General features: G+C 63.5%; 208 protein-coding genes and 2 tRNA genes (1 of these 210 only partly in view). 83 read left to right on the forward strand and 127 right to left on the reverse strand.

Annotation, left to right across the window (positions count from 1 at the left end):
• Positions 1-4: 4 nt before the first annotated feature.
• On the reverse strand, positions 5-1,015 hold the full coding sequence (locus O0880_RS17715) for a substrate-binding domain-containing protein (protein ID WP_071325780.1): 1,011 nt from the start codon (positions 1,013-1,015) through the stop codon (positions 5-7).
• A 448-nt stretch (positions 1,016-1,463) separates the two neighbouring features.
• On the opposite strand from O0880_RS17715, the gene O0880_RS17720 reads away from it, so the two are divergent.
• Positions 1,464-1,796: a hypothetical protein gene (locus O0880_RS17720; protein WP_071326757.1), complete on the forward strand. Its 333-nt coding sequence runs from the start codon at positions 1,464-1,466 to the stop codon at positions 1,794-1,796.
• 7 nt (positions 1,797-1,803) lie between these two features.
• On the opposite strand, the gene O0880_RS17725 is transcribed toward O0880_RS17720, so the two are convergent.
• A complete protein-coding gene (locus tag O0880_RS17725) occupies positions 1,804-2,847 on the reverse strand; it encodes an MBL fold metallo-hydrolase (RefSeq protein WP_289887821.1) in 1,044 nt (347 codons plus the stop codon).
• A gap of 169 nt (positions 2,848-3,016) precedes the next feature.
• Between O0880_RS17725 and O0880_RS17730 the strand changes: the two genes are divergently transcribed.
• A complete protein-coding gene (locus O0880_RS17730; protein ID WP_289887822.1) occupies positions 3,017-3,640 on the forward strand; it encodes a TetR/AcrR family transcriptional regulator in 624 nt (207 codons plus the stop codon).
• Here O0880_RS17730 and O0880_RS17735 read toward each other — a convergent pair.
• Both O0880_RS17735 and O0880_RS17740 read right to left on the reverse strand, forming a co-directional pair.
• Positions 3,613-4,719 (reverse strand): exo-alpha-sialidase, encoded by a 1,107-nt coding sequence (locus tag O0880_RS17735; RefSeq protein WP_289887823.1) that lies wholly within the window; start codon positions 4,717-4,719, stop codon positions 3,613-3,615. The genes O0880_RS17730 and O0880_RS17735 overlap by 28 nt on opposite strands.
• Positions 4,720-4,723: 4 nt before the next feature.
• Entirely contained in the window at positions 4,724-4,993 is a 270-nt protein-coding gene (locus tag O0880_RS17740; protein ID WP_071325784.1) for a MoaD/ThiS family protein, read from the reverse strand.
• Between the two features lie 102 nt (positions 4,994-5,095).
• Here O0880_RS17740 and O0880_RS17745 point away from each other — a divergent pair, with 102 nt between their 5' ends.
• Positions 5,096-5,407 (forward strand): hypothetical protein, encoded by a 312-nt coding sequence (locus O0880_RS17745; protein ID WP_071325785.1) that lies wholly within the window; start codon positions 5,096-5,098, stop codon positions 5,405-5,407.
• Between the two features lies 1 nt (position 5,408).
• On the opposite strand, the gene O0880_RS17750 is transcribed toward O0880_RS17745, so the two are convergent.
• The 12 genes from O0880_RS17750 to O0880_RS17805 form a co-directional block, all read right to left on the reverse strand.
• A complete protein-coding gene (locus tag O0880_RS17750; protein ID WP_071325786.1) occupies positions 5,409-5,717 on the reverse strand; it encodes a 2Fe-2S iron-sulfur cluster-binding protein in 309 nt (102 codons plus the stop codon).
• A gap of 16 nt (positions 5,718-5,733) precedes the next feature.
• Positions 5,734-6,882 carry a Gfo/Idh/MocA family oxidoreductase gene (locus O0880_RS17755; protein WP_289887825.1) on the reverse strand — a complete coding sequence of 383 codons (1,149 nt, stop codon included), beginning with the start codon at positions 6,880-6,882 and terminating at the stop codon, positions 5,734-5,736.
• A 9-nt stretch (positions 6,883-6,891) separates the two neighbouring features.
• Positions 6,892-7,944 (reverse strand): sugar phosphate isomerase/epimerase, encoded by a 1,053-nt coding sequence (locus O0880_RS17760; protein WP_289887826.1) that lies wholly within the window; start codon positions 7,942-7,944, stop codon positions 6,892-6,894.
• A 79-nt stretch (positions 7,945-8,023) separates the two neighbouring features.
• The gene (locus O0880_RS17765; RefSeq protein ID WP_071325789.1) at positions 8,024-8,995 is read right to left on the reverse strand and encodes a substrate-binding domain-containing protein; all 972 of its coding nucleotides are present in this window, start codon (positions 8,993-8,995) and stop codon (positions 8,024-8,026) included.
• Between the two features lie 61 nt (positions 8,996-9,056).
• Complete coding sequence (locus O0880_RS17770) at positions 9,057-10,082, reverse strand: ABC transporter permease (protein WP_071325790.1); 1,026 nt, start codon at positions 10,080-10,082, stop codon at positions 9,057-9,059.
• Positions 10,063-11,550, reverse strand: a complete 1,488-nt coding sequence (locus tag O0880_RS17775; protein WP_289887827.1) for a sugar ABC transporter ATP-binding protein — start codon at positions 11,548-11,550, stop codon at positions 10,063-10,065. The genes O0880_RS17770 and O0880_RS17775 overlap by 20 nt, the downstream gene beginning before the upstream one ends.
• Positions 11,550-12,575 carry a LacI family DNA-binding transcriptional regulator gene (locus O0880_RS17780; RefSeq protein WP_289887828.1) on the reverse strand — a complete coding sequence of 342 codons (1,026 nt, stop codon included), beginning with the start codon at positions 12,573-12,575 and terminating at the stop codon, positions 11,550-11,552. Before O0880_RS17780 ends, O0880_RS17775 begins: the two co-directional genes overlap by 1 nt.
• A gap of 205 nt (positions 12,576-12,780) precedes the next feature.
• Positions 12,781-13,695 carry a glycerophosphodiester phosphodiesterase family protein gene (locus tag O0880_RS17785; protein ID WP_289887829.1) on the reverse strand — a complete coding sequence of 305 codons (915 nt, stop codon included), beginning with the start codon at positions 13,693-13,695 and terminating at the stop codon, positions 12,781-12,783.
• The gene (locus O0880_RS17790) at positions 13,670-15,283 is read right to left on the reverse strand and encodes a hypothetical protein (protein WP_289887830.1); all 1,614 of its coding nucleotides are present in this window, start codon (positions 15,281-15,283) and stop codon (positions 13,670-13,672) included. The genes O0880_RS17785 and O0880_RS17790 overlap by 26 nt, the downstream gene beginning before the upstream one ends.
• Position 15,284: 1 nt before the next feature.
• A complete protein-coding gene (locus O0880_RS17795) occupies positions 15,285-16,160 on the reverse strand; it encodes a hypothetical protein (RefSeq protein WP_289887831.1) in 876 nt (291 codons plus the stop codon).
• Positions 16,161-16,188: 28 nt separating this feature from the next.
• Positions 16,189-17,214: a hypothetical protein gene (locus tag O0880_RS17800; protein ID WP_289887832.1), complete on the reverse strand. Its 1,026-nt coding sequence runs from the start codon at positions 17,212-17,214 to the stop codon at positions 16,189-16,191.
• A complete protein-coding gene (locus O0880_RS17805; RefSeq protein ID WP_289887833.1) occupies positions 17,211-17,975 on the reverse strand; it encodes a hypothetical protein in 765 nt (254 codons plus the stop codon). The genes O0880_RS17800 and O0880_RS17805 overlap by 4 nt, the downstream gene beginning before the upstream one ends.
• A gap of 186 nt (positions 17,976-18,161) precedes the next feature.
• Between O0880_RS17805 and O0880_RS17810 the strand changes: the two genes are divergently transcribed.
• From O0880_RS17810 to O0880_RS17825, 4 genes are all read left to right on the forward strand, one after another.
• The gene (locus O0880_RS17810; protein ID WP_289887836.1) at positions 18,162-19,550 is read left to right on the forward strand and encodes a caspase family protein; all 1,389 of its coding nucleotides are present in this window, start codon (positions 18,162-18,164) and stop codon (positions 19,548-19,550) included.
• Positions 19,551-19,635: 85 nt separating this feature from the next.
• Positions 19,636-20,463, forward strand: coding sequence for a hypothetical protein (locus tag O0880_RS17815; RefSeq protein ID WP_071325797.1), 828 nt, complete (start codon positions 19,636-19,638; stop codon positions 20,461-20,463).
• Between the two features lie 82 nt (positions 20,464-20,545).
• On the forward strand, positions 20,546-21,277 hold the full coding sequence (locus O0880_RS17820; RefSeq protein ID WP_289887840.1) for a hypothetical protein: 732 nt from the start codon (positions 20,546-20,548) through the stop codon (positions 21,275-21,277).
• A 52-nt stretch (positions 21,278-21,329) separates the two neighbouring features.
• Positions 21,330-22,595 carry a DUF6445 family protein gene (locus O0880_RS17825; protein ID WP_289887842.1) on the forward strand — a complete coding sequence of 422 codons (1,266 nt, stop codon included), beginning with the start codon at positions 21,330-21,332 and terminating at the stop codon, positions 22,593-22,595.
• A gap of 175 nt (positions 22,596-22,770) precedes the next feature.
• Here the strand turns inward: O0880_RS17825 and O0880_RS17830 are convergent, their stop codons facing one another.
• From O0880_RS17830 to O0880_RS17910, 17 genes are all read right to left on the reverse strand, one after another.
• Positions 22,771-23,712, reverse strand: coding sequence for a LysR family transcriptional regulator (locus O0880_RS17830; RefSeq protein WP_070219038.1), 942 nt, complete (start codon positions 23,710-23,712; stop codon positions 22,771-22,773).
• A 93-nt stretch (positions 23,713-23,805) separates the two neighbouring features.
• The gene (locus O0880_RS17835; RefSeq protein ID WP_289887848.1) at positions 23,806-24,780 is read right to left on the reverse strand and encodes a glycoside hydrolase family 43 protein; all 975 of its coding nucleotides are present in this window, start codon (positions 24,778-24,780) and stop codon (positions 23,806-23,808) included.
• A 3-nt stretch (positions 24,781-24,783) separates the two neighbouring features.
• Positions 24,784-25,758 (reverse strand): galactofuranose ABC transporter, permease protein YjfF, encoded by a 975-nt coding sequence (gene yjfF, locus O0880_RS17840; RefSeq protein WP_289887849.1) that lies wholly within the window; start codon positions 25,756-25,758, stop codon positions 24,784-24,786.
• Positions 25,755-26,840 carry an ABC transporter permease gene (locus O0880_RS17845; RefSeq protein ID WP_289887850.1) on the reverse strand — a complete coding sequence of 362 codons (1,086 nt, stop codon included), beginning with the start codon at positions 26,838-26,840 and terminating at the stop codon, positions 25,755-25,757. Before O0880_RS17845 ends, yjfF begins: the two co-directional genes overlap by 4 nt.
• A complete protein-coding gene (locus tag O0880_RS17850) occupies positions 26,837-28,390 on the reverse strand; it encodes a sugar ABC transporter ATP-binding protein (protein WP_289887851.1) in 1,554 nt (517 codons plus the stop codon). Before O0880_RS17850 ends, O0880_RS17845 begins: the two co-directional genes overlap by 4 nt.
• Positions 28,391-28,399: 9 nt before the next feature.
• Positions 28,400-29,374, reverse strand: a complete 975-nt coding sequence (locus O0880_RS17855; RefSeq protein ID WP_289887852.1) for an ABC transporter substrate-binding protein — start codon at positions 29,372-29,374, stop codon at positions 28,400-28,402.
• Between the two features lie 166 nt (positions 29,375-29,540).
• Positions 29,541-31,907: a glycoside hydrolase family 127 protein gene (locus tag O0880_RS17860; protein ID WP_289887853.1), complete on the reverse strand. Its 2,367-nt coding sequence runs from the start codon at positions 31,905-31,907 to the stop codon at positions 29,541-29,543.
• A 10-nt stretch (positions 31,908-31,917) separates the two neighbouring features.
• Positions 31,918-32,952: an arabinan endo-1,5-alpha-L-arabinosidase gene (locus tag O0880_RS17865; RefSeq protein ID WP_289887854.1), complete on the reverse strand. Its 1,035-nt coding sequence runs from the start codon at positions 32,950-32,952 to the stop codon at positions 31,918-31,920.
• A gap of 69 nt (positions 32,953-33,021) precedes the next feature.
• On the reverse strand, positions 33,022-34,566 hold the full coding sequence (locus tag O0880_RS17870) for an alpha-L-arabinofuranosidase C-terminal domain-containing protein (RefSeq protein ID WP_289887855.1): 1,545 nt from the start codon (positions 34,564-34,566) through the stop codon (positions 33,022-33,024).
• A 245-nt stretch (positions 34,567-34,811) separates the two neighbouring features.
• Complete coding sequence (locus O0880_RS17875; protein ID WP_289887856.1) at positions 34,812-35,579, reverse strand: SDR family oxidoreductase; 768 nt, start codon at positions 35,577-35,579, stop codon at positions 34,812-34,814.
• A gap of 90 nt (positions 35,580-35,669) precedes the next feature.
• Positions 35,670-37,247 (reverse strand): aldehyde dehydrogenase (NADP(+)), encoded by a 1,578-nt coding sequence (locus O0880_RS17880; protein ID WP_289887857.1) that lies wholly within the window; start codon positions 37,245-37,247, stop codon positions 35,670-35,672.
• Positions 37,244-38,236, reverse strand: coding sequence for an AraD1 family protein (gene araD1 / locus O0880_RS17885; protein ID WP_289887859.1), 993 nt, complete (start codon positions 38,234-38,236; stop codon positions 37,244-37,246). The genes O0880_RS17880 and araD1 overlap by 4 nt, the downstream gene beginning before the upstream one ends.
• Before the next feature lie 12 nt (positions 38,237-38,248).
• Positions 38,249-39,991, reverse strand: coding sequence for an IlvD/Edd family dehydratase (locus tag O0880_RS17890; RefSeq protein ID WP_289887861.1), 1,743 nt, complete (start codon positions 39,989-39,991; stop codon positions 38,249-38,251).
• A gap of 192 nt (positions 39,992-40,183) precedes the next feature.
• Positions 40,184-41,266 (reverse strand): aldose epimerase family protein, encoded by a 1,083-nt coding sequence (locus tag O0880_RS17895; protein ID WP_289887863.1) that lies wholly within the window; start codon positions 41,264-41,266, stop codon positions 40,184-40,186.
• Positions 41,267-41,283: 17 nt separating this feature from the next.
• On the reverse strand, positions 41,284-42,231 hold the full coding sequence (locus O0880_RS17900; protein ID WP_289887864.1) for a glycoside hydrolase family 43 protein: 948 nt from the start codon (positions 42,229-42,231) through the stop codon (positions 41,284-41,286).
• Between the two features lie 165 nt (positions 42,232-42,396).
• Positions 42,397-43,749 carry an MFS transporter gene (locus O0880_RS17905; RefSeq protein WP_071325812.1) on the reverse strand — a complete coding sequence of 451 codons (1,353 nt, stop codon included), beginning with the start codon at positions 43,747-43,749 and terminating at the stop codon, positions 42,397-42,399.
• 181 nt (positions 43,750-43,930) lie between these two features.
• Positions 43,931-46,621: a TonB-dependent receptor gene (locus tag O0880_RS17910; protein WP_289887865.1), complete on the reverse strand. Its 2,691-nt coding sequence runs from the start codon at positions 46,619-46,621 to the stop codon at positions 43,931-43,933.
• A 308-nt stretch (positions 46,622-46,929) separates the two neighbouring features.
• Here O0880_RS17910 and O0880_RS17915 point away from each other — a divergent pair, with 308 nt between their 5' ends.
• A complete protein-coding gene (locus O0880_RS17915) occupies positions 46,930-47,607 on the forward strand; it encodes a type 1 glutamine amidotransferase domain-containing protein (RefSeq protein WP_289887866.1) in 678 nt (225 codons plus the stop codon).
• A 106-nt stretch (positions 47,608-47,713) separates the two neighbouring features.
• On the opposite strand, the gene O0880_RS17920 is transcribed toward O0880_RS17915, so the two are convergent.
• A tRNA-Arg gene (locus tag O0880_RS17920) sits at positions 47,714-47,789 on the reverse strand.
• Between the two features lie 199 nt (positions 47,790-47,988).
• On the opposite strand from O0880_RS17920, the gene O0880_RS17925 reads away from it, so the two are divergent.
• The gene (locus O0880_RS17925) at positions 47,989-48,543 is read left to right on the forward strand and encodes a c-type cytochrome (RefSeq protein WP_289887868.1); all 555 of its coding nucleotides are present in this window, start codon (positions 47,989-47,991) and stop codon (positions 48,541-48,543) included.
• Between the two features lie 208 nt (positions 48,544-48,751).
• Here the strand turns inward: O0880_RS17925 and O0880_RS17930 are convergent, their stop codons facing one another.
• The 3 genes from O0880_RS17930 to O0880_RS17940 form a co-directional block, all read right to left on the reverse strand.
• On the reverse strand, positions 48,752-50,830 hold the full coding sequence (locus tag O0880_RS17930; protein WP_289887870.1) for a M13-type metalloendopeptidase: 2,079 nt from the start codon (positions 50,828-50,830) through the stop codon (positions 48,752-48,754).
• A gap of 178 nt (positions 50,831-51,008) precedes the next feature.
• Positions 51,009-53,096: a M13-type metalloendopeptidase gene (locus tag O0880_RS17935; protein WP_289887871.1), complete on the reverse strand. Its 2,088-nt coding sequence runs from the start codon at positions 53,094-53,096 to the stop codon at positions 51,009-51,011.
• A gap of 140 nt (positions 53,097-53,236) precedes the next feature.
• Positions 53,237-53,815 (reverse strand): hypothetical protein, encoded by a 579-nt coding sequence (locus tag O0880_RS17940; RefSeq protein WP_289887872.1) that lies wholly within the window; start codon positions 53,813-53,815, stop codon positions 53,237-53,239.
• A 325-nt stretch (positions 53,816-54,140) separates the two neighbouring features.
• Between O0880_RS17940 and O0880_RS17945 the strand changes: the two genes are divergently transcribed.
• From O0880_RS17945 to ybaL, 3 genes are all read left to right on the forward strand, one after another.
• On the forward strand, positions 54,141-55,583 hold the full coding sequence (locus O0880_RS17945) for a S41 family peptidase (RefSeq protein WP_289887873.1): 1,443 nt from the start codon (positions 54,141-54,143) through the stop codon (positions 55,581-55,583).
• Between the two features lie 187 nt (positions 55,584-55,770).
• A complete protein-coding gene (locus O0880_RS17950; RefSeq protein ID WP_071325820.1) occupies positions 55,771-56,892 on the forward strand; it encodes a beta-ketoacyl-ACP synthase III in 1,122 nt (373 codons plus the stop codon).
• 209 nt (positions 56,893-57,101) lie between these two features.
• The gene (ybaL, locus tag O0880_RS17955; protein WP_071325821.1) at positions 57,102-58,814 is read left to right on the forward strand and encodes a YbaL family putative K(+) efflux transporter; all 1,713 of its coding nucleotides are present in this window, start codon (positions 57,102-57,104) and stop codon (positions 58,812-58,814) included.
• Between the two features lie 56 nt (positions 58,815-58,870).
• Here ybaL and O0880_RS17960 read toward each other — a convergent pair whose 3' ends face one another.
• The gene (locus O0880_RS17960) at positions 58,871-60,916 is read right to left on the reverse strand and encodes an NADPH-dependent 2,4-dienoyl-CoA reductase (protein WP_289887875.1); all 2,046 of its coding nucleotides are present in this window, start codon (positions 60,914-60,916) and stop codon (positions 58,871-58,873) included.
• Between the two features lie 160 nt (positions 60,917-61,076).
• Between O0880_RS17960 and O0880_RS17965 the strand changes: the two genes are divergently transcribed.
• Positions 61,077-61,664: an SRPBCC family protein gene (locus O0880_RS17965; RefSeq protein ID WP_335589247.1), complete on the forward strand. Its 588-nt coding sequence runs from the start codon at positions 61,077-61,079 to the stop codon at positions 61,662-61,664.
• A gap of 33 nt (positions 61,665-61,697) precedes the next feature.
• Here O0880_RS17965 and O0880_RS17970 read toward each other — a convergent pair whose 3' ends face one another.
• The 4 genes from O0880_RS17970 to O0880_RS17985 all read right to left on the reverse strand — a co-directional run bounded on the left by O0880_RS17970 (position 61,698) and on the right by O0880_RS17985 (position 64,325).
• Positions 61,698-62,153, reverse strand: a complete 456-nt coding sequence (locus O0880_RS17970; protein ID WP_071325823.1) for a hypothetical protein — start codon at positions 62,151-62,153, stop codon at positions 61,698-61,700.
• A 43-nt stretch (positions 62,154-62,196) separates the two neighbouring features.
• A complete protein-coding gene (locus tag O0880_RS17975) occupies positions 62,197-62,637 on the reverse strand; it encodes a DUF2721 domain-containing protein (protein WP_071325824.1) in 441 nt (146 codons plus the stop codon).
• A gap of 112 nt (positions 62,638-62,749) precedes the next feature.
• Complete coding sequence (gene pip / locus O0880_RS17980) at positions 62,750-63,706, reverse strand: prolyl aminopeptidase (protein ID WP_289887877.1); 957 nt, start codon at positions 63,704-63,706, stop codon at positions 62,750-62,752.
• 136 nt (positions 63,707-63,842) lie between these two features.
• Entirely contained in the window at positions 63,843-64,325 is a 483-nt protein-coding gene (locus tag O0880_RS17985) for an Lrp/AsnC family transcriptional regulator (protein WP_010393611.1), read from the reverse strand.
• Between the two features lie 164 nt (positions 64,326-64,489).
• Between O0880_RS17985 and O0880_RS17990 the strand changes: the two genes are divergently transcribed.
• Entirely contained in the window at positions 64,490-65,110 is a 621-nt protein-coding gene (locus tag O0880_RS17990; RefSeq protein ID WP_289887882.1) for a LysE family translocator, read from the forward strand.
• On the opposite strand, the gene O0880_RS17995 is transcribed toward O0880_RS17990, so the two are convergent.
• The 5 genes from O0880_RS17995 to O0880_RS18015 form a co-directional block, all read right to left on the reverse strand.
• Positions 65,047-66,483, reverse strand: a complete 1,437-nt coding sequence (locus O0880_RS17995) for a hypothetical protein (RefSeq protein WP_289887883.1) — start codon at positions 66,481-66,483, stop codon at positions 65,047-65,049. The two genes, O0880_RS17990 and O0880_RS17995, sit on opposite strands and share 64 nt — an antisense overlap.
• A 117-nt stretch (positions 66,484-66,600) precedes the next feature.
• Positions 66,601-67,341, reverse strand: a complete 741-nt coding sequence (gene phbB / locus O0880_RS18000) for an acetoacetyl-CoA reductase (protein WP_071325827.1) — start codon at positions 67,339-67,341, stop codon at positions 66,601-66,603.
• 211 nt (positions 67,342-67,552) lie between these two features.
• Complete coding sequence (locus O0880_RS18005; RefSeq protein WP_071325828.1) at positions 67,553-68,731, reverse strand: acetyl-CoA C-acetyltransferase; 1,179 nt, start codon at positions 68,729-68,731, stop codon at positions 67,553-67,555.
• Between the two features lie 218 nt (positions 68,732-68,949).
• A complete protein-coding gene (locus O0880_RS18010) occupies positions 68,950-69,435 on the reverse strand; it encodes a phasin family protein (protein ID WP_071325829.1) in 486 nt (161 codons plus the stop codon).
• Between the two features lie 127 nt (positions 69,436-69,562).
• Positions 69,563-70,471 carry a LysR family transcriptional regulator gene (locus tag O0880_RS18015; protein ID WP_071325830.1) on the reverse strand — a complete coding sequence of 303 codons (909 nt, stop codon included), beginning with the start codon at positions 70,469-70,471 and terminating at the stop codon, positions 69,563-69,565.
• Positions 70,472-70,589: 118 nt separating this feature from the next.
• On the opposite strand from O0880_RS18015, the gene metE reads away from it, so the two are divergent.
• The 4 genes from metE (at position 70,590) to minE (ending at position 74,993) form a co-directional block, all read left to right on the forward strand.
• On the forward strand, positions 70,590-72,908 hold the full coding sequence (gene metE / locus O0880_RS18020; RefSeq protein WP_289887888.1) for a 5-methyltetrahydropteroyltriglutamate--homocysteine S-methyltransferase: 2,319 nt from the start codon (positions 70,590-70,592) through the stop codon (positions 72,906-72,908).
• A 229-nt stretch (positions 72,909-73,137) separates the two neighbouring features.
• Positions 73,138-73,887 (forward strand): septum site-determining protein MinC, encoded by a 750-nt coding sequence (gene minC, locus O0880_RS18025; protein WP_071326764.1) that lies wholly within the window; start codon positions 73,138-73,140, stop codon positions 73,885-73,887.
• A 37-nt stretch (positions 73,888-73,924) separates the two neighbouring features.
• Positions 73,925-74,740 (forward strand): septum site-determining protein MinD, encoded by an 816-nt coding sequence (gene minD, locus O0880_RS18030; RefSeq protein WP_071325832.1) that lies wholly within the window; start codon positions 73,925-73,927, stop codon positions 74,738-74,740.
• A gap of 1 nt (position 74,741) precedes the next feature.
• Positions 74,742-74,993, forward strand: a complete 252-nt coding sequence (minE, locus tag O0880_RS18035) for a cell division topological specificity factor MinE (protein WP_034752886.1) — start codon at positions 74,742-74,744, stop codon at positions 74,991-74,993.
• A 46-nt stretch (positions 74,994-75,039) separates the two neighbouring features.
• On the opposite strand, the gene O0880_RS18040 is transcribed toward minE, so the two are convergent.
• Positions 75,040-75,543: a hypothetical protein gene (locus tag O0880_RS18040; RefSeq protein ID WP_071325833.1), complete on the reverse strand. Its 504-nt coding sequence runs from the start codon at positions 75,541-75,543 to the stop codon at positions 75,040-75,042.
• 167 nt (positions 75,544-75,710) lie between these two features.
• On the opposite strand from O0880_RS18040, the gene O0880_RS18045 reads away from it, so the two are divergent.
• From O0880_RS18045 to O0880_RS18075, 7 genes are all read left to right on the forward strand, one after another.
• Complete coding sequence (locus O0880_RS18045; protein WP_071325834.1) at positions 75,711-76,400, forward strand: response regulator transcription factor; 690 nt, start codon at positions 75,711-75,713, stop codon at positions 76,398-76,400.
• Between the two features lie 92 nt (positions 76,401-76,492).
• Positions 76,493-77,767 carry a glutamyl-tRNA reductase gene (hemA, locus tag O0880_RS18050; RefSeq protein WP_071325835.1) on the forward strand — a complete coding sequence of 425 codons (1,275 nt, stop codon included), beginning with the start codon at positions 76,493-76,495 and terminating at the stop codon, positions 77,765-77,767.
• Positions 77,768-77,863: 96 nt separating this feature from the next.
• Positions 77,864-78,940, forward strand: coding sequence for a peptide chain release factor 1 (gene prfA, locus O0880_RS18055; protein WP_071325836.1), 1,077 nt, complete (start codon positions 77,864-77,866; stop codon positions 78,938-78,940).
• Between the two features lie 174 nt (positions 78,941-79,114).
• Complete coding sequence (locus O0880_RS18060) at positions 79,115-79,585, forward strand: disulfide bond formation protein B (protein ID WP_289887891.1); 471 nt, start codon at positions 79,115-79,117, stop codon at positions 79,583-79,585.
• Between the two features lie 11 nt (positions 79,586-79,596).
• Positions 79,597-80,427, forward strand: coding sequence for a peptide chain release factor N(5)-glutamine methyltransferase (prmC, locus tag O0880_RS18065; RefSeq protein ID WP_289887892.1), 831 nt, complete (start codon positions 79,597-79,599; stop codon positions 80,425-80,427).
• Between the two features lie 215 nt (positions 80,428-80,642).
• Complete coding sequence (gshA, locus tag O0880_RS18070) at positions 80,643-82,244, forward strand: glutamate--cysteine ligase (RefSeq protein WP_289887893.1); 1,602 nt, start codon at positions 80,643-80,645, stop codon at positions 82,242-82,244.
• A gap of 25 nt (positions 82,245-82,269) precedes the next feature.
• On the forward strand, positions 82,270-83,313 hold the full coding sequence (locus tag O0880_RS18075) for a histone deacetylase family protein (protein WP_289887894.1): 1,044 nt from the start codon (positions 82,270-82,272) through the stop codon (positions 83,311-83,313).
• 81 nt (positions 83,314-83,394) lie between these two features.
• Here the strand turns inward: O0880_RS18075 and O0880_RS18080 are convergent, their stop codons facing one another.
• The 3 genes from O0880_RS18080 to O0880_RS18090 form a co-directional block, all read right to left on the reverse strand.
• Entirely contained in the window at positions 83,395-83,982 is a 588-nt protein-coding gene (locus tag O0880_RS18080) for a PEP-CTERM sorting domain-containing protein (protein ID WP_289887895.1), read from the reverse strand.
• A 249-nt stretch (positions 83,983-84,231) separates the two neighbouring features.
• Positions 84,232-85,020 (reverse strand): LytTR family DNA-binding domain-containing protein, encoded by a 789-nt coding sequence (locus O0880_RS18085; protein WP_198043838.1) that lies wholly within the window; start codon positions 85,018-85,020, stop codon positions 84,232-84,234.
• Positions 85,013-86,272, reverse strand: coding sequence for a histidine kinase (locus O0880_RS18090; protein WP_071325841.1), 1,260 nt, complete (start codon positions 86,270-86,272; stop codon positions 85,013-85,015). Before O0880_RS18090 ends, O0880_RS18085 begins: the two co-directional genes overlap by 8 nt.
• 276 nt (positions 86,273-86,548) lie before the next feature.
• Between O0880_RS18090 and O0880_RS18095 the strand changes: the two genes are divergently transcribed.
• Positions 86,549-86,974: an organic hydroperoxide resistance protein gene (locus O0880_RS18095; protein ID WP_071325842.1), complete on the forward strand. Its 426-nt coding sequence runs from the start codon at positions 86,549-86,551 to the stop codon at positions 86,972-86,974.
• A gap of 59 nt (positions 86,975-87,033) precedes the next feature.
• Here O0880_RS18095 and O0880_RS18100 read toward each other — a convergent pair whose 3' ends face one another.
• Entirely contained in the window at positions 87,034-87,867 is an 834-nt protein-coding gene (locus O0880_RS18100; RefSeq protein ID WP_289887900.1) for a type 1 glutamine amidotransferase domain-containing protein, read from the reverse strand.
• Between the two features lie 79 nt (positions 87,868-87,946).
• Between O0880_RS18100 and O0880_RS18105 the strand changes: the two genes are divergently transcribed.
• From O0880_RS18105 to O0880_RS18115, 3 genes are read left to right on the forward strand one after another with little or no spacing between them, the layout of a single operon-like run.
• On the forward strand, positions 87,947-88,900 hold the full coding sequence (locus O0880_RS18105) for a LysR family transcriptional regulator (RefSeq protein WP_289887902.1): 954 nt from the start codon (positions 87,947-87,949) through the stop codon (positions 88,898-88,900).
• A 31-nt stretch (positions 88,901-88,931) separates the two neighbouring features.
• Positions 88,932-89,408 (forward strand): GNAT family N-acetyltransferase, encoded by a 477-nt coding sequence (locus O0880_RS18110; protein WP_071325845.1) that lies wholly within the window; start codon positions 88,932-88,934, stop codon positions 89,406-89,408.
• The gene (locus O0880_RS18115; RefSeq protein ID WP_289887904.1) at positions 89,405-90,076 is read left to right on the forward strand and encodes a diphthine--ammonia ligase; all 672 of its coding nucleotides are present in this window, start codon (positions 89,405-89,407) and stop codon (positions 90,074-90,076) included. The genes O0880_RS18110 and O0880_RS18115 overlap by 4 nt, the downstream gene beginning before the upstream one ends.
• 69 nt (positions 90,077-90,145) lie before the next feature.
• On the opposite strand, the gene O0880_RS18120 is transcribed toward O0880_RS18115, so the two are convergent.
• Both O0880_RS18120 and O0880_RS18125 read right to left on the reverse strand, forming a co-directional pair.
• The gene (locus O0880_RS18120) at positions 90,146-90,625 is read right to left on the reverse strand and encodes an FKBP-type peptidyl-prolyl cis-trans isomerase (protein ID WP_289887905.1); all 480 of its coding nucleotides are present in this window, start codon (positions 90,623-90,625) and stop codon (positions 90,146-90,148) included.
• A gap of 156 nt (positions 90,626-90,781) precedes the next feature.
• Positions 90,782-92,659: a potassium transporter Kup gene (locus O0880_RS18125; RefSeq protein WP_071325848.1), complete on the reverse strand. Its 1,878-nt coding sequence runs from the start codon at positions 92,657-92,659 to the stop codon at positions 90,782-90,784.
• A 237-nt stretch (positions 92,660-92,896) separates the two neighbouring features.
• Here O0880_RS18125 and rarD point away from each other — a divergent pair, with 237 nt between their 5' ends.
• Positions 92,897-93,781, forward strand: a complete 885-nt coding sequence (rarD, locus tag O0880_RS18130) for an EamA family transporter RarD (RefSeq protein WP_071325849.1) — start codon at positions 92,897-92,899, stop codon at positions 93,779-93,781.
• Between the two features lie 96 nt (positions 93,782-93,877).
• Positions 93,878-95,545, forward strand: coding sequence for an energy-dependent translational throttle protein EttA (gene ettA / locus O0880_RS18135; RefSeq protein WP_071325850.1), 1,668 nt, complete (start codon positions 93,878-93,880; stop codon positions 95,543-95,545).
• Between the two features lie 166 nt (positions 95,546-95,711).
• Here ettA and O0880_RS18140 read toward each other — a convergent pair whose 3' ends face one another.
• Positions 95,712-96,293, reverse strand: a complete 582-nt coding sequence (locus tag O0880_RS18140) for a porin family protein (RefSeq protein WP_289887906.1) — start codon at positions 96,291-96,293, stop codon at positions 95,712-95,714.
• Between the two features lie 225 nt (positions 96,294-96,518).
• On the opposite strand from O0880_RS18140, the gene O0880_RS18145 reads away from it, so the two are divergent.
• On the forward strand, positions 96,519-97,100 hold the full coding sequence (locus tag O0880_RS18145; protein WP_289887907.1) for a molybdopterin-dependent oxidoreductase: 582 nt from the start codon (positions 96,519-96,521) through the stop codon (positions 97,098-97,100).
• 153 nt (positions 97,101-97,253) lie between these two features.
• On the opposite strand, the gene O0880_RS18150 is transcribed toward O0880_RS18145, so the two are convergent.
• Positions 97,254-97,616 (reverse strand): hypothetical protein, encoded by a 363-nt coding sequence (locus O0880_RS18150; RefSeq protein WP_071325853.1) that lies wholly within the window; start codon positions 97,614-97,616, stop codon positions 97,254-97,256.
• A 219-nt stretch (positions 97,617-97,835) separates the two neighbouring features.
• On the opposite strand from O0880_RS18150, the gene O0880_RS18155 reads away from it, so the two are divergent.
• On the forward strand, positions 97,836-99,371 hold the full coding sequence (locus tag O0880_RS18155) for a sensor domain-containing diguanylate cyclase (RefSeq protein ID WP_289887908.1): 1,536 nt from the start codon (positions 97,836-97,838) through the stop codon (positions 99,369-99,371).
• A 1-nt stretch (position 99,372) separates the two neighbouring features.
• Here the strand turns inward: O0880_RS18155 and O0880_RS18160 are convergent, their stop codons facing one another.
• The 7 genes from O0880_RS18160 to O0880_RS18190 form a co-directional block, all read right to left on the reverse strand.
• Complete coding sequence (locus O0880_RS18160; RefSeq protein ID WP_289887909.1) at positions 99,373-100,227, reverse strand: Rossmann-like and DUF2520 domain-containing protein; 855 nt, start codon at positions 100,225-100,227, stop codon at positions 99,373-99,375.
• 6 nt (positions 100,228-100,233) lie between these two features.
• Positions 100,234-100,821 (reverse strand): DUF924 family protein, encoded by a 588-nt coding sequence (locus tag O0880_RS18165; protein WP_289887910.1) that lies wholly within the window; start codon positions 100,819-100,821, stop codon positions 100,234-100,236.
• A gap of 17 nt (positions 100,822-100,838) precedes the next feature.
• The gene (locus O0880_RS18170; RefSeq protein WP_071325857.1) at positions 100,839-101,579 is read right to left on the reverse strand and encodes an MgtC/SapB family protein; all 741 of its coding nucleotides are present in this window, start codon (positions 101,577-101,579) and stop codon (positions 100,839-100,841) included.
• A 1-nt stretch (position 101,580) separates the two neighbouring features.
• A complete protein-coding gene (locus O0880_RS18175; RefSeq protein ID WP_071325858.1) occupies positions 101,581-101,829 on the reverse strand; it encodes a hypothetical protein in 249 nt (82 codons plus the stop codon).
• Positions 101,829-103,640 carry an aminopeptidase P family protein gene (locus tag O0880_RS18180; protein WP_289887911.1) on the reverse strand — a complete coding sequence of 604 codons (1,812 nt, stop codon included), beginning with the start codon at positions 103,638-103,640 and terminating at the stop codon, positions 101,829-101,831. Before O0880_RS18180 ends, O0880_RS18175 begins: the two co-directional genes overlap by 1 nt.
• A 92-nt stretch (positions 103,641-103,732) precedes the next feature.
• A complete protein-coding gene (locus O0880_RS18185) occupies positions 103,733-104,425 on the reverse strand; it encodes a hypothetical protein (protein WP_289887913.1) in 693 nt (230 codons plus the stop codon).
• Complete coding sequence (locus O0880_RS18190; protein WP_227742159.1) at positions 104,412-105,035, reverse strand: Crp/Fnr family transcriptional regulator; 624 nt, start codon at positions 105,033-105,035, stop codon at positions 104,412-104,414. Before O0880_RS18190 ends, O0880_RS18185 begins: the two co-directional genes overlap by 14 nt.
• A 255-nt stretch (positions 105,036-105,290) precedes the next feature.
• Here O0880_RS18190 and O0880_RS18195 point away from each other — a divergent pair, with 255 nt between their 5' ends.
• The 9 genes from O0880_RS18195 to O0880_RS18235 all read left to right on the forward strand — a co-directional run bounded on the left by O0880_RS18195 (position 105,291) and on the right by O0880_RS18235 (position 114,763).
• The gene (locus O0880_RS18195; RefSeq protein WP_289887914.1) at positions 105,291-107,222 is read left to right on the forward strand and encodes an AMP-binding protein; all 1,932 of its coding nucleotides are present in this window, start codon (positions 105,291-105,293) and stop codon (positions 107,220-107,222) included.
• 14 nt (positions 107,223-107,236) lie between these two features.
• Complete coding sequence (locus tag O0880_RS18200; RefSeq protein ID WP_071326766.1) at positions 107,237-108,052, forward strand: ABC transporter ATP-binding protein; 816 nt, start codon at positions 107,237-107,239, stop codon at positions 108,050-108,052.
• 19 nt (positions 108,053-108,071) lie between these two features.
• Positions 108,072-108,968, forward strand: coding sequence for a branched-chain amino acid ABC transporter permease (locus O0880_RS18205; RefSeq protein ID WP_198044010.1), 897 nt, complete (start codon positions 108,072-108,074; stop codon positions 108,966-108,968).
• 92 nt (positions 108,969-109,060) lie between these two features.
• Positions 109,061-110,119 (forward strand): branched-chain amino acid ABC transporter permease, encoded by a 1,059-nt coding sequence (locus O0880_RS18210; RefSeq protein ID WP_289887916.1) that lies wholly within the window; start codon positions 109,061-109,063, stop codon positions 110,117-110,119.
• A 64-nt stretch (positions 110,120-110,183) separates the two neighbouring features.
• Positions 110,184-111,503 carry an ABC transporter substrate-binding protein gene (locus O0880_RS18215; protein ID WP_071325865.1) on the forward strand — a complete coding sequence of 440 codons (1,320 nt, stop codon included), beginning with the start codon at positions 110,184-110,186 and terminating at the stop codon, positions 111,501-111,503.
• 126 nt (positions 111,504-111,629) lie between these two features.
• Positions 111,630-112,475 (forward strand): ABC transporter ATP-binding protein, encoded by an 846-nt coding sequence (locus tag O0880_RS18220; RefSeq protein WP_071325866.1) that lies wholly within the window; start codon positions 111,630-111,632, stop codon positions 112,473-112,475.
• 15 nt (positions 112,476-112,490) lie between these two features.
• Positions 112,491-112,850: an MmcQ/YjbR family DNA-binding protein gene (locus tag O0880_RS18225; RefSeq protein ID WP_289887918.1), complete on the forward strand. Its 360-nt coding sequence runs from the start codon at positions 112,491-112,493 to the stop codon at positions 112,848-112,850.
• Entirely contained in the window at positions 112,847-114,103 is a 1,257-nt protein-coding gene (locus O0880_RS18230; protein ID WP_071325868.1) for an AMP-binding protein, read from the forward strand. The genes O0880_RS18225 and O0880_RS18230 overlap by 4 nt, the downstream gene beginning before the upstream one ends.
• Before the next feature lie 78 nt (positions 114,104-114,181).
• Positions 114,182-114,763, forward strand: a complete 582-nt coding sequence (locus O0880_RS18235; RefSeq protein ID WP_071325869.1) for a hypoxanthine-guanine phosphoribosyltransferase — start codon at positions 114,182-114,184, stop codon at positions 114,761-114,763.
• A 103-nt stretch (positions 114,764-114,866) separates the two neighbouring features.
• On the opposite strand, the gene O0880_RS18240 is transcribed toward O0880_RS18235, so the two are convergent.
• From O0880_RS18240 to O0880_RS18250, 3 genes are all read right to left on the reverse strand, one after another.
• Entirely contained in the window at positions 114,867-115,820 is a 954-nt protein-coding gene (locus O0880_RS18240; RefSeq protein ID WP_289887919.1) for a nitronate monooxygenase family protein, read from the reverse strand.
• A 100-nt stretch (positions 115,821-115,920) separates the two neighbouring features.
• A complete protein-coding gene (locus O0880_RS18245; RefSeq protein ID WP_289887920.1) occupies positions 115,921-116,844 on the reverse strand; it encodes an MBL fold metallo-hydrolase in 924 nt (307 codons plus the stop codon).
• Positions 116,845-116,852: 8 nt separating this feature from the next.
• Positions 116,853-117,077 (reverse strand): DUF1289 domain-containing protein, encoded by a 225-nt coding sequence (locus O0880_RS18250; protein ID WP_071326767.1) that lies wholly within the window; start codon positions 117,075-117,077, stop codon positions 116,853-116,855.
• Positions 117,078-117,359: 282 nt separating this feature from the next.
• On the opposite strand from O0880_RS18250, the gene O0880_RS18255 reads away from it, so the two are divergent.
• Entirely contained in the window at positions 117,360-117,773 is a 414-nt protein-coding gene (locus tag O0880_RS18255) for a CopG family transcriptional regulator (protein ID WP_046681879.1), read from the forward strand.
• Positions 117,774-117,827: 54 nt separating this feature from the next.
• Positions 117,828-119,075: a PHB depolymerase family esterase gene (locus tag O0880_RS18260; protein WP_289887921.1), complete on the forward strand. Its 1,248-nt coding sequence runs from the start codon at positions 117,828-117,830 to the stop codon at positions 119,073-119,075.
• A 153-nt stretch (positions 119,076-119,228) separates the two neighbouring features.
• On the opposite strand, the gene O0880_RS18265 is transcribed toward O0880_RS18260, so the two are convergent.
• The 3 genes from O0880_RS18265 to O0880_RS18275 form a co-directional block, all read right to left on the reverse strand.
• Positions 119,229-120,380 carry a two-component system response regulator gene (locus O0880_RS18265; RefSeq protein ID WP_289887922.1) on the reverse strand — a complete coding sequence of 384 codons (1,152 nt, stop codon included), beginning with the start codon at positions 120,378-120,380 and terminating at the stop codon, positions 119,229-119,231.
• 31 nt (positions 120,381-120,411) lie between these two features.
• Positions 120,412-123,459 (reverse strand): response regulator, encoded by a 3,048-nt coding sequence (locus O0880_RS18270; RefSeq protein WP_289887923.1) that lies wholly within the window; start codon positions 123,457-123,459, stop codon positions 120,412-120,414.
• 96 nt (positions 123,460-123,555) lie between these two features.
• Positions 123,556-123,798, reverse strand: coding sequence for a cysteine-rich CWC family protein (locus tag O0880_RS18275; protein ID WP_354669898.1), 243 nt, complete (start codon positions 123,796-123,798; stop codon positions 123,556-123,558).
• 192 nt (positions 123,799-123,990) lie between these two features.
• Between O0880_RS18275 and argB the strand changes: the two genes are divergently transcribed.
• Both argB and O0880_RS18285 read left to right on the forward strand, forming a co-directional pair.
• Complete coding sequence (gene argB, locus O0880_RS18280) at positions 123,991-124,884, forward strand: acetylglutamate kinase (RefSeq protein WP_010393729.1); 894 nt, start codon at positions 123,991-123,993, stop codon at positions 124,882-124,884.
• 65 nt (positions 124,885-124,949) lie between these two features.
• Positions 124,950-125,024 (forward strand) — tRNA-Thr (locus O0880_RS18285).
• Positions 125,025-125,407: 383 nt separating this feature from the next.
• Here the strand turns inward: O0880_RS18285 and O0880_RS18290 are convergent.
• Entirely contained in the window at positions 125,408-126,277 is an 870-nt protein-coding gene (locus O0880_RS18290) for a TraB/GumN family protein (protein WP_289887925.1), read from the reverse strand.
• A gap of 84 nt (positions 126,278-126,361) precedes the next feature.
• Here O0880_RS18290 and O0880_RS18295 point away from each other — a divergent pair, with 84 nt between their 5' ends.
• The 3 genes from O0880_RS18295 (at position 126,362) to pabB (ending at position 129,641) form a co-directional block, all read left to right on the forward strand.
• Positions 126,362-127,096 (forward strand): pyrimidine 5'-nucleotidase, encoded by a 735-nt coding sequence (locus tag O0880_RS18295; protein ID WP_083412056.1) that lies wholly within the window; start codon positions 126,362-126,364, stop codon positions 127,094-127,096.
• A gap of 103 nt (positions 127,097-127,199) precedes the next feature.
• Positions 127,200-127,775, forward strand: coding sequence for a nucleoid occlusion factor SlmA (slmA, locus tag O0880_RS18300; protein WP_071325876.1), 576 nt, complete (start codon positions 127,200-127,202; stop codon positions 127,773-127,775).
• Positions 127,776-127,796: 21 nt separating this feature from the next.
• On the forward strand, positions 127,797-129,641 hold the full coding sequence (pabB, locus tag O0880_RS18305) for an aminodeoxychorismate synthase component I (protein WP_289887926.1): 1,845 nt from the start codon (positions 127,797-127,799) through the stop codon (positions 129,639-129,641).
• 91 nt (positions 129,642-129,732) lie between these two features.
• On the opposite strand, the gene O0880_RS18310 is transcribed toward pabB, so the two are convergent.
• Positions 129,733-130,092, reverse strand: coding sequence for a DUF1428 domain-containing protein (locus tag O0880_RS18310; protein WP_071326769.1), 360 nt, complete (start codon positions 130,090-130,092; stop codon positions 129,733-129,735).
• 121 nt (positions 130,093-130,213) lie between these two features.
• Entirely contained in the window at positions 130,214-130,813 is a 600-nt protein-coding gene (locus O0880_RS18315; RefSeq protein WP_289887927.1) for a glutathione peroxidase, read from the reverse strand.
• A 184-nt stretch (positions 130,814-130,997) separates the two neighbouring features.
• Here O0880_RS18315 and O0880_RS18320 point away from each other — a divergent pair, with 184 nt between their 5' ends.
• Entirely contained in the window at positions 130,998-132,128 is a 1,131-nt protein-coding gene (locus tag O0880_RS18320) for a poly(3-hydroxybutyrate) depolymerase (protein WP_289887928.1), read from the forward strand.
• 87 nt (positions 132,129-132,215) lie between these two features.
• Here O0880_RS18320 and gabD read toward each other — a convergent pair whose 3' ends face one another.
• The 15 genes from gabD to O0880_RS18395 form a co-directional block, all read right to left on the reverse strand.
• The gene (gene gabD, locus O0880_RS18325) at positions 132,216-133,676 is read right to left on the reverse strand and encodes an NADP-dependent succinate-semialdehyde dehydrogenase (protein ID WP_071325879.1); all 1,461 of its coding nucleotides are present in this window, start codon (positions 133,674-133,676) and stop codon (positions 132,216-132,218) included.
• Between the two features lie 80 nt (positions 133,677-133,756).
• Positions 133,757-134,599, reverse strand: coding sequence for a PPK2 family polyphosphate kinase (locus O0880_RS18330; protein ID WP_156894982.1), 843 nt, complete (start codon positions 134,597-134,599; stop codon positions 133,757-133,759).
• Complete coding sequence (locus O0880_RS18335) at positions 134,596-135,018, reverse strand: CoA-binding protein (RefSeq protein ID WP_289887929.1); 423 nt, start codon at positions 135,016-135,018, stop codon at positions 134,596-134,598. Before O0880_RS18335 ends, O0880_RS18330 begins: the two co-directional genes overlap by 4 nt.
• 65 nt (positions 135,019-135,083) lie before the next feature.
• Complete coding sequence (locus O0880_RS18340) at positions 135,084-135,737, reverse strand: bifunctional 2-keto-4-hydroxyglutarate aldolase/2-keto-3-deoxy-6-phosphogluconate aldolase (protein ID WP_289887930.1); 654 nt, start codon at positions 135,735-135,737, stop codon at positions 135,084-135,086.
• Between the two features lie 12 nt (positions 135,738-135,749).
• Positions 135,750-136,643 (reverse strand): SMP-30/gluconolactonase/LRE family protein, encoded by an 894-nt coding sequence (locus O0880_RS18345; protein WP_071325882.1) that lies wholly within the window; start codon positions 136,641-136,643, stop codon positions 135,750-135,752.
• Between the two features lie 155 nt (positions 136,644-136,798).
• Positions 136,799-138,529, reverse strand: coding sequence for an L-arabinonate dehydratase (gene araD / locus O0880_RS18350; RefSeq protein ID WP_289887931.1), 1,731 nt, complete (start codon positions 138,527-138,529; stop codon positions 136,799-136,801).
• The gene (locus O0880_RS18355; protein WP_289887932.1) at positions 138,526-139,539 is read right to left on the reverse strand and encodes a 2-dehydro-3-deoxygalactonokinase; all 1,014 of its coding nucleotides are present in this window, start codon (positions 139,537-139,539) and stop codon (positions 138,526-138,528) included. Before O0880_RS18355 ends, araD begins: the two co-directional genes overlap by 4 nt.
• An 82-nt stretch (positions 139,540-139,621) precedes the next feature.
• Positions 139,622-140,395, reverse strand: a complete 774-nt coding sequence (locus O0880_RS18360) for a hypothetical protein (protein ID WP_289887933.1) — start codon at positions 140,393-140,395, stop codon at positions 139,622-139,624.
• Positions 140,392-141,591 (reverse strand): DNA-binding transcriptional regulator, encoded by a 1,200-nt coding sequence (locus tag O0880_RS18365; protein ID WP_289887934.1) that lies wholly within the window; start codon positions 141,589-141,591, stop codon positions 140,392-140,394. Before O0880_RS18365 ends, O0880_RS18360 begins: the two co-directional genes overlap by 4 nt.
• An 82-nt stretch (positions 141,592-141,673) precedes the next feature.
• Complete coding sequence (locus O0880_RS18370; RefSeq protein WP_289887935.1) at positions 141,674-142,816, reverse strand: sugar ABC transporter permease; 1,143 nt, start codon at positions 142,814-142,816, stop codon at positions 141,674-141,676.
• Positions 142,813-144,390 (reverse strand): D-xylose ABC transporter ATP-binding protein, encoded by a 1,578-nt coding sequence (gene xylG, locus O0880_RS18375; RefSeq protein WP_071325888.1) that lies wholly within the window; start codon positions 144,388-144,390, stop codon positions 142,813-142,815. Before xylG ends, O0880_RS18370 begins: the two co-directional genes overlap by 4 nt.
• Positions 144,391-144,518: 128 nt before the next feature.
• Positions 144,519-145,520, reverse strand: coding sequence for a D-xylose ABC transporter substrate-binding protein (gene xylF / locus O0880_RS18380; RefSeq protein WP_289887937.1), 1,002 nt, complete (start codon positions 145,518-145,520; stop codon positions 144,519-144,521).
• Between the two features lie 69 nt (positions 145,521-145,589).
• Positions 145,590-147,377 (reverse strand): IlvD/Edd family dehydratase, encoded by a 1,788-nt coding sequence (locus O0880_RS18385; protein ID WP_289887938.1) that lies wholly within the window; start codon positions 147,375-147,377, stop codon positions 145,590-145,592.
• The gene (locus O0880_RS18390) at positions 147,374-148,141 is read right to left on the reverse strand and encodes an SDR family oxidoreductase (protein WP_289887939.1); all 768 of its coding nucleotides are present in this window, start codon (positions 148,139-148,141) and stop codon (positions 147,374-147,376) included. The genes O0880_RS18385 and O0880_RS18390 overlap by 4 nt, the downstream gene beginning before the upstream one ends.
• 29 nt (positions 148,142-148,170) lie before the next feature.
• The gene (locus O0880_RS18395) at positions 148,171-149,334 is read right to left on the reverse strand and encodes a fumarylacetoacetate hydrolase family protein (protein WP_289887940.1); all 1,164 of its coding nucleotides are present in this window, start codon (positions 149,332-149,334) and stop codon (positions 148,171-148,173) included.
• A 377-nt stretch (positions 149,335-149,711) separates the two neighbouring features.
• On the opposite strand from O0880_RS18395, the gene chvE reads away from it, so the two are divergent.
• The 3 genes from chvE to mmsB all read left to right on the forward strand — a co-directional run bounded on the left by chvE (position 149,712) and on the right by mmsB (position 153,651).
• Positions 149,712-150,788 carry a multiple monosaccharide ABC transporter substrate-binding protein gene (gene chvE / locus O0880_RS18400; protein ID WP_071325893.1) on the forward strand — a complete coding sequence of 359 codons (1,077 nt, stop codon included), beginning with the start codon at positions 149,712-149,714 and terminating at the stop codon, positions 150,786-150,788.
• 111 nt (positions 150,789-150,899) lie between these two features.
• Positions 150,900-152,441: a multiple monosaccharide ABC transporter ATP-binding protein gene (gene mmsA, locus O0880_RS18405; RefSeq protein WP_289887943.1), complete on the forward strand. Its 1,542-nt coding sequence runs from the start codon at positions 150,900-150,902 to the stop codon at positions 152,439-152,441.
• On the forward strand, positions 152,431-153,651 hold the full coding sequence (gene mmsB, locus O0880_RS18410; RefSeq protein WP_289887945.1) for a multiple monosaccharide ABC transporter permease: 1,221 nt from the start codon (positions 152,431-152,433) through the stop codon (positions 153,649-153,651). The genes mmsA and mmsB overlap by 11 nt, the downstream gene beginning before the upstream one ends.
• A gap of 181 nt (positions 153,652-153,832) precedes the next feature.
• Here the strand turns inward: mmsB and O0880_RS18415 are convergent, their stop codons facing one another.
• Complete coding sequence (locus tag O0880_RS18415; protein WP_289887947.1) at positions 153,833-155,467, reverse strand: NAD(P)-binding protein; 1,635 nt, start codon at positions 155,465-155,467, stop codon at positions 153,833-153,835.
• A complete protein-coding gene (locus tag O0880_RS18420) occupies positions 155,467-156,978 on the reverse strand; it encodes a polyamine aminopropyltransferase (RefSeq protein ID WP_071325897.1) in 1,512 nt (503 codons plus the stop codon). Before O0880_RS18420 ends, O0880_RS18415 begins: the two co-directional genes overlap by 1 nt.
• Before the next feature lie 109 nt (positions 156,979-157,087).
• Between O0880_RS18420 and O0880_RS18425 the strand changes: the two genes are divergently transcribed.
• From O0880_RS18425 to rsgA, 7 genes are all read left to right on the forward strand, one after another.
• Entirely contained in the window at positions 157,088-157,474 is a 387-nt protein-coding gene (locus tag O0880_RS18425; protein ID WP_071325898.1) for a DUF350 domain-containing protein, read from the forward strand.
• Positions 157,475-157,506: 32 nt separating this feature from the next.
• Positions 157,507-158,547, forward strand: coding sequence for an SPFH domain-containing protein (locus tag O0880_RS18430; RefSeq protein WP_289887949.1), 1,041 nt, complete (start codon positions 157,507-157,509; stop codon positions 158,545-158,547).
• A 10-nt stretch (positions 158,548-158,557) separates the two neighbouring features.
• Positions 158,558-160,021 (forward strand): DUF4178 domain-containing protein, encoded by a 1,464-nt coding sequence (locus O0880_RS18435; RefSeq protein ID WP_289887950.1) that lies wholly within the window; start codon positions 158,558-158,560, stop codon positions 160,019-160,021.
• Positions 160,018-160,209, forward strand: a complete 192-nt coding sequence (locus O0880_RS18440; protein WP_071325901.1) for a hypothetical protein — start codon at positions 160,018-160,020, stop codon at positions 160,207-160,209. The genes O0880_RS18435 and O0880_RS18440 overlap by 4 nt, the downstream gene beginning before the upstream one ends.
• Positions 160,210-160,211: 2 nt before the next feature.
• On the forward strand, positions 160,212-160,583 hold the full coding sequence (speD, locus tag O0880_RS18445; protein WP_071325902.1) for an adenosylmethionine decarboxylase: 372 nt from the start codon (positions 160,212-160,214) through the stop codon (positions 160,581-160,583).
• A gap of 63 nt (positions 160,584-160,646) precedes the next feature.
• Positions 160,647-161,201, forward strand: a complete 555-nt coding sequence (locus O0880_RS18450; RefSeq protein WP_071325903.1) for a hypothetical protein — start codon at positions 160,647-160,649, stop codon at positions 161,199-161,201.
• Between the two features lie 270 nt (positions 161,202-161,471).
• Positions 161,472-162,539, forward strand: coding sequence for a ribosome small subunit-dependent GTPase A (gene rsgA, locus O0880_RS18455; protein ID WP_289887954.1), 1,068 nt, complete (start codon positions 161,472-161,474; stop codon positions 162,537-162,539).
• A 65-nt stretch (positions 162,540-162,604) separates the two neighbouring features.
• On the opposite strand, the gene O0880_RS18460 is transcribed toward rsgA, so the two are convergent.
• The 13 genes from O0880_RS18460 to mnmG form a co-directional block, all read right to left on the reverse strand.
• On the reverse strand, positions 162,605-163,024 hold the full coding sequence (locus O0880_RS18460) for a F0F1 ATP synthase subunit epsilon (protein WP_058050961.1): 420 nt from the start codon (positions 163,022-163,024) through the stop codon (positions 162,605-162,607).
• 62 nt (positions 163,025-163,086) lie between these two features.
• Complete coding sequence (atpD, locus tag O0880_RS18465; RefSeq protein WP_034752705.1) at positions 163,087-164,487, reverse strand: F0F1 ATP synthase subunit beta; 1,401 nt, start codon at positions 164,485-164,487, stop codon at positions 163,087-163,089.
• A 29-nt stretch (positions 164,488-164,516) separates the two neighbouring features.
• The gene (atpG, locus tag O0880_RS18470) at positions 164,517-165,392 is read right to left on the reverse strand and encodes a F0F1 ATP synthase subunit gamma (RefSeq protein ID WP_071325905.1); all 876 of its coding nucleotides are present in this window, start codon (positions 165,390-165,392) and stop codon (positions 164,517-164,519) included.
• Between the two features lie 62 nt (positions 165,393-165,454).
• Complete coding sequence (gene atpA / locus O0880_RS18475; protein ID WP_034752701.1) at positions 165,455-166,996, reverse strand: F0F1 ATP synthase subunit alpha; 1,542 nt, start codon at positions 166,994-166,996, stop codon at positions 165,455-165,457.
• 78 nt (positions 166,997-167,074) lie between these two features.
• The gene (locus O0880_RS18480) at positions 167,075-167,620 is read right to left on the reverse strand and encodes a F0F1 ATP synthase subunit delta (protein WP_034752699.1); all 546 of its coding nucleotides are present in this window, start codon (positions 167,618-167,620) and stop codon (positions 167,075-167,077) included.
• A gap of 2 nt (positions 167,621-167,622) precedes the next feature.
• Positions 167,623-168,093 (reverse strand): F0F1 ATP synthase subunit B, encoded by a 471-nt coding sequence (locus O0880_RS18485; protein ID WP_071325906.1) that lies wholly within the window; start codon positions 168,091-168,093, stop codon positions 167,623-167,625.
• 43 nt (positions 168,094-168,136) lie between these two features.
• A complete protein-coding gene (atpE, locus tag O0880_RS18490; protein WP_034752695.1) occupies positions 168,137-168,415 on the reverse strand; it encodes a F0F1 ATP synthase subunit C in 279 nt (92 codons plus the stop codon).
• Positions 168,416-168,474: 59 nt separating this feature from the next.
• Positions 168,475-169,284 carry a F0F1 ATP synthase subunit A gene (gene atpB, locus O0880_RS18495; protein WP_071325907.1) on the reverse strand — a complete coding sequence of 270 codons (810 nt, stop codon included), beginning with the start codon at positions 169,282-169,284 and terminating at the stop codon, positions 168,475-168,477.
• A 51-nt stretch (positions 169,285-169,335) separates the two neighbouring features.
• On the reverse strand, positions 169,336-169,704 hold the full coding sequence (locus tag O0880_RS18500) for an ATP synthase subunit I (protein WP_289887969.1): 369 nt from the start codon (positions 169,702-169,704) through the stop codon (positions 169,336-169,338).
• 270 nt (positions 169,705-169,974) lie between these two features.
• The gene (locus O0880_RS18505) at positions 169,975-170,859 is read right to left on the reverse strand and encodes a ParB/RepB/Spo0J family partition protein (protein WP_289887970.1); all 885 of its coding nucleotides are present in this window, start codon (positions 170,857-170,859) and stop codon (positions 169,975-169,977) included.
• A 65-nt stretch (positions 170,860-170,924) separates the two neighbouring features.
• Complete coding sequence (locus tag O0880_RS18510) at positions 170,925-171,695, reverse strand: AAA family ATPase (protein WP_071325910.1); 771 nt, start codon at positions 171,693-171,695, stop codon at positions 170,925-170,927.
• 169 nt (positions 171,696-171,864) lie between these two features.
• The gene (rsmG, locus tag O0880_RS18515; RefSeq protein WP_289887971.1) at positions 171,865-172,509 is read right to left on the reverse strand and encodes a 16S rRNA (guanine(527)-N(7))-methyltransferase RsmG; all 645 of its coding nucleotides are present in this window, start codon (positions 172,507-172,509) and stop codon (positions 171,865-171,867) included.
• Entirely contained in the window at positions 172,506-174,443 is a 1,938-nt protein-coding gene (gene mnmG, locus O0880_RS18520; RefSeq protein ID WP_289887972.1) for a tRNA uridine-5-carboxymethylaminomethyl(34) synthesis enzyme MnmG, read from the reverse strand. The genes rsmG and mnmG overlap by 4 nt, the downstream gene beginning before the upstream one ends.
• Before the next feature lie 336 nt (positions 174,444-174,779).
• Between mnmG and O0880_RS18525 the strand changes: the two genes are divergently transcribed.
• From O0880_RS18525 to O0880_RS18545, 5 genes are all read left to right on the forward strand, one after another.
• Positions 174,780-175,100 carry a multidrug efflux SMR transporter gene (locus O0880_RS18525; protein WP_289887973.1) on the forward strand — a complete coding sequence of 107 codons (321 nt, stop codon included), beginning with the start codon at positions 174,780-174,782 and terminating at the stop codon, positions 175,098-175,100.
• Positions 175,101-175,186: 86 nt separating this feature from the next.
• Positions 175,187-175,546, forward strand: a complete 360-nt coding sequence (locus O0880_RS18530) for an NADH-quinone oxidoreductase subunit A (RefSeq protein ID WP_289887974.1) — start codon at positions 175,187-175,189, stop codon at positions 175,544-175,546.
• Positions 175,537-175,719, forward strand: a complete 183-nt coding sequence (locus tag O0880_RS18535) for a hypothetical protein (protein ID WP_156894983.1) — start codon at positions 175,537-175,539, stop codon at positions 175,717-175,719. Before O0880_RS18530 ends, O0880_RS18535 begins: the two co-directional genes overlap by 10 nt.
• A gap of 61 nt (positions 175,720-175,780) precedes the next feature.
• Positions 175,781-176,938 (forward strand): iron-containing alcohol dehydrogenase, encoded by a 1,158-nt coding sequence (locus O0880_RS18540; protein ID WP_289887975.1) that lies wholly within the window; start codon positions 175,781-175,783, stop codon positions 176,936-176,938.
• A gap of 44 nt (positions 176,939-176,982) precedes the next feature.
• Entirely contained in the window at positions 176,983-177,774 is a 792-nt protein-coding gene (locus O0880_RS18545) for an EAL domain-containing protein (RefSeq protein ID WP_289887977.1), read from the forward strand.
• A 47-nt stretch (positions 177,775-177,821) separates the two neighbouring features.
• Here the strand turns inward: O0880_RS18545 and O0880_RS18550 are convergent, their stop codons facing one another.
• The 7 genes from O0880_RS18550 to O0880_RS18580 form a co-directional block, all read right to left on the reverse strand.
• The gene (locus O0880_RS18550) at positions 177,822-179,882 is read right to left on the reverse strand and encodes a 3-hydroxybutyrate oligomer hydrolase family protein (RefSeq protein WP_289887978.1); all 2,061 of its coding nucleotides are present in this window, start codon (positions 179,880-179,882) and stop codon (positions 177,822-177,824) included.
• A gap of 76 nt (positions 179,883-179,958) precedes the next feature.
• Positions 179,959-180,939 (reverse strand): branched-chain amino acid ABC transporter permease, encoded by a 981-nt coding sequence (locus O0880_RS18555; protein WP_289887982.1) that lies wholly within the window; start codon positions 180,937-180,939, stop codon positions 179,959-179,961.
• Between the two features lie 31 nt (positions 180,940-180,970).
• Entirely contained in the window at positions 180,971-181,855 is an 885-nt protein-coding gene (locus O0880_RS18560; RefSeq protein WP_071325919.1) for a branched-chain amino acid ABC transporter permease, read from the reverse strand.
• 159 nt (positions 181,856-182,014) lie between these two features.
• Positions 182,015-183,232 carry an ABC transporter substrate-binding protein gene (locus tag O0880_RS18565; RefSeq protein WP_071325920.1) on the reverse strand — a complete coding sequence of 406 codons (1,218 nt, stop codon included), beginning with the start codon at positions 183,230-183,232 and terminating at the stop codon, positions 182,015-182,017.
• A 67-nt stretch (positions 183,233-183,299) separates the two neighbouring features.
• Positions 183,300-184,028 carry an ABC transporter ATP-binding protein gene (locus O0880_RS18570; RefSeq protein WP_071325921.1) on the reverse strand — a complete coding sequence of 243 codons (729 nt, stop codon included), beginning with the start codon at positions 184,026-184,028 and terminating at the stop codon, positions 183,300-183,302.
• On the reverse strand, positions 184,028-184,798 hold the full coding sequence (locus O0880_RS18575) for an ABC transporter ATP-binding protein (RefSeq protein WP_071325922.1): 771 nt from the start codon (positions 184,796-184,798) through the stop codon (positions 184,028-184,030). The genes O0880_RS18570 and O0880_RS18575 overlap by 1 nt, the downstream gene beginning before the upstream one ends.
• A gap of 133 nt (positions 184,799-184,931) precedes the next feature.
• Positions 184,932-186,557, reverse strand: coding sequence for a GMC family oxidoreductase N-terminal domain-containing protein (locus O0880_RS18580; protein ID WP_289887984.1), 1,626 nt, complete (start codon positions 186,555-186,557; stop codon positions 184,932-184,934).
• A gap of 1,507 nt (positions 186,558-188,064) precedes the next feature.
• Between O0880_RS18580 and O0880_RS18585 the strand changes: the two genes are divergently transcribed.
• Positions 188,065-188,823, forward strand: a complete 759-nt coding sequence (locus O0880_RS18585) for a 5'-methylthioadenosine/adenosylhomocysteine nucleosidase (RefSeq protein ID WP_289887985.1) — start codon at positions 188,065-188,067, stop codon at positions 188,821-188,823.
• A 75-nt stretch (positions 188,824-188,898) separates the two neighbouring features.
• Here O0880_RS18585 and putA read toward each other — a convergent pair whose 3' ends face one another.
• Positions 188,899-192,552 carry a trifunctional transcriptional regulator/proline dehydrogenase/L-glutamate gamma-semialdehyde dehydrogenase gene (putA, locus tag O0880_RS18590; RefSeq protein ID WP_289887986.1) on the reverse strand — a complete coding sequence of 1,218 codons (3,654 nt, stop codon included), beginning with the start codon at positions 192,550-192,552 and terminating at the stop codon, positions 188,899-188,901.
• A 207-nt stretch (positions 192,553-192,759) separates the two neighbouring features.
• Here putA and O0880_RS18595 point away from each other — a divergent pair, with 207 nt between their 5' ends.
• Both O0880_RS18595 and O0880_RS18600 read left to right on the forward strand, forming a co-directional pair.
• Positions 192,760-193,215 (forward strand): Lrp/AsnC ligand binding domain-containing protein, encoded by a 456-nt coding sequence (locus O0880_RS18595; protein WP_010393827.1) that lies wholly within the window; start codon positions 192,760-192,762, stop codon positions 193,213-193,215.
• Between the two features lie 204 nt (positions 193,216-193,419).
• A complete protein-coding gene (locus tag O0880_RS18600; RefSeq protein ID WP_289887990.1) occupies positions 193,420-194,985 on the forward strand; it encodes a methyl-accepting chemotaxis protein in 1,566 nt (521 codons plus the stop codon).
• A gap of 53 nt (positions 194,986-195,038) precedes the next feature.
• Here the strand turns inward: O0880_RS18600 and O0880_RS18605 are convergent, their stop codons facing one another.
• Positions 195,039-196,019, reverse strand: a complete 981-nt coding sequence (locus O0880_RS18605) for a LysR family transcriptional regulator (protein ID WP_071325928.1) — start codon at positions 196,017-196,019, stop codon at positions 195,039-195,041.
• A gap of 198 nt (positions 196,020-196,217) precedes the next feature.
• Here O0880_RS18605 and O0880_RS18610 point away from each other — a divergent pair, with 198 nt between their 5' ends.
• Positions 196,218-196,523, forward strand: coding sequence for a hypothetical protein (locus O0880_RS18610; protein ID WP_071325929.1), 306 nt, complete (start codon positions 196,218-196,220; stop codon positions 196,521-196,523).
• 63 nt (positions 196,524-196,586) lie between these two features.
• On the opposite strand, the gene O0880_RS18615 is transcribed toward O0880_RS18610, so the two are convergent.
• The 5 genes from O0880_RS18615 to O0880_RS18635 all read right to left on the reverse strand — a co-directional run bounded on the left by O0880_RS18615 (position 196,587) and on the right by O0880_RS18635 (position 199,962).
• Positions 196,587-197,183: a chalcone isomerase family protein gene (locus O0880_RS18615; protein WP_289887992.1), complete on the reverse strand. Its 597-nt coding sequence runs from the start codon at positions 197,181-197,183 to the stop codon at positions 196,587-196,589.
• Between the two features lie 109 nt (positions 197,184-197,292).
• The gene (locus tag O0880_RS18620) at positions 197,293-197,559 is read right to left on the reverse strand and encodes a YfhL family 4Fe-4S dicluster ferredoxin (protein WP_071325931.1); all 267 of its coding nucleotides are present in this window, start codon (positions 197,557-197,559) and stop codon (positions 197,293-197,295) included.
• 19 nt (positions 197,560-197,578) lie between these two features.
• The gene (gene coaD, locus O0880_RS18625) at positions 197,579-198,076 is read right to left on the reverse strand and encodes a pantetheine-phosphate adenylyltransferase (RefSeq protein WP_071325932.1); all 498 of its coding nucleotides are present in this window, start codon (positions 198,074-198,076) and stop codon (positions 197,579-197,581) included.
• Between the two features lie 100 nt (positions 198,077-198,176).
• Complete coding sequence (gene rsmD / locus O0880_RS18630) at positions 198,177-198,836, reverse strand: 16S rRNA (guanine(966)-N(2))-methyltransferase RsmD (protein WP_198043842.1); 660 nt, start codon at positions 198,834-198,836, stop codon at positions 198,177-198,179.
• A gap of 220 nt (positions 198,837-199,056) precedes the next feature.
• Positions 199,057-199,962: a DUF6279 family lipoprotein gene (locus tag O0880_RS18635; RefSeq protein ID WP_289887998.1), complete on the reverse strand. Its 906-nt coding sequence runs from the start codon at positions 199,960-199,962 to the stop codon at positions 199,057-199,059.
• Positions 199,963-199,989: 27 nt separating this feature from the next.
• Here O0880_RS18635 and glmU point away from each other — a divergent pair, with 27 nt between their 5' ends.
• On the forward strand, positions 199,990-201,366 hold the full coding sequence (glmU, locus tag O0880_RS18640; RefSeq protein WP_289887999.1) for a bifunctional UDP-N-acetylglucosamine diphosphorylase/glucosamine-1-phosphate N-acetyltransferase GlmU: 1,377 nt from the start codon (positions 199,990-199,992) through the stop codon (positions 201,364-201,366).
• 664 nt (positions 201,367-202,030) lie between these two features.
• On the opposite strand, the gene O0880_RS18645 is transcribed toward glmU, so the two are convergent.
• The gene (locus O0880_RS18645) at positions 202,031-202,504 is read right to left on the reverse strand and encodes an Lrp/AsnC family transcriptional regulator (protein ID WP_071325935.1); all 474 of its coding nucleotides are present in this window, start codon (positions 202,502-202,504) and stop codon (positions 202,031-202,033) included.
• 161 nt (positions 202,505-202,665) lie between these two features.
• Here O0880_RS18645 and glmS point away from each other — a divergent pair, with 161 nt between their 5' ends.
• A complete protein-coding gene (gene glmS, locus O0880_RS18650) occupies positions 202,666-204,495 on the forward strand; it encodes a glutamine--fructose-6-phosphate transaminase (isomerizing) (RefSeq protein ID WP_289888001.1) in 1,830 nt (609 codons plus the stop codon).
• Positions 204,496-204,694: 199 nt separating this feature from the next.
• Here glmS and O0880_RS18655 read toward each other — a convergent pair whose 3' ends face one another.
• Complete coding sequence (locus O0880_RS18655; protein ID WP_289888003.1) at positions 204,695-205,564, reverse strand: methylenetetrahydrofolate reductase; 870 nt, start codon at positions 205,562-205,564, stop codon at positions 204,695-204,697.
• A 10-nt stretch (positions 205,565-205,574) separates the two neighbouring features.
• Positions 205,575-206,480, reverse strand: coding sequence for a LysR family transcriptional regulator (locus O0880_RS18660; protein ID WP_071325938.1), 906 nt, complete (start codon positions 206,478-206,480; stop codon positions 205,575-205,577).
• 128 nt (positions 206,481-206,608) lie between these two features.
• Here O0880_RS18660 and msuE point away from each other — a divergent pair, with 128 nt between their 5' ends.
• The 5 genes from msuE to O0880_RS18685 all read left to right on the forward strand — a co-directional run bounded on the left by msuE (position 206,609) and on the right by O0880_RS18685 (position 212,557).
• Entirely contained in the window at positions 206,609-207,190 is a 582-nt protein-coding gene (gene msuE, locus O0880_RS18665; RefSeq protein ID WP_289888005.1) for an FMN reductase, read from the forward strand.
• A gap of 70 nt (positions 207,191-207,260) precedes the next feature.
• The gene (locus O0880_RS18670; RefSeq protein WP_289888006.1) at positions 207,261-208,238 is read left to right on the forward strand and encodes a DUF1852 domain-containing protein; all 978 of its coding nucleotides are present in this window, start codon (positions 207,261-207,263) and stop codon (positions 208,236-208,238) included.
• 26 nt (positions 208,239-208,264) lie between these two features.
• Positions 208,265-209,293, forward strand: coding sequence for a methionine synthase (locus tag O0880_RS18675; RefSeq protein WP_289888007.1), 1,029 nt, complete (start codon positions 208,265-208,267; stop codon positions 209,291-209,293).
• A 184-nt stretch (positions 209,294-209,477) separates the two neighbouring features.
• Positions 209,478-209,876: a VOC family protein gene (locus O0880_RS18680; protein ID WP_071325942.1), complete on the forward strand. Its 399-nt coding sequence runs from the start codon at positions 209,478-209,480 to the stop codon at positions 209,874-209,876.
• Positions 209,877-210,085: 209 nt separating this feature from the next.
• A complete protein-coding gene (locus O0880_RS18685; protein ID WP_289888011.1) occupies positions 210,086-212,557 on the forward strand; it encodes a DUF3772 domain-containing protein in 2,472 nt (823 codons plus the stop codon).
• Here O0880_RS18685 and O0880_RS18690 read toward each other — a convergent pair.
• Positions 212,554-213,042 carry a DUF2938 domain-containing protein gene (locus O0880_RS18690; protein ID WP_289888012.1) on the reverse strand — a complete coding sequence of 163 codons (489 nt, stop codon included), beginning with the start codon at positions 213,040-213,042 and terminating at the stop codon, positions 212,554-212,556. The two genes, O0880_RS18685 and O0880_RS18690, sit on opposite strands and share 4 nt — an antisense overlap.
• Positions 213,043-213,105: 63 nt before the next feature.
• Between O0880_RS18690 and O0880_RS18695 the strand changes: the two genes are divergently transcribed.
• The 4 genes from O0880_RS18695 to O0880_RS18710 all read left to right on the forward strand — a co-directional run bounded on the left by O0880_RS18695 (position 213,106) and on the right by O0880_RS18710 (position 217,125).
• Positions 213,106-213,750 carry a metalloregulator ArsR/SmtB family transcription factor gene (locus O0880_RS18695; RefSeq protein ID WP_071325944.1) on the forward strand — a complete coding sequence of 215 codons (645 nt, stop codon included), beginning with the start codon at positions 213,106-213,108 and terminating at the stop codon, positions 213,748-213,750.
• Entirely contained in the window at positions 213,750-214,262 is a 513-nt protein-coding gene (locus O0880_RS18700; RefSeq protein ID WP_071325945.1) for a ClbS/DfsB family four-helix bundle protein, read from the forward strand. The genes O0880_RS18695 and O0880_RS18700 overlap by 1 nt, the downstream gene beginning before the upstream one ends.
• Positions 214,263-214,357: 95 nt before the next feature.
• Positions 214,358-216,073, forward strand: a complete 1,716-nt coding sequence (locus tag O0880_RS18705; RefSeq protein WP_289888020.1) for an NAD+ synthase — start codon at positions 214,358-214,360, stop codon at positions 216,071-216,073.
• A complete protein-coding gene (locus O0880_RS18710; protein WP_289888022.1) occupies positions 216,070-217,125 on the forward strand; it encodes a bifunctional nicotinamide-nucleotide adenylyltransferase/Nudix hydroxylase in 1,056 nt (351 codons plus the stop codon). The genes O0880_RS18705 and O0880_RS18710 overlap by 4 nt, the downstream gene beginning before the upstream one ends.
• Before the next feature lie 48 nt (positions 217,126-217,173).
• On the opposite strand, the gene O0880_RS18715 is transcribed toward O0880_RS18710, so the two are convergent.
• Positions 217,174-218,010, reverse strand: coding sequence for a hypothetical protein (locus tag O0880_RS18715; protein ID WP_289888025.1), 837 nt, complete (start codon positions 218,008-218,010; stop codon positions 217,174-217,176).
• Between the two features lie 139 nt (positions 218,011-218,149).
• Positions 218,150-219,052: a LysR family transcriptional regulator gene (locus O0880_RS18720; RefSeq protein ID WP_071325948.1), complete on the reverse strand. Its 903-nt coding sequence runs from the start codon at positions 219,050-219,052 to the stop codon at positions 218,150-218,152.
• Positions 219,053-219,179: 127 nt separating this feature from the next.
• Here O0880_RS18720 and O0880_RS18725 point away from each other — a divergent pair, with 127 nt between their 5' ends.
• A complete protein-coding gene (locus O0880_RS18725) occupies positions 219,180-220,601 on the forward strand; it encodes an MFS transporter (RefSeq protein WP_289888027.1) in 1,422 nt (473 codons plus the stop codon).
• Entirely contained in the window at positions 220,598-221,008 is a 411-nt protein-coding gene (locus O0880_RS18730; RefSeq protein WP_289888028.1) for a DUF4440 domain-containing protein, read from the forward strand. The genes O0880_RS18725 and O0880_RS18730 overlap by 4 nt, the downstream gene beginning before the upstream one ends.
• 1 nt (position 221,009) lies before the next feature.
• Here O0880_RS18730 and O0880_RS18735 read toward each other — a convergent pair whose 3' ends face one another.
• From O0880_RS18735 to O0880_RS18755, 5 genes are all read right to left on the reverse strand, one after another.
• Entirely contained in the window at positions 221,010-221,585 is a 576-nt protein-coding gene (locus tag O0880_RS18735) for a DUF1349 domain-containing protein (protein ID WP_289888031.1), read from the reverse strand.
• Between the two features lie 25 nt (positions 221,586-221,610).
• Positions 221,611-223,002 (reverse strand): TolC family protein, encoded by a 1,392-nt coding sequence (locus tag O0880_RS18740; RefSeq protein WP_289888032.1) that lies wholly within the window; start codon positions 223,000-223,002, stop codon positions 221,611-221,613.
• Between the two features lie 9 nt (positions 223,003-223,011).
• Complete coding sequence (locus tag O0880_RS18745; protein WP_289888033.1) at positions 223,012-226,110, reverse strand: MexW/MexI family multidrug efflux RND transporter permease subunit; 3,099 nt, start codon at positions 226,108-226,110, stop codon at positions 223,012-223,014.
• A gap of 15 nt (positions 226,111-226,125) precedes the next feature.
• Positions 226,126-227,235, reverse strand: coding sequence for an efflux RND transporter periplasmic adaptor subunit (locus O0880_RS18750; RefSeq protein WP_289888034.1), 1,110 nt, complete (start codon positions 227,233-227,235; stop codon positions 226,126-226,128).
• Between the two features lie 62 nt (positions 227,236-227,297).
• Positions 227,298-227,777 (reverse strand): DUF2165 family protein, encoded by a 480-nt coding sequence (locus O0880_RS18755; RefSeq protein ID WP_289888038.1) that lies wholly within the window; start codon positions 227,775-227,777, stop codon positions 227,298-227,300.
• Between the two features lie 123 nt (positions 227,778-227,900).
• On the opposite strand from O0880_RS18755, the gene O0880_RS18760 reads away from it, so the two are divergent.
• A protein-coding gene (locus tag O0880_RS18760) for a MarR family transcriptional regulator (RefSeq protein WP_289888039.1) crosses the window boundary here: on the forward strand, positions 227,901-228,197 show its start. The gene runs 363 nt beyond the window's last position; only the first 297 of its 660 coding nucleotides appear in the window; its start codon is at positions 227,901-227,903; the stop codon falls past the right edge of the window.

The raw sequence follows: 228,197 nt of genomic DNA on the forward strand, positions 1-228,197 counted from the left end.
TTTGTCAATCCGGACAGCGCCCCACGGTCGCTCCCGGCAACAGCACCGGTTGCCAGATTTCCTGCAACCGTTCCGGCGGCGTGCCGGCCAGCAAGGATTGCAGCATTTCGACCATCTTGGCGCCGGCGCGGCGCAAGTCCGGCTGGTCGATGGTGGTGACGTTGATGCCGATCAAGGTGTCTTCCACATTGCCCCAGACGATGACGGAGATTTCCTTGCCGATTTCGATGCCGGCGTCCATCAGCGCGCGCACCACGCCCACGCCGGACAAATGGTTGTCGACGATGACGGCCGTGGGACGCGGCGAGCAGGCCAGCAATTGCTGCATGGCCTGGTAGCCGCTGCGGCGGTCGAGGCTATTGTCGAGCAAATAATTCGGATCGGCCTGCAAGCCCGCCTGCGCCATGCAGCGGATAAAGCTTTCCTTGCGTTCCAGCGCGAAATGCAAATCCAGCGGCGCGCTCAGCAGGGCGATGCGCTGATGCCCATGGGCCACCAGGAAAGACACGGCCAGGTCGATGCCCGTGTCGTTGTCGTAGTCAAAATACGCGTACGGCGCGTCGATGCGCGTGCGGCCATTCGCGACAAAGGGAAAGCCCACCTTCGTCAGGTAGGCGATGCGCTCGTCGATCACCTTGGTGCGCCCCACCACCAGACCATCGACCTGGCGCCCGCGCACCATGGTTTCATATGACGGCTGTTCGTTTTGCGGCGACACGGGGGCGATGATGAGGCTCATCTTTGACGCTTCGACGGCGTCCGACATGCCATTCACCACGGAAAGGAAGACGCTGTCGCCCAGATCGCTGGGCAGCAGCGGATAGATCATGCCCAGGACATTGGTGCGGCCGACGGCCAGGCTGCGCGCCAGCGGGTTGGGCCGGTAGCCGACTTTCTTGGCGGCGGCGAGGACGATTTCACGGGTGCGGGAATTGACTTCCGGATAGCCGTTCAACGCCCTGCTGACTGTCGTTTTCGACATGCCGAGGGCAATTGCGAGGCTCTTGAGATTCATGTTAACTACCTGTCTGTATGGCAAAAGAAACCAACTCTGACCGTCAATTATAGCCCAGAGCGCCAAACAGGCCGCGCATTCGCGTGCGCCGCCATGGTAGAAAAACAACAACACATTGACTATTTAAAAAGCAATGTTTTAAATGTGATCACTCGTATCCTCTGCGCAGTCCGACCTCGGCCATGGCAGGCAGGCAATACACCCCGACAGAAGCGTGTACTCACTTTGACAACAGCGCCGCCAGCTCACGCATATCAGTTCGGCAACGCCAGCCGCGCACGGAAAAATTATCAAGAAAACATAATTTACTGGAAGTGTGCGAGAATTTGTCCTACTCTTGATTCAGGTAAAGATTACTGCTTGGTATCTTGTGCCTGGCGCAGTACATCAGCCTGGACTCCCCCGTCTCTTCTGCACACGCTTGGGCATACTTTCAAAGGTGAACAATGTGGTCACGCTAACGTCCGTCAACAATTTGCAAGCCTCGCTGGCCACGGCGCAGCGCAGGGTCGAGCAAGGCCAGAACCAGGTGCAGCGCGACAGCGAACAGCTGGCGCAAAGCCGCCAGCTGCTGGCGCGGGAACAGGAATCGCTGAGCCAGACGCAGCGCAGCAGCCAGCAAGCCGAGGCCAGCGCCCCGGCCGCCGTGAAGGCGCCGCAACTGGAGCAGGCGATCAAGGTGGCCGTGCCGCAGCAAGCGGTCCCCGCCGCACCGAAAAGCGCGCCGCAGCTGAACAGCTATGGCCAGACGCTGGGACGCCTGATCGACGTGACGGCGTAAGGCTGGCCTAGCGCGCCATCTCCTCTTCCAGCATCGCCAGCCACCATTTTTCGCCCTTCTTCGGCCGCGCCAGGTCGACCGCCTCGCCCATCTGCGGCGTCGCCAGATTGACGCCCTGCTTCGCTGCCAGTCCCGTGATGCGGTCGAACGGCTCATGCCACGCATGCAGACCCAGGTCAAACGTGCCGTTGTGCACGGGCATCAGCCACTTGCCGCGCAAGTCCAGGTGCGCCTGCAGGGTCTGCTCGGGCTGCATGTGCACGTCCGGCCACAGTTTGTCATAGGCGCCCGTCTCGATCATGGTCACGTCGAAGGGGCCGTACTTGTCGCCGATCTGCTTGAAGCCGTCGAAATAGCCGGAATCACCGCTGAAAAACACGCGCACGTCCGGCGCGTCGATGACCCACGACGCCCACAGGGTCTGGTTGCCGTCAAACAAGCCGCGTCCCGAGAAATGCTGCGATGGCGTGGCGACCAGTTTCACACCGGCAATTGTCGTCCCCTGCCACCAGTCGAATTGCCGCACCTTGGCCGTCGGCACGCCCCAGGACACCAAGGTATCGCCCACGCCCAGCGGCGTCACGAAGTGCTCCGTCTTGGCGGCCAGCTGCAGCACGGCGGCATGGTCGAGGTGGTCGTAATGGTCGTGCGACAGGATGACCGCCTTGATCGGCGGCAAGTCGGCGATGCTGATGGGCGGCTGGTGGAAGCGCTTCGGCCCCGCCCACTGCACGGGCGAGGCGCGCTCGGAAAAGACGGGATCGGTGAGGAAGAACTCGTTGTTGAGTTTCAACAGCAGGGTCGAATGGCCGAGGCGAAACAGGCTGTTGTCGGGCGCCGCCAGCAGCTGCGCCCGGGTCAGCGCTTGCACGGGCACGGCCGCGGCCGGCACCGTGCTGTCCGGCTTGTCAAAGAAAAATGTCCACATCAGCTTGAGGGTTGCTGCCGTGCCCAGCTTGTGCATTTGCACGGGATTGCGGAATTTGCCTTCGTGGCGTTGTGGTGATTCAGCTAGCGCCGCAGGCTCGGCGCGCAAGGTGCAAGAACTCATGATGATCAGGACTCCCAGGAAGAAGAGACGACGTACGACTCGATGCAAGTGCATATGCGGCCCGGTCAATAAAATACAAGGATTAAATTACACTACACAGTGTAGTTCCTATTTCAAGCAAAGTAAACCAGGAGGTGTAAAATATTGTTTTCAAAGGAGATTTCCCGCCATGGCCTCACCGCAACGCCTCACCGACCGCAAGCGCGTCGCCATCGTCGATGCCGCCATCGCCGAGTTCCGCGAGCACGGTTTTGATGCGACCAGCATGGACAAGATCGCCGCCACGGCCGCCGTTTCCAAGCGCACCGTGTACAACCACTTCCCCAGCAAGGACGAGCTGTTCGCGGAAATCCTGCAGCGCATGTGGGAAAGCAGCATGGCCCAGCCTGCCGTGCCCTATGTTGCCGACCATCCGCTGCGGCCGCAGGTGCTGGCATTGGTCGAGCAGAAAATGGACTTGCTGTGCGATCCGGCCTTCATCGACCTGGCGCGCGTGATCTTTGGCGAAACCATCCACTCGCCTGCGCGCGCGCAAGCGATGGTGACGCGCCTGAATGAAAAGGAAACGGGCCTGAATATCTGGATCCGCGCGGCGCAGCAGGACGGGCGCATCAAGGCCGGCGAGACGCTGGAAGTGGCCCACCTGCTGATGTCGCCACTGAAGACCTTTGCCTTCTGGCCGCAGATCACCCTGGGTGAGCCTCTGCTGGGTCCGGCACGCCGGCACGAAGTGACGGAGCTGGCCGTCGATATCTTCCTGTGCTACTACGGCGTGGCAAAACAGACGGCATAGACGGGCGGCAAGTGGGCAGACAGCGTCTGCCAGTGTTCGCCGCCATCGCCCGAATACCAGGCGCCGCCCGTGGTCGACGCCATCAGCAGGCTGCGCCCATCGTCGGCCAGCGCCAGCCCGTGGCGGTACACCAGGTCGTAGCAATGCTGCTGCGGCAATCCCGCGCGCAAGACGTCGAAGGTCTTCCCGCCATCGCGCGTGCGCGTGACGGCCAGCGCGCCGTCGAGCGGGATGCGCAGCACGTCCGCCTGTGCCGGCACGAACCAGGCCGTGTCGCCATCGCGCGGATGCACGGCCACGGCAAAGCCGAAATGCGACAGCGGCGCCGTCGTCACTTCCTGCCAGTGCCAGCCCCCGTCCTGCGAGCGCCAGATGCCGTTATGGTGCTGGCACCACAGTGCCTCCGGCGCGCCGGCGCTGCGCACGATGCGGTGCGGGTCTTGCACGGCCTCGTTTTCATCGAGCTCGGGCGGCATGTAGTCGGCGCGCATGCCCGTCGCGCTCAAGGCCCAGCTGGCGCCGCCATCGACCGTTTGCCAGACGCCGCCGCAGGACACGCCGACCAGCACCTTGTTGCTGTCGCGCGGATCGACGCAGATGCTGTGGATGCCGGGCACGTCGTAACCGCCGCCAAACCATTCGGCCCGCTGCGGCACGTTCCACAGCGCGTCCACCAGTTGCCAGCTGTCGCCGCGGTCGCCTGAGCGGAACAGGCCGCCCGGCAAGGTGCCCGCCCACAAGACGCCGGGCTGGTCGGCCCCGCCGGCCGCCAGCGACCAGATCTGCCGCAAGGTCCAGTCCACCGTGTCGCTGCTGCCTTCCGGCTTCGCAGGATAGGCGGGCACGGCGATTTCGCGCCACGCCCCGCCGCCGGCATCCAGGCGGTGCAGCTTGGCGCCGAAATGGCCGAGGTTCAGGGCCGCATACAGGGTGCCGTCGCAGCCATCGTGCAACAGCATGGAGACGGGGTCGCCGGCAAACTGCACCAGTGCCAGCTGCCAGGCGCCGGCCGCATCGACATCGAACTGGAACAGGCCCTTGCGGGTGCCGAGATACGCGCGTTGCGGAACTCCTGTCATGGCGTCAACCTCCGGAAAGTGCCTGCAAGATATACACCTGGCTGTCGGGCAGCAAGGCGTCGTCGAGCACGCGCCGCTCGCGGCAGCGCGCGCCATCAATGAAGATCACCACATTCGGACGCAAGGCCCCCTGCTCGTCGAGCACATAGCCACGCAGGCGCGGCTGCTGCGCAAACGCCGCATCGAGGGCGGCACGCAGCCGTGGCGCGGCCACCTGCACGGTGGGAACGTCCAGGAAACGTGCCAGTTGCCGGGTGAAATGCAGCTGCGCCATGCTGTCCTTGACGTCGTCGGCCAGCCCTCATTCTAGTCCGCTTTGCCGACGATACAATGGTGCATGGCCTAAAATAGGGCCACGCACACAAGGAGGCCAGGCATGACGATTACCCCGGAAGAACTAGCGGTGCTGATGCAGGAAGTGGAAGTGGCCGATCCCATCGATTTTGCCGACCTGCCGTTCGACGAGCAGGAATTGCGCGGGCTGATCGCCAACCACCTGTGCGAGATGGCCGACGCCATGGAAAGTTTCAGCCCGGAAGACCGCAACCTGGCCCTGCTGGCCGTGGCGGCCAAGCTGGTGCTGGAAAACCTGGTCTTGCACGTGCAGCTGCTGCGCCGCCACGGCTTGCCCGTCAGCGACAGCGTGGAAGCGCTGCTGCAGCGCCTCAAGGGCGGCAAGCCGTCCTGAGTTAATGGCCCGTGCGCACGGCGCGCGCCTGCAGGGTGAGGTCGCTTTCCGCCACGGCCACGCAGGGCAGGATGTAGCCGTCGAGCCGTTCATCGGGGCTGATGCCGGGCCAGTCCACCGTGTAGCGCACCTGGCCGGCCGGCATATGGCAGAGACAGGTGCGGCAGGTGCCGTTGCGGCAGGAACTGAGCAGGCGGATGCCGGCCAGCTCGGCGGCGGCCAGCAGAGTCGTTCCCGCCTCGGCCGTGAATTGCCAGCCCTGCGGGACGATGGTGATAGTAAAGGTGGTGACGGTCAACGGTGCGCTCATGGCGCCAGTGTAGCAGTCAGCTTGCCAGGGTCGTCCAGCGGGCGCCATCCGCATGGCTGCGCAGCACGGCCTCGGCAAAGGCCAGGCCGGCCACGCCATCGGTCACCGTCGGCAGCCAGCGGGCCGCTTCCGGCACGGGCAAGCCCGCTTGCAGGGCGCGGATGCGCAGGGCCGCATCCAGGTACAGCTGGGCGAACGCTTCCAGGTAGCCTTCCGGATGGCCGGCCGGCACGCGCGTGGCGTGGCGCGCGGCCGCGCTGTCGACCCTGCCCGGACGCAGCAGCTGGCGGTTGCCGCCCTGCGGCGTGAACCACAGTGCATTCGGCTGTTCCTGGTCGAAGTCCAGCTGCGCCTTGCTGCCGAACAGGCGCAGTCGCACCGTGTTTTCGCACCCGGTCGCCACCTGGCTGGCCCACAGGGTGCCTTTCGCCCCGTTCGCGTAGCGCAGCATCACCTGCACGTGGTCGTCCAAGGTGCGGTGCGGTACAAAGGTCGACAATTCCGCCAGCACGGCATGCGGCGTCAGCCCGCTGACGAATTGCGCCAGATGATACGCATGCAAGCCCACGTCGAGCAGCACACCGCCCGGCCCCGCCTTCTGCGGGTCGTTATGCCAGTTGCCTACGCTCATGCCGCCCGCCGCGATGGCGTCGGCCAGCCAATCCTGCGAGTATTCCACCTGCACGAGGCGCAGTTCGCCGATCTCGCCCGCCTCGACCATGGCTTTCGCATGGCGCAGCAGCGGATAGCCGCTGTAGGTATGCGTGAGCGCGAACAGCAGGTTTTTCTGCTGCGCCAGCGCCGCCAGCGCCTGGCCTTCCGCCAGCGCAATGCCGAGCGGCTTGTCGCAGATCACATGGATGCCCGCTTCCAGGAAGGCCGTGGCGACGGGCGCGTGCAAATGGTTGGGCGTGACGATGGCCACGGCCTCGATGCCGTCCGCACGCGCGGCCTCCGCCTGCGCCATGGCGCGGTAATCGCTGTAGCAACGCTCCGGCGCCAGGTGCAGCGCGGCGCCGCTGTCCCGCGCGCGCAGCGGATCGGACGACAGGGCGCCCGCCACCAGCTCGTACTGGTCGTCGATGCGCGCCGCGATGCGGTGCACGGCGCCGATGAACGCGCCCTGCCCGCCCCCTACCATGCCCAGCCGTAAGCGTCGCTGCATGTCGTCTCCTTATTTCAAGCCAAGCAAGTGATGAATTTGGTCCTGGTCAACCGCGCTGCCGGCGAAATCGTCGAATGCGTGCTCAGCCACGTGGATGATGTGTTCGCGGATGAAGCGCGCGCCCTCGGCCGCGCCATCCTCGGGATGCTTCAGGCAGCATTCCCATTCCAGCACGGCCCAGCCGGGGAAATCGTATTGCGCCATCTTCGAGAAAATCGCCTTGAAGTCGATCTGCCCGTCGCCCAGCGAGCGGAAGCGCCCGGCCCGGTCCTGCCAGTCACCATAGCCGCCATACACGCCCTGGCGCCCGTTCGGCCGGAATTCCGCATCCTTGACATGGAACGCCTTGATGCGCGCATGGTAGATGTCGATGAAGGCCAGGTAGTCGAGCTGCTGCAGCACGAAGTGGCTGGGGTCGTACAAGATGGACGCGCGCGGATGGTCGTTGACGGCGGCCAGGAAACGCTCGAAGGTCACGCCGTCGTGCAAGTCCTCGCCCGGATGCAGTTCATAGCAGAGGTCCACGCCGGCCGCGTCAAAGGCGTCGAGGATGGGCAGCCAGCGTTTCGCCAGCTCGGCAAATGCCGTTTCCACCAGGCCGGCCGGGCGCTGCGGCCACGGGTACAGGTAGGGCCAGGCCAGGGCGCCGGAAAACGTCACGTGCGCCTTGAGCCCCAGGCGCTGCGAGGCGGTGGCCGCCCACAGCAGCTGCTGCGTGGCCCAGGCCGTGCGGGCCGCGCTGTCGCCGCGCACCTGCTCGGGCGCAAAGCCGTCGAACAGCGCGTCGTAGGCGGGATGCACGGCGATCAGCTGGCCCTGCAAGTGCGTCGACAATTCCGTCACCTGCAAGCCGTGGCGCGCCAGCAGGGCCACCACGTCGTCGCAATACTGCTGGCTGGCGGCCGCTTGTTGCAGATCAAACAGACGCGGCGCCGTCGGCAGCTGCAAGCCCTTGTAGCCCAGGCCGGCCGCCCATTGCGCCAGGTGCTCGAGCGAGTCGAACGGCGGCTCGTCGCCGAGAAACTGGGCCAGGAAGATGGCCGGGCCCTGGATGGTTTTCATGTCAATGTCCTGTTAACCCAAACCGAAACCCGGGATCGTACCCTGAGGATACGACCCCGGCCCTTGTTGGGGGGTGTCGTTAAAAAGGCGAGTTCGGAAAGTAAAACTGCTTGGCGTTCTCGCGCGTGATCAGCACCGACGGGATGATGGTGTTGGCCGGCAATTTTTCACCTTTCAGCCGTGCTTCCGTCGTCAGCTTGATGGCGTCGTACATGAACTTCGGCGAATAGGATACATCGGCCACGATCTGCGGGTCGGAACCGTCCATGATCTTCTTCACGGCGCCTTTCGCGCCCGCGCCGCCGAACACTTGCTTGATGTCCGTGCGCTTGGCCTGCGCGATGGCTTTCTGCACGCCGATGGCCATGTCGTCATCGGCGGCCCAGACGGCGTCGATGTGCTTGAAGCGGGTCAGGTAATCCTGCATGACCTTGAAGGCATCGTCGCGGTTCCAGTTGCCGTACTTGGCATCGAGCACCTTGATCTCGGGATGGCCCTTCATCACGCCGGAAAATGCGTCGAAGCGCTCGTTGTCGAGCGTGGTCGGCATGCCGCGCAGCACGACGATATTGCCCTTGCCGTTCAGGCTTTTCGCCAGGTATTCGGCCGGTAGCTTGCCGAAGGCCGTGTTGTCGCCCGCGATGTAGGCATCCTGCGACTGCGTGTTCGTCAAGCCACGGTCCACCACGGTCACGTACACGCCCTTGTTCTTCACCTGCGCGACGGGCTGCGTCAGCGAAGCCGACTCGATGGGGAAGATGACCAGGGTGTTGATCTTGTTCACCGTCAACATATCCTGCAACTGGTTCGCCTGCTCGGGCGCCGTGGCGGCCGTCTTGACGATGATTTTCACGCCGGGATGGGCTTTTTCCAGCTCCGCCTTGGCCTGGTTCGCCCACCACACGATGCCCGAGGTAAAACTGTGCGTGGCCGTGGGAATCGCCACGCCGACGACCAGCTTGTCCGCAGGCGCCGCCGCCTGCGCACTCGGCAGCGCCCACGCCTGCATCACCAGCACTGCCATCCCTGCTACCCGTATAAAGCTCTTCATGCTGCTCTCCTCCAAGGTTGTGGGCGCCCGTTGGCTGCCCTTTCAGAACGCCGCCGTATTTTTATTTGCGGCCTCGCTGCAGGAAGGCGACGGCAATGATCACCACGCCTTGCACTGCGGCATTCAGGTAGACACTGATGATGCTGGTCAAATTCAGGATATTGCTGATCACGGACAATAAAATGGCGCCGATCACGGTGCCGACGATGCGCCCCTCGCCGCCCTTCAGGGCCGTGCCGCCGACGACGACGGCGGCGATGGCCTCGAGTTCCCACAGCAAGCCCGTCGTCGGCGTGGCCGAGCCCAGGCGCGGCACGTACAGCACGGTGGCGATGCCCACGCAGATGCCCAAGAGCATGTAGGTGGCGATCTTCACCTTGTCGACGTTGATGGCCGCATAGCGCGCCACTTGCTCGTTGGAACCAATCGCCTGCACGTGGCGGCCAAAGGTCGTGCGGTTGAGGATGATGGCGCCGGCCGCCGCGACGAATAAAAAGATCCAGATCGGTATCGGCGCGCCCAGCACGCTCGTGTAATACACGGGGCTGTACAGCTCGGACAGGGTGGCGTCCAGGGTCAGCGCGCCGCCGTCGGCCAAATACGTCAGCACGGCGCGGAAGATGCCGAGGGTGCCCAGGGTGACGATGAACGGCTCGATATTGCCCTTGCTGATCAACAAGCCATGCATCAGGCCGAAGCCGGCGCCCAATACCAGGGCCATGGCAATGCCCAGCACCAGCATGGTGATCGGCGCCAGGTTGCCCCCCGCGCCTTGCGCCAGCGCATTCATGAAGTAAATCATGCAACCGGCGATCAGGGCCGCCATCGAGCCCACCGACAGATCGATGCCGCCCGAGATGATGACGAAGGTCATGCCGACGGCGATGATGCCGATGAAGGCCGTGCGCGTGAGCACATTCATCAGGTTGTCGAGGGTGGCGAAGTCGCCGTTGAGCAAGGTGCCCGCGATGCACAGGGCCAGCAAGCCCAGCACGGGGCCGAAACCCTTGATGCGCGCGCCCAGTCTGGCGATGCTGGCACCGGTGGCGCCGGTGGATACGGTGGTGTCAGTGCGTGCCGGTTGCATGGGCAATCAACTCCTCTTCAGTCAGGTGGTCAGCGGCCAGGGTGGCCTGCAAGGTGCCGGCACGCATCACCGCCACGCGGTGGCACAGGCCGATCAATTCGATCAATTCCGAGGAAATCACGATCACGGCGCGCCCTTCGGCGGCCAGGCGGTGGATCAGAAAGTAAATGTCGCGCTTGGCGCCCACGTCCACGCCGCGGCTCGGTTCATCGAGCACGACGACGCGCGGGTCCGAATGCAGGTATTTCGCCAGCGCCAGCTTTTGCTGGTTGCCGCCGGACAGCATGCGCGCGCGGCTGTCGAGGTCGCCCGTGCGGATATTGAAATCCAGCACCGCCCTGGCCAGCGCCGCCTTTTCTCCTGCCACATCGAGCCACGGCCGCGCATAGCGCTCCATCGTCATCATGGTGAGGTTTTCGCGCAAGCCCAGGTGCACGTGCAAGCCTTTTCCCTTGCGGTCTTCGCTCAGGTAGGTCATGCCGTGCTGCATCGCTTGCCTGGGGCTGCGGATATCCACGGGCTGGCCATTGAGCTGGATCATGCCCGCGCTGCGCGCACGCAAGCCCAGCAGCGCCTCGAACGATTCCGTGCGCCCCGCGCCCACCAGGCCGGCAAAGCCCAGCACTTCGCCGGCGCGCACCTCGAACGACAGGTTTTTGGACCAGCCCGGCACGCTGAGCCCATCGACTTTCAGGAGCACGGGCGCGTCGGATGCCAGCGCCACTTTGGCCGGGAACATGTCGGACAATTCGCGCCCCACCATCAGGTTCGCCATCTGCTGGCGCGTGAGGCTGGCCGTCGGCTCGCGCGTGACGAAACGCCCGTCGCGCATGACGATGACCTCGTCCGTATTGCGCTCCACTTCATCGAGCTTGTGGGAAATATAGAGGATGGTCACGCCGTCGCTTTTGAGCTGCGCCATCACGGCGAACAGGCGCTGGGTTTCCGACGACGTCAGCGTGGCCGTCGGCTCGTCCATGATCAGGAAGCGGGCGCGACGCGACAGGGCCTTGGCGATTTCCACCAGTTGCTTCTCGGCCACGATGAGGTCGCGGATCTTCGTATCGGGCGACACGGCCAGGCCCACCTGTTTCAGGTAGCGCGATGCCTGCTCGCGCATGGACGCCTCGTCGAGCAGCCAGCCCTTCGTTTTCTCGTGGCCGAGGAACATGTTCTGCGCCACCGTCAGGTGTTCGGCCAGGTTGAATTCCTGGTGGATCAGCACGATGCCGGCCGCCTCGGCGGCGCGCGAGCTGGCAAAACGCTGGGGCTGGCCATCGATCAGCAGCTGGCCTTCGCTCACGGCTTCATAGCCGGCAAGGATTTTCATCAGGGTCGACTTGCCGGCGCCGTTTTCGCCCAGCAAGCCATACACGCGCCCTGGCGCCAGGCGGAAACTGACGCCATGCAGCACGCGCACGGGGCCGAAATCCTTGCAGACCCCCTCGAAACCGACGGCAACGCTCACTATGCACTCCCTCGCAGAATTAATCGATGTTGCAGCAGCACGCCCGGCACATTGGCCGCCGGGTCCGCCAAGCGTTGCAGCAGCAGGCGCGCCGCCGTCTCGCCCAGCTCGCGCATCGGCTGCGCGATGGTGGTCAGGCCCGGCGCCATCTGCGCGGCGATGGCGATATCGTCGAAGCCGATGACGGCCACGTCTTCCGGCACGCGCTTGTGCAAATGGCGCAGCGCGCTGAGCACGCCGATGGCCAGGGTGTCGGAGACGGCAAAGATGGCCGTCGGCGCATCGGGCCCGGCCATCATTTCCAGCGTCGCCTGCGTGCCCGCTGCGTAATCGAGGCTTTGCACCGTGTGCACCCACTGCGGCTGCACGGGCAGGCCGGCGGCGGCCAGGGTGTCGAGGTAGCCTTGCTGGCGTTGCCGCGCATACAGGTAGCGCTCGTCCGAATTGATCAGGCCGATGCGCGTGTGGCCGCGCGACAGCAAATGCGCGACGGCGTCCGAGGCGGCGCGGTGGTTGTCGATGCCCACATACGGCACGGCCACGCCGGGATCGAATTCGCAGCACGCCACCCACGGCAGGCTCACCGACTCATGCGACAAGGCATGTTGCACCGTGTCCGGATCGAGGCAGATGGCGCCATCGGCACGGTGCATGCGCAGCAGGTCGAAATACGAGCGCTCGCGGCCCGCGTCGGCGCCCGTGTCGCACAGCAGCACGAAATAGCCGTGCTCGCGCGCCACCGTGTCGATGCCGCGCACGATCTGCGCATAAAACGGGTTGCCCACGTCGGGCACCATGGTCAGCAGCATGCGGCTCTCGGCCGTGCGCAGGCTGCGCGCCAGGTGGTTCATGCGGTAGCCGAGCGCCGCCACGGACGCCAGCACCTTCGCGCGCGTGGGTGCCCGCACCCCGCTCTGCTCGTTCATGACGCGCGAGACGGTGGCCACCGACACGCCCGCATGCGCGGCAACGGCGCTGATGGAGACGGTTTCTGTGGGCAAAGATGATGGAACGGCTGCTGACATGACGGTTTTGAATAAAATGTAATCGATTACATTTATATGCCAGACCACTAGCCGATGCAAACATTATCGATGCTGCGCTGCGCAAAAAATGTGCAGGAACAGGAACAAAAAACGGCCCTGCGCGGGCCGTCGATGCCGGTGCTGCCTGGGGAAGCACAGGCATCTGCTGCACGGCAAAATGGCCGCGCAACAGATCAGGGACAATTTACTGCATCATCGCGCAAAACGTTTCGGGGTTGCCGTCAAGAATGACGCCGCTGGGCCAGCGGTGATTGCGCTGTTGCGCGCGCAGCAGGGAGGCGGCCAGGGCCGAGTCGCCATCGATGGCGTAGACGAAGACGGGCATGTCCAGGCTGGCCGCGTCGCCGAGCAGGGTCGGGTTGGCGTCCAGGCTGCGCGCATCCACGTGCACGCCGACGGGCATGCCGATCTGCTGGCGCACGCGCTGCAGCCACGGCTTGTCGAGCTTGGGCGCGCGGGCATTCTTGGCGATAAAGCGGCTGACCTTGTTCGTGCCGGCCGCCGCCTGCGCGTTGCGCGGGTCGAACACGAGCAGCCCCAGGTAACCGTCCGGGTCGGCGCGGCGCGCGCACGCCAGGTTGTTCGGCACGCCCGACGTCAAGAACCAGTTGCCATGCTTGATGTTGCCGCGCAACTGCGACACCAGCGCGCCGATCGGCGCGCACGAGGGCACGACATCCTTGATTTCCGCATTCAGGGTCTTGCCGGGAAAGGCCGTGGCCAGGTCGGCGATATCGCTGACGAAGGGCGGCGTCTCGGCCGTCAGCACGCCGCGGTTTTTCATGCTGGCGGCGCGCCAGTCGTCGGCGTTCAGTTTTTTCACCGTGCGGGGCGAGCCCGTGTCGACCACCCGGCCCGTCAACAAGTCGTGGTGCACGACCCAGTTGCCGTCGCCCAACAGCTGCAAATCCGTCTCGACGCCATCCCAGGTGCCGAAATACGTGTTGCGCAGGGCGCTCAGCGAGTTTTCCGGCGCATTGCCGGCGCCACGGTGGGCATGCACCTTCATGCCCAGGCAATCGGCCTGGACGGCCGTGCTGAACATGCAAAGCAGCAAGGCCAGTGCGGCCGCCTTATTTTTGGTGTGCGTGATAGCCATAATGAATTCCCTGCAAAACATGGATGCGGATCGCTTCGTTGACGGGGTAGCTGTAGCCCTGGCCGACGGCCACTACGTGCGTGATGTTGGCCAGGATGGCCTTGCCCGCGATATTCCAGCGCGTGCTGTCGGGTTCAGGCTGGCGCGTCCAGTCCAGCATTTGCCGGAACAGTTCGCTGCGCGTGACGTTGTTGTCGAGCACGGACAAGACGCCCCAGGTGCCCGCGAACGCCGTCGCCAGCACGCCCGTGGCGATCCAGGCGGAACGGCGGCTCAGCTGTCCATCGGCGCCCGCCTGCTCGCCGCGGCGCATGGCCAGCAGCAATAATACGACGGTAGCGATCAAGTACAGCAATTTCGAGAAATGGCCGATGGCGCCCAGCAGGGAAAAGAACAGGGCCACGGGCGGCACGATGGCGGCGCGCGCCGCTTCCTTGCCTTCATGGAAGAACCTGCCGCCGTTCTCGAAATCCGTGCGGCTGGCGCGGTATTCCACCAGTCTTTCCGCCGTCTGGCGATCGAGGAACTGGTCGAACAGGCGGCCGAACTCGGCCGGATTCGCATACGCTGCCTGCACCGTGGCACCGGCCGGCAACTTCAAGGCCTCGCGCAATTCCGCCTGCACGCCGGGACGGGCGACAAAGGCGGCAAACGACAGGCCCGGCGGGATGCGCTCGCCGCGCACGGAGACGCCCTTGCTGGCCGCCTCGGCCGTATAGCGGCGCTTGACGGCGGCGCGGAAGCCCCGCTCGTCGTCCGTCTTCCAGTTGGCGGGCACGGGCACTTTCTTGCGCACATTGTTGACGACGGCCGCCTGACGCCGCATCGGCACCGAATGCGGTTGCCAGCCCCGCCGCGACAGGCTGCTCACGTATTCCTGCCACGACGATTGCTGCTTGGCGCGCAAGCCGGCATCCGTGTCGGGAATGATGCCCGCATACAGTTCCCACTTGCCGGCCAGCTCGCGCATCGCTTCTTGATATTTGTCATAGTAGCCAGCCGGGCCACCGGCCACCTGGCGCACGTTGGCGCGCACCAGCTGTTCCTTGGCCGGCCCCATGCGCTCGTCGAGGTGCTTCACGGACACGGCCAGAAACGGAAACAGGGCCAGGAAGGATTTGCCTTCCGGCTTGGCGAACAGGGTGGGGTCATCGACCAGGCCCTGCAGCTGCAAGCTGCCGCCTACCAGCGAGCGCTGCAGCAAGGTGGTATTGAAGGCCATGCGGCGAAATTCCGCGTCGCGCGTATTGACCAGCACGTTCACCGTGGTTTTCAGCACGCCAAAGACGACGCCGGCCGTGACCACGCAACAGACGATGATTTTCATCCAGCCGGGGCCAGTGCCGCCCTTGCCGCCATTTTTCAGGCGGCGGCGCCACATCAGTTGCAGTACCACCAGCGCGGCGGCGATGCCGGACAGGCTGCGGCCATAGAATTCCACCCCTTCCACGTCTTCCGGCTTGACGTTGCCGCCCACCACGTCGAGCAGACGGGCATTGAAGCCCAGCTCGAAGCACAGGTAGATGATCGTCAGGACGATCAGGATCAAGGTCTGCCGGATTTGCAGACTGCGCAAGCTTGCGGCCATCTTATTTCCTCAAATCGATGACGACGGGCTTGATCTCTTCCGTCTGGAAACTCATGGCGGCTGGCACGCGCGAGGCGCTATCGGCGGCGCGCGCGGCCGGGGCTGTCGTGGCCGGCGCGTTGGGCACCGTGCGCGCGGGCGCTTCCTGCGCCACCTGGCGGCGGTTCTTGCCGGCCGCGCGGCTGGTCGCTTTCGGCGCCGGGGCAGGCGCCCGCGTGGCCGCCGGCGGCGCGGGAATCACGCGCCCGCTGTCATTGCCGGGCAGAGTGGCGATGGCCGGGCCCGTCGCGCGCAAGGCGTCGTCGGCAAACGGCTGGGCACGCGTATCGACGCCGGCCGGCACGGGCACGCTGGCGTTGAGCAGACGGTTGTCTGCATACACCATGCGCGACAGGCGGTTGTAGTTGGGAAAATCGATATTCAGCGATTTCCCGTCCGCCGCCAGCTCCACGCGGGGCCGGTCCTTGCAGTTGCCGACCGTCCACTGCAGCACGTCCGTGCCCTGGAAGGCCAGCACTTCATAGCGGTAGGCGCAGCCGCGCTCCTGGGTTTCGACGATCACCACGGTGCGCTCGCCCACGTTTTCCGCGCGCGCCACGCGGGCCGTCAGGGCCTTGTCCAATGGCACGACGCGAAACGCCTGCGACAGCTTGATCGAATACTTGCCTTTCGGATCCTTGCGCAAAGTGCCTTCCGTGCCGTCGCGCAGGCGGAAGGTGGAGATCGGCGTGCCGAACAGCTCTGCCGTATCGAGGCCCACCATCACGCCGCCACGGCCATTCGGTGTCATGGCGCACCCCGTCAACAGGATGCCGGCGGCCACGCCGGCGATCAACTTGCGCCAGTGCGCAGATGCAAAATTCTTATACGTTGTCATGCTTGATAACTTTCTCTTATTACTGAATTCAGGGATTGGTGACGGCCAGCGGATTGCCCGGGCCTGGCGGCGGCAAGACTTTCTGGCGGTCGCGCGACAGCACGGTAAACGCGCCCAGGGTGTCCGGGCCGGCGACGATTTCCAGCTGCTCGCGCTGCAGCCAGGTACGGATTTCCGCTTCCGTCGCCTCGGCGCGGAACAGCACGCGCGTGCGCACGCCCGTCTCGACGCCGCTGCCGCCGCTGCGGAATTGCGCGTTGTCGACGCCAGCCTGTTCCTTCGGCAGGAACAGCCACGCCGATTGCACCACCATCACGCTGGCGGCCACGGCCGTGACGACTTTCAACCAGCGGTTTGAATTTGCCGCCGTGATCGGCGCAGCCACCTGTGGCGCCGCCGCGTCGGCCACGGCGATCTGCAACTGCCGCAGCCCCTGGCGCAGCAATTGCCGGTACGCCACGCGGCCATCCTTGCCCAGTTCGTTCGACAGGGGCGTGCCCGTCAGCGCATAGCCGTCGCCGGGCAAGGCCACGCGGGCGATCACGCCGGGCGCGGCCGCGGCCCCATTCGCGCGGCCGTGCAACTCCAGCCAGCGCACCGCCTGCAGGCGGTCCGGGCTGAACACGCCCAGGCAAACGCCCAGGTCCGTCACGGCCACGATGACAGGCAGATCGCACAGCACCAGGCCGGCGCGCGGATCGACGGGCGCGTCGCGCTCTTCGACCACCAGGCCGCAGGCATCCGCATACGCCGTGTCCGGCGTGACGAGCCAGCCGCGCCAGCGCTGCCGCGTGCTGTCCCAGGCGTCGAGCAGCACGGCGCCAAAGCCCGGGCAGCGCGCCAGCACATGGATTTGCCCGCCGGCGATGGGCCGCGCGGCCAGCGGCGCGGCATCGCTGCGGCGCGCAAAGCGTTCCAGCACATGGTCCGGCACGACAATGCCGCGCCAGTCGGGGGTCGCGCCGGCCACCTCCGCTTCCAGCAGCTCGGCGGAAGACGGCGGCGACGGCAGGCGCGCGGCAACGATGGCCAGGGTGGGCGTCAATGCAGTCATGCCGGTGGCCTTTCATCAGTGTTCGGGGGGGTGGGCGCGGGGTCCATGTGCAGGGATAACGCGGCCACGCAGAGAATATCCAAAACTATTTGCGCCGCCTGCAGGTCGCGCGCGGCCAGGGCGTCCCCCACGCGCAGCTTGAGCAGGGTCAAGACCCAGCTGCCCAGCAGGGTGGCGCGGTGGGCCGGCGCGACGATCTGGCGGGCCGCGCTGATGACATCGCCCTTCTGTTTATGCACGAGGCCCAGCTTGCCGCCGTGGTAATGCGCGGAAGCGATCTGTTCGGCCAGTTCCTTGACGGGCATGCCGCCGCAGCCGCAGTGGCGCAGCAGCAAGATCAGGTCGCGCGGCAAGCTGGTGACAAAAACGTCGGCCGCGGCGCGCACCGAGGCGGGCGTCAGCCGGTAGTCGCGCAGCGGTTCCGCATACGCGTCGGGTGCCTGCAAGTCGCAACCGTCCTGCGCATCGGCATCATCGTCATCGCGCTGCTTGCGCAGCTGGTCGATGATGAAACGCTTGAAATACAAAAACAGGGCGCCCACGTGGTGGGGCGCGGCCTCGCTGTCGCTGTTGAGGACTTTTTCGATGAAGAACTGGTGGCGCAAGTCGGCCAGCGAGTCGCCCAGCGACGCCGCCTCGCGCGGACGGCAAGGCGTCAGCGCGGCGATGACGCGCTGGTAAAACTCGCCCAGTTCGCCTTGCGTCAGCTGCTGGCGGCGGGTCCAGAAATCATGAATCCGTTCAAATTGTTCCGATTGCACTGCCGGTCCGATCGTGTGTTGGGCGGCGCGCGCCACTGGCCGGGAGCAAGGCTGGCCGGTAAAGAGGAAATACGCTGGACAACAAGGCAAACTTGTCAGTCAAGTAAAATGCATTCAGGCAATTTTCTCATACCGCACTGGAAATCGCTAACTTTTGTTACTTCAACGACAATTTCCGAGACCCCGATGCAGCGCCTGATTCCCCTGTTGTTGTCCCTCTTTTTGCTAGTTAGCAATGTCGCGCCAGCGGCCGTGCCGACAGCGGCGGGCAAGCGCATCGCCCTCGTGATCGGCAATGCGGCCTATGCGCAGCCATTGCTGAATCCCGTGAACGATGCGCGCGCCATGGCCGAGCGCCTGCGCCGCCTGGGCTTTGACGTGCTGCTGCGCACGGATATCACGGCGGCGCAGTTGCAACAGGCGTCGGCCGCGTTTTCCACGCAAGCGCGCGGCGCCGATATCGCCCTCGTGTTTTACGCGGGCCACGGCGCGCAGGCGGGCGAAGCCAATTACGTGCTGCCGCTGGGCGCCAACATGAACGCGCTGAGCGCGGCGGCCATCGCCGCCCAGGGCGTGTCCGTCTCCAGCCTGGCGGGCGACTTGCAGCGCACGGGCGCGCGCGGCGCCGTGCTGATCCTCGACGCTTGCCGCCAGGAATATACGCGCGGCGGCGCGGCCGTTCCCGTGCCCGGCGGCAGCAATGCGGCCAGCCACGGCTTTGCCGATACGCAAGCGCCGCGCGGCGTGGTGATCGCCTACTCGGCCGGCCCGGGCGCCCTGGCGCGCGATTTCTGGTCGCCCGATTCGCGCAACAGTCCGTACACGAGCGCCCTGCTCGATGCGCTCGACGCGCCGGGCTTGCCGATGAGCGACGTCTTTTCGCAGGTGGCGGCCAGGGTGGCCGCCATGACGCACGACGTGCAAAAGCCGCGCGTGTCGTTCGGCGAAACCTCGGCCCGGCTGGTGCTGAACATGGGCAGCGGCAAGGGCGTCAGCCAGCCAACAAGCGGTGTGCTGGCCGCGGGCAACCACGGCATGCGCGCGCCTGGCCCGGCGCCAGCGCCAGCGTCGACGCCGCCTGCCGCCACCGCTGCAGGCGCCAAAGTCTGGCCGGGCAATGTGTTGCAAGACATCAACTATGAAATCCGCATGCAGATCGCGGCGCGGCCGTTTCCCCGCCAGCAGCTGGAAAAGCGCGCGCGCACGGGCGACCTGGTGGCGCTGACGGCGCTCGGTTATGGCATCGGCGGCGGCGACGCCGGCATCAAGCAGCCGAAGGCGGGCATGCAGTGGCTGGAAAAAGCGGCCGCCAGGGATTTTCCCATCGCCCAGACCTATCTGGCCGAATTGCTGATGGTCAAAGGCGACCCGGCCTCATTGAAACGCGCTGGCGTGCTGCTCGACGCCGCCTCGCAGGCCGGCTACAGCCCCGCGCACGCGTATAAATTCGACCTGGCGCGGCGCACGGGTGCGCCGCCGCAGGACGCGGCACGCCACTTGCAGGATGCCTTCATGGGCTTGATGAAGGATTACCAGGGTGCCGCCAGGGATGTATTACAGCCGCCGAAAAAATAATTCAAAATAATTTTAGATTTCCCTGAACTGCCCCCGTTATCCGTGGGTACATGCAATACAGCATGACAGTGACCAGGGAAATCTCATGCACACATCCAGCCCGGCAACACCCGCCACCATCGGCCAACGGGGCCGCATCCTCGCCTACCAGCCCAGCGGACAAGGTTCCGTCAGCGTGGCCGGCATTCAACATCCATTCGACGTGGCCACGCACTGGCGTTCGGACACGGCGCCCGCCATCAACGCCGTCGTCGACGTGCGCTTCGATGACGGCGGCAGCCTCGCCACCGTCAGCGCCGTCGCGGCGCAGCAGCTGGCGCAGGAAGAGATGGCCGGCGCGGCAAAACTGGCGCGCGACAAGGGCCGGCAACTGTGGGGCCGGGCCGTCGATGCGCTCGGCATCAAGGTGCTGGCCGCGCTCGGCGTGCTGATCGCCGGCGCCTTTGTCTTCAACACCCTCGGCATCCGTCTGTTCGCCGCCGTCTCGCGCAGCTATTGGCAGCTGCTGGGCCTGTCGGCGGACAGCCTGGAAAGCTTCGCCCGCGACGGCGGCAGCGGTTTTACCTCGGCACAATTGTTCTTCCTGCTGGCCATTGCCGCCTGCTGCGCCACCATGGCCAGCAAGCACCCGAAAGCGGCGCTGGGCAAGTGCGCGCCGCTGCTGTTCATCGTCGTGCACAGCAGCTTGCTGTTAATCAAGATCAAGGGCGCCGTCAGCGATGCGGGCAACGCCATGGGCGGCCTCATGGGCAGCCGCGCGGCCCGCATGGCCGAGCAGATGGCCAGCGAAATGCTGGGGCAGGTGTGGCAAGGCCTGTCCTTCGGCATCGGTTTTTACCTGGTGCTGGCGGCTTCCATCGTCCTGGCCGCTTACGGCGTGGGCGAATACCAGCGCTTAGGAGGCAAGCACTGAAAACCTGCTGCGCTGCCGTGACTTGCATAACGCTAAAAATTAAACCCGTCATTACCATTTCAATCATCTTGAAGGAAATATCATGCATCGTACCCTGCCCGCCCTGCTCGCCATCGCCCTGCTCCTGTCCGCCTGCGGCAAGACGGATAACGCCGCACCGGCCGCTTCCGCCCCCGTCGCCGCAAATGTCGCCGACCTGGCCGCGAAAGCCCAGGTGAAGGCGGCCGCCGCCAGCCTGCCGCAGGCGGACGCAGCCACGCCAGCGTCCAGCTATGTCGACATCACGAGCGGCAACCAGTTGATGTACAGCTACATCGCCCTGTCCGGCGTGCCGCCCGATTACGCGGCCGTGGCGCAGCGCATCTCGCGCGAATATGCGGGCAGCAACGATGCCTTCCGCAAGCAGGAAGTGCTCGACGCGCTGAAACCGCAGATCGACGCCAAGGTCGGCGAAGCGAAGACGAAACGCTACCTGCGCTACCAGATCAATGGCCAGGGCGCGCTGTCGCCGTACGCCATGGACAAGGCCGCCTTCCCCGCCAAGTTCGCCGAAGCGGGCACGTATTACTACATGTACGACAACGGCGACTACAAGCTGGCGTTCACGAACGGCGATGGCTACTCGCTGCTGAACGTGGCGCAGGATGCAGCGCGCAAGATCGAGGCGGCGCGCAGCGGCTACAAGGATTTCGCCATCATCGTGTATGCCTACGCCCAGGAAGCGGACATGGCCAGCCACCAGGTCAAGGCGCAGATCGTCAAGGTGGCGATCAAGCTGAACGGGGAAGAAATTCCTGTGCAGCAAGCGCTGTAAGCGCCCGGACCTTTGCGTTACACTGTTCGCCACATTGCATCGGGATAGCGACATGGGCGAACAGACACTGGCGGAACAACAACTGGCAAACGGGCAACGGCTGCACCAGGCGGGCAAGCTGATCGAAGCGATCAATGCCTACCAGGCCGCATATAAACTGGCGCCCAGCCTGGTGGAAGCCCAGCATTTCCAGGGCCTGGCCATGCTGGAGCTGGGCCAGGCCACCATCGGCCTGGGCCTGTTGAAACTGTCGCTCAAGCAACAACCGGACAACGCCCTGTTCCACTACAACCTGGGCAACGTGCTGCGCGGCACGGACAGCGCAGCGGCGCTGGCCAGCTACGCCACGGCGGCGCGGCTGGCGCCGCACGAGCACGATTTCGCCATCGTGCATTCGGAATTGCTGCTGGCCAAGCAGCGCTTGCCGGAAGCCATCGCGGAACTCGAGCGCGCCCATGCCTTGCGCCCCGAACGCTGGCAAAACCTGCAGGGCCTGGCGGAAATGTATTACCGCACGGGCCAGCAGGCACTGGCGCTGGCGCGCTACGCACAGGGTATCGCGCTGCACCCGGCGCTGGCAGACAGTTGCCGCATCGGTTATGCCAACCCGCGAGCGGGACAGACCGAAACTTTGACACCGCTCAATGTCGCGCCATCGCTGCATGACTTCCTGCACGAAACGGACTTGCACATCCTCGACGATTTCCTGCCCGACCCGGCCGCCTGGCGCGCGCAGGCGCTGGCCCTGCCGTTCGAGCAGCAGCGCTATGCGGGACAAAACTATCCGGGCAGCCAGACGGCGGGCCAGCCCTGCCAGGCCACCATGGAGCGCATCGCCACGGCGCTGGGCCGTCCCATCCGCTTCATTTCGCCCGACAATGGTTCCTACCGCCTCAGCTATGCCGACGCCATGGCGCGCACGGATATCCACGTGGACAACGAAACGGGCAATAATTTCAATTTCTATGCGGGCGTGCTGTATCTGAACCCGCCCGAGCAGTGCCAGGGCGGCACCACGTTCTGGCGCCACCAGCCCAGCGGCTGGTACCGCAGACTAGCCGAGGCGGACGTCAAGGCGGGCGGCTACGCCAGCTTCAAGGATTTCCAGAAGCGCTGGCTGCCGAACAGTAAAGTGCAGAAATTCAATGACTTGCAGGAACAGCGCGACAGTTGGCAAGCGCTGCTGGAAGTGCCGATGCGCCACAACCGCCTGATCGTATACAAGGGCCACTATTTTCACTCGATCAGCAATGTGTTTGGCGACACACCCGAGAATGGCCGGCTGGTGCAACTGTTTTTCTTTGAAGTGCCAGATTAAGCATGCGGCGCGGGTATTGTCGGATTACGCCCTGCGGGCTAATCCGACCTACCAGTCACTGGACCATGCGTAGGTCGGATTGGCGGAACGCGTAATCCGACAACGGCTACCAGTCACTGGGCCATGCGTAGGCCGGATTAGCGGAACGCGTAATCCGACAACGGCCGCTCAGCATTCAATACATGTCCGCAGCCGTCGCGCGCACGGCTTTCAACAACATATCCGCGCCCGGCGACAGCAGATGATCCTGCTGGCGGATGATGCCGAACGCATCCATCTTGCACGGCAGCTCGATGGGCAGGATGCTCAGCACGTTCAACGATTCATAGTAATGCGCCACTTCCGTCGGCATCACGTGCAGGGAATCCGTCTGCTGCAGCAAGGACGTGATCAACAGCAAGGCCGTCGTGTCGACCACGTCGACGGGCGGTTCCAGGCTGGCGCGGCGGAACATCATGTCGAAACGGTGGCGCAGGATGCTGCCTTGCGGCGGCAATATCCACGGCTGGGCCGCCAGGTCCTTCAACTGCAGATTCTTGCGCGACAGCAGCGGATGGCCATTGCGCGCCACGGCGCTGGCCGGCTCTTCCGTCAATTCTTCGTAGATGAGGCCGGCGCTGCTTTCCTTTTCCAGGATGCGTCCGATCATGAAGTCCAGGGTACCGTGCTGCAGCATGTCCATCAGGGTGTTGCTGTGCTCCAGGTGCACGCCGATGCGCATCAGCGGCGCCTGCTGCTTGATGCGGGCTATCGCGCGCGGCAACAGCGCCATGGCCGGCGTCATGATCACGCCCACTTCCACCTGGCCCGTCAGGCCCGACTTCAGGGCGACGATGTCGTCATGCGCCAGCGACAGGCTGGTCAGCGCCATGCGCGCGTGGCGTATCATCGTCTCGCCGTAGATGGTCGGCTCCATGCCACGCGGCAAGCGGTCGAACAGGCGCACGTCCAGCATCTCTTCCAGGTCCTTGATTTGCTTGGACGCGGCCGGCTGCGTCATGTGCAATTCTTCCGCCGCGCGGTGGATATTGCGCTGCTCGTCCAGGGCGATCAGGAGCAGCAATTGCCGCGTCTTCAGGCGGGCTCGCAAGAACCAGTTGGGGTTGAGGGTATCCATGAATAAATCATATCATGATCGATATCGCTTTTAACTCAATATCGATGTTATAGATATCGGTGTGTCTCCTTTTTGTACGCGTGATGAAATGGCTCAGGACGCCTTGCAGGCGGCGCTCGGGTTGGCGGCCGGGCCTGCCGTTTGAGGGATGAATTCGATGGTGCCGTCGGGCCTGTATTTCAGCTCTTCCACGGCGACGGAACGCCGGTATTCTCCGCCGCCGGGCAACTTGTCGTTGTGATAGAAAATGTAGGACTTGCCGTTGAATGCGATGATGGCCTGGTGGATGGTTTTCACGACGGCATTCTTGTCCATGATGGTGCCGCGGAAATGCCAGGGACCCGTCGGCGTGGGGCCCGTCGAGTACGCCGTTTCCTCGGGAAAATTGCGCGAGTACGACAAATAATAGGTGTCCGCATGCTTGTGCATGTACGCCGCTTCCGTGAACGCATCCATGCCGAAGGTCAGGATCGGGCCGTCGAGCTCCGTCATGTTCGCTTTCAGCTTGGCGTACTTCAAGACCGTGTTGCCCCAGTAGATGTAGGCCTGGCCATCCGTGTCGATGAAGACGGCCGGGTCGATATCGTCCCACGGGATCGCCGTCTGCTTCGTCATGTCGTTCGTGATCAGGGCGCTGCCGCGCGCATCGACGAACGGCCCCGTCGGGCTGTCGGACACGGCCACGCCGATGGCCTTGCCGGGGATGGTCTTGTGGTCGACGGTCGAGTAAAAATAGTACTTGCCGTCGCGCTTGACGATGTCGCCGGCCCACGCATCCTTGCCGGCCCAGGCGAAGGTGGAAAAGCGCACGGGCGAGCCGTGGTCCGTCCAGTTCGCCATGTCGCACGAGGAATACACGCGCCACTCGTGCATGCGGTAATCCGTGTCCGTGGCGCTCGCCTCATCGTGGCCGACGTACAGGTAGACTCGGCCATTGTCGACCAGCGCGGCCGGGTCGCCCGTGTAGATATCCTTGACGATGGGGTTGGCCGCCTGCGCGCCAAAGGCGGCACAGGCGAGCGCCGCCGCCATGCCGATGGCTGCGGCACGTTTGTTCTGCTTCAACATCAATTAACTCCCGTTGGTAGTTTTCTGGCCCATGGCCATCAGTCGTTGCACGACGCAAAAGACAAACAGCAGGCCGCCGATGACGATCTTGGTCCACCACGAGCTGAGGGTGCCGTCGAAGGCGATCAGGGTCTGGATGGTGCCCAGCACCAGCACGCCGGACAGCGCGCCCGCCACATAGCCGTAGCCGCCGCTGAGCAGGGTGCCGCCGATGACGACGGCGGCAATCGCGTCCAGTTCCGTGCCTTGCGCATGCAAGCCATAGCCGGACAGCATGTAAAACGAAAACAGCACGCCGCCCAGCGCGGCGCACAAGCCGCTGAAGGCATAGATCAGCACCTTGGTGCGGCCCACTGGCAAGCCCATCATCAGGGCCGACTGCTCGTTGCCGCCGATCGCATACACGGCGCGGCCGAACGGCGTCGCGTGCGCCAGCCAGATGGCCAGCAATAACGTCGCCACGGCGATGACGACCCCGGGCGAGACGAAGCCGCCGAGAAAACCCAGCTGGGTCTGCGACATGGCGACGAACAGCGGGTCGTCGATGGTGATGGAATTGATGCTGATCAAATAGCACAGTCCGCGCGCCAGAAACATGCCGGCCAGGGTGACGATGAACGGCTGCAACTTGAAATAATGGATCAGCGCGCCCATGCTGGCGCCAAACACGGCGCCCAGCGCCAGCACGGTGGCGATCACCAGCAGCGGCGGCCAGTGCGCCACGTGGAGCAGCCAGGCGGCGATCATGGTCGACAGGGCCAGCACGGAACCGACGGACAGATCGATACCGCCGGAAACGATGACGAAGGTCATGCCGACGGCGATCACCAGCAAGAACGCGTTATCGATCAACAAGTTAAAGATGACCTGCGTCGACAGCAGGCCCGGATAGGCGGCGCCGCCCAGGCCCAGCATCACCACCAGCAGCAGCACGGTGACGAGCGAGGTGAAATACGGGGTGTGCAGCAAGCCCTTCATGCTTTTCTCCGATGCAGCAATTGCTTGAATTCCGACGATTGCGACAGGCAGACGAGGAAGACGACGACCGACTTGACGACCATGTTCACTTCGGGCGGCACGCCCAGCGAATAGATCGTGTAGGTCAGGGTCTGGATGATGAGGGCGCCGATCATGCTGCCCACGAGGCTGAACTTGCCGCCAGCGAGCGAGGTGCCGCCCAAAGTGACGGCCAGGATGGCGTCGAGTTCCAGCATCAGGCCCGCATTGTTGGCGTCCGCGCTCTTGATGTTCGAGCTGATCATCAGCCCGGACAGGCCCGCGCAGGCCGCGCAAAACACGTACACGAAGAAAATCAGGGTCGCCGTCCTGATGCCGGCCAGGCGCGCGGCGACGGGGTTGATGCCGACGGCCTGGATGAACAGGCCCAGGGCCGTCTTGCGCATCAGCACGGCCGTGATGAGGAAGACGGCAGCCACGAGGAACAGCGAGAACGGCAAGCCGAACAGGTAGCCGCTGCCGATGAAGAAGAAGGGCTGGTAATAGACGGTGACGATCTGCCCATCCGTCAGCAATTGCGCCAGGCCGCGCCCGGCCACCATCAGTATCAAGGTGGCGACGATGGGCTGCAAGCCCAGGCCCGCCACCAGCACGCCATTCCAGGCACCGCACAGCAGGGCCGCGCCCAGGGCGGCCGCCAGGGCCCAGCCCATGGGAATGTTGCTCACGTAGGTCGGCACGCCGTTCTCCATCACCATGGTGCCGCCGATCAGCATGGCGGCCACGGTGCCGGACAGGGCCACGACGGCGCCCACGGAAATGTCGATGCCGCGCGTGGCGATGACGAGGGTCATGCCCAGCGCGGCCAGCATCAGCGGCGCGGCGCGGTTGACGATGTCGATCACGCTGCCGTACAAATGGCCATCGCGAATTTCCAGATGGAAAAAGCCGGGAATGGCAAGGAAATCGACCAGCAACAGCAAGAACAGCGCGGCCAGGGGCCGGCTCAGGGGATGATGCAGAACGCTATGCACAATGGAAGAATCCGTGGTGGAAGCCAGACGCGCCGCGGGCGGTGCGCTGGACGGTGTGGACACGCTCATGCTGACTCCCCGGCAATGACTTGCAGCACGGAGCTGTCGTCCAGTTCGCCGCGCGCATAGTCGCCGCAGGCCTTGCGGTCGCGCATGACGAGAATACGGTCGCTGCAGCGCAGCACTTCCGGCAATTCGGACGAGATGAACAGAATCGCCATGCCCTTGCGGCAGAGTTTACCCACATAGCTCATGATTTCCTGCTTGGCGCGCACGTCGATGCCGCGCGTGGGTTCGTCGAGGATCAGCATGGCGGGCGAGGTCACCAGCCAGCGCGCCAGCAAGGCTTTCTGCTGGTTGCCGCCCGACAAGCTGCCGATCGGCGTCTCGATGCTGGCCGTCTTGATGCCGAGCGCCTTCACGTACTCGTCGGCCAGCGCCTGCTGGCGCTTGAACGGGATGGCGCGCAGCAAGCCCGTGCGGGCCTGCAAGGCCAGGATGATGTTTTCGCGCACGGACAGCGACAGGATCGCCCCCTCGTGCTTGCGGTCTTCCGAGCAGAAACCGATATCCCGGGCAATGGCGTCGCGCGGCACGTGAAACTGGCGCGGCTTGCCCTGCATGGTGATCGTGCCGGAATCGGCCTTGTCGGCGCCGAACAGCAAGCGCGCCAGTTCCGTGCGGCCCGAACCGAGCAAGCCGGCCAGGCCCAGCAGTTCACCCTGGCGAATGTGGAAATCCATGGGCAGCAAGGCGCCCTTGCGGCCCAGTCCCTGCGCTTCGAGCACATTCGTTCCAAAGCTGGCCACGCCCGCTTCCTGCGCCAAATCCAGCGCTTGTTCCTGCGTGTCGGCCGCCACGCCGATCATTTTATTGACCAGCGCCAGGCGCGACAGTTCGCTGCACGCGTATTCTCCCTCGCGCTCGCCATTGCGCATTACCGTGATGCGGTCGGAAATGGCGTAGGTCTGGTCGAGGAAGTGGGTCACGAACAGGATCGCCATGCCCTGCCCGCGCAGGCGGCGCAGCACGGAAAACAGCAGCTTGACTTCCGCCTCGTCCAGGCTGGACGTGGGTTCGTCGAGGATCAGCACGCGCGCGGAAATATTCAGCGCGCGCGAAATGGCCACCATTTGCTGGATGGCCAGGGGAAAGCTGGACAGCTGCGCCGTGACATCGATATCGATCTGCAATTGCTGCAGCAAGGCCCGCGCCTGCTGTTGCATGGTGCGCCAATCGATGGGACCAAAACGCGCGCCGAAGCGGCGCGGATAGCGGCCGATAAAGATATTTTCCGCCACCGACAGGTTCGGGCACAGATTGACTTCCTGGTACACGGTGCTGATGCCCAGCCCCTGCGCATCCGACGTGGACGCGGGCGCGATGGGCTGGCCGTCGAGCAGGATCTGGCCGCTGTCGGGCGTGTAGACACCCGTCAGCACCTTGATCAGGGTCGACTTGCCGGCGCCGTTCTGCCCCATCAAGGTATGCACTTCGCCCGGATACAGGCGCAGGGCAACATCGGTGAGGGCTTTGACGCCGGGAAAGGCTTTACTGATGCCGCGCAACTCCAGCAAGGGAGCCGGCGCGGCGTCGTGATGCGCTTGCGTCTTCATCATGCGGCAAGCTTAGTACTTACGGTTCGGGAATTCCTTGGCGGCCACCTCGGCAGGGAACACGCCTTCCACCGTCGTGATGCGGGCCGGCACGGGTTTACCGGCCACCACGTCGCGCGCCACCGACATCAGTTGCGGGCCCAGCAGCGGACTGCATTCCACGGTGACATTGAGCTTGCCGGCGATCATGGCCTCGAACGCGCCTTTCACGCCGTCGATCGAGATGATGATGATGTCCTTGCCCGGCTTCATGCCCGCTTCTTCGATGGCCTGGATGGCGCCGATGGCCATGTCGTCGTTGTGCGCGTACAGCACGTTGATCTTCTTGCCCTCGGCCTTGAGGAAGGCTTCCATCACTTCCTTGCCCTTGGCGCGCGTGAAGTCGCCCGTTTGCGAACGGATGATCTTCATCTTCGGATTCTTGCCCACCACTTCCAGGAAGCCCGCCTTGCGGTCGATGGCGGGCGCGGAACCGACCGTGCCCTGCAATTCCACGATGTTGAGGGTGGCATCCGGGGTTTTCTTGGCGTGCTCGAGCAGCCACTGGCCGGCGCGGCGGCCCTCTTCCACGAAGTCGGAACCGATGAAGGTGACGTACAGCGATTTATCCGCCACGTTGACGGCGCGGTCCGTCAGGATGACGGGAATCTTGGCGGCCTTGGCCTCGCGCAAGACGGTATCCCAGCCCGATTCGACGACGGGCGAAAAGGCGATGACGTCGACTTTTTGCGCGATGAACGAGCGCAGCGCCTTGACCTGGTTTTCCTGCTTCTGCTGCGCATCGGCAAATTTCAGGGTGACGCCATCTTTCTTGGCGGCATCCTTGATGGAGACGGTATTGGCGGTGCGCCATTCGCTCTCGGCACCCACTTGCGAAAAGCCCATGACGAGGGGCTTGGCGGCAAAGGCGGACGAGGTGGCGAAAGTGGTAGCAGTAGCGGCCAGCAGCATGGCGCTGGCGAGGAGGGTGCGGCGGCTCAATGTCATTCTTGTCTCCAGTTTTTATTGGAATACCATCACAGCCGGATGCCGGATGGGCGGTTTTTTATGAACCCATGGTAGGAGAAAGCAACATAGCCATCCAATCAATTCTTTTTCGCTTGCGATACCGATTTGCGTATCACTGGATGGCTCACTGCCCTTCTGCTCCCCGTCAGCGCAGCAGGCGCAGCCCGTACAGGCCGCCCGCCACGGAGTCCTTGCCGGCGACAAATTTCACCACCAGCTTGCCCTTGGCCGCCTTGACCAGCTCGGCAGGCAGCGGCACATCCAGCGTATGCAGTTCCTGCGGCGCATCGGCCGCCACGGCGACCGTTTGCACTCTTGTGCCATTGAGCAGCACGTCGAAGACGCGGCCCGCATCGAGCGTGGACAGGGTCAGGCGCAGGGTCTTCGCTTCGCCTTGCGGGTCGCTCAGCGCATAGCTGAACCAGCCCGTCGCATGGCGCCAGTGCCGGCCCTTGTTGACGCCGTTTTCGCCGCCCTCGGCCTGGAAGAAGTGGTCGGACTCGGGCTGCTGTTGCCCCGGCGCCACCTGGTCGATGGTTTGCGCATCGAGCGCCAGGCGCTGCGCCTCGGCCTGGCGCGTGCTGTCCTGCAGCTGTACCAGCCCGGCCGGCGTGGACACGGGCCAGTACAGCATGTAGCGCGCATCATGCAGGCGGAAGAACGGGATCAGTTTCAAGGTGGCCGCATCCTTGCCCTGGATCAAGCCTGGCGCCGTAAACGTCAGCGGCTGGCCCTTCACGGGGCGGATTCTGCGCATGAAATCCCTGGTATCGCTGACGAACAGCGGCGACGACTCCAGCGGACACACTTGCCCCTGGGCGATATGCCCCATGCGCGTGTCGTCGGCAAGGTAATTGAGCTTTTCATTGGCGAACGGCTGCGTCTTGGCGGCCAGCACGATGGGGCCGTGCAGCACGGCATAGTAGTTCGACTGGTCCGGCATCTGTTCCAGGCGTGTCGTCATCGGCAAGGTCACGTCGACGGTGTCGCCCGCTTTCCACGCGCGCGCGATGGTCACGTACTCGCCGGGGGCGCCGTTCACGCGCAGGGCCTTGCCATTGAGCGTCAGGCGCAGCTTGCCCTTGGCCACCCACTGCGGATAGCGGATCTTCAGGCTGAACGTCTTCTTGCCCGCGAACTGGCTCAGCGTGATGCGCGTCGTGTCCCGGTCGGGGAACTGCGTGCTCTGGATAATCTTGACGCCCTGCCCCTGCCAGTCCAGCGTGGAAGCCATGAACAGGTTCACGTACAGGGCATCGCCGTCATGGGCGTAGATGAACTCGCCATACTTGGCCTGGCTTTCGATGCCCGAGCCCACGCAGCACCACATGCCCTTGTCCACTTGCGAATACACGCGGTAGTGGTTCGGGCGCATGGGCGTGAAATACACAAAACCGCCCGTGCCGGGGCGTTGCGACGACAAAATATGGTTGTACAGCGCGCGCTCGTAGTAATCCGCGTATTGCACCTGCTCGTCGCGGCGGAACAGTTGCTCGGTGAGCTTGAGCATATTGTAGGTATTGCAGGTTTCCGGCCCCTCGACCTCTTCCAGCATCGTGGAAAAATCGTGCTCGTCGTGGAAATGCTCCTTGACGCTGTTGCCGCCGATGGCCACCGTGCGCTTGTCATGCACGGTTTGCCAAAAGAATTGCGCCGCCTGTTGCCAGTCGCGCCGGTCCGTCAGTGCGCCGATGCGCTCGAAGCCGATCACCTTCGGGATTTGCGTATTCGCATGCAGGCCCGTCAACTTGTCTTGCCCCGCCGCCAGCGGCTGCAGGATGGCCTGGTGCGAGAAGCGCACGGCCAGGTCCATGTAGCGCTGATCGCCCGTCATGGCGTAGACGTCGGCCAGTACTTCGTTCATGCCGCCGTGCTCGGCGCGCAGCATCGTTTGCATCTGCGCATCCGTGAGCGAGGCCGAGAGTTTCACGGCCCAGTCCGACAAGGCGATCAGCATGGTTTTCGCCTCGGCATTGCCGGCGTACTGATAGGCATCGCGCAGGCCGGCAAACACCTTGTGCAGGTTGTACCACGGCACCCAGCGCCCGTTGACGGAGAAGGTATCGGCCTGCAAGTTTCCTTGGGCAATGGCTTGCCAGGCGGCGCTGCCGTCGGGAATACCGCCCAGGTAGCCATTGCCGTTGGCGTCCTGGCATTTCTTCAGCTCCGTCACCACATGGTTCAACCGTGCCAGCACCTGGGCGTCGCCCGTGGATGCGGCCATGCGCGCCAGCGCGGACAGATAATGCCCGCCCATGTGGCCGTCCAGCCCCGTCGCTTCCCAGTTGCCATAGCTGGGCTGGATCTGCGGCATGCCCGCCTCGCGGCGGAATGGCGCCAGCAGCTTGTCCGGCTCGAAGGCCATCAGATACTGCAAATCCGTCGTTTGCGCATCGAGAAACGGTCCCGCGCCGAGGCGCACGGACGACAGGGGAAACAGTTCCGCCGCCTGGAGCAGCGGCGTGGCAAGGCCGCCGGCGGCCAGCGCCAGCAGCAACACGGTTGTTTTCATGGCGGGGCCTTTACGGTTGGGCGGCGGGCAACTGTTTACTTTGATAGCGGTTCAAGTCGCGCGCATCGACCTGCGGCCAGCCCTCCTTGTCCCACGTCATGGGCAGGATCTTGAGTTTTTGCAAGTAATCATCGGCCGTTTCATACGCATGCAGCACCAGGTAATCCTTGCCGTCAAACGTGTAGGCGCTGTTGTGGCCCAGGCCTTGCCAGTCCTTGTCGCCTTTCAGCAGCAGCGTGCCGCCGCCCTGCGCCATGTCGCGGCCCTCCCTGTCCAGGTAGGGGCCCGTCACGCTTTTGGAGCGTCCCACGGCCAGGTGATAGGTGCTGTCGGCTTTCTTGCAGCACAGGCCCCACGAGACGAACAAATAATAATCGGCGCCGCGCTGGAAGATGAACGGCGCCTCGATTTCCTCGGGCGCCGGCTTGAATTCGCCCGCGCGCGGCGGCAGCGGCATGCGGCGCGCCAGCGAGTGCCACTCCTGCGGTTCCGCAATACGGGTCCAGTCGGGCGTCAGTTTTACCAGCTTGATGCCGTTCCAGAACGAGCCGAACGACATCCACGGCGTGCCCTTGGCATCGGTGATGATGTTCGAATCGATGGCGTTCCACTCGTCGCGCTCGGGCACCGATTGCAGCAGCATGCCCTGGTCGACCCAGCGGTAGTCGGGCGAGCGGGGATTGAGGGTGGTGTTGACGGTGACGCCGATGCCGGAGGTGTTCTTGCCGAAACCGGAGACCGAGTAGTACAGGTAATACTTACCGTCATGAAACTGCACATCGGGCGCCCAGATATGGTCGTCAAATGAGGGCGCAGCCGTCTTCGCCCACGTGGGCTGGCCGGCAAACACGCGCCCTTCCGGCTGCCAGTCGACCATGTTCTTCGAGCTGTAGAAGGTGATGCCGGGCCCCGTGCTGTACAGATAATACGTGTCGCCTTCCCTGGCCATCACGGGGTCGTGCACGCTGACCTGGGCCGCGTGCGCGGCAGCCATGATCGCCAGGGTGCTCAGGATGGCGGCCACGCCGCGTGTCAATGTGTGCATCGTCTTCTCCGATATGAACGGGCCGGCCCATCATGCGGGCCGGCTTGATGAATGACAAGGGGTGAAAGACTAGTCGACGGCCACCACCACGACGGCCTTGGCGGGCACGGACACGGTCAGCTTGCCGCCCTGCGCCTTGGCATGAAATGCCACCGGCTGCACGGCTTGCGGTTGCGCAAAGCTGTTGACGGCGTCCATCTTGCCAGCGGTCAGCATACGGCCATTCACGCTGGCCGCTTGCCTGCCGGCCAGGGCCACGTTGACGTCGACGGCCTTGTGCGGATTCGTGTTGACCAGCGACAAGTACACCTTGCCATCCTTGGCGCGCGCGGCCGAGGCGCTCACTTCAGGAATGCTGACCTTGCCCAGGCTGTACTTGCCGTTGCCACTGATGGCGACCGGCAGGGAGGTGGCATCCTGGAACGGCACGTACATTTCAAACGCGTGATACGTGGGCGTGAGGAAATATTTATCCTTGTCCGTGATGATCATGGCCTGCAGCACGTTGACCATTTGCGCGATATTCGTCATGCGCACCCTGTCCGCGTGGGCGTGGAAAATGTTGAAGTTCAGGGCGGCAACGAGCGCATCGCGCAAGCTGTTTTGCTGGAACAAGAATCCCGTGTTGGTGCCCGGCTCGACGTCGTACCAGGTGCCCCACTCATCGACATACAGGCCCGTCTTTTTCGATGGATCGTTCTTGTCGATGGCGGCGATATTGTTCTTGATCAAGCTATCGATGCGCAGGGTACGCTCCAGTGTCGATATCCATTGATCTTCGCCAAAGCCCGTGGCGGCGCCCTTCTTTTCCCACACGCCCGTGGGCACCGTGTAGTAGTGGAAACTGATGGCGTCCATCATGTTCGGCTTGATTTCACGGCTCAGGGTGTCGGACCAGCTGATGTCGTCGTCATTGCCGCCGCTGGCGATGAATTTCGGGCGCGCGCTTTCCGGCGTCTTCATGAAGGTGTGGTAATGCTTGTACAGGTCGGTGTAATACTGCGGGCGCATATTGCCGCCGCAACCCCAGGCTTCGTTGCCGATGCCAAAGTAATCGACTTTATACGGCTGGGCGCGGCCATTCTTGCGGCGCAGCTCGGCCAGGGTCGATTTGCTGTCCGACGTCATGTATTCGAGCCACTCGGACATTTCCTGCGGCGTGCCGGAACCCAAATTACCATTGATGTAGGTTTGCGCACCGAGCAACTCGGCCAGGTCGAAGAATTCATGCGTGCCGACGGCGTTCGACTCTTCCACGCCGCCCCAGTTGGTGTTGACCTTGGTCGGGCGCTGGGCGCGCGCGCCGATGCCGTCCTTCCAGTGGTACTCATCGGCAAAGCAGCCGCCCGGCCAGCGCACCAGCGGCACGTGCAACTGTTTCAGCGCACCCAGCACGTCGTTGCGCCAGCCCCGGGTATTCGGAATGGAAGAGTCCGGCCCCACCCACATGCCTTCGTAGATGCCCGTGCCCAGGTGTTCGGCGAACTGGCCATACACGTTCTTGTTGATCACGGGACCGGGCTTGGCCGCGTCGATGGTGACGCTGACGGGCGCGGCAAAGGCGCTGCCGACGGCCAGGCTCAAGGCCGCGATGCTGGTATGGATGAATTTCATGCTGTCTCCTGTTTTTGTAGTGAAAAGCAAGGGCCGGGATCAAGCCCGGCATAATCTGGATGTGGCGATGCCTCTCCTGCCGCAGGGTTAGGGCGGCAAGAGCGGTATTTCGAAAGAGGAAAGATTTGGCAGGCTGCAACTCTGCGGCCGACAAAACGCCCAGGGCTAGGCGCAGCGTCGAAGACAGTACGCTAGTACATCAGTACGATGACTTCCGACGCTGCAACAACGCCCTGGACGTTTTGTCAGACCCAGCCGGCGTCGACGATGAATTCCTGGGACGAGCACATCGCGCCGTCATCGGAGGCGAGGAACAGCACCATGGCGGCGATGTCCTGCGGCATCAGTTTATTCGGCAGGCACTGGCTCTTCTTGATTTCCGCTTCCGCCGCCTCGTCGACCCACAGCTCGATCTGGCGCTGCGTCATGACCCAGCCCGGCGTGACGGTGTTGACGCGGATATTGTGCGCGCCGAAATCGCGCGCCAGGCCCCGCGTGAGGCCGACGACGGCCGCCTTGGTGGTGGCATACACGGGGTAGCCGCCCGACTTCATGTGCCACGAGATCGAGCTGACATTGATGATGGAGCCGCCGCCCTGCCGCTTCATGCCGTCGAAGACGGCCTGGCACGTGAAGAACATGGGGCGTTGATTGATCGCAATGCGCTCGTTCCAGTATTCCAGGGTCACGTCCTGCGCCTGGTGGCGCTGGTCGTTGGCCGCGTTGTTGACGAGGATATCGAAGTCGCCCAGCTCGCCTGCCAGTTCGGCCATGACGGCTTGCAAGGATGGAATATCCGTGATGTCGCAATGGCGGAACAAGGGTGCCGTCCAGCCCGCTTCAGCCAGGCGGCGGCACAGGGCCTCGCTGGCCTCGACGGCGATATCGACAAACGCCACCAGCGCGCCCTGGGCCGCAAATTCGGCCACCAGGGATTCGCCGATGCCGCTGCCGCCGCCCGTGATGAACACGCGCTTGCCCTGCAAGCTGCCATATTTCGCCAATTGCTTCATCTTGTCTCCACCTGTTTATTTTTTATATACAACGTCTGACCAAACCGCGACACGCGGCAAGGCCTGTCGGCCCCGCCGCGCGGCAGGTTTTTAGTCCTTGCCCAGCATGCCATCCTTGCGGCGCCAGATGCCCAGCGGATTATCGTCGCGCAGCGACTCCGGCAGCAAGTCCTGCAGCAGGTTCTGGTAGGACACGGGACGCAGGAAGCGGTTGATGGCGGCCGTGCCCACGGACGTGCTGCGGCCGTCCGACGTGGCCGGGAACGGGCCGCCGTGCACCATGGCCGTCGACACTTCCACGCCCGTGGGGAAACCGTTGGCCAGGATGCGGCCCACGCGGCGTTCCAGCACGGGCAGCAGGCGGCGCGCGTCTGCCACGTCGCCCTGGTCCATCTGCAGGGTGGCCGTCAGCTGGCCTTCCAGGCTTTCCGTGATCGCCAGCAATTGCTCGATGTCGCGGCAAGCCACCAGCAGCGAGGCAGGACCAAAGACTTCGTCGCGCAAATCGTGCTTGGCTAGGAAGGCCGCGCCCGACGTGACGAACAGGGCGGCGGCGCCCTTGCCCTCTTCTCCCGCATTCTGCACCAGCGGCGTCACGTCGGCGTGCTGCGCCAGGGCTGCCACGCCCTTGGCATAGCTGCTGGCGATGCCGGCCGTCAACATGGTGGCGGCCGGCGCCGGTGCCAGCGCTTCGGCGGCGGCGGCGGCGAAAGCCGTGAAGTCGGCGCCTTCCAGGCCCAGCACGAGGCCGGGATTCGTGCAGAACTGGCCCACGCCCATCGTCAGGGAGGCGGCAAAGCCGCTGGCGATCGCGGCGCCACGGGCGGCCAGGGCTTGCGGCAGCACAAACACGGGATTGATGCTGCTCATTTCCGCATACACGGGGATAGGCTGCGGACGCTCGGCCGCCACCTTCATCAGGGCGATGCCGCCCGAACGCGAGCCCGTGAAACCCACGGCCTGGATGGCAGGATGGGCCACCAGGGTCTGGCCGATGCCATTGCCCGTGCCCGTCAACAGGGCGAAGACGCCGGCCGGCAGCTTGCACAGGGCAATCGCCTTCACGATGGCGCGCGCCACCAGTTCCGAGGTGCCGGGATGGGCCGAGTGGGCCTTCAGCACGACGGGACAGCCGGCCGCAAGGGCCGAGGCCGTATCGCCGCCGGCGACGGAGAAGGCCAGCGGGAAGTTACTGGCCGCAAACACGGCGACGGGACCCAGGCCGATCATGCGCAAGCGCAAGTCAGGACGCGGCGGCACGCGCTCCGGCAGCGGGCTGTCGATGCGCGCATCGGTCCATGAACCTTCGCGCAGCAAGCCGGCGAACAGTTTTAACTGACCGACCGTGCGGCCGCGTTCGCCTTCCAGGCGCGCGCGCGGCAAGCCGCTTTCCGTCATGGCGCGCACGATCAGCTCGTCGCCCAGTTCGACGATTTGCGCGGCGATGGTGTCGAGGAAATCGGCGCGTTCCGCATCGCTGGTGGCGCGGAACGGGTCGAACGCGGCTTGCGCCAGGCGGCACGCCTCGTCGATTTGCGCTACGTCAACCATGTGAAAGGCAGGCGCGATGGGCGCGCGCGCGGCCGGGTCCCACGCTTCGAAGGAGCCGCCATTGCCCTTGACGGCAACGCCGCCGATCAGTGCTTCACCGGTGATGTTAAAACTCATAATGTGCTCACTTTCGCAAATGCGGTTGGGAAGATGTCGAGGCGGTTGCGCAGGGCGGGGCCAAAGGCCGGCGCTTCGATTTCAAAGGTTTCGCCCGGCGCCACGCTGACGCCATCGGCAAAGCTCAAGGTGGCCGTGCCAAAGAAGTGCACGTGCACGTCGCCAGGGCGCTTGAACAGCGGATACTTGAAGTGATGGTGCTCGAGGTTGGCGATCGTGTGCGACATATTTTCTTCGCCGCTGACAAACGCCTTTTCCCAGCGCACATTGCCCGCCACGTCCCGCACGCGCGAGACGCCATCGATGTGCGCAGGCAGTTCGCCCACCAGCAAGGCCGGGCCGACGCTGCAGGCGCGCAGCTTCGAGTGGGCCAGGTACAGGTAATTCTGGCGTTCCGTCACGTGGTCCGAGAATTCATTGCCGATGGCGTAGCCGACGCGGTAGGGCTGGCCGTCGTCGCCGATCACGTACAGGCCGGCGATTTCCGGCTCTTCGCCGCCATCGAGGGCAAAGTCCGGCATGCGCAGCGGCTGGCCGCCGGCGCGCACGATGGAGCCGTCGCCTTTATAAAACCATTCCGGCTGGGCGCCCGCCGTGCCTGGCTCAGGCTTGCCGCCTTCCACGCCCAGGCGGAACATTTTCATCGAGTCGCTCAGGACTGCCGCGTCGCCGCCGATCTTCTTGTGCATGGCGTCGCGCGCGCCGGCGCTGCCCAGGTGGGTCAGGCCCGTGCCCGTCACGTAGCAGTGCGCCTCGTCCGCATGGTCGAGCGGCGCCAGCAGGCGGCCGCTGGCGGCCACGTCCGCATAGGAATGCGTCGTATTGCCGACCGTGGCGTTCACCAGCTCCGCCAGGCTGACCTTCTTGCGGATGGCATCTTGCGCCAGCGCATACGTCGTGTTGTAGCCTTCGATGACGCGGATCTGGTCATCTTGCAGCAGGCCGACGAGGCGGCCGCCGTGTTCATTCGTAAATTGCAGCAACAGCATGGGAATCTCCGCTTAATGTGAGTGGCGCGGCACGGCGGAACCGCGGTTGCCGACCAGGAAGTCGAAATCGCAGCCTTCGTCGGCCTGCAACACGTGTTCGATGTACAGCTGCTGGTAGCCGCTCTTCGGTCCTGGCGCACTGCCCAGTTCGCGGGCCGCCAGGCGCGCGGCGATTTCCGCGTCGCTGATGTCGATGTCCAGGCTGCCGTTATGGCAATCGAGGGCGATCATGTCGCCGTCGCGCACGATGCCCAGCGGGCCGCCCGCCATGGCTTCCGGCGCCACGTGCAGCACGACCGTGCCGTAGGCCGTGCCGCTCATGCGCGCATCCGAGATGCGCACCATGTCGGTGATGCCCTGCGCCAGCAGCTTCGGCGGCAAGCCCATATTGCCCACTTCGGCCATGCCCGGATAGCCTTTCGGGCCGCAGTTCTTCATCACCAGCACGGAATTGGCGTCCACATCCAGGTCCGGATCGAGGATGCGCGATTTATAGTGTTCGAAATCCTCGAAGACGACGGCCTTGCCGCGATGCTGCATCAGGTGCGGCGAGGCGGCAGACGGTTTCAGCACGGCGCCGCGCGGCGCCAGGTTGCCGCGCAGCACGCAGATGCCGCCATCGGCCAGCAATGGATTGTCCAGCGTGCGCACCACCTCGTCGTTGTAGATCGGCGCTTCGACGCAGTTGTCCCAGATCGACTTGCCGTTGACGGTCAGCGCATTCTTGTGCGGCAGCAAGTCGCCTTCGCCCAGGCGGCGTATCACGGCCGGCAAGCCGCCCGCATAGTAAAACTCTTCCATCAGGAAACGGCCCGACGGCAGCAGGTCGACGATGGTCGGCGTGCCGCGGCCCGTCTTGGTCCAGTCTTCCAGCTCGAGCGGCACGCCGATGCGGCCGGCGATCGCCTTCAGGTGGATCACGGCATTGGTCGAACCGCCGATGGCGGCGTTGACCTTGATGGCGTTTTCAAATGCCTCGCGCGTCAGCACTTTCGACAGGCGCAGGTCTTCGTGCACCATCTCGACGATGCGGATGCCCGACATGTGGGCCAGCACGTAGCGGCGCGAATCGACGGCGGGGATGGCGGCATTGTGCGGCAGCGAGGTGCCCAGCGCTTCGGCCATGCTGGCCATGGTCGAGGCCGTGCCCATGGTATTGCAGGTGCCTGCCGAGCGCGACATGCCCGATTCGGCCGACATGAACTGGTGCAAGGTGATCGATCCGGCCTTCATCTGCTCGTGCAGCTGCCACACGGCCGTGCCGGAACCGATGTCCTTGCCATTGAGCTTGCCGTTCAGCATGGGGCCGCCGCTGACGACGATGGTGGGAATGTCGACGCTGGCCGCGCCCATCAGGAGGGCCGGTGTCGTCTTGTCGCAGCCGACCAGCAGCACGACGGCGTCCATCGGGTTGCCGCGGATCGATTCTTCCACGTCCATCGAGGCCAGGTTGCGCGTCAGCATGGCTGTCGGACGCAGGTTCGACTCGCCGTTCGAGAAGACGGGGAATTCCACGGGGAAACCGCCCGCTTCGAGGATGCCGCGCTTGACGTGTTCGGCCAGCTGGCGGAAATGCGCATTGCAGGGGGTCAGTTCGGACCAGGTATTGCAGATGCCGATGATGGGTTTGCCATGGAACTCGTGGTCAGGTATGCCCTGGTTTTTCATCCAGCTGCGGTACATGAAGCCGTTCTTGTCCTGGGAGCCGAACCACTCGGCAGAGCGCAGGGCTACCTTCTTTTTTGTCTCAGACATGCCATTCTCCTGGTTGTGCCACGCCGATCTCGTCGTCGGCCCGGGCAGCGATGTTGGGATACTAAAGAATCCTGCCATGCCTTTCCAATCAATTTTTAATGCGTTCCGATATCGAAAACGATATCGGCATGTAGCAATGAAAACGCCCTGCGGCGGGTGGCGGCAGGGCGTGGGCGGTTTGCAGTGTGGCGCTTACTCGGCGGAAAAGCGGTACACGGTTTCCGTCCGGTATTCCTCGCCCGGGCGCAGGATGGTGCTGGGGAAATGCGCCTGGTTCGGCGAGTCCGGGAAATGCTGGGTTTCCAGGCACAGCGCGCTGCGGTAGCTGATGGCGCGCAGCTTGCCGTACTGGCTGCTGTCGAGGAAATTGCCCGAATAGAACTGGATGCCCGGTTCCTGCGTGTACACCTGCATCACCCGGCCCGAAGCAGGGTCGCGCACGGTGGCGGCCAGGTTCAGCAATTGGCCTGCCTTTTGATTGAGCACAAAATTATGGTCAAAGCCGCGGCCGATGCGGATCTGCTCGTGCGGCAGATCGATATTGTTGCCAATGACCACAGGCTGGCGCAGGTCGAAGGGCGTGCCGGCCACGTCCGCCAGCTCGCCCGTGGGAATCGAACCCGCATCCACGGGCAGGTAGCGCTCCGCGTTGATCGTCACTTCGTGGCCGAGGATATGCCCCTGCCCCGCCAGGTTGAAATAGCTGTGGTTGGTCAAGTTGACGGGCGTGGCCTGGTCCGTCACGGCGTGGTAGCGCAGGCTCAGCGCGTTGTCGTTGTCCAGTTCGTACACGACGGTGACGTCGAGCCGGCCCGGGTAGCCGTCTTCGCCATCCGGGCTGCTGCGGGTGAACGTGACGCCCACCGCATCGTCCTTCGTGAATGGCACGGCCTGCCACATGACCTGGTGCAAGCCTTGATTTCCGCCATGCAAGTGATTGGGCGCATTGTTGACAGCCAGCTGGAAGTCGCGGCCGTCGAGGTGGAAGCGCCCCTCGGCGATGCGGTTGCCGAAGCGCCCGATGACGGCGCCCAGGAAGGCGCTGTTGTGCAGATACGGTTCGATGCGCTCGAAACCGAGCACCACGTCGGCAAAGGTGCCGTTGCGGTCCGGCACGTGGATTTCGCTGATGATGGCGCCAAAATCGAGCACCTTGACTTGCATGCCCTGGCGGTTCGTCAGGGTAAAGACGCTAACGTGCTGGCCATCGGGCAAGACGCCGAACGGCGCCTCGGTGACGGTGGCGGACGCGGAAACAGGTGCGACAGAGGTCATAAGCGCTCTTCCATGAATTACAGGGTCGATGAACGGCCAAACACGGGCATGCCCTGCGCATCCCAGCGCAGCGGTTTGACAAACGTGTGGCGGTCCGGGTTCCACAGGGGATCGCCGACGATTTCCGTGTAGGTGCGGGCATGGTACACCAGCAACACGCCGTCGCCATCGTCGGCCGTCGTAAAGCTGTTGTGGCCGGGGCCGTAGATGCCGTGCTCGTAGCAGGTGGTAAACACGGGCTCGGGCGACTTGGTCCACGAGAACGGATCGAGCAAGTTTGCCGTGTCATCGGCCCACAGCAAGCCCATCGCGTAGTTTTCATCGGTGGCGCTGGCCGAATAGCTGATGAAAATCTTGCCATTGCGCTTCAGCACGGATGGTCCCTCGTTGACCCAGAAGCCGCGGATTTCCCAGTCGAACTCCGGTTTGCTCAGCATCACGGGCGGCCCGCCCAGCTGCCATGGCGTGGCCATCGGCGCGATGTACAGGTTGGAATTGCCCTCGATGGCGACATCTTTCTGCGCCCACAGGTAGTACAGCTGGCCATCGTGTTCGAACGTGGTGGCGTCGAGGCAAAAGGTGTCGATACCCGTGTCGATCTGGCCCATGAATTCCCACTCGCCCTCGAGCGGGTTGGCGCTGGTATTGCGGATCGCATACATGCGGTGCTGGAACAGTTTATGTTTGATTTCGCGGCTCGGCGCGGCGGCGAAATACACATACCAGGCGCCCTGGTTGAAGTGCAATTCGGGTGCCCACACCAGTTCGCTGTACGGCCCCGTCTGCGGCTTGTGCCACACGTCCACCGTTGGCGCATCGGCCAGGCCGGCGATGCTGTCGGCACGGCGCAGTTCGATGCGGTCGTACTGCGGCACGGAGGCCGTAAAGTAATAATAGCCGTCGCTGTGGCGGTAGATATGCGGGTCGGCACGTTGTTCGATCAGCGGTTTCAGTACTTCAACCATAAGCACTCCAAATCATTTCATTAGATAAAATTAGTTTGCCTTACAACACCTGAGAAAACCGTAGCGAGCGGAAGGGAGAGGTGGCTAAGAAGCGCAACCGTACTCTAGTACGGTGAGCATCGCAGGCCGCCTATACCGACGCGCAGTAGGTTAGCTCAGGTGTCCTCATGCGGCGACGTAGCCACGCTTGTGCATTTCCACTTTTACGCCCGTGTAATAGCTGTCACTGATGCGGTACTTGAACATCAGCAAGCCCATCAACAAATGGAAGAAGCCGGGGATGATCGACAGCATCAGGGCGATGCCGTTCAGGGCGAATTGCGTTTGCTCATGGTTGGGCTGGTAGTCGAAATACGACAGCAGCATGCCCACCAAAAAGCCCGCCACGGCCATGCCCGCCTTCTGGCAGACGGAAATGCCGCCGAAGGCGAAACCGGAGACGCGCTTGCCCGTCTTCACTTGACCGTAGTCGATGGTTTCCGCAATGGCCGACCAGAACACGGGCGCATGCAAGTCGACCACGAAGGACAGCAGGAAATACAGGGCGAAGGCCAGCACGGTGTCGCTGGGCTTGACGAAGAAATAGATGGCTAGGCTGATCAGTGCCACGCCGATCTGTGTGTAGCGGAACAGTTTTACCTTGCAATAGAACTTGGTGATCCACGTCGAGGCGATCATGGCGAGGATGGCCGCCACCACGCCCGTGGTCAAGAAGGCGGCCACGGTTTCCGTGTCGCCGCCCAGATAGTATTTCGCGTAATAGATGGCGACGGAGCCGCGCACCACGTAGCCGACCGTGCCGGTGACGCATACGCCGCACAGCACCAGCCACTGGTCGTTTTTCAGCAGCACCTGCAATTGTTCCAGCAACGATTGTTTTTCCACCACGTGCACGACGCGCTCGGTGGTGGTGAAATAGCAGAACAGGAACAGGGCCACGCCCATGACGGCCATCACGGCCATGGCCGCCTGGTAACCGACGGCCGGGTTGCCGCCGCCCCAGCGCTGCGACAAAATTGGCACGACGATGGTCACCATGAAGGCGCCGATCTTGGCGAAGAACAGGCGGTAGCCATTGGCCGACAGCCGTTCGTGCGGGTCGCTGGTCAGGCCGCTGATCAGGGAAATATACGGGATGCCGACGCCGGCCGTCATGATGGTCATCAAGATATAGGTCGAATACGCCCACACCAGCTTGGCGTCATAGCCCCACTCCGGCGTCGTGAAGACAAAGAAGACGCTGACGCCGAACGGAATGGCCAGCCACAGCAGATATGGGCGGTAGCGGCCCGAGGCAAAGCTGTAGCGGTCCGTGATCTGCCCCATGACCAGGTCGGCGATGGCGCCCACCACCTTCACGGCCACGAACAGCAGGGCCAGGTCCGTGGTTTTCAAGCCATAGATATCGGTATAGAAAAAGGTGATGATCAGCATCATCGACGAGATGACGACATTGAGCGCCATGTCGCCGGCGCCGAAACCGACCTTTTCAACGGTGGATAATTTTTGCGTCTCCATGCTTTCCGTCCATTCTTTTTATGATGAATCGTGCCTGACTGCCCAACTGACAGGGGCGTTGCCGGCCGAAACCATGGCAACGCCCTTGGATACTGCTTTCACGCATGTACAACGTTCAGGGCAAGGCGCGTTGCCTAAGACTGTACGAGGAGTACGGTCAGGCAACGCAGCCATGGACGTTTTACATCTTCCAGCGCAGCGAAAGACCTACCGTGCGGTCATAACGGCGCGTATCGCGCGCATACACGCCCGGCTGGTTCCAGTAATCCTTGAACTTGGTATCGAGCAAGTTATTCCCGTCCAGGGTCACCGTGAACTGGTCGTTGATCTTGTACGACAGCGAACCGTCGAGCTGGGCCGTCGGCGCTACCTTCAGATCCAGACCGGGGCCGCCCTGGTTATAGCTGTCGATGAATTTCGAGCGCCAGTTGTAGGCCAGGCGGCCCGACCACGCATCCTTTTCATACAGCAGCACCAGATTGTACGCATAGCGCGACACGCCCGTGATGGCATGGCTGCCCGTCTCGTCATCGGTGCTGCCGCTCATATACGTGCCGTTCGCCTGCAAGCCCAAGCCGCTCAAGATGCCGGGCAAGCCGTCATAAAACTGCTGGTAGCCGATTTCCAGGCCTTGCAGCTTGCCGGCCGCCGTGTTGTACGGACGGTCCACGTCATACGTCTTGCCGCCGATGCTTTCGCTGGTGATGCGCTGCTGGATATAGCCGTCGAACTTGTGGTGGAATACGGTGGCGTTCACGGAGCCGGCCGGCGCAAAATACCATTCCAGTGCGGCATCGAAATTGTCGCCCGTTACCGGTTTCAAGTTCGGATTGCCGCCGGCACCCGTCGCCTTCACGGTTTCCGTCGAGTTGACGAGGGCCACGCCAGGATTGAGCTGGGCGAAGCCGGGGCGGCTGATGGTGCGGCCCGCCGCGAAGCGCCCGATCAGGTCGGAGCGCAGCTTGATCTTCAGGGCCACGCTCGGCAGCACGTCGGTGCTGGCCGTGTCGCTGACGACAGGCGTGTACACGCCATCCTCGGACGTGTTGCCCTGCAGGCTTTGCTCGGTGCGCACGACGCGCACGCCGACGGTGCCGTCGACGGGATAGGCGCCGAGCTTGAAGGCAATCTTCGCCTTGGTATAGATGGAATACGTCTTTTCCGTATCCTTGAAGAAGGAGCCTGGATCGAGGGCGCGCGCCGCGCCGCTGCCCGTGATGGCTTCGCGCACGGCGCCCGTGTGATTGAGCAGGAAGCTGGCGCACGGCGTGTACCATTGTGTCAGGCCATAGTTGGGGCCGCCGCTGGACATCGGTTCCGACAGGCAATTCAAGCCGGGAATCGACGTCACGCTCTGGCGGCTGAACGGGAACGCGGCGCCGGACACGTCCGGTGCTTCCGCATTGCCCTCGAAACTCTTGATCGATTGCGCTTCGCGTTTCACGCCGCGCAGGCCGACGCTGATTTCCTTGAAAAAACCACCGGCGCTTGGCGTGTAGGCCAGGTCGGCGCGCAAGTCGTTCGAACTGCCTTCATCCTGTCCGTAGCGGTCGAAAAAGCCCTTCAAATAATAATTCGACGGGTCTTTCAAGTCGATGCCGCTGTAATCGACGTGCAGCGTGCCGTTCAGATTCGTATTGATGGTGGCGTTCGGCACCTGCGTGATGGCGTCGAGGATGGGGTTGCGCCAGTTGAACGTGCTTTTGGTGCTGGCCACTTCCGACGTGAAACGCCACTCCGGATTGATTTCCCACAAGCCGCCCACGGCGAACTGGTGCGTTTTCGATTCGTTCTTGTTCGCCTGCGTCGACATGATGGTATTGACGTTGGTGGACGTGAGCGTTTGCAGCTGGTCGGTGCCGGGAATCCTGGTGGCGGACACGGGCGTGCCCCACCATGGCAGGCCGACGAAATAATCGGATTCCGCGTCGAGCAGGAAGCGCGTGGCCATGCCTTCCGCGTACAGTTCGACATCGGCATTCGGACGCCATTGCAGGACGGCATTGGCCGTTGTGCGACGGCGGTCGCCCTTGATCGGCAACAAACCGACCTGGTCCGGCGCCGTCAGGCCAGGCAAGAGGAAGCTCTTGTCCACGGGCGCCGTATTGAAAGCGCGCTCTTCGTGGTAACGGTGCTGCTGCTGCGACAAGCCCAGCAGCGCGCCCACGTCGCCGATGCCCGTCTTCCAGCGGTTAGCCACCATGCCGCTGACGTTCGGGTCCGTGGCTTTCGATTTGTCGCTGTAGACGGCGCGCGTATTCATGCTGGCGGTGAAGTCCTTGAAATCGAACGGACGGTTGGTGCGCACGTCGATGATGCCGGCCACGCCGCCCTCGACCTGGTCCGCGCCCTGCGATTTATAGACGTCCACGCGCTGCAGCATGGTGGCGGGAATGTCGGCCAGGTTGACATAGCGGCCCGTGGTGGTGAACAGTTCGCGGCCGTTGAGCAGGGTCGTGACATCGCGCAAGCCGCGGATCATGACGGCGCTCGCTTCGCCCGAATCGCGGCGGATCTGGATGCCGGAAATGCGCGCCAGCGTCTCGGCCACGTTGTTGTCCGGGAATTTGCCGATGTCGTCGGCGACGATGGAATCGATGACCTGGTCCGAGCGCATCTTGATCTGCTGCGAATTCTGCGCCGAGCGGCGCACGCCGCTGACGGTCACCACGGCCACTTCAGCTTCCGCTGCCGGCGCGGCCGCAGCTGCCACCTCGGCCGCCTCGGCCGCCGGCGCGGACGCCACAGTCGCCTGCGCCCATACCGAAGCCGAGCTCAGCAGGCCGATACCGGCCAGAGCCGCAACGGCTGCCTTCAAGGTGAATGGACGAGGGGACGTGGCCGCGAGCGGGCCGGTGGCGTTGCGCATCATGAATCTCCAGATATTGTATTGATATTTTTTCTGCTGCTTGCATGTCGTTCGCATGCTCGGCGTTTATCTTAGGGGCTGGACGATAATCTCTCCAATCAATTTTTCCACTGTTTCGATATCAATTTCGATATCGGCTGGCAGCGCCGTGGCGAGGTTGCAAACGGACAACGGCAGGGGCGTCGTGGGCATTTTCCGGGAGAATCTGCACAAAAAAACGGCAGCGCTGGCGTGCAGCATGAAAAGGGGAACAGGATTAAGCTCGTGGCCTGGCATCGGCCATCGTTGCCACCACCTGCACAGGAGTCCGCATGAACGTTTTAATGGTATTGACCTCGCATGACCAGCTCGGCGACACGGGCCACAAGACCGGCTTCTGGCTGGAGGAATTTGCCGCGCCGTATTACGTGCTGAAGGACGCGGGCGCGCGCCTCACGCTCGCCTCGCCAAAGGGCGGCCAGCCGCCGCTGGACCCGAAGAGCGATGCGCCCGAGTCGCAGACGGCGGCCACGGCCCGCTTCAAGGCCGACCCGGCAGCCCAGGCCGCGCTCGCTTCTACCGTGGCGCTCTCCACGGTCAAGGCGGCCGACTACGACGCCGTGTTTTACCCGGGCGGCCACGGCCCCCTGTGGGACCTGGCCGAAGACCAGGACTCGATTGCCCTCATCGCGGCCCTGCACGCAGCCGGCAAGCCCGTGGCCGCCGTCTGCCACGCCCCCGGCGTCCTGCGCCACGTCAAAGGCAGCGACGGCCAGCCATTGGTAAAAGGCAAGCAGGTGACGGGGTTCACGAATACGGAAGAAGACGCCGTGGGCTTGACGAAAGTCGTGCCGTTCCTGGTGGAAGACATGCTCAGGGAAAACGGCGGCATGTATTCGAAAGGTGCGGACTGGGCGCCGTATGTGCTGACGGATGGCATCTTGATCACGGGGCAGAATCCGGCCTCGTCGGAGGCGGCGGCGCAGGCCTTGCTGAAATTGCTGAAGTAAGGCTCGTTGCTGAGACGGGTGGCTGCGCAGCGGCAGGCGCAGTCATGTCGTCGCGCGTTGCAATGTGCGGCGCGCTGGCAGAAGAACGGCAAGTCTTGATGTGTCTTGGTGCGGCTGGCGGGGATCGAACCCACGACCCTTGGCTTCGGAGGCCAATACTCTATCCACTGAGCTACAGCCGCGTAGGGGGAATTTCTGAAGTGATGCGAAGGATACCGTTTTTCTTTACCTACGTCTACGGAAACTGTCGTATCGCCGGCAATTGCATGTCACTGCTCAATTTTTGTGCCTATAATTGTGGGTTTCATAAAGGTTTACATCCAGGCATGTAAAAATGCTACCTTACACGGCCATCAGTTTCAAATCTGGACTAAGGACATCATGAGCGACGCACATAACGAACAACAATCAGCGATCAAAACGCCTAAACAATTGCTTGCCGCCGTAGCTGGCTTCTTCCTCGTCACCGTCATCGGCATCATCTTGCTGGTGCAGTTCGTCACCACGCAAAAACTGACGGGCGCCGGCACGGACAGCCAGTCGCCCGAAGCCATCGACGCCCGCCTGAGCCCGGTGGCCAATGAAGGCTTTACCTTCAAGGATGCCAGCGGTCCGAAAGTGCTGCAGAGCGGTGAAGCCGTGTACACGGCCACTTGCGTGGCTTGCCACGGCGCCGGCGTGGCCGGTGCGCCGAAGTTTGGCGATGCGGGCGGCTGGTCGGCCCGCCTGGCCCAGGGTTACGATACGGTGCTGAAACACGCCATCGAAGGCTTGCGCGCCATGCCCGCCAAGGGCGGCAATCCCGACCTCGACGATGTGGAAGTGGCGCGCGCCGTCGTCTACATCGCCAACGCATCGGGCGGCAAGTTCAAGGAACCGGAAGTGCCGGCACCGGGCGCCGATGGCGCCGCACCGGCTGCAGAGCCTGCCAAATAAGCACTGCCAAGTCAGCACTTGCGCTGCATCAAGAAACCGCCCGCTGGGGCGGTTTTTTTTCGCCTGGAAATCTGCAAGGGTGTGGCCTGTCAGATGACGCGCGCCGCTCGTCCGGCCTGCGCGACGACCGTTTGTGCCAAATCAAGCGGCGTAAAAAAGCCGCCCGGCTTGCGCGGGGCGGCTGCAACTTATGCCATCAACACACGTCTTACCACATGATGACGCGGTCTTTTGGCGGCAGATACATCTTGTCGCCCGGTTTCACGTCAAACGCCTGGTAGAAGCCGGGCTGGTTGCGCATGGTGCCGTTGGCGCGGAACTGGCCTGGCGAGTGCGGGTCCGTCTTCAGCAAGACCAGTTGCTGCGCTTCGCGCATCTTCATGCGCCATACCTGGGCAAAGCCCGCGTAGAAGCGCTGTTCGCCCGTGAAACCGTCGATGACGGGGGCTTTCTTGCCGTTCAGCGACAATTTATACGCTTTATACGCGATCGCCACGCCCGAGTTGTCGGCGATATTCTCGCCCAGGGTCAGCTCGCCGTTGACGAAGTGACCAGGGACAGGGCTGAAGCTGTTGTACTGCGCCACCAGCTGCTTGGTTTTCTTGGCGAAGTTTTTATGGTCGGCCTTGGTCCACCAGTCGCGCAGGTTGCCGTCGCCATCGTACTGGGCGCCCTGGTCGTCGAAGCCGTGGCTGATTTCATGACCGATGACGCCGCCGATGGCGCCATAGTTGACGGCGTCGTCCGCGTTGGCGTCGAAGAACGGCGCTTGCAGGATGGCGGCCGGGAAGACGATCTCGTTCAGTTCAGGGTTGTAATAGGCGTTCACGGTCTGCGGCGTCATGCCCCACTCGTCGCGGTCGATAGGCTGGCCCAGCTTGTTCAATTCGCGGTTGTAGTTGAGCAGGTGCGAACGCTGGATGTTGCCGATCAAGTCGTCCTGCGCCACCGTCAGGCCCGAGTAATCGCGCCATTTGTTCGGGTAACCGATCTTGGTGGTGAACTTGGCCAGCTTGATCTGCGCCTGTTTCTTGGTGACGGGGCTCATCCAGTCGAGCTTGTCGATGCTTTGCTTGTAAGCCGTCATCAGGTTTTTCACCAGCGCTTCCATGCGCACCTTGCGCTCGGCCGGGAAATACTGTGCCACGTACAGCTGGCCCAGGGCTTCGCCCAGCGCGCCTTCGACGGCGCCCACGCCACGCTTCCAGCGCGGCCGCATTTCCGTCACGCCCGTCAGCGTGGTGCCGTAAAACGCGAAGTTTTCATCGACATACGCTTTCGGCAGGTAGCCGGCGTTAGCGTGCAGCAAATGCCACTGGAAATACGCCTTCCACGTCTCGAGCGGCGTCTTGTTGGCGATCTCGGCAAACCCCTTCAGGTAGCTGGGCTGGCTGACGATCACGTAATTGACCTTGCCGGCGATGCCCGTATCCTTCAGGTAGCGGGCCCAGTCGTAGCCCGGCGCCACGTCGGCCAGTTTCGCCAGTTCCACCTTGTTGTAGGTCTTGACGGGATCGCGGTTCTGCACATTGCTCCATTGCGCCTTGGCCAGCTCCGTTTCCAGCGCCACGATGGCTTTCGCGTTGGCGGCGGCATTCGCGTCGCCGGACAGGCTGAGCATTTTTTCCACGTGGGCCAGGTATTTGGCGCGCGTGTCGGCCTTGCCCGCTTCCAGATAGTAGTCGCGGTCAGGCAGGCCCAGGCCGCTTTGCACGATATCGGCCACATATTTCGTGGAATCCTTGGCATCCTGGTGGATGCCGAAATCGTAAGGCGAAGTCACGCCCAGCTTGCTGAAGTGGGCGATCACGCCCGGCAATTCGGCCTTGTCCTGCAGGGCGACGATCTTCGCCAGCTCCGCGTTCAACGGCGTCAGGCCCAGACTTTCCAGCTTGGCTTCATCCATGAAACTATTGTAAAAATCGCCAATTTTCTGCGCGTTCGAACCGGCGGCGCGGGCCTTGTCGGCTGCGGCCCCTTCGACGATGCCGCGCATCTGCGTTTGCGTATCGTCGGCCAGCTTGGCGAAGCTGCCCCAGCTCGACTTGTCGGCTGGAATCACGGTTTCCGCCAGCCACTTGCCATTCAGGTGCTGGAACAGATCATCCTGCGCGCGCACGGCCGGATCGACGTATTCGATGGCGATGCCGGAGGTGAGCGCCGCTGGCGCGGCGGCCGTGGTGGCGACGGCTTTCTTGGCGGTGTCGGCAGCGCCGGCGGCGCCTGCCATGCCGGACACGCCGGCCAGCAAGCTCAGGGTCAATGCACTTAACAAATAACGATTCACAGTTGTCCTCAGTATCATGTTGTTGAAATAAGGGTCAGAACGCCCGAGGCTTCTGGCCCGGTTTTTGACTGTAGCATACCGCTGTGAGCGCAGAAAGAACTTTGGCCGGAATGTAAAAAAGACCACGCAAGGTGGTCTTTTTTGTTGCTACAGGTTTACGTTTGTGGCATGCCCGCGCTTACCAGATGATGACGCGATTTTCCGGCGCGACATACATCTTGTCGCCCGGCTTCACGCCAAACGCTTCATAGAAGCCTGGCTGGTTGACCATGGTGCCGTTGGCGCGGTACTGGCCCGGCGAATGCGGGTCGGTCTTGATTTGCACGATCTGCTGCGCTTCGCGCATCTTGCTGCGCCATACCTGGCCAAAGCCCATGTAGAAGCGCTGGTCGCCCGTCAGGCCATCCAGCACGGGCGCCGGCTTGCCGGCCAGCGAGATTTTATAGGCCTTGTACGCAATCGCCACGCCCGAGTTGTCGGCGATGTTCTCGCCCAGGGTCAGGGCGCCGTTGACGTGGTAGCCCGGCAGCGGGCTGTAGCCGTCATATTGCTTGGTCAGCGCGTCGGCCTTGGCGGCGAAGTTCTTGCGGTCGGCCGGCGTCCACCAATCGCGCAGGTTGCCGTCGCCGTCGGACTGGCTGCCCTTGTCGTCGAAGCCATGGCTGATTTCATGGCCGATGACGGCGCCGATGGCGCCATAGTTGACGGCGTCGTCCGCATTGGCGTCGAAGAACGGCGGCTGCAGGATGGAGGCGGGGAAGACGATCTCGTTCATCGTCGAGCTGTAATAGGCGTTCACCGTCTGCGGCGTCATGCCCCACTCTTCGCGGTCGATCGGCTTGCCCAGCTTGGCCACCTGGCGCGCGGAGCCGAAGTTGGCGGCGCGCATCATGTTGCCCACCAGGTCACCCTGGACGATCTGCAGCTTCGTGTAATCGCGCCATTTGTTCGGATACGCGATCTTCGGCGTGAACTTGGCCAGCTTGGCTTGCGCTTCCTTCTTGGTTTCCGGGCTCATCCAGTCCAGGGTGTCGATGCTGTCCTTGTAGGCGGCCAGCACGTTTTTCACCAGTTCCTGCATGTGCGCCTTGCGTTCTGCCGGGAAATATTGCGCCACGTACAGTTTGCCGACGGCTTCGCCCAGCACGCCTTCGACGGCGCCCACGCCACGCTTCCAGCGCGGCTGGTTCTGCGTCACGCCGCTGAGTACCGTGCCGTAGAAGGCAAAGCTCTCGTCGACGAAGTTTTTCGACAGGTAGCTGGCATAACTGCGCAGCAACTGCCATTCGAAATACGCTTTCAGGGTGTCGAGGTCGGTGGCGGCCAGCACCTTGTCATAGCCGGCCAGGTAGCTCGGCTGGTTGACGATGACGTAATCGACCTTGTTGGCGATGCCCGAGGCGGCCAGGCCCGCTTTCAGGTCGTAGCCCGGCGTCAGGTCGTTGAGCTTATTAATGTCGGTCTTGTTGTAGCGTTTCACCGGGTCGCGGTTTTCGACCTTGGTCCATTGCACTTCAGCCAGGGCCGTTTCCAGGGCCACGACGGCCTTGGCGCGCGCGGCAGCGTTCTTGTCGCCGGCCATGGCCAGCATCTTTTCCACGTGCGCCTGGTATTTTTCCTTGACGCCAGCCTGCTTGGCTTCCAGGTAATAGTCGCGGTCCGGCATGCCCAGGCCGCTCTGGCTCACGTAGGCCGCATATTTCGTCGAGGCGCGCGCATCCTGGCCCACGTAGACGGCGTACGGCGTCGACACGCCCGTCTGGCTCAGGTGGGCGATCAGGGCCGGCACGCCCTTCTTGTCGCGCAGCGAGCGGATACGGTTCAATTCGCCTGCCAGCGGCTTCACGCCCAGCGATTCGAGCCTGGCTTCATCCATGTAGCTGGCGTACAGGTCGGCGATCTTCTGCGCTTCGGAACCGGCTTTGCGGTTCTTGTCCTGTTGCGTGCTTTCGATGATGCCGCGCAATTGCGGCGTCGTGTCATCGCGCAGCTTGGCGAACGAGCCCCAGCTCGACTTGTCGGCAGGGATCTCGGCCGTGGCCAGCCACTTGCCGTTCAAATGGGTAAAGAAGTCGTCCTGCACGCGCACGGCAGGGTCGATGTATTGCACGTCGATGCCGGAAACGGGCGCGGCGGCGGCCGGTGCGGCGCCGGGCGCCACGGTCGGTGCGGCCACGGCCACGGCAGCGGCGGCGGCCGGTTCGGCGGCGTTGGCAAACGCAGCCAACAGGGTCAGGGTCAGGCTGCTCAAGAGATAGCGGTTCACGGATTGTCCTTATGGGGCATGTCAAAAAGACCGGGCGGAAAGCTTCGGGCGGATAGCCCGCCGCGCCAGGCGCTGCAGGAATGTAGCACGCGGACAGGCCCTTTGACCATCGTTGCCCCGGGACTGCCCCGTGGCGCGCCTCAGTTGCCGGGCAAGCTCATGCCGGCCCCACCGCCGCCCATGCTCACACCCATGCCCCCCTTGCCGCCGCCCTTGCGTCCGCCATGCTCGCCAGCGGGCGTGCCGCGCGACTCGCTGCGCGGCGCGGCGCCATCCATCACGCGCGCCATCTGGCCGGCGATGAACTGGGCCACGGCCTGGCGCTGGCGTTCATCGAGCGCGTCGTTGACGCTCAGCCACCATGCGCGCAGCTGCTTTTCTTCGGCCAGGCTGAGCGTGCTTTCATCGTCCAGGCCGCCGAGCAAGTCGCGCAGCTCCAGCTGGGGTGCCTGCAAACCCTGCTGCACGGTCGCCTGCAGGCGCTCGCGCCGTGCCTTGCGTTCGCGCAACATCTGACGTGTTTTCGCTTCCACCTGCTGCCACAAGATGCTTTGATTCGCATTGAGCTTCAATTCCGTCTTGAAATCGGGCGCCATGGGCAGCAAGTCTTCCAGCCGCATCTCGGCTATCGGCACGGCGGATGCCGTCAGGACGGTGCTGCCCAGCAGCAAGGCCAGGCCGAGACGGCGCAGGGAGGAAAACGGGGTCAGCGATGTCATGGGGGCTCCGGCGAAAAAAAAGCCTGCATCCGAAGACGCAGGCAAAACCACTTCGGGTCGAGAATGCGAATCCACTATAGGGCCGCCGCACACGCTTTTTTTCGACTCTTACAAATGCTTACTCCCCTCAAGACTAACTATACATCGCATACAAAACCGCAACATTTGGCAAGCTGGCCGCCGCCATTCAGGGCCTAGACTGTGCCTTGGCACGCATTTTCCGCCGGCGCCCCACACCGGCAGAGATTCAGGTCTATACTTTCAGGAAAGCGCCGCTCCACGGGGACTGGCGCTTGTGCAGGACATTCTCAGGTGCAAAGGTGCAATGATGGGCAAACTCAAAAATACCGGCTTGATCGGCCTGGGCGTGGTGGCCGGCGTCGCCGTATCGCTGCAATTTTCAGCGATGGCGCAAAAGACCGTCGAGCCGCCCCTGCCGCTGGAAGAGCTGCGCCAGCTGGCCGACGTGTTTGGCCTGATCAAATCCGATTACGTGGAACCGGTCGAGGACAAGAAACTGCTGACGGAAGCCATTTCCGGCATGGTCGCCTCGCTCGATCCCCATTCCGCCTACCTGGACAAGAAAGCCTATGCCGAGCTGCGCGAAGGCTCCGAAGGCAAGTTCGTCGGCCTCGGCATCGAAATCGGCCTCAGCGAGGACGGCTACATCAAGATCGTCTCGCCCATCGAGGATTCGCCCGCCTACCGCGCCGGCATCAAGGCCGGCGATCTGATTACCCGCCTGGACGGCCAGCCCGTGAAGGGCGTCAGCCTGGACGACAACGTCAAGCGCATGCGCGGCGAACCCGGCACCCAGGTGTCGCTGACCATCGCCCGCAAGGATGAACCGCAGCCGCTGGCCTTTACCATCACGCGCGAGGAAATCCACCAGAAGAGCGTGAAGGCCAAGATGGTCGAGCCGGGCTACGCCTGGCTGCGCGTGTCGCAATTCCAGGAACCGACCGTGGACGACATGGCGGCGCAGATCACGGCCCTGTACCAGCAAGACCCCCATCTCAAGGGCATGGTGCTCGACTTGCGCAACGATCCGGGCGGCGTGCTGCAAGGCGCCATCGGCGTCTCGGCCGCCTTCCTGCCCAAGGACGCGGCCATCGTCTCGACCAATGGCCAGTTGCCGGACTCGAAACAGGTGTTCTACGGCCGCGCCGAATACTATGCGTTTCGCTCGGACGGCGATGCGCTGGCGAAACTGCCGGCGGCCATCAAGCAAGTGCCGCTGGTGGTGCTCGTCAACACCGGTTCGGCCTCGGCCTCGGAAATCGTCGCCGGCGCCCTGCAAGACTACAAGCGCGCCACCATCATCGGCACGCAAACCTTCGGCAAGGGTTCCGTGCAAACCATCCGCCAGCTGACGGCCGACACGGCCGTCAAGCTGACGACGGCCCGCTACTACACGCCGAATGGCCGCTCGATCCAGGCCAAGGGCATCGTGCCCGACCTGCTGGTCGATGAAAATGCGGACGGCGACGGCTTGAACGGCCTGCGCATGCGCGAAGCGGACCTGACCAAGCACCTGAGCAACGACCGCGACAAGGAAAGCGACAAGGCAGCCCCCGTCAACGACGAGATGGAAGAGCAGCTGCGCATCCTGGCCCTGGAAAAAAACCGCAAGCCGCTGGAATTTGGCAGCAAGGACGATTTTCAGCTGAACCAGGCCCTGAACCACTTGAAGGGACTCCCGGTGCAGCTGGCGAAAGCCGAACGGGTGGTGGTGCAGGCCGACGTCAAGAAAGAACAGAAGAAGTAAGCCGCACCGCCAGCAGCGCAAAGGGGGGCGCAATGCCCCCCGGTAAGCCGTTCACGCGACAAAAATCAATCTTCCGCCACACATCCCCCTCCCCCGCAACACGAAACTCTCTACAGTCGAGCACGTTTGTGTAAAATTTGCTTCACTTATCGGCATCGCGCCGGTTGCCAAATTTGAAAGTTTAACCATGAAACAAGTCGTTATCAGCGGTACCGGACTGTACACGCCGCCATTTTCGATCTCCAACGAGGAACTGGTCACCTGCTTCAATGCCTACGCGGAAAAGTTCAATGCCGATAACGCCGACGCGATCGCCGCGGGCACCGTCACGGCGCTGGACCTGTCGAGCGTGGCCTTCATCGAAAAGGCGTCCGGCATCAAGTCGCGCTTCGTGATGGAAAAGGAAGGCATCCTCGACCCGGCGCGCATGGTCTCGCGCATCCCGGAACGGGGCGACGACGAACTGTCCTTGCAGGCTGAAATGGCCGTGGCCGCCGCCCGCGACGCGCTGGCGCGCGCCGGCCGCACGCCGGCCGATATCGACATGGTGCTGGTGGCCTGCAGCAATATGCAGCGCGCCTACCCGGCCATGGCCGTGGAAGTGCAGGATGCGCTCGGCATCGACGGTTATGGCTTTGACATGAACGTGGCGTGCTCCTCGGCCACCTTCGGCATCCAGCAAGCCGTGGCCGCCGTGCAAAGCGGCCAGGCGCGCGCCGTGCTGGTCCTGAATCCCGAGATCACCAGCGGCCACCTGAACTGGCGCGACCGCGACAGCCATTTTATTTTCGGCGACGCCTGCACGGCCATCATCGTCGAAGCGAAGGACACGGCCGTGTCCCGGCACCAGTTCGAGATCATCGGCACGGAACTGAAAACCCGCTTCTCGAACGCCATCCGCAACAATTTCGGCTTCCTCAACCGTTTTGACGAGTCCGGCATGGGCAAGGCCGACAAACTGTTCCGCCAGCAAGGGCGCAAGGTCTTCAAGGAAGTGTGCCCGATGGCCGCCGAAATGATCAAGGCGACCCTGGCCAAGGCCGGCGTGGACGTGGCGCAAGTGAGCCGCTACTGGCTGCACCAGGCCAACCTGAACATGAACTTGCTGATCGCGCGCCTGATCCTGGGCCGCGATGCGGAAGCCAACGAAGCACCCGTGATCCTCGACACCTACGCCAACACCTCGTCGGCCGGCTCCATCATCGCCTTCCATAAATATCAGGATGACATGGCGGCAGGCGGCATGGGCGTCATCTGCTCGTTCGGCGCCGGCTATTCCATCGGCTGCGTGGTCGTGCGCAAGGTGTAAGCATGCGGGGCGGGCAGCGCCTGATTCCTTGAATTAGGCGCTGTTCGAGGTGGATAGGCATGCGTTCGCGGCCACCTGGACGAAGATGTAGCGCAAGTTTTTTGCAAAAAAAGCGGCACGATAGTTCCAGCCGCAGCTTTGTTGCGTTTATACTCAATCGCTGAGCAACATCTTCCCATCCGCATCTCCCCATAAGGAACCCACCACGCATGCCCCATGACATCAGTCTGATCACCACCATCGCCGCCGCCCTCGGGTTCGGCCTCATCTTCGGCTTTATCGCCACGCGCATGAAGCTGCCGGCACTCGTCGGCTATCTGGCCGCCGGCATCATCATCGGACCGGCCACGCCCGGTTTCGTGGCGGATGCGGAAATAGCGGGGCAATTGGCGGAAATCGGGGTGATGCTGATGATGTTCGGCGTCGGCCTGCACTTTTCCATCGAAGATTTATGGGATGTGCGCAAGATCGCGCTGCCTGGCGCCATCTTGCAGATCGCCGTCGCCACGGCGATGGGCATGGGCCTGGCCCACTGGTGGGGCTGGAGCATAGGTGGCGGGCTGATCTTTGGCCTGGCGCTGTCCGTGGCCAGCACCGTGGTGCTGCTGCGCGCGCTGGAAGAACGGGGCATCCTCGACTCGCTGAACGGCCGCATCGCCGTCGGCTGGCTGGTGGTGGAAGACCTGGTCACCGTGCTGGTGCTGGTGCTGCTGCCGGCCTTCGCCGGCGCACTGGGCGGCAAGGTGGCGCCGGGCGCCGAAGCAGTCAGCCTGTGGCAAACCCTGGCCATTACCCTCGGCCAGGTGGCCGGTTTCATCGTCTTCATGCTGGTCGTCGGCCGCAAGCTGTTCCCCTGGATTCTATGGCAGGTGGCGCGCACCGGTTCGCGCGAACTGTTCACCCTGTGCGTGATCGCCGCCGCCGTCGGCATCGCCTACGGTTCGACCAAGCTGTTCGGCGTGTCGTTCGCGCTGGGCGCCTTCTTCGCCGGCATGGTGCTGCGCGAATCCGAACTGAGCCACCGCGCCGCGGAAGAGTCGCTGCCGCTGCGCGACGCCTTTGCCGTGCTGTTCTTCGTCTCCGTCGGCATGCTGTTCGAACCGAACATCCTGCTGGAAAAGCCGCTGCAAGTGCTGGCCGTCTGCGCCATCATCATCTTCGGCAAGTCGATCGCCGCCTTCCTGCTCGTGATGGCCCTGCGCTATCCGCCGAAAACGGCCATCATCGTCTCGGCCAGCCTGGCGCAGATCGGCGAATTCTCGTTCATCCTGGCCGCGCTGGGCCTGTCGCTGGGCCTGATGCCGCAGGAAGGGCAAAGCCTGATCCTGGCCGGCGCCATCCTGTCCATCGCCCTCAATCCCGTCGTGTTCAGCATGGCCAAGCCGCTGCTGCGCGTGATGAGCAACAGCGATTTCGCGCGCAAGTTCGAGCGCACGACCGATCCGCTGGCCGAACTGCCGATGACGGTGCCGCAGGAAAAACTCTCGGGGCAAGTCGTGCTCGTCGGTTATGGCCGCGTCGGCCGCCGCATCGCCGCCGCCCTGATGGAGCGGGGCATCCACTTCGTCGTGGCCGAGGAAAACCGCGAAATCGTCGACCAGCTGCGCAAGCAGGGCATTCCCGCCGTGGCCGGCAATGCGGGCGAACCGGCCGTGCTGATCCAGGCGCACATCACGCACGCCACCATGCTCGTCATCGCCACGCCCGATACCTTCCACGTGCGCGCCATGATCGAGACGGCGCGCGCGCTCAATCCCACGATCATGACCGTGGTGCGCACGCACAGCGAGGAAGAGGCGGAATTGCTGCGCGCGGAAAATGCGGGCAAGGTGTTTATCGGCGAACACGAACTGGCGAATGGCATGGCCGAACACGTGCTGCAGAGTTTTGATGCGGCCAGGAAAGGACACGGCGCGCATTAATTCGGCGCCCGTTCCTCCAGCAAGCCTGCCCGCTTCCCAGCCGGCAGGCTTTCTTTTTACAGACGGGCGGCCAGCTCCGCGCCTTCGCGGATGGCCCGCTTGGCGTCGAGTTCGGCCGCCAGCGCGGCGCCGCCGATCTTGTGGAAACGCGGACCGCCCGCCTGCAGCGGCTTGCCGTCCTTGTCGACGGGCGGCATCAGTTCCGTCAGGCTGTCCTGGCCGGCGCAGATGACCACGTTATCCACCGCCAGCAGGCGCTGCTCGCCGCCCACCGTGATGTGCAAGCCCTGCTCGTCGATCTTGTCGTAGGTCACGCCGGCCAGCATGGCCACGCCATTGCGCGCCAGCGCCGCGCGGTGCACCCAGCCCGACGTCTTGCCCAGGCCCGCGCCCACCTTCGACGTCTTGCGCTGCAACAGGAAAATCTGGCGCACGGGCGCAGGCGCCACGGGCGGCACCAGGCCGCCGCCCGTGGCCGCGTCCAGGTCCACGCCCCACTCGCCGGCCCAGGCGGCGACCGGCTGGGGCAACGGGTGCGCCGGGTCGTGCAGCAGATACTCGCCCACGTCGAAGCCGATGCCGCCGGCGCCGATAATGGCCACGCGCGCCCCCACGGGCTTCTTGTCCTGCAGCACATCGAGGTAGGACAGCACCTTCCGATGCTCGATGCCGGGGATGGCCGGCAGCCGCACCTTGATGCCGGTGGCGATGATGACGTCGTCATAGCCGCCGGCCAGCAATTGCTCGCGCGTCACGCGCTGGCCCAGGCGCAGCTTGATATTCGACAAGGCGATGCGGCGCGCAAAATAGCGTATGGTTTCCGTGAATTCTTCCTTGCCCGGTATCTGCATGGCCACCTTGAACTGGCCGCCCATGCTGTCGCTGCTGTCGAACAGGGTCACCTCGTGCCCGCATTCGGCGGCCACGGTGGCGGCCGACAGGCCGGCCGGACCCGCGCCGACGACGGCCACCCGGCGCCCCACGGCCTGCTTCGCATACACGAGTTCCGTTTCATGGCAGGCGCGCGGGTTGACGAGGCAGCTGGCGCGCTTGTTGGCAAACGTGTGGTCCAGGCATGCCTGGTTGCAGCCGATGCAGGTATTGATCTCGTCGGCGCGGCCCGCCGCGGCCTTGTCAACAAAGAAGGGGTCGGCCAGGAACGGCCGCGCCATCGACACCAGGTCGCAGTCGCCGCGCTCGAGGATGGCGTTCGCCTCGTGCGGCATGTTGATGCGGTTCGAGGCCACCACGGGAATACTGACTTCGCGGCGCAGCCGGCCCGCCACGCTGGCAAAGGCGGCGCGCGGCACGGACGTGACGATGGTGGGCACCCTCGCCTCATGCCAGCCGAAGCCCGTGTTCAGTATCGTCACGCCGGCCTGCTCGAGCGCCCTGGCCACCGCCACCACGTCATCCCAGGTATTGCCGCCCTCGACCAGGTCGAGCAGCGAATGGCGGTACATGATGATGAAATTGGGGCCGACGGCGGCGCGGATGCGGCGCACGATTTCCACGGGCAGGCGCATGCGGTTCTCGATGCTGCCGCCCCAGCGGTCCTGGCGCAGATTCGTGCGCGCGCACAGGAACTGGTTCAGCAGATAGCCTTCGCTGCCCATCACCTCGATGCCGTCGTAGCCGGCCTTTTGCGCCAGGCGCGCGCAGCGCACGTAGTCGCAGATGGTGCGCTCGATGCCGCGTTCGCTCAAGGGACGGGGACGGAACGGCGAGATCGGCGATTTTTTGGCGGAGGCGGAGACGACGAAGGGCTGGTAGCCATAGCGGCCCGCATGCAGGATCTGCATGACGATCTTGCCGCCCTCCTCGTGCACGGCACGCGTCACCTTGCGGTGGTTCGGCACGTCGCCGAGGAAATTGAGGGTGCCGCCGAACGGCAGCAGCCAGCCCTGGCGGTTCGGCGAGATGCCGCCCGTGACGATCAACCCCACGCCGCCCCGCGCCCGTTCGCGGTAAAACGCGGCCAGCTTGCCATAATGATAAAACCTGTCTTCCAGGCCCGTGTGCATGGACCCCATGATGACGCGGTTGCGCAAGGTGGTGAAGCCCAGGTCGAGCGGGGCCAGCAAATGGGGATAGGAAGTCATGGTCGGTCCGGTGGAAGATGGTTGCAGGGCGTACGGTAACAAGCATTGCCCGTGGCTGCAGCGTATTTCTCTAGACCGGGAGTTCTAAATCGCCATGGACGCGCCCGGCGGCGGCGCACGCAGCTTGTGTCGGGCGCAACTTTCCCGTAGGCTAGGTGGCATGACGCGACTCTTCCTCTGCCTGCTGATGCTGTGTGCCATCCCCGCAACCGCGCTGGCACAGGCGCAGGCACCGCGGCTGGACAAGCTGAAAGTCGACGTCAAGCGCATCGAGGTCGACGGCCAGCGCATGTACGAAGTCGATGCCAGCGGCAGCGTGCTGGCGTCGCCGGCGTCCGTATGGAAGACCCTGACCACCTACGAGCGCATGAGTGAATTCGTGCCCGACCTCAGTTCCTGCCGCGTGCTGTCGCGCAACGGCAATGAAGTCATCATCGAGCAGCAGGGCATGGCGCGCTTCCTGTTCATGAACCACCCGATCCACCTGGTGGTGCGGGCCACGGAATCGCCGCCGACGGCCATCGACATCGCCCTGATCTCGGGCGACATGCGCCATTACGAATCGCGCTGGAATCTGTATCCGGTACCCGAGACGGGCGGCACGCGCATCGTCTTTTCCAGCCGGCTGATGCCGGGCTTCTATGTGCCGGGCATGCTGGGCACGGCCATGATACGCGGCGATATCGAACGCATGATGGCGGCCGTGCTGGCGCGCATCGACAGCCAGCATGCGGACAAGGCTGGTTAACGCCGGTTAACACCGGCGCAATCATCGCGGCAATTACGCCAGGTAGGTGTCGCGGTCGCGGATTTCCGCGAAATTCTCGAGGTTGCCCAGCTTCACCGTGACGGGATTGAGGCTCGCTTGCGGCTGCATCGAGCGCCAGGCGAACAGCCATTCCTGTTCAACGGCCTCAGCGCGCGTCTTGGTGAAGGCGGCGCCCAGGGCGGCGCGCTGGCCATATTCGACGACGCCGTCGATGCCGGCCCAGCTGGGCAAGGTGCGCTGCACGGCGCGGTGCAGGCGTTCGCCGAATTCTTCCGTATTGTGGATGATCAGGCAGGCGTCGGCTGGAGCGAACACATCGAACAGTTGCTTGTCCCAGACCTGCGAAAAGCTGAGGGTCAGGCAATTGCCCGCCGGCGTCAGGCGGAACTGCCCCAGGCTCAGCGCCAGTTCGAGTTCGCTGCGCTGGCCGTAGCGGTGCAGGGTGGGGGGGCGTTGGTAATCGTGCATGCTGGACTCGTTCTTCAATAGTAGGGTAAACCGGCGCGGCCGCTTAACGGGGCGGGCGGATATGGCGCCGGATGCGCTGGGCCGTCGCGGCCAGGTAAATTTCGCGCAGTAAATAAATAAAACAGCCGATCAGGCAAATCACGGCCAGCACAAAGAAGGCGGCGATGTATTTGTCCAGGGTCAGGTTCAGAATATCGCCCAAAAACAGCATGGCGATGATGACGCACACGAAGAAACCGCACGCCGTGCTGAGGGAAATCGAATAATTGATCAGATGGGTACGCTTATACAAGGTATCCAGCTCATCCATATAGAAATCGTTGTAACCGATGTCGAGCCGGTCTTCCAGCACGCGCGTACGGTCGATGATGCGGCCCAGGCGGTTCGTCAGCACCACCAGCATGGTGCCGATGCCGGTCAGCAGGAAAACCGGCGCGATGGCCAGCTGGATGATATGGCCGATGTCGCCGATCTGTATGTTCATGGTTAAAAAGTCGTGGGTTCACACCGGCGCCCGACCGTGGCGCCAGCACAGGCCGTAGTGTAGCAGGCGGCACGCGCAAGGTGCCGGCTTTGCCACCAGGCACGTTTCACGTTCATGCGAAGCCGCGCCCCGGCACGAAGCGCTCGGTAGCCTTCACCAGCGCCGACGCGATGCCGTGCTCGAGCGCGCCATGGCCCGCGTCGGGAATCATTTCCAGCTGCGCGCCCGGCCAGGCCAGGTGCAGGCGGTAGGCCGACAGCGGCGGACAGATGGCGTCGTAGCGGCCCTGCACGATGACGGCCGGCAAATGCGCGATGCGGTGCATATTACGGATCAGCTGGTCTTCCTCGAAGAAACCGAGGTTGGCCATGTAATGCGATTCGAGCCGGCCCACGCCCAGGTCCAGCGCATCGTTCGGCGTATCTTCCGGCTGCGGCATCAGGTAGACGCGGCGGCCTTCGAAGCGGCTCCAGGCGCGCGCGGCCGGCCAGTACACGGCGGGGTCGCTGCTGAGGATGCGCTTCACATAGGCCGCCAGCAAATCGCCCCGTTCTTCGGGCGGAATCGGCGCGGCGAATTCCTCGTACAGTTCCGGATAAAACCAGCGCACGCCTTCGATGAACCAGTCGATTTCCGCCTGCGTGCATAAAAAGATGCCGCGCAGCACGAAACCGAGGCAGGCCTCGGGATGCGCCTGGCCATACGCGAGCGCCAGGGTCGAGCCCCAGGAACCGCCAAACACCAGCCATTGGGCTATGCCGAACTGGGCGCGCAGCGCCTCGATGTCGGCGATCAGCAATGGCGTCGTGTTGTTGCGCCATTCGCCCAGCGGCGTCGACTTGCCGGCGCCGCGCTGGTCGAACAGGATCACGCGGTAGCGCTGCGGATCGAAGAAGCGGCGGTGCTGCGGCGACAGGCCGGCGCCGGGGCCGCCATGCAGGAACAGCACGGGAATGCCGTCGGGATTGCCGCACTCCTCCCAGTAGATGGTGTGCAGCGCATCGACCGCCAGCATGCCGTGCCGGTTCGGCGACAGGACGGGAAACAGGGGCGACAGGGAGTCAGGCATGGCGATCCTCTCAATACGCCGGGCAAAACCTGCTGCGCGTCGGTGGTCGCGGCGGTTTTGTCCGGCGTTATCAACATTCAGGGTGCCAGGCAGCAGCTGCATGGCAAAGACCCAATTATAGTGCGGCCCCGGCGGCTCAGGCCAGCGGCAAGGGCAGGCGGTTCGACGACTTGATTTCGCGCATCGACAGGCTGGACTGGATTTCCGCCACGCCGGGCAGGCGGCGCAAGACCGTCGAGACGAATTCGCCATACGCTTCCAGGTCGCGCGCCACCACTTGCAGGAAGTAATCGGCTTCGCCCGCCACATTGTGGCAAGACAATATCTCGGGAATCGTCGCGATCGCCTGTTCGAACTGCGACGGCTGCTCGCCGCCATGGTTGGCAAACACGACGCGCACGAACGCCACCAGGCCGATGCCCAGCTTCTTGCGGTTGAGCAAAGCCTGGTAGCCGGTGATGAAGCCTTCCTCTTCCAGGCGGCGCAAACGGCGCCAGACGGGCGTTTCGCTCAGTTTCAAGCGCTCGGCCAGGCGCGCATTCGACAGCCGTCCTTCATCCTGCAACAGCCTGAGTATCTGTAAATCGGTGGCGTCGAGGCTAACTTCTGAAATTTTCATCTAATTATTGTTCTTTTACAGGTGGAATCTACCCGAATACTAGGGCATAGCGGGCAGGAAAAGCAAGCACATTTCATCAAGGCAAGAACATAATGGGGGCCGGCGAGCAGGCGGCACACGGCCGTTGCTCCCGCCCTCATACTTGTTCGTTACCGAGCCGCGCCATGTCCGATTCTACCTTCCTGATGTACTTGCTGGCACTGGCTGGCGCCTTTTTATTGCCGGGCCCCGACATGGCGCTGGTGCTGGCCACGGGCGCGGCGCGCGGCGTGGCCACGGCGCTGGTGACGGCGCTGGGCATCGCCGGCGCGCGCGCCGTGCATGTGGCGCTGTCGGGCGCGGGCCTGGCGGCGCTGATGGTGACGCATCCGCAAGCCTTGCAGTGGGTCAAATGGGCGGGCGCCGCCTACCTGGTGTACCTGGCGGCGCGCCTGCTGCAGTCGGCCCTGTCGACCGGCACCAGGCCCGATGCCGAGGCGCCGGCCACGGCGCACAGCGCCGGCGCCAGCCTCGTGCGCGGCTTCCTGACGAATCTGCTCAATCCGAAGGCACTGCTGTTTTGCAGCATGTTCCTGCCGCAATTCGTCACCGGCGCGGAAAGCGTCGGCATGCAATACCTGCGCCTGGGCGCCGTCCTGGTGCTCGTCGGCCTGCTGTTCGACGCCCTGTATGCCGTGCTGGCCGCGCGCCTGGCGCGCCGCCTGCGCGGCAAGCCTTCGCCTTACGGCAAGTTCGTGCTGCCCACCGTCTTCGTCCTGCTGGCGGGACGGCTCGTGCTGGGCTGATCTTTCAGCGGGGCCGGCGCGCCGCCCGTAAAGAAGGCGGGGTAAGCCTCGAGCAAGCTGCGCTCGAGGCCATTGACCTTGTTAAATTGCCGCAAGCCCGGCGCCAGCGCCCGGCCCGCATCCCAGCTGCGCCACGCATTCGGCGCGTCGAACTGCGCCAGCAAGGCGTCGCCCAGGTCCTGGTACACGGCCGCCATCCGCGGCTTCGCCTGCAGCACCTGCAGATACAGCGCCGTCGCCTCGGGCCACTGCCCCAGCTTGGCGCGCAGATTTCCCTCGAACAAGGCCAATACCGGCTGTTCCATCCCCGTTTGCGCGCGCAAGTCCTGCACGGTGGCCAGCGCGGCCGCGATGCCCTCCTTGTCCCTGGCCAGCAGCGCGCGCGTCAGGACGTGGATGGGCTCGCACGCCTGCATCGCCTGCTGCTGTTCGCGCGACAGCTTTTCGACCAGGGCACCCGTGGAAAAATGGTCGTCCAGCATGGTCAGAAAAGCCTCGAACGGTTTGTCCGCCGCAAACAGTCGCTCGGCCTCGGCCCGCAGCGCGGGATGCGCCTGGGCATCGAGCGGCGGCAGCCGCGCCGCCTGGTCCAGCAGGCGCTCGAGCGGCGGCGCGCCGGCGGCAGCCTGGCGCGGCCGGTACGCGGCCAGCGCGTAATTGGCAGGCGCGTCCGCGCTGACCCGGCTGATGCGGAAACGCCGCGTGACGCTGCCGCCCACTTCCTGGTAATGCAAGGTGAAGTCGGCGGGAATGCGCTTGCCGCCGGCCAGCATGTCCAGCACCAGCGGATGGCCGCCCCACGTGTAGCGCAGGAACTGGGCGAACGCGCGCGCGTCGTCATCGCCGACGGGACTGCCGCCGATGGCGAGGTTCAGCAGCGGCTGCTGGTCCAGCGACCACAGCACGGCGCCATCGAGCACATGCGGCAGCAGCGGGCCGCGCCGCTTGTCGGCCAGCACCGACAACGCCTGCTCTTCATATACGCGCGGCGTCGCATGCTGTTCCACGCCGCCGGCCTGCAAGACCCCGGCGATCCCCTGCCGGTGGCGCAGCTCGATGCTGCGATAGCCGACGGCGTCGAACAGCGAATAACTGTCGTAGGTGGCGGCCGCCAGATCGATCTCGTGGCGCCGGCGTGCTGAAAAATCGAGCACCGTCATGTGCTTGCCGGTGCGGACGCTCAGGTAATGCCTGCCCAGCACGACGTCGCTGTCCTGCGTTACCCGCGCGGGCAGGCTGGTTTTCACATCAGGATGGTTTTGCCGCTCGGTGGTGACGGCAAGGTGAAAGGCGACGCCGGCCTGCGCCGCGACGCTCGCCAGGAGAAGGACGGCGGCCAGACTGGCGTGGCGCAAGGTAAACAGAGCGGTCATGAAAGGAGGCGCAAAGGGAAACGCCGATTCTAAGGCAAAGCGCGCGCCTGCCCTGTTTTGCTTGCCAGCATAAAAAAAGACAGCCGCAGCTGTCTTTTTGTTTTACCTCAACAACGCTTACGACATGTGCTGGCCGCCGTTGATCGAGATGTTGGCGCCCGTGACGAAAGCCGCCTCATCGGATGCCAGGTAAGCCACCAGGCCAGCCACTTCTTCCGGCTTGCCCAGGCGCGCCATCGGAATTTGCGGAATGATTTTGCTGTCGAGCACTTCCTGCGGAATCGCCATCACCATCTTGGTGCCGATGTAGCCTGGCGAAATGGTATTGACGGTGACGTTCTTGCGCGCCACTTCCAGCGCCAGCGACTTGGTGAAACCATGCATGCCGGCTTTCGCTGCCGAATAGTTGGTCTGGCCGAAGGCGCCCTTCTGGCCATTCACGGACGAGATATTGATGATGCGGCCCCAGCCGCGTTCCACCATGCCGTCGCAGACGGGCTTGGTCATGTTGAAGACGGAGTCGAGGTTGGTGCCCATCACGGCGTCCCAGTTCGGCTTGTCCATCTTCTTGAAGGTCATGTCGCGCGTGATGCCGGCGTTATTGACCAGCACGTCAACGGGACCGATGTCCTTTTCCACGGCCGCCACGCAAGCGGCAGCCGAATCGTAGTCGGCCACATCGCATGGATAGGCCTTGAAGTCGTACCCCATGTCCTTCGTCGTCGCCAACCATTCCGCGACCTTCGGATTGCCAGGGGAATATGTGGTGACCACACGATAGCCGAGCGCCGCCAGTTTGAAACAGACCGCTTCGCCAAGACCACCCATGCCACCAGTTACCAATGCAACTCTTGCCATTTTCATCCCCTCAGTGTCGTTCTATTGCTAAAAAGTTAATAATCTAATGAAAGCAATCCAAAACCGCCGCGTGACGGCGGCATACCGCATCGCACTCAAGCGTAGCGAGCGGCAGCGAGTTGTGGCCAAGAAGCGCAACCGTGCTGGAGCACGGTGAGCATCGCAGGCCGCAAAGCGCGCCGCGCAGTAGCTTGGGTGCGGTGCCAGCTACTTAGTCGCGTTCGATGGCCAGGGCCACGCCCATGCCACCGCCGATGCACAGCGCTGCCAGGCCTTTCTTGGCGTCGCGGCGTATCATTTCGTGGATCAGGGTGACCAGGATGCGCGCGCCGGACGCGCCGATCGGGTGGCCGATGGCGATGGCGCCGCCGTTCACGTTGATCTTGCTGGTATCCCAGCCCATTTCCTTGTTGACGGCAATCGCCTGCGCGGCAAACGCTTCGTTAATTTCCATCAAGTCCAGCTCTTCATGCGTCCAGCCGGCCTTTTTCAGGCACAGGCGCGACGCCGAGACGGGGCCCATGCCCATGACGGCCGGATCCAGGCCCGACGAGGCGTAGGCCTTGATGCGCGCCAGCGGCTTCAAGCCCAGTTCCTTCGCTTGCGAGGCGGACATCATGATGACGGCGGCGGCGCCGTCGTTCAGGCCCGAGGCGTTGCCGGCCGTGACCGTGCCGTCCTTGGCGAACGCGGGACGCAGGCCGGCCAGCGAGTCCAGGGTCGAACCGGGCTTGATGTATTCGTCGCTGTCGAAGACCACGGTGCCTTTTTTGTTCGCGATTTCCAGCGGCAGGATTTCATCCTTGAACTTGCCCGCTTTTTGCGCCGCTTCCGCCTTCAGTTGCGACTGCAGCGCGAATTCGTCCTGCTCGGCGCGCGTCACTTCGTATTTCTTGGCGACGTTTTCCGCCGTGATGCCCATGTGGTACTGGTTGTACACGTCCCACAGGCCATCGACGATCATGGTGTCGATCATCTTGAAGTCGCCCATGCGGAAGCCGTCGCGCGAGCCGTTCATCGCATGCGGCGACGCGCTCATGTTTTCCTGGCCGCCGGCGATGATGATGTTGGCGTCGCCGCACTTGATCGCTTGCGCCGCCAGGTGCGTGGCCTTCAGGCCGCTGCCGCATACTTTATTGATGGTAAAGGCCGGGATGGAGCTTGGCAGGCCAGCCTTGATGACGGCTTGGCGCGCGGCGTTCTGGCCGACGGCGGCCGTCAGCACCTGGCCGAGGATGGCTTCGCCGATCAGGTTCGGGTCGATGCCGGTTTGTGCCAGCAAGCCCTTGATTACGTGCGCGCCCAGTTCGGACGCAGGAATCTTGGCCAGACTGCCACCGAATTTGCCGACTGCGGTACGGCCGGCGGCCACGATTACGACATCATCCATTTATTTCTCCGATATGCAGGCCATGAAGGCCAAGGTCAAGGTGTTAATAGAATCCAATGAATCCGAATTCGGGAAGACACAGCAAGCTGTGTTTCATTCTAGCGTGGCATGCGCCACAGTTCCAGCGCCGCACCGCTGGCGGCAGCGATGGCAGCCGGCCCTGCGGTGGCGGCGGGCGGCCTGGCGCGGCGGATAGCCGCTGCCGGGCCGCAACGCGCTTACGCCCGGCGTGCCGGACGCGTGTTTTTATTTTTATCATACCCTTCATCGGCGCCACCGAAAGTGGTTTTTAGAAAATTATTGAAGGGAATAATCAGGGGCACCGGTGTTTGCTTTACCACCTGCAACAGCTCGTCAAATTTTTGACGCGATGCAGCAAACTCACCCTTTGTCACGGTGGCGAATTTGTCCTGGGTTTCCTGAGCAACATCCTTTGCCTGGCGGCCATACGAACCGATGCGCTCGATGGCCAGTTGCGACTGCGCGCGCGACAACTGCAGCAGTTCTTGCGGGTCTTTCGCCGACAGCAGCTGATTGCCCGCCACCGTAGCGGCCGCCAGCGCCGTGCGCGCCGCGTCCAGCTGCAACTCGACCACGCTGGCGCCGCTGTCGTAGGCGGCCTTCGCATACGCTTGCGCACTGATCAGCTGTGCTTCCACGACGGCCTTGCCGGCCAGTGTCCATTGCTCGGAAAATGAAAACATTTCGTTCCTCCCCAATTTGAAGGCGGTGCCATGTTGCGCCGCACAGTGCTCCACTGTAAGCGGCGGTTCCCTGCTAAACCTTGATATATCTCAAGCTTTTCTGTTGGTTTGTGCCCACCAACGTCGATCAGGACAACAACTTGATACCATCGAGCGTCGCCGCGCACTGTTCGCGTATCACGCTGACGAAGTCGCGCACATACGCCTTGTCCTGCAAATGCTCGGGCACGGAGACATACAGGTCGCTCCATAGGCCGTGCTCGCCCACCGGGCGCGCCACCACATAATCGTAATCGACGTAATTCTTGATGGCCCAGTTGGGCAAGGCGGCGATGCCGCGCCGGCTCGCCACCAATTGCAGCACGGCCACGGTCAGCTCGGCCGTGCGACGCTCGAAGGCGATGCCGGCCGGCCGCAGCACTTCGCGGATCAGGTCGATGCGCTCTTCCGGCACCGGATAGGTAATCAGTGTCTCGCCCGTAAAATCCTGCGCCATGAGCCGGCGCTGCGCCTGCAGCCGGTGCTTCTGCGCCATCACCACCAGCATCTCGAAGCGGAACAGGGGAAACACGGTGAAGTCGGGGCCGTAGGGCGAACCGATCACCAGGTCCGCCTCGCCCGAGCGCAGCAGCTCGGCCGGCTCGCTGTGAAAGCCCGACACCAGGTCGATCTCCACGTCCGGCCAGCGCTGGCGGAACGCATCCATCACCGGCATCAGCCAGTCGAAGCACGTGTGGCATTCGAGCGCCACGCGCAACTGCCCCTGGTCGCCCTGCGACAGGCGCGCCACGTCGCGCTCGGCCAGTTCGATCTCGGGCAACAGCTTGTCGGCCAGCTCCAGCAGCCGGCTGCCCGTGGCCGTGAATGCGATCGGCATCGACTTGCGCTCGAACAAGGGCGCCTTGTAGCGCTCTTCCAGCAAGCGGATCTGGTGCGACAGCGCCGACTGCGTCAAATTGAGCAGTTGCGCGGCGCGCACCAGGCTGCCGGAGGAACGCAGGGCACTCAGGGTGCGCAGGTGGCGGATTTCTAGCATCGGGAAAAGGGATTCTGTACGTGAATTATTTTCATGTTATTCGGCAAAATGTTTCGTTTTGATTATAGACCAGATTGCCGCACACTCTAGCGCATCCACATTAAATCTCGATGACATCATGACCGTGCACACCCACATTCTTGGCTTTCCCCGCATCGGCGCCGCGCGCGAACTGAAACGGGCGCTGGAAAGCCACTGGCGTGGCGACGTGTCCGAGGCGGCGCTGGAAGCGACGGGCAAGGCATTGCGCGCGCGCCACTGGGCCCTGCAACGGGACGCCGGCCTCGCGTATGTGACGGTGGGCGACTTCGCCTTCTACGACCAGGTGGCCAGCCAGATCCAGCTGCTGGGCTGCGAACCGGCCCGTTTCCATTGCACGCCAGGGCAATCGCCGCTGTCGCGCTACTTCACCATGGCGCGCGGCGCCGAGCAGCATGCCGGACACGCCGCTTGCAGCCACGGCCATGCGCACCACGCGCACGCCGCCGGCACGCCCGCGCTGGAAATGACCAAGTGGTTTGACACCAACTACCATTACCTGGTGCCCGAATTTTCGCCGCTGACGCGCTTTTCGCTGGCCTGCGAGCGCCTGTTCGACGAAGTGGCCGAGGCGCAGGCGCTGGGCCACCCGGTCAAGGCGACCCTGATCGGCCCCCTCACCTTCCTCTGGCTGGGCAAGGAAAAGACGCCTGGCTTCGACCGCCTGACCCTGCTGGAACAGTTGCTGCCCGTGTATGGCGCCCTGCTCGACCGCCTGAAACGGCAAGGCGTGGCGTGGGTGCAGGTCGATGAACCGATCCTCGGCCTGGACTTGCCCAACGCGTGGCGCAGCGCCTTCGAGAGCAGCTACTGGCAGCTGAACCAGGTGGGCGTGAATATCCTGCTGGCCACGTATTTCTCGCCGCTGGAAGAAAACCTCAGCCTGACCTGCCGCCTGCCCGTGGCCGGCCTGCACGTGGACGGCATCCGCGCGCCGCATGAGCTGGTCAGCGTCACGGACTGGCTGCCCGCGCATAAGGTCTTGTCGATCGGCATCGTCGACGGCCGCAATATCTGGCGCACCGACCTCGACGCCGCACTGGCCGTGCTGCAGCCGCTGGCGGCCAGGCGCAACGGCCACCTGTGGCTGGCGCCGTCGTGCTCGCTGCTGCACGCGCCGTTCAGCCTGGCGGCCGAAACGGACCTCGATGGCGACATCAAGTCCTGGCTGGCGTTTGCCACGGAAAAGCTCGAGGAGCTTGCCCTGCTGAAGGGCGCGCTCGAAGGCGAGCCGGACACCACCGCCCTGGCCGTCTCGCGCCTGGCGCTGGCCAGCCGGCGCGCCAGCGGCCACGTGCACCGCGCGAGCGTGACCCAGCGCCTGCAGCGCTTGGCGCCCGGCGTGGACCGCCGCGCGTCAAGCTTTGCGCAGCGCCAGGCCGTGCAGCGCACGCGCTTGCAGCTGCCCTATTTCCCGACGACGACGATCGGCTCCTTCCCGCAAACGACGGCCATCCGCGCCGCCCGCGCCAGTTTCAAGCGGGGCGAGCTGGCGGCGGCCGAGTATGAACGGCAGATGCGCGCCGAGATCGCCCACGCCGTGGAGCGCCAGGAAGCGCTGGGCCTCGACGTGCTCGTGCATGGCGAAGCGGAACGCAACGACATGGTCGAATACTTCGGCGAGCAGCTCGACGGCTTCCTCTTCACGCGCCTGGGCTGGGTGCAGTCGTATGGCTCGCGCTGCGTGAAGCCGCCCATCATCTACGGCGACGTGCAGCGGCCGGCCGCCATGACGGTGGCCTGGACCGTCCACGCGCAAAGCCTGACGCAAAAACCGATGAAGGGCATGCTGACGGGCCCCGTCACGATATTGCAATGGTCGTTCGTGCGCGACGACCAGCCGCGCGCCACCACGACGCTGCAGCTCGCCCTGGCCATCCGCGACGAGGTGGCCGACCTGGAAGCGGCCGGCATCGGCATCATCCAGATCGACGAACCGGCCATCCGCGAAGGCTTGCCGCTGCGCCGCGGCCAGTGGGACGCCTACCTGGACTGGGCCACGCGCGCCTTCCGCATCGCCGCCGCGGTGGCCGGCGACGCGACGCAGATCCACACGCACATGTGCTACGCGGCGTTCAACGACATCCTGCCGCAGATCGCCGCCATGGATGCCGACGTCATCACGATCGAGACGAGCCGCTCCGACATGGAACTGCTGACGGGCTTTGGCCAGTTCGCCTACCCGAACGAAATCGGCCCCGGCGTGTATGACATCCACTCGCCGCGCATCCCCTCCACGCCCGACATGGTGAGACTGCTGCAAAAGGCCAGCGCCGTGATTCCGCCCGCCAATTTATGGGTGAACCCCGACTGCGGCCTGAAGACGCGGGGCTGGATGGAAACGGAAACAGCGTTGCGGAATATGGTCGAGGCGGCCAAACAGATGCGCGCGGCGTAATCGAGGTCAGCGTACTCAGGCCGCATTCCCGGCTGCTTCCAGGGCGGCGCACCGGTTTTCCGGGGCGCCGCCCGTTTTTTTTGACATGAAGTAGGTATTGCCCTGCGGAATAGCACACGCCAGGCCCCTGACGGTGATTTTTTTGCAGTAGAATGCAAGAAATTTACTGCTCCCTATTGTTGCCGTACGGAACATTCGGCCTGCCGCAGTTTCACTTTGATAAATGTTTATGTCCAAAAGCCCGTCGCAGAAGCCTATCGAAATCAAGATTTCCACCGTCGTCGCCGTTTCCGCCATTGTGCATAGCGCCGATACGCAGGCACTCGATGCCGCCTTGCACGACATGACGGGAGGCGTGGCCGACTTTTTCGAGGACGACCTGGCCGTGCTGGACGTGGCCGCCTTGCCGCCGGGTAGCGTGCCCGTCGACTGGGCCGCCCTCGTGGCCCTGCTGAAAAAATACCGTTTGAATGCCGTGGCCGTGCGCAATGCGCCGGCCGAGATGCATGACGCCATCCTGGCGCAAGGCTTGAGCCTCGATAGCGGCAAGACGCGCGACGACGCGCCGCCCAAGGATGGCCCCAAGGATACCCCCACGGCGGCGGCGCAGGCCGGCGCCGAAGCACAGGTGATGGTGGTCGACACGCCCGTGCGGGCCGGCCAGCGCATCTATGCGCGCGGCTGCGACCTGATCATCACCGCCGTCGTCAACAATGGCGCCGAAATCATCGCCGATGGCAGCATCCACGTGTATTCCTCGCTGTATGGCCGCGCGCTGGCGGGCGCTTCGGGCAATGCCCAGGCGCGCATCTTCGCGCTGGCCATGGAACCGGAACTGGTGTCGATCGCCGGTGTCTACCGCACGTTCGAGGATGGTTTCCCCGCAGAAATGGCGCGCGGACCCGCGCAAATTCGTTTGGCTGGAGACAGAATCGATATACACTCTGTCAATCCGGTCACTCCCGTGAACCGCTCTTAAGCTGCACAATTCAAGAGATATCTGAAAAGGATTATTTGTGGCAAGAATTATTGTTGTGACGTCCGGCAAGGGCGGTGTCGGCAAGACGACCTCTAGCGCCAGTTTTTCCACTGGTCTGGCCATGCGCGGCCACAAGACAGCCGTGCTCGACTTTGACGTGGGCTTGCGCAACCTCGACCTGATCATGGGTTGCGAGCGCCGCGTCGTCTACGACCTGATCAATGTGATCAATAAAGAGGCCACGCTGAACCAGGCCTTGATCAAGGACAAGCACTGCGACAACCTGTTCATCCTGCCCGCATCGCAAACGCGCGACAAGGATGCCTTGTCGGAAGAAGGCGTGGAACGCGTGTTGAACGACCTGATCAACATGGGCTTCGAATTCATCATCTGCGATTCGCCGGCCGGCATCGAGCATGGCGCGCTGATGGCGCTGACCTTCGCCGACGAAGCCATCATCGTCACCAACCCGGAAGTGTCGTCGGTGCGCGATTCGGACCGCATCCTCGGCATCCTGCAAGCCAAGTCGCGCCGCGCGCAGACGGGCGGCGAGCCGGTCAAGGAACATTTGCTGATCACCCGCTACTCGCCGAAACGCGTGGAATCGGATGAAATGCTGTCCTACCAGGACGTGCAGGAAATCCTGCGCATCCCGCTGGTGGGCATCATTCCGGAATCGGAACAGGTGCTGGCCGCCTCGAACCAGGGCAATCCCGCCATCCATTTCAAGGGGACGGACGTGGCGCAAGCCTATGAAGACGTGGTCTCGCGTTTCCTCGGCGAAGATGTCGAGTTGCGCTTTACCAACTATGAAAAGCCTGGATTACTCCAGCGCATTTTTGGGGCGAAGTGATATGGCCTTGCTTTCTTTCCTGTTCCCCCCCAAGCCGAAGACGGCAACCGCGGCCAAGGAACGCCTGCAGATCATCATCGCCCGCGAACGCAGCGGACGCGATGGTCCGGACTTCCTGCCCGCCCTGCACAAGGAATTGATTGCCGTCATTTCCAAGTACACCAAGGTCAATGCCGACGACATCAAGATTTCGCTGGACCGCCAGGGCAACCTGGAAGTGCTCGACGTCAACGTCGTCCTGCCGGACGCATAAGATGGCGGCGCCGCAACCGCGGCGCCTGCCATGCCCTCCTCCGGCCCTAATCCGGCCTGACCGTGAGCAACTCCTGCGCCACCGCGGCGCAGGCATTCACGTGCTGGTTGCCGATCTGGCGGAACACGGCATAGCCGATCGCCGCCGCCACCGCCTGGCCGGCAAACGGCACGAAGCGCGCCACCTGCTTGGTGGCAATCTTGACGCCACTGCGCTTGAGCAGCTGGAGTATCAGCTCGCGCGACACCAGTTTGCCTACCAGCATGCCGCCCATGCCCACCGCCGCGCGGTAGGCCATCAGCTTGAACTGCGGGTTGAGACGCTCGATCTGCTCGGGCGTGAGGCCGAATTCATGGTTGATATCGTTGATCAGCATGGAAAACAGGCCCACGTCGGACATCAGGTCGATGCCGGGGATGGGGATGGCCGAGGCGCCGGCCGACATCATGGCGCGCCGCTGCACCAGGCGCCGGCAACGCTCGCGCACCTGCTCGATTTCGGCGCTACTGGCCGGTATCAGGGTCCAATCGGTGGTGCTCTTGTCTGCCATGCCCGTTTCTCCGCAGTAAGGGTAGATGAACAAGTGTAACGTAAAGAGCCTGGCCTCCGATTTCACTGGACACAGTTGCAATCTCTGTTATATTTCACTTGAGCATACCTTAACATTACGATAAGCAGAGCGGGCCGTCTGTTTGTTGCAACACATTCCAGCCAATCATGCGAATTGCCGTACTCGATAGCGACCATAGTCAGGCAGAACTGATCTGCCAGGTGCTCACCGCCGCCGGCCACGCTTGCCACGAGTTTCAAAGTGGCAAGGAAATGCTGGGGCAGCTGCGCAAGGACAGTTGCGACATGCTGATCCTCGACTGGCATGTAAGCGACCTGGACGGTGCCGAAGTGCTGCGCCGCGCGCGCGAAAAACTGGCGCCCAAGGCGCCGGTGTTGTTTATGACCAACAGCTCGGGCGAGGACGACGTGGTGGCGGGCATGACGGCCGGCGCCGACGACTACATGATCAAACCCCTGCGGCGCAGCGAACTGACCTTGCGCACCCAGGCGCTGCTGCGCGTCGCGTATCCGGCGCAAAATGGCGCCGAGCAGCTGCACTTCGGTATCTATACGTTTGAAACCCGTCCCGGCCGCCTGCTGATGCATGGCGAGGTGCTCGACGTGACGCACAAGGAATTCGCCCTGGCGCTGCTGTTCTTCCGCAACCTGGGCCGGCCCCTGTCGCGCGCCTACATCCACGAAGCCGTCTGGCAGCGCGACACGGCCCTGCCGTCGCGCACCATGGATACCCACGTCTCGCGCGTGCGCAACAAGCTGCAGCTGAAGCCGGAACACGGCTACCGCCTGGTGCCCGTCTACAGTTATGGCTATCGCCTGGAAAAACTGGGGGGCTGACGCCGCCGCGCCGGGGCGCAAACTGCCGTGCTGCTCAAAGATCGGGCACAAGGCGCTATAATGTCGGCATAAGAATTCCCAACAGCCCTGAAATGCAACTGCTAGCCGTCGGCCTCAATCACACCACCGCCCCAGTGTCGCTACGCGAACAGCTGGCGTTTGCGCCTGAGCATCTGGGGCAGGCGGTGATGGCGGCGCGCACCTGGTTCCAGCGCATCGACCTGCGCGACAACGACGAAGCGGCCATCCTCTCGACCTGCAACCGCACGGAACTGTATGCGGCCAGCCACGTGCCGAACCCGCTCGACGCGGGCGCGCATTTCCTGGCCGACTACCATAAGCTCAACTACAGCGAGCTGCGTCCCCACCTGTACATGCTGCCGCAGCACGATGCCGTGCGCCACACCTTCCGCGTCGCCTCCGGGCTCGATTCGATGGTGCTGGGCGAAACGCAGATCCTGGGACAGATCAAGGACGCCATCCGCACGGCCGATGAGGCGGGCGGCCTGGGCACGTATCTGCACCAATTGTTCCAGCGCAGCTTTTCCGTCGCCAAGGAAGTGCGCAGCAGCACGGAAATCGGCGCCCACAGCGTCTCCATGGCGGCTGCCGCCGTGCGCCTGTCGCAACGCATCTTCGACAAGATCGCCGAACAGAATGTGCTGTTCATTGGCGCCGGCGAAATGATCGAATTGTGCGCCACGCATTTTGCCGCACAAAATCCGAAAAGCATCACGATCGCCAACCGGACCATGGAGCGCGGCGAGGAACTCGCGCACCGCTTCAACGGCACGGCCATCCGCCTGGCCGATTTGCCGGAACAATTGCACCGCTTCGACATCGTCATCTCGTGCACGGCGTCGTCGCTGCCGCTGCTGGGCCTGGGCCTGGTCGAGCGCGCCATCAAGGCGCGCCGCCACAAGCCCATGTTCATGGTCGACCTGGCCGTGCCGCGCGATATCGAAGCGGAAGTGGGCCGCCTGAACGACGTCTTCCTGTACACGGTCGACGACCTGGGCAAGGTCGTGCAGACGGGCCTGGAAAGCCGGCAAGCGGCCGTGGCGCAAGCCGAAGCCATCATCGAGACGCGCGTGCAATCGTTCATGAGCTGGGTCGACGACCGCGCCATGGTGCCCGTCATCCAGAATTTGCATGAAAGCAGCGAAGCGCTGCGCCTGATGGAAGTCGAGCGGGCGCGCAAGATGCTGGCCAAGGGCGCCGACATCGACGCCGTGCTCGAAGCGCTGTCGAAAGGCTTGACGGCCAAGTTCCTGCACGGGCCGCAGCAGGCGCTGCACCACGCGCAAGGCGACGAGCGCAAGCAACTGGCCACCCTGCTGCCGAAACTGTTCCGCCCCCGCCGTTAGCGCAGCCCCGCTGGCCGCCCGCGCGGCCGCTTCCTGCCCGCCTGCCGGGCCTGCCGAACCTGCACCACCCTCACACTCTTTTTACCGCGAATCGCTATGAAACCATCCATGCTGGCCAAACTCGATCAACTGGCGAACCGCCTGGTCGAACTCGACGAACTGCTGATGCACCCCGACGCCACGTCGAACATGGACAGCTACCGCAAGATGACGCGCGAGCATGCCGAACTGGGCCCGCTGGTGGCCCTGTACCGCTCCTATCAGGAGGCGGGCAACGACATTGCGACAGCGCAAGAGATGCTGGCCGACCCGGACATGAAGGAATTCGCCCAGGAAGAGATCGAGGCGGCGAAAGCCACCATGGCGCAGCTCGAGCGCGAATTGCAAACCATGCTGCTGCCGAAGGACGTCAATGACGAGCGCAATATCTTCCTGGAAATCCGCGCCGGCACGGGCGGCGACGAGTCGGCCCTGTTCGCCGGCGACTTGCTGCGCATGTACACGCGCTTTGCCGAGCGCAACCGTTGGCAGGTGGAACTGGTGTCGGCGTCCGACTCCGACCTGGGCGGCTACCGCGAAGTGATCGTGCGCGTGGTGGGCAATGGCGCGTATTCGAAGCTGAAGTTCGAATCGGGCGGCCACCGCGTGCAGCGCGTGCCGGCCACGGAAACCCAGGGCCGCATCCACACGTCGGCCTGCACCGTGGCCGTGATGCCGGAGGCGGACGAAGTCGAGGACGTCAACATCAACCCGGCCGACCTGCGCATCGACACCTACCGCGCCTCGGGCGCGGGCGGCCAGCACATCAACAAGACGGATTCCGCCGTGCGCATCACCCACTTGCCGACAGGCATCGTGGTCGAATGCCAGGATGACCGCAGCCAGCACAAGAACAAGGCGCAGGCCATGAAAGTGCTGGCCGCGCGCATCAAGGACGTGCAATTGCGCGAACAGCAGTCGAAGGAAGCGGCCACGCGCAAGAGCCTGATCGGCTCGGGCGACCGCAGCGAGCGCATCCGCACCTACAACTTCCCGCAAGGCCGGCTGACGGATCACCGCATCAACCTGACCCTGTATAAACTGGACTTCATCATGGATGGCGACCTGACGGAGCTGACGAATGCGCTGGCGGCAGAGCACCAGGCGGAACTGCTTGCTGCCTTGGGCGACTAAACGCTGGCGCCGTTGCGTCGGCTTACGCTGCGCTAAGCCGACCTACGCAGCTGTTTGTGGGTCGGCTTGGCGCGCGGCGCGTAAGCCGACAGCTTTAAGTAGCGGCTAAGCAATAAAAATCTGCCCTTGTGCGAAAATGGCCAGCTCATTCCCATCCACCTCACCGTGTCGCCCATGAAAAATTCACGCACCGTCCTCCTGTTGATCGCCGCCCTGTGTTTCCTGATGCTGGGCGTGGCCATGTATTTGCAGCACGCCATGAACATGGCGCCGTGCCCGCTGTGCGTGATCCAGCGCTACCTGTTCCTCGCCATCGGCATCGCCTGCCTGGCCGGCGCGGCCGCGAACCGGCCGAAAATCGGCGCGGCATTCGGCTTGGCTGCGGCCCTGGGCGGCCTGGGCGTGGGCGCCAAGCATCTGTACGTGCTGGCCAACCCCGGCTTTTCGTGCGGCATCGACCCGGTGGAAACGGCGCTGAACAAGATTTTCACGGCGCAAGTCATGCCGTTCATGTTCGAATCGTACGGCGCCTGCGAAAACGCCGGCGAGCCCTTCCTCGGTCTGTCCATCCCGCAATGGGCGTTCGCCTGGTTCGCCCTCTTCGCCATCGCCATGCTGTGGACCTTGCTGCGCCGTCAGAAATAACTGAAAGAACCATGCCAGAAACCTTGATTCCCGCCGGCAGCACTGTCGGCGCCCTGCAAATCCGTCCGCTGCTCGACCCGCTCGATAACCGCATCCTGCTCGGCCACGCGCTGGGCCTGTCGCGCGTGAGCCTGATCACGCAATCGGAGCGAGTACTCACCAGCGACGAAGCCGAACGTTTATCGGCCCTGCTGGCACGCCGCCTGCGCGGCGAACCGATCGCCTACATCGTCGGACAACGCGAATTCTTCGGCCTGCCCTTCGAGGTGAGCGATGCCGTGCTGATCCCCCGTCCCGATACGGAAGTGCTGGTGGAACTGGCGCTCGAACGCCTGCCGCCAGGCGGACGGGTGCTCGACATGGGCACCGGCAGCGGCGCCATCGCCGTCGCCCTGGCGTACACGCGGCCCGACGCCGTCGTCACGGCCCTGGACGTCAGCAGCGCGGCGCTGGCCGTGGCGCGCCGCAACGCCAGCGCCAACGGCGTCAACATCACCTTCATGGCCAGCGACTGGTTCGAATCGCTGGGCACGGAAAAGTTCGACCTGATCGTCTCCAACCCGCCCTACATCGCCAGCGGCGACCGCCACCTGGCCGAAGGCGATCTGCGCTTCGAGCCGGCCGGCGCCCTGACCGACCATGCCGATGGCCTGTCGGCCCTGCGCACCATCGTGTCCGGCGCCGCGCGCCACCTGGCGTCGGGCGCCTGGCTGCTGATGGAACACGGCTATGATCAGGCGCAAGCCGTACGCGGCCTGCTGGCCGACGCCAACTACAGCAAAGTGCAAAGCTGGCGCGACCTGGCCGGCATCGAACGAGTCAGCGGCGCCCGCCTCGGCTGACCACAGCCACCTGCGCGGAGCTTGATCCAGCGACGCGCCAGATGCTCCGCAGTTTGTTAAAATATCAAGCGAATTCCTGACCGAAGCGCCGTCCCCGTTGCCCGGGGCGGACGCTGGCGATGCGGCGTTTTTTGGGCCGGCGCCGACGCATTTGCCAATTTTCGGTTAATCTCAGCACAAATTATTTATCTGCTGCACAAGAAAGGAAGCTCAAATTGCCCAACCTGTTGACTCGCCGCCTGGCATTGCTGACCGAAGATGCCAACCGCGCGCTGCTGGGCGGCTTGCGCGGCATCGAGCGTGAAACCCTGCGCGTCGACCACGTCGGCCATCTGGCTTCCACGCCCCACCCCGCCGCCCTGGGCTCGGCGCTGACGCACCCTGAAATCACCACCGACTACGCCGAAGCGCTGCTTGAATTCATCACGCCGGCCGAGTCCGACATCGCCACCACGCTGGACAAGCTCGATACCGTGCACCGCCATGCCTACAGCCGCCTCGGCAACGAATTGCTGTGGAGCCAGTCGATGCCCTGCCAGCTGCCGCCCGAAGCGGACATCGAGATCGCCAACTACGGCACCTCGAACATGGGCATGCTCAAGCACGTGTACCGGCGCGGCCTGGCCTTGCGCTACGGCAAAGCCATGCAATGCATCGCCGGCATCCATTACAACTACTCGCTCGACGAGCAGCTGTGGCAAGTCCTGGCCGGCAATCCGGACACCAGCGCCAGCCCGGCGCACGCGGCGGCCACGCCGAAAGACGTGCAATCGGAAAGCTACCTGGCGACGATCCGCAATTTCCGCCGCTACAGCTGGCTGCTGATGTATCTGTTCGGCGCCTCGCCGGCGCTGTCCGCCGGTTTCCTGCGCGGCCGCGCGCACAAGCTCGACACCCTGTCCGACGACACCCTGTTCCTGCCGTACGCCACCAGCCTGCGCATGAGCGACCTCGGTTACCAGAACGATGCCCAGTCCGGCCTGCGTCCGCATGAAAACAGCCTGGACGACTACGTCAACGCGCTGACGCACGCCGTCAACGACCCGTATCCGCCGTACGAGGCGCTGGGCACGAAACAGGATGGCGAGTGGATCCAGCTCTCCACCAATGTGCTGCAGATCGAAAATGAATACTATTCGACCATCCGCCCGAAGCGCGTGATCCGCACGGGCGAGCGGCCGATCCAGGCCCTGTGCCTGCGCGGCGTGCAATACATCGAAGTGCGCTGCATGGATGTCGACCCGTTCGAACCGGTGGGCATCAGCCTGGAAACGGGCCGCTTCCTCGACGCCTTCCTGCTGTTCTGCGCGCTCGACGACAGCGCGCCCATCTCGGCCGAACAGAGCGCCTGCTACACGAACAATTTCGCCCGCACCGTGAAGGAAGGCCGCACGCCGGGCCTGACCCTGCGCCGCGACGGCGAAGAGATCACCCTGCAGGCGTGGGGCGAGGAATTACTGGCGCGCATCGCGCCCGTGGCGGCCCTGCTCGATGCGCGCCATGGCGGCACGCCGCATGCGGACAGCCTGGCGGCGCAGGCGGCCAAGCTGGCCGACCCCGATGCGACGCCATCGGCCAGGGTGCTGGCCGAGCTGCGCGCCAACGGCGGCTCGTTTGCCGCCTTCGGCCTGCAGCAAAGCGAGCGCCATGCCGCCCATTTCCGCGCGCAGCCGCCGACGGCCGCGGAAAGCGCGTATTTCGACCAGCTGGCCGCCAGCTCGCTGGCCGAACAGCGCGCCATGGAAGCGGCGCCAAGCGGCAGCTTCGACGACTTCGTCGCCGCCTACCGCGCCAGCACCCTGTGTTCGCACACCTGACGCCGACCTTGCGCAACGGGCCCCCATGCTGACCTTCTACAATGAGTTGCACAGCCAGCACCGGGGCCGCGTCGAATGGTTTCGCGGCGCCATGGTGCCGTGCTTCGAGACGCCGGAACGGGCCGACATGGTGGTGGCCGAGCTGGGACGGCGCAACCTGGGCCGCATCGTCACGCCGCACGGTGTGCCGCTGACGTCGCTCGAGCGCATCCACACGCCGCGCTACCTGCATTTCCTGCGCCACGCCTGGCACGACTGGCTGGCGCTCGATCCCGACAACGCGGGCAAGGATGCGCTGCCATCCGTGTGGCCCGTGCGCACCTTGCGCCACGACATCGAACCGGAGAATTTCACGGCCAGACTGGGCCTGTACTCGATGGACAACGGCACGCCGCTGACGGCCGGCACGTGGACGGCGGCCAAGACGGGCGCCGACTGCGCCGTCAACGCGGCGCACGCGCTGCGCCTGGGCGAGCGGGCCACGTTCGCCCTGACGCGTCCGCCGGGCCACCACGCGGGCAGCGATTTCTTCGGCGGCTACTGCTACCTGAACAACGCGGCCCTGGCCGCGCAGCATCTGCTCGACGACGGCGCGCGCAAGGTGGCCATCCTCGATATCGACTACCACCACGGCAACGGCACCCAGAGCATTTTCTATGCGCGCGACGACGTGCTGTTCGCCTCGATCCACGCCGACCCGCGCAACGAATACCCGTTTTATCTTGGCCACGCCGACGAGACGGGCGCCGGCGCGGGACTCGGCTACAACGTCAACCTGCCGCTGCCGGCAGGCAGCTCCACGGCCAGCTGGTTCGCCGCGCTGGAAACGGCCTGCCTGCGCATCAATATGTATGCGCCCGACGCGCTGGTGGTCTCGCTCGGCGTCGACACCTTCGCCGGCGACCCGCTGTCGCACTTCGCCCTGCAAAGCGGCGACTACCTGCGCGTGGGCGAACGCCTGGCGCATTTGAACCTGCCCACCGCCTTCATCCTCGAAGGCGGCTATGCGGTGAAGGAAATCGGCATCAATGTGGTCAATGTGCTGGAAGGCTTCGAGACGGCGGAGTAAGGCAAGCCGGCGATGCGTGCAACATGCGGCGATACCGGATGGCCCGGCTGAGCGCCGGGATATCCGGTCAGGGAGGCAGGGCTAGGCGGAAAGCGTACGGCGGCGTGCCCGCGCCAGGTACATGAGGGCCAGGCCCGCGGGCAGCATCAGCGCGGCCGTCGGCTCGGGAACGCCAAACGCGACCATATTGAAGCTCGTCTTGTCGCTCCAGTTATAGCGGACGGACCAGTTTCCCCCATGGAATATGTCTCCTGCGCCATAGGTGAAGTGACTGCCGATCACGGTCTCGCTAAACCACCAGCGGTTATAAAATTCGTCCGCCCCATGGGTGCCGACTGTATAGTCAAGTTGCCCCGTCAGCGCATAACTGAAGTTGTACACGTTGCATGTGAGGTAGTAACCACCGCATCCCGAGCCGCCCGGATTGGCCACTTGCGGCAAAAACCGGTCGCCGTCGGATTCGAAATAGCTGAGTTCATTCAGGGCGATCACCCCATCGGCATTACGGTCCTCCCCGACGAATTCCCCCTTGAGCACCATGTCGGGATGGAACACGCCGGTCGCCGCGTCGACAAAGCCTCGATAGGTAAAATGCCATATTCCTGGCTCCGCATGAGCAGGAGATATTCCGGCGACACATAGCACCGCATACAACAGATACTTTTTCATGGTTTCCTCGTATGTTAGTAAGACGTTATACAGGCAGGTATCGGAAGTGACGGCACGCCGTCGAGGGCGATGTTAGCATAATTACAATTATGCCAAATCCGCGCAGGGTTTCCCCTGTGGCCAAGAATGCAGGCAAATGCTTGCAATTCGATAGGCACGCGCGGCCTGGCAGGCCGCCATGCGGTGAGGGAGTTGGGACGGCGCGCAGGTGTCGGGACGACGGAGCAAGGCCGCTGAGGCCTTGCACAGTTACATATTCCGGAACAAGGCCATGAACGGCTGGCTCACGGCCAGGGTTTCCGGCCGCGTCTTCAGGCGCAGGGCGCCGCGCCCCACCTCGTCGCGCGTGACGGAGGCCACCATCTTCATGTTGACGATGGTGGAGCGGTGGATCTGTTTGAAAATGGCCGGGTCGAGCACGTCGAGCAATTCGCGGATCGGCTTGCGCAGCAGCGCCTCGCCATCGGCCGTCATGACGGCCGTGTACTTGGTGTCGGATTGAAAATAGGCGATGTCGTCCACCATGATCAATCGCGTATCCTTGCCGCAGCTGGCCGTCAGCCACACCAGCGGCGGCGACTTGGCCACCGCCGGCAGGGCGCCGCTCAATTGCTGCAGCAGGCCGGCCAGCACGCTGTCGCCGGGCGCGCCCTTGCCGGCGCGTGCCCGCACGCGCTGCAGGGTCGCCTGCAGGCGCTCGCGTCCGATCGGCTTGAGCAGGTAATCGACGGCACCCTTGTCGAACGCGTCGATCGCGTACTGGTCGTAGGCCGTGACGAACACCACCTGGGTGGCGGGACTCGCTTCCAGCGCGCCGGCCGCCACTTCCAGCCCCGTCAGGCCCGGCATGCGGATATCGAGAAACGCCACGTCGGGACGCAGGGTGGCGATGGCCTCGAGCGCCGTGCCGCCGTCATCGCAGGCGGCGACGATGCGCAGGCCGGGCCATTCCTCGGCCAGCAGGGCCACCAGCGCGTCGCGCAGCAGGGTTTCGTCTTCGGCGATGACGCACGTCATGCCATCCAGAGTCCTATCCATATGACGCTCCTTGCGCCGTGCTGTCGGGCACCGTGATGGTGGCCGTCACGCCATCGGGGAAATTGGCGACGATGGCAAACGCGGCGGCATTGCCGTAGGTCAGGCGCAGGCGTTCGCGCACATTGCGCAAGCCGATGCCCGTGCCGGCGCCGTCGTCGCTGAAGCCCTTGCCATCGTCGGCCACCGTGACGATCACCGTGCCATTGCCGCTGCGCGCCATGATCCAGACGGTGCCGCCGCCGCTTTTCGGCTCCAGCCCGTGCTTGATGGCGTTCTCCACCAGGGTTTGCAGCATCATCGGCGGCAATTCCACCTGGCGCAGGTATTGCGGCACCTCGATCTGCAGGTTCAGGCGGGTGCCCATGCGGATTTTCAGGATATCGAGGTAGGCGCGCGCCCGCTCGAGTTCCGTGCCCAGGGTCGACATGGCTTGCTCCGTGCGCGGCAGCGAGTGGCGCAGGTACAGGATCAGGTTGCCCAGCATCTCGTCGGCGCGGGCCGGGTCGCTGCGCGTGAGCAGCTGGGCGCTGGCCAGGGTGTTGTACAGGAAGTGCGGCTCCACCTGCGCATGCAGCAGGCTCAGTTTGGCCACCGTGAGTTCCTTTTCCGTCACCGTCTGGCGCGCCTCGGCCTGCTCGCCGCGCCGGCGCTGCGCCACCCGCCGCGTGAGCGCCCGCGTCACCGCTTCCGCATTTTCCAGGTTGCTGCCATGGTCGACGAGGAACCAGTCGGTCCAGGCATTGCGCGCCGGCTCGCAGATCAGGGTCACGCTGCCCGCTTCGCCATTCGGCGTGACGGTGGCGAGGATCTGGTTCGGCCGCGGTTCGAGGAATCCCAGCACGCGCATGCGCGGCAGGCCCGTATGCGTATAGGGCGCCGCGCGGCGCACGCGGGCTTGCACCTGCAGGCTGTCGCGCGCGCTTTCGACCACTTCGCTGCCCGGCAGTTCGCGGATGGCCGCGTCGATCATGTCGAACGCTTCGCCCGCCTCGAACGGGATCTCGATCTGGCGCCGCTGGCGGCTCGACAGCGTGCTGGCATTGACCTCGCCGGCGATCAGGCGCACGCGGCGCACGTGCGAAAACGCGTTCGTGATGACGGCGCAGGCCAGCAGCGCGCCGGCGATGACAAAGAAGCCTTCAGTGTGCCCGAAGACATAGCGCAGGAAATTCTCGACCAGGATGGCGGTGGCGACGATATACGTGATCATCGTGGCCAAGGCGAGGCGGAGAATAAAGAAGAGGCTGGTCATGATTTTTCCCTGGGAGTGAAGTGGGGCCAAGCATAACAATCGGCTCCAGCGGCGGTGGCCATTATGCGACGGAAGCCCCGTAGTGGCGACAAAGGCAAGAAAATAAAGCACAAACAGCTGCCGCCTCAAAATAAAATCGCTTGCAATTAAATAGTGCGCGATATATATTGCATGCATGGACACCGCAGTGAACAGTTTTTGCAGACGTGCAGGCCCATGAAACAAGTAGCACACTATTTAGTCGTCAACTATTTAAATCATACGAGGAAAACCATCATGTCGATCAAACAAGTCCTGTACCGCGCTGTCGCCACCGCCACCGGAGGCCGCGAAGGCCGCGCCATCTCGTCCGACAATGTGCTGGACGTGAAACTGACCACGCCGAAGGAATTGGGCGGCAATGGCGCCGTCGGCACCAATCCGGAACAACTGTTCGCCGCCGGCTACTCGGCCTGCTTCATCGGCGCCATGAAATTCGTCGCCGGCCGCGACAAGATCGCCCTGCCGGCAGACCTGGCCATCGAAGGCCACGTCGGCATCGGCGCCATCGAGACGGGCTTCGGCATCGAAGTGGAACTGAAGATCGCGCTGCCGGGCATGGAGCGCGCCGCCGCCGAAGCGCTGGTCGCCGCCGCCCACATCGTCTGCCCTTACTCGAACGCCACGCGCGGCAACATCGACGTCACCCTGACGCTCGTGTAATCCCCGCCGCCTGGGGGCACATCCCCGGCCGCGCCCCCAGGCGCCGCCGGGGATTTTTGTCAGCGCAGCGCCTGCAGCAGCCGCTCCGCCAGGGCTGGCGCGGAGGCCGGATTCTGCCCCGTGATCAGCTCGCGGTCGACCACCACGTGGCTGGCCCACGGCGCCTGGTTCGACACATACTGCGCGCCGGCCGCCTGCAAGCCCGACTGCGGATAAAACTTCATCGTCCCGCCTTGCAACGCGCCCTGCGCCGCCGCCTCTTCCTGATTGCTGATCACCGTCATGCGGTAGCCGCCGTAGATCCAGCCGGCGGGCCTGGCGGGTGTCTGGCCCGCTTCCAGCGCCGCCGTGAACGCCGCCGCCTGCGGCAGGGCCGACAGCAGGGCGATGGGGCCATGGCACAGCAGGGCCGTCGGCTTGCCATCCGCGTGGAACTGGCGCAGCAGGGCGCCCAGGCTGGCATCCTTCAATAAATCCTGCATCGGCGCGTGGCCGCCCGGCACCAGCACGGCCGCGTAGTGGCCATAGCCGATCTGCGCCACCCTTTTCAGGCTGATGACGGGCGAGCGGCCAGGCACGGTCAGCGCCAGCTGCTCCAGCAAGGCCTTGTGCGCCGCATGCGCGGCCCCGTCGCCGCCAAAATAGTCGGCCGTATCGGAGCTGGCGTCGAGCGTGGGCGCCTTGCCTTGCGGCGTGGCGAACGTCACCGTATGGCCCGCGTCGAGCAGCTTTTTCACGGGCTGCATCAATTCATTCAGATAAAAACCCGTCTGGAACACCTTGCCGTCGCGCAAGTCGAGATGGTTCGCATCGGACAGCACGACGAGGACGTCGGCCGCCTGGACGCTGGAAAAGGCGGCGAGCAGCAGGCTGCCGAGCAGTAGTTTTTTCATGGTGTGGCCTTTCTGTCGAGAGGTCACCAGCATATTGCCAATCAAAATATAAAAAAATGATCAATAATGCAGCACACTGATGCGCAATACGACCGAATGGACGAAGGGGAGCGAGATGGATAAATTGCAGGCGATGCAACTGTTTCGCCGCGTGGCCGAGCTGGGCAGCTTTCGCCGCGCGGCCGACGAGCTGGACCTGTCGGCCTCGTATGTGAGCCGGCGCATCGGCCAGCTGGAGCAGGAGCTGGGCGGGCGCCTGATGACGCGCACCACGCGCCAGCTGGCCCTGACGGAAACGGGCGCCGCCTACCTCGAGCACTGCCGCAAGCTGCTCGACGAGCTGGCGCAGGCCGAGGACATGGTGGCCCATTCGACGGCGCACGTGACGGGTCGATTGCGCATCAATGCCCCGCTGTCGCTGGGCGTGGGCGAACTGGCCGAGGGCCTGGCCGATTTCATGGCCGACTGGCCCGCGCTGCGCCTCGACGTCGACCTGAAGGATGAATACGTGGACCTGGCGGCCGCCAACTACGACCTGGGGTTTCGCGTCACCACGGCGCTCACCGATTCGAGCTATGTGGCGCGCCACATCCACGACTACCGCCTGCATATCTGTTGCGCGCCGGCCTACCTGGAACGCCACGGCCCCCTGCTGGCGCCGACGGAACTGACGCGCCAGCGCTGCTTCATCTACAGCCACGCCCTGTTCGGCAACCGCTGGCCGCTGCGCCATGCGGGACCGCACAGCGACATCGAAGTGCCGAACTGGGTGCGCACGAATAACACGCTGTTCATGCGCAGCCTGATCCTGCGCGGCCTGGGCATCGGCATCCTGCCCACCTTTGTCTGCCGCGAAGCGCTGGCCAGCGGCGCCCTGGTCGAACTGTTCCCCGAAGTGGAACGCCCCAGCCTGGCGCTGTTCGCCATCTATCCGTCGCGCCAGCTGGTGGCGCCGCGCGTGACGCGCTGCATCGAGCACCTGAAGCAATGGTATGCGCAGCGCTATCCCACGCCGGAGGCGGGAAGCCGGTAAAATCACGGCCACGATAATTGAAGGATGACCCATGATCAGCTGGCAATGGACGACGTTCGACGCACTCGGCCCCCACGACTTGTACCAGGTGCTGGCCTTGCGCCAGCGCGTGTTCGTCATCGAGCAGCAGTGCATCTACCCGGACCTCGACGGGCATGACCAGCGGGCCATGCATCTGCTGGGCTGGCACGACGTCGATGGCCAGCCGGTGCTGGCCGCCTATCTGCGCGTGCTGGCGCCGGGCGCCAAATACGTGGAAATGTCGCTGGGCCGCGTGCTGACGGCGCCCGAGGCGCGCAGCACGGGCGCCGGCAGGCAGCTGCTGGTCGAAGGCATCGCGCGCGCGGAACGCCAGCATCCCGGCCACGCCATCCGCATCGGCGCCCAGCACTACCTGGAGCGCTTCTACCAGTCGTTCGGCTTTGTCACCGTCAGCGCGCCGTACGATGAAGACGGCATACAGCACGTCGACATGCTGCGCCCCGTGGCGCAGGACACGACGGCATGACGACGGCCCTCATCTCCTGGAGCGGCGGCAAGGATTCCTGCCTGGCCCTGTGGCGCGCGCGCAACAGCGGCATGGCCGTGCCGCTGTTCGTCACGGCCATGGATGAGGATGGACGCAAGTCGCGCTCGCACGGCGTGCCGCCGGCGCTGCTCGAGGCGCAGGCGGCCAGCCTGGGCGCGCGCCTGCAGCGCTATCACGCCAGCTGGGCCAGTTATGAAGAGAAGTTCATCGCCATGCTGCGCGCGGCAAAGGACGATGGCATCGCCCACGCCCTGTTTGGCGACATCGACCTGCAGCCGCACCGCGACTGGGAAGAAAAAGTCTGCGCCGCAGCCGGCTTGACGGCGCACCTGCCGCTGTGGGGCGAAGAGCGGCGCGCGCTGGTCGACGAATTTCTCGCCGCCGGCTTCAAGGCCATCGTCGTCTGCATCAATGGCCAGCACCTGCCGCGCGAGTTTTGCGGGCGCGAGTTCGACGCCGCCTTCCTGGCCGACCTGCCGCCCGGCGTCGACGCCTGCGGCGAAAACGGCGAATTCCACACCTTCGTCTACGATGGCCCCGCCTTCAGCGCACCCGTGGCCCTGCGCCGCGCACAGGTGCTGCAGTATGACGCGCCGGCCAATCTGGGCGGCGCCACGTATTACTTCCAGGAGCTGGCGCCGGCCTGAAGCGGGTCCCCCAACGCAAAAGGGCGATTCCGTGGAATCGCCCTTCTCTGTCATGGCCCTGCGCGTGGCTTACTTGGCCTTCGCCAAGTCCGTCAGCGTGACCTCGAACACCAAGCCGGCGTAAGGCGGCACCACCAGCACGCCCGCCTTGTTGCGGCTGCCGATGGCGCCATAGCCGAGGTCAGATGGAATCACCAAGCGGCGCGTGCCGCCCACCTGCATGCCGACGATGCCGCGCTCCCAGCCCTGGATTACCTTGCCCAGGCCGAGGACAAACGGGAAAGCGGCGCTACCTACGTTGGTATCGAACTGGGTCCCTTTGCTGTCCGGCTTGCTCGCGTCATACAGCCAGCCCGTATAAATCACCTGCAAGGTATCGCCCGCTGCCGCTGCCGCGCCGCTGCCTTTCACCAGATCGGGAAAGAGAAACTCTTTGACTTGCGTGTTCGGGTCAAGCACGACCGGCTTCTCGGTGTTGGCAGCGGCGCCACAGGCGGTCAGTGCCACGGCGCAAGCGAGGGTGGCGATCATTTGAAATACCGATTTCATGGTTTCCCTTTAAATATTGGAGTGTGACTGGCGCCCGTACGGTGCGGAGCGGTACGGGCTGGAGTTTAACAGGACTGGTGGGGCCCATTTGTAAGCAGACGTAAGCACGGCGGTTGATAGTGCGTCAATACAACATTGACGCACTAACCACATTCTCTAGATTTCCACCTGCGTACCGAGTTCGATCACGCGGTTGCTCGGGATCTGGTAGTAGTCGGCCGCCGTGCGCGCATTGCGCGACATGGTGACGAACAAATGCTCGCGCCACGGCATCATGCCGGCGCCCGGCGTGGAAATGATGGTCTGGCGGGCGATGAAGAACGACGTTTCCATCATCTCGAAGTCCAGCCCCTGCTCCGCGCACTGCGCCAGCGCGCCAGGAATGTCAGGCTCATCCTTGAAGCCGTAATGCACGTTGACCTGGTAGCACTGGTGTCCCAGGTCCACCACGCGCACGCGCTCGGACGGCGCCACCCACGGCTCCTCGTGCATGAAGACGGTGAGGAAGATGACGCGTTCATGCAAAACCTTGTTGTGCAGCAAGTTGTGCAACAGCGCATGCGGCACGCCATCCGTTTCGCCGCGCAGGAAGATGGCCGTGCCGGGCACGCGCAGCGGCGGCGCGATGAACAGCGACGAGAGGAAATCGTCGAGCGGAATCGCGTGCTTTTCCAGGTTCTGGAACACCAGCTGGCGGCCCCGCTTCCAGGTCAGCATGACGATGAAGAGGATCGAGCCCAGCAGCAGCGGGAACCAGCCGCCGTGGAACAGCTTCAGCGCCGTCGCCGCCACCAGATTGACGTCGATGATGAGGAAAAATCCCGTGGCGGCCCAGCACAGCGCCAGATTCATCTTCCAGCGGTAGCGGATGACGAAGAAGGTCAGGATGGTGGTCGACAGCATGGTGGCCGTGACGGCGATGCCGTAGGCGGCGGCCAGGTTTTCCGACGAGCCGAAGCCGACCACGGCCAGCAGCACGACGAACAGCTGCAGCCAGTTCACGGCGGGAATGTAGATCTGGCCAATTTCGCTTTCCGACGTGTGGCGCACGCGCATGCGCGGCAGGAAGCCCAGCGCGATGGCTTGCTTGGTCATCGAGAAGGTGCCGGAAATGGTCGCCTGCGACGCGATCACGGTGGCCATGGTCGACAGAATCACCAGCGGATACACGCTCCAGGCGCCCAGCTGCTGGTAAAACGGATTCGTCACGGCTTCCGGGTGCGCCAGCAGCAGGCCGCCCTGGCCCAGGTAATTCAGACTCAGGGCCGGAAAGGCGATCAGGAACCAGGCCATGCGGATCGGCTTCTTGCCGAAGTGGCCCATGTCCGCATACAGCGCCTCGGCGCCCGTCAGCGCCAGCACCACGGCGCCCAGCGCGACAAACGCGACGAAACCGTTATCGAGCAGGAAGCTGGCCGCGTACATGGGGTTGAGGGCGGCCAGGATGGCCGGCGACTTGATGATGTTGACCACGCCCATGCCGGCCAGCGCGGCAAACCACAACACCATGATGGGCGCGAAATAGCGGCCGATGCCGGCCGTGCCGTGCGACTGCACCGAATACAGGGCCACCAGCACCACGATTGTCAGCGGCACGACATAGGAACTCAGGGCCGGCGTGGCCACTTCCAGGCCCTCGATCGCCGACAGCACGGAAATGGCGGGCGTGATCACGCTGTCGCCATAGAACAGGGTGGCGCCGAAGACGCCGATCACCATCAACGGGAAGTGCCAGCGCGACACCTTGCTGACGGACGACAGCACCAGTGCCATCAGCGCCATGATGCCGCCCTCGCCGCGGTTGTCGGCGCGCAGCACCAGGGTCACGTACTTGAGCGAGACGATCAGGGTCAGGCCCCAGAAGATCAGCGAGATGATGCCCAGCAAGTTGTTGTGCGTCAATGCCAGGCCGTGCGCCGGATCAAACACGGTTTTCAGGGTGTACAGCGGACTGGTGCCGATATCGCCGTAGACAATGCCGACGGCGGCCAAGGTCAAGCCGGCCAGGCCGCTTTTTTTATGTTGCGACGTCAAGATTGCACCCGTTTTTGTTTTGTTGCATCGCACAATATGATAGGTATTAGCAAATAGCAAGAGTATTTTTGCATGGTTCCGGGCTGCCCCAAGGTCGTTGTTTTATACCGCTGCGCCTGGTCGGGCGGGCTGGCGGCCATTGATTTGTTGCCATTCTACGCCTCGCCAGCGGCGCCGGGCAGCCCCAGGTAATTTCAGCGATAATGACAGACTGTCTACTCTGAAGCGAACGCCATCATGAATCCTGGCATGCTGTACGCCTCCCTCGCCTTCCTGTGCTGGGGTCTGTTCCCCCTGTATTTCCATGCCATCGACGACATCGCGCCGCAGGAAATCCTCGCCAACCGCATGGTCTGGTCGCTGCTGTTCCTCGGCGTGGTGCTGACCGTGCGCCGCCAGTGGAGCTGGCTGGGCAGCCTGCGCGGCCAGCCGAAGGTGGTGGCCGGCTTCGTCGCCAGCGCCTTCCTGTTGTCGGCCAACTGGTTCATCTATATCTGGGCCGTCAACAATGGCCATGTGGTCGATGCCAGTCTCGGCTACTTCATCACGCCGCTGATCAATGTCATGCTGGGTTTCCTGCTGCTGCACGAGCGCCTGCGCCGCCTGCAGTGGCTGGCCATCGCCCTGGCCGCCTGCGGCGTGGCCTGGCTCACCTGGCAGGCGGGCCAGGTGCCGTGGATCGCCCTGCTGCTGGCCGCCACCTTTGGCGGCTATGGCTTGCTGCGCAAGACGGCGTCGCTGGGCGCGCTGGAAGGCTTGTCATTCGAAACCCTGATTTTGTTCCCGCTGGCACTGGCCTACATGCTGTGGCTGGCGTGGCATGGCCAGAGCGGCTTCGTCAATACGGATTCGTCCGCCACGCGCGCCCTGCTGCTGGCGTCCGGCCCCATCACGGCCATTCCCCTGCTGCTGTTCGCCGCCGGCGCGCGGCGCCTGCCGCTGGCCGTGCTGGGCTTGCTGCAATACATCGCCCCCACGGGCCAGCTGCTGATCGGCGTGTGGGTCTTCCACGAAGCGTTCACCCCGGAGCGCATGCTGGGCTTCCTCGTCATCTGGACGGCGCTGGCCCTGTATGCGGCCGAGGGCCTGTGGACGGCCCGCCGCGCGCGCAGCGCCGCCTAGTCTTGCCCTGGCGCCCGTTTCCGCAGCGCGCAGCGCTGGCCGGAAGCTGGCGTTTACCGTATCCTGTCCGTCTTTGTATATCACCCGAGATTTCTAATGGCAAATTACGTCTACACCATGAATCGCGTGGGCAAAATCGTCCCGCCCAAGCGCCAGATTCTGAAAGATATTTCCCTCTCCTTCTTCCCAGGCGCGAAGATCGGCGTGCTGGGCCTGAACGGCTCCGGTAAATCGACGCTGCTGAAGATCATGGCAGGCATCGACACCGACATCCAGGGCGAAGCCGTGCCCATGCCGGGCCTGAACATCGGCTACCTGCCGCAGGAACCGCAGCTGGACCCGGAAAAGACCGTGCGCCAGGAAGTCGAATCGGGCCTGGGCGAAGTGTTTGAAGCGCAAGCCAAGCTGGAAGCCGTATACGCCGCGTACGCCGAGGAAGACGCCGATTTCGACGCCCTGGCCACGGAACAGGCGCGCCTGGAAGCGATCATTTCGACGTCCGACGGCGGCAATCTGAACCTGCAGCTGGAAATGGCCGCCGACGCGCTGCGCCTGCCGCCATGGGATGCCAAGGTCGGCGTGCTGTCCGGCGGTGAAAAACGCCGCGTGGCGCTGTGCAAGCTGCTGCTGTCGAAACCGGACATGCTGCTGCTTGACGAACCGACCAACCATCTGGATGCGGAATCGGTCGACTGGCTGGAACAATTCCTGCTGCGCTTCCCGGGCACCGTCGTCGCCATCACCCATGATCGCTACTTCCTCGACAACGCGGCAGAGTGGATCCTGGAGCTGGACCGCGGCAGCGGCATTCCATGGAAGGGCAATTACTCGACCTGGCTGGAGCAGAAGCAGGCCCGCCTGAAGCAGGAAGAGTCGACGGAATCGGCGCGCCAGAAGGCGCTGCAGAAGGAATTGGAATGGTCGCGCCAGAACCCGAAAGCGCGCCAGGCCAAGTCGAAGGCCCGCCTAGCCCGCTTCAACGAGCTGTCCGAGCACGAATACCAGAAACGCAACGAAACGCAGGAAATCTTCATTCCCGTGGCCGAACGCCTGGGCAATGACGTCATCGAGTTCAAGAACGTGTCGAAAGCGTTTGGCGACCGCCTGCTGATCGATAACCTGAGCTTTACCGTGCCGCCAGGCGCCATCGTCGGCATCATCGGCCCCAACGGCGCCGGTAAATCGACCCTGTTCAAGATGATCACCGGCAAGGAAACACCGGACAGCGGCGAAGTGGCCATCGGCCAGACGGCGCGCGTTTCCATCGTCGACCAGAACCGCGATTCGCTGGCCGACAACAAGTCCGTGTTCGAGGACGTCTCCGGCGGCGCCGACATGCTGACCGTGGGCCGCTTCGAAATGCCGTCGCGCGCCTACCTGGGCCGCTTCAACTTCAAGGGCTCGGACCAGCAGAAACTCGTGGGCAACCTGTCCGGCGGCGAACGCGGCCGTCTGCACCTGGCCAAGACGTTGTTGATGGGCGGCAACGTCCTGCTGCTCGATGAACCGTCGAACGATCTGGACGTGGAAACCTTGCGCGCGCTGGAAGATGCTCTGCTGGAATTTGCCGGCAGCGTGATGGTCATCTCGCATGATCGCTGGTTCCTCGACCGTATCGCCACGCACATCCTGGCCTTCGAAGGCAACTCGCAGGTCACCTTCTTTGACGGCAACTATCAAGAGTACGAAGCCGACAAGAAGAAACGCCTGGGCGAAGAAGGCGCGAAACCGAAGCGTATCCGCTACAAGCCTTTGACGACCTAAGTTTTACGTCTGGCCATGCAAAAAGGCAGTTACCTCGCGGTAACTGCCTTTTTTTTCAGCACAGTTCTTAAAACCGTAGCCAGCGGCAACGAGTTCTAGCCGAGAAACGCAACTGTGCCGAGGCACAGTGCGCATCGCAGGTCAAATCGCGCGGCGCAGCCGGTTTTTAGAAATTGTAGCGGGCGCCCAGTGCCAGGCCCGTAGCCTTGCGGCCCTGGTCGGCGCTCTTGCCGAAGTGTTCCACTTCCGCCGTCAGCGAGACTTTCTCGTTGATCGCGTACTGCGCACCGACGGAAGCGTACACGCCCGTCTTGTCATTGCCGCTGATGCCGGTCGACAGGCCGGTGCCGCTCAGGCTATTCTTGACCTTGGCCACGCCCAGCTTGCCGAACACGCCGACCTTGTCCGTCACGGGCATGGTGGCCTTGCCGGCCAGGTAGTAGCCGTGCGAATCGCTCTTCACCTTGCCATTGCCGGCGCTGGTGACATAGCTGTAATCCTTGCTGCCGAAATCGGCGTAGCCGCCCTCGATCGCCCAGGTTTTATCGAAATCGTAACCGGCGAAGACCTTGGCACCGGCCTTGTAGCCGCTGTGATTATCGGCGCTGGTGGCGCCAGGAATATCGAAGTTATAGCGGTTGCCCGTGATGCCGGCACCCACATAGGCGCCTTCGGCGTGCGCGGCGCTCATGCCGGTCAGTGCGGTAATGGAAGCGATCATTGCAAACAGGATTTTCTTTTTCATCATGTTCTCTCTTTCAATTAATGAATGGTGCCTGAATTCGCAGTTCAGCGAAGTGCGATGCATACACAATAACAGCCGAAAAAAGCTACGTCTTTCTCCATTCCGTAAGAACTGTGACAAGATGTAAGTCAACATTCCAAACTGACAATAACGACAAAATGCGCCCCGTTGAGCGAACTTAAGCTAGACTTAAGAGAACAATTGAATTTCAACGAAGAGGAGAGGTGCATGCACAAACGCCAGTTTCTCGCCGCCGCCCTGGCTGCCACCGCCCTGCCCGCCATTGGCTGGGCAGCCCCCACCGGCCCGCGTGGTCCAGCCCTGCTGACCGTGACGGGCAGCATCGACAAGCCGAACCGGGGTCCGTTCGACGCCGTGCGCGACCAGATGATGCACAAGCAAAAAATCAGCTTTGAGCGGGCGCGGGCGTTCGACTTCGCGGCGCTGGCGAACTTGCCGGCACGCACCATCCATCCCACGCTGGAATATGACGGCAAGGGACACGCCCTGCGCGGACCGCTACTGGTCGAGGTATTGAAGGCGGCCGGTGCGCCCGAGGAAGAGTCCGTGCGCCTGCTGCTGCGCGGCGTCGATGGCTATGCGGCGGCGCTGACCATGGCACAGGCGCGCGCGCAGCGTTTTATTGTCGCCACCCATCTCGACGGGCAGCCGATGGCGCTCGGCGGCCTGGGGCCGCTCTGGGCCATCCACGATGCGGACCGCATCGCGGCCGTGGCGGCCCTGCCGCTGGCCGAACGTTTCGCCAGTTGCCCGTGGGCCCTGTATCACATCGGTGTGGAGACGGCTTGAACTATCTACAACGCCAGGCAAGGCCGTAGCGAGCGGCGGTGAGGCCCGGCGCCCCCGCCGGCCTGAGAAGCGGCGCCGTGCGAATGCGCGCGGCCGCCGAGGCAGCGCATCGGCGGCCGCAAATCACGACGCGCGGTCGGTGTTGACAGGCGTTTAGGCGTAGGCTTCGGCCATCGACATGACGCGCGGCGCGATGGCGATGCCGTGTTCCTCGAACAGGGCCGTGATGGCCGCCAGGTTGTGCGTGCACTCGTCCGTCTTCCAGCCCTTGAAGATGTCCGTGCCATCCTTCTGGAAATGCAGGTCCAGCACCTTGCCCTGGTCCTTGTGCAGATAGGGCGAACTGTAGGTGTTTTCGTAGCCGAGCGCCTTCAGTTGTCCCAGCAAGGCATGCGGTGGATTGTCGGGGTCGGTGGCGAGGAACACGCCGAAGGTCTTGCCTGGCGGCTTGGCGGCGATATCGACTTCATAAATGCCGGGGGCCTTGCTGACGGACGTACTCTTTAAAAATAACATGCAACACTCCCTGCGCGTGGTGCCCTGCGCCGGAAACGGGCGGCAGGACAGGGGCGGTGCGCGATGATTCCCCTCATCAAATCTTATTGCCAATTTGCATCTTTGTCGACAAATCGGCACTTTTATTTGGTAAATCGTGGTTATCTTGTCGCGCCACCGGCTGTAAATTGCCAATAAATCTAGTTATCATTGCGCCAATACTCGGCCTGCTGCATACTTTTGGCTTGCGTCAAGATTGCCCCCGGCCCTATCGTCTGGGCCAAGATCCGCGCGCCCCTGGCCTGCCCCATACCCGTCTCCATGCGCCTTCTGTCGATCAAGTACCGCCTGCTGCTGCTCCTGACCCTGATCCTGGGGGCGGGCTTCCTCGCCACCAGCCTGGCCAGCTACCTGGCGTCGCGCGAGGCCATCGAACACGGCATCGCCGACCAGACCCTGCCCTTGACGGGCGACAATATCTATTCCGAAATCCAGAAAGACATGCTGCGCCCCGTCTTCATCTCCTCGCTGATGGCGCACGACACCTTCGTGCGCGACTGGATACTTGCCGGCGAACGCGATCCGGCGCAGATCGTGCGCTACCTGGCCGAAGTCAAGAAGAAGTACGGCGCCATCACCAGCTTTCTCGTCTCCGACAAGAGCAGCAAATACTATTACGCCGAAGGCACCCTGAAATCCGTCAGCCCGCAGGCGACGCGCGACATTTGGTACTACCGCGTGCGCGCCATGAACAAGACGGACTATGAAACGAATGTCGACGTCGACATGGCCAACCGCGACAGCATGACCATCTTCATCAACCACCGCGTGTATGACTACCATGGCCAGTTCATCGGCGCCACCGGCATCGGCCTGACCCTGGCCACCATGAGCCACATCATCGACCGCTACCAGGCGCGCTTCCACCGCAATATCTATTTTGTCGATGGCAGCGGCAACCTGGTCCTGGCGGGCAAGAGCATGCGCGATGGCCACGGCAATATCCGCAACCTGCCCGGCATCAGCGCCATCGCCGACCAGATCATCAACCACCAGAGCGCGCCGACACATCTGTCCTACCAGCTGGGGCGCGCGGAAATCCTCGTCAACTCGCGCTTCATTCCCGAACTGGGCTGGTACCTGGTGGTCGAGCAGAATGTCAGCGACGAGGTCAGGTCGCTGCAGCGCGTGTTCATCCTGAACCTGGCCATCAGCTTTGGCGTCACCCTGCTGGTACTGGTCCTGACCTTGCTGACGGTGAACCGCTACCAGCGCCGCATCGAGCGCATCGCTTCCACCGATGCGCTGACCGGCTTGCTGAACCGCCAGTCGCTGGAATTGCTGTTCCAGCGCGCCATGCTCCTGTCCAGGCGCCAGGCGCAGCCGATGTCGGCCATCCTCTTCGACATCGATTTCTTCAAGCGCGTCAACGATACCCACGGCCACCTGTGGGGCGACAAGGTCATTCGCGGCGTGGCCGACGTGGCGCGCGCCACCGTGCGCGAAAGCGACGTCATCACGCGCTGGGGCGGCGAGGAATACCTGGTATTGCTGAACAATTGCAGCCTGGCGCAGGCGCTGGAAGTGGCGGAAAACCTGCGTACCGCCGTCGAACGCCACGATTTCGGCATGCCGGCGCCGCACGTGCCCGTGACGATCAGCCTGGGCGTGGCCGAATACCGGCTGGACGAAAGCGAATCGGCCTTCTTTTCACGCGCCGACAGCGCCCTGTACCAGGCGAAACAGCATGGACGCAATGGCGTCCATGCGAGTTGAGTCACTCGCCGATTGACTGCGCGCGCTTGCGCCGGGCCAGCGCCTGCGTGGGCGCCACCAGAGACCGGTACAACTCGCCCGTGGCGGCATCCCATTGCTGCACCGCCTGCTGCTGGCGCGCCACGGTCGCCAGGTCGCCGCGCGCGATGGGGCCGGACAGTGCCGGGGCCGCGCCCAGGCGGAACACATTGGCCACCGCTTCCGTCACCAGGGGCTGCGCCAGTTCGCGCGCCACGGCTTCGGGGATGCCGGCCGCCTGGTAGGCGCGCAGGGCGGCATCGAGCACCGTCACCAGGTAATTGCTGGCAAACACGGCGGCGGCGTGGTACAGGGTCTTGGCGGCCGGATCGATGGGCACGGGACGCGCGCCGATGGCGATCAAGGCTGGCGTCAGGAAGGCCAGCGCCAGCGCATCGCCCTCCACGCCACAGAATGTGCCGTCAAACGTGGCGGCCACCTGTTGCGGGTCGGCAAAGCTGCGGATCGGGTGGGCGCTGGCCACCGATGCACCAGCCTGCGTGGCCGCCAGCAGCACGTTCGAGGCCAGCGCGCCGCTGCAGTGAAACACGATGGCGCCCGCCTGGCGTCCCTCGGCCACCAGCGCCGCGCAGGCCGCGCCGATCTGGTCGTCGGAGACAGCCAGCAGCGTGACATCGGCATGCCGCAAGGCCGCATAGCGGTCGACGGGCGTGCCGGCGCCGATGAAATCGACGGCCGATTGCGCCGAGGCCATCGAGCGCGTCAGTACGTCCTGCACCAGGATGTTTCCGCCATGCGTGCCGTCCACGCCGGCGAACAGGCGGCCCAGCACGCGGCCCACGTGGCCGGCGCCGATGATATTGAGGGTCACGTTCATGGCTGCCTAGAAGCTGGAACCGGGCTGGCGCAGGAATGCCACCTCTGGCGGCGTGGACGCGCGCCCGAGGATGGCGTTACGGTGCGGGAAGCGGCCAAAGCGGGCGATCACCTCCTGGTGGCGCACGGCATAATCGAGCATGCCGTCAAAACCCGGCTGCGCCTGCGACAGCAGCTGGAACAGTTCGACGGCGCGCGCCTGCATGGCCAGGTCTTCCGCATGCTCGAACGGCAGATACACAAAGGCGCGCAGCATCGGCGCCAGTTGCCGGTCAAGCCCCTGCTCCGTCATCGACACGGCCAGCGCCAGCGCCTGGGGGTCGCCGGCAAACGCGCGCGGCGTGCCGCGGTAGACATTGCGCGTCAACTGGTCGAGCACGATGAGGCGCGCCAGCGCGCCGTGCGGCGTCGCTTCCCAGTCGCGCAGGCCGCCATCGATGGCGGCATCGATCAGCGCGCCGAAACGGTCGCGTATCTGCGCATCGAAGCCGTCATCCTTGCGGAACCATGCCGCGCGGGCCTGGCCGTAGCCGGGCTCGTCCGGTGGCAAAAACCAGAAATCGAGTACTGCCTGCGCCTGCGTATCCATGCTCATCCTTGTCAACGTGCAACCTAGTTGCGGGCATGCGACAGCTGGAAGCCGGCGATGCCCTCGAAAGCGGCCAGTTCGGCCGACATGGCGGACAGGCTGGCGCCCGTGTTCTTGCCATGCGCGATGGCGACGAAGCGCCACTCCTGCATGCCGTCGGTGCTGCCGATGGTCAGCGAGCCGCCGGCGATATCGTAACCGCGCTTGGCGGCCATGCGCCGCAGCGCATCCTCGCGCGGAATGAAGTCGCGCTTGAAGCGCATGGTGATGGCCACGGCGTGGCGCGACGGCAGCCAGTTTTCCAGTTTCGACAGGAAAATCATCGCCATCGCGCACAGGAAGGCCAGCCCCATGGCCGACAGATAAAAGCCGATGCCGACCATGATGCCGATCACGGACGAGGCCCAGATCGAGGCGGCCGTCGTCAGGCCGCTGATGTTGAAGCCCTCGCGCATGATGACGCCGGCGCCGAGGAAACCCACGCCCGTGACGATGCCCTGGATGACGCGCGTCGGATCGCTGCCGACGATGGCGCCATGGCCGCCGTACCAGAACTCGGGGTAGCCGCCCAGCACCGTCAGCGCTGCCGAGGCCATGCAGACAAGGCTGTAAGTGCGCATGCCGGCCGCGCGGCCGTGATACGAGCGCTCGTAACCCACCAGCAAGCCCAGCAGCAGCGCGCCCAGCATGTTCAGCAGGATCACGCCATTCGTCGCCAGCTCGGCCGGCGACCAGTAAGCGCGCAGGAAGTCGATGGTTGGCATGCTAAGGTTTTTTTGTCAGCTGCTTTTCAAACGCCACATCGAGCTTGCTGACGCGGCGCGCCTTTTGCGGCCCCAGGCCATTGACGAAGGCGACAAAGGCGTCGAGTTCCAGCGGCGGGCACAGAGGCGGCAAGCCGGGGCCCTCCGTGAGGAAGAACAGTTCGTCGCCGGTGCGCGCCATCGTGTACAGGCGGTTGCCGCTGCGTTCCTTGAGCCGCTCGATGGCGGAGGTGGCACGGGTCGAGCGCATCAGATGGCTCCCGTGCGCTGTTCCAGCCACGCCAGCGCGTCACCGGACAACAGCGGCGACAGGCGCGCGCGCACGGTGGCGTGGTAGTCGTTCAGCCAGGCCGCCTCGTCGTCGCGCAGCAGCGCACGTTCCACGCAGCGCGTGTCGATCGGGCACAGGGTCAATGTTTCGAAGCGCAGGAATTCGCCGAACGGCGTCGTCCCCGCGGCTACGTTGAGCACCAGATTCTCGATGCGGATGCCCCATTGGCCGGGGCGGTAGATGCCCGGCTCGACGGAGGTGATCATGCCCGGCTCCATGGCCGTCTGCGGCTCCGGCATGGCGGACTGGGAAATCGACTGCGGCCCCTCGTGCACGTTGAGGAAGAAGCCCACGCCATGGCCCGTGCCGTGGCCGAAGTCGATGCCCTCGGCCCACAGCGGCGCGCGGGCAATGGCGTCGAGCATCGGCGACTTCACGCCGCGCGGGAACTGCGCGCGCGACAGGGCGATCATGCTGCGCAAGACCAGCGTGAAATCGCGCTTGTGCTCTGCCGTGATGCTGCCGACGGGGACCACGCGCGTGATGTCCGTGGTGCCGCCCAGGTACTGACCGCCCGAGTCGATCAGCAGCAAGCCGTCGCCCTCGATGGTGGCGGCCGAATCCGCATGGGCGTGGTAATGCATGATGGCGCCATGCGCATTGAAGCCGGCGATGGTGCCGAAACTGGGGCTGACGAAATGCGCGCGGCGCGCGCGGGCGGCCGTCAGGTGCTCGTCGACGCCGATTTCCGTCAATGGCGCGCGCTGCGGGTTTGCCAGGGTGGCATCGAGCCAGCTGAAAAACTCGCACAGGGCGGCGCCATCGTGCTCCATGGCGGCGCGCACGTGGGCTGCCTCGGCGTCCGTCTTGCGCGACTTGGCAAACGTGGTGGGATTGATGGCTTCCACCACGCGCACCGGCTCTGGCACGGCCTGGCGCGTGCCGAACGTGATGCGGCGCGGGTCGAGCAGCAGGGTGGCGCTGGCGGGCAAGGCGGCCAGCGCGGCTCCCGCGCGCTCATACGCGGCCACGTCCACGCCCTGCGCTTCCAGGCTGGCGCGCAGGGCCGCCGGCAGCTTGCCGTCGGCGACGAACAGGGTGGCGCGTTCCGGCCCCACCAGCGCGTGGGCGAGGAAGACGGGGTTGTAGTTGACGTCGGCGCCGCGCAGGTTGAACAGGTAGGCGATATCGTCCAGCGTGGAAATCACATGATGGCTGGCGCCGTGCGCGGCCATGCTGGCGCGCAGGGCCGCCAGTTTTTCCGTGCGCGACAGCGATGGATAGGCCGCCGCATGTTCATACACGGGCGCGGTGGGCATGGCAGGACGACCCGGCCACACGGCTTGCAGCAGGTCGATATCGGTGCGCAGGATCACGTGCGCGCCCAGCGCCTGTTGCAGCAGGCGCGCATTGGCCAGGCCCAGCACGGCGCCATCGACGGCCACCGTCTGCCCCGGCAGCATGGTCTCGCCCAGCCAGTCGATATACAGCACGCTGGCGCCGGACGGGATTTTCTTCAGGACGATGCCGCTGCCGGCCAGTTCCGTCTCCGCCTGCTCCCAATAGCGGCCATCGGTCCACACGCCGGCAAACTCCTGCGTGACGACCAGGGTGCCGACGGACCCCGTAAAGCCCGACAGCCACTCGCGGCCCTGCCAGCGGGCCGGCAGGTACTCGGACAAATGCGGGTCGGCCGACGGCACGATGCAGGCGTCGATGTTCTGCGCGCGCATGGCGCCGCGCAGTTGCGACAAACGGGAGGCGGGAGTGGCTTGGTCAGGTGTCTGCATGGGGACGAAAAGAGCGGTGCTGGGAAGCGCCTATGATACCCCGATTAGCCCGGGTAAGGCACTGCGCATGGCGAGCGCCTTCCCGGCCCTGGCTATGCGCGTCTGGCCAGGGCTTTTTCCGCCGGCTTCAGATTGCGCTCAAGTTTTTTGCGTATGCCCGCGTGACGCACCTGCGCCAGCGCCGTGCGCAGGGCTTCCACGCTTGCCGGCGTGGGGATGGTTTCCACGCCATGGCCCAGGGCCATGGCCAGCGACTGCGATGGCGCGCTCCTGGCCGTGCCGGGCGCCACGCATGCCTGCGGCAGCAAGGTGGCGATGACGGGCGCAAACCAACCCTCATCGCGGTAGGACGCCACACGCGCGGCGCGCGCCAGCACGCCGGAATCGGCCGTGGCAAAGGCCGCGTCGGCAACATACGGCAGCTGGCCGGCATGGATGGCGTCGAGGTGCCGCGCCGCTTCCTCCAGGATGGCGCGCGAAAACTCCGCATACGCGACGTCATCGGCCAGCACTTGCGCGGGATCGTCTGCGCCGATGTCGTCGCGGCTCCAGTGCCCGCAATGCGGCGAGCGGGCCAGCGCCAGCAGCGAGGCATCGCACAGCTGCGGCAGCAAGGCCAGTTCGCGCAGGGTCAGCGGCATCGGCAGCAGGGCGTGGCGCGCCCGCATGGCCGCGTCCAGCCGCGCCAGCGCCTTGGCGCCGGCCAGGCGCGCCTGCAGGAACGACTGGTAGTGCTGCTCGGTCAGGCGCTTCATTTCGTCCATCGACACATCACTCTCCATCATCGGCCTCGTAGCGGCGCAAGCCTTCCAGGTCCAGCACGCGGATGCCGCCGTAATCGAGGCGCAGCAAGCCTTTCTTTTCCAGCACCTGCAAGGCCTGGTTGGCGCGCTGGCGCGAGGAGCCGGACAACAGGCCGATCTCCTCCTGCGACAGCTGCACCAGCGTCTCCACGCCCGGGTACAGGTGCGAATTGAACATCGACGCCAGGCAGCGTGCCACGCGCGTGTTCAGGTCGAGCAGGCGCTCGTTTTCCACCATGCCGATGAACTGTCCCAGGCGCTCGTTCAGCTGCATCAGCAAAAAGCGCGTAAATGGCAGGCTCGTTTCCAGCAGCCAGTGGAAGGTGGCGCCGGGCAGGCGCGCCACGCGCGTGTCGCGCAGGGCCATGGTGTCGTATTTGCGGATCTCGTTTTTCAGCAGCGAACCTTCGCCGAACCAGCTGCCGGGCGGCACGCCGATGAAGGTCATGGCCTTGCCGGAAGCGGAAAAATTATTCATCTTGACCATGCCGCTGATGACGCCGATCCAGTTGTCCACCGGTTCGCCCTTGCGGCACACAAAGCCGCCTTTCGGCACGAAGGTTTCAAACACATCCGCCTCGACCCGGGCCATTTGCACGGGATCGAGCAGCTGCGCCCAGTTGGCCGCGCGCACGGCATCCTTGAGGCTGATATCAGGATTGGTCATTGTGCGATGCACCATCGAAAAGTGGGTAAATGTCCCCGAAAAGACAACTTGGCAAACTAACGCAAGCTACTATCATTGCACAAACGCCTTACACATAAAAAACACAGAGCGCCATCCAACGAGGTGGGGCCTGAGACAAGCAACAGGGAGACACTGGTGCAAACGCATACCACAGCAACAATGCCGACTTTTCCGCGGCGCTTATTGCAACACGGGACGGTACGATCCGACAAGCCCGCATTTCGCGAAAAACACCTGGGCATCTGGCAAACCTGGACCTGGCTGGAAGTCAACGACGAGGTGCGCGCGCTGGCCTGCGGCCTGGCCGCCATCGGCTTCCAGCGCGGCATGAACCTGGCCATCATCGGCGACAACCGTCCCCGCCTCTACTGGGCCATGCTGGCCGCGCAGAGCCTGGGCGGCGTACCGGTGCCACTGTATCAGGACGCGCCGGCCGCCGACATGGCCTACGTGCTGCAGGATGCGGAAATCCGCTACGCCATCGTCGAAGACCAGGAGCAGGTCGACAAGCTGCTCGAACTCCAGGCACTGTATCCGCACGTGGCCCACATCGCCTACGACGATGAACGGGGCATGCGCCACTACCGCCAGCCCGAACTCATTTCCTTTGCCGGCCTGCAGGCGCTGGGGCGGGTCTACGACCGCGAACATCCGGGCTTTTACGAGGCATCCGTGGAGGCAGGCCGTGGCAGCGACTCGGCCGTCATCCTGTACACCTCGGGCACCACGGGCAAACCCAAGGGCGTATGCCAGAGCCACACGGCGCTGCTGGCCGCCGGCGAAGGCGGCGTGGCCTTCGACCAGCTCACCGACAACGAAGACATCCTGTCCTACCTGCCCATGGCCTGGGTCGGCGACTGCCTGTTCTCGCTGGCGCAGGCCATGGTGGCCGGCTTCACCGTCAACTGCCCCGAATCGGGCGACACGGTGATGATCGACATGCGCGAAATCGGCCCCACCTGCTATTTCGCGCCGCCGCGCGTGTTCGAGAACATGCTCACCAGCGTGATGATACGCATGGAAGATGCGAGCGCCATCAAGCGCCGCATGTTCAGCCACTTCATGGACGTGGCCAAGCGCTGCGGCGCGCAGATTTTGGATGGCAAGCCAGTCTCGCTGGCCGACCGCCTCAGTTATCAACTGGGCGACATCCTCGTCTACGGCCCCCTGAAAAACGTGCTGGGACTGACGCGCGTGCGCGTCGCCTACACGGCCGGCGCCGCCATCGGCCCCGACCTGTTCCGCTTCTACCGCTCGATCGGCGTCAACCTCAAGCAATTGTACGGTTCCACCGAAACCTGCGCCTATGTATGCTTGCAACCGGACGGCAATATCAAGTTCGACAGCGTCGGCCTGCCGGCGCCGGGCGTGGAAGTGAAACTGGCGCACAACGGCGAAGTGCTTGTCAAGTCGCAGGCGACCATGAGCGGCTACTTCAAGCGCCCCGACGCGACGAGCGAAGTGATCGACGCGGACGGCTATTTCCACACGGGCGACGCGGGCGTCTTCGACAGCGAAGGCCACCTGAAAATCATCGACCGCGCGGCCGACGTGGGCAAGATGAACTGCGGCGCCATCTTCGCGCCGAACTACATCGAAAACAAGCTCAAGTTCTTCCCCTTCATCAAGGAAGTGGTGGCCTTCGGCCATGCGCGCGACCAGGTCTGCGCCTTCATCAACATCGACATCGAAGCTGTCGGCAACTGGTCCGAGCGGCGCGGCATCGCCTATTCCGGCTACACCGACCTGGCGGCCCGCGCCGAGACGTATGGCCTGATCCGCAACTGCATCGAGCAAGTCAACGCCGAACTGGCGGCCGACCCGCTGATGGACCGCACGCAGGTGCACCGCTTCCTGGTGCTGCACAAGGAACTCGATCCGGACGACGACGAGCTGACCCGCACGCGCAAGGTGCGCCGCAAATTCATCGCCGAAAAATACGCGGTGCTGATCTCTGCCCTGTATGAGGGCAAGGCGACGCAATACATCGAGACCCAGGTGAAATTCGAGGATGGCCGCACCGGTTCGACCAGCGCCGACCTGCAGATCTGGGACAGCAAAACGTATCCGGCCCTGGGCGCGGCCGCATGATGGAGCACAGCACGATGCAAATGAACGAACCCGATGTCCATTTCGGCACGGCCCGCAAGACCGGCCCCGTGATCCTGGACCTGAAGAATATCTCGCTGTCGTTCGGCGGCGTGAAGGCGCTGACCGACATTTCCTTCGACGTCAGGCAGCATGAAATCCGCGCCATCATCGGCCCGAACGGCGCCGGCAAAAGCTCGATGCTCAACGTGATCAACGGCGTGTACCGCCCGCAGCAGGGCGAGATCATCTACCGCGGCGAACACCGGCGCGGCATGGATTGCTACCAGGCCGCCAAGTCCGGCATCGCGCGCACCTTCCAGAACATCGCCCTGTTCAAGGGCATGACGGTGCTCGACAACATCATGACGGGACGTAACCTGAAGATGAAGTCGAACTTCCTGCTGCAGGCCCTGTACTGGGGACCGGCGCGGCGCGAGGAAATCGAGCACCGCAAGAAGGCCGAGGAAATCATCGACTTCCTGGAAATCCAGGCGATCCGCAAGACGCCCGTGGGACGATTGCCGTACGGCCTGCAAAAGCGCGTGGAACTGGGCCGCGCGCTGGTGGCCGAGCCGGAAATCCTGCTGCTCGATGAACCGATGGCCGGCATGAACGTGGAAGAAAAACAGGACATGTGCCGCTTCATCCTCGACGTCAACGACCAGCTGGGTACGACCATCGTGCTGATCGAGCACGACATGGGCGTGGTGATGGATATCTCCGACCGCGTGGTGGTGCTCGACTACGGCAAGAAGATCGGCGACGGCACGCCCGACGAGGTGCGCAGCAACCAGGATGTCATCAACGCCTATCTCGGCGTGGCGCACTAGACGAGGAATAGCCATGAATATCAATTTTTTCTTTGAAGTGCTGATCGGCGGGCTGCTGTCGGGCGTCATGTACGCACTGGTGGCGATCGGCTTCGTCCTGATCTACAAGGCCTCGGGCGTGTTCAACTTCGCGCAGGGCGCGATGGTGTTCTTTGCCGCCCTCACCTGCGTCGGCATCATGGACAAGTTCGGCCTGTCGCTGTGGCTGGCCATCCCGCTGACGATGGTGACCATGATAGCGCTGGGCATGGCGATCGAACGGGTGGTCCTGCGCCCGCTCGTCAACCAGCCCGAAATCACGCTGTTCATGGCCACCATCGGCCTGACCTTCTTCATCGAAGGCCTGGCGCAGCTGATGTGGGGCTCGCAGGTGCACAAGCTGGACCTGCCGATCGAGGACGTGCCGATGCAGTTCCTGATGGACCACTTCGACATCAACATCTCGCAGTTCGACATGGTGGCGGCCGCCGTCTGCGCGCTGCTGGTCATTTGCCTGGCCCTGCTGTTTTCGAAGACCAAGGTGGGCCGCGCCCTGCGCGCCGTCGCCGACGACCACCAGGCGGCGCTGGCCGTGGGCATCCCGCTGCAGCGCATCTGGGCCGTCGTGTGGGGCGTGGCGGGCCTGGTGGCTCTGGTGGCAGGCTTGCTGTGGGGCGCCCGCAACGGCGTGCAGTTCGCCCTCACCTTCGTCGCCCTGAAGGCGCTGCCGGTGCTGATCCTCGGCGGCTTTACCTCGGTGCCGGGCGCCATCGTCGGCGGCCTGATCATCGGCGCCTCGGAAAAGCTGGCCGAAGTCTACATCGGCCCCATGGTCGGCGGCGGCATCGAAGGCTGGTTCCCGTATGTGCTGGCCCTGCTGTTCCTGCTGGTGCGTCCGGAAGGCCTGTTCGGCGAGAAGATCATCCGGCGAATATAACGCCACCGTAACAGTATCGTAGGTCGGGTTAGCGCATGGCGCGTAACCCGACAACAGCCAAAACAGCCAAAACAGCCAGCAAAGGACACGCCATGATTTACCGTGAAGCAGGACAATTCAAGACCAGCTACCAGGCCGACAACCAGATCTTCCCGATCCGGCAAGACCGCCTGGCACTGACGGCCACGCTGCTCGCCGCCGTCTTCCTCCTGCCGTATTTCGCCACGCCTTACATCCTGTCGGCGATCATGATTCCCTTCCTGATCTTCGCCCTGGCCGCGCTGGGCCTGAACATCCTGACCGGCTACGCGGGCCAGCTGTCGCTGGGCACGGCCGCCTTCATGGCCGTCGGCGCCTTCGCCTCGTATAACTTCATGGCGCGCCTGCCGGGACTGCCGCTGCTGGTGTCGTTCATCCTGGGCGGCCTGTGCGCGGCCATGGTCGGCATCGCCTTCGGCCTGCCCTCGCTGCGCATCCGCGGCTTCTACCTGGCCACTTCGACGCTGGCGACGCAGTTCTTCGTCGTCTGGTGCCTGACCAAGATCCCCTACCTGACGAACTACAGCTCGTCGGGCGTGATCACGGTGCAGAAAATGACCATCCTCGGCTACCAGTTCGACACGCCGCAGAGCAAATACATCCTGGTGCTGGCCATCGTCGCCGTCATGGCCCTGCTGGCCAAGAACATGATCCGCTCGAACGTGGGACGCTCGTGGATGGCCGTGCGCGACATGGACATGGCGGCCGAGGTGATCGGTTTCCGCCTGATGCGCACCAAGCTGCTGGCGTTTGCCGTCAGCTCCTTCTATTGCGGCGTGGCCGGCGCCCTGTATGCGTATGCCTACCTGGGCACGGTGGAGCCGGAAGCGTACAACCTGGACCTGTCCTTCCGCATCCTGTTCATGATCATCATCGGCGGCGTCGGTTCCATCCTCGGCTCCTTCCTCGGCGCGGCCTTCATCGTGCTGCTGCCCGTGTTCCTGAACATCGTCGCCCACGGCCTGTCGCTGCCCACCAGCGTGGCCTCGAACCTGGAACTGATGGTGTTCGGCGCGCTGATCATCTTCTTCCTGATCGTCGAGCCGCACGGCCTGGCCAGGCTGTGGCAGATCGCGAAAGAGAAACTGCGCCTGTGGCCCTTCCCGCATTAGAAATTTGTACCTTGCAGTCCGATGTCGGTTCACTTGAATACCAAATAAAACAAGAGGAGACACAATGAAACACATCAAATCGCTCATGCTGGCCACCGCCATCGCCAGTGCCGCACTCACCATCGCCGGCAGCGCCCAGGCACAGGCGAAGGAACAGTACATCGCCCTACCTTCGTACCGCGTGGGTCCGTACGCGGCCGGCGGTTCGGGCTTCTATGGCGGCATCATCGACTACTTCAACCTGGTCAACCAGGCCGGCGGCGTGAATGGCGTCAAGATCAGCTGGGAAGAATGCGAGACCGAATACAACCCTTCGCGCGGCGTCGAGTGCTATGAACGCCTGAAAACCAAGCAGGGCGGCGCGACCCTGGTGGAAACCCTGTCCACCGGCGTCGCCTACGGCATTCTGGACCGCGTGGCGCAGGACAAGATCCCCATGACCATGATCGGCTACGGCCGCTCGGATGCCGCCAACGGCAAGGTCTTCCCCTATGTGTATCCGCTGATCTCGAGCTACTGGAGCCAGGCGGCCGCCATGATCAAGTATCTGGGCGACAAGGATGGCGGCATGGACAAGCTGAAAGGCAAGAAGATCGTCCACCTGTACCACGATTCGGCCTTCGGCAAGGAACCGCTGCCCGTGCTGGAAGCGCTGTCCAAGCAGTACGGCTTCGAGCTGATCAAGATTCCCGTCGCGCCGCCGGGCAGCGAACAGCAATCGCAATGGCTGCAGATCCGCCAGGCCAAGCCTGACCACGTGATCCTGTGGGGCTGGGGCGTGATGAATTCCGTCGCCATCAAGACGGCGCAGCGCAACGGCTTCCCGCGCGACAAGATGCTGGGCGTGTGGTGGGCCGGTTCCGAGGAAGACACGATTCCATCGGGCGACGCGGCCAAGGGCTACACGGCGATGAGCTTCAATACGCCGGGCAACTACCCCGTGCTCGACGATATCCGCAAGAAGCTGTACGCCAGCGGCAAGGGCAACCTGGCCGACCAGGCGCGCATCGGCTCCGTCTACCACATGCGCGGCGTGACGGCCGGCATCCTGTGGGTGGAAGCGATCCGCGTGGCGCAGGAAAAATTCGGCAAGGGCAAGCCCATCACGGGCGAACAGATGCGCTGGGGCCTGGAAAACCTGAACGTCGACGATGCGCGCCAGAAGGCCGTCGGCGCGCTGGGCATGTTCCCCACCGTGAAAACCAGCTGCGACGACCATGAAGGCTCGGGCGCCGTGAAGGTGCAGCAGTGGGATGGCAAGAAGTGGACCGCCATCACGCCGAAATGGATCGTCGGCGACAAGGCCCTGGTGCGCAAGCTGGTCGAGGAATCGTCGGCCAAGTATGCGGAAGAGAAGAAGATCACGCCCGCTTGCATGAAGTAAGCGGCTTGCGGGGTGGTGTCGGATTGCGCGCAGGGCGCTCATCCGGCCTACCGAGATACATCGTAGGTCGGATCAGGCCGCAGGCCGTAATCCGACAAGCCAACACCCTATGAAAACGAAGCAGCCATGATACCCACTGCCACGCAAGCCCCGGTCAAGGCGGACGCGCCGCCGCCCTACCTGTCGGTCAACAATATCGAAGTCATCTACGACCACGTGATCCTCGTCTTGAAGGGCGTGTCGTTGCAAGTGCCACAAGGCAAGATCGTCGCGCTCCTGGGCGCGAACGGCGCCGGCAAGTCGACCACCCTGAAAACCATCTCGACCCTGCTGCGCGGCGAGCGCGGCGACGTCACCAAGGGCGAAGTCCAGTTCAAGGGCGAGCGCGTGGACCAGCTGACGCCGAACGAACTGGTCAAGCGCGGCCTGTCGCAGGTGATGGAAGGGCGCCACTGTTTCGGCCACCTGACGATCGAGGAAAACCTGCTGACGGGCGCCTACACGCGCAGCCTGTCGCGCGGCGAGCTGAAGGACGCGCTGGAAAAGGTCTACCACTACTTCCCGCGCCTGAAAACCCGCCGCAGCAGCCAGGCCGGCTATACCTCGGGCGGCGAACAGCAGATGTGCGCCATCGGCCGCGCGCTGATGGCCAAGCCGTCGATGATTTTGCTCGACGAACCATCGATGGGCATCGCGCCGCAGATCGTCGAAGAGATCTTCGGCATCGTCAAGGACCTGAATCACAAGGAAAACGTCTCCTTCCTGCTGGCCGAACAGAACACCAACGTGGCCCTGCGCTACGCCGACTTCGGCTACATCCTGGAAAACGGCCGCGTCGTGATGGAAGGCCAGGCGCAGGAACTGGCCAGCAACGAGGACGTCAAGGAGTTTTACCTGGGCGTGTCCAGCGCCGGGCGCAAGAGCTTCCGCGACATGAAGTTCTACCGCCGCCGCAAGCGCTGGCTGGCCTGACGCAGGAGGGACGGCATGGACCTGGAACGGGCGAAGCGGGTCTGCCGCGGCTTTCCCGGCGCGACAGAAGACATCAAATGGAGCAACGTGCTGGCGTTTTCCGTCGGTGGCAGGCTGTTCGCGCTGTGCGGCGCGGAAGCGCACAGCACGCGCGGCATGAGCTTCAAGGTCGATGCCGAACGCTTCCTGGAATTGACGGACTGCCCCGGCATCCGCCCGGCGCCGTACCTGGCGCGGGCCAAATGGGTGCATATCGCCAGCCCCGATGCGCTCGACGACGCCGAAATGGCCGCCCTGCTGCATCGCTCATACAGCCTGATTTTTGCCAGGCTGACGAAAAAACTGCAACGTGACATTGGAGAATCCGCAACATGACCGATACGCTCGACAGTCTGGAGGCACGCGCCCCCGAAGCACGCGAACGCGAATTGATGGCCGGCCTGCCGCAGCTGATCGCGCGCGCGCAAAAGGCGCCGGGCTGGGCCCGCATTCTCGACGGCGTCAATGCAGCCGACATCACGAGTCGCGCCGCGCTGGCGCAGCTGCCCGTGACGCGCAAATCCGACCTCAAGCAGCTGCAGCACGGCGCGCTGCCCTTCGGCGGCCTGAACACGACACCCAAGAACGCCCTGTCGCGCGTGTTCGTCTCGCCCGGCCCCATCTTCGATCCGGAAGGCCGGGGGCCCGACTGGTGGCGCTTCGCGCGGCCCATGTACGCGGCCGGCGTGCGCGCCGGCGGCTTGCTGCAGAATTGTTTTTCCTACCATTTCACGCCGGCCGCCTTCATGGTCGAAGGGGGCGCCGCGCGCATCGGCTGCACCGTCATCCCGGCCGGCATCGGCCAGACGGAAATGCAGGTGCAGGCGATGGCGGACCTCAAGCCCGACACGTACATCGGCACGCCGTCGTTTTTAAAACTGATCATCGAGAAGGCGCGCGAGATGGGCGCCGACATCAGCAGCGTCAGGAATGCCGTGATGGGCGCCGAAGCGCTGCCCGAATCCTTGCGCAGCTGGTTCGCCGCCAACGGCGTGCCGCACGTGTTCCAGACCTATGCCTCGGCCGATATCGGCAGCATCGCCTATGAAACGGCCAGCAACGGCAAGCTCAATCCGGGCATGGTCATCGACGAGAACGTACTGCTGGAAATCGTCCATCCGGGCAGCGGCATCCCCGTCGCCCCCGGCGAAGTGGGCGAAGTGGTGGTCACCGTCTTCAACGCCGACTACCCGCTGATCCGCTTCGCCACGGGCGACCTGTCGGCCGTGCTGACGGACGCCCCCGCCTCGCCGTGCGGCCGCACGAATACGCGCATCAAGGGCTGGATGGGGCGCGCCGACCAGACCACCAAGGTGCGCGCCATGTTCGTGCACCCGTCGCAGGTGCACGAAATCGCGCGCCGCCACCCGCAGATCAGGAAGGCGCGGCTGGTGGTGTCGGGACGCATGGCCAACGACGAGATGACTTTGCATTGCGAAGTCGCCGATCCGCTTGACGCCAGCGGCGTGGAAGCCATCATCGGCTCGATCCGCGAACTGACCAAGCTGCGCGGCGACGTCGTGCTGGTGGCGCTGGGCAGCCTGGCGCAAGATGGCAAGGTCATCGACGATATCCGCGATTACAGTTAGTTCGCTGGCACGCTGATGGCGTTTGCGGGATAATACCGGCATTCATCATCAGCCCCATTCATCGCCATGCAAGAGTCCATGCAAGAATTTCATCACAACCGTGCCCGCGACCTGATCAAGAACGCGGAACTGCTGTTCGACCAAGATACCGTGCAGGCGTCGATCACGCGCATGGCCGAGGTACTCAACACGCGCTTCAACGCCGACGATTCCAAGGAATTCCCGCTGGTGCTGGGCGTGATGGGTGGTGCCGTCGTGTTTACGGGCAACCTGCTGCCGCAGCTGAGCTTTCCGCTCGAGTTCGACTACATCCATGTGAGCCGCTATGGCGACGACGACAAGGGTGGCGAAGTGGTGTGGAAAGTCATCCCCCGCTCGAACGTGGCGGGCCGCACGGTGATCGTGCTCGACGATATCCTCGATGAAGGCGAAACCCTGGCGCACGTCAAGCAGCGCCTGCTGGACATGGGCGCCTCGGAAGTGATCCTGGCCGTGTTTGCCGACAAGGCCATCGGCAAGAAAAAGCCCGTGCAGGCGGACATCGTCGGCCTGGTGATCCCGAACCGCTTCGTCGTCGGCTTCGGCATGGATGCGTACGGCTACTGGCGCAACCTGCCGGGCCTGTGGGCCATCAAGCCCGAGGACTTGAAGCAGGAGTGATTCATGATGGTAGTCGGATTACGCTGCGCTAATCCGACCTGCGCCACCAGGTTCGAGTAGGTCGGATTGGCGCGCAGCGCGTCATCCGACATCCTCACCAACGTTACAGCTTCAGGCGCGCGCGCGCCGCAGCGTATTCCGCCTTCAGGCGCTCCACCATCTCGGCCACCGTCGGCACGTCGTCCATCAAGCCCACGCCCTGGCCGGCGCCCCAGATATCGCGCCAGGCCTTGGCGCTGCCCGAACCGAAATTCATCGCGCTCTTGTCCGCTTCAGGCAAGGCTTCCGGATCGAGTCCGGCCGCTTCTATCGATTTCTTCAGGTAATTGCCGTGCACGCCCGTAAACAGGTTCGTGTAGACGATGTCCGCTGCGGCGGAATCGACGATGGCATCGCGGTAGCTGTCGCTGACGTTCGATTCCTTGGTCGCCAGCCAGCGCGAACCGATGTAGGCGAAATCGGCGCCCATCGCCTGCGCGGCCAGCACGGCGTCGCCCGTGGCGATGGCGCCGGACAGCGCCAGCGGGCCGTCGAAGAATTTGCGCACTTCGCCCACCAGCGCGAATGGCGACAGGGTGCCTGCATGGCCGCCGGCGCCGCTGGCCACCAGGATCAGGCCATCGACACCCGCTTCCAGCGCCTTCTTCGCGTGGCGGATCGAAATCACGTCATGCAGCACGATGCCGCCATAGCTGTGGATGGCGTCGAGCATTTCCTTGGGCGGCGCGCGCAGCGAGGAAATGATGATGGGGACCTGGTGCTTGACGCAGACTTCCACGTCATGCGCGAGGCGGTCGTTCGACTGGTGCACGATCTGGTTGACGGCGATCGGTCCCACCTTTTTATCCGGATTGGCGGCCTGGAAGGCGGCCAGTTCGGCCTGCAGCTCCGTGAGCCAGGTGTCGAGCAGTTCGGCGGGACGCGCGTTCAGGGCCGGAAAGGAACCGACGATGCCGGCCTTGCACTGCGCCGCGACGAGGGCCGGGCCGCTGGCGATGAACATCGGCGACGCGATAACGGGTAAGGAGAGGTTTTGCAACGCTGCAGGCAGTGCCATGGCGGACTCGCTGGAAAGTTGATCGGACGTGAGAGACACACTGAACGTTGATTATAGTGCAGAAAAAGTACGATCGTGCTGAATTTAATCGGGTACCGCGCTAACCGTCGTTAAGCAGGTACTCACCCTCGACGCGTGCCGCTGCAGCCCTGAGCAACTGCGATACGGCCCATTCGGCCAGCGCGGCCGCTTCCTGGCGCAGGAAGCGCCGGTTGGCCTCTTCGAAGATGGGCATGCCGCGCAACAGGGCCGGTATCTCGGCCAGGGCGATGCGCTGGCGTTCCAGCAGCAGGAATTTCAGCAGGACCTTGACGGCATTCTGCGCATTGCGCACGGGGTCGGACGCCAGGTAGTCAAGGCGCGAATAGGCGCGCTGCAGGGCGCCGGCGGCGTCCTGGAATGGCCGTCCGTGGCCGGGAATGACGACGCGCACGTCCAGACCGGCGATCAGGTCCAGGGTGGCGCGCGCTTCAGGAAAGCCGGAGCCGCCGTCGAGCTCCGGGAAGATCACGCCGAAGCCGTTTTCCCACAGCGCGTCGGCGGAAATCAGGATGCCTTCCTGGGCACAGTAAAAGATCAATGAGTGCGGGTCATGGCCGGGCGCGCCCAGCGCTTGCCAGCGCAGGTCGGCCAGGGTGAAGGTGTCGCCCGGCGAGACGGTGGCGTCGAAGCCGAAGCGCGGGCATTGCTGGCCCGTGGCCTGGAAGCTCAGGGCATCGACATCCCACGCGCGCACCTTGTCCGCTTCCGACGCGGGAATGGCCGTATGGCAGCCATACTCGGCTTGCAGCAGCGCGTTGCCGCCGCAATGGTCGGAGTGCAGATGGGTGTTGAACAGGCGCTCCAGCGGGCGGCCGGCCAGGCTGTGGCGCAGCAGGGCCAGGGTTTGCGGCGCATGCGTGACATAGCCGCTGTCGATCAGGGCCGTGTCGTGCGTCCCCTGCAGCAGGATGTTATTCGACGACAGCCAGCCGCGCTCAAACACCTGAATGGAATCGGGGAACAGCGCTGGCGATCGCGGCATGGGCGTCCTCAGTAGTCGGGCTCGAAATCGAGCAGGGATACACGGCCCGGCAGCTGGGCCCACACAGCGCGCTTGAAGTCGTCGTCGGCCTTGCTCCAGGCGATGATCTCGTCGAGCGTGCGCAGGCAGCCCTCGCACAGGCCGCTGTTGCGGTTCATCTTGCAGAGGCTGACGCAGGGCGACGGCACCGGCGACGGCAGGGGGAGCGGAACGGCTGGCGGGGTATCGACCATCATGGAGCGGCATCGGTAAACGTGTAGGCGTTCATTATGCCGCGAAAGCGGCGCGGCGAGGCGGCCAAGCAACACGACAATGTTTCTGTCGCCACATTTTTAAGCGTAAAATATTATCAAAAAATAACTGTCCGCACATTTATTTTGCAACGTGTTTTCACTCTGCGGGGGGGCGTCCTACATCAGGATCAGGCCAAATCCTGCTTGACTTGAGATGTTACAGAACTATACTACCATCCATGTAGATGGCAATTGGATGCCACATGGAGTACACGGAGACTTATGGCCAAGCAAGACAGCAAGCCCAAAATTGGGGAATCAGAAAAAATCACGATCAACCTGGGCTTGATCGACCTGGGGCAGATCGATCTGCTGGTGCAGGAAGGATTTTATTCCAACCGTACAGACCTGATCCGTACGGCCATACGCAATCAGCTGGGCACACACGCCGACGTGGTCAGGCAAACCGTCGCCCGTAAAAGCCTGGTATTGGGCATGCAGCATTATTCGCGCGCCGACCTGGAAGCGATCCAGGCAGCCGGCCAGCGCCTGCAAATCCAGGTGCTGGGACTGGCCAGCATCGCCAGCGACGTCTCCGTGGAATTGGCACTGGCCACCATCGAGTCGATCTTCGTATTAGGTGCCCTGCACGCCAGCACCGTCGTCAAGACGGCGCTTGCAGGGCGAATTCACTAGCGTATTGGTTCGCGGCGATGGCCCGGCCGATGCGCGGCACCGTTAAGGATGGTCATGAAACTAGCTCAAGACATGTTCGCGCACATGCGCGCCGCAACCCGCAATTTGATGGGCAATAACCTCGCCAAGGGTCCTGCCGCCGCCACCGAAGCCATCCAGCAGGCGCTGGCCGCGGCCGGTCTGGCGCCGCAGGCTGCGGCCACGCAAGCGCCGCCGCCCATGCGCGATATCAATCCACCGCCATCGGCTGCGCAGCCGCAGCCTGGCGCCACGCCGGAGACGCCTCCCGCCCCCCCCACGCCGGCACAGGCGGCGCAGGAATTCGCGCAAGACTTCATGGCGCGCCTGGGCGTGCCGGCCGGCCTGGGGCAGCACAGCTTCGACATGCCTACGTTTCAAGCGCCCGGTTTCAATACGCCGGGCACGGCGCCGGCGCATCTGCCGGCCGGCGCGCAATTCATCGATGGCGTGTACCGCAACCATGCGGGCACGCGCGCCTATAAACTGTATATTCCCAGCAGCTACCATGGCCAGGCCATGCCGCTGGTCGTCATGCTGCACGGCTGCACGCAAAATCCCGACGATTTCGCGGCCGGCACGCAGATGAACGCACTGGCCGAAGAAAAGCAGTGCTTTGTCGTCTACCCGGCACAGACGCAGGGCGCCAACAGCTCGCGTTGCTGGAACTGGTTCAATGCGCTCGACCAGCAGCGCGACCAGGGCGAACCATCGCTGATCGCCGGCATCGCGCAGCAGGTCATCGACGAGTATCCCGTCAACGAGCGCGAAGTGTTCATCGCGGGACTCTCGGCGGGCGGTGCCATGGCCGTCATCGTCGGCACCCTGTATCCGGAAGTCTTTGCCGCCGTCGGCGTGCATTCGGGCCTGCCCTTCGCCTCGGCGCAGGACTTGCCGTCGGCGCTGGCGGCCATGAAGGGCGGTGCCATGCCCAATCCCAAGCGCCAGGCACCGGCCGGCGGCGTGCCCATCATCGTCTTCCACGGCGACCGCGACACCACCGTCAACCTGCGCAATGGCGATGAACTGATCGCCCAGGGCGTGCGCAGCCAGGCCGGCGGCAAGGCGGCCAGGGCCGCGTCCACCGACGGCAGCGTGCCAAACGGCCACCGCTACACGCGCACCACGCACAGCCAGGCCGATGGCTCGCCCCTGGGAGAATACTGGGTCATCCACGGCGCCGGCCACGCCTGGTCCGGCGGCAGCGACAGCGGCAGCTATACGGACGGCAAAGGTCCGGACGCCAGCCGCGAGATGCTGCGCTTCTTCAAGACCGTCAGCTGACCACTTACCTCACTGAAGGCGCGCTTGGCGGCGCCTGAAGCTGAACGTGACATGCAAGGCGCCGGCCACGCCAGGTCGGGCGGCAGCGATACCGACGGCAAGGGCCAGGACGCCAGCCGCCGGACGCAAAACAGCTGCGCTTCTTCAATACCGTCAGCTGATTTTTTCGGCAAACGGCGCCACCTGCCGCTGCTTGTCGGCGATCTCGCACACGCCGTCGGCATAGCGGTTGGAGATGGCGATGAACTGGTCCTGGATCTCCAGGAAGGCGTCGACGATCTCGGCGTCGAAGTGCGACCCGCGCCCCTCGACGATGATCTGCACGGCCTGCGCATGGCCCATGCCCTGCTTGTAGATGCGCCGGCTGATCAGCGCATCGTACACGTCGGCCAGCGCCATCAGGCGCGCCGAAATCGGGATGGCCTCGCCGGCCAGCCCCTGCGGATAGCCGCTGCCATCCCATTTTTCATGGTGGCTGTAAGCGATTTCCTTCGCATACTTGAGGAAATCGACCTCGATGCCCAGTTCGTGCTCGGCCGCCAGGATGGCGTCGCGCCCCAGCGTGGTGTGCGTCTTCATGATGGCCATTTCATGCGGCTCGAAACGGCCAGGCTTGAGCAGGATATGGTCGGGAATGCCCACCTTGCCGATGTCGTGCAGCGGCGCCGTCTTGAACAGCAGTTCGATATTCTTGTCCGTCAAAAAATCCCGGAAGCGCGGCAGGCCGCGCACTTTTTCCGCCAGCGCCTTCAGGTAATGCGAGGTGCGGCGGATATGATTGCCCGTCTCGCTGTCGCGCGTTTCGGCCAGCGAGGCCATGGCGTGGATGGTGACGTCCTGCAGCGCCTTGACCTCCTGCACGCGGCGTTCCACCTCGGTCTCCAGGTACTGGTTCTGGTCGCGCAAAAAATCCTGCATCTGCTTCATCGCCAGCTGCGTCTTGATGCGCGCCAGCACGATGGGCGCCGAAATCGGCTTGGTGATGTAATCGACGGCGCCCAGGGCCAGGCCCAGCTGCTCGTCGGCCACTTCGCTCATGGCCGTCACAAAGATCACGGGAATGCCGGCCGTGGCAGGATTGCCCTTCAGCGCGCGGCACACGTCGTAGCCGCTCATGCCCGGCATCATGATGTCGAGCAGGATCAGGTCGGGCTGGTCGCTGCCGGCGGCGATCTTCAGCGCGCGCTCGCCATTGACGGCGATCTTGGTGCGGTACTCGTCTTCCAGCACGGCGCGCAGCAGGTCGATATTGTCTGGCGTGTCGTCGACCACCAGGATGGTTGGCTTGCTTGCCGGCGCTCTCATGCCCGTCCTTCGCTCTGCATAGTTGTCCTTGTCACAGTGTCAGCTCCAGCGCTTCGGCCACCTCGCCCAGCTGCGCCAGCGCACCTTCAAAATCGTATTGTCCCAGCATGCGCTTGAGTTGCCGCGCGTGTTCCGCCTGCCCTGCCGCGACCAGCACGGGGCCGATGCCATCGAGATGCTTGACCGCCTGCGCATCATCCTGCTGCAGCAGCTGCGACAGCTCGCGCAAGCCGGTCTCCAGGCGCGCCCGGTCCACCTGCGTCACCGCGACGCCGGCCGCTTCCGCGACGGCGCCACGCGCTTGCATGGCCAGCACGATCTTCGGCACCAGCTCGTCGAGCGCCAGGGTGCAGGCGGCCAGCGCCTGCGGCAAGCCGTCGTGCGAACCGAGGCTGAGCAGATGCTCGACCCGCGCCGCGCTGTCGGCCAGGCCGCTGGCGCCGATATTGCCCGCCAGGCCTTTCAGCGTGTGCGCTTCGCGGATGGCCGTCTCGAGCTGGTTGTTTTCGATGGCGGCGACGATGCGCAGCATGGCGTCGAACTGGGTTTCCACGAAGCGGTCCAGCAATTTTCGCATCAAAGCGGCATTGCCGCCCACGCGGCGCATGGCCTCCGCCATTTTCAGGCCGGCGACCACGGGCAATTCCGCGTCCGCCTGCGCCACCGCCACATTGACTTCCTGCGGCATGGCCGGCGCGATCCAGCGCGCCAGGGTACCGAACAGCTGGGCCACGTCGATCGGCTTGGCGATGAAGTCGTTCATGCCGGCGTCCAGGCATTTTTCCTTGTCGCCCACCATGGCATTGGCCGTCATGGCGATCACGGGCAAGTTCGAATAGCGCGGATCCTGGCGCAGCTTGCGCGTGGCCTGGTAGCCGTCCATCACCGGCATCTGGCAGTCCATCAGCACGCCGTCATAGGGGTTTTCCGCGATCTTCGCCAGCGCGATGGCGCCATTGCCGGCGATGTCGACGCGGATGCCGGCGTCGCTGAGGATTTGCTGCGCCACTTCCTGGTTCACCTCATTGTCTTCCACCAGCAGCAGCCAGGCGCCGCGCAGGGCGCGCTCGTCGTCGCGGTAGCTGCTCTGGCGCTGCGTCTTGCGGCTCTGTCCCGTCACGCCGCCAAACACGAACGAGATCTGGTCGAGCAGGGTCGAAGCGCTGACCGGCTTGTTCAAGACGCCGTCGAGCGGCAGCTCGCGCTGCTGCGCCGCCTCCAGCAGCGCCTCGCGGTGAAATGCCGTGACCATGATGCAAGCCGGCGTCGCATCGATGCCGGCGGCGTCGGCACGGATGCCGGCCAGAGTATCGAGGCCGTTCATGCCCGGCATCTTCCAGTCCATCAGCAGCAAGCCATACGGCCGCCCTTCGGCGCGCGCCTGTGCCACGGCGCCGATGGCCAGCGTGCCGCTGTACACGGCGCGCGCCTCGAAGCCCAAGGCCGTCAGCATACCGACGAAGATCTCGCGCGCGCTGGGGTTGTCGTCGACCACCAGCACGCGCAGGCCCTCGAAGCGCTGCTGATGCTGCAGTTGCGGCAGGCTGTCGCGCGGCACGGCGGCCAGGCCGAAGCGCGCCGTGAAGAAGAAGGTGCTGCCCACGCCCGCTTCGCTTTCCAGGTCGATCTCGCCTTCCATCATTTCCACCAGGCGCTTGCTGATGGTCAGTCCCAGGCCCGTACCGCCATGGTGGCGCGTGGTGGAAGTGTCGGCCTGGGTAAATGCCTGGAACAGCTTGCTGCGCTGCGGCGGCGTCAGGCCGATGCCCGTGTCGCGCACGTCGACGCGCAGCACGGCCGCGTGCTCTTCGAGCTGCCGCAGGCGGATGCTGACGACGATCTCGCCCTTGTCCGTGAATTTGATGGCGTTGTTGGTCAGATTGATCAGCACCTGGCCCAGGCGCAGGGGATCGCCCTGCAGCGCGTTGGGCACGTCGGGGGCGACGTCGAACAGCAGTTCGAGCCCCTTGTCCTGGGCCCGCATCACGGACAGGTCGGCGATCTGCGCCAGCACGTCCTCGAGGAAGAAATCGACCTTTTCAAAGGCCATCTTGCCCGCCTCGATCTTCGAGAAATCGAGGATGTCGTCGATGATGGCCAGCAGGTTTTTCGACGCCGACTCCACCTTCTCCAGGTAGTTGCGCTGGGTTGGCGTGAGCTCGGTCTGCAGCGCCAGGTGGGTCATGCCGATGATGCCGTTCATCGGCGTGCGGATCTCGTGCGACATATTGGCCAGGAAGTCCGATTTCATCTTGGTCGCATCCTCGGCCACCTCCACGGCATGGCGCAGGTCCTGCTCGACGGCCAGGCTGGTGCTCATGTTCTTCAGCGCCTGCATCAATTCGCCCGTCTCGTCGCGCGACGTCACTTCGATGACGGAACTGTAGTCGCCATTGGCCACGCGGGTGGCGATCGCCACCGCCTCGCCCAGCGGACGCGTGATCGAGCGCGCCGACCAAGCAAAGGCCAGGCCGATCAGCAAGGCGGCCAGGCCGATGCCGCCCATCAGCATCAGCGAAGTATCGATGTCGCTGCGTATCCTGGCCGCGCTGTCGCGAATCTGCTGCTGCTGCAAGTCATCGAGCTGGCCCACGTACAGCAGCACCTTTTCCAGCACGGGCAGGGTCTGCGTCTGCATGGCCTGCTCCGCGGCCGCATCGTCGCCGCGCTCGACCAGCGCGAACATCGTTTGCAGCGACGCGTAATAGTCGGTGCGCGCATGGTGCATCTGCGCGAGCAGGCGCCGCTCGTCGGAGCGCGCATCGAGGCTGTCGAGGATGCGCACCTGCTCGTCGATGCCCTGCCGGATCGCCTCCAGGCGCGCCTGGTTCGCCTGGCGCAGCGCCAGCTGGTGCTGGATCGGCAGGCTGGCGATGCGCGTGGCCGCCTCGCGCGCCAGGCCATGGATCTTGCTGGTGGCCTTGGCGGCAACCCAGTCGCGCTGCAGGATATCGTCGGTCTCGGCGCGGATCGCATAGATGCGGCTACCCGCGAGGACGATGACGACCAGCATCAGCCCGATCAGGATGGCATAGCCCGCATTGATGCGCACGCCGATCCGGATATCCCTGAAACGCATGACAGTTTCCTATCAGAAATTCTTAAAAAGCGAAGTCTGACCGTATTCCCCTACAAAATGCAAGGTCTTTTGCAAAGCAATTGCACGCCAAAGCGCTTATTTGGCCGATGCGGCCGCTTTTACAGGAGGCGCCAGCGCCGTAATGTGGGCTTGCAGGCAGGACGGGCACCAGCACCCCGCGGCGGCGCTGCCCGGCACGGGCACGGTCGCTGGCAGGGCCGTGCACCAGCACGGAGTGTTGGCGTTCGGATCGCGCTGGCCACACTGGAAAGTGGCGCCGCAGAGGGTACACTGACTCATGGCTATGTTTGAATTGGCAAGTGTGTGACACGCTGTCATGCTGGGCGACGCAGATGTAACTGGCCGTAAAAGGGCTGGCTGGAGGACATATCGGGCCAGACTATAGGATGATCAGGGAAAATACAACAAGATCGCCCTATAATGCCTCCAAGATTTTCTTCTTCCCTGTAAAATCTCACAAATCTATTTTCCGGACTCGCCATGAATCAACTAGCTAACTTGAACCTGGACATGAATGACGACTTGACGGCGGTGTCGCCGCAAATCAAGGCGCAGATTCTGGCCGAGGCCCTGCCATACATCCGTAATTTCCATGGCAAAACCATCGTCATCAAGTACGGTGGCAATGCCATGACGGACGAGCGCCTGAAGCACGGCTTCGCGCGCGACGTCATCCTGCTCAAGCTGGTCGGCATGAATCCCGTCGTAGTCCACGGCGGCGGCCCGCAAATCGACAATGCGCTGAAAAAAATCGGCAAGCAAGGCACCTTCGTGCAGGGCATGCGCATCACCGATGAAGAAACCATGGAAGTGGTGGAGTGGGTGCTGGGCGGCGAAGTCCAGCAGGATATCGTCATGCTGATCAACCATTACGGTGGCCAAGCCGTGGGACTGACAGGCAAGGACGGCGGCTTGATCCGCGCGCGCAAGATGCAGATGCCTGACCGTGAACATCCGGGCGAATTCCTCGACATTGGTTTCGTCGGCGAGATCGACGCCATCAACCCGGCCGTCGTCAAGGCACTGCAGGACGACGCCTTCATTCCCATCATCTCGCCGATCGGCTTCGGCCAGGATGGCCAGGCCTACAACATCAACGCCGATGTCGTGGCGGGCAAGATCGCGGAAATCCTGAAAGCGGAAAAGCTGATCATGATGACCAATATCGCCGGCGTCCAGGACAAGCAGGGCAACCTGGTAACCGACCTGTCGGCGCGCGAAATCGACGAGATGTTCGCCGACGGCACGATCTCGGGCGGCATGCTGCCGAAAATCTCGTCGGCGCTCGACGCCGCCAAGTCCGGCGTGAACACGGTGCACATCATCGATGGCCGCATCGAGCACTCATTATTGCTCGAAGTGTTGACCGAGCAGGCTTTTGGTACTATGATCCGTTCGCACTAAAAAAATCGCAACGCATCACAGCGAGTAGTTTGGCGGCGCAGATCACCTGGCGCCGCTTTTAATTTGCCCTTGTAGCTCAGTGGTAGAGCACTCCCTTGGTAAGGGAGAGGCCACGTGTTCGATCCACGTCAAGGGCACCAACTATATCTCCCCGCAGCTGAAAAAATGTCCATGACGGCGTTGTCTCGCCTCGCCGTACATGCGTACTGTCTTCGGCTCGACGCCTTGCCCTGAACACTTTTCCATCTGCTCTGCCGTCATCTCCCCAGCGTTAAAAATGCCCATGGCGGCGTTGTACTTGCTCGCCGTACTAGCGTACTGTCTTCGTCAGTACGCCTTGCCCTGAACACTGCTCCATCTGCTCTGCCGTCATCTCCCCAGCGTTAAAAATGCCCATGGCGGCGTTGTACTTCCTCGCCGTACTAGCGTACTGTCTTCGTCAGTACGCCTTGCCCTGAACACTTTTCCATCTGCTCTGCCGCCGTTTGTTGCGCGACTGAGCGAGTACTATCTCTTCTTTAGTTTAATACACCCGTTCCACCTTCAGGCCCCGCTGGCGCAGCAGGTCCGGCACGCTTTTCGTCCCGACCAGATGCAGCACGCCGATCGCGGCCAGGCTGTGCTTTTCGCGCGCCAGCAGCTTGGCGATGCCGTCGGCCAGGGCCGGGTTGCGGCCGTCGAGCAGCACCTTTTGCACGAACTGCGCGGTGAACGACGGATCTTGCGCGGCCTTGGCCGCCAGCTTGTCGAACGCGGCCGCATCGGCCGTGCGCCAGGCATTGGCGATCTCGCGCGCTTCCTGGCTTTGCTCCTGCTCCTCGATCGAGGTCACGCCGTCTTCCAGGAAGCGGCACTGGTCGGCTGGCGTCATCGCGCCGAACAGCGCCATCTGGCCTTCCATCGATTCGAGTTCCAGCACGGGGATCTTGCGCGCCTTGGCCTGCTGCGACAGATAATTGTCGACGGCCAGGTCGGAGCGGTAGCCGAGCGTGGAAAATTCACCGATGGCCAGCATGCTGGCCAGCATCCACGGCTTCATCGGCGCCACCGACTCTGGCGCGATGCCGTATTTTTGCAACAACGGCGCCAGACGCGGCGCCAGGGTCTGGCGGCAGTCGGCAGGCACCTTGCTGCCCGGCGTATCCATGCCGTACTTCAGCACGGCGCCGAGGGCGGCGCGCGGGTCGGCGCCCGGATCGATCTCCAGCGCCAGCGCGCCGGCGCCCTCCAATGCCTGCGTCACCGTCGGTTCGAGCGGGTAAAAATCGGGGGCGCCGACGTGGATGGTGCCGAACAAATACAGGGTATGTCCGGCGTCCTGCACCTTGAACAGGGCGCCCCGGTTTTGCGCCACCGGCGTCGCGTCGGCAAAGGCCGCCTGCAACGGCAGCAAGAATAATCCGCAAAACATCACTATAATCTGGCGTCGCATGGTTTTCCTGATTGTTGAATTTTTCATCTTTGCTTAAAGACTCCTGTGCCTGTGTCCCATCTTAACCGCTCGTCGCCGGTCTGGCTGTTTGACCTCGACAACACGCTGCACAATGCCTCGCACGCCATCTTCCCCACCATCACGGCCAATATGAACACGTATATTGCGCGGGTGCTGGGCGATGGCGTGACGCCGGCGGACGACGCCGTCGTCAATGCGGCGCGCGCGGCCTACTGGCGCCGCTATGGCGCCACTTTGCTGGGCATGGTCAAGCACCATCAGGTGCAGGCCGCGCATTTTCTGCACGAGACGCATACCTTCGGCGATTTGCGGGCCATGATACGCGCCGAACGGGGACTCGGGGCTTTACTCAAACGCCTGCCTGGCCGTAAAATTTTACTCACCAACGCGCCGCTGCGCTATTCGAGCGACGTGATGCGCCACCTGGGCCTGCGTCAGCATTTTTCACAGCATATCGCCATCGAGGCGATGCATGTGCACCGCCAGCTGCGGCCCAAGCCATCGACCCTGATGCTGCGCAAACTGATGCGCAAGCATCAAATCCGGCCCGGCCGCTGCATCCTGGTGGAAGATACGCTGGCCAACCTGAAGGGTGCAAAAAGACTGGGGCTGCGCACGGCATGGGTCACGCAATACCTGAAAATGGCCGATCCGATCGGGGTGGCGACGTTGCCAAAAGCGTTAAATCGCCCCGCTTACGTCGATGTCAAAGTAAAATCTGTCCGGCATTTGGCACGCCGCCTTCATCGCCTGCGTTGAAGGGGAAGGCCTCGGCCTCCGGTTGACGCCGGACGCCAGACCGCTAGCGGCGGTTTCGGTACTCCCCATCAAGGCAGCATTTTTTTTAACTACAAGAGAAAACATGGCAAGCACACCGCCGGGCCAACGCAGGCTACAAATTCTTCAGGCCCTCGCCGCAATGCTGGAGCAGCCGAAAGGCGAAAAAATCACCACTGCCGCACTGGCCGCCAGACTGGCCGTGTCGGAAGCGGCCCTGTACCGCCATTTCGCCAGCAAGGCGCAAATGTTCGAAGGGCTGATCGAATTCATCGAGTCGAGCGTCTTCGGCCTGATCAACCAGATCGCGGAAAAGCACAGCGACGGCATGACGCAGACGCGCGACATCATCGGCATGCTGCTCAATTTCGCCATCAGCAACCCGGGCATGACGCGCGTGCTGATCGGCGACGCCCTGGTCAATGAGGACGAGCGCCTGCAAGTGCGCATGAACCAGTTCTACGACCGCGTGGAACTGGCGCTCAAGCAGGCCTTGCGCGTGGCCGCGTCCGAAGGCCATGGCAAGGAAAGCGAAGTGGCGGCGCGCGCCACCCTGATCGTCAGCTTCGTCATCGGACGCTGGCACCGCTATGCGAAAAGCGGCTTCAAGATCAATCCATCCCAGGAAGCGGCGCTGCAAATCGCCATGCTGCTGGGATAAATCACCGCTGTCGCTGTCCCCATGTCCACCGACTGTTTCGCCCTGCTCGACGACGCCAGCACCCCTGGCGCCGGTTCGCGCCTGTATACGGGCCTGGCGGCGGTCTTGCAATGCAGCGAGGGGGAACAGTGGCCGGCCCTGCTCGAAGGGCTGCAAGCGGCCCTGGATCGCGGCCAATACGCCGTCAGCGTGTGCAGCTACGAACTGGGTGCGCACTTGCTGGCCATGCCGCCGCGCGCGGCCAGCGTTGACGCGCCGCCGCTGGCGCAGGTGCTCGTCTTCGAGCACTGCCGGCAGCTGTCGCAGGACGCCGTGGCGCAGTGGCTGGCGGATCACGCGCCGGCCTCCGACACGCCGGCTGGCGTGGCCGGCATCCGCGCGAATATCGACCAGGCCGAATTCACGCGCGCGCTGGATCGCATCCACGACTACATCGTGGCCGGCGACACCTACCAGGTCAACTACACCTACCGCCTGCGCTTCGACGCCTTCGGCTCGCCGCTGGCCCTGTATGCGCGGCTGCGCGCGCGCCAGCCCGTGCCGTATGGCGCGCTGGTGATGCTGCCCGATGGCGGCGCCCTGCTGTCGCTGTCGCCCGAACTGTTCGTGCGCCATGCGCAGGGCGAGCTGATGGCGCGCCCCATGAAAGGCACGGCGCCGGCCGCCCCTGCAGAACAGGGGGAAGAAAACGCGCGCCGCGCCGCCGCCCTGGCACGGGACCCGAAAAACCGCGCGGAAAACCTGATGATCGTCGACCTGCTGCGCAACGACATCGGCCGCATCGCCGCCACCGGCTCCGTCAAGGTGCCCGCCCTGTTCGAGGTGACGCGCTACAGCAGCGTGCTGCAGATGACCTCCACCGTGCAGGCGCGCCTGCGCGACGACGCCACCCTCAGCGACATCTTCCAGGCCCTGTACCCGTGCGGCTCGATCACGGGCGCCCCCAAGCGGCGTACCATGGAAATCATCGCCGAACTGGAACCGGCAGCGCGCGGCGTCTACACGGGCGCCATCGGCTGGTTCGATCCCCCGCTCGCCGGCACCAGCCACGCCGTGGGCGACTTCTGCATGTCCGTGCCGATCCGCACGCTGGCCCTGCAGGCGCCCGGCGCCGGCGGCATGCGGCGCGGCGAGATGGGCGTCGGCGCCGGCATCGTGCTCGACAGCGATGCCGCGGACGAATACGCGGAATGCCAGCTCAAGGCGCGCTTCCTGACGGGGCTGGCGAACGACTTCGAACTGTTTGAAACCCTGTACGCCAGCCGCGACCATGGCTGCCGCCAGCCCGAGCGCCACCTGGCGCGCCTGGCCGTCTCCGCCGCCTACTTCGGTTTTATCTGGGATAACGGCGCCGCCCACGCCGCGCTGCAGGCCGCCTGCGCCGAACGCAGCGACGACGCGCCGTTCCGCCTGCGCCTGGCGCTGCGCCAGGATGGCCAGTTCACGGTGCAAAGCGGTGCCCTCGCCGCCTTGCCGGACACGGTGAAGATCATGCTGGCGCCGGACGCCACCGTGGCAGACGACCTGTTCCTGCGCCACAAGAGCAGCGTACGCACGCGCTACGACGCCGCCTGGCGCGCGGCCGAGGCACAAGGCGGCTTCGACATGCTGTTCTTTAACGAGCGCGGCGAGCTGACCGAGGGCGGGCGCAGCAATGTCTTCGTCCGGCTGGACGGCCGCTGGCACACGCCGCCGCTAGCCTGTGGCCTGTTGCCCGGCGTGCAGCGCGCCGCCATGCTGGCCGATCCGGCCTGGGATGCGCAGGAAACCATCATCACGCGCGCCATGCTGGCAAAGGCCGAGGCCATCGTCGTCTGCAATGCACTGCGCGGCGCGCTGCCAGCGCAACTTACAGCCTCCGCCTGAAACCTGAAACAGTTCAGGGCAAGGCGCAGCGCCGAAGGCAGTGCAACTGCACGGCGAGGCACTGCAACGCGGCCATGGACTGTTTCAGCCGCTAGGCGTCGATGCGCATTTCATAACCGCCGTAGATCATGCGCTTGCCATCGAAAGGCAGCTTGGCCGGATCCATCATCTCGGCCAGGCGCGGGTCTTTCATGACCTTGTCGTTGATTTCATCGCGCTTGGCGCGCGACTCGTAAACGATCCAGGAAAACACCACCACTTCGCCATCCTGCAAATCCACCGCCTGCGGAAACGAAGTCCACTTGCCCGGCTTGACATCGTCGCCCACGCATTCGCGAAATTCCAGCGCGCCATATTCGCGCCAGACGGCGCCACAGGCGCGCGACATGGCCAGGTAAGCATCGAGCTTGGCTTGCGGTACGGGAACGACAAATCCATCGACATACGCCATGATGATCTCCTTGATGGTTGTTTTGACAAACGCGAACAACCAGCTTAGGACAATGATGGCAAGACGACAAGCACAACATTAAAAAAAAAGCAGGCGCCTGGCCTGCTTTTGTATCGGCAGCTTACAGCGCCAGCGCTTTTTCGACGGCGCCCACGAGCTTTTTATCGTCCGGCGTCACCTTGCTGGGGAAGCTTTCCACCACTTTGCCATGGCGGTCGATCAGGTACTTATGGAAATTCCAGGCCGGCGTCTTGCCCGTCTGCTTGATCAGGTCCACGTACAGCGGGTTCGGCGTCGGGCCGGACACCACCGATTTGGCGAACATGGGGAACTTCACGCCATAGGTGTTGTAGCAAAAATCGGCGATTTCCTTGCTGTTGCCCGGTTCCTGCTTGCCGAAATCGTTCGACGGGAAACCCAGCACAACCAGGCCCTTGCTGCCGTACTTCGCATACAGCGCCTCGAGTCCTTCGTATTGATTGGTAAAACCACAATAACTTGCCGTATTTACCACCAACACGACCTTGCCCGCATACTGGCACAGGTTTTGCGGCGCTTCATCCTGCAGGCGGTTGAACGTCTGCTTGAGGATGGCAGGGCAGGCCGCTGGCGCAGCGGCGCTCGCAGCGGTAGCCGCATCGGCAGCATGGGCCGGCATGGCCAGACTGGCACTGGCAGCGAGGGTGGTCAGCGCGAACAGCTGGGCAAGGGTCTTGGACATGAAGGGCACCATGGTGGTAAGAAAAAAAACCATTCTATGCCAAACGCCGCGCGCACGTATGAGACGAACAACAACAGCGTTTCCTTGAGCGACATCAAGGCCAGCGCAGTACTTGCCCACGGCACAGCATTTTTACCTATGCTCGGCCTTTCCCATCCCTGTTTCATTGCCCTGTGGAGTAGCCATGCCCTTCCCGCAACTAGCGACACCAACCGGCGCCCTGCTGGCCGCCTGCCTGTTCACCTTCGCACCCGGCATCGCGCATGCCGTCACCGCCACCACGGCCAAGGCGCAGGCCGCCGCAACGGGCGACGCGCCCGCCCTGCCCGCCTACCAGGCCGACCTGAGTCAGACGACCGTTTCCGGCCTGTCCTCGGGCGCCTTCATGGCGGCGCAATTTGCCGTCGCCTATTCATCCACCGTGACCGGCGCCGGCATCATCGCGGGCGGCCCGTATTTCTGCTCGGGCCAGCCGGGCAGCTTCCCCTACATCCCCTACCTGACGAACGCCCTGGGCACCTGCATGAATCCGGATTCCGCGCACGTCGCGCCGCCCGTGGCCAGCGAATTGCTGCGCGCGGCGAACGATTTCGCGCGCGCCCGCCTGATCGACGATACGGCCAACCTGAAACGCCAGCGCGTGTATCTGTTCAGCGGAACGAAAGACCAGACCGTGACGCGGCCGGTGGTGGAGCAGGTGGGGAAATTCTATGAACTGGCGGGCACGCCGACGGCGCAAATCCGCTTCGTCGACACCGTCAATGCGGGCCATGCCATCATCACCGACAACAACCAGGACAAGGCCTGCGATGTGACGGCGTCGCCGTTCATCAACGACTGCGACTTCGTGCAGGCGCGCGACATCCTGCAGCACCTGTACCCGGACCTGCTGCCCTCGTCGACCACCCTGACGGGCAAGCTGATTTCCTTCAACCAGCGCAGCTTCATCCGGAACTCGTACTCGAGCATGAACAACACGGCCTACGCCTACATTCCGAAAGCGTGCGACAGCGAAAGCTGCCGCGTGCACGTGGTCTTCCACGGCTGCCTGCAAACGACGCAGGCGATCGGCAACCGGTTCTACACCAGCACCGGCTACAACCAGGTGGCCGACGCCAACAAGATCATCGTGCTGTATCCGCAGGCCGAGCCGAGCCCCGTCTTCCCCTACAACCCGAAAGGCTGCTGGGATTTCTGGGGCTATACCAGCCTCAACCCCCTCGATCCGAATTTCTACACCCGCAGCGGCACGCAGATGGATGCGGTCAAGCGCATGCTGGAACGTCTGGGAGCGGCGCGCAACAGCCGTCAATAACGACCGTCGCGGATACTGGCGCAAAGCGTGGCGCGCGGTGCCGGGGCTGTATCGCCGTCCGGAAAGCGCGCCGCGCAGCAGCGTCAATCAAGCATCGATACCGCCCATGCAGATGTACTTGATGACCAGGTAGTCTTCGATACCGTAGGTCGACCCTTCGCGGCCCAGGCCCGATTGCTTGACGCCGCCGAAGGGCGCGATCTCGTTCGAGATCAGGCCCGTGTTGACGCCGACCATGCCCGTTTCCAGGCCTTCGGCCACGCGCCAGATGCGGCCGATGTCGCGCGAATAGAAGTAGGCGGCCAGGCCAAATTCCGTGTTGTTGGCCAGGGCCACGACTTCATCGTCCGTCTTGAAGCGGAACAGCGGCGCCAGCGGGCCGAAGGTTTCCTCGGTGGCCACGCGCATGTCGTTCGTCACGTCGGCGATGATGGTCGGCTCGAAGAAGCCATTGCCCAGCGCGTGGCGCTTGCCGCCGGCCAGCAGGCGACCGCCCTTGGCCAGCGCGTCGGCCACGTGCTCTTCCACCTTGGCGACGGCCTTGCCATCGATCAGCGGACCTTGCGTGACGCCCGCCTCGATGCCGTTGCCGACCTTCAGCTTGGCCACGGCCGCCACCAGTTTTTCGGCGAACGCTTCATACACGCCGTCCTGCACGTACAGGCGGTTGGCGCAGACGCAGGTCTGGCCCGCGTTGCGGTATTTCGAGGCGATGGCGCCTTCCACGGCCGCATCGAGGTCGGCGTCGTCGAAGACGATGAACGGCGCATTGCCGCCCAGTTCCAGCGACAGTTTCTTGATCGTCGGCGCGCATTGCTCGGCCAGCAGGCGGCCCACCTGGGTCGACCCCGTAAACGTCAGCTTGCGCACGATCGGATTCGACGTCATCTCGCCGCCGATGTCTTTCGGCGCGCCGGTGACGATGCTGAACACGCCCGCAGGCACGCCCGCGCGCTCGGCCAGCACGGCCAGCGCCAGCGCGGAAAACGGCGTCGCTTCGGCAGGTTTCAAGACCATCGGGCAGCCGGCGGCCAGGGCCGGGCCGACTTTGCGCGTGATCATGGCGGCGGGGAAATTCCACGGCGTGATGGCGGCGCACACGCCGATCGGCTCCTTGGTCACCACCAGGCGGCGGTCCGGCCATGGCGACTGCAGGGTATCACCGGAGACGCGCTTGCCCTCTTCGGCAAACCATTCGATGAACGAGGCGCCGAACTGCACCTCGCCCTTCGCCTCGGGCAGCGGCTTGCCCTGCTCGGTGGTCATGATGAGGGCCAGGTCGTCGGCGTTTTCCAGGATCAGGTCATGCCAGCGGCGCAGCACGGCCGCGCGCTCCTTGGCCGTCTTCTTGCGCCAGGCTGGCCAGGCGGCGTTGGCCGCTTCGATGGCGCGGCGCGTCTCGGCTGCGCCCATCAGGGGCACCGTGCCGATATGCTCGCCGGTGGCGGGATTGCTCACATTAATCGTCTGGCCAGCGTCGGCGTCAACCCAGGCTCCGTTCAAGTAAGCCTGGTGACGCAACAAGGTTGGATCTTTCAACTGCAGCATATGGATCTCCGGTCTGGTTTGAATTATCGACGGGGGATACTATGCCACAGCGCGGCCGATTTCGCAGGCGCGGCGCGGATTTACTCGACCTTGAAAGACGACAGCTTCGGGTCGGGCGGCGGATAGGCCAGCTTCATGCCCTGCAGGGTTTCCAGCAGCAACGAGGCCACCACCAGGTTGCGCTGGGTCTTGGAATTCGACGGCACCACATACCAGGGCGCATGGTCGGCATCGGTCTCGCGGATCGCCGTTTCATAGGCGCGCTGGTACGCATCCCACTTCTTGCGCTGGGCGATATCGTTGGGATCGAACTTCCACTGGCGGTCCGGATCGTCGAGCCTTTCCTGCAGCCGCCCGCGCTGCTCGTCCTTCGAGATATGCAGGAAGATCTTCAGGATGACGGTGCCCGTTTCGCTCAGCATGCGCTCGAAATCGCGGATCTGCGCATAGCGGCGCTGGCATTCGGCCTTGTCGATCATGTCCTGCACGCGCGTGATCAGCACATCCTCGTAGTGGCTGCGGTTGAAGATGGCAATCTCACCCTTCACCGGCACGTGCTGGTGCACGCGCCACAGGTAATCGTGCGCCAGTTCGATATCGGTCGGCCCCTTGAACGCCACGGCGCGGATGCCCATCGGGTTGATATTGCTGAAGATGGCCTTCACCGTGCCATCCTTGCCCGAGGTATCCATGCCCTGCAGGACCAGCAGCACTTTTTTCTTGTGCTGCGCGTACAGCATGCTCTGGCACTCGGCGATCTGCGCCGTCAACGCCACGGTTTCCTCGCGATCGATGGCCTTGCACTGGGCTGGCGTCAGTTTTTTATTCGCCGCCTTGGTGGCGGCGCCCAGCAAGCGCTTGCCCGCAACATCCTCGTGCAGATCGAAGTCCTTGCCCGCACGGAACTGCGTGCGCGCCTTCATGCCGCCACCGCCAGCTTGCGGTGCTCAATTTTTGTGCAGTGGTCCATCACCACGTCCAGCCCCGCCGCCCGCGCCAGTTGGGCCGCCTGCTCGTTGACCACCTCCAGCTGCAGCCACAAACAGCCGGCCTTGACGGCGATGGCTTCCTCGGCGATGGGCAGAATATCTGCCGACTTGCGGAAGCAGTCGACGATATCGATGCGCGCCGGCGCCACGGCCGCTGCGGCCTCGGTCAGGGTAGCGTAGGCACGCTGGCCCAGCACCTGCTGGCCGGCGAGAGCCGGATTGACGGGCAGTACGCAGTAGCCGTGCCGCAGCAGATAATCGGCCACCTCGTGGCTGGCGCGTTCCGGCTTGTCGGACATGCCGACGATGGCGATGATGCGGCTGTCTTGCAGGATGCGGGCGATGTTGGACATATTTTTCTATGGTCAGGCGTGCGACATTGCCCGCCTAGCGTAGCAGATTCCCGGTCCGGCGGGAGCTAGCCTGAAGACCTAGGCGTACGCACGGCCGCCATCTTCGCCACGAAGGCTTGCGCGCGCGCCGTCACGGCCGCATAGTCGCCCGTGGCGCCCGGGCCACTCAGGCTGCTGCCGATGCCCACCGCCACGGCGCCGCTGGCAAACCAGTCGCCCAGGTTCTCCACGGTGACGCCGCCCGTCGGCATCAACGGCGCTTGCGGCAGCGGTGCGCGCAGGGCCTTGATGTAGGCGGGGCCGAACATCTCGGCGGGGAAGACCTTGACGATGTCGGCGCCCGCCTGCAGGGCCGTGACGATTTCCGTCGGCGTCATCGCGCCCGGCATGGCCAGCACCTGGTAGCGCTGGCACAGGCGTATGGTGTCCACGTTCACGCCGGGCGAGATGATGAACTGGGCGCCGGCCAGGATGGCCGCGCGCGCCGTCTCGGCGTCGAGCACGGTGCCCGCGCCCAGCAGCACCTCGTCTCCATGGCGTTCGCGCAGGGTGCGCAGCACGCCCAGGGTATCGGGCGTGGTAAACGCCACTTCCAATGCCGTGATGCCGCCGGCGATGCATGCCTCGGCAATCTGCAGCGCCGCATCGGGCGCACCGGCGCGCACGATGCCCACCATGCCCCGCTCGATGATGGCCTGGAAAACCGTATGCTTGTCCATGTCTCTCTCCTGTCAGGCCGGCAGCGCTGCAAAGCGCACTTCCGGCAGGCCGCGCACGCCAGGCTGGCGCGCATGGAACAAGCCGCCGGCCAGCGGTTCGCGCTGCAGCTGCTCCGGCGTCAGCGTTTCCTGCGCCGTCGTCACAAACAGCTCGTCATAGTCGGGACCGCCCAGGCTCACGCAACTGGGTTGCGACACGGGCAGGCTGACCTTGCGCTCGACGCTGCCGTCCGGCGCGAAGCGCAAGACCCTGCCCGCGCCCCACTGCGCGCTCCACAGGTGGTCGTGGGCATCGATGGTGGCGCCATCGGCCGCGCCGGGCCCCGGATCGAGCACGGCAAACACGCGCACCTGGCTGGCGTCGCCACCGAGGTAGTCATCCCAGCGATAGATCGCCTTCTTCATCGAATCGCAAAAATACATGGCCGTGCCATCGACGCTGAAGCAGATGCTGTTCGAAATGGCGATGCGCGGCAGCGGCAGCCGTTCCAGGGTCAGGTCCAGGTTGAGACGGTAGAAGCTGGCGATGGCGTCGCGGCACGGGCGTTCATCCAGCGTGCCGAAGACAAAGCGTCCCTGGCGGTCGCAGCGGCCATCGTTCAGGCGCGTCATGGGCAAGTCCCCCTCCACCGTGTGCAAGGGCGTGACGGCCCCGCTACGCGCGTCAAACCATGCCAGACGCGAAGCCAGTCCCAGCAGCAGCACGTCGGCACTGTCCGTCAGGGCGAAGCAGGCCAGGCGCTCGGGCATGTCCCAGCTCTGGCGCTCGCCCGTCGCCAGGTGCAGCGCATGCAGCCGGCAGCCTTCGATATTCGTCCAGAAAACGCGGCCGCTGCGTTCGCACCAGCGCACGCCCTCGCCGAGATAATCCTGTGCATCGACCAGCAATTGAGCCTGTGTCCCCATCATTTTTCCTTTAACTATGTATAACGCATGATGCAACCGTCACGAGCGGAAGTCCGTTGTGGCCGAGACGCGCAACGGCGCTTAGCACGGGGCCGCCGAGGCAGTGGGCATCGAGGCCGCAAATGACGACGCGCAGCAGGTCTGATCGTGCGCTATCAATGCGATTCGCGTGGAACGGCAGAACCGCGGCAGCCGACGAGGAAATCCAGGTCTGCGCCTTCGTCGGCCTGCGTCACGTGCTTGATGTACATCGACTGGTAGCCGCCCTTCATGGCCGGCACCGGCGCCCGCCATTGCGCGCGGCGGCGCGCCAGTTCGGCCTCGTCGACGTCCAGATGCAGGCGCCGGCCTTCCACATCGAGCTCGATCATGTCGCCATCGCGTACCAGCGCCAGCGTGCCGCCCACGGCCGCTTCCGGCGCCACGTGCAGCACCACCGTGCCATACGCCGTGCCGCTCATGCGCGCATCCGAGATGCGCACCATGTCGCGCACGCCCTGCTCCAGCAGTTTTTTCGGCAATCCCATGTTGCCCACTTCCGCCATGCCCGGATAACCCTGCGGGCCGCAATTTTGCAGCACCATCACGCAATCCGCGTCGATGTCGAGGGCCGGATCGTCGATGCGCTGTTTATAGTGTTCGATGCTGTTGAAGACGACGGCGCGGCCACGGTGCTGCATCAGCGCGGGCGAGGCGGCCGACGGCTTGATGACGGCGCCGCGCGGCGCCAAATTGCCATGCAGGATGGCGATGCCGCCCTCTTCCTTGAACGGCTGCGCCAGCGGTGTGATCACGTGCGGATTGAAGTTTTCCGCCTCGGCCACGTTGACGGCAATGGTAGCGCCCGTCACCGTCAGCGCCTCGCCATGCAGCTTGCCCAGCAAGTCGCGCATGATCACGGGCAGGCCGCCCGCATAGTAAAAATCCTCCATCAGGTACTGGCCCGACGGCATCAGGTTCAGCAGGCACGGGATGTCGCGTCCCAGGCGGTCCCAGTCGCCCAGCTGCATGTCCACGCCGATGCGTCCCGCGATGGCCAGCAGATGGATCACTGCATTGGTCGAGCCGCCGATGGCGCCATTGACCATGATGGCGTTTTCAAACGCGGCGCGCGTGAGGATCTGCGACAGCTTCAGGTCTTCCGCGACCATGCCGACGATGCGCCGGCCCGTCAATTGGGCCTGCAGCCTGCGGCGCGCATCGACGGCGGGAATGGCCGCGTTGCCGGGCAGGGTCACGCCCAGCGCTTCGACCATGCTGGCCATGGTGGAAGCCGTGCCCATCGTCATGCAGTGGCCGGAAGAGCGCGACATGCACGACTCGGCCTCGCGGAACTGCGCCTGCGTCATGCGCCCGGCGCGCACGTCCTCGGAAAACTTCCACACGTCCGTGCCCGAGCCGATGGGCTGGCCACGGTAATTGCCGTTGAGCATGGGGCCGCCCGACAGCACGATGGTGGGCAAGTCGACGCTGGCCGCGCCCATCAGCAGCGCCGGCGTCGTCTTGTCGCAGCCCGTCAGCAGCACCACGCCGTCGATCGGGTTGGCGCGGATCGATTCTTCCACATCCATGCTGGCCAGGTTACGGAACAGCATGGCCGTGGGACGCAGGTTCGATTCGCCCAGCGACATGACGGGAAACTCGACGGGAAAGCCGCCCGCTTCCAGCACGCCCTTCTTGACCGCTTCGGCCAGGTCGCGGAAATGGCCATTGCAGGGCGTCAGCTCGGACCAGGTATTGCAGATGCCGATCACGGGCCGGCCATCGAAGGCGTCGCTCGGGTAGCCCTGGTTCTTCATCCAGCTGCGGTGAATGAAACTGTCCTTGTCGTCGCCGCCAAACCACGCGTGCGAACGCAGCGGGCGCTTCGTTTTCAGCTCGCTCATGCGGCCTCCCGCAGTGGAATCAAGCCGCGCGCGGCGGCGATCAGCAGGGCGCCATGGCCCGCCATGTTCGCTTGCTGTGCGTCGTCGACGACGATGCGCTTGCCATAAAAGAAGCCGTGTTCCTCGATCAGCAGGGTCAGCGCCTGGCGCAGCATCGGCTTGCCCGTGATGACGAGCGTGGTGTCCGGCCGCATCTGGATGGCCGTGCTGTTGCGCAGCGCCAGCAGGTCGCCGCTGAGCACGGCGCCCATCAGGAAATTGGCCCGTTCATTGCGTTCGACGGCGCTGAACTGGCCAAGGGTGCGCACGCTGAAACAGGCGCGCGCCAATCCCGTCTTCTGCGCCGCGACGGCGCCGGCCAGCAGCATCTTCGGCACCAGCACGTCGGCAAATTCGCCGTCGAGCGACTGGCGGATCAGGGTGTGCTGCGAAATGGCTTGCAGCAGCTCGCCGGCAATCGTGGTGGCGCAGCCGAGGATGCGGCCCTGCTCGTCCACGCTGACCAGTTTGGTATGCGAGCCGGGCATGATCAGCGTGGCGGCGCCGCGCAACTGCAACCGCTGCAGCAGGCCGACGACTTCCGTTTCCTCGCCGCGCATCATGTCCATCGCTTCGACGTTATGCAGGCCGATGGCGCCATGCTGGTTGCGCACGCCGGGGATCAGCCACAGGGGCTGCGCCAGCACATCGGGCAAATCCACCGCCTGCATGGCTTGCGCCAGCTGCGCCAGGCCGGCCGGCGCCGGCACATGCGGCACTTCCTGCACGCCCATCGGGGAACTGATCATGCCTGACGCCAGCACCAGCTCCACGGCGGACGGCGCGATGCCGGCGCTGGCCAGCACGCTGGCCATGGTCTCGCGCAGCGCCTGTTTCAGCGCGCCGTTATGGCCGTCGATGGCCGTATTGCGCACGCCCGTTTCCTGCTGCGCCTGGGCGACGACAAGGCCGTCGCGCCATAGCAGGGTACGCGTATTGGTGGTGCCGGCATCGATGGTGACTATATTCATGGGCAGGTTCGCAGCGTCGGTAAAGGAAGAAAAAAGGGGGAAAAACTACCTCATGGTAGAACTGCCCCGCATATCTGACCAATCACTTATTTAGCGCCATTGATATCGGTTCCGATATGTCAAAGGCCTCGATATCCTGTACCCCCAAACGGTAGAGCAAAGTGGCCCGCGCCGCCCGACCCGGCTGCAGTTCCAGGTCTTGCGCGGCCAGGCAGATGCCGCCCACGTCCGAGCGCAGCTGCAGGCCCGCTTGCGCGCTGGAGTAACGCAGGACCCGGCCCGAGGCGGGGTCGGCGACGCGGGCGGCCTCCTGCAGCCGGCCGCCGCCCGCCAGGAAAAAATCATGCCGGAAGCCCTCTTGCCCCGCCAGTGCCGGCCAGGCGAGGCGCGCGCCGAGCGGCGCGGGCTGGCGAAAGTCAAAGGCGCTGCCGGCCACGTCGTGCGGTCCGCCCTGCGCCGCGCCGCCTGGCCGGTAGCGGTCGGCGGCCAGGCGCAGCACATGGTCGCCCACGCCCGCGCCGCGCCCCTGCAGGTTGAACGACGGCGCCGGCAGGCCGATGCAAAAAACGCCGTCGGCCACGGCCTCGCATTCGATGCGCAGGCTGCCGTCGTCACTCAATTGATAGTGCAGGCGGACGCACAGGCCTTCGCGCGACAGGTGCAAGCGCAGGCTGGCGTCGGCAGCGTCCTCGCACTGCCAGCCCGCCTGCCGGTGCGCGGCGTGGGGCGAGACAGCCAGCACATCGGCCATGCGCCCATAGCGGTCCGGCGCCCACCAGGACTGCAGTCCGGCATCATGGCCGCTGACCGCCACGCGCATGCCGCGCCCATTGCGCAGGACGTGCGGCGCCGTCACGCCGCGGACTCGCAGGCAGGCGGGGGCCGGCTGCGCTGCTGGAATTCGCGCGGCGTGCAGCCGAGTTCACGCTTGAAGACGGCATGCATGTACTGCACCGTCGTAAAGCCGCAGCGCACGGCCACCTCGGCCACCTGTCCCGGCTCGCGCGCCAGCAGGGTCTTGGCCGCATCGAGCTTGAAATGCAGGATTTCGTCATGCACGCTGCGTCCCAGCTCCTGCCGGAAGTGTGCTTCCAGCGACGAGCGCGATACTCCAACGTAATCGGCCACCTGCTCCGTCTTGATGCCCTGGCAGGCGTACTGGCGGATGAAATGGCGCGCCTGCATCACCTGCGGGTGCTGGAAAGGCTGGTGGCGCGTCGACGCCAGCACGTTCAGGCCGGCCGGCGGCACGAGAATGCGCGTGCCGGACAGGCGCACGCCATTGAGCATCTGGTGCAGCAGGTGCGCCGCCGTGCGGCCCATTTCCTCCGTGCCCTGGATCACGGAACTGAGGGGGATGCGCGTGAGCATGCGCGCCAGCGGATCGTTGTCGATGCCGATCAGCGCCACCTGCTCGGGCACGGCGATCCCCGCATGCATGCAGGCCTGCAGCAGCTGGCGCGCGCGCGCATCGCTGACGGCGATGATGCCAACGGGCTTTTCCAGGCTGTTCAACCAGGCGATCAGCTGCTCCACCGCCTCGTTCCACGAGGGCGCGCTGGTGGCCAGGCCACGGTACACGTCGGCGCGCATGTGGTCGCGCTGCATCAGCGCGCAAAACGCCGTTTCGCGCTCTTGCGCCCAGCGGTTGACGTCCGCCTCGGGCAGGCTGAAACAGGCGAAGCGCGTCAGTCCCGCTTCGACCAGGTGGTCGTAGGCCAGCTTGACGATTTTCAGGTTGTCGGTCGCCACGTAAGGGATGCCGACCGGGTAGTCTTCCTCGCGCGCATACGAGCTGCCGATGGCCACCACGGGCACATTGCTGTGCGCCAGCGCAGCGCAGACGGCGGGATCGTCGAAGTCGGCGATGATGCCGTCGCCCTGCCAATGCTCGATGCCGGGCAGGCGGCAGCGAAAATCCTCTTCCAGGAACAGGTCCCAGGACACGCGCGTGGTGTTCAGGTAGGCGGCGATGCCCGCGATGATGTCGCGGTCATAGATTTTATTCCCGTTAAACAGCAGCGCGATCCGGTGCGCGGTCGGCATCTTCATGTTGATGTCTCCTCCATGTGGCAGCCGGAACGTATCTTCGTCCCTGGCCGCGCGGCGTAGTCTGGCCTTTCGGGGCGTCCCCTTAGCGGCGTCCGGCACGCGTGCTGACGTCGACCCACACGGCCAGGGTGAGGATACTGCCTTTCACGATCATCTGCCAGTAGGTGTCCACGTCCAGCATGGACATGCCGTTATCGAGGCTGGCCATCACCAGGGCGCCGATCAGGGCACCGTACACCGTGCCCGAGCCGCCGCGCATCGAAGTGCCGCCGATGAAGCAGGCGGCGATGGCATCGAGTTCGCTGAAGGTGCCGGCCGAGGGCGAGCCGGCCGCCAGGCGGCCCGTGTTGATCAGGCCCGCCAGTGCGCACATCAGCCCCATGATGCCGAAGATCCACAGCTTGACGGCTTTCACATTGATGCCGGACAGGCGCGTCGCCTCCATATTGCTGCCCACGGCGTAGATGCGGCGGCCGAACACGGTCTGGCTGGTGATGTAGCTGAACAGGCCCAGCAGCGCCAGCAACAGCAGCACCGGCAGCGGGATGCCCTCGTAGCCATTCAGGGTCTGCACGAAGGCGTACAGCACGGCGCCGATGACGGCCAGGCGCAGGCCATCCATCCACGCCGCCGTCTGCGGCAAGCCATGCCGCGCGCGGCCGGCGCGCGCGCGCCACGTCAGGAAGGCGGCCAGCAGGAACAGGCCGATGCCGAGCGCGATGCCGGGCACCGCAGGCAGGTAGCCCTGTCCCAGGTACACCAATGGTTCGGAGACGGGCGCGATCGTGATGCCGCCCGTGATGCCGAGCAGGATGCCGCGATACGCGAGCATGCCGCCCAGGCCAACGATGAAGGACGGAATGCCGCGGTACGCCGTCAGATAGCCGTTGAGCAGGCCGATCACCAGGCCGCAGCCGAGAACCGCCGCCAGGTTCAGCGCCAGCGGCCAGTGCTGCGTCACGTCCAGCACGGCGGCGATGCCGCCCAACAGCCCCAGCAGGGAGCCGATCGACAGGTCGATCTCGCCGGCGATAATCACCAGCACCATGCCGCAGGCGAGGATGCCGGTGACGGACATCTGGCGCAGCAGGTTCGACAGGTTGCGCGGCGTGAGGAAGCTGCCCTCCGTCTTCCACGAAAAGAAGGCCCAGATCAGGGCGACCGCGGTCAGCAGGGCCAGCATCTTGTATTGGGTGAACAGCTGTTTGATACTGTGCGGTTTCATGCGGCAGATTCCTTGTGGTCGGTATTGGCGCCTGGCGCCGGACGCTGGTCCAGCGCCGCTGCCAGCACGGTTTCCTGGCTCAGGCCCTCGTTGATAAAGTCGCCGCGCAACCGGCCTTCGCCCATCACCAGCACGCGGTCGGACACGCCCAGCACTTCGGCCAGCTCCGACGAGACCATGATGATGGCCACGCCCTGGTCGGCCAGCGCCAGCATCAATTTGTAGATTTCATATTTGGCGCCCACGTCGACGCCGCGCGTGGGCTCGTCGAGGATCAGCACGCGCGGACGCGTCAGCAGCATCTTCGCCAGCACGGCCTTTTGCTGGTTGCCGCCCGACAGACTCGTAATCGGCAGCGACGGGCTGGCCGCCTTCAGTTCCAGCTGCGCGATCTCGCCGCGCACGGCCGCCAGTTCCGCCTCGCCGTCGATGCGCGTGGCGCGCGCGAATTCCTCCAGCACGGCCAGGGTGATGTTCTGCCCCACGTCGAGGTCGGGCACGATGCCGTGGTGCTTGCGGTCTTCCGGCACCATGGCCAGTCCCATGGCGATGGCCTTTTGCGGCGAGCTGGTGTCGATACGACGTCCGTCCAGCCACACTTCGGCCTGGCAAGGCCCCTGGTAGGCGCCGAACAGGGCCGACACGAGTTCCGTGCGCCCCGCCCCCACCAGCCCGGCGATGCCGAGGATTTCGCCGCGGCGCAGGCTGAACGAGACATCGTCGACGCGCTTGCGCTGCGGGTTGTCGGCGTCGATGCAGCTCACGTGGCGCGCCTCGAACAGCACCTCGCCGATCGCCGCCTTTTTCTCCGCCGAGCGCTGCGGATACAGCTGGCTCATTTCGCGGCCCACCATCTGCGCGATGATGCGCTCCACATTCATCTGCGCCATGGGCGTGGTGGCGATATGCTTGCCGTCGCGGATGACGACGATGGTGTCGCAGATGGCCGCCACTTCATCGAGCTTGTGCGAAATGTAGATGCAGGTGACGCCCTTGGCTTTCAGGGCGCGCAGGATATCGAGCAGCACGGCGATTTCCGAGGCCGTCAGCGATGACGATGGCTCGTCGAGGATCAGCAGTCGTGCATTCTTGTTGAGCGCCTTGGCGATCTCCACCAGCTGCTGGTGGCCGCCGCCGTAATTCATCACGGGCAGCGCCACGTTCAGTTCGGGAATCTTCAATTCGCGCAGCAGTTCGTCGGCGCGCTGGTACATGGCCGCATAGTGCATGCGCCCGCCGGGCAGGGTGATCTCGCGGCCCATGAAGATATTCTCGGCTACCGACAGCTGCGGCACCAGCATCAATTCCTGGTGGATGATGATGATGCCGGCGCTTTCCGTGTCGCGGATCGATCCGGCGCGCAGCGGCTGGCCATCCCACAGGATCTCGCCATCCCAGCTGCCATGCGGATAGACGCCGGACAGCACCTTCATCAGGGTCGACTTGCCGGCGCCATTCTCGCCGCACAGGCCGATGCATTCGCCAGCCCGCACCTGCAGGTCGATGCCGTCGAGCGCGCGGACACCGCCAAACTGTTTGACGATGCCTTTCATTTCAAGCAGATAGTCGGACATGCTCACTCTCGTTGCGGATACGGGGGGAAATGTCGGATTACGCTACGCTAATCCGACCTACCGGCCGATATACGGGCTGACGTAGGTCGGGTTAGCGCGCAGCGCGTCACCGGACATTGCGCGGCGAATCAGTTACCCAGCTGCGCCTTGGTATAGAAGCCGTCATCGACGAGAATGTTTACGTTCGCCTTGGTCAGCGGCGTCGGTTTCAGCAGCACGGTGCTGACTTTTTTCAGGCCGTTGTCATAGCTCGAGTTATAGGCCGGCTTTTCATTGCGCGCCAGTTGCACGGCCAGCCTGGCCGCTTCGGCGGCGATGGTTTTCAGCGGCTTGTAGACGGTCATCGCCTGCGTGCCGGCGATGACGCGTTTCACCGCCGCCAGGTCGGCATCCTGGCCCGAAACCGGTACCTTGCCGGCCAGTTTTTGCGCGGCCAGCGCCTGGATGGCGCCGCCGGCCGTGCCGTCGTTCGAAGCGACGATGGCGTCGATCTTGTTGTTATTGGCCGTCAGCGCGTTTTCCACGATGGACAGCGCTTCCGACGCGCTCCAGTCCTTCACCCACTGCTGGCCGACGACCTTGATGTCGCCCTTGTCGATATACGGCTTCAAGACCTTCAGCTGGCCTTCGCGCAGCATCTTGGCGTTGTTGTCCGTCGGCGCGCCGCCCAGCAGGTAGTAATTGCCCTTCGGCTGCAGCTTGACGACGCCCTCGGCCTGCATTTCGCCCACTTTCTCGTTATCGAACGAGATGTACGCGTCGATATCGGCGTTCAGGATCAGGCGGTCATACGACAGCACCTTGATGCCGGCCTTCTTTGCTTCCTTGATGGTGTTGTTGAGGACCGTGGCGTTGAACGGCACGATCACCAGCACGTCCACGCCGCGCGAAATCAGGTTTTCGATCTGCGAAATCTGGCGCTGCTCGCTGGCGTCGGCCGACTGCACGAAGACCTTGGCGCCCTGCTTTTCAGCGGCGGCGATGAAGAAATCGCGGTCGCGCGTCCAGCGCTCGACGCGCAAGTCGTCGATGGAAAAGCCGATCTTCGGGTTTTTCGCATCGGCCAGGGCGGCGCTGCTGCTCAACGCCAGCATGGCGGTCATGATGGCTGCACTGATGATCTTGTTCATTACGTGTCTCCTTGTTGGATTTTTTAACTACGTTTTTTTAACTGCGGGGTACAACGAACAACAAATAAACTAGTGATTGTGGCGTGGCAGCGTCTGCCCCACGGCGCGGTATTTCAGCGCCAGCTCCATGCAGGCCCCCGTTTCCAGCTGACCCACGCTGGCACGGTAGAGCTCCTGCCACGGCGTGGCGCTGTCGTTGATCGGCGGCGGCAACTCCTGGGCGCGGCGCGCCAGCTCAACGCTGTCGACCAGCATGTCGCAGCGGCCCGCAGTCAAATCGACGCGGATGACATCGCCCGTGCGCAGCAGCGCCAGGCCACCGCCCACCGCGCTTTCCGGCGAGGCGTTCAGGATCGAGGGGCTGTCCGAAGTACCCGACTGGCGCCCGTCGCCGAGGGTCGGCAAATTCAGGATGCCCGCCTTGAGCAGCGCGTCTGGCGGCTGCATGTTGACCACTTCGGCCGAGCCGGGCCAACCGACAGGACCGGCGCCGCGCATGACCAGCATGCAGCCGTCGTCGATGGCGAGAGCCGGATCGTTGATGCGCGCGTGATAGTCGGCCGAACCGTCAAAGACGATGGCGCGCGCCTCGAACACGCCTTCGCTGCCGGGATGCGACAGGTAACGCTCACGGAAAGCGGGCGAGATCACGCTGGTCTTCATGATGGCGAAATCGAACAGGTTGCCCCGCAGCGCCATGAAACCGGCCTTGTCCTTCAGCGGGGCGGCAAACGGGCGGATCATCTCGCGGTCCGCGCTTTCGCGCCCGGCCAGGTTGGCCGCCATGCTCTGCCCCGTGACAGTGGGACGCTCGGCGTGCAGCAGACCCGCCTTGAGCAGCTCCCACATCACGGCCGGCACGCCGCCGGCGCGGTGGAAGCGTTCGCCCAGGTATTTCCCGGCAGGCTGCATGTTCAGCAGCAGCGGCACGTCGTAGCCATGTGCCATCCAGTCGCTCGAATGCAGTTCCACGCCGGCGTGGCGGGCCATCGCCATCAGGTGCGGCTGGGCGTTGGTGGAGCCGCCAATGGCGGCGTTGACGATGATCGCGTCCAAAAACGCTGCACGCGTGAGGATGCTCGACGGACGCATGTCGTCATGCGCCATGCCGACGATGCGGCGCCCCGTTTCATAGGCGATCTGGCCCCGTTCGCGGTACGGCGCGGGGATGGCCGAACAACCTGTCAGCGACATGCCCAGGGCCTCGGCCAGCGCATTCATGGTCGATGCCGTGCCCATGGTGTTGCAGTGACCGGCCGATGGCGCCGAGGCCGCGGCGATCTGCAGGAATTTGTCATTGTCGATCAAGCCTGCAGAGAGCTGGCGGCGGCCCTTCCAGATGGCGGCGCCCGATCCCACCAGTTCGCCGTCCATCCAGCCATCGAGCATGGGGCCGCCCGACAGCACGATGGCGGGGATGTCCACCGTGGCGGCGGCCATCAGCTGGGCCGGCGTCGTCTTGTCGCAGCCCGTCGTCAGCACCACGGCGTCGATCGGATAGCCGTGCAGGATTTCCACCAGGCCCAGGTAGGCCAGGTTGCGGTCCAGCGCGGCCGTGGGACGGCGGCAGTTTTCGAAGATCGGGTGCAGCGGGAATTCCATCGGGATGCCGCCCGCGTCGCGGATGCCGTCGCGCACGCGCTGCGCCAGCTCCAGGTGTATGCGGTTGCAAGGGCTAATATCGCTGCCGCTTTGCGCGATGCCGATGATGGGCCGGCCCGAACGCAGCTCCTCGGCCGTGATGCCGTAGTTCATGAAGCGCTCGAGGTACAGCGCCGTCATGTCGATGTGGTCGGGATTGTCGAACCAGTCCTGCGAGCGGAAGCGCCGCGCCTGGCGATGGCTGGGGGTACTCATGCGCCGTACCAGCCCGCGTCGACATAGTATTCGCGCCCCGCGCACTTGGCGGCGTTATCCGACGCCAGGAACAGCGCCAGCGCCGCCACGTCGTGCGGCTCGACGCGCGCCTGCAGGCATTGCCCCTGCAGGATCACGGCTTCCGCTTCCGGCGTGTGCCAGAGCTTTTCCTGGCGCGGCGTGCGCACGGCGCCGGGAATGATGCAGTTGACGCGGATGCCGTGCACGCCCAGGTCGCGTGCCAGGCCGCGCGTCAAGCCTTCGATGCCGGCTTTCGCCGTCATGTAGATCGACAGGTTCGCCTGCGCCAGGTGCCAGGAAATCGAGCCCAGGTTCAGGATCACGCCGCCGCCCTTGGCGCGCATGGCAGGCGCCACCGCCTGCGCGCAGAAGTACTGGTGACGCAGGTTGACGGCGATGCGCTCGTCCCAGTAGGCGGGCGTGACGTCCTGCAGCTGGTGGCGGTCGTCATTGGCCGCGTTGTTGATGAGGATATCGGTGGCGCCGCTGGCGTGTTCGATCTCGGCGAAGGTGGCGGCCAGCGCCCCCAGGTCCGTCAGGTCGCAATAGCGGAAGCGCGGCGGATGCGGCAGGTGCGCCAGTTTTTCTTCCAGCGCGCGCGAAGGTTCGCTGGCGATGTCGAGAAAGGTGACATGGGCGCCCTGGCGCGCGAACGCTTCGACGATGGCCACGCCGATACCGGTGCCGCCGCCCGTGATGACGACGCGCTGCCTGGCCAGGCTGGGATAGGTTGCATGCTGCATGGTGTCTCTCGTTATAAGAAATGGGGAAATCAGGCAAGGCCGCGCTGGGCCAGGCTCTGGTACAGCGCGCGCACGCCAAACGTCCAGGGGGGAATGGCGTCGCAGCGCTGCACTTCGTTGACCAGCGCGCCGAGCGAGGCGCTGGCGATGGTGACCCTGTCGCCCAGGTGGTGCGTGAAGCCGCCGCCCTGCACGTCGCGGTCCTGCACGGGCGAGAACATGGTGCCTAAAAACAGCATGAAGCCGTCCGGATACTGGTGATACTGGCCCGCCGTCTGGCGTACCAGGTCCAGCGGGTCGCGGCTGATCTCGCGCATGAAGCTGGCGCCTTCAAGCACAAAACCGTCGTCCGCGCCCTCGATCAGCAGCGACACTTCCGCCTGGCGCACGGTATCGAGCGTGAAGCCTTCGTCGAACAGGCGGATGAAGGGGCCGATGGCGCAGGAACCGTTGTTATCCTTGGCCTTGCCCAGCAGGAGCGCGCTGCGCCCTTCGATATCGCGCAGGTTGACGTCGTTGCCCAAGGTCGCTCCCAGCACCTGGCCGCAGCTGTTGACGGCCAGGACGATCTCCGGCTCCGGATTGTTCCAGGCGGACGACGGCAGCAAGCCCACCTGCGCGCCGCAGCCGACGGACGACATGGCTTGCGCCTTGGTGAATACCTCCGCATCGGGACCGATGCCCACTTCCATGTATTGCGACCAGGCGCCGCGCTGCTGCAATTGCTGCTTCAATCGCTGCGCCGCCTGCGAACCGGGGCGCAGCGCGGACAGGTCGCTGCCCAGCGTGGCTTGCAGCGCCGTGCGCAGGCTGGCGGCACGCGCCGCATCGCCGCCCGCCTGTTCTTCGATCACGCGCTCGAGCAGGCTGACGGCGAACGTCACGCCGCAGGCCTTGACGGCTTGCAGGTCGCATGGCGCCAGCAGCAGCGGCTGGGCACCAGGGGCCACCCGCAGCGCCTGTTCCAGCAAATCCTGCACGGGGCCGAGCGCGATACCGGGTGCATGGCGGGCGATGTCGAGCGCATCGTCGCGCTCGAACAGCCCGGCCACCGTTGCCGCCGTTGGCGTGATGTCGACCACCTCGCCGCCGCGCACGGCGACGACGCAGGGACCATCGCGCCAGATGCGGCCGATCAGGGTGGCTTGCGCAAGGTCGGCAGGCAGCAGGGAGGCGGGGGAAATCGGCAGCATGGCAGCTTTCAAAAATTCGTCATCGGAGGGCTGGGCATCAAGTCCGGACCGATTCTGCGCGCCGGCATGGGCCACCGCAATTACGAAAATCACCAAATTGCATGATGATTATTGGTATTGCGGCGCAGCAAAAATAGCCCCGGCAGGCGCGCATTTGCCAGCTGTTTTTCGCCGCCGGGGCGGGAGCAATGGCGCAGCGCATCAATCGTCGCCGCGATATCGTTTTGGATATCGGCAACACGAAAAAAGTGATTGGTGGGGCAGGTATGGACAAACTAGTATCAGCCGTGGCCTGCTTTCGGCCATCCGCACGGAGCCGGCCCACACAGACCGCGACCCTGGCACCTTCAACTATCAAAGACGGTGGAGACCTGAAAATGAAAACAACAATGAAAATGCTGGCTGCGAGCCTGGTGCTGGCCATGTCCGGCATGGCAATCGTGCCGACGGCGAGTGCCGCCGACAAGGGCGCCATCGGCATTTCGATGCCGACCAAATCCTCGATGCGCTGGATCGCCGACGGCGACAACATGGTCAAGGTATTCAAGGAGCGCGGCTACAAGACCGACCTGCAGTTTGCCGACGACGATATCCCGAACCAGCTGGCGCAAGTGGAAAACATGATCACCAAGGGCGCCAAGGTGCTGGTGATCGCCGCCATCGACGGCACCACCCTGTCGAACGTGCTGCAAAAGGCGGCCGACAAGGGCATCAAGGTGATCTCGTATGACCGCCTGATCCGCGGCACGAAGAACATCGATTACTACGCCACCTTCGACAACTTCCAGGTCGGCGTGCTGCAGGCGGCCTACATCGAGAATGCGCTGGGCCTGAAACAGGGCAAGGGCCCGTTCAACATCGAACTGTTCGGCGGCTCGGCCGACGACAATAACGCGCATTTCTTCTACAACGGCGCGCTGTCGGTGCTCAAGCCGTATATCGACAGCGGCAAGCTGGTGGTACGCTCGAAGCAGATGGGCATGGACAAGGTCGCGACCCTGCGCTGGGATGGCGCCGTGGCGCAGGCGCGCATGGATAACCTGCTCAGCGCCTATTACGGCAATGCGCGCGTCGATGCCGTGCTGTCGCCATATGACGGCTTGAGCATCGGCATCCTGTCGTCGCTGAAGGGCGTCGGCTACGGCACGCCGAAGCAGCCCTTCCCCGTCGTGACCGGCCAGGATGCCGAAATCCCGTCCGTCAAATCGATCATCCGCGGCGAACAATCCTCGACCGTGTTCAAGGATACGCGCGAGCTGGCCAAGGTGACGGCCAACATGGTCGACGCGATGATGAGCGGTAAAACGCCCACCGTCAACGATACCAAGACCTATAACAATGGCATCAAGGTGGTGCCATCGTTCCTGTTGAAACCGGTCACCGTCGACAAGGCGAACTGGAAGCAGGTACTGGTCACGGGCAGCGGCTACTACACCGAAGCGCAGGTGAAATAAGCGGTACCGCAGGCCTGGCGACGCCGGGCCTGTCGCTTCACGCACGATCCAGAACAAGACTGCCGCACCGCCGGCGCGCCAAGCAGCGCGCGGCCGTGCCAGAGAGGTAATATGACCAACACTATCCTGGAAATGCGCGGGATACGCAAAACGTTCCCGGGCGTCGTGGCACTCGACAATGTCAACCTGCGGGTGCGCAGCGGCGAAATCCATGCCATCGTGGGCGAAAACGGCGCCGGCAAATCCACCTTGATGAAGGTGCTGAGCGGAGTCTACGGCCATGGCAGCTACACGGGCGACATCGACTACCAGGGCCAGACCCGGCACTTTCGCGGCATCAAGGACAGCGAGGAAATCGGCATCATCATCATCCATCAGGAACTGGCGCTGGTGCCGCTGCTGTCGATCGCCGAGAATATCTTCCTCGGCAACGAGCCGGCAAAAATGGGCGTCATCGACTGGGAACATGCGCAAAGCCGCACGCGCGAACTGCTGCAGAAAGTCGGCCTGAAGGAGTCGCCCGACACCCTGATCACCAACCTGGGCGTGGGCAAGCAGCAGCTGATCGAAATCGCCAAGGCGCTGTGCAAGGACGTCAAGCTGCTGATCCTCGACGAGCCGACGGCCAGCCTGAACGAAAGCGACAGCGCGGCCCTGCTCGACCTGCTGCTGGACCTGAAAGCGCAGGGCATCGCGTCGATCCTGATCTCGCACAAGCTCAACGAGATTTCGCGCGTCGCCGACGCCATCACGGTGCTGCGCGACGGCAACACCGTCGACAGCTTCGACTGCCGGCTGGAACCCGTCAGCGAAGACCGCATCATCGAGAAAATGGTCGGGCGCGAGATGGCCGACCGCTACCCGCCACGCACGCCCAGCATCGGCGACACCATTTTCGAAGTGCGCGACTGGCGCGTGTTCCATCCCGAGCACGCGGAACGCGCCGTCATCAAGGGCATCAACCTGCACGCCAAAAAGGGCGAGATCATCGGCATCGCCGGCTTGATGGGATCCGGGCGCACGGAGCTGGCGATGAGCATTTTCGGGCGCGCCTACGGCCAGCGCATCAGCGGCACGGTGCTCAAGAATGGCCAGGAAATCGACGTCAGCACCATCGGCAAGGCCATCGCGCACGGCCTCGCGTATGTCACGGAAGACCGCAAGGGCCTGGGCCTGATCCTCGAGGAAGACATCAAGAAAAACACCAGCCTGGCCAACCTGGATGCGGTGTCGACCCGCACGGTCATCGACGAGGCGCGCGAATTCGGCGTGGCCGACGATTTCCGCCGCAAGCTGAAGATCCGCTGCTCGAGCATCCTGCAAAAAGTGGTCAATCTGTCCGGCGGCAACCAGCAGAAAGTGGTGCTGGCGAAGTGGCTGTTTTCACGCCCCGACATCCTGATCCTCGATGAACCGAGCCGCGGCATCGACGTCGGCGCCAAATACGAGATCTACAGCATCATCAGCGAGCTGGCCGCCGAAGGCAAATGCATCATCATGATTTCCTCGGAAATGCCGGAATTGCTGGGCATGTGCGACCGGATATACGTCATGAACGAAGGCCGTTTCGCGGCCGAACTCAGCGCAGCAGAAGCGTCGCAGGAACGCATCATGCGCGCCATCGTCACACACGGAGAACACCATGGACAATAAACTGACAGCGGGACAGGCGGTGCCTGCCGCCGCTCCCGCAGCCGAGCAGCAGGCGAAAAGCTACGCCGGCTTTTTGAAGAACAACATGCGCGACTACGGCATGCTGCTCTCCCTGATCGCCATCATGGGCTTTTTCCAGTACATGACCGACGGCACCCTGATGCAGCCGCTGAACCTGACGAACCTGGTACTGCAAAACAGCTATATCGTCATCATGGCGCTGGGCATGCTGATGGTCATCGTGGCCGGCCATATCGATTTGTCGGTCGGCTCGGTGGTCGGCTTCGTCGGCGCGCTGGCGGCCGTGCTGATCGTCAATTACCACATGAACTTTGTCGCCGCCAGCATCCTCTGCCTGCTGGCCGGCGCCGTCATCGGCGGCGCGCAAGGCTATTTTGTCGCCTTCTTCAAGATCCCTTCCTTCATCGTCACGCTGGCCGGCATGCTGGTGTTCAAGGGCCTGACCCTGGCGCTGCTGGCGGGCCAGTCGGTCGGCCCCTTCCCGGAAGGCTTCCAGATGCTCAGCTCGGGCTTCCTGCCCGACCCGTTCGGCGGAGAAAACCTGCGCGGCTTTTCGCTGCTGCTGGGCGTGATCGCCGCCGCGGCGCTGATTGCCACCTCGCTGCGCAGCCGCGCCAAGCAGATCCGGCACGGCATGGAAAACGAGCCGCGCGCCTTCTTCCTGCTGAAAAACGGTATCTTCGCCGCCGTGATGGTGTATTTCAGCTACCTTCTGGCGTCGTACCGCGGTTTTCCCAACGTGCTGGCCGTGATGTCGGTGCTCATCGTCGCCTACACTTTCATCACCAACCGCACGGTGCTGGGCCGCCGCGTCTACGCCGTCGGCGGCAACGAGAAGGCGGCGCGCCTGTCGGGCATCAAGACGGAGCGCGTGAGCTTCTACACCTTCGTCAACATGGGCATGCTGGCCGCGCTGGCCGGCCTGATCTTCGCCGCGCGCCTGAATACGGCCACGCCGAAAGCGGGCACCGGCTTCGAGCTGGACGTCATCGCCGCCTGCTTCATCGGCGGCGCCTCCGCCTCGGGCGGCGTGGGCAAGGTGATGGGGGCCGTGATCGGCGCCTTCATCATGGGCGTGATGAACAACGGCATGTCCATCATGGGCATCGGTATCGATTACCAGCAGGTGATCAAGGGCCTGGTGCTGCTGGCGGCCGTCTTCATCGACGTCATCAACAAGAACAAGTAGACCGGTTCGAGCCTTAGGGGGCTCCGGCCGGCGCTTGCGCCGGCCTTTTTATATATAACGTCGGACAAAAACGTAGCGAGCAGCGGCAAGTTGTGGCCTAGAAGCGCAGCGGTGCTTTAGCATGGGGCCGCCGAGGCAGTGAGCATCGCAGGCCGCAAATGGCGATGCGCAGCAGCTTATGTCAGACGTTGGCGGCCAGGCGGGCCGCGCGGTCGCCCCACCATGCCGCTTCCTCGAACACGGAAAAGCCCGATAAATCGGCATGCGCGAACAGGATGGCACCCTCGTGCTCGCGCAACGCCTTCAGGCCCGCATTGCTGCGAAAGCCGGGCAGCGGCGCCGCCATGGCGTGGCCGCGCACGGTGATGTCGACCCGTTCGACGCAGCTGGCAAAGTCGCGTCCATACGCCGTTTTCAGGTCGACGCTGGCCAGCGCCAGCAGTTCTTCGGGGCTGGCAGTGTCAAGCCACTTGCGGGCCGCCTGCGGCGTGCGGTCGGACAGGGCCACATAGGCGCTGAAGACGGTTTTCTCGGGCGGGCGCACGCGGATATCCTGGTGCGTGGAGACGACATAGCCAAGGCCCGGCTCCTGGTACACCACATTGTCCCAGCACAGGGGCGCGTGCGGCAATTCGTCGGGAAAACGCTTGAGCAGGAAGTTCGCCACCAGCCACGGCGCATACGCGGGCGTATCGCGTTGCGCGTCAAAGCCATACTCGGCGATGTTGTTGACCACGCGGGCCGCCACATACAGTGGCATGGCACAGATGGCCTTGCGCGCCTTGACCAGGTAGGTGCGCGGCTGGCCGTCGACCAGTTCCAGGCACAGCGCTTCCACGCCCTGGTCCGTCGTCTGCACGGAGACCACCGTGCCGCTCTTGCGCCGCACGCCAGAAGCCTGCTCCATGGCCGTGGCCACGGGCTGCATGCCGCCCGGCCAGGTCAGCCAGGCGCCATTGCCGGCATTCGCCGCCTGGCCCCAGCGGCTGCAATAGTAGTGCAGGCCGGCCCAGGCCGAGACCTGGTCGTAGCGCGTGCCGTAATCGTCGCGGCAGCAGTAATTCAGGTACCAGTGCAGGGTGGGCGAGGTATAGCCTTCGCGCTCCATCCATTGTTTCAAGGTGATGGCGTCGAGCGCCTGCCAGGCCGGATCCTGCGACGATTCCACGGTGGGAAAGACGAACACGCGCTTGCCGTCATTGCCGCGCACCTGGCGCAGGCGCCGCACCTCGGCAAAGAAGCGCTCGTGCTGCGCCAGTTCCTCGGCCGGCACGCCTTCGGTGGGAATGAAGCCGTCCTGCCAGTGGCCATTGAACAGCAGGCGCTCTTCCGGCGCATGCAGGATGTAGCGTTCGTCGTAGTACGGCTTTTCCGCCTGCGGATCGCGCTGGATAATCCCCAGGTCGTACAGGATTTCGCGCACATGCGTCGATTCGGGCGACGGCAACGGCAAATAGTGGCCGCCCGTGGGGTAGGCCAGGTCGCCGAAATGACCGCCGGCCGCGTTGCCATACGGCTGCGGCCCGTCGATCATGAGGAAATCCTGGTGCCCCAGCTTGTTCAACCGCCACGCCGCCGTCAGGCCCGCGATGCCGGAGCCGAGGATGGCCACGTCGGCAGTGACGGTCTCGGTGGGCGCCGGCAGCGCGCTGCGCTCGCGCAGCAGCTTGCGCAGATAGTGGCCCTCCTCGCGGCCCGGATACAGCACCCTGGGCGTGACTTCCTGCCAGCGCAGCCAGGCGCCGATGCTGCCGACGCCGGCGGCCGACGCCGTGGCGCCGGCGGCGGCCCACAGCAGGAAGGAGCGGCGCCGCATCAGCGGATCACCCGGTTCCAGTCCTGCTCGAATTCATGCACGAGCGACTGGGTGTTGAGGCGATTCGGCGCCATCGGCAGCGGCTGCATGTCGGGCGGGAAGATGAACATCTCGCGCGTGGTGTCCGCATTCAGGTAGCGCATCGGCAGGCGGTAGCTGGTCGGCGGCACGTAATCGAGCTGCGGCGAGGCGAGAATAAAGCCCCATTCGCCGAACGAGGGCACGTAGGCGTGGTAGGGCCAGGTGCGCATGCCTACTTCGCGCAGGGTGGAATTGATGGTCCAGTAGGCATGCGGAGCAAAGAACGGCGACGTCGATTGCACCACCATCAAGCCCTTGGCCGCCAGGTGCTTCTTCACCAGGTCGTAGAACGGCACGGAATACAGTTTACCGAGCGCGAAGCTGGACGGATCGGGGAAATCGACGATGGCCGCGTCGAACATATCCTGGTTGTTGCGCAGCCAGACGGCGGCGTCCGCATTGACGACGGTGACGCGCTTGTCGGAGAACGAACGATTATTCAGCTTGGCCAGTTCCGGGCGCGTGGTAAACGCGGCCGTCATGGCAGGATCGAGGTCCACCACGGTGACGTGTTCGATCTGTGGATAACGGAGGATTTCGCGCAGCGCCAGGCCGTCGCCGCCGCCCAGCACCAGCACGCGGCGCGCCCACGGCAACGCTTCCATCACCGGATGCACGAGCGCCTCATGGTAGCGGTATTCGTCGCGCGAAGAAAACTGCAGGTTGCCGTTGATGTACAGGCGCGTATCGTCCTTCCAGCGCGTGATCACCAGGCGCTGGTAGGGCGTGGTGGTGGAATACACGATCTGGTCGCCGAACAGCCCGTGTTCGCCCCAGGCCACCATGCGGTCCGACATGGCGAATCCGGCGACCAGCAGCAGCATCACGGCGCAGGCGCGCAGGAAGCGGCCCGTCAGGTTCTTCAGCTCCGCGCGGAACACGTAAATCGTCCACAAGCCCACGCCCACGTTGAGCATGCCGAACAAGAATCCCGTGCGCACCAGGCCCAGATAGGGCGACAGCACCAGCGGAAACAGCAAGGAGACGGCCAGCGCGCCCAGGTAATCGAAGGTCAGCACGCGGCTGACCAGTTCAGAAAACTCCGTCTGGCGCGAATTCAAGGCGCGCATCACCAGCGGCACTTCCATGCCGACCAGTGCGCCGATCAGGAACACCATCACATACAATAAGGTACGAAACGGCGCCGCCATCCATGAGAAGGTCATGAACAGGATGGCGGCCGACAGGCCGCCGATCAGCCCCACGGCCATCTCGATGTCGACGAAGCGCGAGAGCACGTCCTCGTCCTTCACATACTTGGAAAAGTGAGCACCCACACCCATGGCAAACAAGTAACAGCCGATGATGGTGGAAAACTGCAGGATGGAGTCGCCGAGCAGGTAGCTGGACATGGCGCCGGCGATCAGCTCATAGGCGAGGCCGCAGGAGGCGACCACGAAGACGGACAAAATCAGAATCTTTTTGTTCATGGGGCTTTTTTTGTTCTAATATGCTTTGACGTTATTAACTTGCTCATGCGTTGCTCGCCTCGGCCTTGATCTGCCGTGGCCGCAACGCGCGACCACCACGAGGAATGCCGTGCCCGACATCCTAAACTATCTGATCCATCTTTTACTGGCCGCCGCGCTGCTGATTGTATTTTTTGTCATCTACACGCGCGTCACGCCGTATAACGAAGTGCTGCTGATCCGCCAGGGCAACCAGGCGGCGGCCCTGTCGCTGGGCGGCGCCATGCTGGGCTTTTCCGCCACCATCGCCTCGTCGCTGATGCACACGGCCGACTACCAGCAATTCTTCGCCTGGGCTTTCGGCGCCATGGTGGTGCAATTGCTGGCCTATGTGGTCACCACGCGGCTGCTGCGCATGTCGAAGGATCAGATCGAATCGAACAACAGCGCCTTTGGCGGCCTGCTGGCGGCCATTTCCCTGTCGATCGGCGCCATCAACGCCGCCTGTATTTCCTGACACCGGCTTCAACTTATTCAAGGACATCCATCATGAGCCTCGGCAGCTTTATCAAGAAGCAGTTTATCGACGTACTGCAGTGGAACGAAGAAACGGAGGGCGTGCTGGCCTGGCGCTTCCCGATGCAGGATTTCGAGATCCAGAACGGCGCCATCCTGAACGTGCGCGAATCGCAGGTAGCCGTCTTCGTCAATGAAGGCAAGATCGCCGACGTCTTCGGCCCCGGCACGCACAAGCTGACGACGCAGACCTTGCCGCTGCTGACCAACCTGAAAAACTGGGACAAGCTGTTCGATTCGCCGTTCAAGTCGGACGTGTATTACTTCAGCACCCGCGTGCAGACGGGCCGCAAGTGGGGCACGCCGCAGCCGATCACCATCCGCGACAAGGATTTCGACATGATCCGCGTGCGCGCCTTCGGCATGTACTCGTACCGCATCGCCGACGCGCGCACCTTCTTCACGGAAATCAGCGGCACGCGCGAGGTCTACACGCGCGACGAAGTGGAAGACCAATTGCGCGGCATCCTGATGTCGAGCATGGCCAGTTCGCTGGGCGGCGCCAATGTGCCCTTCCTCGACATGGCGGCCAACCAGGCGCTGATGGCGCAGGAAGTCAAGGATGGCCTGGCGCAGGCGTTTTCCCGCTATGGCGTGGGCCTCGACGAATTCAACGTGGCCAGCATCAGCCTGCCCGAGGAATTGCAGGCGGCGCTCGACGAGCGCATCTCGGCCGGCATGAAGGGCGGCCTGGGCGCCGACAAGATGAGCGGCTATACCAAGTTCCAGGTGGCGAACGCAATCCCGCTGGCGGCGCAGAACGAAGGCGGCATGGCCGGCATCGGCGCCGGTCTCGGCGCCGGGCTGTCGATCGGCCAGGTGATGGCGCAAAGCATGGGCGGCGCGCTGCAGCAGCCGGCCCCTACACCGGCTCCGGCGGCGCCACCCGCGCCCGCGGAAGAAGCGATCGAGGCACGCCTGGAAAAACTCAAGGGCCTGCTCGACAAGGGACTGATTTCGCCGGCCGACTACGACGGCGCCAAGGCTGAACTGCTGAAAAAACTGATCGGCTAAGCGCGACTGCATGCAAACTGTTTCCTGTCCCAGCTGCGGCGCGGAAGTCCATTTCCGCTCGCACGCTTCCGTGCTCGCCGTGTGCGAGTACTGCCACAGCACCCTCCTGAAGGACGCCGACGCGGTCAAGGACCTGGGCAAGATGTCGGCCGTCCTCGAAGACTACTCGCCGATCCAGATCGGCACGGCCGGCGTGCACGATGGCCTGCATTTCACCGTCGTCGGACGCATCCAGCAGCGCTACAGCGCCGGCACGTGGAATGAATGGTATGTGCTGTTCGACGACGCCAGCACGGCCTGGCTGGGCGACTCGTCCGGCCTGTACACCTTGACGCGCGAACGCCGCACGCAGGAAGCCCTGCCTGCCTTTGCCGAGCTGGCGCCAGGCAGGCGCTACACGATCTGCGGCGAGCCCTATACGGCGGCCGAGATGCGCAACGCCGAGTGCATCGCGGGCCAGGGCGAGCTGCCGTTCAAGGTGGGCGCCGGCTGGCGCATCCAGGTGGCCGATTTCCGCAACTATGGCAGCTTCGTCACGCTCGACTACACGGATGGCCCGCAGCCGGTGGTCTACATGGGCGTCGCCGTCACCCTGGAAGGCTTGCAGTGCCAGCTGCTGCGCGATGACGACGCCATCGCCAAAAGCGCCGGCAAATACCGCGGCAAGCTCGATGCGCTCGATTGCCCGTCCTGCGGCAGCGGCATCCGCTACGTCCCTGGCGCGGCGGCGCAGCTGGTGTGCCCCGCCTGCCACACACGGCTCGACGCCAGCGGTCCGGAAGCACAGGTGCTGGCCATCGGCAGGCAGGTGCACGACAACGTCGACATCACGCTGGAGCTGGGCGCCAGCGCGAAGATCAACAATATCGACTTCACGGTCATCGGCATGATGCGCCGCGCCGACGACGAAGGCAGCGAGTGGAATGAGTACCTGCTGTACGGCGCACGCGCCGGCTTCTTCTGGCTGGTGGAGACCGATGACGGCTGGTCGCGTTCGCACGTGCTGCCGAACTGGCCCACCTGGGCCTCCCTGGACGCGGAGCAATGCACGCTCGATGGCGCCACGTATGCGAAACTGTACGACTATGGCTCGCAAGTGGTGTATGCGGCCGGCGCCTTCAACTGGAAGGTGGCCGTGGGCGACAGCACGCATGTGTTTGAATTCGAACAGGGGCAGACAAAGCTGGCGGCGGAAGTCACCGGCGAGGAAATGACCTGGTCGCGCTCCGCGCCCGTCGCCTATGACCAGATGGCAGCCTGGTTCGGCGCCGCCTTCCATGGCGGCAGCAAGGTGCAAAATACCAAACTCAGTCACCGTGGCATCGCCAAGATCTTCATCATCATCATCCTGGTCCTGAATGCGATTCCCCTGTTCGTCTCGTTTTCCAGCACCTTGATGTGGAGCTTGCTGGCTTGCCTGGCGCTGTTCCTGCCAGCCGCTTTCCTCGACAAGAATACAAAGAATCCCCCATGAGCAAATACGTGATTTATGCCTTGATGGTGACGTTTTCCGTCACGGCCACCAACTGGGTGCGCATGTTCACGCTGGCCGGCAGCGGCATGCGCAGCACCGGCACGCACAGCGGCAGCAGCTGGAGCTCGCGCACCGGCAGCGGCGGCGGCAGCTATGGCGGCGGCTCGAGCGGCGGCAGCCACAAATAAGCATGGCAGAGACACCGCATCTGCCCCTGGGCACCCATCTGCTGGCCGACCTGTCGGGCATTTCCGCTGACCGCCTGCGCGACTGCGACGCGCTCGAACGCCTGCTGCGGCAAGCGGCCGTCACGGCCGGCGCGCAGGTGCTGCACAGCCATTTCCACAGCTTTGGCGCGGGCCAGGGCGTCACGGGCGTGGTGCTGCTGGCCGAATCGCACATTTCGCTGCATACCTGGCCCGAAGTCGGCTTTGCCGCCGTGGACATCTTCATGTGCGGCGCGGCCCGGCCGCAACTGGCGCTCGACGTCGTCAAGGAGGCGCTGCAGGCGGCGCAGTGCCAGCTGCAGTCCGTGCGCCGCGCGCCGCCGGGCCAGGCCTAGGCTCGCTGGTGCATCGCGTGGGGATCGCTTACACTGTCGGCTGATCCTCCAACCGTGACTCCCATGCGCCGTTCCGCCTTCCTTGCCTTGCCACTGCTGCTGCTGGTCTCCGCCTGCAACGATTACACGGCGCCCAGCCTGTACCAGGCCACCACGCCCGAATGCAAGACGTGGACGGAAGGTTCGCGCTTCGAACTGCCACGCGGTATCAGCGTGTATGCCACGCCCCCCGTCACGCTGAAGGAAGGCGGCACGGAACTGGCGCTGATCTTCACCTTGCCCGTCGGTACCCAGGCCAGCTTCACGCGCCTGTCCTTCCTGCTGGAAGAGCCGCACCAGCCGCCGTTCGCCGAGGCGAAGGTGCTAACCATCTACCAGCGCGGCATGAACCAGAAGGCGGAAATCGTCGACGTCATCGAAAAACTGCCCATCATGTTTTCCGCCGTCGGCAACAGCAAGGAAACCCAGTGGCGGCTGCGCTTGCAGCTGCCGCGCCAGCTGCCGCAGCGCTTTGATTTATCGATGCCCGACATGCTCGTCGGCGGCAAGCGCTACCCGGTGCGCACGTTTACCTACCGCTATTTCCCCGAACGCCAGGCTTACGGCATGTGCAGCTGATGTTGACGCCGGCGCGCGCCGCTGGCACACTGGCGTTTTCCATCACACAACAGGAGTAGACAACATGCGCCATTCGGATACTGCCGTGCTGTCGGCTGCCTGATCACGATCGTTCCAGTCTGCAGTCATACTGCACTGACGCCGTTTTACCCCTGCGCGTGATCGCGTAGCCGACTTCCCTCTTCTTTCGTGCCAGTCACTGACTGGCGGTGCCTGCACGCGCAGGCGATACGTCCGCACGCGGACGACAGAATACGGAATCACGCTACCATGATCGCACTCGATTTTGCGCAACTACGCCCCATCGGACTGCAGCAGGCCATCGCCAGCGCAGCCGCCCGACTCGACACCCTCCCACCCAGCACGCAGCTGATGCGCGTGAGCGCCGTGCACCGCGACAGCCTCCTCGTGCACGATGGCTTGCAGGAAAACCCGGCGCAGATCCTGCCGCGCCTGCTACATGATCTGCAGGCACAAGACATCATCGTCGCCGTCGGCGACTGGGTCGCCGCCGAACACGATGCGCACGGCATGCTGTGGATAACTGCGCGCTTATCCCCGCTCACGCAGATCGCCCGGCGCGGCAATGACGGCCGGCGCCAGCTATTGGCCTGCAATGTCGATACGGCCCTGCTGGTGATGGGACTGGATGCGGACTTCAACCCGCGCCGCCTGGAGCGCTATCTGGCCATCGTGCTGGCGGCTCAGGTCGCGCCCGTGGTGGTGCTGAGCAAGGCTGACGTGGCCGACGACGTGGCGGGCAAGCTGGCCCTGCTCAAGCAGCGCCTGCCATCCCACGTGCCCCTGTTTGCCGTCGACACGCGCCATGCGTACGACGTGGCCATCCTGGAACCCTGGCTGGGCCCGGGCCAGACTCTGGTGCTGCTCGGTTCATCGGGCGCCGGCAAGTCCAGCCTGACCAATACCCTGTGCATGGCGGAACAGGCAACCAACGGCGTGCGCCATGGCGATGGCCGCGGCCGCCATACGACGACGGTCCGTTCCCTGCACCTGTGCGCCGGCGGCGCCTGCATCATCGATACGCCGGGCCTGCGCAGCTGGCAGGCCGACGCCGATGCGCAGACCCTGGCCGCCACCTTCGACGACATCGCGGCGCTGGCGGCAACATGCCAGTTCCGCGACTGCCGTCACGACCGCGAACCCGGTTGCGCCGTGCGCGGCGCCGTCGACGCGGACCGCCTGCGCAATTATCACAAGCTGCTGCGCGACGCGCACCGTAGCGAAGAGACACCGCTCGAGCGCATCGCCGCGCGCGCCAAGTGGAAGACGATATTGAAGGCGGGACAGGAAAGGAGCAGGCAGAAGCGCCAGGAATGATCGTCAAGAAAAGGGCATAAAAAAAGGCAGCCCGGAGGCTGCCTTTCTTGCGCGGCGCAGATCGATTAAATCTTGCGCAGCTTCTGGATCGCTGCCAGCTGCGCAATCGCGCTGGCCAGCTCGGCTTGCGCTTGCGCGTAGTCGATGCCCGAATCCTTGTTGTGGATATTTTCTTCCGCCAACTTCTTCGCTTCCAGCGCTTTCGCTTCGTCGAGGTCGTGACCGCGGATCGCGGTATCGGCCAGGACGGTCACGGTATCCGGTTGCACTTCCAGCAGGCCGCCGGCAACGAAGACGAACTCTTCTTCAGCCTGGCCGACTACCTTGATGCGGACCGCGCCCGGACGGATGCGGGTAATCAAAGGCGTGTGGCGTGGGTAGATACCCAGCTCGCCCTGTTCACCCGGCAACGCGACGAATTCTGCTTCGCCTGAAAAAATCAGTTCTTCAGCGGAAACCACGTCAACGTGAATTGTGTGTGCCATGTGTGTCCTATCGGGTTGAAGAACCCCGCCGTGTAACGGGCGGGGTTAGGCCCAGACTTAACTTAGTTAAGTTTCTTGGCTTTTTCGATTGCTTCTTCGATCGTGCCGACCATGTAGAACGCTTGTTCCGGCAGGTGATCGAGTTCGCCCGAAGCGATCATTTTGAAGCCCTTGATCGTGTCTTTGAGCGAAACGTATTTACCAGGCGCGCCGGTAAAGACTTCAGCGACGTGGAAAGGCTGCGACAGGAAACGCTGCATCTTACGTGCGCGGGCTACCAGCAGTTTGTCTTCCGGTGCCAGCTCGTCCATGCCCAGAATCGCGATAATGTCGCGCAATTCCTTGTAGCGTTGCAGGGTCGTTTGCACGGCACGCGCGGTGTCGTAGTGCTCTTGACCGACGATCAACGGATCGAGCTGACGCGAGGTCGAATCCAGTGGGTCCACGGCTGGGTAGATACCCAGGGAAGCGATGTCACGCGACAGCGCAACGGTCGAATCCAAGTGAGCAAACGTGGTAGCAGGCGATGGATCGGTGTAATCATCGGCTGGAACGTAGACGGCCTGGATCGAGGTGATCGAACCGGTCTTGGTCGACGTGATACGCTCTTGCAGACGGCCCATTTCTTCCGCCAGGGTCGGTTGGTAACCCACAGCCGACGGCATACGGCCCAGCAGTGCCGATACTTCGGTACCGGCCAGGGTGAAGCGGTAGATGTTGTCGACGAAGAACAACACGTCCTTGCCTTCATCACGGAACGATTCAGCGATCGTCAGGCCGGTCAGCGCGACGCGCAGACGGTTACCTGGCGGTTCATTCATCTGACCGTAGACCATCGCGACTTTGGAGTTCTCTGGATTTTCCAGATCGACCACTTTCGCGTCAGCCATCTCGTGGTAGAAGTCGTTACCTTCACGGGTACGCTCACCGACGCCGGCAAACACGGACACGCCGCTGTGCGCCTTGGCGATGTTGTTAATCAGTTCCATCATGTTCACGGTCTTGCCTACGCCAGCGCCGCCGAACAGACCAACTTTACCGCCTTTTGCAAACGGGCAAACCAGGTCGATCACCTTGATGCCGGTTTCCAGCAGTTCTTGCGATGGCGACAGTTCGTCGTATGCAGGAGCGGTGCGGTGGATCGACGCGATCTGCTCGTGCGACACGGGGCCGCATTCGTCGATCGGGTTGCCCAGCACGTCCATGATGCGACCCAGGGTTGCTTTACCGACTGGCACCATGATAGGTTTGCCGGTATTTTGAATCATCATGCCGCGACGCAGGCCATCGGACGAGCCGAGTGCAATGGTACGGACAATGCCGTCGCCCAACTGCTGTTGTACTTCCAGGGTCAGTTCCGAGCCTGCCATCTTCAAGGCATCAAATACCTTAGGCATCGCGTTGCGGGGAAACTCAACGTCCACCACAGCGCCGATACACTGAACGATTTTGCCATCAGCCATGTTCGTTCCTTCAATATAGTTAAATTCGTTTAAACCGCAGCCGCACCGGCGACGATTTCGGAGAGTTCTTTGGTAATCGCAGCTTGGCGGGTCTTGTTGTAGATCAGCTTCAATTCGCCGATCACACTACCCGCGTTGTCGCTTGCAGCTTTCATCGCGACCATCCGTGCCGATTGCTCGGACGCCAGATTCTCCGCGACTGCCTGGTACACCAGCGCTTCTACATAGCGCTCCAGCAATTCGTCGATGATGCTTTGCGCATCCGGCTCGTAGATGTAATCCCACGAGTGTGCGCTCTTGTCGGCGACCATCTTGTCGGCCGTCAATGGCAGCAACTGTTCGACCACTGGCTCCTGCTTCATCGTGTTGATGAATTTGGTATAGCACAGGTACACTGCGTCGAGCTTGCCTGCCTGGAACTCTTCGAGCATGACCTTGACAGGTCCGATCAGTTTGTCCAGGTGGGGCGTATCACCGGTCTGAATGGCAGAGGCGACGATCTTGACGCCGATGCGATTCAAAAAACCCAAACCCTTGTTACCGATGGCAACTGCTTCAACCCGATTGCCAGCTGCTTCCAGCTCGCGCGACTTCGACGTCACCTGGCGCAGGATGTTGGTGTTCATGCCGCCGCACAGACCCTTGTCGGTCGTGACAACGATGAAACCTACTGCCTTCGCTTGCGTGCCCTGGGCAGCTGCCAGGAACGGGTGCGTGTATTCCGGATTGGCGGTCGCCAGATTGGCGGCGATATTCCGAATCTTGTCACTGTAGGGACGAGCGGCCCGCATCCGGTCTTGCGCCTTGCGCATTTTGGACGCGGCGACCATTTCCATCGCCTTGGTGATCTTCTTCGTATTCTCTACGCTCTTGATCTTGCCTCGTATCTCTTTGCTTGATGCCATGAGTCCTTACTCCTTCTGCGCGTAGGGCGGCGCCTCACTCGAGGTGGGCGCCGCCTGGCCGCTTAATATGCGCCGGATTTCTTGAAATCAGCAATGGCCGCCGACAGAGTTGCTTCGCTGTCTTTGTCGAGTTGCTTGGTTTCTTCGATCTTGGCCAGCAGAGCAGCTTGCTTGGTCTTCATGTAAGCGTGAACACCAGCTTCGAACGACAGCACTTGCTTGACTGGCACGTCGTCCATGAAGCCCTTGTTCACCGAGAACAGCGATACGGCCATCAGCGAGATCGACAGTGGCGAGTATTGGGCTTGCTTGAGCAATTCCGTTACGCGCGCGCCGCGGTCCAGCTGCTTGCGGGTCGATTCATCCAGGTCCGAAGCGAACTGCGCAAACGCGGCCAGTTCACGGTACTGCGCCAAGTCGGTACGGATACCGCCGGACAGGTTTTTGATGACCTTGGTCTGGGCGGCGCCACCGACGCGCGATACGGAAATACCGGCGTTAATTGCAGGACGGATACCGGCGTTGAACAGCGAGGTTTCCAGGAAGATCTGACCGTCGGTAATCGAAATCACGTTGGTTGGAACGAATGCGGACACGTCGCCAGCTTGCGTTTCAATGATCGGCAGTGCCGTCAGGGAACCGGTCTTGCCTTTGACGGCGCCGTCGGTGAACTTCTCGACGTAGTCGGCGTTCACGCGTGCTGCGCGTTCCAGCAGGCGGCTGTGCAGGTAGAACACGTCACCTGGGTACGCTTCGCGACCTGGTGGACGGCGCAGCAGCAGCGAGATTTGACGGTATGCAACAGCTTGTTTCGACAGATCATCGTAGACGATCAGTGCATCTTCACCGCGGTCACGGAAGTATTCGCCCATGGCGCAACCGGAGTACGGCGAGATGTATTGCATGGCGGCCGATTCCGAAGCGGAAGCGGCGACAACGATGGTGTATTCCATCGCGCCGTGCTGTTCCAGCGAGCGCACGATGTTCTTGATCGACGAGGCTTTTTGGCCAATCGCGACGTAGATACATTTCATGCCCTGGCCTTTTTGATTGATGATCGCATCAATCGCCACGGCCGACTTGCCGGTTTGACGGTCGCCGATGATCAGTTCGCGCTGGCCGCGGCCAACTGGAACCATCGCATCGATCGACTTCAGGCCGGTTTGCATCGGTTGCGACACGGATTCACGGGCGATCACGCCCGGAGCGATTTTTTCAATCGCGGCCGTCAGTTTGGTTTCGATGGCGCCTTTGCCGTCGATCGGCTGACCCAGCGCGTTGACTACGCGGCCGAGCAGCTCAGGACCGACTGGCACTTCCAGAATGCGGCCGGTGCATTTCACCGTGTCGCCTTCGGAGATGTGCTCGTAGGCACCCAGAATCACGGAGCCGACGGAGTCGCGTTCCAGATTCATGGCCAGGCCAAACGTGTTGCCTGGGAATTCCAGCATCTCGCCTTGCATCACGTCCGACAAACCGTGGATGCGGCAGATACCGTCGGCGACGGAAATAACCGTGCCTTGATTACGCACTTCAGCGCCGCCGTCAAGACCTTGGATCCGGCTCTTGATCAACTCGCTGATTTCAGATGGGTTGAGTTGCATACTAACTCCTAAAAGTGTTTCTCTCAGCTTGCGCGAGGGGTAAGGGTCTGTCTTAGCTGGCCTGCCGAAGCGCGTGTCTTACGACACCAGTGCAGCGTGCAGTTGCTGCAGCTTGGCGCGCACCGAGGTGTCGAGCACTTGGTCGCCAACAACCACGCGCACGCCGCCGAGCAGCGATGGATCCACTGTGACGGCAGGGTTGAGCTTACGACTGAATTTCTTTTCCAGCGTTGCGACCAGCTCGGCCGTTTGGCCTTCGCTCAGATCGAAAGCGCTCGTGATCTCGGCGTCAGCCGCACCTTCCAGGCCATTTTTCAAGGCATGGAATTGCGCGCCGATTTCCGGCAGCAGGCTGATGCGGCCATTTTCGATCAACATGGTGACGAAGTTTTTCACTTCCTCATTGAGCGGCGATTTCAACAACGACAGGATGGTGGCGGCGACGTCGCTTTCCGAAACTTTCGGATTGCGCGCGTACGCCTGTACCTCGGGGTGGCTACCGATCTGTGCCAGTTCGGACACCAGTTCGGACCACGCCGCGAGGTTGCTTGACTCCTTACCAGCTTGGGCTACGCGGAACAAAGCTTCCGCGTAGGGACGGGCGACGGTTGCGAGTTCTGCCATGATTACAGCTCGACAGCAAGACGCTGCAACATTTCGGCGTGAGCCGTTGGGTTTACTTCACGCTTCAAGATCTGCTCGGCACCCTTGACAGCCAGGTCAGCCACCTGAGCGCGCAATTGTTCGCGTGCTTTCGACAGTTGCTGTTCGGCGTCCGACTGGGCTTGCGCAATGATACGCGCAGCTTCAGCTTGTGCATTTTGCTTGATCTCTTCAGCAACCAGCTGCGCGCGCTTTTCAGCGTCCGCAACGCGTTGCGAAGCTTCTTCACGTGCACTGTTCAATGCCTCTTGCGCACGCTTTTCAGCGACAGCCATCGAAGCTTGACCTTGATCGGCAGCAGCCAATCCATCCGCGATTCGTTTGGCACGCTCATCCAGCGCGTTGTTCAGCGCTGGAAATACGAACTTCATCGAGAACCAGACCAACACCGCGAAGGTGATCATCTGGCCGATGAGCGACATATTGATGTCCATACCTTTGCTCCTAACTAAAAGTTTCTCCTAGGGTTGGAGCGAATTACTGAGCAACAGCCGTCAAAGCGGACAGGAACGGGTTAGCGAACGTGTACAGCAGAGCAACACCAACGCCGATCATCGAGATAGCATCCAGCAGACCAGCGATAACGAACAGTTTGGTTTGCAGTTGTGGCATCAGTTCTGGTTGACGTGCCGAAGCTTCCAGGAATTTGCCACCCAAGATAGCGAAGCCCAGAGCGGTGCCGATTGCGGCCAGGCCGATGATGATTGCTGCTGCCAGAACGGTCATGCTTTGTACTTGTGCGATCAGAGCTTGCATAAAATTCTCCTAAATTTAAAAACGAAAGATACTAAAAAAAAAAAATATAAAGTTAATGATTAATGTTTCTCAACCGCGAGGCTCAGATACACAACCGTCAACGCCATAAACACAAAAGCTTGCAAAGTTACAATCAAGATATGGAAAATTGCCCATGGACCACCCAACGCCCACTGTGCCCACCAAGGCAACAACGCGATCAAGATGAAAATCAGTTCGCCGGCATACATATTGCCGAACAGTCGCAGCGACAGGGAGATCAGTTTTGCAACCAACTCAACCATTTGCAGCAAGAAATTGACGGGTGCCAAGGCGATCGTGCCGATCAGGCCGCTCGCATGGAACGGCGCCGTGAACAGTTCCTTGATCCAGCCGCCCAGGCCCTTGGCCTTGATCGAGAAGGCGATCACGCACAGCACGACCGACAGCGACATGGCGAAGGTGTGGTTGACGTCGGCGGTCGGCACGGCGCGCAGCTTGTGCACGCCAAACCAGCTGAGGATCTTCGGCAACAGGTCAACCGGCAGGAAGTCCATTGCGTTCAACAACCAGACCCAGACAAAAATAGTGATGGCCAGCGGCGCGATGACCTTGCTTTTCGCGTGGAAGGCCCCATTAATAGTGTCATTGACGATTTCCATGACCATTTCGACGAAGTTTTGCAACTTGCCAGGCACGCCGGCAGTGGCACGACGCGAAGCCATGTAGAAGACACCGAGGAAGACAAAGCCCAGAATGGCCGAAATCCAGAACGTATCCAGATTGATCGTGCCTTCGGCATTGCGTAGGTGAGCCAGATGGTGGCTGATGTATTCTGTGGCGTTGGCCGGGGCAGCATGGCCCGCTTCAATAGCGTGTTCTGTGGTCATAATGAATTTAGATTTGTCGTTTCAGAGCACAACAGGCCCCAAAACCAATGATTAAACAGCGAGCAATGAAAACCAGTATGCTAAGGTTGCCACCGCGAAACCCAAGATCAGCCATAACCAGGCGGCCGACTGAAACAACACCAGTGCCAAGATAAAGAGCACCGCTGTGATAAATATTTTCACCACTTCTGCGCGCAAATGCGCCCGGAATGCCTTGTTGGCGTCGCTAGAACCGCGAACGACCAGCATGGCATACACCAGGCTACCGATGACTGCGATAGCGCCGCCGTATGCGGCGGACCAGCCTCTCACACTGCCACCGAAAAACAGGGTGACCGTGGCAAAACTGATAGCGATTGCGAGCTGCAAAGCAACTACTTTGTAGACAGGTTTGGCAATATTTTGTTGTGAATCACTCAATTGCCAGGTTCCCGGAAAAATCTACACACGCAAAGACACGGGATTATAGTTGGCTTTGATCTATAGAGTCAAACGTTGCTGCACCGCAGCAGGGCAATTGCTGCGCGAAACTGACGCTTTACCGACTATTCGCCGCCATTTGCACCACTATATGGCAAAGTCGCTTGCCGGGCCGCTTCCAGCCGTGTTATCAAGGAATTACGTGATGCGCCTGGAAAGCGTTAACGACTTGTCCAGGCCGCCATTTCCCCTATCTTTGCAACTTGCTATTTAACCACGCAAGCGGGCCAATACCCCATCAAGCACGTCCAGGTCCGCAAAATCGATCACCAATTGGCCGCGGCCCTTATTGCCCATTTTAAAAATCACGGGCGTGGCCAGGACGTCGGACAATTCCTCTTCCAGGCGCGCGATATCGCCGGACTTCTCCTTCTGCTGCGGCTCGACCGGATTCGCCGCTTCCTCGAGCGTGCGCGTCACCAGCTTTTCCGTTTCGCGCACCGACAGGCGCTTGGCCACGACCTGGTTCGCCAGGGTGATCTGGCTGGCCGCGTCGACGGCCAGCAGCGCGCGCGCGTGGCCCATGTCGATGTCGCCGGCCATCAGCATGGTCTGCACGGGACTGGCCAGATTCATCAGGCGCAGCAGGTTGGAGACAGCGCTGCGCGAGCGTCCCAGCGCAGTGGCCGCTTGCTCATGCGTAAAACTGAAGTCGGCGATCAGGCGGTGGATGCCCTGCGCCTCTTCCAGCGGGTTCAGGTCTTCGCGCTGGATATTCTCGATCAGCGCCATGGCAGCCGCGGCCAGGTCGTCCACATCGCGCACCAGCACCGGCACTTCCGTCAGGCCGGCCAGTTGCGAGGCGCGGAAACGGCGTTCACCGGCGATGATTTCATATTTAATTGCGCCGCTGAGGGTATCCTGCCCGATCGGGCGCACCAGGATGGGCTGCATCAGCCCCTGCGCCTTGATCGAGGCGGCCAGTTCATTCAGTGCCCCTTCATCCATGCGCGTGCGCGGCTGGTACTTGCCGGCTTGCATTTGTGACACGGGCAAGTTCGACGGTTGATGCGTGTCCGGACTGGCGAAGTCGCCGCCGCCGCCCAACAGGGCGTCGAGTCCGCGACCCAGTCCTTTTAATTTTTTCGTAGCCATGCTGTCCTAATCGTGTTTTCAGAGTAAGCGCTCACATCATTTTGTGTATGGCGCCATCTCCTCGTTTACATATGTTTGATGCGTTCGACCATCTCGGCGCCGAAGGCGATATACGCCTGGGCGCCCTTCGAGCTCGGATCGAAGGTCACGCCGGGCAAGCCGTACGATGGCGCTTCGGCCAGGCGCACATTGCGCGGGATGATGGTATTGAAGACCTTATCGCCAAAGTGCTGTTCCAGCTGCGCCGACACTTGTTGCGATAATGTCATGCGTGGATCGAACATCACGCGCAACAGGCCGATGATCTTCAAGTCCGGGTTCAGGTTCGCATGCACCTTCTTGATGGTGTTGACCAGATCGGACAGGCCTTCGAGCGCGTAGTACTCGCACTGCATCGGGATGATCACGCCATGCGCGGCGCACAGGCCGTTCAGGGTCAGCATCGATAATGCCGGTGGGCAATCGACGAGGATGAAGTCGTATTCGTCGTCCACTTCGGCCAGCGCCTCCTTCAGGCGGCGTTCGCGGTTGTCCAGTTCGACCATCTCCACTTCGGCGCCGGCCAGCTCGCGGTTCGACGGCAAGACATCGAAGCGCCCCGCTTCCGAACGCTGGCGTGCCGTTTTGACATCGGACTCGCCCAGCATCACTTCATAGGTGGACGCCTTCAGGCCGGCCTTGTTGATGCCGGCGCCCATGGTCGCATTGCCCTGCGGGTCGAGGTCGACCAGCAGCACACGCTGGTTCAACTTGGCCAGACCGGCGGAGAGGTTGACGCTTGTTGTGGTTTTACCAACACCACCCTTTTGATTTGCTACACAAAAAATTTTGGCCATGTATCTTCTAGTTGTAAAGAGATGCAAACTTCATCGTGCGCCCCGGCATTTTTACCGAAACGATTTATACTGTTTATTTCATTTATACGATATAAATCGTTTATACGGTTTATATGATTTATACCGTATAAACCATTTATATGATTTATATCGTTTAATTTTCCGGCGTTTAAACTCTTGCTATAAAGACCAGATGACGCTCTGCATTTAGCCCTGGCACCGCGATTGCGCGTAGCTCCGTAACTCGCCATTCCGCTGGCAGTCGCTCGCGCTCGTCTGGCGGCGCCACGCCCTTCAAGGCGATGAATTGACCGCCCTCTTCCAGCACGTGGCCCGACCAGTTGACGAAGTCGGACAGGTCGGCGAAGGCGCGCGAGGTGATCACGTCGAATTTCTGCTTCACTTCCAGCTGTTCCACCCGCTTCGTGTACACGGTGACATTGGCCAGGCCCAGTTCCGCCTTCACTTGCGTCAGGAATGCCGTCTTCTTGTGCACGGTGTCGATCATCGACACCTTCACATCGGGCCGCGCGATGGCCAATACCATGCCCGGCAAGCCGCCGCCGGCCCCCACGTCGAGCACGTTTTTCGCCTCCGCGAACGCCGGCACGGCAGCCAGCGAATCGAGCACGTGCAGGGTCAGCATCTGCATGGGATCGCGCACCGACGTCAGGTTGTACACGCTATTCCATTTGGCCAGCAAGGCCAGGTAATCGAGCAGTTTTTCCGTCTGATCCGCGCTCAGGTCCAGCCCCAGCGCGGCGATGCCTTCATTCAAAATCTGGGCCAGTGCGGCCCGGTCAAACTGCTTCATTCAACAACCTCATCCTTTAAAGTGGTGGTCTGCGCGGCACCGAAACCGCGCTTTTTCAAGTGCACCAACAGCAGCGAAATCGCCGCCGGCGTCACGCCGGAAATACGCGATGCCTGGCCCAGGGTTTCCGGGCGCTGCTTGTCGAGTTTTTGCCGCACTTCGACCGACAGTGCAGCGATATCGAGGTAATTGAAACCCTCGGGCAAGGCCAGGTTTTCGTAGTGTTCGTGGCGCTCGATTTCCTTGCTCTGGCGCTCGATGTAGCCCGCATATTTGAGCTGGATTTCCACCTGTTCGCGCACAGCGGGATCCGCCACGCCGGGGCCGGCCAGGGCCTGGCCTTCGACGCCCGTCATGCTCATCAGGGTGTCGTAGGCCACGTTCGGCCGGCGCAGCAAGTCCGCCAGCGAATATTCGCGCTCGATGGCCTGGCCGACGATGCGCTCCGACTCGGCAGCTGCCAGGATGCGTGGATTGACCCATGTGGAACGCAGGCGCTCGAGTTCCAGCGCCACCGCTTCGCGCTTGGTCTCGAAGGCCTGCCACTGGGCGTCGCCGACGCAGCCCAGGGCGCGGCCGATTTCCGTCAGGCGCATGTCGGCATTGTCTTCGCGCAGGCTCAGACGGTACTCGGCGCGGCTGGTGAACATGCGGTACGGTTCCTGCACGCCCTGCGTGATCAGATCGTCGACCAGCACGCCCAGATAGGCCTCGGAGCGGCCCGGTACCCAGGCGTCCTTGTCCTGCGTCAGCAAGGCCGCATTCAGGCCCGCCAGCATTCCTTGCGCGGCCGCTTCCTCGTAGCCCGTGGTGCCGTTGATCTGGCCGGCGAAGAACAGGCCCGCGACGGCCTTCGTTTCCAGCGACGCCTTCAGGCCGCGCGGGTCGAAATAATCGTATTCGATGGCGTAGCCGGGACGCAGGATGTGCGCGTTTTCCATGCCTTTCATCGACTGCACCAGGGCGATCTGCACGTCGAAGGGCAGGCTCGTCGAGATGCCGTTCGGATAGAACTCATGCGTCGTCAAGCCTTCCGGCTCGAGGAAGATCTGGTGCGATTCCTTTCCCGAGAAACGGTGGATCTTGTCTTCGATCGACGGGCAATAACGGGGGCCCACGCCTTCGATGACGCCCGTATACATGGGGCTGCGATCGAGGCCGGCGCGGATGATGTCGTGCGTCTGCGCATTCGTGTGCGTGACCCAGCACGGCACCTGGCGCGGGTGCATGGCCGTGTTGCCCATCACCGAGAAGACGGGCACGGGATCGAGGTCGCCCGGCTGTTCCTGCATCACGGAAAAGTCGATCGTACGGCCATCGATGCGCGGCGGCGTACCCGTTTTCAGGCGGCCCTGCGGCAGTTTCAATTCCTTCAGACGGGCCGACAGCGAGATGGCGGGCGGGTCGCCGGCGCGGCCAGCCGAGTAGTTGTTCAGACCCACGTGGATCTTGCCATCGAGGAAGGTGCCGGCCGTCAGCACGACGGCGCGCGCGAGGAACTTCAGGCCGATCTGCGTCACGGCGCCAACGACCCGGTCGCCTTCGACGATCAGGTCATCGACGGCTTGCTGGAACAGCCACAGATTCGGCTGGTTTTCCAGGCGCGCGCGGATAGCGGCCTTGTAGAGAATGCGGTCGGCCTGGGCGCGCGTGGCGCGTACTGCCGGGCCTTTCGAGGAATTCAGGATGCGGAACTGGATGCCGGACTCGTCGGTGGCGATGGCCATCGCGCCGCCCATGGCATCGACCTCCTTGACCAGGTGGCCCTTGCCGATGCCACCGATGGAGGGATTGCACGACATCTGGCCCAGTGTCTCAATATTATGCGTGAGCAATAGCGTCTTCTGCCCCATGCGGGCGGAAGCGAGGGCCGCCTCGGTACCGGCGTGACCACCACCGACAACGATGACGTCGAATTCTGTAGGAAATAACATGATAAATAGGTAACAGTGCAAGTAAAAATGCGAGAAGAGAGCTCCGATTATAGAGTCTTTTTGCAAGCGCAACCTTCGACAGGCCAATTTTTGCTTAATTTTTACTCAGCAAGCCCTGTACAACAGGCTTTTTTGTTCCACGTGAAACACACATGCTGGCCACGGCTGCCGTGTACCAGGCAAGACAGGGATGGCGGCCGCGCCCGTTTTTCGCTACAATCGCAACATCGTTCGCCAACGTGGTCACGCCCGTGACCGCCAGAACGATGCTCTGGAGGACGGCCTCCCCCATCATGGGAACACACCGGGACGGCCCGCTCTGCACAAGGAGCCACCGTGGTCTGGATACTCTTATTCATCGCCGGTATTTTTGAAGTCGTCTGGGCATATTCGATGAAGCTCTCCGAAGGCTTCAGCAAACCCATCCCCTCCCTGATCACCCTCGTCATGATGATCGCCAGCTTCGGCTTGCTGTCGTTCGCCATGCGCAGCATTCCGCTGGGCACGGCGTACACGATCTGGACCGGCATAGGCGCCATCGGCGCCTTCATCATCGGCATCGTGGCGCTCGGTGAACAGCTGAGCTTTATGCGCGTCTGCGCCGCCATCCTCATCGTCTGCGGCATCGTGCTGATGAAGATGTCTTCGGCACATTAAATCACCTGACCGGCGTGCCGCCAGGCGCAAGCGCGTCTGCGCGGCACCGCCACGCCCACCGTTTCATTCTCGTCATAGGAAATCTCATGCTGCTCGAAAACTACTTTCCCGTCCTGCTGTTCATCCTCGTCGGTATCCTGGTCGGCATCGTGCCCATGCTGCTGGGGCGCGTGCTGGGACCGCACAAGCCCGACGCGCAGAAGCTGTCGCAATATGAATGCGGCTTCGAAGCGTTCGGCGATGCGCGCATGAAGTTCGACATCCGTTTCTACCTGGTCGCCATCCTGTTCATCCTGTTCGATATCGAAGTGATCTTCCTCATGCCGTGGGCGGCGAATGTGAAGGAACTGGGACTGCTCGGCTTCTGGGCCATCATGGCCTTCCTCACCGTGCTGACCATCGGCCTCGCGTATGAGTGGAAAAAAGGAGCGCTCGAATGGGAATGAGCAATCTGCTGTTCCTGAATATGTTGATGGGGATCGGCCTGGCCTATGCCGCCATGCGCGAGTACCGCAAGAATGCCCGCACCTTCCGCGTGCTGGCCGCGGTATCCGGCCTGTCGCTCCTCGTCTGCCTGGGACAGGCCGGCCTGCTGCCAGGTATAAACGGTTCCACGTGAAACAGACATGGCGCTGGAAAGCGGAGTAAGCTGGCGACTGTCCTTACTGCCAGGAGTAGGCATGTCCGCCTTCCAGTTCCGCACCGTGCCCCATCTGATCATCGAGGCGGGTGCCGCCGCCCAGTTGGGCGCGCAGGTCGCCCGCCACTTCCCCCTCGTTCGCCGCGCCCTGCTCGTCACCGATGCGGGATTCTTGCGCACGGGCCAGGCCGCCCTTCCCCTGCACAGCTTGCAGGCGGCCGGCATCGAGACGCATGTGTTTTCCGAGGTGCAAGCCGATCCGCCCGAAGCCGTCGTATTGGCCGGCGTGGCGATGGCGCAGATGTTTCACGTGGAACTGATTATCGGCCTCGGCGGCGGCAGCTCGCTCGACGTGGCCAAGCTGGTGGCCGTGCTGGCGCCTGGCCACCAGGACCTAGCGCAGCTGTATGGCATCGGCAATGTACAGGGCCAGCGCCTGCCCCTCGTGCAGTTGCCGACCACGGCAGGCACCGGCTCCGAAGTCACCAACATCGCCATCGTCACCACGGGCGCCACCACCAAGATGGGCGTCGTCGCGCCGCAACTGTATGCGGACCTGGCCATCCTTGACGCCAGCCTGACCCTGGGCTTGCCTGCGCCCGTGACGGCCACCACGGGCATCGATGCCATGGTGCATGCGATCGAAGCCTATACCAGCCGCCTGCTCAAGAACCCGCTGTCCGACATGCTCGCCACGCAGGCGTTGTCGCTGCTGTCGGCCAACCTCGTCGCCGCCTGTCAGGACGGGGCCAGCTTGCCGGCGCGGCAAGCCATGCTGCTGGGCGCCATGCTGGCCGGCCAGGCGTTTTCCAACGCGCCCGTCGCGGCCGTGCACGCCCTCGCCTATCCGATCGGCGGCCTGTTCCACGTGCCACATGGCTTGTCGAATGCACTGGTGCTGCCGCACGTGCTGCGCTTTAACCTGTCGCACGCGGCGCCCCTGTATGCGCAGCTGGCCACCGTGCTCCGACCCGGCATCACGGGCAGCGACGAGGCGCGGGCCAACACGCTGATCGACATCCTGCACGATATCGCGCTGGCCACCGGCATCGCGCGCACGCTGCGCGAGGTGGGCATCGACGCCAGCGACCTGGACCGGCTGGCCGACGCCGCCATGCTGCAGACACGGCTGCTCGGCAACAATCCCCGCGCCGTCACGCGCGACGACGCGCGCGCCATCTACGCGGCCGCACTGTGAAGCAGCAGACGGATTAGCGTGGCCCGCCCTGCTACACTGCCGCCATGACGCCTCCCGATATCCGCATTCACGCCAACACGACCCATTTTCCGCACGGCACCTGTGCGGGCTGCCACGACAGCGCGCCGCTGGGTTTTGCGTTCGAGTATGCCTATCAACCCATCATCGACCTGGACACGCGCAGCATCTATGCGCACGAGGCGCTGGTGCGCGGCCCGCATGGCGAAAGCGCCGCCAGCGTGCTGGCGCACGTCAACGACGAAAACCGCTACCGCTTCGACCAGGCGTGCCGCGTCAAGGCCGTCGCTGGCGCAGCCAGGCTAGGCATGCCAGGCTTTCTATCGATCAATTTCCTGCCCAACGCCGTGTACCGTCCCGACGTCTGCATCCGCAGCACCCTGGAAGCGGCCACCTTGTACAACTTCCCGACCGACAAGATCATCTTCGAAGTGACGGAAGGCGAACGGGTACAGGACCGCCCCCACCTGGTCGAGATTTTCCGCGCCTACCGACGCTTCGGCTTCCAGACGGCCATCGATGATTTTGGCGCCGGCTATGCGGGCTTGAACCTGCTGGCCGAATACCAGCCCGACATCGTCAAGATCGACATGGACCTGGTGCGCAACATCGACACCTCGCCGCCGCGCCAGGCCATCGTGCGCGCCGTTGCCGGCCTGTGCCGCGAGCTGGGCATCCGCGTGCTGGCCGAAGGCATCGAGACGCGCGCCGAGCGCGACTTCCTCGCCAGCTGCGGCATTTCTTTGATGCAAGGCTACTGGTTTTCCCAGCCTGTGTTCCAGGGCCTGGGACAGATCCCCGAGGCGGCCTGGGCATAAAAAACGGCCACGTGAAACGTGGCCGCTTGTTCCACAGGCAAGGTGCCCTAGTTGGGAATATCCACCACCGTACCAGTCACATTGATGGCATTGCCAGGCGCCGCAGCGGCCGCGATCGGCGGCACGTTGACGTTCGTGATCAGCGTCGACGCATCGGCGCGCGTCACCGTGCGCACCACCTGCGATGGCGGCAGGGCTTGCTGCGATGCCAGATGCGCATACATGGCGTCGAGCGCCCGGTTCAGATACACGTGCAGCGGCACGATCAGGGTCGGCAAGGCATTGCTGAAGGAATCGAAATGATTCGCGTGCGTCACCTCGATATAGCGCAGCTTGCTGGCTGCGCCATCGGCAGCCGCATTCAAGCCCACATACGCGCGCGCGGCGTGATTGACGGGGATCAGGGTGTCGCTGCGGCCATGCACGATGATGGCCGGCTTGCCCTGCAGCTTGCCGCTCGCCCGTACCTCGGCCATGCCGGCGCGCACGCGCGCGCTCTGTCCTGCCAGCGTGCCCTGCAGGGTGGCGCCGGTGACGGCATCGCTGCCCATCGCCAAGCTGCGCAAGCACAGGAAGCCATCGAGCGACTGGTCCGCCAGAGTGGTCGACGGCGAGACGCCCGCCGTGTAGACCCTGGCGCCGCCGACGCTGTTTTCGTAGACGACATTGCCGAGAATGCCGTTCTGCGCGGCAAAACTGGCCGCCTTTTGCGCCGAGGTGAACGGGATGGAAATGCCGCTGCCGTCCGTCTGCGCAAACGTGAAGCCGCACACCTTGTCCGTCACGGAGAATTTGCCGTAGGCATACGCATACGTGACGGCCACGAGGATATTCGTGCCCGCGTGTGCCGCCTGCAAGGGAGCGGAATCCACCAGCCAGCCATACGCCTGCAGGCGCTGTTTCGCGTCCGCCTGCTGCGCCGCCAGGTCGGCACCGTTCAATAAACCCTTGCTGACGAGCGCCGTGCAGCGTCCCGCGTTGCCGGCCACGGCAGCGATGCATGGCTGATACAGCGCCGCATAGGTGGCATAGTCGAACAGCGAACGTCCCGGCGTGTTTACCAGCACTCCGCCCTGGCGCACGCTGTAGCCGGTTGACGACGCCGGCTGGATTTGCGGCTCGCTGGCGGCGACGCCACTGATGAGCCCTTTGCTATCCTGCTCCGCCGCCAGCAGGGCCGAGCCGGCGCCGTTGGAAATGCTCGAGGCGATGGTGATGGTATTCCTCGGCGTCAGGCGCACGATGCGCGAGCTGCCGTCGCGCGCCAGCACGCCGTAGCGCTCGTTCAACACGTAATAGGCCATCTCGATGGCCTGCAGGGTGACCTTGCCCCAGTCCTTCTCCGGATTCTGCTGCGAGTGCGCATGCTTGAAGGCGACGCGGTTCGGGTTGGCGCCAGCCCAGGCCAGCCGGTCGGCATCGCTCAGCTCCGGCGCGAAGATGGCGTTCTTGCCGGCGGCGAGTCTGCCAGCGCGCACGCCGTTCTGCAAGTTGACGCTGTCGTCCTCGAACACATACAGGCCCGTGCCCGAGCCCTTGTCCGCATACGCGACGGCGCAGCCTTTTTTCAGGCCCCACTCGCCCGAGCTGCCGATGGCGCCGTAGATGCCGCGCGAACCGCTCGACGTCCCCGTGACGATGCAGGCGTGGTTGGGATCGAAGCTGGCCGGCACCTGCACCATCAGCGTCACGTTCTTCTTGCCCGTGCCGTCGTCGGCGTAGGCGATGTACTCGCTGCCGGCGACCAGGCCCTCGCCCGTGCCGACATTGCCGCCCGCGTCCACGTTCGGACCGTACAGGGTGCCGTAACCGCTGTTGGCGCTGATATCGAGCACGGCGCGGTAGTTGGCGTGTATCGCATTGCGGCGCAGCTCGAGCGGCGTCGGCTGCTCCCCGTTCGCATACGCGGGCGTGGCCGCCGCCAGCCCCGTCTTGCCGAGGCCGGCCGTGAGCAGATCATTGCTCTTGCCGTCGTAGTCGGCGCGCGTGATGGTGCCCAGGTAGCCGGGCATCTGGTTCAGCTCTTCCGGTGCATGGTTGCTGCCGCAGGCTGCCAACGCCAGCAGGGTGCACAGGCCGCTCCCCGCGCGCGTGATCGTCATTTGCATGGTGGTTCTCTCCGTTGAGGTAACAGTGGACGCACAATGAAAAACGCCGGACGAGCAGTCCGGCGTTGCTTGAAAATCAGACCGAGGCCTTGGCCGCCCTGCCGCCGAAGCGGGCGATGGCTTCGCCGACGATGCCGCGCCGGAACATCAGCACGCAGATGACGAAGATGATGCCGGTGACGATGCCCACCGATTCGCCCAGGGTGCCGAACCACTCGACGCCCGTGTGCGTGGCCAGGTAGGTGCCGAAGTCGCCCAGCTTGTTTTCCAGCGCGATGATCAGCACGGCGCCGAGGATGGGACCGGCCATGGTGCCCATGCCGCCCACCAGGGTCATCAGCACGACCAGGCCCGACATGCCCCAGTACACATCCGTCAGGGTTTCAAAGCCCAGCACCAGGGTCTTGGTGGCGCCGGCCAGCGCCGCCAGCGAAGCGGACAGCACGATGGCCATCAGCTTGTACTTGTTGACGTCATAGCCGAGCGAGATGGCGCGCGGCTCGTTTTCCTTGATCGCCTTTAAGACTTGCCCGAACGGCGAGTGGATGGTGCGCACGATCAGGGTGAAGCCGGCGATGAAGATGGCCAGCACGAAGTAGTACAGCACCGTGTCGTTGCCCAGGTCGATGATGCCCAACAAGGTTCCACGTGGAACACCCTGCAAGCCATCCTCGCCGCCCGTGAACGGCAGGCGCAAGGCGAGGAAGTACACCATCTGCGCCAGCGCCAGCGTAATCATCGTGAAATAGATGCCCTGGCGGCGGATCGCCAGGCCGCCCATGATCAGGCCCAGGCCGGCGCCGGTGGCGACACCGGCCAGCAGACCCAGTTCCGTCGGCCAGCCCCAGGTGCGCAGCGCGTAGCCGGTGACATAGCCGGCACCGCCAAAGAAGGCGGCGTGGCCGAACGACAGCAAGCCCGTGTAGCCGATCAGCAAATTGAAGGCACAGGCAAACAGGGCAAAGCACAGCAACTTCATCAGGAAGACGGGATAGCCGTAAAACGGGGCGGCCAACGCCAGCAGCAAGGCGATGGCGTAGCCTACATTCTTATTCATCGTAATTGCTCCAATACATGACTGATGAGGATTACTTCTCTTTGCCGAACAGGCCGGCGGGACGCAGCAGCAACACGATGACCATCACGACGAACACCACGGTTGCCGAGCCCTCCGGGTAGAACACGCGGGTCAGGCCCTCGATCACGCCCAGGCCCAGGCCTGTCAGGATGGACCCCATGATGGAGCCCATGCCGCCGATCACCACCACGGCAAAGACGACGATGATCAGGTTCGAGCCCATCAGTGGCGAGACCTGGATGATCGGTGCCGCCAGCACGCCGGCGAAGCCGGCCAGCGCTACGCCGAAGCCGAAGGTCAGGGTCACCATCAGCGGCACGTTGATGCCGAACGCTTCCACCAGTTTTGGGTTTTCCGTGCCGGCCCGCAGGTAGGCCCCCAATTTGGTTTTCTCGATGACGAACCAGGTGGCCAGGCAGACGAACAGCGACGCCACCACCACCCAGGCGCGGTAGTTCGGCAGGATCATGAAGCCCAGGTCGGTCGCGCCGGCCAGCGCTTCGGGCACCGCGTACGGCTGGCCCGAGACGCCATAGAACGAGCGGAACACGCCTTCCATGATCAGGGTGATGCCAAAGGTCAGCAGCAAGCCATACAGGTGGTCGAGTTTATACAGCCAGCGCAGCATGGTTTTTTCGATCAGGATGCCGAACAGGCCGACGAGGATAGGGGCGATGACCAGCATGGCCCAGTAATTGATGTCGAAATAACTGAGGCCCATCCAGGCCAGGAAGGCGCCCATCATGTACATGGCGCCGTGCGAGAAATTAATAACGTTAAGCAAGCCAAAGATGACGGCCAGACCGAGGGACAACATGGCATAGAACGAGCCGTTGACGAGGCCCAGCAGCAGCTGGCTCATCATCGCTTGTAAAGGAACGCCGAAAATTTCCATGGCATCACAGTATAAAAAGCACCGCCGGATGACGGTGTGGTATCAAGGGAAACACGCCGCCGCAGACTGGCGCGACGGCGCAAGGCGAACCCTGCAGGCGACAAGCGTGCAGGACGGATGGCCCACGCCGGGCCATCCGTTGGAGGTAGCTCTACAGCCTTACTTCCACAGCGAACACTTCGATTCGGCCTTGGTCACGTACGCTTGCGCGCCGGGCACGGTGGCCACCACCTTGTAGTAATCCCATGGGTATTTCGACTCGGACGGTTTCTTGACTTCCATCAAATACATGTCGTGCACCATGCGGCCATCGGGACGCACTTCGCCATTCTTCGTGAACATGTCGTTGATCTTGGTCTTTTTCAGGTAGGCCATGACCTTCTCGGTATCGTCGGTGCCGAGCGCCTTGACGGCTTTCAGGTAGTTCGCCGCGGCCGAATAGTCGGCCGCCTGCAGCATCGACGGTTCCTTCTTCATCTTGTCGAAATAACGTTTCGACCAGGCCCGCGTTTCCGGATTCAAGTCCCAGTACCAGCCATCCGTCAGGTACATGCCCTGCGTCAGGTTCAGGCCCAGCGAATGGATGTCGTTGATAAAGATGAGCAAGCCGGCCAGTTTCACGTTTTTCGTCACGCCGAATTCGTTGGCCGCCTTGATGCTGTTGATGGCGTCGCCGCCGGCATTGGCCAGGCCCAGGATTTGCGGCTTGGCCGCTTGCGCCTGCAGCAGGAACGAGGAGAAGTCCGAGGCGCCCAGCGGATGCTTGACGCTGCCCAGCACCTTGCCGCCGGCCGCCTTGACGACCTCTGCCGTGTCTTTTTCCAGCGAATGGCCAAACGCGTAGTCGGCCGTCATGAAATACCAGTTCTTGCCGCCCTGCTTGACGATGGTGCCGCCCGTGCCGCGCGCCAGCGCCACCGTGTCATACGCGTAATGCACGGTGTACGGCGTGCACTCTTCATTCGTCAGGCGCGAGGAGCCGGCGCCGATGGCGACGAAGATCTTTTTCTTTTCCGCCGCCACCTTGGCCATGGCCAGGCTGGCGCCGGAATTGGTGCCGCCGATCAGCATGTCGACGCCCTGCTGGTCGAACCACTCGCGCGCCTTCGAGGCGGCGATGTCGGCCTTGTTCTGATGGTCGGCGGAAATGAATTCCACCTTCTTGCCGGCGATGACCACGCCGGCATCGGCGATCGCCATCTTGATGGCTTCCGCGCCGCCGAGGCCGTCGACGTCGGAATACACGCCGGACATATCGGAAATAAAGCCGATCTTGATGGTGTCGCCCGATACCTGGGCGTGCGCGGCGGCGGAAAAGCCCAGTGCAGACAGGGTACACAGGGTGGCGGTGGCAATGGCGATAGCGTTACGTTTCATGGTGTCTCCGTTGGGATTATTGTTTGCTATTCAGTCGATTGCGGGACGACGATACGGCATTACAGGACTACACGCCAAGCAGCTCGGTCAATACCGGCATCTTGGCCTCCAGTTCGGATGCAGCGAAAGTCTCGACGATCTGACCGTGCTCCATCACATAAAACCGGTCCGCCAGCGGCGCGGCAAACCGGAAATTCTGCTCCACCATGACGATGGTGTATCCCTTCGCCTTCAGGGTGGTGATCATGCGCGCCAGGCCCTGCACGATGACGGGCGCCAGGCCTTCGGATATCTCGTCGAGCAGCAGCAGGCGCGCGCCCGTGCGCAGGATGCGCGCCACGGCCAGCATCTGCTGCTCGCCGCCCGACAGGCGCGTGCCCTGGCTGTGGCGGCGCTCCTGCAGGTTGGGAAACATGGCGTAGATTTCGTCCACCGACATGCCCTTCTCGCCGCTGGCCAGGGTGGGCGGCAGCATCAGGTTTTCCTCAGTCGACAGCGATGAAAAAATGCCGCGCTCTTCGGGACAATAACCGATGCCCAGGTGGGCGATTTTGTGCGTGGCCAAACCTATCGCTTCGACGCCGTTGACCTTGATCGAGCCCGTGCGCGCGCCCGTCAAGCCCATGATCGCGCGCAAGGTCGTCGTGCGGCCGGCGCCGTTGCGGCCCAGCAAAGTCACCACTTCGCCCTGCTCCACTTTCAAGTTCACGTCATGCAGGATGTGCGATTCGCCATACCAGGTGTGCAGCTGGGTAATTTCCAGCGCGGCTGCGCTGCCATTCGATTGTGTCGTCATCAATGCGCCCCTTCCAGCTCGGCGTGGGTGGTGCCCATGTACGCTTCCATCACTTGCGGATTGCGCGACACTTCCGCGTAACTGCCTTCGGCCAGCATGGCGCCGCGCTGCAGGACGGAAATCTTGTCGCAGATGCCGGAGACCACATTCATATTGTGTTCCACCATCAGGATGGTGCGGCCGGCCGAGACCTTCTTGATCAGTTCCGTGACACGGTGCACGTCTTCGTGGCCCATGCCCTGCGTCGGTTCGTCGAGCAGCATCATTTCCGGCTCCATCGCCAGGGTGGTGGCGATTTCCAGCGCCCGCTTGCGCCCGTACGGCATGTCGACCGTGATGGTGTCGGCAAACTCCGTCAAGTCGACTTCGGCCAGCAAGGCCATGGCGCGGTCGTTGAGCTGGTTCAGGGAACGTTCGCTCTGCCAGAAGTGAAACGAGGTGCCGAGCTGGCGCTGCAAGCCGATGCGCACATTCTGCAGCACGGACAAATGGGGAAAGACGGCGGAAATCTGGAACGAGCGGATCACGCCCATGCGGGCGATCTGGGCCGGTTTGGCGGCCGTGATGTCTTTCCCATTGAACAGGATCTGTCCGGATGTGGGGACCAGGAATTTGGTGAGCAAGTTGAAACACGTGGTCTTGCCGGCGCCGTTGGGACCGATCAAGGCGTGGATATGGCCCCGCTCTACCTTCAGGTTCACGTCGCTGACGGCGGTGAACCCCTTGAATTCCTTGGTCAAATTTCTTGTTTCCAAGATTACGTTTGACATCGTGTCTCCTAGTTGTACTTTTTGTACTACTTAGTCATTTTTATAATACACAACTTAAATTTAACGCACAATACAGTATAACTACGGGGATTTTTGGCTGGCCCGAATGGCGCAAATGCACGCGGTTACGCGGTCATTTCCAGGCTGCCTGTATCATTTGCGCCGCTTTTTCAGCGATCATCACCGTCGGCGAGTTCGTATTACCAGAAGTAATGTAGGGCATGATGGAGGCATCGACGACGCGCAGGCCGGCCACGCCCAGCACGCGCAACTGGCTGTCGACGACGCTCAAGGGATCGCTGGCCAGGCCCATGCGGCAGGTGCCGACCGGATGAAAGATGGTGGTGCCGATCTGGCTGGCAGCCTGCGCCAGCTCTTCCTCGCTCTGAAACTGGATGCCCGGCTTGTATTCTTCCGGCGCAAATTGTTTCAGGGCCGGCGCCGCGACAATGCTGCGCGTCAGGCGCAAGGCATCGGCCGCCACGGCGCGGTCCTGCTGCGTACTGAGGTAATTGGGAACGATCTTTGGCGCCGCATAGCTGTCGGCACTGGCGATGTGCACGCTGCCGCGCGACGTGGGCCGCAGATTGCACACGCTGGCCGTAAACGCGGGAAACGCATGCAGCGGTTCGCCGAATTTATCGAGCGACAGCGGCTGCACATGGTATTGCAGATTCGGCGTCGCTTGCCGCGGGTCGGACTTGGCGAACGCCCCCAGCTGCGACGGCGCCATCGACATGGGCCCGCTCTGGAACAGCGCATATTGCAAGCCGATCTGCATCTTGCCCAGCATATTGCTCGCCATGACGTTCAAGGTCTTGACGCCCTGCACTTTGAACACCATGCGCAGTTGCAGATGGTCTTGCAGGTTGCCGCCCACGCCAGGGGCGTCGAGCACGGGCGCGATGCCATGTTCCTGCAGCAGGGCGGCCGGGCCGATGCCGGACAATTGCAGCAATTGCGGCGAGCCGATGGCGCCCGCCGTCAGCACGGTTTCACGTTTGGCCGTCGCCTGCCACTGCGTGCCGCCGCCCGTAAACACGATGCCCGTACAGCGCGGCCCAGTCTCCGTGGTTTCCAGCAATAACCGTTCCACGTGGCAACCGGTCATGATCGTGAGATTGGGCCGGCGCGCGGCCGGTTTCAAAAACGCCTTCGACGTATTCCAGCGGATGCCGCGACGCTGGTTGACGTCGAAATACGCGCTGCCGCCATTGTCGCCGCCGTTGAAATCGCTGGTTTTCGGAATGCCCACCTGCTGCGCCGCATCGCGAAAAGCGTTCAGGATATCCCACGACAGCCGCTGTTTTTCCACGCGCCATTCGCCGCCCACGCCATGGTTTTCCGAGGCGCCGCCGTAATAATCCTCGCTTTGCTTGAACAAGGGCAGCACTTTATCCCAGCGCCAGGAAGCGTCGTCCGTCAAGTCGGCCCAATGGTCATAGTCGCCGGCCTGGCCGCGCATATAGATCATGCCGTTGATCGAGGAACTGCCGCCCAGCACTTTGCCGCGTGGATAGATCAGGCTGCGCCCGCCCAGGCCCGCGTCCGCCTGGGTGGAATACAGCCAGTCCGTGCGGGGATTGCCGATGCAATGCAAGTAACCGACGGGGATGTGGATCCAGACGTAGTCGTCCTTGCCGCCCGCTTCCACCAGCAAAACGGTGGCGTTCTTGTCGCGCGTGAGCCGGTTGGCCAGTACGCAGCCTGCCGTGCCGCCGCCCACGATGATGTAGTCGTATTCGCCTGCCGATTCCAATGAAGCTCCTTCAGGTATGCCATCAAGCTGTCGCGCGGCGTGTCTCCCCGCCGCGTCCCGTTTACCAGAGTCTGTGTTCGTTCACGCATGCACGGCCATGAAGTCGCTTTCAAGCCGCAAGCCAGAGTACCACCAGTACCGTGCCAGGGCGACAATAATCGTGCTGATGTCAGCGACTCCAGCGAGCCACGCGAACGTTTCAATGTGGCTAAAACAGGCAAAAACAGGGGCTGGAAGCTGTGGATAAGCATTGGGATATCCACAGGGACGATATGTGCGTAAACGAAAAATTTTTTCGACCGTTTTTTTTGTCCAGAAACCATCCCAGCCAGATACAACGCTTACTCAGCGCTTATCCGTACGCCAAGCGATTGTTTACAAGGATAAATCGGGACTTATCCACAGAAGTTGCTCGCGTTAACTACTATTACTATTCTTGTATACGATCTTATTAAGGTAAACCCGACAACGCACGCTTTGCCTGCCCTTCTCCTTGAAGAACATGCACGGGCCTGTCTTCAAAAAAAAGCCGGCAAACAGCTTGGACTGAAAAAAAATCCAGCCAACAACTAAGCAAGGAAAACCGGCACGGCCGGCATCACGCGCACAGCACTGCCAAACCGTTTTGCAAAATGGAAACGTCAACAGACCTGAGCAGACACACTGCCAGCAAGCTGTTCGATATCGAAGAGAGGGGGGATTTGCATCGATTGTGGATAAGTCGCTTGATATCCACAGGATGACTTGTGAGTAAACACGAAGTTATGCGCAGGACCGCATTTTATACAATTTTGCTCCTCGCGTGATACAGCGATTATGCACGCTTTATTTTGCGCGTAAACGATTGATCCTGTTGAAAAAAAGCGACTTATCCACAGAAAAAAACGCGTTTACTATTACTACTATTTTTATATATAGATCTATTGTAAACCAACAAAAAAAGCGGAAGTCCGGGGATATTTCCAAAAAGCATAAAAAAAACATCAAAAAAAAAGCCAACGGCGACAGTCAGAACCACTGCCAAACCGTCTTCCAGGAATCGCTTGAACGCGCACGTCCGTGAAAGAACCGCGCTCGTGGTCGCTCGACGTTGATTGCCAGGCAAGGATAGAGGCATGCGAAGCACGTCAAACATGCCGCTAGAGCAAGAAAAACCGCGCTTTTTGCTTGCCGGTGTGGATAAGTGCCTGCATATCCACAGGATGAGATGTGGGAAAACCCGCTCTTTGTCCACAGGCGAACTTTTATCCCAAACAAGTCCTGCCTCGATACAATGTTTATGCGCGTACTTTTTTGTAGCCTAAGTTGATGATTTTTGGGTGGTATACCGACTTATCCACAGAAAAACCGTCGTTTACTATCACTACTATTTTTATGTATACATCTTTATTTAAAACACAGAGACAAACGCGCACGGTGGAAAAGCTGCCCCAATAGCTGTTTTCACCGTGTAAACCGTCTTCCAACCTGACAAACCTGTAAAAACAGCATGAATTCAAGCAAAAAAATGCGGTTAGGCATCATCAGTGCCTTGCATGAAGAACAGCAGGGGCTGGTGGAAGCCCTGCAAGGGCCCGTGACGCGTTCGCACGGCATGCGCGACTACACCCTGGGAACCCTGTGGAATATCGACGCTGTGTGCGTCCTGTCGCGTCTGGGCAAGGTTGCCGCTGCCATGACAGCTTCTATCCTTGTGGAAAAGTATGGAGTTACCCACATCGTCTTCACGGGCGTGGCCGGCAGTGGGGATAAGCACGTGAAAGTCGGCGATATCGTCGTGGCCGAAGCGTTGCTACAGCACGATATGGATGCGCGCCCCCTGTTTCCCCGCTTCGAAGTGCCGCTGACGGGCTTGCAGCGCTTCGCCACCGACCTGGAACTGAGTTCCCAGCTGGCTGCGGCTGCCGACGATTTCCTGCGTGAGGGGCTCGACAGCGTATTGAATGCCGGGCAGCGCCAGGAATTGGCGCTGCAACAGGCGCAAGTGCACCGCGGCATGATCGCCAGCGGCGACCAGTTCATCAGCAGCGCCGCGCATATCCGCCAATTGAAACAGGACTTGCCCGATCTGCTGGCCGTCGAGATGGAAGGCGCCGCCGTGGCGCAAGTATGTTTCGAGCTGGGCGTGCCGTTTACCGTCATGCGCACGATTTCCGACAATGCGAATGAAGAGGCGGCCGTCGACTTCATGCGTTTTGTGCAGACAGTCGCCTCGCCTTATGCGTTTCACGTGATTCGCAAGCTGTGCCAGCGCCTGGCCCCCTGACATTTCCACGCAGTGTGCATAAAAAAAGGGCAGAACCACTGGTTCTGCCCTTTTCATTTACTTTCTGCCTAAAATTTAAACACTCAGCATCATCAGGCTGGCATTCCCGCCGGCCGCCGTCGTATTCACGCACAGCGCCCGCTCAGCGACCAGGCGCCACAGGGGGATGACAGCCTCCTCCGTAGTGGCGATCGTGCCCACCAGGGCCCCGTCACGGGCCGCCAGCAGCGGTTTGAGCAAGCTATCGAGGCTGGGCTCGATCATGGCGATCTGCACATCGTGCTTGACCGACGCCATATTGGTGATGACCTGGATGCGGTCCTTCAGCGCGGCGGGCAAGTCACCGGGGATCAGTTCGGGCGATTGCGCCAATACGAGCGCCTGGTTGCCGGTGGCCAGGACGGCCGCCAATTGATTCATCAGCACGCCTGACGTGGCTGCCGCGCACAGGATGGTGCCGCGCGCGGCAAAGCTCAGGGTATTGCGCTCGCCCGTCGGGCCCGGCAAGACGGTGGTGCTGCCCAGCAAGGTCGTGCGCGCGTATTCCTGCGCCAGCTGTTCCACCTTGTCGTGGCCATGCATCTTCGCCCACACGGTCAGCGCGTCGAGCGCCGGCGCCGCCTGGCGCTGGTGCTGCGCGCCGGCCGGCGCATTGCGCTGCAGGCGTTTCAGGTACAGGGGACCACCGGCCTTCGGACCCGTGCCCGATTTGCCTTCGCCGCCGAACGGCTGCACGCCGACGACGGCGCCGACGATGTTGCGGTTGACATAAATATTGCCCACATGCGCGCGCTTGGTGATGAAATCGATGGTTTCGTCGATGCGCGTATGGATGCCCAGGGTCAGGCCATAGCCGCTGTCATTGATCGATTGCACCAGTTGCGGCAGTTCGGCCCGCTTGTAGCGGATCACGTGCAGCACGGGGCCGAAGACTTCATGCGTCAATTGGTCCAGCGACTTGATTTCCAGCACGGTCGGCGCGACAAACGTGCCTTTCACCGTAGGCAGGCCCAGCGAGAAATGGTCGATGGCCACGGTTTTCATCTTGTTGATGTGCGCCAGCAGGTTGCCTTGCGCTTCCGCATCGATGACGGGACCGATATCGGTGGCCAGGCGGTCAGGATTGCCAACGCGCAATTCCTGCATGGCGCCCTTCAGCATGTGGATGGTCTTCTCGGCAATTTCTTCCTGCAGGAACAGCACGCGCAGGGCCGAGCAGCGCTGGCCGGCGCTGTCGAAAGCGGACGACATCACGTCCTGCACCACTTGTTCGGGCAAGGCGGACGAGTCGACGATCAGTGCGTTCTGGCCGCCCGTCTCGGCGATCAGGGGAATGTCGATCGACTCGTTCACGGCGCGCGCGGCCAGGTTGCGGTTGATCAACTGCGCCACTTCCGTCGAGCCCGTGAAAATCACGCCTTTCACGCGCGCATCATTGCACAGGCCGGCGCCAACGACTTCGCCGCTGCCCGGCAGGAATTGCAGGGCGCCGCGCGGCACGCCGGCCGCGTGCAGCAGCTGCACGGCACGGTGGGCGATCAATGGCGTCTGCTCGGCCGGCTTGGCCAGCACCACGTTGCCCGCCGCCAGGGCGGCGGCCAGCTGGCCCGTAAAGATGGCGAGCGGGAAGTTCCACGGGCTGATACAGGTGACGGGGCCGAGCGCCAGGGTATTGGGCGCGTACTCCACCTGCGCCGCGTAATAGCGCAGGAAGTCGACGGCTTCGCGAATTTCCGCGATGGCGTTCGGCAGCGATTTGCCCGCCTCGCGCACGGCCAGGGCCATCAGCTCGATATGGTGTTCCTCGAACAGGTCGGCCGCGCGCTGCAACGCTTGCGCGCGCAACGACGGTTCCGTCGTCTGCCAATCCATGGCGTAGGCGCTGGCGCTGGCCAGGGCCGTCTCCACGTCGGCCGGGGCCGCTTCCATGACCTTGCCCACGATATCGTCGTGCTGGGCCGGATTGTGGATGGCGTGCGTGGGCGCGTTCAGGCTGACGGCGCCATCGATCAGCGGCGCGGCCTGCCATTGCTGCTGCAGCGCCAGGCCGGCGGCCAGGGTGCGCACCGTGTCTTCATTCGACAGGTCGAGGCCGGCCGAGTTCTTGCGCTCGCTGCCAAACATATCGAGCGGCAAGGGAATCGACGGGTGCGGCAAGCCGCCCTGCAGGCGTGCCATTTCCAGCGGATCGCGGATCAGGCTATCGATGGCCACGCTTTCGTCGACGATCTGGTTGACGAACGAGGAGTTGGCGCCGTTTTCCAGCAGGCGGCGCACCAGGTAGGCCAGCAGGGTTTCATGCGAGCCGACGGGGGCGTAGATGCGGCAAGGCTTGTCCAGGTTGGCCGGACCGACGACCTGGTCGTACAGGGTCTCGCCCATGCCGTGCAGGCACTGGAATTCGTAATCGGTGATGCCGTCGCGCTTGGCCCAGGTGTAGATGGTCGACAGGGTTTGCGCATTGTGCGTGGCAAATTGCGGGTAGATCAGGCTGCTGGCGGCCAGCAGTTTTTGCGCGCAGACCAGGTAGGACACGTCCGTGTAAACCTTGCGCGTATAGACGGGATAGCCTTCCTGGCCATCGACTTGCGCGCGCTTGATTTCCGCGTCCCAGTACGCGCCCTTCACCAGGCGCACCATGAACTTGCGGCCGCTGCGCTTGGCCAGGTCGATCAGATAATCGATGGCGAACGGGCAGCGCTTCTGGTACGCCTGCACCACGTAGCCGATGCCGTCGAAGCCGGCCAGATCCGCATCGAAGGCCAGGGCCTCCATCAGGTCCAGCGACAGTTCCAGGCGGTCCGTTTCTTCCGCATCGATGTTGAAGCCGATGTTGTACTGTTTTGCCAGCAGCAGCAGCGCCTTGACGCGCGGCAGCAATTCTTCCATGACGCGGGCGCGCTGGGCGCGGCTGTAGCGCGCATGCAGGGCCGACAGTTTCACGGAAATGCCGGGGCCGTTCTTGATGCCGCGGCCATTCGATGCCTTGCCGATGGCGTGGATCGCCGTTTCATACGAGGCGTAGTAGTTGGCCGCGTCCTTTTCCGTCAGTGCCGCTTCGCCCAGCATGTCGTACGAGTAGCGGTAGCCGCGCGTTTCATTGTCGCGGCTGTTCTTCAGCGCTTCCTCGATGGTCTGGCCCGTGACGAACTGGTTGCCCAGCATGCGCATGGCCAGGTCGACGCCCTTGCGTATCAGCGGCTCGCCGCCCTTGGCGATGAGTTTGGTCATGGCCGAACCGAGGCCCGATTCGCTGCTGGTACTGACCAGTTTGCCCGTGATCAGCAAGCCCCAGGTGGCCGCGTTGACGAACAGCGACGGCGATTCGCCCAGGTGCTTGCGCCAGTCGCCCTTGCTGATTTTGTCGGCGATCAGGCGATCGGCCGTTTGAGTGTCGGGTATACGCAACAGCGCCTCGGCCAGGCACATCAATGCAACACCCTCTTCCGACGATAGCGAGAACTCGTGCATCAGTGCATCGACGCCGGACGCGCGTGTGCGTTTTTGGCGCACGGCGGACACGAGGCGGTGCGCCAGGGCCTGGCCTTCGGCCGTCGTTTCGGTGCTGCTGGCGCGTACTTGTTGCAGCAGCCACTGCACGGCGGAAACCTCGTCGCGCCTATAGGCGGCGGTGATGGCGGCGCGTTGTGGCGTCGCTTCGGGCAGGATTTCCGCCTGGAGCGCAGCAAAGGGAATCGGGGTAAAAGCCGAAGGGCCAGCAGGGTGCATAGGAGCTCTTTACAAGGAAAAATGGGACGAAACTCGCGGTAATTCTTGCTCTTTTTTGGTGCAAAAAAATACAGAAAGTCGAACGTTAAGATGATTCGATTGTAAAGGGGATTCTTATGGATTAATTCTGGTAATACAGAGGACTAGCAATAGATAGTTTTTGATGCGACAATTTAACCAAATAATATTTATACGGGGGTGATTCGAATGCTGGACAAGATCAGTAAGAAAATCTTGATGGAATTGCAGAGCGATGGTCGCATCAGCAATGTGGAGCTGGCCGCGCGCGTGAACCTGTCGCCGGCCGCCTGCCTGGAGCGCGTGCGCAAGTTGCACGAATCCGGTTACATCATGGGCTATACGGCCCAGTTGAACCCGCAGTTGCTCGACGTCTCGCTGCTGGTCTTCATTGAAGTCGTGCTCGATCGCACGACACCGGAAGTGTTCGACGCCTTCAAGCATAGCGTACAAATCATTCCAGAGGTACTGGAATGTCATATGGTGGCCGGCGGTTTCGATTACCTGGTCAAGGCGCGCGTCAAGGATATGGCCGCCTACCGCGAATTCCTGGGCAAGACGCTGTTGCAAAAAGGTGTGCGGGAAACCCACACTTATGCCGTCATGGAAGAAGTCAAAAACACGACCAAATTGCCGATTAAGTGACCTTGATGTAGCAGGTCCACTTTTCTGATTGAGCTATCGGAACAAATGTTGTAGGGTAGAACTACTATTCTGCTATCCGGTAGCCGCCTGACACGACGCGCAGACGTCAGGTTCAGGGTGCAAGGCGGGCAATCGTGCCCCCCGCATACGGTTACAGCACGTCCCCGCCTAGGGAGCGTGACGGGTTCTCGCAGCGGGGGACAAATGAAGCAGTTGCGGCATCAGCTGGTGCGTTTCCTTGTTTTCACCGTTCTGGCCATGGCCGTGGCCTGTTGCCTCGTCCATCTGCTCTTGCTGGCGACGGACGGCGGCCCTTCCCCGTATCTGATTGCCTGCGTGGCGGCCCTCACCGGCGCCGCGCTGCTGGCGTTTGCCAGCCGTGCGCGCGGCGAACCCGGCCTGCACCAGTTCGCCGATACGGTGGGCAAGGCCATCGACGCCATCATGATCGGCGCGGCGGAAACCTCGTATTTTGTCGATTCCGTCAAACAGAAGGTGGAACTGGACGTGCAGACGGCCAGCGACATCGCCGACAGTTCCGGGCAGAACGCCGTGATGACGGAAAAGATCGCCGCCAACGCGGAACGGGCTGCCAGGGTGGCTGCCGGCGTGCGCGAGGAAAGCGTGGCGGCGCGGGCCGAAGTGAACCAGGGCTTGCAGCGCATCAATCGCGCGCGCGAGGAAGCGCAAGGGGCGTCCAGCACCATGCTGAGCCTGCAGGAAAAATCCAGGCGCATCACGGGCTTTACGGAAGCCATTTCCGATATTTCCGCGCGCACCAATCTGCTGGCGCTGAACGCCGCCATCGAGGCGGCGCGCGCCGGCGAACACGGCCGCGGCTTTGCCGTGGTGGCCGGCGAAGTGCGGCAACTGGCGCAGCGCACGAAGGAAGCCTCCGATGAAATCAGCGTGATGGTGCGCGAAATCAATGAACAGTCGGAAAAAGCCGCACGCGGCATGAGTTCGCTTGCGGCCGGCGTCACGGAAGCGGCGCGCAACGTGGAAAGCGTGCACGCATCGCTCAGTCACATCGAGGAATCGTCGGGCGTGTCGGAAGACGAGATCGGGCAAATCGCCCGCGCCTCGCGCGAACACGTCGATACGACGCAAGTGATCGCCGATGCCATCCTGCAAATCCGCGACAGCATGTTGTCGACGAATGCCGAATTGCCGCGCGCCACGCAATCGGCGATGGCCCTGGCCGAGCGGGCCGAAGTGATCGCCGGCGCCTTCGGCGAAGCGAGCGTGGCCACGCCGCACGACGAGATCCGCCTGGCCGCCCAGCGCGCCGCGCGCGAGGTGGGCAAATTGTTCGAGCAAGCCATCGCGTCGGGCCGCATTACGCGCGAAGCGCTGTTCGACCGCCATTACCGCCCCATCCCGAACACGAATCCGCCCAAGCACAACACGCAGTTCGACGCATTTACGGACAAAGTCTTGCCGGACTTGCAGGAAGGCGTGCTGGCCGCCCTGCCGCACCTCGCGTATGCGGGCGCCGTCGACAACAATGGCTATTTTCCCACGCACAACAAGAAGTTTTCCCAGCCGCTGACGGGCGATTACGCCACCGATATCGTCAATAACCGCACCAAGCGCATCTTCAGCGACCGCACGGGCGCGCGCTGCGGCAGCAACACGAAGCCGTTCCTGTTGCAGACGTACAAGCGCGACACGGGCGAAGTCATGCACGACCTGTCCGTGCCGATCCACGTCGATGGCAAGCACTGGGGCGGTTTCAGGATTGGGTATCGCTCGAGCAATCACGCATAGCAAAACGCCTGATGCGTGATCATCAGGCGTTTTTTCTGCTCGCGGCTACGGGCTTACTCGATATGCGGCTTGGGCGCCACGCCGCCGCCGGCCGCCGTGGCCGAACGCAGGGTGGGCGTATTCATTTCTTCCAGGTGGTTGCGCAGCCATTTGTGCGCCGGGCTGCGCGCATCGCGTTCATGCCACAGCATGTCCAGGTGGACGGCCGGCAAGGTGAACGGCAAATCCTTGTACAGCAGGGATTCCGTCATGCCCGTCGAGGCGATCAGATGGCGCGGCAAGACGGTGATCAGGTCGGAATTGGCCACTACGCGTCCGGCCGTGAAGAACTGGTTCACCGTCAGCAAGATGCGCCGCTCGCGGTGGATCTGCGCCAGCGCCTCGTCGACGAGGCCATGGGCACGGCCGGAAAAGCTCACCAGCAAGTGATTTGCCGCGCAATAGTTGTCCAGGTTGAGTTCCACCTTGGCCAGCGGATGGCCGCGCCGCATCACGCACACATACTTGCCGGAATATAAACGTTCGTGGCGGATGGGCGAACTGGTATCGCTCGACAATTGCGCCGCCACGCCGGGAAAGAAGCCCACGGCCAGGTCGATGTCGCCGCGCAGCAGCATGGGGCGTGGTTCGCGCGTGGTCAGCGGCATCATGCGCACGTTGACGCCCGGCGCTTCCCGTTCGATCGAGCGCATCAGCGAAGGCAGCCAGAAGGCGGCCGTGGCGTCGGCCATGGCCATGCGGAAGGTGGCGTGCGTCTTCGACACGTCGAAGGTTTCCGGCGTGACGGCCGCTTCCAGGCTGGCCAGGGCCGAGCGCACGGATGGCCACAGGGCTTCGGCGCGCGGCGTCGGTTTCACGCCATACGCCGTGCGGATCAGCAATTCGTCACCGAGGCTTTCGCGCAGGCGCTTGATGGCGTTCGATACCGCCGGCTGCGTCATCGCCAGGTGGCCGGCCGCGCGCGTCAGGTTTTGTTCCGTCATGACGGCGTCGAAAACGCGCAGCAAGTTCAGATCCAGCGTCAGAAAACTCATGGAAAGCCCAAGGTAAAAGTTGAATTCAAATAATTTAACTAAGAGTGTAAACCGCGCCGGGCACGAATATTTTCACTCGTAAAAAAATATTACAGTTTTCCATTCACGATTCATATAATTGGTATCAGGAAATGGAATTAGATTTATATGTTGCACTGCACTATAGTACTGGCAAATTCTATAATGCACTGGAACAGTATGTCTACCTTCGCCTCCGCCCTGTACGCAGTATCCGCACCCGTGCTGGAGATTTCGCTGCTGAACGCCCTGCAAATCGCGCTGCTGATCGTGGCCGCGGGCGCCGTCGCCCTGCTATTCAAGCCTTTGCTGGTGGGTATCGCGCGTGCCATGGTGCTGGTGGTGCGTCCCAAGCTGAGCCGCGAAGAGCGCCTGGCGCGCCAGCAGATGCGCGAAGCGCAAGCGCTCAAGCGCACCCTGGGCAAGATGGATGGCGTGTCGCCAAGCAACGCCGCCGAATTGCGCGCCCTGTCGACCCGCGCATAAGGGCGCTGTTGCCAGATGACCAGCCGGTGCCTGCACCGGCTTTTTTTACGTCTGCGTTGTGCGTCAGGCCACCTCGCCCAGCAAATGCGCGCGCAGGACAGTGTCGGCCGGATGGGCGCCGATCCAGATTTTCAGCAGGGCATTGTAGAACGCCAGTTCCGGCACCTTGTCGCCCACCTGCTTGCCGTTCAGCCGGCATAAGGTACCCTCTTCCGGCAGCCAGTCCACGGTCAGGATATCGCCCTTCTTCAAGCCCGGTACCATCTCGAACATGGCGCCGAACTGCATCGTCTGGCCCAGCAGGCGCGTGCGGTCGGCCTGGTCCGAGCTGCGCTTCAAGCCCTGCATGAAGGCTTGCCCCAGCTCGTCGGAGGTGACGTCGCGCAGCATGACGATCTCGAGACGGCGCGGGCCGGGCAGCGCCAGGATGTCGGCCAGCTGGTTCTTCTTTTCCGGCAAGTACAGCGCGATCGTGTAGATCTTGAAGATGACCTTGTAGCGCACGCCGGCGCCGTTGAGTTTCAATTCGCGGCTGGCCAGCTGCACCGTCTCGTCGAGCTTGATGCCGCCCACCTCGACGGCCAGGACCGGCTGCGTCAGGGCGCCGCACAGGAAGGCGGCGGCCAGGGAGCGGGCCAGACGGGATGTGCTGATATGCATCTTCTGCCTCCGTGGAGAAACCAGTGCTGTGGATAAGTCCGCACAAGCACACAGTGTAGAACAGTTGGCAGAAGCTGGCGCCACGCAGAAGTGGCGCGGGAGGATGGTGTTATGCCTTGGGGGCGGGCAGTTCCGCCTGCAGGCGCTCGTACTTGGCCATCAGCTGTTCCGGGCTTTCGCGCCAGGCGGGATTGAAGGGGATGCAGCTGACGGGACACACTTGCTGGCATTGCGGCTCGTCAAAGTGGCCCACGCATTCGGTACACTTGTTGGGATCGATTTCGTAGATTTCCGCACCCATGTAGATCGCGTCATTCGGGCACTCGGGCTCGCAAATGTCGCAATTGATGCATTCGTCAGTGATCAGTAGTGCCATGGCTTAATTCAACTCTAGCTTATTCGGGTAAGGCAGCATTGGCGGCAATCTTGTTTTGCAGCCAGCGGTTCACCGAGGGGAAGACAAACTTGGAGACGTCGCCGCCCAGTGCCGCGATTTCGCGCACGATGGTGCCCGAAATGAACTGGTACTGGTCGGACGGCGTCAGGAACATGGTTTCGACATCGGGCAGCAGGTAGCGGTTCATGCCCGCCATCTGGAATTCGTATTCGAAGTCGGAGACGGCGCGCAAGCCGCGCACGATGACCCTCGCCTCGTGCTTGCGCACGAAATCCTTGAGCAAGCCGGAAAAGCTTTCCACCTGCACATTCGGATAGTGGCCGAGCACTTCGTTGGCGATTTCCAGGCGTTCGTCGAGCGAGAAAAACGGTTGCTTGTTCTTGCTGTCGGCCACACCGACGATCAGCTTGTCAAACAGACCCGATGCGCGGCGCACCAAATCTTCATGACCACGCGTGAGCGGATCGAATGTTCCTGGATAAACGGCTACAACCATTGCGGCTCCCTAACGATGCACCAATATAGACGCGCATTATGCCTGAAATTGGGGCATCGCCTTGGGCTGGGGGCAGCTTCTGCTCAATTTATAGGCAGATTCAGGCCGTTGCCGGCACTTTGTTGTAAGTTAGCAAATGATAGAAGACGGTGCCCGCTTTATCGGCGCGGATGACTTCCCACGGCGCCATCCATTCCGGCTTCTCCAGTTCGCTTTGCTCGTCGAAGACCAGCGGCAAGCCCGATTCCGCGTAGACCATGCCGCCTTCCTTGAGCAGGTTGGCGCACAGGGGCAGCACCTTGGCGAGGAAATCCTGCTGGTACGGCGGGTCGAGGAAGATCAGGTCGTAGCGCTGGCCGCGCGACGCCAGGCCTTGCGCCGTCAGCAGGGCATCGCCGCGCAGCAGTTGCACGTTGTCGGCGCGTAATTTGGCCTTGTTTTCTTCCAGCTGGCGTATCACGGGCGTATGCGTGTCGACCATGGTGACGGCGGCGGCACCGCGGCTGGCCGCTTCGAAGCCGAGCGCGCCGCTGCCGGCGAACAGGTCCAGCACCTGGGCGTTGGACCAGTCGCCGTCGCGCAAGTGATTGATCCAGTTAAACACGGTTTCGCGCACGCGGTCCGGCGTGGGGCGCAAGCCCAGTGCCTGCAAGACAGGCAGCACGGAGCGTTTCCATTGGCCGCCGATGATGCGCACCTGGTTCGGTGGCGGCGCGTGGTGGACGGGCACTTTGGCGGGTTTTTTGATTTTCTTTTGCATGGGCATTTAAAACGCCTAACAAAACCTACTGCGCGTCGCGATGTGCGGCCTGCGATGCGCACTGTGCATTCGCACAGCTGCGCTTTTTAGCCACCACTCACTGCCGCCCGCTACGGTTTTGTTAGGCGTTTGATTTCTTCGATTCGATGGCGGCCACTATAGCATATGGCCCCCTCGCCCCGCGCCAGGGCCCCCTGCTGGCGCTGGTGCGCGCACGGCCCTATTTGGGCTGGCTGGCCAAGGCGGTGAAATCGTCGATCCAGCCCTGCATGCGCTTGATGGCATGGGCTTTTTGCGCGGGCGTGGCGATCTTGATCACCGTCAAGACCAACTGCGCCGTGCCGTCCTGGTAGGCATCGAAGAAGGCCTTGCGCTCGGAATGCTCGAGGCGCTCGAAACTGTCCTTGATCAGGGTGTTGATCAGGGTCACGGTGGCTTCCTTGCCAAGCTTTTCCTGATGCACTTTCTTGACCAGGTTCAAGACATTCTGCTGGCGCCGCATGCGTTCGTCGAGCCAGATCTCGCTGTCCAGCGGACGCGCGTCGGACGCCTTGCGAATGATGGCTTCCTGCTCGCTGCTGAAGCTGCCGAACCACAGCTCGAATTGCTCCATGGATTTCTTGTAGCGCAGTTTCTGGCGCTTGTCCTTGTCGCCGCTCAGGTATTTCTTGCGATAGTCATCATTGTTCGCCTTGAACTTCTTTTCCATCTGCGCAATTTGCTCGGGCTTCAGCGAACGGGCCAGTTCGGCCAAGTCGGGCGCGGCCTTTTGCAGCAGCGCCTGGGTGCGGTGCTTGATCTCGCTGTAGTCGGCCATCAGGTCCGCCTGCGTGACATTGCCTTGCAGCTGCTTCTGGCCCGTGCGCAGGATGTCCACGTAATCCTTCAATTGCGTCTTGCGGTGCCAGTCGAACAGTTTGTCGATATCGTCGCGCACCCAGCCCTTCTGGTCGCGGTCCAGGTCGACATAGGCGTTCAGCCACCAGTACAGCACGGTATCGCCGTTGTTGTAAGCGAGGCGCAAGCCGCTGCAGCCGGCCATGACGACCAGTACGATGGCCAGCACGGCATAAGTAAAGCGGCTGAAGCGCGTGGAATACGGGGCCTGCGTGTTAAACTTTTTCATATTCTTAACTTAAAAAACTTACGGTCTATGAACGTTGTCATTCTCGCTGCCGGTATGGGCAAACGCATGCAGTCGGCACTGCCCAAAGTCTTGCACCCGCTGGCTGGCAAGCCGCTGCTGTCGCATGTGATCGATACGGCCCGCAGCCTGGCGCCGTCCCGATTATGCGTGATTTACGGGCATGGGGGCGCAGCGGTGCTGAAGTTGCTGGACGGCTACAAGACGCAGCATGACCTGGTGGTCGACGCCGCCGAGCAAACGCAGCAGCTGGGTACGGGCCATGCCGTGCAGCAAGCCGTGTCCTTGCTGGACGACAAGGTCCCCACCCTGATCCTGTACGGTGACGTGCCATTGACCAGTGCCGATTCCCTGCAGCAGCTGGTGCAGGCAGCCGGCAGCGACAAGCTGGCCATTCTCACCGTCGCGCAGGACGATCCCTTCGGCCTGGGCCGCATCGTGCGCGAAAACGGCGCCATCGTGCGCATCGTCGAGGAAAAGGATGCCACGCCAGAAGAGCGCGCCATCCGCGAAATCAACAGCGGCATCATGGTCGCGCCCACCGTGGCCCTGAAGAAATGGCTGTCGGCCCTGTCGAATGATAATGCCCAAGGGGAATACTATCTGACCGATATCGTCGCCCAGGCCGTTGCCGACGGCGTGGCCGTCACCTCGGCCCACCCGGCCGCCGTGTGGGAAGTGGCTGGCGTCAACAGCAAGGTGCAACTGGCCCAGCTCGAACGCATACACCAGAACAATATCGCGCAAGCCTTGCTCGAGCGGGGCGTGACCCTGCTCGACCCGGCCCGCATCGACGTGCGCGGCGAACTGATTTGCGGCCGCGACGTTACCATCGACGTCGGCTGCATATTCGAAGGCAAGGTGGAACTGGGCGACGGCGTGCGCGTGGGCGCCAACAATGTCATCATCAACGCCAGGGTGGCGGCCGGCGCGCACATCAAGCCGTTCTGCCATATCGAGGACGCCGTTGTCGGCGCCGCCTCCATCATCGGCCCGTATGCGCGCCTGCGTCCCGGCACCGTGCTGGCCGAAGACGTGCATGTGGGTAACTTCGTGGAAGTGAAAAACAGCCAGATCGCCGCGCACAGCAAGGCCAATCACCTCGCTTACATCGGCGACGCCACCATCGGTTCCAAGGTCAACATCGGCGCCGGCACCATCACCTGCAATTACGATGGCATCAACAAGTTCCGCACCGTCATCGAAGACGATGCATTTATTGGCAGCGACAGCCAGCTGATCGCGCCCGTCACCGTCGGCAAGGGTGCCACGCTGGGCGCCGGCACGACCCTGTCGAAGGATGCGCCGGCCGGCAAGCTGACCGTATCGCGCGCCCGGCAAGTGACGATCGACGGCTGGACGCGTCCGGTGAAAATTCCCAAGTAAGCGGGTATACCCTCCAGTGCGCATGACGCCGCCAACCTGACCGGGTTGGCGGCGTTTTTTTTATGTTCATCGAGCACGTTTCATGCCTGTGGGTAAGCCTGTGGAAAGTTGGCGCACAAGATGGGATAACTGGGCTATTCAGCGCTGCCGTGTCCCCATGCTGTTCTTTTCAGTGTGGATAAACATGTGAACAAGCAGGCGGACAAGTGATGGATAAGCCCGGTATAAGCCTTGTATAAGCACTGTAAAAAGCGTGGAAAAGACGGGATAAGTTTTCCGCCGGTTAAGCCTCAGGCGCATGATGGCTGTGACGGGCCAGCGTAAAAATAGGCCGCTTAAAATGTCGTGACGGAATGTGGATAAACCTGTGCGCAAGGATTGAATAAGCATGGAATAACTTTCAAGCCCTTGTTTTTGATGACTATTTTGTCTAAATACTCAAGTTGTTCCTGTGGGTAAAACTGTGCACAAGCATGTGGCTAACTGGTGGGCAAGCTGCGGATAAGTCGGGATAACTGCTGCAGCCAGTGTTATCCACGCATTCTTGAAGCCATCCGTTCGTGGCTTGCCATCGTCACGCCTGGCAGGAAGGCGCCGGCGGCATGTGGATAAGCATGTGCATAAGCGGGAGAGCAAGTCGGGATAACTTGCCAGCCATCTTCGCCTACACGGCGATGCGCGTCTCGAACTTGCTGCGCAAGGTGGAAAAATAGGTTTTTACGTTGCGCACATTGGCGTGCGCGGCAAACAGGCGGTGCGCCAGCGCATGGTAGGCGGGCATGTCGGCCACTTGCACGATCAGCACGAAATCGGGCCCGGGCGAGACGCGGTAGCATTGCAGCACGGCGCTCTCCTGCGCCACCAGCTGTTCAAATTCGCCCATGCGTTCGAAGGCCTGCACGTCGAGCGTGATTTCCACGACGGCCGTCAGGCGCGCGCCCACCAGTTCCGGCGCGACGATGGCGACCTGGCGCTCGATCACGCCGCTGTCCGTCAGCTGCTTGACCCTGCGCAAGCAAGTGGGCGCCGACACATGCACCAGGCGTGCCAGCTCACTGTTGGTTTGCGATGCGTCAACTTGCAGGGCGTTCAGGATGCGACGATCAATATCGTCGAGGGTAATATTGCTATCGCTCATGGCTTTGATGAAATGGAAAAGAAATTGATTTTAAATGAAATAATATTTCATCGTGAAATAGGCGTGAAATATTCAATCAAAAATACCATGATTTAGAAAGCTTATTTCATCTGCTCTGCATTAGCATGCGTGCATTGATTAAATTTTAGACAGAGGTTTCCATGTGCGGCATCGTCGGCGCGGTAGCGCAACGTAATATCACTCCCATCCTGCTCGAAGGCTTGAAGCGCCTGGAATACCGCGGCTACGATTCCTGCGGCATCGCCCTGCACGCGGACGGCCGCCTGCAGCGTTCGCGTTCCACCTCGCGCGTGGCCGAACTGGAAAAGCAGATCGGCGAAGAAGGCTTGGGCGGTTTCACGGGCATCGCCCACACGCGCTGGGCCACGCATGGCGCCCCTGTCTCGTTCAATGCGCACCCGCATTTCTCGCCGACGGAAGAGAACGCCCGCGTGGCGCTGGTGCATAACGGCATCATTGAAAACCACGACGAACTGCGCGCCGAACTGACGGCCCTGGGTTATGTGTTCCAGAGCCAGACGGATACGGAAGTGATCGCCCACCTGGTCGAGCACATGTATAACGGCGACCTGTTCGAGACCGTGCAGCAAGCCGTGAAACGCCTCGATGGCGCGTATGCGATCGCCGTCTTCTGCCGCGACGAACCGCACCGCGTGGTCGCCGCGCGCCAGGGCTCGCCCCTGATCGTCGGCCTGGGCAACGGTGAAAACTTTGTCGCTTCCGACGCCATGGCGCTGGCCGGCACGACCGACCAGATCATCTACCTGGAAGAAGGCGACGTGGTCGACCTGCAACTGTCGCGCTGCTGGATCGTTGACGTCGATGGCAAGCCTGTCGAGCGCGAAGTGAAAACCGTGCACGCACACACGGGCGCAGCCGAGCTGGGCCCATACCGCCACTACATGCAGAAGGAAATCTTCGAGCAGCCGCGCGCCATCGGCGACACGCTCGAAGGCGTGACGGGCATCATGCCGGAACTGTTCGGCGACGACGCGTACAAAATCTTCAAGCAGATCGACCGCGTGCTGATCCTTGCCTGCGGCACCAGCTCGTATGCGGGCATGACGGCCAAGTACTGGATCGAAGCCATCGCCAAGGTGCCCGTCAGCGTGGAAGTGGCCAGCGAGTACCGCTACCGCGACAGCGTGCCGAATCCGAACACCCTGGTGGTGACGATTTCGCAAAGCGGCGAGACGGCCGACACCCTGGCCGCCCTGAAACATGCGCGCAGCCTGGGCATGCACCACACCCTGACCATCTGCAACGTGGCCACCAGCGCCATGGTGCGCGAATGCGCGCTGGCCTACATCACGCGCGCCGGCGTGGAAGTGGGCGTGGCCTCGACCAAGGCGTTCACGACGCAGCTGGCCGGCCTGTTCCTGCTGACCCTGTGCCTGGCGCAAGTCAACGGTCGCCTCAGCGACGAACAGGAAGCGGCGCACCTGAAAGCCATGCGCCACCTGCCCGTCGCCATCGGGTCCGTGCTGGCGCTGGAGCCGCAGATCATCGCCTGGTCCGAGGAATTCGCGCGCAAGGAAAACGCCCTCTTCCTGGGTCGCGGCATGCACTACCCGATCGCCCTGGAAGGCGCGTTAAAGCTCAAGGAAATCTCGTACATCCACGCCGAAGCGTATCCGGCCGGCGAACTGAAACACGGCCCGCTGGCCCTGGTGACGAATGAAATGCCGGTCGTCACCATCGCGCCGAACGATGCGCTGATCGAAAAGCTGAAGTCGAACATGCAGGAAGTCCGCGCCCGCGGCGGCCAGCTGTACGTCTTTGCCGACGTCGACTCGCACATCAGCTCCGGCGAAGGCTTGCACGTCATCCGCCTGCCCGAGCACTACGGCGATCTGTCGCCGATCCTGCACGTGGTGGCGCTGCAATTGCTGGCATATCACACGGCGCTGGCGCGCGGCACGGACGTGGACAAGCCACGCAATCTGGCGAAGTCGGTCACGGTGGAGTAAACGGGCCGGATTGCGCCTGTCGCTGGCGGCGCCATGTCGCCGGCGAGGCGCGCGTCGCACCGGCAGGTCCACCGGCGCGCCATCCTGGTTTTTCCGTTTCCGGAGGCGAATGCTAGGATAGGCGTGCCGTCCTGCCGTCACGTGGCGTCGTATTCATGCGTCAGGCATCGACCAGTGGCCTGCGCATGCGCTGTGATGTTCAAGGGGCGGGGGCGATGCGGGAACGGTACTGCTCTATCCACTTCACGGATTGGGCGATGCCTCCAAATGGAAAGAAATGCAGGCTGACCTGTCCATGCGCTGTTGTCAGGCCGGCGGCCAGGCGCTCGACAAAAAGATCCGGCCCCGCCGTGCCGAACAGCTTGCCGATGGAAACGCCATACTTCGACCACATCGAGGCGCAGGCGCTCACGCCGCACAAGGCGGCATAGCGCGCCAGCACCGCGATGCTGGCGGGCCCCGGCACGCCGACGCGCACGGGATGCGCAATGCCACGCGCGCGCAGCGCTCGCAGCCACGTCAGCACGGTGTCGGCATCAAAGGCAAACTGCGTGACGATCAAGGGCCTCATGCCGCGCCTCTCGATGCTGTGGCACTTTCGTTCGAGCACCTCCCACTGAGCGGCCGTGTTCATGACCGGATGACCTTCCGGGTGTCCACCCACGCCGATCACCTTGATGCCCGCGCGCTCGAAAACGCCGGTGTCGATCAGCGCGGCACTGTCGGAAAACGGTCCCATCGGGTTCGACGGGTCTCCAGCGATCACGAAGCAGCGCTCGACGCCCGCTTCCGCGACCGCGCGCTGGACGAAGGAATCAAACGCGGCGAGCGAGGCGATACGACGTGCGGAAAAGTGCGGCATGGGCTCGAAGCCGAGGGTGCGCACGATGCGGGCCGCGGCCAGTCGCGCGGCGTCATCCTCGCGTGGCAGGTAGGGAATGGCAATGGTCGACGCGGGCACTATCCGGGACGCCGCCGCGCTCAACGCCGGCATGTCCTTCGCACTGACTTCCAGGGAATAGGCGTGCGCGATGTTGCTGGCCGGCCTGGGCATATCGGGATCAATCACGGGTTTTACCTTAGCTTCCCTGCGCAATGGCGTTGGCCGGCTGGCGCGCCAGCGCGATGAAGGCCCGCACGTAGTCGATGGCGGTGTCCGTCTCGCGTGCCCCCAGGAAGATCTGCTTGGCGACGCCGCGCGCGCCCAGCCGCACAGGCACCACGTCCATCTTGACTGCGTATTCCTCGACCAGCCAGCGCGGCAGGGCGGCCACGCCGCGGCCGCTGGCCACCATCTGCAGCATGATGTCGGTGGTTTCGATGGCTTTGTGGCGCTTGGGCGTGACACCGGCCGGCAACAGGAACTGGTTATAGATGTCCAGGCGCTCGATGTCCACGGGGTAGCTGATGAGCACTTCCTGGGTCAGTTGCTGGGGCTGCACATAGGCCGCGGTCGCCAGGGCATGGCCCTTGGCCACGACGAGCACCTGCTCGTAGTCGAACACGGGCTCGAATGTCAGCCCCGGCTTGTACAGCGGGTCGGGCGTGACCAGCAGGTCGATCTCGTAGCCGAAGAGCGCGCCGATCCCGCCGAACTGGAACTTCTGCTTGACGTCCACATCCACGTCGGGCCATGCGGCCAGGTAGGGCGACACCACCTTGAGCAGCCACTGGTAGCAAGGGTGGCATTCCATGCCGATGCGCAGCGCGCCGCGCTCGCCCTGCGCGAACTGGCCCAGGCGCTCTTCGGCCAGGTCCAGTTGCGGCAGCACCCGGTTCGCCACCGCCAGCAGGTACTGGCCGGCCTGCGTCAGGCGCAGGCTGCGCCCTTCGCGCAGCCAGACGTCGGTGCCCAGCTGCTGTTCCAGCTTCTTCATGCTGTGGCTCAGGGCCGACTGGGTCAGGTTCAGCACACCCGCGGCGGCCGTCAAGGACCCTTGTTTCTCGACCTGCTGGACGATGCTGAGGTGGATGCGTTCAAGCATTGAGATGAGCCATGTTCATGGATGTATGAAATAAGACCATTATACTTCATGGATGCCCACCGCTATCATCGATCCCCTTGCTGCCGGCATTTTTCGGCCCTCGCGCATCACTCCATATGAAAGCAAACATGACACGTCCCCTGCGTTTAGTCGCGGTTTCCGGCGGGCTGCAACGCCCTTCCAAGGCTGCAGCCCTGGCAGAGCACCTGATGGACCTGATCGCCGACGAAGTCCTGTGCGAACAACGCCTGGTCGAACTGGGTCAGCTCGCGCCGCAGCTGGCCGGCGCGGTGTGGCGCTCCCAGCTGCCCGATACGGTGGAGCGGGAACTTGCGGCGGTCGAGCAAGCGGACATCCTGGTGGTGGCAACACCGGTCTACCGCGGCGCGTACACGGGACTGTTCAAGCACTTCTTCGACTTCATTGATCAGGATGCCTTGATCGACAAGCCGGTCTTGCTGGCGGCCACCGGCGGCAGCGAGCGCCATGCGCTGATGATCGATCACCAGTTGCGGCCGCTGTTCAGCTTCTTCCAGGCACGCACCTTGCCGCTGGGCGTGTACGCGACCGACAAGGATTTCCTCGACTATCGCCTGCAGGACGAGGCCCTGATCCAGCGGGCCACGCTGGCGGTCCAGCGGGCATTGCCATTGATCGAGTTGACGCGCCATGCAAGAGCTGCCGCCGCCAAGGAAGCGGTCGCGGCCTGATACGCCTCACCACGCACACCAAGCAATCAACATATTCATCATTTCGCAGACATCAGGACAGCAGATCACCATGAGCAAAGATTTTTCATTCAGCATCAAGAGCATTGTTTTCGATGAAAACTATCACCCATCGGACAGCACGCGCCTGACGACCAACTTTGCCAATCTGGCCAGGGGAAAGAGTCGCCAGGAGAACCTGCGCAATACCCTGAGGATGATAGACAATCGCTTCAACAGCCTGGCGCATTGGGACAATCCGACAGGCGACCGCTACGCTGTCGAGCTTGAAATCATTTCCGTCGAGCTCAATATCGAGGCCGCAGGCGGCAATATCCCGCTGATCGAGATATTGAAGCCGAATATCATCGACACAAAAACCAATGAACGCGTCGATGGCATCGCGGGCAATAACTTCTCCTCGTACGTGCGCGATTACGACTTCAGCGTGCTGCTGCCAGCGCATAACAATAACAAGTCCACCTTTGACGCGCCCGACAATTTCGGCGATTTTCATGGAAAGCTGTTCAAGCACTTTGTAAAGTCACCCGCTTACAAGGAGCGTTTCAACAAGCCGCCCGTCATCTGCATCAGCGCCTCGAGCAGCAAGACCTATCATCGGACTGAAAACCAGCACCCGGTACTGGGCGTCGAGTATCGACAAAATGAGTTTTCCCCGACCGATCAATATTTCGAAAAAATGGGGCTGCAAGTCCGCTATTTCATGCCGCCAAACAGTTTCGCACCGTTGGCTTTCTACTTTGTCGGCGACTTGCTCGGTGACTACACCAATCTTGAGCTGATCGGCACCATCAGCACGATGGAAACCTTTCAAAAGATTTACCGGCCCGAGATTTACAACGCCAATTCCGTGGCGGGGAAATGCTATCAGCCTAGCCTGAAGAACCAGGATTATTCATTGACGCAAATTGTCTATGACCGCGAAGAGCGCAGCCAGCTGGCTGTCAAGCAGGGCAAATATACAGAAGAGCACTTCATCAAGCCATACAAGCATATTCTTGAGCAATGGGCCGCGAATTACGCTGTCTGATTCACCAACACACGACATTATTTATCATGAAAAAATTATTGCCTACTTCGACTGCCGGCAGCTTGCCGAAACCTTCCTGGCTTGCCCAGCCTGAAAAACTGTGGTCGCCCTGGAAATTACAGGACGAGGAATTGATTGAAGGCAAACAGGATGCCTTGCGTTTGTCGCTGCAGGAACAGCAGCACGCAGGCATCGATATCGTCAGTGATGGCGAGCAGACCCGCCAGCATTTTGTCACCACGTTCATCGAGCATCTCGACGGCGTCGATTTTGACAAACGCGAGACGGTCAGAATTCGCGACCGCTATGATGCGAGTGTGCCGACCGTCGTTGGCGCGGTGAGCCGCCCGAAGCCGGTTTTTGTGGAAGACGCCAGGTTTTTACGCCAGCAAACCACGCAACCGATCAAATGGGCCCTGCCAGGTCCGATGACGATGATCGATACGCTGTATGACAGCCACTACAAGAGCCGCGAAAAACTGGCCTGGGAATTCGCCAAGATCCTGAATCAGGAAGCCAGGGAACTGGAGGCTGCCGGCGTCGACATCATCCAGTTTGACGAACCCGCATTCAATGTTTTCTTTGACGAGGTCAATGATTGGGGCATTGCCACCTTGGAAAGGGCGATTGAAGGGCTCAAATGCGAAACGGCCGTGCATATTTGCTATGGTTACGGCATCAAGGCCAATACGGACTGGAAAAATACGCTGGGCTCCGAATGGCGCCAATATGAGGAATCGTTCCCCAAGCTGCAGCAATCCAATATCGATATCATCTCGCTGGAATGCCACAACTCGCGTGTTCCAATCGACCTGATTGAACTCATCCGCGGCAAGAAGGTGATGGTCGGGGCCATTGACGTGGCCTCCAATACCATTGAAACGCCGGAGGAAGTCGCCAATACCCTGCGCAAGGCGCTGCGGTTTGTCGATGCCGACAAGCTCTACCCGAGCACCAACTGCGGCATGGCGCCCCTGGCGCGTCGAGTGGCAAGAGGCAAACTGCACGCGCTCAGTGCCGGCGCAGAAATCATCCGCCGAGAACTTTCGGCCTAGCAGGCGGGTGAAATACCGGATGGATAGACAGATATCGTCGATTTGTCGCATCGAACGCCGACCTTTGCGGGTCGGCGTTTCTGTTTCTGCACGCATGCCGCCTTGGCTGCTGTACGCTGAGCACTGCGGCTGACGGGCCGCCCCCGATGCCGGCGCTGATCACCTTCAACCCAGGAGTATTGCCATGCTGGACCATATCTTTCTTTCCGTGAGCGACTTGTCCCGTTCGATTGCTTTCTATACAGCCACATTTCAGCCGCTGGGCATTACCGTCCGGCACGACTATGACGGCAAGGATGGCCCGCCCGGCCACCCGGATCTGAAGGGCTTCGGCGCCAAGGGGCGCATCTTTTTCTGGCTGCGCGAGGGTATCGTGGAGGGGCGGGCCGTGCATGTGGGCCTGGTGGCGGGCAGCATGGCCGACGTCGATGCCGCGTATGCCGCTGCCATGGCGGCCGGCGCCACGGACAATGGCGCGCCGGGCGCGCGCCTGCATTACGATCCGCGCTATTACGCGGCCAATGTGCTCGATCCCGATGGTTACAGTCTCGAGTTCGTCTACAAAAGCTGGCAGCATCCCTGAGTGCCGTGCGGGGGCCGCCCGGCTCTCCCGCATTGCCGCACGAAAAGTTCCGCCATCCATCGCAGGAGTGCGCTAGTCTGTCGCTGTTTGCCGTACAGTTCAGCAACTCCCGTAACACCCATCGCCCCGGCGCCGGCCGCTGCAGCCGCTGTGCCCGCTGGCGTGATGCCGTCTCGCTTCCACCGTATTGACCTGGCCGATAGGACCGCATGATTTCTTTCCGTACCCCATATTTTTCTTCCGCGCGCCAGCCCTGGCGCGGCTGGCTGCTGCCGCTGCTGTTGACCCTGCTGCTGGCGTGCTCGCTATCGGCGCCGCCGGCCTGGTCCCAGCCCGTCGATGATGCCGCCACGGCCGATCAGCGCCTCGATGGCTTGCGCAAGCAGATCACGGGCATCCAGAAGGCGCTCGATGGCGAGGCCGACCTCGATGACGCGACCCTGTCGCAGATGCGGGCCGATGCGCTGGCGGCCAGCGCCGAGGCGGACAAGGTGGCCGAATCGCTCGCGCCCACCTTGTCGAGCGTGCAGGCGCGGCTGGCCGAGCTGGGCAAACCGGTGGCGGGCAGCAAGGAAGCGCCGGACGTGGCGGCGCAGCGCAGCCAGCTGGACCGTACCAGCAGCGCGCTCGATGCGCAGGTGAAGCTGGCGCGCCTGTTGGCGGTGGAAGCGACGCAGGCCTCCGAGCAAGTGTCGACCGCGCGCCGCGCGCAATTGCAGGCGCGCCTGGGCGAGCGCACGGCGTCGATCCTGGCCGGTTCATTCTGGAAACAGCTGCATGGCGAATTGCCGCAGAATCTGCAGCGCCTGCGGGCGCTGGAGCTGGAATTGGCGAACGCGGCGCGCGCCACGCCGTGGTCGGCCTGGGGCGGCTTGCTGGCCGCCATCGTGGCCGTGATCGGCGCCAGCATCTGGGCTTCGCGCTACTTGCTGGTGGTCACGGCCACGCGCGTGCCGCACGGCCGTTTGCGCCGTTCGCTGCATGCGCTGGCCGTGCTCGTGCTGGCGCTGGCCACGCCGGGGCTGGTGGCGGAATTGCTGGCCATGGGCTTGCGCTGGGATGGCAGCCTGTCCGAGAAAACCTCGACTTTCCTCAGCAGCTTGATCGGCATCATCTGTTTTGCCGGTTTTACGGCCGGACTCGGCCACGCGCTGCTGTCGCCGCGACGCGTTTCGTGGCGGCTGCTGCCCCTGCCCGATGCGCTGGCGCACCGCATGCGCAACTTCCCCTCCATGTTTTCCTTCATCGTCGTGCTCGTATGGGCGACGGAGCGCGTCACCATCGTCATCAATGCGGGCCTGTCGACGGCCGTGGCCGTCAATTGCATCGTCGCCCTGGTGATGAGCACGACCATCGCGTACGGCTTGATGCGCGCCGAGCGCTGCTGGCGCCAATTGCGCGAAGCCGATCCCGCCCATCTCGTCACGCCGCTATGGCTGCGCTTCGTCACGGTGCTGCTGTGGCTGGCGCTGGCGTCCAGCGTCATCAGCTTGCTGATCGGTTATGTGGCGTTCGGCAGCTTTGTCGCCAAGCAGATCGCCTGGGTCATCGTGGTGGTGTGCAGCACCTATCTGCTGACGGTGCTGGTCGACGATATCTGCATGCTGCTGGCCTCCACGCCGCCGCCGGCGGACGCCGTCAATCCCGTGCTGGCCACGCCCAAGGCGCGCGACCAGGCGGCCGTGCTGCTGTCGGGCATAGGCCGCGCCATCGTCGTGCTGCTGGCGCTGATGCTGCTGCTGGCGCCGTTCGGCGAAGGGCCGGGAGAACTGTTCCAGCGCGTCGGCAAGCTGCAGGATGGCCTGGCCATCGGCGAGGTGGCGATCCGCCCTGCCGCCATGATCCAGGCGCTGCTGGTGCTGGTGGTGGGTTTCATCGCGCTGGGCCTGTTCAAGCGCTGGTTGCAGAACAGCTACTTGCCGACCACCAATCTCGATTCCGGCATGCAAGTGTCGTTCATCACCCTGTTCGGCTATATCGGCGGCGTGCTGGCCGTGGCGCTGGCCCTGTCGGCGGCCGGCATCGGCCTGGAACGCATCGCGTGGGTGGCGTCGGCCTTGTCGGTGGGTATCGGTTTTGGTCTGCAGGCGGTGGTGCAGAACTTCGTGTCCGGCCTGATCCTGCTGGCCGAGCGCCCCGTGAAGGTGGGCGACTGGGTCTCCCTGGGCGGCGTGGAAGGCGATATCCGCCGCATCAATGTGCGCGCCACGGAAATCCAGCTGGGCGACCGCTCGACGGTGATCGTGCCGAACTCGGAATTCATCACCAAGACGGTGCGCAACGTGACCCTGGCCAATCCGCTGGGCCTGGTGCAACTGAAATTGCCGCTGCCCCTGTCCACGGATGCGGACGAGGCGCGCGCGCTGATCCTGGCCGCCTTTGTCGACAATCACGAGGTGCTGGACACGCCGGCGCCCAGCGTGCAGCTCGACGGCATCGACAATGGCTACCTGATGTTCAACGCCACCGGCTATGTGGCTTCGCCGCGCCTCGCGTATGGCGTGCGCAGCAATCTGCTGTTCGACCTGCTCAAGCGCCTGCACGCGGCGAACATGCCGATTTCCAAGCCCAGCACGATGGTGCTGAGCAGCGTTCCAGCCCAGCCCGAGGCGCCGCCTATCTCGGCGGTGGCGGCGGCCCCGGCGGCCGCACCGGCACCGGTGCCGCCCCTGACGACTTAACGCACGGTCGACCACAGCAGGGCCGCCAGGTACAGGCCGATGCCGAACACCGTGTGGGCCATCAGGCTGCGCAGCCGGGCGGCATTCGGATGCGGCGTCTTGCTGGCGGCCAGGCCGGCGCCCATGCCCGGCTGCAAGATGCAAAACGGCGCGGCCACGCTGATGAGGCCCGCCAGCAGGGCCGGCGCGAACGTCGGCTGCGCCGCCCACTCCCGTCCCACCAGCGCCAGCAGCACGGCCGCGAACAGCACGCCGATCGCATAGTGAAACGTCCAGCCCAGGATGGCCTCGTCGCGCACGGGCGCCGCCTGGGCGATATTGACGTGGGTCAAGGTGCCGCGCGGCAGATGGCCGAGCCAGCGTCCCACCATCGCAAAGTTCAGCGAGGGAATGCACCAGAAGCGTTTCAGGGCCACGGCCCACACATCCATCACCGCCGTCGCGCCCACGCCGATCGCCAGCGCATCTTGCCATTGTATTTGCATCGACTCTACCTTATAACATTCAATTGATTGCTTGAATGTTATAAGGGTGCTAGCATCGTGTCAATGAAAAATGCAGATATCGATGGCCTCACCGGCCCCGCCAGCTTTGCCCATATTTTAGGCAGTGCACCGCGCTTGCGCCTGCTCGAGCAAGTCGCGCATGGCGAATATGCGGTGGAACAATTGGTGGAATTGACGGGCCTGTCCGTGGCGAACGCGTCGCAGCATTTGCAGCAGCTGCGGCGCGCCGGTTTCGTGCAGGCGCGCCGCGACGGCAAGCGCGTGCTGTACCGGCTTGGCAGCGGGCCCATCGTCCAGCTGCTCGATGCCTTGCACCTGTATGCGCAGCACCAGCGCAGCGAACTGCAGGCGCTGGGCCGGGGCGACCATGTGGAAGCGATCACGGGCGACGAATTGCTGGCGCGCATGCACGAGGCCAGCATCACCGTGCTCGACGTGCGTCCGGCGCGGGAATTCGCGGCCGGCCACTTGCCCGGTGCGATCAATATTCCCTTTGACGACTTGCAGCGCCGCTTGGCCGAATTGCCAGCGAACCAGGACATCGCCGCGTACTGCCGCGGCCCGTATTGCGTGCTGTCCGTGCAGGCCGTGGCGGCCCTGCGCCAGCATGGCTTGCACGTGCGCCGCCTCGACAGCGGCTACGACGACTGGCACGCGGCCGGCTTGCCGGTGGCCGGGGCGGCGTGATGGCGATCCCCAACAGTAAGCGGGAACTGGTCGAGGCCATCACCACCAGCTACGCCAGGCTGGCGCAGGAGCTGGCGCGCGTGCCGCCGGCGCTGGCGCGCGTACCCGTGCTGGAGGGGCAGGTGCAGGGCACGCGCATGAGCGTGTGCGATTTGCTCGCCTATCTGGTGGGCTGGAACGAGCTGGTCCTGCATTGGCATGCCCAGCTGCGCGATGGCAAACGCATGGACGAGATCGCCTTTCCCGCCGAAGGTTTCACGTGGAACGCTCTGGGAAAACTGGCGCAGCGCTTCTATGCCGACTATGCTGAACTCGGCATGGAAGATTTGCAGCAGCGCCTGGCGCAGGCGAAAGACCGGCTGCTGGCGCTGATCGAGCAGCATGACGATGCACAATTGTATGGCCAGCCCTGGTACACGCATTACACGATGGGACGCATGATCCAGTTCAATACGGCGTCGCCGTATGCGAATGCGCGCACGCGCTTGCGGGCCTGGTTGAAGACCTTGTAGCAAGCGGGCCGGCCGGCTTGCACGATTGCATCAGTACGCTCAGGAAAATTTCCGGCAGGATAGTGGTTTCAAGCGCAACCGACTCAAGGAGCACCATGCTGACCATCGCCCTCGCCCAGATGAATCCCACCGTGGGCGATTTCGACGCCAATGTCGCCGCCATCATCGCGCGCATGGGACGCGCCAGCGGCGATGGCGCCGACCTGCTCGTGTGTCCCGAACTGTCGCTGTGCGCGTATTATCCGGGCGACCTGCTCGAGGATGCCGCCTTCCTGCAGCACATGCGGCAAGCGCTCGACACGGTGCTGCAGGCGTCGACGCGCTGGCCGGCGCTGGTCACCGTCATCGGCGCGGCGCGCCCCAATCCCCGCGTCGGCAAGCCGCTGTACAACGCCTTGCTGGCCGTGCGCGACGGGCGCATCGTGGCCGAATACTACAAGCAGCTGCTGCCCACGTATGGCATCTTCGACGAGGGCCGGCATTTCGAGCCGGGCCCGCCCGGCGCCTGCACCCTCGATATCGCTGGCTGCAAGGTCGGCTTCATGATCTGCGAGGATGGCTGGAATGACGATGGCCGCGCCTACGCCGTCAACCCGTTCGACGCCCTGCATGCGGCGCATCCCGACCTGGTCGTCAGCATCAACGCCAGCCCGTCCGACATCGGCAAGCGCGCGCAGCGCCACGCCGTGTTTGGCGCCGCCTGCGCCCGCGTGCACCTGCCCTTGCTGTTCGTCAACCAGGTGGGCGGCCAGGACCAGCTGGTGTTCGACGGCGCCTCGTTCGCCGTCTCTCCGCGCGATGGCGTGCAGTACGAGGCGGCCCGCTTCGTCGAGGATTTCCAGCTGCTGCGCTTTGCCGGCGGCCGTTTTACGCGCACCGATGGCGCGGCGTTTCCCGTGCCGGACCCGGAGGGCATCCCCGCCGTGGAGTTTGCGCGGCGCCAGATCGTGCTCGGCTTGCGCGACTACGCGCGCCGCTGCCGTTTCACGCAAGTCGTCGTCGGCTGCTCGGGCGGCATCGATTCGGCGCTGACCCTGGCCCTGGCCGTCGAGGCGCTGGGCGCCGACAACGTGGTGGCCATCACCATGCCGTCCGTCTTTTCCAGCGCCGGCTCCGTCACCGATTCCGTCGCCCTGTGCGCCAACCTCGGCATCGCCCTCTACACGCACCCGATCCGCGACATCGTGGCCCACTATGAAACGGGCTATGCGGCGGCCTTCGATGGCAAGCTGCAGGGGCTGCCGCTGGAAAACCTGCAGGCCAGAGTGCGCGGCACGATCCTGATGGAATACTCGAATGCGTTTGGCGCCCTGCTGCTCACGACCGGCAACAAGAGCGAGATCTCGGTGGGCTACTGCACCCTGTACGGCGACACGAATGGCGGCCTGGGGCTGATCGGCGACTTGTACAAGACGGAAGTGTTCGCCCTGTCGCGCCACCTCAACGCCAGCGCCGGGCGCGAACTGATCCCTGTCGCCGTGCTCGACAAGCCGCCGTCGGCGGAACTGGCGCCGGGCCAGCGCGACACCGACAGCCTGCCGCCGTATCCCGTGCTCGATGAAATCCTCAAATGGCATATCGAGGGCAAGCGCCTGCCGGCGGCCGAGAGCGCGCAAGCGCTGTGCTTTGTCGACCAGCTGCGCGAGACGGACGACGGGCGGGCCCTCGTGACGCGCATCCTCGGCCTGGTCGCCCGCAACGAATACAAGCGGCGCCAGGCGGCGCCCATCATCCGCGTGCGTTCGCGCGCCTTTGGCAGCGGCCGTCAATTGCCGATCGCCGCCCACTATCCCACCGGAGACGACGCATGACTCTCGCCTATTCCGCCGACGCGGCCATCCTGATCGGCCGCTTCCAGCCCTTTCACAATGGCCATGCGGGCTTGCTGCAGACGGCGCTGGCCACCGCCGCCAGCGTGGTGGTGGTGCTCGGTTCCGCCTTCCATGCGCGCAGCCCGAAGAACCCGTTTACGTGGCAGGAACGGGCCGCCATGATCGCCGCCACCCTGCCCGAGGCGCAGCGCGCGCGCGTGCATTACGTGGCCGTGCGCGATTACTACGACGATGGCCTGTGGGCCGATGCCGTGCGGCGCGCCGTGGCGGGCGCCGTGCCCAGGGCGCAGCGCGTGACCCTGGTGGCCTGCTTCAAGGACGCCACCAGCTACTACCTGCACCACTTCCCCCACTGGCAGCTGCTGAACCTGGAGATCGACGCCGGCGCGCCCATCGGCGCCACGGCGATCCGCAACGTGCTGTTCGAGGCCGAGGACGTGGACGTGTCGCTGAGCGCCGTGGCGCAGCTGCTGCCGGCGGCCGTTAGCCACTACCTGAAGGCGTGGACCCTGTTGCCGTGGTACGCGCCGCTGGTGCAGGAATACCGCGCCATCGAGGCGTACAAGGCGCGCTGGCGCGTGGCGCCGTATCCGCCCATCTTCACCACCGTCGACGCGCTGGTGCAGACGGGCGGCCACGTGCTGCTGGTGCGCCGCGGCGGTTATCCGGGCAAGGGCTTGTGGGCGCTGCCGGGCGGCTTCCTGGAGCCGCGCGAACGCCTGCTGCAGGGCGCGCTGCGCGAACTGGCGGAAGAAACCCAGCTGGGCGTGCTGGCGCCCACCCTGGTCGAGGCGCTCGTCGGTGTGGCCGTGTTCGACCACCCGGACCGCAGCCAGCGCGGGCGCACCATCACGCATGCGCACTACTTCGACCTGAAGACGCGCCAGCTGCCGGCCGTGACGGCGGCCGACGATGCGGCGCTGGCGCAGTGGGTGCCGGTGGCCGCGCTGCCCGCCATGGAAGAGGAATTCTTCGAGGACCACTTCCACATCCTCAACCACTTCCTGAAGCTGACGCACGAGGGGCGCTGAGGGGGCACGCCCTGGCGTGCCCGTGTCGCCCTGCGCCGAGGGCGGCGCTCAGGAGGTCACGCGCTCCCAGCCATGCCTGACGGCCGCCTTGAAGTCGTCCCACGCCGATTGCGGATACGTGTGCTCCCAGTTGCTGCGCAGTTCGGGCTCCACCTGCTCCCAGCTTTGCCCGCGGTAGCTGTCGCTGCCCGCCATCGAATGGCCATAGCGGTAGGCGGGATCGTAGTCGTCGAAGCGCGCGCCGCTGGCCGCATACTGGCTGCTCCAGTGGTTACGGTAATACTGCTCGTCGTCGTAGCTGGTGCCTGGCAGGTTGTCGGCGCCCGGGTAGCGGCGCGCGTTGGCGCCGGGGCTGGACGGCGGCGACGACGACGCCATGTCGCCGGCAAATTGCTGCGACCCTGGCGCCTCGTTCATGTTGACGGAGGACACGCCCTGCTGCGATGGCGCGCCGGACTGCATGCTGGCGCCCTGGCGCATCGCGCTATCGCCCTGCAGCGGCGCGCCCTGCCAGCCGCCGGCGCGCCAGCTGTCCGCATGCGCGTCGATATCGAGCGGAGCATAGCGCTCGACGATGTCGGTGGCGCGCTGGATATCGGCGTCGCTCGCTCCTTCCAGTGTCAGCACGACATGCCCGCGCCGCACGGCTTCCGCGTAGATGTGGCGGTCGGCGTGGCTGCCGAACAGATCGCCGAAGAAATGCTTGATATTGTCGAGCAGGCTGTCGCTCTCGTCGCGGCGGAGGTTTTCCGTGGCGGAAAATTCGTCGCTGCCCGCATCGTGCAGGCGGATGCTGGCGCCGGGCAGGCCAGCCGTGATCAGGTCGTGCCGCGCGCGTTCGGCCATGTCGCGCAGGACAAAAACTGCTGCCAATGTGTGTGCCATGATGGTCTCCAATCGGTGAACAACGTCCTTTCAGTGTAGGCCGTGACACACGAAATGGGCGCCCGTTTGCCCCTTGGAAATCGTTATATTCAACAAGTGTTAACGACATAACATACGCGCCGTGGCGCCACGTGGAACCTCAGTCCGGCGTGCCGACGTGGGCGCGCAGGAAATCGATGAAGGCGCGCACTTTCTCGGCAATATGCTGGGTGTTCGGATACACGGCATACACGCCCTGCTGCGGGAAGACGACGTCGGGCAGCAGGCGGCGCAGGCGTCCCGCGCGCACCTCCGCTTCCACCTGCCATTGCGGCAGCAGGGCCACGCCGCAGCCGCCCAGGGCAAAGCCCAGCAGGGCCGAGGCGGAGTCGGAGTGGATGGCGGCGTCGTCCTGCGCGGCGAAGGCGGCCGGGCCGTCCGGCGTCTGCACGTCCCAGCGCAGCGGCGCCGCCAGGCGGCTGTGCGCCAGCCAGCGCGCGCGCTGCAAGTCGTCCAGGGTGGCGATGCCCTTGCCGGGCAGGCTGGCCAGGTAGGCGGGCGACGCCACGGGCCAGATGGCGTAATGCTCGACGAGCGAGGCGCGGTAGCTCGAATCGTTGAGCGAACCCATGCGGATGGCCACGTCGTAGCGTCCGGAGATCAGGTCTTCATGCGACGACGACGAGGAATGCTGGATCTGCAGCTGCGGGTGGGCCGCGGCAAAGGCGATCAGCGCGGGAATCACCGTGCGGCTGCCGTACTCGACGGTGGTGGTCAGGCGCAAGGTGCCGCGCAAGCCCTGGTGGCCCTGGCGCGCCGTTTCGATGGCGCCCTGCGCTTCGCTGAGCACGCGCTGGCAATCCTCATAAAAGCGCCGCCCCACGTCCGTCAGGGCCAGGCTGCGCGTGCTGCGCGTGAGCAGCGACACGCCCAGCTCCGCCTCCAGCTGTTTCAGGTTGAAACTGACGACGGCCTTGCTCTGGCCCAGCACGGCGGCGGCGGCCGTCAGCGAGCCGGCGTCGACGATGGCGATGAAAATACCCAAACGGTCGAGACTGATCATGATGAAGAGTAAGTAGACATGCGGTTTTCAGGGCTTTGTCAAAATTTATTTGACAGTGTAATCGGGGCTGGCCCGTTACGCAAATGGCGCTGGACGCTTATGCTGGCCGTTTGCCATTCGGAGCACCATGGACTATCGCAAAAAGGTGGCGGCCATCTATCTGCTGGGGTTTTTCGTCGACCTGATCAACATGTTCATCACCAGCGTCGCCTATCCCGACATCGGCCACGCGTTTGGCGCATCGGTGGCGCAGCTGGCCTGGATCAGCACGGCCTACATCGTCGGCCTGACCATCGTCATCCCCGCCAGCGCCTGGCTGGCTGGCTATTATGGCAGCAAAACCGTGTTCATGGCATCGTTGCTAACTTTTTTATGCGCCAGCATCGGCGCCGGCCTGGCGCCATCGATCGAGGCGCTGATCGTCTGGCGCTGCGTGCAGGGCCTCGGCGGCGGCCTGCTGATCCCGCTGGGGCAAAGCATGACCTACCAGCTGTACCGCCCTGCCGAGCGCCCCGGCCTGTCCTCCGTCATCATGCTGGTGGGTTTGCTGGCACCCGCCCTCTCCCCGGCCCTGGGCGGCGTCATCGTCGACAGCCTGTCGTGGCGCTGGATCTTTTACCTGAACGTGCCGTTTGCCGCGCTGGCGCTGCTGCTGGCCGCCTGCTGGCTGCGCCCGGACCCGCCGCGCGCGGCCGTGCCCCGTCTCGACGTGGCGGGCCTGGCGGCGGGCAGCCTGGCCATCGTGCTGCTGTTGCTGGGCCTGACCATGCTCGGCACGCCGGACGACGCGTTGGCCGGCGCCGGCGTGCTGGCGCTGGGCGTGGCGTGCGCGTGGGGCTATGTGCGCGGCGCGCTGCGCAAATCCTCGCCGCTGCTGAACCTGCGCCTGGCCGCCGAGCCGCTGCTGCGCATTTCCATGCTCATGTATCTGCTGGTGCCGGGCGTGTTCATGGGCGTGAGCCTGCTGGCCATGCTGTACCTGCAGGGCGTGCTGGGCATGACGGCATCGACGGCGGGCGCGCTGATGCTGCCGTGGGCGCTGGCCTCGTTCGGCGCCATTTCGCTCACTGGCAAAAGCTATCGCCGCGTCGGACCGCAGCCCCTGTTTATCGCCGGCGCCCTGCTGCAGGCGGCGGGCATGCTGATGCTGCTGTGGGTGGACGCGGCGGACCAGCTGTTCTGGCTGGCCGGCGCGTATGCCGTGATGGGTTTTGGCGGCGGCTTGTGCAGCAGCACGGCGCAAAGCACGGCGTTTTTGCACACGCCCGATGCGCAGCTGAGCCAGGCCAGCGCCGTGTGGAATATCAACCGCCAGCTGGGCTTTTGCCTGGGCGTGGCGCTGCTCAGCGTGCTGCTGAATGGCCTGCTGGCGGCGCATGGCATGGCCTCGCTGGAGGACCCCGCGCAGCACCTGCGCGCGGCGCGGATTTTTCACTGGTGCTTTGCCCTCGCCGCCGCGTCGTGCGTGCTGCCGCTGGCGCTGTGCATGCGTCTCGATAACCGCGCCGTTCTCGATCTTTTACATCACCATGGAGCAAGCAAAAAATGACTGCATCGACCCCCTATTTTGACGACGTCCTGTCCACGCATGTGCTGATCCGCGAGTGGCTCTCCGGCGAGGCGGCGGCAGCGGAAAACTGCACCGATTTACTCGCGCGGTTTTCCCCCGATTTCACGTTGGTGGCGCCCGGCGGCAAGCAGCTCGATTTTGCCGGATTGATGGCATTTTTCCGCGCCGCCGGCGGCAGCCGTCCGGGCCTTTCCATGCGCATCACGGACTTGCAGCTGATCCAGGAAAGCGCCGCCGGCGCCAGCGTGACTTACCGCGAGTGGCAGTCGCTGCCCGGCGGTGACAACACGCAGCGCCTGTCGACCGTCGTGTATGAGAAGACAGCGGCTGGAACGCTGCTGTGGCGCCATTTGCACGAAACATGGGCAGCGCAAGCGGACGCCTGATCTAGCTCAGATCGTGCAAGTCCTTTTGCTGCGCCGGAGCGATGGAAAACCGGGAAAAAACCACTTCCAGCCCGCCGCGTTCCGGCGTGCAGCACATGGGGCCGACGCGATAGTTGCGGGCCTCGGGAAACGGCGCCAGGCGCAGCAGCGGCCAGCGCTGGCCATCGGTCGAATACTGCACGCGGATCACGCCTTGCGCCACCGTCACGCGCAGCCAGAAACCGTCGGGCATGGCGGGCGCCACACTGACGGCCCAGTCGGATTTTTCCAGCGTCAGCACGCTGCTCAGTAGCAGCTGGCCATCGGAAAATTCGACGCCGCATTTGATCCAGTTCTCCGCATCGATGCGCACCATCAAGCCGGCCTGGTCGTACAGCGACGCATACTGCGCCGCCACGTGCAGCTGCGCCGTAAAATCGCCGTCGGTTTCGGTGCCGAAAAAGTGGCCGCTGTCGCGAATAAAGCCATACGAGGTCCTGCGCCAGAAATCCGTGTTGGCATCCGTCGTCACGCGCAATTGCGCCGCGTCGGCGGACCATGTTTCCGGTGGATTCAACCAGCTGCCTTGCGTGAACATCGCGCCCCTTTCCGAGCAAATAGAATCACATAGTGTGCCCCCATCCCAGCGCCTTGTACAGGGCGATCGCATCGATGTAGGACGCCGTTTCCGCCAGCAGCGCTTCGCGGCGGATATCGAACAGGGCGCGCTGGTTTTCCAGCACGGCCTGGTAGCTGCCGGCGCCGCCCGCGTAGCGCGTGCTGGCGATGCCGAGGGCCGCGTTGCCGTGGCGCGCCGACTGCAGCAAGGAGGCCAGGCGCGCCTGGTTTTCCGCCAGTTGCGTGACGGCGTTTTCCACCTCCTCCTGCGCCAGCAACATCGTCTGTTCATAGCGCGCCAGGGCGCCCTGCGCCTCGGCTTGCGTGCCGCGCAGGCGCGCCTTGACGCTGCCCAGGCGGAACGCCGGATAGCCGACGATGGGTGCCACCTCGACCGCGCGCGCGCCGCCGTCGAAGACGCCGCTGCCGCGCAGCGCGAAGAAGCCCAGGAAGCCGCCCAGGCTCAGGCGCGGATACAGCTCGGCCGTGGCGGCCCCCACGTCTTCACTGGAGGCGGCCAGCAGGCGCTCGGCGCGCACCACGTCGGGGCGCCGCCTGATCAGCTGGTTGACGTCGCCCAGCGGCAGCTGGCCCGCCAGCGGCGCTTCCTGCCGTGGCGCGGTGGCCAGGGCGATGGCGCCCGGCGCCTGGCCGCTCAGCACATCGAGCCGGTACTGCGCCTGGCGCAAGCCCGCCTGCAGGGGGGGAATGGCCGCCTCGCTGCGGGCCAGGTTGGCCAGCGCATTGTGGCGTTCTTCCGGCAAGCCGCTGCCGGCGCGGATGCGCGCGTCGATCAGGGCCACCGTGTCGTGCCAGCTGCGCACCTGCGCCTGCGTCAGCGCCAGGTTTTGCTGGTAGCCCAGCGCCTCGTAGTAATTGCGCGCCACCTCGGCGGCAATCGTCAGCTGCGCCTGGCGCAAATCGGCCTGCGCCGCATCGGCGCGCGCCTGTGCCGAGCGGCTGATGTGCGCCAGGCGGCCGAACAGGTCGATCTCCCATTGCGCGTCGAAACCCACGCGCGTATTCGCAGTGGCGGCGCGGCTATCGGGGGTGTCCTGCTGCACGCTGCGCCGCCATCCCGCCTGGCCCGTCACGGCGGGCAGTTCATCGAGGCGGCGCTCGTCGAAGACGGCGCGCGCGGCCAGCAGGTTCGCCTGCGCCTGCGCGATATCGAGGTTGTGCTCCAGGGCGCTGGCGATCAGCCGCGACAGGCGCGCATCGTCAAAGAAGGTCCACCAGGCGGCGTCGCTGGCTGCCGTTTGACCGGGCGCGAATTGCGTTTGCTGCGGGCTGGCCAGAGTGATGTCGGGCGTGCCCGGCGTGACGTAGGCGGGGCTGACGGCGCAGCCGGCCAGCAGCAGGGGGAAACAGGATAAAACGTAGCGGATGTTTTTCATATGGGTTCCTTAGTGCGCCTCGTCTTGCGCCAGCGCCTGCGACAGGTCGCGGGCGCGCGGCGTGGCATCGTCGGCCGTATGGCGGCGGGCGAGGAAGGTGTACACGGTAGGCAGCACGAACAGGGTGAAGAAGGTGCCGATCAACATGCCCGAAACGATCACCACGCCCAGGCCGAAGCGGCTGTTGGCGCCGGCGCCGGAGGCGAACAGCAGCGGCACCAGGCCGACCACCATGGCGGCCGTCGTCATCAAAATGGGACGCAAACGGATCTGCGCCGCCTTGCGGATGGCGCTGAGGCGGTCCAGCCCTTCATGCACCTGCAATTCGTTGGCAAACTCCACCATCAAAATGCCGTGCTTGCTGATCAGGCCGATCAGGGTCACGAGGCCGATCTGCGTGTAGATATTGATGGTGGCGTAGCCGAGCGCCAGCGGAATCAGCGCGCCGCAGATCGACAGCGGCACCGTGATCAGGATGATCAGCGGGTCCGTCAGGCTTTCATACTGGGCCGCCAGCACCAGGTAAATGACCACCACGGCGGCCAGGAAGGCCATCAGCAGCGCATTGCCTTCCGTGGCGAACTGGCGCGCATCGGATTGCCAGTCGTAGCTGAAGCCCGGCGGCAGGGTTTGTGCCACGCCGTCGAGGAAGGCGACGGCGTCGCCCAGGGTCACGCCCGGCGCCGGCACGCCCTGGAAGGTGGCCGCATTTTGCTGGTTGAACTGCGTCAGCATGTTCGGCTCGATCTGCTCGCTCACCGAGACGACGGCGGACAGGGGCAGCAGGCTGCCGTCGTCGGCGCGCACGTACTGCTGCGTCAGGGCTTGCGCCGTCAATCTCTGCTCGCGCGGGCTTTGCGCGATGACGTCATATGCGCGGCCATCCATGCCGAAGCGGTTCAGGTAATTCTCGCCCACCAGCACGGCCAGCGATTCGCCGATGTCCTGCATGCGGATGCCCAGGCTGTTCGCCTTGGAGCGGTCGACGCGCACCTTGACCACCGGGTTGTTGTAATCGAGGTCGCTGTCGACGACGGCAAACAGGCCGCTTTCACGCGCGCGCTGCTTGACGTCTTCCATGGTGCGGAACAGGGTGGCGTAGTCCTGCGCGCTGCGCAAGACCATCTGCACGGGCAAGCCGCCGCTCGATCCCGGCAGGGGCGCCAGCTGGAAGGCGAAGATGCTGGTGCCTTCCACGTCGCCCACGGCGTGCTGCAGTTCGGCCTGGATGACGGCCGCGTTGCGCGAGCGCTCGGCCCACGGCGTCAGGTTGATGCCGCCGATGCTCGATGCCGGCCCTTCGCCGCCGTTGATGATCCAGCGCGAGTCCGTTTCGGGGATATTCTTGTAGATGTCATCGAGCTTGTACGAGAAGCGTTCCACGTAATCGAGATTGGCGTGCTGCGGCGCCTTGATCGCCGTCAAGACGCTGGCCTGGTCTTCCGCCGGCGCCAGTTCGCGCTGCGGCAGCAGGTACAGGAAGGGCAAGCTGACCATCACCAGCGCGGCGAAACCGGCGCTCAGCCAGCGGTGGTGCAGCGAGCGGTCCAGCAGCCGTGCATAGCGGCTGGTCAGGCCCGCGAAGAAATGCTCGGCGGCGCGCGCCATGCGCCCTTCCGCCTGTTTCGGTTGCAGCAGCAAGGAGCTCATCACGGGAGATAACGTCAGCGCCACCACGCCCGACACCACCACGGCGCCGGCCAGGGTCAGCGCGAATTCCTTGAACAGCGCGCCGGTGAGGCCCCCCATCATGCCGATCGGCGCATACACGGCCGCCAGCGTGATGGTCATGGCGATGACGGGGCCGGCCACTTCGCGCGCACCCACCAGGGCGGCCGCCACGGGCGTCTTGCCTTCCTCGATATGCCGGTGCACGTTTTCCACCACCACGATGGCGTCGTCGACCACCAGGCCCACGGCCAGCACCATCGCCAGCAGGGTGAGCAGATTGATGCTGAAGCCGAAGGCCAGCATCAGCGCCGCCGCGCCCAGCATCGACAGCGGGATCGTCACGACGGGAATCAGCACCGAGCGCAGGGAACCCATGCACAAATAAATGACGATGACGACGATGAGCAGCGCTTCGAGCAGCGTGTGCGCCACTTCGTCGATCGACGACTGGATGAAGCGCGCCGTCTCGAACGCCAGTTCGACCTTCACGCCGGGCGGCAGGGTTTTCTGGATCTCGGGCAGCAGCTTCCTGATGCCGTCGACGATCACCAGCGGATTGCCGCCGGGCGTGGGCGACAGGCCCAGGTACACGGCCGGCACGCCGTCCATGATGCCGCTCGTTTCCGTGGCGGCCGCGCCCAGTTCCACCGTGCCCACGTCCTTCAGCCGCACGAGGGCGGCGCTGTCATCGCCGCCCTTCTTGACGACCATGTCGCGGAACTCCGCCACGCTGGTGAGATCCGTGTTGACGCTGATGTTCGAGACGACGAACTGTCCCTTCACCTTGCCGGGCGCCGCCTGGTAGTTATTGCGCCGCACGGCGTCGGCCACGTCGGCCGCCGTCAAGCCGCGCGCGGCCAGTTTTGCCGGGTCTATCCACAAACGCATGGCCAACTGCTGGCCGCCATACACGTCGACCTTGGCCACGCCGTCGATGGTGGCGAACATGGGCTGCACCACGCGCGCCAGGTAGTCCGTCAGCGCGGGCGCGGACACGCTCTCGCTGGCAAAGCCGACATAGGCGACGGCCGAGGAATCGCCGGCCGCGCGCTCGATGACGGGGTCAAAGGCGCCTTCCGGCAATTTATAGCGCACCTGGTTGACCTTGGCCATGACTTCCGTCAACGCCTGCGTGGAATCGCGGTTCAATTCCATGCGCACGGTGACGGTGCTGCTGCCCTGCACCGAGGACGACGTCAGATAGTCGATGCCTTCCACCGACGACACGGCTTGCGCAATGGGCTGCGTGACGAAGCCCTGCATCAGTTCTGCCGAGGCGCCCGGATACGTGGTCTTTACCGTGATGGTGGACGATTCGAGCATCGGATACTGGCGGATCGGCAGCTGCTTGATGGCGATCACGCCCAGCATCAGGATCAGGGTGCTGATCACCAGCGCCAGCACGGGGCGGCGCACGAATAAATCGGTAAATTTCATGGTGGCAGCCTTCCCTTACGAACCGGATTTGGGCGCGGCGCGTTTCGCCTCGTCCAGGGTATTGGCCACGGCTTGCACGGCCATGCCGTCGGCCAGTTTCAGCTGGCCCGAGGCGACCACGCGCTGGCCTTCGCGCAAGCCGTCCAGGATGGCCACGCGGCCCCCGGCCCGCTCGCCCAGCTTGACGCCCACGCGCTTGACGGTGAGCGGCTGCCTGTCCTCCTGCTGCGCGACGAAAACCGTGTCGCCATACGCGCTGTAGGTCACCGCCGTTTCCGGCACCGTCAGTTGCTGGCCAGCTTCGCGCGCCACGCGCACATTCGCGTACATGCCGGCCTTCAAGGCGCCGCGCGGATTGCCCAGCGCCGCCTGCACCTGCACCATGCGCGAGCGGACGATCAGCGGGTCGATGGCGTTGATCTTCGCCGTGAAGACGTCGGCGGGGTACGCGTCCACCAGCACTTGCACGGCCTGCCCCGGCGCCAGTTTCGCGCTGCTCTGTTCATCGAGGGCGAAGTTCACCAGCAGCGACTTCGTGTCGATCAGGCTGGCCACCGTGTCGGCCGCGTTCAGGTACTGGCCCACATGCACCTTGCGGATGCCCAGCTGGCCCGCGAACGGCGCGCGGATGGTCTTTTGCGCGATCAGCGCCTGCGTCTGGCGCACGTCGCCCAGGGCGGCGTCGCGCGCGGCCACGGCGGCGTCGAGCTGCTCCTGCGTGGCAGCCTTTTCCCTGACCATCTGCACGGTGCGGGCATGGCTGCTTTCCGCGTTTTTCAGCTGTGCGCGTTGGCGCAGCAGGATGGCCTGTTCCTGGGCGTCATTGAGCTGCACGAGGATGGCGCCGGCCGCCACGTGCTGGCCCGACTCGAAGCGGATTTGCGTGACGCGCCCGCCCGTCTCGGCGGCCACCTGCACCTGGCGCGCCGCTTCGAGCTCCCCCACGCCCGTGAAGTAACGCTCCTGCGTGCCCAGCACGACGGGCACCAGCGCCACCTTGGTGGCGGACGTGGCGGCATCGGCCGCATGCGCCGCGGCGTGTGAAGCGGCGCGGGGGTAGAGCGCGGCGCCGGCGACGGCCAGCGCGACGGCCAGCGCGGAAGCGCCGACGATTTTCGTATTCATGATGAAGTCCTTTACGGCGGGGAAAAAGAGGCGCAGCGGAGGCTGGTCAGGTCCGCTGCGCGTTAGAAATGAAAATTAAAGAGAAAGAACAGGGCGATGCTCCACAGCAGCAGCACCAGGTGTGTCGTCTGCAAGCCTTCCTGCGCGATCCAGTAGCCGAACCACAGGCCGCCCAGGTGCATCAGCAGCAGGAAGGCGGCCATGGCACACAGGGCCAGGTTCAGCCAGGGCAGAGCTTCGGCCAGGGAAGCGCCGAGTAACAGCGCCACGCCGGTCCAGGCGGCGATGGCGGCCAGCAGTTGCAGCGCCAGCACCGTCAGCAGGCTCAGGCGGTGCAGGAGCAGCGAAGTGAGCGCGCGGCGCAGCAGCGGCGTTTCGATGGTCGGATCCTGGCGCCGCGGGTCCATGCGCATGGTGTTGCCGATGGCCCAGACGGCGCCGTGGAAGGCGTGCAGGTTGTTGACGGTGGCCAGGCTCAGCCAGGTGGCCAGGCCGGTGGCGAGGATGGCGTGAAACAGCCAGATGGAGTGCTGCAGCTGCATGGTATTCCAGTCGAGAGAGTGTCTTGCCGGCAAGCGGACGTGGAAACTCCTCGACAGCGGGGAGCTACCGGCCTATTATGCAAGCAATTAGTTGGTTAACTGGTCCCATGATAGTTGAGTGAAATGAATTACACAAGTAAACGTTTGGATAATCAAGAGGCGCCGCAAACGACGGAGCGCATCCTGTATTTCATCAAGACCAAGGGTCCCGTCTCCACGGCCACCCTGGCCAAGACGCTGGACATGACGGGCGAGGCGGCGCGCCAGCAAGTGCAAAAGCTGGTGGCGGCCGGTCTCATCGAGGGGCGCCAGGAAGCGCAGGCGGGCGCCGGACGGCCGCGCCAGAACTGGGTCTTGACGGAGGCGGGCCATGCGCGCTTTCCCGACACGCATGCGCAGCTGACGATCAAGCTGATCGGT

The organism is Janthinobacterium sp. SUN118, assembly GCF_030397695.1.
In the GTDB taxonomy this organism is placed as follows: domain Bacteria; phylum Pseudomonadota; class Gammaproteobacteria; order Burkholderiales; family Burkholderiaceae_D; genus Janthinobacterium.

What these genes read in the sequence shown, in the direction of transcription:
- O0880_RS17715 (WP_071325780.1), bottom strand. Translation starts at nt 1,015, where the DNA reads ATGAATCTCAAGAGCCTCGCAATTGCCCTCGGCATGTCGAAAACGACA.
- O0880_RS17725 (WP_289887821.1), bottom strand. Translation starts at nt 2,847, where the DNA reads ATGAGTTCTTGCACCTTGCGCGCCGAGCCTGCGGCGCTAGCTGAATCA.
- O0880_RS17730 (WP_289887822.1), top strand. Translation starts at nt 3,017, where the DNA reads ATGGCCTCACCGCAACGCCTCACCGACCGCAAGCGCGTCGCCATCGTC.
- O0880_RS17735 (WP_289887823.1), bottom strand. Translation starts at nt 4,719, where the DNA reads ATGACAGGAGTTCCGCAACGCGCGTATCTCGGCACCCGCAAGGGCCTG.
- O0880_RS17740 (WP_071325784.1), bottom strand. Translation starts at nt 4,993, where the DNA reads ATGGCGCAGCTGCATTTCACCCGGCAACTGGCACGTTTCCTGGACGTT.
- O0880_RS17745 (WP_071325785.1), top strand. Translation starts at nt 5,096, where the DNA reads ATGACGATTACCCCGGAAGAACTAGCGGTGCTGATGCAGGAAGTGGAA.
- O0880_RS17750 (WP_071325786.1), bottom strand. Translation starts at nt 5,717, where the DNA reads ATGAGCGCACCGTTGACCGTCACCACCTTTACTATCACCATCGTCCCG.
- O0880_RS17755 (WP_289887825.1), bottom strand. Translation starts at nt 6,882, where the DNA reads ATGCAGCGACGCTTACGGCTGGGCATGGTAGGGGGCGGGCAGGGCGCG.
- O0880_RS17760 (WP_289887826.1), bottom strand. Translation starts at nt 7,944, where the DNA reads ATGAAAACCATCCAGGGCCCGGCCATCTTCCTGGCCCAGTTTCTCGGC.
- O0880_RS17765 (WP_071325789.1), bottom strand. Translation starts at nt 8,995, where the DNA reads ATGAAGAGCTTTATACGGGTAGCAGGGATGGCAGTGCTGGTGATGCAG.
- O0880_RS17770 (WP_071325790.1), bottom strand. Translation starts at nt 10,082, where the DNA reads ATGCAACCGGCACGCACTGACACCACCGTATCCACCGGCGCCACCGGT.
- O0880_RS17780 (WP_289887828.1), bottom strand. Translation starts at nt 12,575, where the DNA reads ATGTCAGCAGCCGTTCCATCATCTTTGCCCACAGAAACCGTCTCCATC.
- O0880_RS17785 (WP_289887829.1), bottom strand. Translation starts at nt 13,695, where the DNA reads ATGGCTATCACGCACACCAAAAATAAGGCGGCCGCACTGGCCTTGCTG.
- O0880_RS17790 (WP_289887830.1), bottom strand. Translation starts at nt 15,283, where the DNA reads ATGGCCGCAAGCTTGCGCAGTCTGCAAATCCGGCAGACCTTGATCCTG.
- O0880_RS17795 (WP_289887831.1), bottom strand. Translation starts at nt 16,160, where the DNA reads ATGACAACGTATAAGAATTTTGCATCTGCGCACTGGCGCAAGTTGATC.
- O0880_RS17800 (WP_289887832.1), bottom strand. Translation starts at nt 17,214, where the DNA reads ATGACTGCATTGACGCCCACCCTGGCCATCGTTGCCGCGCGCCTGCCG.
- O0880_RS17810 (WP_289887836.1), top strand. Translation starts at nt 18,162, where the DNA reads ATGCAGCGCCTGATTCCCCTGTTGTTGTCCCTCTTTTTGCTAGTTAGC.
- O0880_RS17815 (WP_071325797.1), top strand. Translation starts at nt 19,636, where the DNA reads ATGCACACATCCAGCCCGGCAACACCCGCCACCATCGGCCAACGGGGC.
- O0880_RS17820 (WP_289887840.1), top strand. Translation starts at nt 20,546, where the DNA reads ATGCATCGTACCCTGCCCGCCCTGCTCGCCATCGCCCTGCTCCTGTCC.
- O0880_RS17825 (WP_289887842.1), top strand. Translation starts at nt 21,330, where the DNA reads ATGGGCGAACAGACACTGGCGGAACAACAACTGGCAAACGGGCAACGG.
- O0880_RS17830 (WP_070219038.1), bottom strand. Translation starts at nt 23,712, where the DNA reads ATGGATACCCTCAACCCCAACTGGTTCTTGCGAGCCCGCCTGAAGACG.
- O0880_RS17835 (WP_289887848.1), bottom strand. Translation starts at nt 24,780, where the DNA reads ATGTTGAAGCAGAACAAACGTGCCGCAGCCATCGGCATGGCGGCGGCG.
- yjfF (WP_289887849.1), bottom strand. Translation starts at nt 25,758, where the DNA reads ATGAAGGGCTTGCTGCACACCCCGTATTTCACCTCGCTCGTCACCGTG.
- O0880_RS17845 (WP_289887850.1), bottom strand. Translation starts at nt 26,840, where the DNA reads ATGAGCGTGTCCACACCGTCCAGCGCACCGCCCGCGGCGCGTCTGGCT.
- O0880_RS17850 (WP_289887851.1), bottom strand. Translation starts at nt 28,390, where the DNA reads ATGATGAAGACGCAAGCGCATCACGACGCCGCGCCGGCTCCCTTGCTG.
- O0880_RS17855 (WP_289887852.1), bottom strand. Translation starts at nt 29,374, where the DNA reads ATGACATTGAGCCGCCGCACCCTCCTCGCCAGCGCCATGCTGCTGGCC.
- O0880_RS17860 (WP_289887853.1), bottom strand. Translation starts at nt 31,907, where the DNA reads ATGAAAACAACCGTGTTGCTGCTGGCGCTGGCCGCCGGCGGCCTTGCC.
- O0880_RS17865 (WP_289887854.1), bottom strand. Translation starts at nt 32,952, where the DNA reads ATGCACACATTGACACGCGGCGTGGCCGCCATCCTGAGCACCCTGGCG.
- O0880_RS17870 (WP_289887855.1), bottom strand. Translation starts at nt 34,566, where the DNA reads ATGAAATTCATCCATACCAGCATCGCGGCCTTGAGCCTGGCCGTCGGC.
- O0880_RS17875 (WP_289887856.1), bottom strand. Translation starts at nt 35,579, where the DNA reads ATGAAGCAATTGGCGAAATATGGCAGCTTGCAGGGCAAGCGCGTGTTC.
- O0880_RS17880 (WP_289887857.1), bottom strand. Translation starts at nt 37,247, where the DNA reads ATGAGTTTTAACATCACCGGTGAAGCACTGATCGGCGGCGTTGCCGTC.
- araD1 (WP_289887859.1), bottom strand. Translation starts at nt 38,236, where the DNA reads ATGCTGTTGCTGCAATTTACGAATGAACACGGCGGCCGCCTCGTCGGC.
- O0880_RS17890 (WP_289887861.1), bottom strand. Translation starts at nt 39,991, where the DNA reads ATGTCTGAGACAAAAAAGAAGGTAGCCCTGCGCTCTGCCGAGTGGTTC.
- O0880_RS17895 (WP_289887863.1), bottom strand. Translation starts at nt 41,266, where the DNA reads ATGACCTCTGTCGCACCTGTTTCCGCGTCCGCCACCGTCACCGAGGCG.
- O0880_RS17900 (WP_289887864.1), bottom strand. Translation starts at nt 42,231, where the DNA reads ATGGTTGAAGTACTGAAACCGCTGATCGAACAACGTGCCGACCCGCAT.
- O0880_RS17905 (WP_071325812.1), bottom strand. Translation starts at nt 43,749, where the DNA reads ATGGAGACGCAAAAATTATCCACCGTTGAAAAGGTCGGTTTCGGCGCC.
- O0880_RS17910 (WP_289887865.1), bottom strand. Translation starts at nt 46,621, where the DNA reads ATGATGCGCAACGCCACCGGCCCGCTCGCGGCCACGTCCCCTCGTCCA.
- O0880_RS17915 (WP_289887866.1), top strand. Translation starts at nt 46,930, where the DNA reads ATGAACGTTTTAATGGTATTGACCTCGCATGACCAGCTCGGCGACACG.
- O0880_RS17925 (WP_289887868.1), top strand. Translation starts at nt 47,989, where the DNA reads ATGAGCGACGCACATAACGAACAACAATCAGCGATCAAAACGCCTAAA.
- O0880_RS17940 (WP_289887872.1), bottom strand. Translation starts at nt 53,815, where the DNA reads ATGACATCGCTGACCCCGTTTTCCTCCCTGCGCCGTCTCGGCCTGGCC.
- O0880_RS17945 (WP_289887873.1), top strand. Translation starts at nt 54,141, where the DNA reads ATGATGGGCAAACTCAAAAATACCGGCTTGATCGGCCTGGGCGTGGTG.
- O0880_RS17950 (WP_071325820.1), top strand. Translation starts at nt 55,771, where the DNA reads ATGAAACAAGTCGTTATCAGCGGTACCGGACTGTACACGCCGCCATTT.
- ybaL (WP_071325821.1), top strand. Translation starts at nt 57,102, where the DNA reads ATGCCCCATGACATCAGTCTGATCACCACCATCGCCGCCGCCCTCGGG.
- O0880_RS17960 (WP_289887875.1), bottom strand. Translation starts at nt 60,916, where the DNA reads ATGACTTCCTATCCCCATTTGCTGGCCCCGCTCGACCTGGGCTTCACC.
- O0880_RS17965 (WP_335589247.1), top strand. Translation starts at nt 61,077, where the DNA reads ATGACGCGACTCTTCCTCTGCCTGCTGATGCTGTGTGCCATCCCCGCA.
- O0880_RS17970 (WP_071325823.1), bottom strand. Translation starts at nt 62,153, where the DNA reads ATGCACGATTACCAACGCCCCCCCACCCTGCACCGCTACGGCCAGCGC.
- O0880_RS17975 (WP_071325824.1), bottom strand. Translation starts at nt 62,637, where the DNA reads ATGAACATACAGATCGGCGACATCGGCCATATCATCCAGCTGGCCATC.
- pip (WP_289887877.1), bottom strand. Translation starts at nt 63,706, where the DNA reads ATGCCTGACTCCCTGTCGCCCCTGTTTCCCGTCCTGTCGCCGAACCGG.
- O0880_RS17985 (WP_010393611.1), bottom strand. Translation starts at nt 64,325, where the DNA reads ATGAAAATTTCAGAAGTTAGCCTCGACGCCACCGATTTACAGATACTC.
- O0880_RS17990 (WP_289887882.1), top strand. Translation starts at nt 64,490, where the DNA reads ATGTCCGATTCTACCTTCCTGATGTACTTGCTGGCACTGGCTGGCGCC.
- O0880_RS17995 (WP_289887883.1), bottom strand. Translation starts at nt 66,483, where the DNA reads ATGACCGCTCTGTTTACCTTGCGCCACGCCAGTCTGGCCGCCGTCCTT.
- phbB (WP_071325827.1), bottom strand. Translation starts at nt 67,341, where the DNA reads ATGGCAAGAGTTGCATTGGTAACTGGTGGCATGGGTGGTCTTGGCGAA.
- O0880_RS18005 (WP_071325828.1), bottom strand. Translation starts at nt 68,731, where the DNA reads ATGGATGATGTCGTAATCGTGGCCGCCGGCCGTACCGCAGTCGGCAAA.
- O0880_RS18010 (WP_071325829.1), bottom strand. Translation starts at nt 69,435, where the DNA reads ATGTTTTCATTTTCCGAGCAATGGACACTGGCCGGCAAGGCCGTCGTG.
- O0880_RS18015 (WP_071325830.1), bottom strand. Translation starts at nt 70,471, where the DNA reads ATGCTAGAAATCCGCCACCTGCGCACCCTGAGTGCCCTGCGTTCCTCC.
- metE (WP_289887888.1), top strand. Translation starts at nt 70,590, where the DNA reads ATGACCGTGCACACCCACATTCTTGGCTTTCCCCGCATCGGCGCCGCG.
- minC (WP_071326764.1), top strand. Translation starts at nt 73,138, where the DNA reads ATGTCCAAAAGCCCGTCGCAGAAGCCTATCGAAATCAAGATTTCCACC.
- minE (WP_034752886.1), top strand. Translation starts at nt 74,742, where the DNA reads ATGGCCTTGCTTTCTTTCCTGTTCCCCCCCAAGCCGAAGACGGCAACC.
- O0880_RS18040 (WP_071325833.1), bottom strand. Translation starts at nt 75,543, where the DNA reads ATGGCAGACAAGAGCACCACCGATTGGACCCTGATACCGGCCAGTAGC.
- O0880_RS18045 (WP_071325834.1), top strand. Translation starts at nt 75,711, where the DNA reads ATGCGAATTGCCGTACTCGATAGCGACCATAGTCAGGCAGAACTGATC.
- hemA (WP_071325835.1), top strand. Translation starts at nt 76,493, where the DNA reads ATGCAACTGCTAGCCGTCGGCCTCAATCACACCACCGCCCCAGTGTCG.
- prfA (WP_071325836.1), top strand. Translation starts at nt 77,864, where the DNA reads ATGAAACCATCCATGCTGGCCAAACTCGATCAACTGGCGAACCGCCTG.
- O0880_RS18060 (WP_289887891.1), top strand. Translation starts at nt 79,115, where the DNA reads ATGAAAAATTCACGCACCGTCCTCCTGTTGATCGCCGCCCTGTGTTTC.
- prmC (WP_289887892.1), top strand. Translation starts at nt 79,597, where the DNA reads ATGCCAGAAACCTTGATTCCCGCCGGCAGCACTGTCGGCGCCCTGCAA.
- O0880_RS18075 (WP_289887894.1), top strand. Translation starts at nt 82,270, where the DNA reads ATGCTGACCTTCTACAATGAGTTGCACAGCCAGCACCGGGGCCGCGTC.
- O0880_RS18080 (WP_289887895.1), bottom strand. Translation starts at nt 83,982, where the DNA reads ATGAAAAAGTATCTGTTGTATGCGGTGCTATGTGTCGCCGGAATATCT.
- O0880_RS18085 (WP_198043838.1), bottom strand. Translation starts at nt 85,020, where the DNA reads ATGGATAGGACTCTGGATGGCATGACGTGCGTCATCGCCGAAGACGAA.
- O0880_RS18090 (WP_071325841.1), bottom strand. Translation starts at nt 86,272, where the DNA reads ATGACCAGCCTCTTCTTTATTCTCCGCCTCGCCTTGGCCACGATGATC.
- O0880_RS18095 (WP_071325842.1), top strand. Translation starts at nt 86,549, where the DNA reads ATGTCGATCAAACAAGTCCTGTACCGCGCTGTCGCCACCGCCACCGGA.
- O0880_RS18100 (WP_289887900.1), bottom strand. Translation starts at nt 87,867, where the DNA reads ATGAAAAAACTACTGCTCGGCAGCCTGCTGCTCGCCGCCTTTTCCAGC.
- O0880_RS18105 (WP_289887902.1), top strand. Translation starts at nt 87,947, where the DNA reads ATGCGCAATACGACCGAATGGACGAAGGGGAGCGAGATGGATAAATTG.
- O0880_RS18110 (WP_071325845.1), top strand. Translation starts at nt 88,932, where the DNA reads ATGATCAGCTGGCAATGGACGACGTTCGACGCACTCGGCCCCCACGAC.
- O0880_RS18115 (WP_289887904.1), top strand. Translation starts at nt 89,405, where the DNA reads ATGACGACGGCCCTCATCTCCTGGAGCGGCGGCAAGGATTCCTGCCTG.
- O0880_RS18120 (WP_289887905.1), bottom strand. Translation starts at nt 90,625, where the DNA reads ATGAAATCGGTATTTCAAATGATCGCCACCCTCGCTTGCGCCGTGGCA.
- rarD (WP_071325849.1), top strand. Translation starts at nt 92,897, where the DNA reads ATGAATCCTGGCATGCTGTACGCCTCCCTCGCCTTCCTGTGCTGGGGT.
- ettA (WP_071325850.1), top strand. Translation starts at nt 93,878, where the DNA reads ATGGCAAATTACGTCTACACCATGAATCGCGTGGGCAAAATCGTCCCG.
- O0880_RS18140 (WP_289887906.1), bottom strand. Translation starts at nt 96,293, where the DNA reads ATGATGAAAAAGAAAATCCTGTTTGCAATGATCGCTTCCATTACCGCA.
- O0880_RS18145 (WP_289887907.1), top strand. Translation starts at nt 96,519, where the DNA reads ATGCACAAACGCCAGTTTCTCGCCGCCGCCCTGGCTGCCACCGCCCTG.
- O0880_RS18150 (WP_071325853.1), bottom strand. Translation starts at nt 97,616, where the DNA reads ATGTTATTTTTAAAGAGTACGTCCGTCAGCAAGGCCCCCGGCATTTAT.
- O0880_RS18160 (WP_289887909.1), bottom strand. Translation starts at nt 100,227, where the DNA reads ATGAACGTGACCCTCAATATCATCGGCGCCGGCCACGTGGGCCGCGTG.
- O0880_RS18165 (WP_289887910.1), bottom strand. Translation starts at nt 100,821, where the DNA reads ATGAGCATGGATACGCAGGCGCAGGCAGTACTCGATTTCTGGTTTTTG.
- O0880_RS18170 (WP_071325857.1), bottom strand. Translation starts at nt 101,579, where the DNA reads ATGCCAACCATCGACTTCCTGCGCGCTTACTGGTCGCCGGCCGAGCTG.
- O0880_RS18175 (WP_071325858.1), bottom strand. Translation starts at nt 101,829, where the DNA reads ATGCGCTCGACCCGTGCCACCTCCGCCATCGAGCGGCTCAAGGAACGC.
- O0880_RS18180 (WP_289887911.1), bottom strand. Translation starts at nt 103,640, where the DNA reads ATGCAGACACCTGACCAAGCCACTCCCGCCTCCCGTTTGTCGCAACTG.
- O0880_RS18185 (WP_289887913.1), bottom strand. Translation starts at nt 104,425, where the DNA reads ATGATGGAGAGTGATGTGTCGATGGACGAAATGAAGCGCCTGACCGAG.
- O0880_RS18190 (WP_227742159.1), bottom strand. Translation starts at nt 105,035, where the DNA reads ATGGCCCGGGTCGAGGCGGATGTGTTTGAAACCTTCGTGCCGAAAGGC.
- O0880_RS18195 (WP_289887914.1), top strand. Translation starts at nt 105,291, where the DNA reads ATGCCGACTTTTCCGCGGCGCTTATTGCAACACGGGACGGTACGATCC.
- O0880_RS18200 (WP_071326766.1), top strand. Translation starts at nt 107,237, where the DNA reads ATGCAAATGAACGAACCCGATGTCCATTTCGGCACGGCCCGCAAGACC.
- O0880_RS18210 (WP_289887916.1), top strand. Translation starts at nt 109,061, where the DNA reads ATGATTTACCGTGAAGCAGGACAATTCAAGACCAGCTACCAGGCCGAC.
- O0880_RS18215 (WP_071325865.1), top strand. Translation starts at nt 110,184, where the DNA reads ATGAAACACATCAAATCGCTCATGCTGGCCACCGCCATCGCCAGTGCC.
- O0880_RS18220 (WP_071325866.1), top strand. Translation starts at nt 111,630, where the DNA reads ATGATACCCACTGCCACGCAAGCCCCGGTCAAGGCGGACGCGCCGCCG.
- O0880_RS18225 (WP_289887918.1), top strand. Translation starts at nt 112,491, where the DNA reads ATGGACCTGGAACGGGCGAAGCGGGTCTGCCGCGGCTTTCCCGGCGCG.
- O0880_RS18230 (WP_071325868.1), top strand. Translation starts at nt 112,847, where the DNA reads ATGACCGATACGCTCGACAGTCTGGAGGCACGCGCCCCCGAAGCACGC.
- O0880_RS18235 (WP_071325869.1), top strand. Translation starts at nt 114,182, where the DNA reads ATGCAAGAATTTCATCACAACCGTGCCCGCGACCTGATCAAGAACGCG.
- O0880_RS18240 (WP_289887919.1), bottom strand. Translation starts at nt 115,820, where the DNA reads ATGGCACTGCCTGCAGCGTTGCAAAACCTCTCCTTACCCGTTATCGCG.
- O0880_RS18245 (WP_289887920.1), bottom strand. Translation starts at nt 116,844, where the DNA reads ATGCCGCGATCGCCAGCGCTGTTCCCCGATTCCATTCAGGTGTTTGAG.
- O0880_RS18250 (WP_071326767.1), bottom strand. Translation starts at nt 117,077, where the DNA reads ATGGTCGATACCCCGCCAGCCGTTCCGCTCCCCCTGCCGTCGCCGGTG.
- O0880_RS18255 (WP_046681879.1), top strand. Translation starts at nt 117,360, where the DNA reads ATGGCCAAGCAAGACAGCAAGCCCAAAATTGGGGAATCAGAAAAAATC.
- O0880_RS18260 (WP_289887921.1), top strand. Translation starts at nt 117,828, where the DNA reads ATGAAACTAGCTCAAGACATGTTCGCGCACATGCGCGCCGCAACCCGC.
- O0880_RS18265 (WP_289887922.1), bottom strand. Translation starts at nt 120,380, where the DNA reads ATGAGAGCGCCGGCAAGCAAGCCAACCATCCTGGTGGTCGACGACACG.
- O0880_RS18270 (WP_289887923.1), bottom strand. Translation starts at nt 123,459, where the DNA reads ATGCGTTTCAGGGATATCCGGATCGGCGTGCGCATCAATGCGGGCTAT.
- O0880_RS18275 (WP_354669898.1), bottom strand. Translation starts at nt 123,798, where the DNA reads ATGACAGCGTGTCACACACTTGCCAATTCAAACATAGCCATGAGTCAG.
- argB (WP_010393729.1), top strand. Translation starts at nt 123,991, where the DNA reads ATGAATGACGACTTGACGGCGGTGTCGCCGCAAATCAAGGCGCAGATT.
- slmA (WP_071325876.1), top strand. Translation starts at nt 127,200, where the DNA reads ATGGCAAGCACACCGCCGGGCCAACGCAGGCTACAAATTCTTCAGGCC.
- pabB (WP_289887926.1), top strand. Translation starts at nt 127,797, where the DNA reads ATGTCCACCGACTGTTTCGCCCTGCTCGACGACGCCAGCACCCCTGGC.
- O0880_RS18310 (WP_071326769.1), bottom strand. Translation starts at nt 130,092, where the DNA reads ATGGCGTATGTCGATGGATTTGTCGTTCCCGTACCGCAAGCCAAGCTC.
- O0880_RS18315 (WP_289887927.1), bottom strand. Translation starts at nt 130,813, where the DNA reads ATGTCCAAGACCCTTGCCCAGCTGTTCGCGCTGACCACCCTCGCTGCC.
- O0880_RS18320 (WP_289887928.1), top strand. Translation starts at nt 130,998, where the DNA reads ATGCCCTTCCCGCAACTAGCGACACCAACCGGCGCCCTGCTGGCCGCC.
- gabD (WP_071325879.1), bottom strand. Translation starts at nt 133,676, where the DNA reads ATGCTGCAGTTGAAAGATCCAACCTTGTTGCGTCACCAGGCTTACTTG.
- O0880_RS18330 (WP_156894982.1), bottom strand. Translation starts at nt 134,599, where the DNA reads ATGAAGGCGCGCACGCAGTTCCGTGCGGGCAAGGACTTCGATCTGCAC.
- O0880_RS18335 (WP_289887929.1), bottom strand. Translation starts at nt 135,018, where the DNA reads ATGTCCAACATCGCCCGCATCCTGCAAGACAGCCGCATCATCGCCATC.
- O0880_RS18340 (WP_289887930.1), bottom strand. Translation starts at nt 135,737, where the DNA reads ATGGACAAGCATACGGTTTTCCAGGCCATCATCGAGCGGGGCATGGTG.
- O0880_RS18345 (WP_071325882.1), bottom strand. Translation starts at nt 136,643, where the DNA reads ATGGGGACACAGGCTCAATTGCTGGTCGATGCACAGGATTATCTCGGC.
- araD (WP_289887931.1), bottom strand. Translation starts at nt 138,529, where the DNA reads ATGAGCGAGCTGAAAACGAAGCGCCCGCTGCGTTCGCACGCGTGGTTT.
- O0880_RS18355 (WP_289887932.1), bottom strand. Translation starts at nt 139,539, where the DNA reads ATGAATATAGTCACCATCGATGCCGGCACCACCAATACGCGTACCCTG.
- O0880_RS18365 (WP_289887934.1), bottom strand. Translation starts at nt 141,591, where the DNA reads ATGAAGATGCCGACCGCGCACCGGATCGCGCTGCTGTTTAACGGGAAT.
- O0880_RS18370 (WP_289887935.1), bottom strand. Translation starts at nt 142,816, where the DNA reads ATGAAACCGCACAGTATCAAACAGCTGTTCACCCAATACAAGATGCTG.
- xylG (WP_071325888.1), bottom strand. Translation starts at nt 144,390, where the DNA reads ATGTCCGACTATCTGCTTGAAATGAAAGGCATCGTCAAACAGTTTGGC.
- xylF (WP_289887937.1), bottom strand. Translation starts at nt 145,520, where the DNA reads ATGAACAAGATCATCAGTGCAGCCATCATGACCGCCATGCTGGCGTTG.
- O0880_RS18385 (WP_289887938.1), bottom strand. Translation starts at nt 147,377, where the DNA reads ATGAGTACCCCCAGCCATCGCCAGGCGCGGCGCTTCCGCTCGCAGGAC.
- O0880_RS18390 (WP_289887939.1), bottom strand. Translation starts at nt 148,141, where the DNA reads ATGCAGCATGCAACCTATCCCAGCCTGGCCAGGCAGCGCGTCGTCATC.
- O0880_RS18395 (WP_289887940.1), bottom strand. Translation starts at nt 149,334, where the DNA reads ATGCTGCCGATTTCCCCCGCCTCCCTGCTGCCTGCCGACCTTGCGCAA.
- chvE (WP_071325893.1), top strand. Translation starts at nt 149,712, where the DNA reads ATGAAAACAACAATGAAAATGCTGGCTGCGAGCCTGGTGCTGGCCATG.
- mmsA (WP_289887943.1), top strand. Translation starts at nt 150,900, where the DNA reads ATGACCAACACTATCCTGGAAATGCGCGGGATACGCAAAACGTTCCCG.
- mmsB (WP_289887945.1), top strand. Translation starts at nt 152,431, where the DNA reads ATGGACAATAAACTGACAGCGGGACAGGCGGTGCCTGCCGCCGCTCCC.
- O0880_RS18415 (WP_289887947.1), bottom strand. Translation starts at nt 155,467, where the DNA reads ATGCGGCGCCGCTCCTTCCTGCTGTGGGCCGCCGCCGGCGCCACGGCG.
- O0880_RS18420 (WP_071325897.1), bottom strand. Translation starts at nt 156,978, where the DNA reads ATGAACAAAAAGATTCTGATTTTGTCCGTCTTCGTGGTCGCCTCCTGC.
- O0880_RS18430 (WP_289887949.1), top strand. Translation starts at nt 157,507, where the DNA reads ATGAGCCTCGGCAGCTTTATCAAGAAGCAGTTTATCGACGTACTGCAG.
- O0880_RS18435 (WP_289887950.1), top strand. Translation starts at nt 158,558, where the DNA reads ATGCAAACTGTTTCCTGTCCCAGCTGCGGCGCGGAAGTCCATTTCCGC.
- O0880_RS18440 (WP_071325901.1), top strand. Translation starts at nt 160,018, where the DNA reads ATGAGCAAATACGTGATTTATGCCTTGATGGTGACGTTTTCCGTCACG.
- speD (WP_071325902.1), top strand. Translation starts at nt 160,212, where the DNA reads ATGGCAGAGACACCGCATCTGCCCCTGGGCACCCATCTGCTGGCCGAC.
- O0880_RS18450 (WP_071325903.1), top strand. Translation starts at nt 160,647, where the DNA reads ATGCGCCGTTCCGCCTTCCTTGCCTTGCCACTGCTGCTGCTGGTCTCC.
- rsgA (WP_289887954.1), top strand. Translation starts at nt 161,472, where the DNA reads ATGATCGCACTCGATTTTGCGCAACTACGCCCCATCGGACTGCAGCAG.
- O0880_RS18460 (WP_058050961.1), bottom strand. Translation starts at nt 163,024, where the DNA reads ATGGCACACACAATTCACGTTGACGTGGTTTCCGCTGAAGAACTGATT.
- atpD (WP_034752705.1), bottom strand. Translation starts at nt 164,487, where the DNA reads ATGGCTGATGGCAAAATCGTTCAGTGTATCGGCGCTGTGGTGGACGTT.
- atpG (WP_071325905.1), bottom strand. Translation starts at nt 165,392, where the DNA reads ATGGCATCAAGCAAAGAGATACGAGGCAAGATCAAGAGCGTAGAGAAT.
- atpA (WP_034752701.1), bottom strand. Translation starts at nt 166,996, where the DNA reads ATGCAACTCAACCCATCTGAAATCAGCGAGTTGATCAAGAGCCGGATC.
- O0880_RS18480 (WP_034752699.1), bottom strand. Translation starts at nt 167,620, where the DNA reads ATGGCAGAACTCGCAACCGTCGCCCGTCCCTACGCGGAAGCTTTGTTC.
- O0880_RS18485 (WP_071325906.1), bottom strand. Translation starts at nt 168,093, where the DNA reads ATGGACATCAATATGTCGCTCATCGGCCAGATGATCACCTTCGCGGTG.
- atpE (WP_034752695.1), bottom strand. Translation starts at nt 168,415, where the DNA reads ATGCAAGCTCTGATCGCACAAGTACAAAGCATGACCGTTCTGGCAGCA.
- atpB (WP_071325907.1), bottom strand. Translation starts at nt 169,284, where the DNA reads ATGACCACAGAACACGCTATTGAAGCGGGCCATGCTGCCCCGGCCAAC.
- O0880_RS18505 (WP_289887970.1), bottom strand. Translation starts at nt 170,859, where the DNA reads ATGGCTACGAAAAAATTAAAAGGACTGGGTCGCGGACTCGACGCCCTG.
- O0880_RS18510 (WP_071325910.1), bottom strand. Translation starts at nt 171,695, where the DNA reads ATGGCCAAAATTTTTTGTGTAGCAAATCAAAAGGGTGGTGTTGGTAAA.
- rsmG (WP_289887971.1), bottom strand. Translation starts at nt 172,509, where the DNA reads ATGAAGCAGTTTGACCGGGCCGCACTGGCCCAGATTTTGAATGAAGGC.
- mnmG (WP_289887972.1), bottom strand. Translation starts at nt 174,443, where the DNA reads ATGTTATTTCCTACAGAATTCGACGTCATCGTTGTCGGTGGTGGTCAC.
- O0880_RS18530 (WP_289887974.1), top strand. Translation starts at nt 175,187, where the DNA reads ATGCTGCTCGAAAACTACTTTCCCGTCCTGCTGTTCATCCTCGTCGGT.
- O0880_RS18535 (WP_156894983.1), top strand. Translation starts at nt 175,537, where the DNA reads ATGGGAATGAGCAATCTGCTGTTCCTGAATATGTTGATGGGGATCGGC.
- O0880_RS18540 (WP_289887975.1), top strand. Translation starts at nt 175,781, where the DNA reads ATGTCCGCCTTCCAGTTCCGCACCGTGCCCCATCTGATCATCGAGGCG.
- O0880_RS18545 (WP_289887977.1), top strand. Translation starts at nt 176,983, where the DNA reads ATGACGCCTCCCGATATCCGCATTCACGCCAACACGACCCATTTTCCG.
- O0880_RS18550 (WP_289887978.1), bottom strand. Translation starts at nt 179,882, where the DNA reads ATGCAAATGACGATCACGCGCGCGGGGAGCGGCCTGTGCACCCTGCTG.
- O0880_RS18555 (WP_289887982.1), bottom strand. Translation starts at nt 180,939, where the DNA reads ATGAATAAGAATGTAGGCTACGCCATCGCCTTGCTGCTGGCGTTGGCC.
- O0880_RS18560 (WP_071325919.1), bottom strand. Translation starts at nt 181,855, where the DNA reads ATGGAAATTTTCGGCGTTCCTTTACAAGCGATGATGAGCCAGCTGCTG.
- O0880_RS18565 (WP_071325920.1), bottom strand. Translation starts at nt 183,232, where the DNA reads ATGAAACGTAACGCTATCGCCATTGCCACCGCCACCCTGTGTACCCTG.
- O0880_RS18570 (WP_071325921.1), bottom strand. Translation starts at nt 184,028, where the DNA reads ATGACGACACAATCGAATGGCAGCGCAGCCGCGCTGGAAATTACCCAG.
- O0880_RS18575 (WP_071325922.1), bottom strand. Translation starts at nt 184,798, where the DNA reads ATGTCAAACGTAATCTTGGAAACAAGAAATTTGACCAAGGAATTCAAG.
- O0880_RS18585 (WP_289887985.1), top strand. Translation starts at nt 188,065, where the DNA reads ATGCGGTTAGGCATCATCAGTGCCTTGCATGAAGAACAGCAGGGGCTG.
- putA (WP_289887986.1), bottom strand. Translation starts at nt 192,552, where the DNA reads ATGCACCCTGCTGGCCCTTCGGCTTTTACCCCGATTCCCTTTGCTGCG.
- O0880_RS18595 (WP_010393827.1), top strand. Translation starts at nt 192,760, where the DNA reads ATGCTGGACAAGATCAGTAAGAAAATCTTGATGGAATTGCAGAGCGAT.
- O0880_RS18600 (WP_289887990.1), top strand. Translation starts at nt 193,420, where the DNA reads ATGAAGCAGTTGCGGCATCAGCTGGTGCGTTTCCTTGTTTTCACCGTT.
- O0880_RS18605 (WP_071325928.1), bottom strand. Translation starts at nt 196,019, where the DNA reads ATGAGTTTTCTGACGCTGGATCTGAACTTGCTGCGCGTTTTCGACGCC.
- O0880_RS18610 (WP_071325929.1), top strand. Translation starts at nt 196,218, where the DNA reads ATGTCTACCTTCGCCTCCGCCCTGTACGCAGTATCCGCACCCGTGCTG.
- O0880_RS18615 (WP_289887992.1), bottom strand. Translation starts at nt 197,183, where the DNA reads ATGCATATCAGCACATCCCGTCTGGCCCGCTCCCTGGCCGCCGCCTTC.
- O0880_RS18620 (WP_071325931.1), bottom strand. Translation starts at nt 197,559, where the DNA reads ATGGCACTACTGATCACTGACGAATGCATCAATTGCGACATTTGCGAG.
- coaD (WP_071325932.1), bottom strand. Translation starts at nt 198,076, where the DNA reads ATGGTTGTAGCCGTTTATCCAGGAACATTCGATCCGCTCACGCGTGGT.
- rsmD (WP_198043842.1), bottom strand. Translation starts at nt 198,836, where the DNA reads ATGCAAAAGAAAATCAAAAAACCCGCCAAAGTGCCCGTCCACCACGCG.
- O0880_RS18635 (WP_289887998.1), bottom strand. Translation starts at nt 199,962, where the DNA reads ATGAAAAAGTTTAACACGCAGGCCCCGTATTCCACGCGCTTCAGCCGC.
- glmU (WP_289887999.1), top strand. Translation starts at nt 199,990, where the DNA reads ATGAACGTTGTCATTCTCGCTGCCGGTATGGGCAAACGCATGCAGTCG.
- O0880_RS18645 (WP_071325935.1), bottom strand. Translation starts at nt 202,504, where the DNA reads ATGAGCGATAGCAATATTACCCTCGACGATATTGATCGTCGCATCCTG.
- glmS (WP_289888001.1), top strand. Translation starts at nt 202,666, where the DNA reads ATGTGCGGCATCGTCGGCGCGGTAGCGCAACGTAATATCACTCCCATC.
- O0880_RS18660 (WP_071325938.1), bottom strand. Translation starts at nt 206,480, where the DNA reads ATGCTTGAACGCATCCACCTCAGCATCGTCCAGCAGGTCGAGAAACAA.
- msuE (WP_289888005.1), top strand. Translation starts at nt 206,609, where the DNA reads ATGACACGTCCCCTGCGTTTAGTCGCGGTTTCCGGCGGGCTGCAACGC.
- O0880_RS18670 (WP_289888006.1), top strand. Translation starts at nt 207,261, where the DNA reads ATGAGCAAAGATTTTTCATTCAGCATCAAGAGCATTGTTTTCGATGAA.
- O0880_RS18675 (WP_289888007.1), top strand. Translation starts at nt 208,265, where the DNA reads ATGAAAAAATTATTGCCTACTTCGACTGCCGGCAGCTTGCCGAAACCT.
- O0880_RS18680 (WP_071325942.1), top strand. Translation starts at nt 209,478, where the DNA reads ATGCTGGACCATATCTTTCTTTCCGTGAGCGACTTGTCCCGTTCGATT.
- O0880_RS18685 (WP_289888011.1), top strand. Translation starts at nt 210,086, where the DNA reads ATGATTTCTTTCCGTACCCCATATTTTTCTTCCGCGCGCCAGCCCTGG.
- O0880_RS18690 (WP_289888012.1), bottom strand. Translation starts at nt 213,042, where the DNA reads ATGCAAATACAATGGCAAGATGCGCTGGCGATCGGCGTGGGCGCGACG.
- O0880_RS18695 (WP_071325944.1), top strand. Translation starts at nt 213,106, where the DNA reads ATGAAAAATGCAGATATCGATGGCCTCACCGGCCCCGCCAGCTTTGCC.
- O0880_RS18700 (WP_071325945.1), top strand. Translation starts at nt 213,750, where the DNA reads ATGGCGATCCCCAACAGTAAGCGGGAACTGGTCGAGGCCATCACCACC.
- O0880_RS18705 (WP_289888020.1), top strand. Translation starts at nt 214,358, where the DNA reads ATGCTGACCATCGCCCTCGCCCAGATGAATCCCACCGTGGGCGATTTC.
- O0880_RS18710 (WP_289888022.1), top strand. Translation starts at nt 216,070, where the DNA reads ATGACTCTCGCCTATTCCGCCGACGCGGCCATCCTGATCGGCCGCTTC.
- O0880_RS18715 (WP_289888025.1), bottom strand. Translation starts at nt 218,010, where the DNA reads ATGGCACACACATTGGCAGCAGTTTTTGTCCTGCGCGACATGGCCGAA.
- O0880_RS18720 (WP_071325948.1), bottom strand. Translation starts at nt 219,052, where the DNA reads ATGATCAGTCTCGACCGTTTGGGTATTTTCATCGCCATCGTCGACGCC.
- O0880_RS18725 (WP_289888027.1), top strand. Translation starts at nt 219,180, where the DNA reads ATGGACTATCGCAAAAAGGTGGCGGCCATCTATCTGCTGGGGTTTTTC.
- O0880_RS18730 (WP_289888028.1), top strand. Translation starts at nt 220,598, where the DNA reads ATGACTGCATCGACCCCCTATTTTGACGACGTCCTGTCCACGCATGTG.
- O0880_RS18735 (WP_289888031.1), bottom strand. Translation starts at nt 221,585, where the DNA reads ATGTTCACGCAAGGCAGCTGGTTGAATCCACCGGAAACATGGTCCGCC.
- O0880_RS18740 (WP_289888032.1), bottom strand. Translation starts at nt 223,002, where the DNA reads ATGAAAAACATCCGCTACGTTTTATCCTGTTTCCCCCTGCTGCTGGCC.
- O0880_RS18745 (WP_289888033.1), bottom strand. Translation starts at nt 226,110, where the DNA reads ATGAAATTTACCGATTTATTCGTGCGCCGCCCCGTGCTGGCGCTGGTG.
- O0880_RS18750 (WP_289888034.1), bottom strand. Translation starts at nt 227,235, where the DNA reads ATGAATACGAAAATCGTCGGCGCTTCCGCGCTGGCCGTCGCGCTGGCC.
- O0880_RS18755 (WP_289888038.1), bottom strand. Translation starts at nt 227,777, where the DNA reads ATGCAGCTGCAGCACTCCATCTGGCTGTTTCACGCCATCCTCGCCACC.